Here is a 223,772-nt window from a genome sequence, read left to right on the forward strand (position 1 = left end):
GTCCAGGCCGCTGACCTTCACCTGTCCGGTCAGGGTGGTGCTTCCGCCCAGCGGCGAGGTGGCGGGCGCCGCGATCGTGACGCCGCTGGTGAGGTCGATCAGATCCCAGGTGCCGTACGTCGAGGAACCCCACTCGTTCTGGGCGTGGATCGAGAGCGAGATCGGCGTGCTCGGCCGGGCGAGCTGACCGTTCGGGACCGGGCTGGTCGTGGTCGGGAGCGGCGTGCACTCCGCGTCGTAGTGCTCCGGGTCGTCGAAGCGCGTCTCGACCCGGTAGGTGTAGTTCGCGGGCACGTCGAGCGGGTCGTTCGGCGTACCGTCGACGCTGGTGTCGCCCGGCAGGGACCACGCCAGGCGGTCGTACGACGGGAAGCTCAGCGCCGCCTGCTGAGGCGCGTAGACGTAGGCGTCGAAGTCGACCGATCGCGCCGTGACACCACCCGGGCCGCTGACGGTGACGTAGTGCTTGCCGTCGGCATTCGTCTGCGGGAAGCGGTCGACCGGCACCAGGACCTCGTCGGGCTGGGCCGCGGTCGTCGTGCCGATCGGGTTGTCGATCCAGGTCGCCAGGTCGACGGTGTTGGCGACCGGGGTGGATTCGGTCCAGGTGATCCGGACCTTGGTGTGGGTGGCGTCGGACCAGGCGATCTTCACGTCGCTGACCGGTGCCGCGGCGGAAGCTGTCGTGGGGAGCATCCAGGAGGCCGCGAGCAGGACGGCAGCGGTGGGGAGGGTTCTGTTCACCTCCTGCTCGATGCATCGGAGGCCGATGAAGTTGCGTCGGGTACCGTTCCGGACGTGACTGGTGTGCCGCCGCAACCGACGCTGACCGACGGGGACCTGACGCTGCGGCCGTGGCGCGAGGAGGACATCGACGTCGCGCACGGCCTGGCCGACGACCAGATGGTCCGCTGGTTCGACCTCGCCGGGACGCCGCCGCGGTCCGAGCTGGCCGACGCGGTCGAGGCGTCCCGCCGGGCGTACGCCGACGACCGGTCGGTGGTCAGCTTCGTGGTCGAGCTCGCGGGTGAGCGCGGCCCGGTCGGCACCGTCGAGGTCCGGCGGGTCTCGCCGGGGGTCGGCGCGGTCACCTGGACGACGTACAAGCCGTACCGCGGGCGGCAGGTCGCGCGCCGCGCGGTCCGGGTGCTGGTGGTCTACGCGTTCGGCGAGCTCGGGCTGGACCGGCTGCAGGTGCAGGTCGACCCGGAGAACCGGGCCGCGGCGCGGGTCGCGATCCGGTCCGGTTTCCGGCGCGAGGGGCTGCTGCGCGGCGGCGGCGTACTGCAGGGTGAGCGGCGGGACGTCGCCGTCTACGGGTTGCGTCGCGACGACCCGCGGGCGGACACGCTGTCGGGCTGGACCGCGCTGATGGACTCGGTGCTGCCGAAGAAGCGGGTCATCGCGCACGTCGTCGTCCGCGATCCGGCCGGGCGGGTGCTGCTGTGCAAGGTGAGCTACAAGAAGGACCTCGAGCTGCCCGGCGGCGTCGTCGAGCCCGACGAGGACCCGCTGACCGGCGCCCGGCGCGAGATGGAGGAGGAGCTCGGGACCGCGCTGCCGGTGCACGGGGTGCTCGCGATCGATTGGCTGCCGCGCTGGGAGGGCTGGGGTGACGCGATCGAGATCCTGTACGACGGCGGGGTGGTCGACGCTTCGCTGATCTCTTCACTGCAGCCTGACGGTTTCGAGATCCTCGGGCTGGACTGGTACGCCGCCGAGGAGCTGGCCGGGCTGGTGTCGCCGCTCAACGCGCGCCGGCTGCCGGTGCTGCTGGCGGAGCCGAACCGGCTGCACAACCTGCGCGACGGTACGGCGTACTGATCAACGCGCGGCTCACTTCACCATGCGCAGGCAGAGGGGGTAGCGGTAGTCACGCCCGTCCGAGGCGGCCATCGTGGCGCGGATGATCACGACCACGGCGGCGACGGCGCCGATCGCGACGATCGGCAGCACGATCAGGACGCCGAGCCCGAAGGTGATCAGGATCAGGATCCCGGCGACGACGCCGTAGATCAGCAGCGAGAGCTGGAAGTTCAGCGACTCGACCGCGTGCCGGCGGACCACTTCCGAGCGGTACCGGAAGATCAGCCAGATCACCAGCGGGCAGAGGAACCCCATCGCGAACCAGGCCGCGATGAACACCCCGACGTGGGCGAGCATGCTCCACGTCTTCTCCTCCGACGGCGACAGCGGCACGCCCTGCCCCTGCGAATAGCTCATACCCCAGTCAAGCACCGGGCGGTGTGCGCGGCAACGACAGTTCGGACTTCTTCCGCAGCAGGAAGCGTTGCTCGGCGCCGTTCGCGGTCAGGGCGATCGCCGCGTCGTACGCCGTGACCGCCTCGTCGCGGCACCCCAGGCGGGCCAGCACGTCCGCGCGGGTCGCGGGCAGGTACGCGTACGCCTTCAGCGCCGACTCCTTGCCCAGGGCATCCAACTCGCCGAGCACCTCGTCCAGGTCGGCGCCCGGGACCAGACTCTGCGCCGCGGCGCGGTTCAGCGCGACGATCGGCGACGGCCAGTCGACCAGCATCGCGTCGTACATCCGTACGACCTGCACCCAGTCGGTCCGCTCCCAGCTCGCCGCCGTCACGTGCAGCCCGGCAACCGCCGCCTGCAAGGCGAACCGGCCGGGTCGCGCGCGTTGTCTGAGCGCTTTGGTCGCGCGGCTGACACCCTCGGCCAGCATCTTGATGTCCCACCGCGAGCGGTCCTGGTCGGCGAGCAGGACCAGCTCGCCGTCCTCGCTCACCCGCGCGTCACCGCGCGCCTGGGTCATCAGCAGCAGCGCGAGCAGCGCCTCCGGCTCGGGCTCGTCCGGCATCAACCGCACCAGGAGCTGCGCCAGCTCGATCGCCCGGCCGGTCAGATCGGCGCGCGTGAGCTCCGGCCCGGCCGCGACGTGACCGGCGGTGTACACGAGCTGCACGACCGTCAGTACGACGTCCAGGCGGCTCGCGAGCTCGTCGTCGGCGGGGATGCGGTACGGAATGCCGGCGGCGGCGATCTTCTTCTTGGCGCGGGTGATGCGGGCGGCCGCCGTCGCCTCGCTGATCAGCAGGCCCGCGGCGACCTCTTTCGTCGTCAGTCCGCAGATCAGGCGCAGGGTCAGCGCGACCTGCGAGTCGCGGGCCAGCGCCGGGTGACAGCAGGTGAAGACCAGCCTGAGCGGGTCGGTCGGTTGTTCGCCGGGCTCCTCGATGAGCAGCGGGAGCTTGCGCCTGAGCGTCGTCTCGCGGCGCAGCTTGTCGAGCGCGAGGCGCTTGCTGACCGTGGTCAGCCAGCCCGCGGGGTTGTCGGGGATCTGGTCGGGCCAGGTCCTCAGCGCTCTGAGGAACGCTTCCTGGGCGCAGTCCTCGGCGAGATCGAGATCCCGGGTGACGCGCACGGTCGAGGCCAGCACGACCGACCAGCACTCCCGGTGCGCTGCCTCGACCCGCTCGGCGACCACCCGAGCACTTGCTCCCACCCGACCTCCCCGCGTACGTCGTACGGTCTGCTCCGGCTGGTGGGGTCTCCGGTGCGGAGACCCCACCCACCGAACTACGCCGGCGGCTCGGCGCCGTCCGAGGTGTCCATCACCGGGCGTACCTCGATGTTGCCCGACGGGACCAGCTTGGCCAGCGCGAGCGCCTGGTCCAGGTCCTTGGCGTCGACCAGGTAGAACCCGCCGAGCGCCTCCTTGGTCTCGATGAACGGCCCGTCGGTGACGAGCGGCTCCCCCTCCCCCTTCTTCACCGTGCTGGCCGTCGAGGACGGCAGCAGCGCGGCACCGCCGACGATCGACGCACCGGCCGCCTCGACCGCCGCGGCGAACTCGTTGTGCAGCTTCATCTGGCTCTGCCACTCCTCGGGCGTCACCTGGTCGTACCACTCCTCGGAGTCGAAGAGCATGAACATGTACTGCGCCATCACGGGCTCCCTCGTCTAGGGCTTCTGCTGACATCTTGCTGACGATCGCGCCGCGACGGAATCGACAAACCGACCCGGCAACTTTGCGTGTGGATCACGTGACCCGCCGTACTGCGCGGCCGCGCCGGTTGGCCTATTGTTGACGAGCTACTCAACAAGCCCCCAGGAGGTACCGCCCGTGGAGCACCTGGACGTCCTGATCGTCGGCGCCGGCCTGTCCGGCATCGGCGCGGCGTACCGCCTGCAGACCCAGAGCCCCGACCGCTCGTACGCCGTACTGGAGGCACGCGACGACCTCGGCGGCACCTGGGACCTGTTCCGCTACCCGGGGATCCGGTCGGACTCGGACATGTTCACGCTCGGCTTCCCGTTCCACCCCTGGACCGCGGCGAAGGCGATCGCGGACGGGCCGTCGATTCTGTCCTACCTGCACGAGACGGCGGCGGCGTACGGGATCACCGAGAAGATCCGCTTCGGGCGGCGGGTGGTGTCGGCGTCGTGGTCGAGCGACGAGGCGCGCTGGACGGTCGAGACGTCCGGCGAGTCGTACACGTGCAACTTCCTGTACGTGTGCAGCGGGTACTACGACTACGACCGCGGGTACGTCGTCGACTTCCCGGGCCTTTCGGATTTCGCGGGTCGCGTGGTGCATCCGCAGCACTGGCCGGACGATCTCGACTACACCGGCAAGCGCGTCGTCGTGATCGGCAGCGGCGCGACCGCGGTGACGCTGGTCCCCGCGATGGCCGGGCAGGCCGAGCACGTGACGATGCTGCAGCGGTCGCCGTCGTACATCGCCTCGCGGCCGGCCCATGACGCGGTGTCGGACCGGTTGCGCGCGCTGCTGCCGGAGCGGCTGGCGCATCGGGTGATCCGGGGGAAGAACGTCGCGTTCAGTTCTCTGGCGTACGGCGCGTTCCGGCGGTTTCCCGCGCAGGCGACGCGTTTCCTGAACCAGGCGGCCGCGCGGCAGCTGCCGGCCTCGATTCCTGCTGATCCGCATTTCGTGCCCCGGTACAAGCCGTGGGACCAGCGGCTGTGCCTCGTTCCGGACTCCGACCTGTTCCGCGCACTCCGCTCCGGTGGTGCCTCGATCGCGACGGACGCGATCGAGACATTCACTCCCGACGGCATCCGGCTCCGCTCGGGCGAGCACTTGGCGGCCGACGTCGTGGTCACCGCGACCGGCCTGCAAATGGTTGCCCTAGGCAAGATCGCGGTGACCGTCGACGGACGGCCGGTCTCCGTGGGCGAGACGTTCGTCTACCGCGGAATGATGCTCAGCGGCGTCCCGAACCTGGCCTGGTGCATCGGCTACACGAACAACTCGTGGACCCTGCGCTCGGACCTCACGTCGCAGTACGTGTGCCGGTTGCTCAACCACATGACCCGGACGGGGACGCGGATCTGCCGGCCGGAGATCCCGGCGGAGGAGCTCACCAAGCCGGCCCGTCCCGTCGTGGACCTCACCTCCGGTTACATCCGCCGGGCTGCCGATCTGTTGCCGCGCCAGGGCACCACTGGTCCGTGGCGCCTCCGGCAGAACTACCCGCGAGATTTGGTCTCCCTTCGCTTCGGCCGCCTGACCAACCCCGATCTGCACTTCACCTGACGCCGACGCCCCCGCGGCTTGGGCGACTCGCCTCGGGGCCTCAGCTCGGCGCCGGGCCGACGTACCGTGCGGCCGGCCGAATGACCTTCCCCTCTTCGGCCTGCTCCAGGATGTTCGCCGTCCACCCGATCACCCGGCTGGTCGCGAACGTCGGCGTGAACATCGACCGCGGCAACCCACACAACTCCATCACCACCCCCGCGTAGAACTCGACATTCGCGTACAGATTCCGCCCGGGCTTCAACTCGGCCAGTACCTCGACCACCGTCCGCTCGACGGTCACTGCGAAGTCGACCAGCTCCCCACCCATCCCCAGCGCGATCTCCCGCAGCATCAACGACCGCGGATCATCCGTCCTATACACCGCGTGCCCGAACCCCATGATCCGGTCCCCCTCGGCGACCCTCTCGCGAACCCACGCATCGGCCCGCTCCGGCGTCCCGATCTCGTCCAGGCTCGCGAGCGCCCGATCCGGCGCCCCAACGTGCAACGGCCCCGAGAACGCGCCCAGCGCCCCCGCGACCGCCGACACCACATCCGCCCCGGTCGACGCGATCACCCGCGCCGTGAACGTCGACGCGTTGAACCCGTGATCGACCGTCGCGATCAGATAGCTCTCGATCGCCGCCACCTGCTGCGCCGACGGCTCCTCCCCGGTCACCAGGTAGAGCCAGTTCGCCGCCGCCCCCAGATCGTCCCGCGGCTCCAGCGGCTCCTCCCCCTGCCGCAGCCGGTGCAGCGCCGCCAGAATTGTCGGCGTCACCGCGCAGACCAACATCGCGTCAGCCTTACGCCGTACCGGGTCGACATCCCACAACGCCGGCAGATCCCGGGCCGCCGCCAGCACCGACAAGGCAGTCCGCAGCCCAGCCAACGGCTTCTCGACAACCCCCGCCGCCGCGACCGCCGGCAAGATCCCCCGCACCTCATCCGGCAACACCCGCAGCGGCGCCACCTCAGCCACGAACCGAGCCCGCTCCTCCGCCGACGGCAACCGCCCCTCGAGCATCAAGAACCAGACGTCCTCCACTGTCTTCGTCCGCGCCAGCTCGACCGCGGAGTACTCCCGGTAGTGATAGAACCCCTCGTCCCCCCGAACATCCCCCAGCTCGGTCTCGGTCACCACAACGTTCCGCAGCCCCGGCGGCACCTCGAAGAGTTGATCCACATTGATAGACATAGATTCAAATTGATACTCCGATCCACTATTGTCAACGTTGATCAAGTCAACATGAGTCCCACCGGGAGCGCGCCGTGCCGGATCCGAGTGACGAGCATTACCTCACCACCGCCGAGGTCGCCGCCCGCCTGAAGGTGAAACCCGAGACCATCTACGCCTACGTCAGCCGAGGCCTCCTCACCAGCACCCGAGCCCGAGGCCGCCGCGGCAGCCTCTTCCTCGCCGCCGACGTAGCCCGCCTGGCCGACCGCACCGTCGACCACCCTGGCGCGATCGAACGCATCGAAACCCAGCTCACCTCGATCACCAACGACAACCTCCACTACCGCGGCCATCGCGTCCAAGACCTGGTCAAGACCCACACCGTCGAGTCAGTGGCAACCCTCCTGTGGACCGGCACCTCCCACCCGGACCGCTCCCCCACGCGCCCGGACCGCTCCCCAACCCGCCCGGGCCGCCCACCGTTTGCCCCGTCCCCGCCCTTCCCCACCCCACCCGACCAGGTCGCCCTGGCTCGGCAGGCCATCGCCGCCGCACCCCCGACCGCCCGCCTCACCGACAAACTCCGCATCGCAGTCGCCGTACTGGGCGCCGGCGACCCCCTTCGCTACGACCTCTCCCCCGAATCAGTCACCCGCACCGCCCGAAACCTCCTGGGCACCCTGACCTCCGCCCTCCCCGGCCCCGACCCCGAAGCCCCTCAAACCTTCGGTGCCCGCCTGGCCCCAAAGCTCGCTCAGACCGTCTCCCCACAACTGTCCGCGTCCCCCTCGCCGGCCCCAACCCCGCTCGCGGCAGCGCAGAGCCCAGCGGCATCACTCCCCGACCTGCTCGACGCCGCCGTCATCCTCCTCGCCGACCACGGCCTCGCCGTCTCCACCATCGCCGCCCGCGTCGCCGCCAGCAGCCGCGCCAACCTGTACGCCGTGATCTCCGCAGGCCTCGGCGCACTAGACGGCCACCTGCACGGCGCCGCCCCCACCCTCGCCTACGAGTTCCTCGCCCGAGCCTTGGACGACCCCACCAAGGCCCTCTCAGCCCAACTCCGCTCCGGCGACCCCACGCCAGGCTTCGGCCACAAGATCTACCAACAACGCGACCCCCGAGCCCAAGCCCTCCTCGAAATGCTCGGCGACCACCCCGTAGTCGACACCATCGAGCACCTAACAGCCCAAGTCCCCAGCTTCCCCAACTCCGACCTGGCCCTGGCCGCGATCCTCCACGCCCACTCCCTCCCCGCCGAGTCAGGCGAGGCCCTCTTCGCCATCGCCCGCATGATCGGCTGGACCGCCCACGCCCTGGAGGAGTACGCCGCCCCACCCCTCCGCTTCCGAGCCCTCGGCGTCTACACCGGCCCCGAAACCACCTAGAACGCACTAGGAGCCAGCGCCTTTGGTGCGGCGTGCTGCTCCCCCAACCTCCCGCTGCAGGTTGTGCTCGCGGCCGCGTACACGGTCATCGGTGAGCGGCGGGCCCGCTGGTTGTAGAGCCCGTCGCGGGGCCGGCCATCACCTGGTCAGCCAGTGCGGCAGGTGGGGTCGGGGGTCAGGACGCGACGGCGTTGCTCTCGGCGGAACCTCGTGGGTCACCGCGTCGGCGGCGTACCCGAGGTTGTCGTAGATGTGGGCGAGCGGACGACCGGATGGTCGCGCCGGATCCCGGTGGAGGGTGGGCTGGGGTGGGTCTGGTCGGGGTGGGCTGGGGTGGGTCCGGTGGGGGTGGGCTGGGGTGTGGGTGGGCTGGGGTGGCTCCGGTGGGGGTGGGCTGGGGTGGGTCTGGTGGAGTCGGCGGTTCGGTTGCGTGGAGGTGGGGCTCAGGTGCGGCGGTTGTGATGCCGGCCGCGGTTCCAGGTGAGCCATCGGTAGCGGCGTACCGGTCAGCCGGTGGGGCAGGTGGGGTCGGGGGTTCTAGTGCCGCTAGAGGTCGGGCTGAGGTGTTGCTGGGCACGGTGGCGGCCGAGGTTCCATTCGAGCCAGTCGTCCTTGGTGCGTTCGTAGCCGGAGAGGGCGCAGTGGGCTACTGGGGCGGGGAGGTTGGCGAGGACGGGTACGGCGTCGTCGGACAGGCTTTGGAGGTACCACCAGTCGACCTTGCCGGTGGTGGTGTAGCGGTCGACGTTGTGCTTGGCGATCCAGGCGTCGGGGTTGATTGCTGCTAGCAACAGCAGGGCGGTGGCGCCGCTGAGGATGGCGGCGCGGGGGAGCCAGCCGGTTTTCCGGACGACGCCGCTGATCATGACGCCGATGACGAGCAGGCCTAGCCAGCCCTCGAAGACGTCGACGAGGAGGCGGAGCTCGGTGAAGCCGTAGGCCTGCTGGTACACGTGCATGCGGTAGAGCGCCGAGGCGACGACCACGAGGGTGAGTGCGCAGAGCAGGCCGAGGGAGCCGCGCAGCCAGGCGACGTCGGCGGGCGTCGTACGGGGGGCTTTGCGGGCGGCGGCCCAGACGACCAGGAGGGTGAGGGCGGTGGCGACGGTCAGTTGCCCGAAGCCCTGGTGGACGTACTCGGCGTACGTGAGGCCGGTGATGCGTTCGAGGTAGTCGTGGCCGCCGAAGATGACGGTGGCCTGCGCGGCGAGGAAGACGAGGAAGACGCCGTCGACCAGCAGGACGGGGGCGAGCCACTCGTAGCGGCGGGCGACGGGGCGGGGGGTGCCGGCGTTGGCCTCTACGTTCGGGGGGTTGAGGCCCAGGTACGTCGCGGCGAGTACGACGCCGCCGACGGCGATCGTGATGAAGGCGCGGAGGACGAAGGTGTCGAACTCGAGATCGGGGACGAGCGCGCCGGCCCACTCGCCGAACACGGCGTCGGCGGAGGAGAAGAGCAGGCCGAAGACGAGTACGCCGAGGGCGGAGATCGCGATGGTGCGGACGAGCGCGGCGTTGGCGCGGACGCTGCCGACGGTCCGGGCGGAGCGGCCGAGCCATGGGAGGCCGCGGAGACCGGCGAGCGGCCAGGAGATGCCGGCGAGCACGAACGCGGGGACGCTGCGGCCGTTCACCAGCGCGGTCATGCAGAGGGCGCCGCCGGCGAGCAGGCAGAGGACGGTGATCCATTCGGCGTCGCGGATCACGACTGTTGCTGCCAGCAACAAGCAGAGGACGGCGCAGGTGAGGGTGAAGCGCGAGCGGCGGTTGACGCTGAAGGTGAGGATGACGGCGCCGGCGGCGAGGAGCACGAGGAAGGTGCCGAGGCCGAGGTCCCGGAAGGGGAGGATGATGCCCGCGAGTACGCCGACGCCGAGGCACCAGAGGAGGGCGGGGAGGCTGCCGGGGAGATTCTTGTCGGGCCAGAACTTGCCGAAGAGGAGATCCATGCCGGACTCCGGCGGGCGGGTGGGGGTGCGGGGTGCTGGGCGGGGGGCTGTGGCGACGGCCGAGGCGGGCGCGGACCCGGCAGGCGACGCGGGCGGGGCGGAGGAGCCGGGCGAGGTGGGCGATGCCGACGCGGTGGGTGCCATAGCTGCAGCAGGCGCGGGACGGGCGACCGGTGGTCCGGAAGGCGGAGCGGCGGGGCTGCTGGTCGGCGCGTTGGGCGCGTCGGCCGGCGGCGTACTGGGTTTGTCTGACGGCTTCTTCTTCGGGTCGGTCGGCATTGGGCGGGCCTGGGCCTTTCCTGCGGGTCTCGGGTTGGTGGGGAGGTCGGCGCGGACTCGGGCGCCGGGGTGGGTGGGGTCGGGGTCGACGAAGTGGATGGTGCCGCCGTGGAGGTCGGTGACCCAGCGGGCGATCGCCAGGCCGAGGCCGGTGCCGCCGCCGCCGTCGGTTTCGGCGAGGGTGCCGAAGCGTTCGAAGACGCGGTCGCGGTCGGCGGCGGGGATGCCGGGGCCGTCGTCGGCGACCTCCAGGCGCCAGGCCTCGTCACGACGCGCTCCGGCGGCACCGCCGGCCGGCAGTTGCTCGGCGGTGATGCGGACCTCGCCGCCTGCGGGGCTGTGGCGGGAGGCGTTGTCGAGGAGGTTGGCGATCAGCTGCTGGAGACGGGCGGGGTCGGCGGCGACGGTGAGGGTCGCGGGGGTCACTTGTACGGCGTACCGGACCTGGCGGCCGGTGACTCGTGCCTCGGCTACCGCTTTGTCGAGGAGGGTCTGGACGGAGATCTGGGTGGTGGTGAGGGGGGCTTTGCCGGCGTCGACGCGGGCGAGGTCGAGGAGGTCGGAGGCCAGGGCGGACAGGCGTTCGGCTTGGTCGAGGGCTGTGCGGAGGGCGACGGGGTCGGGCTCGGCTACGCCGTCGACGAGGTTCTCCAGTACGGCGCAGAGTGCGGCGAGCGGGGTGCGGAGTTCGTGGCTGACGTTGGCGACGAGCTCGCGGCGCTGGCGGTCGACGGCGGCCAGGTCCTCGGCCATGCGGTTGAAGGCGCGGCCCAGTTCGCCGACCTCGTCGCTGGAGGAGGCGGTGACGCGGGTCGAGTAGTCGCCGCGGGCCATGCTGCGGGCTGCGGCGGTCATCTCACGGAGGGGTGAGGTCATGCCGACGGCGAGGAGCTGGGTGACCGCGAGGGCGAGGGCGACGGTGACCGGGATGCTGAGCCAGACGGGGACGCTGCCGACGGCGCCTACCGCGGCCAGGACGGAGGCGAGGATGGTGCTGACGGCGACGAGCAGGCCGAGTTTGGTTTTGACGGAACGGATCTGGTCGAGGGGGGCGTTCCGCAAAGGAGTTTCAGAGTGTTCGGTGCGGCTCACGGCGTACCGCCTGGTTCGAGGGCGTAGCCCGTGCCGTGGACCGTCCGGATCTTCTCGGAGCCGATCTTGGATCTGAGGGCTTTGACGTGGCTGTCGACCGTACGGGTGCCGGAGGCGCCGGGCCAGCCCCAGACTTCGGCGTACAGGTTGTCTCGGGTGAGGACCGCGCCTGGGGTTCGCGCCAGGCAGATCAGCAGGTCGAACTCGGTCGGAGTCAGATGAACCTCGGAGTCGGCGACCCAGACGCGGCGGGCGGCGGCGTCGATGCGGAGGTCGCCCAGGTCGGGGGTGTCGTCGGGGCGGCTCGCCAGTTCGGCGGCGCGTTCGACGCGTCGAAGAAGCGCGGCGACCCGGGCGACCAGTTCGCGCATCCGGAACGGCTTGGTGAGGTAGTCGTCGGCGCCCACCCCGAGGCCGATCAGGATGTCGGCCTCGTCGTCGCGGGCGGTCAGCATCAGGACCGGGACCGGGCGCGCTGCCTGGATCCGGCGGCAGACCTCGTGGCCGTCGAACCCAGGCAGCATCACGTCCAGCACCACGAGATCGGGCCGCGTCGCGTCGTACTGCGTCACTGCACCTGGACCGTCCCAGGCCTGTACGACGTCGTACCCGGATCCCCGCAGCCGGTCAGCGACCGCCTGGTTGATGACCGGCTCGTCCTCGACGACGAGGATCCGGGAGCCCGCTGCGTTGACTGGCATGCTGCGAGCCTAGGATCCCGATCGGTCAGGAACCGGGGACGACTCGTGAAGGTTCTGTGCAGGTCCGGCGGATGGGTCAGCGGACGTGGAGGTGGAGCAGCTGCGCACCTCCTGCAGGCAGGTTGACCTGGAAGCCGGCGCCGCGGTTGGCGCCGAACTTCGCCGACACCGGGTGGAAGACGTCGACCCCGGTCACCTTCGCGGGGTTGAAGGTGAGCGTCGTCCGGGCGGCCGCCGAGTGGGAGCGGTTGGCGACCAGGAGCCAGCGGTCGGTCGCCGCGGCGTCGCGGGAGCGGAACGTACCGATCACCGCCGCCGAACCGGCGACCGCGGTGACGAGGTCCGTCGGGGTGAAGCCGACGGTTCCGTTGGGCAGCGGCGTCTCGTTGGCGTGGACGACGGACTCCGAGACGAGGGGCTTGAGCTCGCGCCCGACCGGGTGCAGCCACCCGTTGTTGATGTTCTTGGCGGCGGCGTAGCGCGGGGTGCGTTTGCCGTCGACGGTGATCAGAGCCGGGCCGAAGCCCTCGCCGCGGGCGGCTTCCGGCGTCCAGTAGGTGAAGTACTGGATGCCCTTCGCGCCGTACGCGAGGCTGATGTTGATCTGCCAGAGCAGCTCGGCGGCGGTGGGCTCGCGGTGGCCGTTGTAGGCGAGGGTCTGGATGAAGACCCAGGCCGGCACGTTGCCGCGCAGCGCCGCGTCGCGGACGATCGACCAGTTGTGGAAGTAGTTGCCGTCCTCGCGGCCGTCGGAGAGCAGCGGGTAGCGGTCGAAGCTGACCAGGGACGGCTTCACGACGTCGACGAAGGCGTTGTAGTACGCCGGGTCGTCGGACGGGAGCAGGTTCACGTACGGGAGGAGCTGCGGCGCGAGCTCGCGGGAGACGGCGAGCGCCTTGGCGAGGGTGGCGAACCAGCCGGCGCCGGGCTCGTCGTAGAAGTTGAAGCCGGCCAGCGAGGAGAACGGGCCGTAGGCGTCGCGGGCGCGGGTGTAGAACTCGCGGGCCTCGGCGGGGGTGATGCTGAGGAAGTCGGTGGGCTGGTCGGAGATCGAGAACCAGCGGGACATGTTGCGGATCTGGATGTCGTCGGAGATCAGCATCTGCAGGCCGGCGGTGCGGGCCAGGTCGAGCTGGTGCATGAAGATGTTGCCGTCGCCGGCGTAGTTGCCGGAGATGACGAAGTCGAACCCGGCGTCGGCGATCTCGGTGAAGCGCTTGGCGGTCGACTCGTAGGGGTGCGGGGGCCAGAAGAGGCCGATCGGGAAGTCGGGGCCGCCGGTCAGGGGGAGGTCGTCGGGGGAAGGGATCGGTACGTCGGCCTGGTTGCCTTGGGCAACTTGAGCGGTGGTACCGACTTGGGAGGTTCGAGGGGGTAGGCCTGTCGGCGAGGTGGAGTCGGCGGCAGGTGCGGCGAGGGCCGGACCGGCGGTGGCTGCCGTGGCGGCTGCGGCGCCGGCGCCGAGCAGGAGGGTGCGGCGGGTCGGGCCTAGCTTCTGGTGCGGGCTCTGCATGGTTCCTCCAGGGCGGTGGAGCAGTGGACAAAGGTCGTGGAGTTCAGCGGTGCGGGGTTCGGTGGTCGGCGACCGCCTCTGCGGTGCGGTCGAAGGCTTGGGTGGATTGCTGGTAGTCGCGCTGGGCGACCCCGACGTACAGCGCGTCGAGCACGATCATCTGCGCGTGCCGCCCCGCCATCCCGCCGGTCCGAAAGGTGATGTCGCGAGCAGCAGTCACCAGCACCAGATCGGCGGCGCGAGCGAGCGGCGACCGCGGGTAGTTGGTCACGGCAACAGTCGTCGCGCCGAGAGCACGGGCCCGGCGCAACGGCTCCAGGACCTCGTTCGTCTCCCCCGTGTGGGAGATGCCGAGAGCAACATCCCCCGCCCCGAGCAACGCCGCACTCGTCAGCGCAGTGTGCACGTCACTCCAACTGCTGGCAGCCAACCCGATCCGATGCAGCCGCAACCGCAGGTCCTCGGCAACAGTCGCGGACCCGCCGACGGCGTACAGATCGATCCGCCGAGCACCAGCGAGCGCCTCAACAGCCGACCCGAGCGCTGTGACGTCGAGCTGCGCGACAGTGTCCTCGAGCGCCTTCGTGTCGGCGCGCAGCAGCGTCCGCAGTACGGCGTCGAGCGAGTCGTCCGGACCAACTGACGTCCCGGTCCCCCGCTCCCAGCTCCGCCCGCTCTCGGCGGCGAGCGCCAGCCGCAGCTCGGCGTACCCGGGCAGCCCGAGCGCGAGGCAGAAGCGCGTCACGCTCGGCAGCGACGTGCCGCAGCGCGCCGCCAGCTCGCCGATCGTGGAGGAGGCGACCGCCGCCGGATCCCGCAGGACCTCCTCGGCGACCAACGTCTGCGCCGGCGACAACGACGGCAGCAACCCGTGGATCCGCGCCTCCAGAGACATGTGAATGATTCTCAGAAGCTCACACCGCAGCTGTCAATAGTTCACAGCATCAGACAAAAGAATGGGCGGCACCCCGAAAGGCGCCGCCCACCCCACCACATCAGAACAGCGCGGTCATCAGCTGCTTGCGCGCCCGAACCACCCGCTCGTCGTCCCCACCGACGACCTCGAACAGCTCCAGCAGATGCAGCCGCACCGTGTTCCGCTCGTCCCCGGCGGTCGACTGGATCGTCCGGATCAACCGCGCGAAGGCGTCCTCGACGTGCCCACCCATCAGGTCCACGTCGGCGACCAGCATCTGCGCCTCGATGTCGCCGGCGTTCTCCGCCGCCCGCGTCCGCACCTCAGCCGGTACGTCGCGCGTCCGCTTCACCAGCTGCACCCGAGCGAGCCCGGCCTTCGCCTCGGCGTCGGCCGGCGTCTCCTTCAACAGCGCCTCGTACGCCGCGATCGCGCCGTCGAGATCACCCGACGCGACCGCGTCCTCCGCAGCCTCGTACCGCGGATCAGCCTCCGGCTCCGGAGCCTCGGCAGCGGCCGGTCCAACCGGCTCGGCCCGACCCGTGATCCCGTTGGCCACCGCGACCGTGAACAACTGGTCGAGGTACTGCCGCGCCTCCGGCTCACCCAGCGCGCCCTGGAACAGCGGCACGACCTGCCCGCGCAGCACCGCGATCACCAGCGGGATGCTCTGGACGCCGACCGCCTGCGCGAGCTGCGGGTTCGCGTCGACGTCGACGCGGGCGAGCACGAACTTGCCGTCGTACTCGGTGGACAGCCGGGCCAGCACCGGGCTCAGCGCCACCGACGCCTCGGACCGCGGCGACCAGAACTCGACCACCACCGGGTGCTGCACGGACCGCTCGAGCACATCCGACTGGAAGGTCGGCTCGGACACGTTCAGCACGTACGGCCCGCTCACACCGCCGGGCCCACCAGGGCCTGGGCCGCCAGGGCCGGGTCCACCAGCACCGGGGCCGCCAGGTCCACCAGGTCCAGGGCCGCCGGGACGCGCAGGCTGCCGCAGGGCCGACAGGTCGATCGCTCCAGGTCGGGAGAAGTTCGGCTGGCTCACCGCTGCCCTCCGGTCGTTACGTCTCGGTTCATGGTCCTATCCTCCCCGACCGGTCCGGTCGATGGGGAGCGCGGGTCACCAGCAGCAGTCTGGCCAGCCCGCTCCGGGTCCCGGCGACGGCCAGCCGGGTGCCTGCGCGCAGGCTTCGTTCGAAGGTCGGCGACCAGTCCCACTCGGCGCCGTCGGCCCGGGCCAGCACCCGCAGCCCGCCGGGTTCGTCCAGCTCGCCGAGCCGCCGGCCGACCGCGACGGAGTCCGGTTCGACGGTCACCTCGGTCAGCAGCAGCACCCGGCGTCCGGCCGGGACGGTCGCCTGGCTGCGCCGGTTCGCGACCGCGGCGGCGATCGCGGGCGCGACCAGCATCGACACCGATCGGCTGTGCCCGAGCCCGAGCATCCGCTCGACCTTGTGCGCCAGGTCGTGGTCGAACATCCGCATCGTGATCCGGACGTCGTCGTTCAGGTCCCGGACCACCATCGCGGTCTCCAGGTTGGTGATGTCGCCGTCGGTCAGCGCCAGCACGGCCTGTGCCTGCGGCGCACCGGCGAGCCGCAGCGTCTCCTCCTGGCTGCTGTCGCCCATCACGACCGGGATCCGCAACCGATGAGCAGTCTGTACGCCGGGAGCCTCCTCGTCCTGCTCCACGCCGACCACCGCGACCCCACGCTCGCTCAGGATCTCCAGCACCCGCGCCCCGACCGTCCCGAGCCCGCACACGATCACGTGGTTGCGTGGCCGGCCGCGCACCCCGCCGATCACCCGCGACAGCCGCGCCCCGATCAGCGAGTCGACGATCACCGCGGTCAGCAGCGCGACCAGCACGATCCCCGTCAGCTGCACGACCACCGCCGCCACCTTCGCGTACGGCGGGGCGTCGGCGAACACGTCGTCCTCGATCCCGGCCGACGTCACCGCCCCCATCACCAGGTACAGCGCCCGCAGCCACTCCACACCCGTGATCCAGTGCGTCAGCGCCGTACCGATGACGACCAGCGAGGCCATCACGGCCGCGATCACCCGCACCCGCCGGTCGAGCACGTCCCGGGTCGCCATCACCCAGCCCGTACGCCGGACGTCGCGCTTGCGCCGCAGGTGCCGTACGCCGGTCCCGAGCACGATGTCCTCGGCCGGGTCGGAGCTGGACTGCGGCAGCAGGTCGGGCGTCGCCGACGAGGTCGTGTCGGCCAGCACGGTGACGTGCTCGCGGATCAGCTGGGCCGGCCCGGCCACCATCCGGCGGCCGCCGAGCTCCAGCCAGGTCAGCTCGTCGTCCTCCAGCGCGTCCGCGACGAACGCGGGCGCGGCCAGCGACGGACCGGAGATCACCACGCAGTCGCCGAGCAGCTGGTGCAGCTGGGCGCCGATCCGCGGGTTGACCATCTGGACGACGATCCGGAGGTTCTCGTCCATGTCGCGGGCGGTCAGCGCGGTGTGCACGTTGTGCACGTCGTCGGCGTCGAGCAGCACCAGCGCGCGGGCGGTGGACGGTTTGGTGCCGTCGGTGTCGATCCCGGCCCGCCGGAGCACGGACTCGCGGACCACCCGGACGCCCATCACCTGGGCGCCGAGCTCACCGATCCGCTCGATGTGCCGCGACGCCGGGTTGACGATCGCGGTGACCTGCTCGCCGGAGCTGACCAGCTCGGTGACGACGCGCAGCATCGTCCGGTCCGAGCCGCAGACCACCACACCGCGGCTGTCCGGGGCCGGGGTCTTGTCGTTCTGGGCCGAGGCCCGGCCCCGCCGCCGTCCGGTGGACGGCGGGACCTCCGTCGCGGTGGGTTGTCCGTTCCCTTCCTCAGAACCGGGCGGGCTCTCGGTACTCGCCCCACTCGTTCCGAAGAACGTCACAGATTTCCCCCATCGTGGCCTCCGCACGCGCCGCCTCCAGCATGGGTTCGATCAGACCGCCGGTCCCCCTGGCCGCCTCGACCAGCGCCGTTAGCGTACGACGCACGCGGTCCTCGTCGCGTTGCCCCTTGCGTGCCGCGAGCACCCGGCACTGCTCGATCTCGACCTCGTGGCTGACCCGGAGGATCTCCAGCTCGCCGGAGACGGTGTCGGTGAGCGTGTTCACACCGACGATCTTCTTCTCGCCCTTCTCCAGCTTCTGCTGGTACTCGAAGGCGGCGTCGGCGATCTCGGCCATGAACCAGCCCTCCTCGATGCCGTGCAGGATGCCCGCGGTCATCGAGCCGTCCGGGCTCATCTCCTTGATCCGGGCGAAGATCGCCTCGGCCTCGGCCTCGATCTGGTCGGTCAGCGCCTCGACGTACCAGGAACCACCGAGCGGGTCGGCGACGTTGGTGACGCCGATCTCCTCCATCAGCACCGACTGGGTGCGCAGCGCGATCTCGGCCGACTCCTCGGTCGGCAGCGCGAGCGTCTCGTCGAGCGCGTTGGTGTGCAGCGAGTTGGTGCCGCCGAGGATCGCGGCCAGGGCCTCGACCGCGGTCCGGACGACGTTCAGGTGCGGCTGCTGGGCGGTCAGCGAGACACCCGCGGTCTGGGTGTGGAACCGCAGCCACTGCGCCTTGTCGGTCTTCGCGCCGTACACGTCACGCAGCCAGCGGGCCCAGATCCGGCGGCCGGCCCGGAACTTCGCGATCTCCTCGAAGAAGTCCAGGTGGGAGTCGAAGAAGAAGGACAGGCCGGGCGCGAACACGTCGACGTCGAGCCCTCTTGAGAGCCCCAGTTCGACGTACCCGAAGCCGTCGGCCAGCGTGTACGCCAGCTCCTGCGCGGCCGTCGAACCGGCCTCGCGGATGTGGTACCCGGAGACGCTGAGCGGCTTGTACGCCGGGATGTTGGTCGCGCAGTACTCCATCAGGTCGCCGATCAGGCGCAGGTGCGGCTCCGGCGGGAACAGCCACTCCTTCTGGGCGATGTACTCCTTGAAGATGTCGGTCTGCAGCGTGCCGTTGAGCTTGGTGATGTCGGCGCCCTGCCGCTCGGCGGCGACCAGGTACATCACGAACGCCGGGACGGCCGGGCCGGAGATCGTCATCGAGGTGGTGACGTCCTGCAGCGGGATGTCCTTGAACAGCCGGTCCATGTCGGTCGCGGAGTCGATCGCGACGCCGCAGTGGCCGACCTCGCCGAGCGACTTCGGGTCGTCGGAGTCGCGGCCCATCAGCGTCGGCATGTCGAAGGCGACGCTCAGGCCACCACCGCCGCCGTTCAGGATCATCTTGTACCGGGCATTGGTGTCCTCGGCGTTGCCGAACCCGGCGAACTGCCGGATCGTCCAGGTCCGGCCGCGGTACCCGGTCGCGTAGAGGCCGCGGGTGAACGGGTACTCCCCCGGCCAGCCGATGCGTTCCATCCGCGGGTCGTCGTACCCCTCGGGCGGGCCGTAGACCGGCTCGACCTCGCTGCCGGACAGGGTGGTGAAGTCGGCCTCCCGGCGCCGCGAGGCGTCGTACCGTGCCTGCCACCGGCTCCGGCCGGCCCCGATCTGCTCAGCGTCCATGGACACCAAAATACTAGGACGTCCAACTAATTCCCAGCGCGGGGCGGTCTTCGGGTTTGTGTTCGATGCCTCAGAAGTCGCCGGCGTTGTGCCGCAGCGGCTCCAGCACCGACCAGAGCACCTTGAGCTGTTCGTCGGTCAGCCCGCGCAGCGCGAAGTCGGCCTTGACCAGGTCGTCGGTCGCCTTCTCGACCAGCTCCCGGCCCTCCGGAGTGATCTCGCAGAGCACCGCGCGGCCGTCGTCCGGGTGCGGCGTCCGCGTGACAAGGCCGGCCGCTTCCAGCCGCCGGACGATCGAGGTCACCGACGTCGGATGGACCTGCAGCCGCTCGCCCATCTTGCCCAGCGGCAGCGACCCGCGCCGCGAGAACGTGAGCAGCACCAGCGCCTCGAACCGGGCGAAGCTCAGGTTGTGCGCGCGCAGGATCTCGTCCAGCTCACCGATCACGATCTGCTGGGCCCGCATCAGCGAGGTCACCGCGCGCATCTGCTCGACCGCGCCCCAACGCCGTCCCCACTGTCGCGAAGCCTCGTCGATCGGGTCGAACGGCAACGGTTTCTTCCTCGCCATGCACGAAACACTAACCTTAGTGTGCTGGCCATGGACCGTGACTTCCCCGCGCTGGGCAGTGATTCGCCCGCGGAAGAGCTGATCGGCATTCGCTTCCGCTGGTACGCGCGGCAGGCGCAGCGGCACCGGCTCGGCTACATCTGGCTGGGCATCGTCCAGCTCGCCGCCGCGCTGCTGATCGCGGTGTCGGTCGCCTTCGATGCCCCGGTCTGGTTCGCGCCGGCGCTCGGTGGCGTGATCGCGCTGGCCGAGGGGGCGCGGACGTTGTTCGGGCTGCGCGACACCTACCCGACGTACCGGCGTACGGCGGAAGAACTGCGGAACGAGGCCTGGCTGTACGCCGGGCTCGCGGGCCGGTACGCCGGGGTCGAGGACCCGGCCCGGTTGCTGGCCGAGCGGGTCGTCGAGCTGAGCAACGCGGAGACCGCCGGCTGGGCCTCGGCCATGCGGGAGCGCAGCAGCTGAAACTGTCGGCGGGGCCTGCCATGATGCGCGCATGACGTTGTCGCCCGAACGTGCCACCTTCTACCTCGACTGCCTGCGCGCGGACGCCGCGCGGCTGGCCGAGGTCGCCCGCCTCGGCCTGGCCGCCGAGGTTCCGCCGTGCCCCGGCTGGACCGTCGACTCGGTCGTCCGGCACACCGCGCAGGTCTACCTGCACAAGGTCGAGATCCTGCGCCTCGGCAAGCGCCCCGAGCCCTGGCCGCCGAACCTGGACGACCGCGAGCCGTTCGCCTTGTACGACGAGGCTTTCGCGACGCTGCTGACCGCGCTGGACAAGGCCGGCACGTCGTCGGAGACCTGGACCTTCTCGCCGTGGGACTCGACGTCGGGGTTCTGGTACCGGCGGATGGCGCTGGAGACCGCCGTGCACCGGGTCGACGCCGAGCTGGCGCACGACGTGGCGACGCCGGTGGATCGCGAGCTGGCGCTGGACGGGATCGACGAGGTGCTGACGCTGATGCTCGGCGGGCCTTGGTGGGCCGAGGGCGACACCTCGTCGCCGGTCGACGCGACGGTGCGGGTGACTGCCGACGGGCATTCGTGGACGATCGCCCTGAACGCGACGAGCGCTGAGGTCACCCGGGACACGGACGCGGAGGTCGCGGCGGAGATCTACGGGGATCCGACGGCGGTGCTGCTCTGGCTGTGGGGGCGGGTCGAGACGTCCGCCGTACAGACTGTGGGTGACGACGAGGCCGTGAAGGCGTTCCGGTCCCGGGTGGCGGAGTGCACGACCTGAGGCCGTCCTGGCACGAACTCGCCGAGTATCCGGCGACTGACGGGGTTGACGCGGGCCGCGACAGTACGGTTTTGACCTGTCAGCGGGGGTTCGATTTCGTCAGATGAGGTCTCATGGTTGCTCGGCCGTTCCGGTTCGGTGTTTCGCTGCTCAACGTCGGGTCGCGGTCCGCGTGGCACTCGCGGGTCCGCGAGGCGGAGTCCCTCGGGTACGACGTGCTGCAGGTCCCCGACCACCTCGGGACGGCCGCGCCGTTCCCGTCGCTGGTGTCGGCGGCCGAGGTGTCGAACCTGCGCGTCGGCACCTACGTGCTGAACGGCGGGATCGCGAACCCGGCGTACCTGGCCCGGGACGTCGTCGACGTGCACCGGCTCACCAACGGCCGGCTCGAGCTGGGGCTCGGCACCGGGTACGTCGAAGCCGAGTTCGCGGCGTACGGCGTTCCGTTCGGGACCGGCGGTGAGCGGCTGCGCAAGCTCGAAGCGCTGCTCGCCGGGCTGCGCCCGCTGCTCGCGGCGGAGCCGGACCAGCCGGCCCCGCCGATCATGCTGTCCGGCGCCGGCGACAAGATGCTGAAGCTCGGCGGCCGCGAGGCCGACATCTTCAGCTTCTCGATCATGGCCGGGCTGACGCCCGGGATGGCGCCGGAGGAGGCGTTCGCCGAGCGGGTCGCCAAGCTCGGCGACGCCGCCGGTGACCGCGACGTTGAGCTCAACCTGTTCGTCGCCGCCGTCGGAGATGCGGTGGAGAAGGTCGACCTCAGCATCATTCGCAACGCCAGCGGACTCTCCGACGAGCAGCTCGTGCAGCTGCCCGGTGTTCTGGTCGGTGCCCCCGACGAGATCGCGGACCGTCTCCAGCGCTACCGCGAGCAGTGGAACGTGAACTACATCAGCGTGCTGGAGCCGCACATGGCGGCGTTCGCTGAGGTGATCAAGCACCTGCGGTGAAGGGCCGGGCGCTCCCGTCCGGTGGACGGTCGGCGCCCCGTCCTTCCGTACGGTGAGCCCATGGGCTTGCGGATCGGTGCACTGATCGTCGACTGCCGGGAGCCTGGCCGGGTCGCCAGGTTCTGGGCCGAGGCGCTCGGCTGGGTGATCAGCCACGCCGAGGATCCCGAGTGGGTCGTCGAGCCGGCCGAGGGCAGCCGCGAGGACTGCGTGGTCGCCGACCTGCTGTTCATCAAGTCGTCGTCGGCGAAAGTCGGCAAGAACCGGCTGCACCTCGACCTGCGCCCCGACGACCAGGCTGTCGAGATCGCTCGGCTGGAGGCGCTCGGCGCCACCCGGGTCGACGTCGGGCAGGGCGACCAGCCGTGGGTGGTGATGGCCGACCCGGAGGGCAACGAGTTCTGCGTGCAGGACGCGCACCCGCCGGCGGTGCGGGCCGAGTGGCTTCGGCGGTACGAGGCCTATCGGCCGCGCTGATCAGGTGTGCAGGGTGGGCTTGTAGATCAGCTCCTGGATGTTGCCGTCGAGGGTCCGGGACTCCAGGAGTTCCAGGTCGAGGTCGGGGGCGTCGGCGAAGACCGGTTCGGCGCCGGTCTGGCCGGTGATCACGGGGAAGATCGTGAGTTGGAGGCGGTCGACAAGACCGGCGGCCAGTAGCGAACGGTTGAGGGAGAGGCTGCCGTTCGAGCGCAGGGGGACATCGGACTCCTGCTTCAGGCGGGTGACGGTCTCGACGGCGTCGCCGGGGGCGAGGGTGGCGTTGGGCCAGCTGAGTGGGGCGTCGAGAGTCGTCGAGACGACTGTGGTGGGCAGGCTGAGCATGCGGGCGTTCACCGGGTCGAGGGCCGAGGCGTCGGAGCCGAGGATCTCCGACATCTGACGGTAGGTGGTCGCGCCGAGCACCAGCCGCTGCTGCTCGCCGTACAGCTGTAGGCGGCGGTCGAGGAACTCGGGGCCCTGCTTGCCCCAGTACCCGCCCCAGTCGCCGGGGGCGTCGTACGAAGCGAAGCCGTCGAGGGTGGCGAAGATGTCGAAGGTGTAGGTCGCGGTCATGGTGGGCTCCTCCGGTCGGTTACCTCTGCTACGAAGCAGGCTCCCCGGATCCGACACCTTCGAGGGTCGCGAGATCGCGCACGGCGTACCGGTGGTGCTCGGCCTCCTCCTTCAGCACGACCTTGAGGCACCGGCGTACGACGTACTCCTGGTCCGGGTACGGATCGGCGGGCTTGCGCGCGCAGACCCGGTCGAGCTCGGCCTCGGTCAGCCCGTCGATCACCCGCCGCACCGTCGCCATCCGCTCCCGCCGCGCCACCAGCACCTCGTCGAGCGTCGGCGTCGCGTCCAGCGTCAGCCCGAGCTTCGCCGACTCCGCCGCCGGCATCCCGCCGGCCGGGTACCCCAGCGGGTGGTACGGCGCGTCCTCCTCCAGCACCGCGTTCCCCACCCAGGCCCCGCTCGCGAACAGCAGGTGCCGGTGCGTCTCGACGAACGACCACTCGCCGCCCACCCGCTCCTGCAACGTTGCCTCCGGCAACCGCTTCGCCCTGGCCAGGGTCTCGGTCCACAGCTCCTCGACCTTCGCCCACGCCGCCTGGTACTCCGCCACGGTCGTCGCGTCCCGAGCCATCACCCGCTCCGGGTACACCCGGTCGAGCTCCCCCTGCACGTAGGCGGTCACGTCGACGTCGTTCACCACCACCCGCCCGAAGTCCCCACCGAGATAGACGTCGCTCCCGTAACAGTCGACGACCTTGAGCCCCGACACCTCACAGTCCCGGATCTCGAGCCCCCCGAGCTCGGACAGATGAATCCGCCCGCCCTTGAACTGGTCACTCTCCACAAACTCAGCCATGCAACGCAGTCTGCAGCACCGCACCGACAGTTTCTCGGCAAGCTGAGATACTCCGGGTCGGGGGTGACCGTGACAACGAACGTGGACTGGCCGGGCCGAGGACCGACCTGGCTGGGAGTGCCCGCGCTGGTGGTGGCGCTCGTCGGCGTACTGATGCTGGCCGACGTGTCGTACCGGCAGAACCTCGGCCACGAACTGCTCGACGGCGGCGGCGAGGCTGTCGCCTCGTCGGTGCAGGTGTTCTCGGGACGAGGCGGCCTAGGAGACGTGGAGGTCGCCTTCCGGACCGACGGCGGGCGGGAGGTGAAGGCGGTGCTGGCCGAGACCGGTACGGATGACGAGGGCATGCCGGAAGGCCTGCAAGCCCCGGCCCCCGGGACCCGGTACGCGCCGCCGTTGACGATCAACTACCGGCGGTCGGACCCGACGGTGGCCGTCGCTTCGGTCGACGCCCAGGAGTGGGTCGCCGACCGGCGTACGCCGGTGATCAGCAGGTGGATGATCGCCGGCGGACTCGCGGTGACCCTCGTCGCACTGGCAGGCCTGACCAGGGGCGCCCGCCGCCGGGGTGTGGCGTGGTGGCGGTGGTTCAGCCCCGCACCGGGCGACTAGGACGAGAGCAGTCCGAGCAGCCGCGCGGCTTGTGACTCGGCGGTGCCCGGCGGGTTGCGATCCGCTGACGGGCCGCCTGGCCGGATCAACGTCAGCCAGAACGCCGCCCACAACCGACGGGCGTCGAGCAGCCGCGCGGCGTCCACCGGATGCCGGGCGTCCACCGGATGCCGGGCGTCGACCGGCTGCCGTCCGTCTGTCGGCTGCCACGCGTCCGCCGGCTGCAGGGCCTCCGTCGGGTGCCGGGCCAGAAACCCCGCCCAGTCGGTTGCCCGCGACGCCAGGTGCTCGACGAGGTTCGCCAGTTCGACCGCCAGGTCGCTCCGCCCGGCGTCCTCGAAGTCGACGATCCGCACCCGCTTGCCGTCCCACAGGTAGTTCGCCAGATTCGGATCCCCGTGCCCGACCACCGGTACCTCCGGGTCGACCAGCGCCTCCACCGCCGGACCACCCAACCACGAGACAGCCGCAGCCTGAGCCTCACCAACCACCCCGACACCCACCCAGCCGCCGAGCTCCCGCCGTACTCGCTCGATCAAACCGCTGAGGTCGATCGCCTCCAGCCCCACCGCCGGAACCGCCCACAACTCCCCCAGCGCGACCCGAAGCCCCGCCATCTCCCTGGCGCTCAGACACCCACCCAGCGCCCGCCCCGGCACCCGGCTCATCACCACCGCCGGTCGCGCAGCATCGAACTCCAACGGCTCCGGCACCAGATCGACCGTCGCCGCCGACAACACCTTCAGCGCCGCCCACTCCCGCAGGTGCTCGCCCCGACGCCAGTCGACGTACGTCTTGGTCACGGTGCCGGGGCCGAGCGCGACCTGATGCGTGCTCGTCACTTGCGCCAGAAGAGGTGGTGCGTGATGCCGCTCGGGCTCGGGACGACGTCGCAGTGGAAGCGGTCGAGGAGCTCGTCGGGCGATTCCCACAGCCGTACGCCGGTGCCGAGCTCGACCGGCGCGACGGCGATGTGCAGCGTGTCGACGAGGTCCGCGGCGAGGAACTGGCGGATCGTGCTGACGCCGCCGCCGAGCCGGACGTCCTTGCCCTGCGCGGCTTCGCGCGCCTGCGCGAGCACCGTGGACGGTTCGCCGTCGACGAAGTGGAACGTGGTGTCGGACAGCGTGTACGACGGCCGCTCGTGGTGCGTCATCACGAACACCGGCGTCCGGAACGGCGGCTCGTCACCCCACCAGCCGAGCCACTCGTGGTCCTGCCACGGGCCGCGCTGCGGGCCGAACTTGTTGCGGCCCATGATCTCGGCGCCGATGTTGTGGGTGAAGTCGCGGGTCAGGTAGTCGTCGAGGCCGCGGCTGCCGCCGGGCTCGGTGCGGTTCGGCCAGCTCGCGGTCGCGCCGGCCCACGAGAACAGGCGCTCGGCGCCGGGCAGGCCGAACGGGAGCTCGAGCGACTGGTCGCCGCTCGGTCCCGCGGCGATGCCGTCGCGGGACACGTTGAAGTTCTGCACGCGCAGGAGCTGGGCCACTTGGTCCTCCGGAGATCGGGTGACTACGGAGGCTGGTCGGAGCGGACCGGGCGACTTTGACATCCGCGCGTACGGCGTACCGGCGTACTGGGGTCAGTCGTCGCGGTCCTGGTCGGACCAGTTCGCCTGCTCGCTGTTGAAGATCGACTTGGAGCTGCTGCCGGCCATCCGGGTGGACGACGAGGCGGCGGGCGCCTGACGCGGGACGGTCGTGGTGACCTCCTGCGCCGAGTCCATCCCGATCGGGCCGGTACCGTCGTCGTCGGAGTCGTCGTCGTCGGACTGGACGACGTCGACGCTGGCGGACGCCCGCAGGCCGGTGCGCTGGATGACGCGCTGGATCGTCAGGTCCCGGTCGTCGGGCCGGCTGACGAACCTGATCTCGCGGAAGCCCTGGTCCTGGGCCGCCGACTCGAAGACGAAGTGCCCGTAGCCGAGGAACCGGCCGACGAACGGTTTCTGCAGCGTGATATCGAGGATCCGCGCGATCGGGGTGGTCGCGACGGTCTGCGAGAACACGCCCCGGATCCGCATCACGCGCATGTTGGTGACCACGAACCGGTCCCGGTGCTCGGTGAGGAAACGCCAGAACGCGTGCAGCAGCAGGATCAGCACGATCGCCAGCAGCGCGATCGAGAAGTTGCCCGGGGTCTTCCAGAGCACCACGAGCAGCAGCACCGTCGCCAGTGCCACCTCGAGCATCGGCACCGCGAACACCACCCAGTGGTGCCGCACCTCGTCGATGACGACTTCGCCCTCGTCCGAGATGAGATGGCGCCGGACCTTCGGGTCGAAGATCCGGAACAGGCCTATTCCGGCCATCCACTCACTCCCCTGTCCACCCCGCTGTCGGCCACTCGGCCACGACCTTCACAGCCAAGTGTCCCGCACGAACGCTCGTGACGGGACACTTGACGCGACGATCAGTTGAACAGCGCGGACAGGAACGTGATCACGCTCCCGAACGCATCACCGACGGCCGAGAACGCACCTCCTACGGCGTCCGCAGCACCCTCTGGCTGGGTGAACAGGTAGAACGCCGCAAAGGCGATGACCAGCCAGATCAGCAGCTTCTTCGGCATGTCACCACTCCTCGTTCGCAACCAATTCGGTCGACTGTGTTTCTATCACGGATAGTCACCATCTGTCACTGACTGAACACAGCCCACAGCATCATGCTCACCAGCTACAAGCACCATTGTGTTACGGATCGGGGGGCATGGCAGCCACCGGCGCGCCGCCGTGAGACGCAGATCGCTCACGGCCCGCAACGCCGGGGTTACCTGCCCGTTTTCAGGTCGATCACACCCTATCCCGCCGAGGCTGTGACACAGAGTCATCAGATGTCGCAGCGGCGGGTTGGTGCGACGCCCACCACCCACCAACCCTCGCAGGCCATCGATGTGCCACCGGCCGCGAGCGTGCGGCCACCGCACACCGGCGAGTTGGTGGAAGGTGGACGTCGGGGGCGGACGTGCAGCACGCAGCAACCCCGGCGAACGCCGCCTTGCCGCGCCGGGCTAGGCGTGCCCAGGCGGAAGTCTGGCTGGTTGGTGCGTGGTGGACGTCCGCTGCCCGCTCAGGTCAGAGGGCCGAGATCAGTTCGTCCGCCGCTGAGTACGGGTCGGTGGCGCCGGTGGCGACCTTGGCCGCGAGGACGTCCAGGCGCGCGTCGCCGTGCAGGTGGGCGAACCGCGAGCGGAGGGCGGTCATCGCGATCGCCTCGATCTCGTCGCGGGCGCGGCCGCGGCGGCGGTCCTCCAGGACGCCGGAGGCGCGCATCCAGTCCAGGCGCTGCTCGATGGCGGCGACGACCTCGTCGACGCCCTCGTTGCGGCTGGCGACCGTCTTCAGGATCGGCGGGGTCCACGCGTCCTCGCCGCGTTCGGCCAGGGCGAGCATCGCGCGCAGGTCGCGGGTGACGTTCTGGACGCCGTCGCGGTCGGCCTTGTTCACCACGTAGATGTCGCCGACCTCGAGGATGCCGGCCTTGGCGGCCTGGATCCCGTCGCCCATCCCGGGCGCGAGCAGGATCAGCGTCGTGTCCGCCATCCCGGCGATCTCGACCTCGGACTGCCCGACGCCGACGGTCTCCACCAGTACGACGTCGAAGCCCGCCGCGTCGAGCACCCGCAGCGCCTGCGGCGTCGACCAGGCGAGCCCGCCGAGATGCCCGCGCGACGCCATCGAGCGGATGAACACCCCGGAGTCCGTCGCGTGGTCCTGCATCCGTACCCGGTCGCCGAGCAGCGCGCCGCCGGAGAACGGCGACGACGGATCCACAGCCAGTACGCCGACCCGCTTGCCGGTCGCCCGGTACGCCGAGACGAGCGCCGAGGTCGACGTCGACTTGCCGACGCCCGGCGACCCGGTGATCCCGACGATGTGCGCCTGCCCGGCGTGCGGCGCGAGCGCGGCCATCACCTCCCGCAGCAACGGCGACTCGTCCTCGACCAGCGAGATGAGCCGCGCGACCGCGCGGGACTCGCCGGCGCGAGCACGTTCGACCAGTTCGGCGACAGGCGGCGTACGTCGTGGCATCAGATCAGTATCGGCTGAGTCGGAGGGTTGACCGCGTTCGGTGCCCCCGGCGACGTGCGTGTCGCCGGGGTCCCAAGCGTCGTCGGCTTCACCGTACGGACGTCAGCTCCGCGTCGGGACGCTGACGATCAGCGCGTCGCCCTGGCCGCCGCCACCGCACAGCGCGGCAGCGCCCGTGCCGCCGCCGCGGCGCTGGAGCTCCAGCGCGAGATGGAGGACGAGGCGCGCGCCGGACATCCCGATCGGGTGCCCCAAGGCGATCGCGCCGCCGTTGACGTTGACCTTGTCGACGTCGACGTTCAGCTCGCGGGCGCTGGCGATGCCGACCGCGGCGAAGGCCTCGTTGATCTCGATCAGGTCGAGCGAAGCCGGGTCGATGCCCTGCTTCGAGCAGGCCTTGACGATCGCGTTGGCGGGCTGGCTCTGCAGGGTCGAGTCGGGGCCGGCCACCGAGCCGTGGGCGCCGATCTCGGCGATCCAGGTCAGGCCGAGCTCCTCGGCCTTGCGCTTGCTCATCACGACGACCGCGCAGCCGCCGTCGGAGATCTGCGAGGCCGAGCCCGCGGTGATCGTGCCTTCCTTGCCGAACGCCGGGCGCAGCCGGGACAGCGTCTCGACGGTGGTGTCGCCGCGGACGCCTTCGTCGGTGTCGACGACCAGCGGGTCGCCCTTGCGCTGCGGCACCTCGACCGGGACCACCTCGTCGGCGAAGACGCCGTTCTTCCAGCTCTCCTCGGCCAGCTGGTGCGACCGGGCGCTGAACTGGTCCTGCTCCTCGCGGGTCAGCTTCAGGCCCTCGGTGTTGCACTGCTCGGTCAGGGCACCCATCGTCTGGTCGGTGAACGCGTCCCAGAGGCCGTCGTAGGCCATCGAGTCGACCAGCGTCGTGTCGCCGTACTTGAAGCCCTCGCGGGACTTCGGCAGCAGGTGCGGCGCGTTCGTCATCGACTCCATGCCGCCCGCGACGACCACGTCGTACTCGCCGGCCCTGATCAGCTGCGCGGCGAGCGCGATCGCGTTCAGCCCGGACAGGCAGACCTTGTTGATGGTGATCGCCGGGACGTTCATCGGGATGCCGCCCTTGACCGCGGCCTGCCGGGCGGCGATCTGGCCGGCGCCGGCCTGCAGCACCTGGCCCATGATCACGTACTCGACCTGGTCGCCGGTGATCCCGGCCTTGTCGAGCGCACCCTTGATGGCGAACCCACCGAGGTCGGCTCCGGTGAAGCCCTTGAGGCCGCCCAGCAGCCGCCCGATCGGGGTCCTGGCTCCGGCGACGATGACGCTTGCGTTCTGCGCGCTGGTGGTGTCAGACATGATTGTCACGATACCTGCGGGGACACTGGTACGACGGTGTCGATCAGGTCACACGCCGCCGGTACTTGCCGCTCGCGGTGGCCGGCAGTTCGGCCGCGAATCGCACTGTTCGTGGGACTTTCGCGGTGGGCAGCCGGGCGCGGGTCCAGGCGATCAACTCCTCCGCGGTCAGCTCCGCGTTCCGTACGACGGTCGCTTCGAGGCGCGTCCCGTACTCCTCGTCCGGTACGCCGCCGACGCACACCTCGGCAACCGCCGGGTGGTCGAGCAGCACGTTCTCCACCTCGGCCGGGAAGACGTTCTCGCCGCCGGTCACCACCATGTCGTCGGCGCGGCCGTCGACGAAGAACCGCCCGCCCGCGTCGCGGTGCCCGAGGTCGCCGGAGTCGCTCATCCCCCCGAGCCGCCGGCGCCGCCCGCCGTCGCCGTACTGCTGGAACTCGAGCCGCCCGGCGACGCAGAGATGCCCGGTCTCGCCGTCCGGCACGCGGTTTCCCGCGTCGTCGAGGATCGCGACCCTCACTCCTGCGGCGGGCCGCCCGATCGTCCCCGGTGCTGTTCGAAGATCCGTGGGCGTTGCGATCGTCGACCAGCCCTCCTCGCTGGAGCCGTAGAGGTTGTGGACCACGTCGCCGTACGCCGTCCGCAGGCGCTCGGCGACGACGGGATGGAGCTGCCCCGCGCCGCTGATCAGCGCGGCTGGGCGGGCAGGCCTTTCGCTCCGTGCAATCCGGGCAAGCACCGGCGGTACGCCGACGAGCACGCACCCGGGATGGTCCTGGAGAAACCCGGCGACCGCGTCGGCGTCGACCTTGCGCCACAGCACCACCGGCACCCCGAACGCCAGCCCGAGCGCGAGAAACCCGAGCCCGAAGCCGTGGAAGAGCGGCACCGTGAGCACGACCGGCCCACGCACCGGCAGAACGCCGAGCAGCGTGGCGATCGGCAGACTCTGCGCGATTCGCACTCCCCCACGCTCGACCTCCTTCGGGACGCCGGTGCTGCCGGAGGTGAGCAGGATGATCTGTCCCCGCCGCCGAGTGCTTCGCGGGCCGGGTTCGTCGGGTTCAACCAGTGTCGTCGTCGGTTCATGCAGCACCACATCCGCGTTCCGCCGCAGCGCCGCGGCAACAGCCACGACGAAGCTCCTGTGATTCGGCTCCCGAACATGAACGCGCGCCCCGCGCACCTCGGCCTCGTCAACCAGGCGGTCGAGCTCGGCATACGTCAGCGAACCATCCTCGTCGACCAACGCGACCCCACCCGGATTCTTCAGCGCCGCCACCCTGACCAACGCACCCAGCGTCAGCCCCTGCACCCACAGCACCCGCAGGACCCGCGGCCTCCAGAACGGAACAGCCCGCAGCAGCCGCACCAACCCGATCAGCGTGACCATCGCAGCACCTGCGCCTGCACCGCCTCATAGGGGCCCTGGGCAACGGACGCCGCAAGCGCGACCGGCCGCACCCACCACGGCACCAGCAACCGCGGCCGGTGCACCAACGCCCTCCCGATCACCTCAGCAGCCGCCTCGACGGTCAACCCAGGCAGCCGAGCGTCGTACGTCGGCGCACTCATCTCCGTGTGCACCAACGGAAAGTGGATCGACGTCACCCGCACCCCGTCCCGCCGAACCTCCGGCGCGACACACCGCAACCACGTCTCGAACGCCGCCTTCGACGCGCTGTACCCCGCCCACTGCGCGACCGGCAGATCGACGTTCAGGCTGCTCACGTTGACGACATGCCCCGCCCCTCGAGCCCGCATCCCCGGCAACAACCCCGACAGCAGCCGCGCCGGCCCGAGGTAGTTCACCGAGTCCGTCCGCGTCACGTCGTGAAACCGCCCCTCGGTCGCCGCCAACGACCGCCGGATCGACTTCCCCGCGTTGCTGACCACGACATCCACCCGCCCGTGATCCGCCAGCACGTCCGCGACCAGCTGATCCACAGCCTCCGGATCCGCAAGATCCACGCCGTACGCCGTCGCCCGCCCACCGCTCGCGGTGATCCGATCCGCCAACCCCTGCAGGCGATCCAGCCGCCGCGCCGCGAGCAGGACGTGCGCCCCGGCGCCCGCCAGCAGTTCCGCCGTACCGGCGCCGATCCCCGACGACGCGCCGGTGACGAGCACGACCCGGTCGCCGACCGCGGCCTCGAGCCGGGCCGGTGCGACGCGCGACCAGGACGGGCCGAGCAGCAGCCGGTAGCCGGCGTGGATCACACCCATCATTCAGTGTCGCATCCGCCACCTTTTGTTGGCAGCGGGCCGATCCGCGGGCGATCGTGGTCGGATGGAGCCCTTGACCAAGACGCTGTTCGACGCGATCGACCACGTGGGGGTCGCGGTCGCCGACTTCGACGAGGCCGTCCGGTTCTACGCCGACACCTACGGGATGACGGTCGCGCACGAGGAGGTCAACGAGGAGCAGGGCGTCCGCGAGGCGATGCTCTCGGTCGGCGACTCGGGCTCGTCGATCCAGCTGCTCGCACCGCTGTCGGACAGCTCCCCGATCGCCAAGTTCCTGGACCGCAACGGCCCCGGCATCCAGCAGCTCGCCTACCGGGTCGGCAATCTCGACGAGGTCTCCGCGATCCTGCGTGAGCGCGGCGCCCAGCTCCTGTACGACGAGCCGCGCCGCGGCACGGCCGGTTCCCGGGTCAACTTCATCCACCCGAAGTCCGCCGGCGGCATCCTCGTCGAGCTGGTCGAGCCCGCGGCCGACGCCCACCACTGATCAACCTCGCTTTCACCGGGCTGATCGGCCTCCTTCAGGCGGGGCCGAGCTCGACCGCGGCCGCTTGGACAGTGGTGGGTGTCGGCCCCCTGTCACTCCACCACTCACTAACCCCGCGGATCCGCGCCGGCCTGAGCGTGAGCGGGCCGGCGACGCGACACTTACTGAGTGCTGCACGTCCGCCGACCTGAGTGCTGCACATCCGCTGACCCGACCGTTTCCGTCTGCTGACGCTGCGTGAAGTTCTGTTCAAGACGCGCGCCCGGCGGTCACAACCGGTGAGTACGGAGTTAGCCTGGTCAGGTGCTGATGGACAGCGCTCCGGATCGACGTCGCCCCGTCGCAGCGGGGTTCCGGCACGACGCCTTCGTCTACACCGATGAGGAAGACTTCGTCCGGCAGACCGCCGCGTACGTGCACGACGGCCTGAACGCCGGCGAGACCGTGGTCGCGGTGCTTCCCGAGGACCGCAACAGCCTGCTGCGCACAGCGCTCGACGACGTCGCCGACCAGGTGATCTGGCTCGACATGACCCAGGTCGGCCGCAACCCGGCCCGGATCATCCCGCTCTGGCGCCGCCTGCTCGACCAGGCCCCCGACATCCCGCTGCGCGGCCTCGGCGAACCGGCGTACCCGGGTCGCTCCGGCGCCGAGCTCGACGAGTCCGCCCTGCACGAGCACCTGCTCGGCGTCGCCTTCGCCGGGTACGCCGGCCGCTTCCAGCTCCGCTGCCCGTACGCCGCCGAGCTGGGCGTCGACCCGGCCGCGCTGCACGCGCCCCACCCGGAGCAAGGAGCCGACGCGCGGTTCCGACGCCCGCTGTCCGCCGTACCGGCCGGTGCGGAGCAGCAGAAGTTCGGCCTCAACGACCTGAGCGCCGTACGCCGTCGCCTGAACGCCGCAGCCGGGTCGCTCGGCCTCAGCGCCGACCGATTCGACGACCTCGAGCTGGCGCTGCACGAGATCTGCACCAACAGCGTCCGCTTCGGCGGCGGCCAGGGCACCCTGTCGTGGTGGACCGCCGACGACCAGCTGATCTGCGACGTCGCCGACGACGGCCGCATCGACAACCTGCTGATCGGCCGCGTGCTGCCGCCGGTCGACGGCCTCGGCGGCCGCGGCGTCTGGCTGGCCAACCAGCTCTGCGACCTGGTGCAGGTCCGGTCCGGCGCGGACGGCACGCAGGTCCGGCTGCACACCAGCGCCCGCTGACGCCGTACCGACGCGAAGCGCCGCTGACGTCGTACTGACATCGAAGGACAGCGCGGCGATAAGACCACTGCGGCCGGTGGACTGGAAAAGTGACGGTGGTCTCACCCGGCCCGAACTGTGTCACGCAGCACAGCCACCCGGGCATACTCGACGGTAAGTTCCGCTCACCCGACCGCCGCTCCAGGAGGTATGACGTGAAGCAGATCCTCGACGCGATCCTTGCCGGCGACAGCGCAGCCGTCGGCGGGCTGGACGTCCCGGACCACTACCGGGGCATCACCGTGCACGCCGACGAGGCCGGTCTGTTCGAGGGCCTGGAGACTCGCGAGAAGGATCCGCGGAAGAGTCTTCACCTGGACGACGTCCCGACGCCGGAGCTCGGCCCCGGGGAGGCGCTGGTCGCCGTGATGGCGAGCGCGATCAACTACAACACTGTCTGGACGTCGATCTTCGAGCCGGTCTCGACGTTCTCGTTCCTCAAGCGCTACGGCAAGCTGTCGCCGCTGACCGCCCGCCACGACCTCCCGTACCACGTCGTCGGCTCCGACCTGGCCGGCGTCGTCCTGCGCACCGGCCCCGGCGTCAACGCCTGGAAGCCCGGCGACGAGGTCGTCGCGCACTGCCTGTCGGTCGAGCTGGAGTCTCCCGACGGCCACAACGACACGATGCTCGACGACCAGCAGCGCATCTGGGGCTTCGAGACCAACTTCGGCGGGCTCGCCGAGCTGGCGCTGGTCAAGTCCAACCAGCTGATGCCGAAACCCTCGCATCTCACTTGGGAGGAGGCCGCTTCGCCCGGGCTGGTGAACAGTACGGCGTACCGGCAGCTCGTCTCCGCGAACGGCGCGAACATGAAGCAGGGCGACGTCGTCCTGGTCTGGGGTGCTTCGGGTGGGCTCGGTTCCTACGCGACGCAGTTCGCGCTGAACGGTGGGGCGATCCCCGTCTGCGTCGTCTCCTCCCCCGAGAAGGCCGAGATCTGCCGCGCGATGGGCGCCGAGCTGATCATCGACCGCAACGCCGAGGGCTACCGCTTCTGGTCCGACCCGACCACCCAGGACCCGAAGGAGTGGAAACGCTTCGGCGCCCGCATCCGCGAACTGACCGGCGGCGACGACCCCGACATCGTCTTCGAGCACCCCGGCCGCGAAACCTTCGGAGCCTCCACGTACGTCGCCCGCCGCGGCGGCACGATCGTCACCTGCGCGTCGACGTCCGGCTACATGCACGAGTACGACAACCGCTACCTGTGGATGAACCTGAAGCGGATCATCGGCTCCCACTTCGCCAACTACCGCGAGGCGTGGGAAGCCAACCGCCTGATCGCGAAGGGAATGGTGCACCCGACGCTGAGCCGGGTGTATCCGCTGGAGGAGACGGCGCAGGCGGCGTACGACGTGCACCGGAACCTGCACCAGGGGAAGGTGGGAGTGCTGACGCTGGCCCCGACCGAAGGCCTCGGCGTCCGCGACGAGGAGATGCGGGCGCGGCACCTGGAGGCGATCAACCGCTTCCGGGACAAGTAGGTCAGGTTCCGCGGACCGCGACGGTGGTGAGCTGACGCGGTCGGTCACCAGCCTGACGTGCCGCGGTGTGAACTCACCGAGCTGCCGCACGCCGGCGCCAAACCCCAGCCCGCCCCACCCACCGCCAACGCGTGGCCCCCTCACCACAGAGCGGCGCGTGGGCCGCGACAGGGAGCACACGAATCGGCCGTTCGGGCGACTGAACCGGCTCCCCTGTGCCAATCACCAACGGCCCCACCACCAACCCTCGCCAGCAGCCACGCCATCCCACCCGGCGCCAACACATCTCCCCCTGACCCAGAGGGGGCGGGTGGGCCGCGCCAGGCAGCACCCGGATCGGCCGTTCGGGCGACTACCAACCGGGTGAGGAGGCGCCAACCAACCGCCGCGGCCGGCAGACACGCGAGGAGCCGGCCCACCCACCCCGCCGACGCGCCAACCCCTCACCCAGAGGGGGCGGGTGGGCCAGACAAGGAGCCCCACCGATCGGCCGTAGGGCGAAACCGCCCGGTCCGGTCACCGTCGGAGTACGGCCGGTTAGGTGTGTGAGGCCGGTCTCTGACAGGCTTACGCTGGGGGTTTCATCCGCTCCGCCAGAAGGGACACTCAGGGATGGGCGACGAGTCGAGCCTGCCGTTCTTCGACCGTACGGCGACCGCGGCCGGGGGATTCCCCGTCGCGCGCCGTGGGTACGACAAACACGCGGTGGACGACTACGTCCGCGCGCTCGAGGCGCAGCTGGGCGAGGCGCGGAGCAAGGCCGAGGAGTTGCAGGCCGGGTCCGCGCCGTTGCAGAAGCAGCTGGACGAGGCGAAGCGGCAGCTGGAGGCGAGCGCGAACCCGTCGTACGCGGGGCTCGGTGACCGGGCCGCGCAGATCCTGCGGCTGGCCCAGGATCAGGCGTCGGAGGCGCTCGAGGAGGCCCGGCGCGAGGCCGAGGAGCTGCGCTCGACGGCGAACAAGGAGGCCCTGGCGTCCCGGGCGACCGGTGAGCGCGAGGCGCAGGACATCCGTACGGTCGCGCTGAACGAGGCCGACTCGATGCGCCGGACCGCCGAGGGTGATGCGGCGGAGATTCGCCGGACGGCGGAGACCGAGGGTGCCGAGGTGCTGGCGGCGGCGCGGCGGAAGGCCGAGCAGCTGCAGCTGACGGCGGAGTCGCAGTCGAGCACGTTGAAGAACGGTGCGCTGCACGAGGCGGAGAAGATCCGGACGGCGATCCAGCGCGAGTCGGCGGCGCTGCGGGCGCGGCTGGCCGACGAGCGGGAGCAGCAGGCGAAGGAGCTGGCGGACAAGCACCAGCAGATCGCGGCCGACACCGAGAACCTGACGACGCAGATGAAGGAGGCCGCGGAGGCTTCCGAGCGGCGGGTCGCGGAGGCGACCGAGCAGGCGCGGAAGATCCGGGCCGAGGCGGAGGAGTCGGCGGAGCGCACGCTGACCCGGGCGCGGCGCGAGGCGGAGCAGGTGCTGACGGCTGCGCGGACGCGCGCCGAGGCGGAGCTGGCGAGCGCGGCCGACGAGGCCGAGCGGTCGCGGACGATCGTGGCGCGCGAGACCGAGCGGCTGGCCAAGCGGCGGGACGGGATCCTGGCGCAGATCGCCGGGCTGAACGACATCGCCAGCAACATCGCCCGCCAGGCGGCGGAGCTGGACTCGGAGACGGCGGCGCCGTCGTACAACCCGTTCGCGGCGCCGGCGAGCGCACCGGGCGGTTCGTCGGCGAGCCCGTTCACGTACTCGCCGCCGGCGCCCTCGTTCGACGCGCCGAGCAGCGAGCCGAGCTCGTACGACGCGCCGCGCGCTGAGGCCAACTCGTACGACGCGCCGACCGCGAGCCCGTTCGCGAAGGAGTCCGAGGCGGACGACGCCCCGAGCACCACGTCGGCCCGGCCGTTCGCGACGGAGCCGGAGAAGTCGACCAGCTCGTACGACGCCCCCGCGAGCCCGTTCGCCAAGGACAGCGGCGCGGACGCCGCTTCCTCGGCGAGCCCGTTCGCGAAGGAGAACGACGCTCCGGCGAGCAGCGCGAGCACCAGCCCGTTCGCGAGCGACGACAGCGCTTCCGGCGCGAAGGCCTCGGCGAACCCGTTCGCCGACGACGCCAAGAACAACCCGTTCGCCGTCCCGGCGGGCGACGCGGCGTACCCGGTCGACTCGTCGTACACGGCTCCGGGTGACAACAACTACCCGGCGGACGCGAAGGACGAGGTGTTCACCGGCAGCAGCCCGTTCTCGGGGCCGGACGCGGGGACGGCGCGGGTGGACGAGACGCGGATCGACACCGGGCTGCGGGTCGACCCGGACGTGCTGGCCAAGGAGAAGGAGCTGGAGGAGCCGAAGGACTCGACGAAGATCGACGAGTTCCGGCTCGAGGACCTGGCCGCGGAGGAGACCCGGATCACCGGGGAGAGCCCGTTCGCGCCGAAGAACAGCAAGAACGACGCCGCCGACAAGGATGAGAAGTGACGCCAGCCGGCGACGACAACTCCACCGAAGACAGCAAGACCCCGGGCCGCCCGCAGTCGGGCGGCCCGGACCAGGAGGCACAGACCGCGGGGGCCACAGAGGTCCCCGCGGAGCCGCGCGCGCAAACCGCCGACCCCGAGACCGAGCAGGTCGCGGCGGTAGAAGCTGCTGCCGCGGAAGCCAAGGCCGCAGCAGCTGACGCCGAACGCTCCGCGCAGAAAGCCGACGTCTCAGCCGACGAAGCGGACGAATCCGCCGACGACGCCGAGGTCTCGGCCGACGCCGCCCGCGAGTCGGCGGCAGTCGCCCAGCGCTCAGCCGCCGAAGCAGACACCGACGACAACCTCGCCGGTCAGCTCCTGATGGACGAGCGCCACCCCGACGACGGCATGGGTCGCCCCGGTCCGCCGCTGCGTCGCTCCAACCCGTTCGTGTTCGGCTTCTTCGCCGCCCTCGGCGTACTGGTCGCGTGGGGGCTGTGGAACGCGCTCGGCCAGGCCAAGTCCGTCCTGATCCTGCTCGTCGTCTCGATGTTCATCGCGGTCGGCCTGAACCCGCTGGTCGAGTGGTTCATGCGCCGCGGACTGAAGCGCGGCCTGTCGGTCGGCGTCGTCTTCATCCTGATGATCCTCGCGGTGGCCGGCGTCGGGTTCGCGATCGTGCCGGTGGTCACCGACCAGATCAACGGGCTGATCAAGAACGCCCCCGAGTGGCTCGACCTGCTGACCAAGTCGAAGACGCTCAACGAGCTGAACGACCGCTACCAGTTCATCCAGAAGGCCCAGGACTACATCCAGGACCCGGCGCTCGCGCAGCGCGCGTTCGGCGGCATCCTCGGGGTCGGCAAGGTCGTCGCGAACGCCCTGTTCTCCGGCTTCACGATCCTGATCCTGACCCTGTACTTCCTCGCCTCGCTGCCGACGGTCAAGCGGGCGGCGTACAGCCTGGTCCCGGCGACCCGCCGCAAGCGGGTCTCGATCCTCGGCGACGAGGTCCTCGGCCGGGTCGGCGGCTACGTGAGCGGGCAGTTCCTGGTCGCGCTCTGCGCCGGGTTCTTCATGTTCGTGTTCCTGGAGATCGTCGGGCTCAACCAGTACGCCGTGGCGCTGGCGATCGTGGTGATGTTCACCGCGTTCATCCCGATGGTCGGTGGGCTGATCGGTGTCGTGCTGGTCGCGGCGATCGGCTTCACCGACGGGCTGTGGGTCGGCGTCGCCTGCCTGGCCTACGGGATCATCTACCAGCAGATCGAGAACTACGTCGTCGCGCCGCGGATCATGCGCCGCGCGGTCGACATCCCGGGTGCGGTGACGGTGATCGCGGCGCTGCTCGGCGGCGCGCTGCTCGGTGTGGTCGGGGCGCTGCTGGCGATCCCGACCGCGGCCGCGGTGCTGCTGATCATCCGCGAGGTCTGGGTCCGTAAGGCGGACGCGTCCTGAAGGTGCCCACGGCAACCGACCTGGCGGCGTACAGCCTGCCGCGGCAGCACCCGATGACGCGGTCCTGGGTCGCCGACGACGTCCGGCTCGGGCTGCTGGCCGAGCAGCACGAGCTGGACGTGACGCTGGCGAACGATCTGGAGATCGCTCGCCGGCGAGCGGAGGTCTACGCGCCGGGACAGCCGGCGGAGCTGCTGCTCAACCGGTGGACGCCGGTCGGCGACCTGCACGCGATGCTGAGCATGCGGTACGAGGGCGGCGACGCGGTGAAGCCGTTCGTGGACGCGACGCCGCTGACGCGGGCGGTGCGCGCGGCGGATCTGGTGCCACTGGCAACGGCCGCGCGGGCGGCGTACGGCGTGCTCGGGCCGAGATACCTCAGGCTGTGGAGCAGCGAGCCGCTGAACGCGTTCGAGGGCACGCACGTCGACCGTCGCTTCCTCGCCGCGCCGACCGAGTCCCTCCGCGGCCGCGAGATCCCGCCCGAGCTGAGCTTCGCGCCGGCGGCGAACCTCGACAACTACCCACGGGCTGTCGCTGCCTACGCCGCCATCGATGCGGCACATCCGGACCATCCCGACCAGGCGAAGATCGAGACCGCCGAGGACCTCGCCGAGTCCGTCGCGGCCGGCCTGCTGTACGACGTACTGGTCGACAACGAATGGGCCGGCTACGTCGGCGCGCACGTCAACGACGAGACCCTTGGCCTGCCCGCGTACGTCGTCCAGGAGTTCATCCTCGACCCGGCGTACCGCGGCCGCGGCTACGGCCGCTACCTCCCGGCCCTGCTCGCCGAGGCCCTGCCGGACGACCGCCCGATCCTGCTCGGCGTCATCCACGCGGACAACCGCTCGGCCTTGGAGGCCGCCAACGCCTCCGGGCGGATCGACGTCGGCGGCTGGTTCCAGGTCCCGCTCTAGGCGGACAGCTTGCTCACTTCAGGCCCGGACGGATCGAGCACAGCGCACGCCCGCGGATAGCCGGCCTGGCAGCCGCGCATCGTCATCAGCGCCGTGTAGTAGTCGATGTGCCGGAACCCGTCGGTCTCGCCGCGCGCGAACGCCTGGTGCCGGATCGCGCTCACCCAGCGGTAGAACGCGTCGTCGGGGATCGGCACGTACGCCGTCGGCGTGAAGTCGCGCAGGTCCTCGGCGTGCTCGGTGTGCAGCAACGTCCGTACGGCGTGCCGCGGCAGCTCGTGGTCCATCGGCAGGTCGGCCAGGTAGATCGCCCGTTCGGTGATCCGCGCGGTGTGCTCGTGGTCGCGCTGCGAACTGTGCCGCCAGTGCGTGATCACCGTGTCCGGCTGCTGGTCGCGGATGATGGTGGCCAGCTCCAGCGCGACGTCGTCGGTGTCGGGCAGGAAGCCCTCGCTGTAGCCGAGCACCATGAAGTCGGCGCCGATCGCGGTCGCGAACGCTTCGCCCTCGGCGACCTTCTGCCGCCGGTACTCCGCCGGCGACAACCGCGGGTGCCCGCGCTCCCCCGGCGTCAGCGCGACGATCGTCGCGTTGGCGCCCTCGAGCACGAGCTTGGCCAGCGTCGGCCCGGCCGACAGATCCATGTCCCCGATGTGGCCACCGACGGCCAGGACTGATCGGTTCACCGGCACCTCCCGCTCGCGTCTTGGGTAGAAAGTTACCTAGACCCTACGCGAGCGGTCAACGAGTCACGCCAGGAAGGGCGTCAGGACCGCGAGGAAGTCGTCGAGCCGCTCGGCGTGCACCCAGTGCCCGGCCTCCGCGACCACCTCGTACCGGACCTGCGGGAACAGCGCCTCGATCGCGGCCCGGTGGTCCTGCTGGACGTAGTCGGACTTGCCGCCGTAGATGAACAGCGTCGGACCGGCGTACGAGCCGGTGATGCCGTCGGGCCAGCCGGAGATCTCGGGCAGCGACGCCTCGATCACCTCGAGGTTGGGCCGCCAGCGGGCGCCGTCGTCGTCGAGGATCAGGTTCTGCAGCAGGAACGCGCGCGTCCCAGGCGTCGGTACGGCGGCCTGCAGCTGCGCGTCGACCTCGGCGCGGCGCTGGATGTTCGACAGGTCGGCGTTCCGCATCGCCTGCGAGTACTGCTCGAACTGCGGCGGGTACGAGACCGGCGCCGCGTCGACGACCACGAGCCGCTCGACCACCTCCGGGTGGGTGAGCGCGGTCAGCATCGCGGTCTTGCCGCCCATCGAGTGCCCGACCAGCGCCACCGGGCCGACGCCGAGCGCCTCGACCGTCTCGCGGACGTCCTCGGCCATCTCGGGGTAGCTCATCGTCGACAGGTGCTCGGAGTTGCCGTGGTTGCGCAGGTCGAGCGCGTAGACCCGGTGCGACTCCGCGAGCCGGCGGGCCGCGGTCATCCAGTTCCGGCCGGAGCCGAACAGGCCGTGCATCACCACGACCGGCGTACCACTCTCGCCGTACGACGTGACGGGAAGCTTCATGCGGAAGGCCTTTCTAGCGGCGGCGATTCGAGCGCGGCGGTTCTAGCGGCGACGTTGCCAGCAGGCGGTGTGCCAGTGGCGGCGCTCGTCGAGCGACTGGGCGCCGCCGATCGCCGCGAGCAGGCTCGGGTTCTCCGGCCAGACCACCACGTGCGGCGTGTTCGGCAGGATCGTCTGGTCGCACCCCGGACAGCGGTATGCCTTGGTCGACGCCGTACCGCTGACCCGGCGGACGATCCAGTCGCCGTCACCGCGACTCTGCCGCTCCTGGGTACCGCCGAGCAACGGCCGGTCGCTGACGGGCCGCGTGTGCTTGGAGGGCTTGCGCCGACGGGGTGACATGTCGCCCTGAAGCCTATCCGCCGCCGGGCAGCCCTCCACGCACGGCCCGACTCAGCGCCGCCGGGCCACGGCGTACGCCGCCGTGCCGATCAGTTCCATCGAGACCTGCAGCCGTTCCAGGCTGACGTTCTTCGCGATCGTGTCCTCCGGCGAGTGGTACGGCGGTTCGAGGAGCGCCGGTGACGACTCTCCGCGCCAGGAGAAGTTCGCCGCCGCGATCCCGACCTCCTGGAACGACTGGTGGTCCGACGCCCCACGCGTCACCGGCCCGACCAGCTGCGCGTCGTACCCGAGCCGCTGACCGGAGGCCCGTACGGCGTCGGTCGCCGCGTTCGCCAGCCCGTCGAACGACAGCAGCCAGTACACGATCGCCGGATCCCAGCTCGTCGCCACCATGTCGTTCTGGAACACCGCCCGGTACCGATCCCGCTGGTCCTGCGCGAGCTGCGCCACGTGGTAGCGCGACCCGATCAGCCCCTGCTCCTCCGACCCCCACAGTGCGAATCGCAGCGTCGCGTCGGTCGGTAGCTTCGCCAGCACCCGCGCCAGCTCGAGCGTGAGCACCGTCCCGGACCCGTCGTCGTTGGCGCCGGGCGCACCGATCACCGTGTCGTAGTGCCCGCACACCATCACGATCGGCGAGTTGCTCCCGCGCCCGCGCCGCTCACCGATCACGTTGTTCGACACGAGGCTGCGGTGGGCCGTCGTACCGATCGACAACGGCAGCGACGTCACCACCGCGAGCGCCTCCCGCAGCAACCGCTTCTGCACCTGCGCCACCCCGACCACCGGGATCGGCGCGTCCGTCAGCCCGCTCGGCTGGAACGCCGCAGCCCGCCGCGGAAACACCTGGTCCGCCGGCAGCAGGATGACCGCCACAGCACCCCGCGCCGCAGCCTCGGCAACGAACCCCGGTCGAGCAGCCGCCAGGTCATCAGCCAGTACGACGGCGCCCGCCACATCCGCCGGCCACACCGGCGCCGCAGCAGCACCGACGTCGCGCGCCACTCCCTGCACGGTCACGTTGAGCTTGCCGCCCGGTGCCGCGCCCGCCTGCCAGCACACGTCGTCCGGCAGCAGGTTGCGCGGGTCGCCGATCTGGGCGGTGAACTTGTCCGCCACCGGGAACGGCTCCAGCCGGGTCCGGTAGCCGAACCTGTCCAGCTGGCCGGCGATGTAGTCCGCGGCCCGCTTCTCGCTGACCGTGCCACCGATCCGCGGGCCGATCTGCTCCGACAGGACCTTCAGGTGCTGCAGCGCCCGCTCCGAGGAGAGGCCGTTGACGATCTGCCGGTCGTACCGGTCCAGCTGGGGCGGGCGGGCCGCACCGGGCCGCTGGTCGTCAGCGGCCCAGGCGGGAGTGGACAGCGCGGTCGTGCTCAGGGCAGAGGCGGCGGTCGCACCGGCGACGGCCCCGAGCAGGCCTCGACGACTCAGTTCGGTCATGCAGGTCTCCCTTGGGCGAAGGTCGGCCCCGAGACCAGGAACCTAACCGATTGCCGCGCCGGCCGCCGTACTTCCTGGAGAGTTGCTCACTTCTCGGCGGCGCGCAGCTCGCTGCCGACGTCGTGCATGTGCCCGAGGCCCATCCGGTACGACTCGATCAGCCCGGTGCTCAGGTACGGCATCCCGATCCGGGCGCAGTAGTCGCGCACGATGGGCTGCGCGAACCGCAGGTTGGCCCGCGGCATGCTCGGGAAGAGGTGGTGCTCGATCTGGTAGTTGAGGCCACCCATCATCCAGTCGGTGACCAGGCCGCCGTCGACGTTGCGCGAGGTCAGCACCTGCTTCTCCAGGTGACCCCAGTTGCTGTCGTCGTCAGGCATCTCCATGCCCTTGTGGTTCGGCGCGAACACACTGCCCAGATGCAGGCCGAACAGCGCGTGGTGCAGGGCGGCGAAGGCCAGCGCCTTGCCCGGCGACATCACCAGGAGCAGCGCGCTGAAGTAGAGCACGACGTGCGCGGCCATCAGGCCCAGCTCGACCCGCGCGTCGTGCCGCTGCCGGCGAGCGAGCAGGAACTTCAGGCTGGACACCTTCAGGTTCAGGCCCTCCAGCGTGAGCAGCGGGAAGAAGACCTTGGCCTGGTGCCGGGTGAGCCAGCCGTGCAGCCCCTTACGGCCTTCGGCCTGCTCCAGCGTCCAGACGAACACGCCCTCGCCGACGTCAGGGTCCTTGTCGGTGTGGTTCGGGTTGGCGTGGTGCCGGTTGTGCTTGTCGTTCCACCAGCCGTAGCTCATCCCGCAGACCAGGTTGCCGTGCAGCTGGCCGATCAGGTCGTGCAGCTTGCGGGAGCTGCCGATCTGCTGGTGCCCGGCGTCGTGCCCGATGAAGGCGGCCCGGGTGGTGAAGATCGCGAGCGGCACCGCCAGCAGCAGCTGCAGCCAGGAGTTGCCGAGCAGCAGCACCCCGATCCAGGTGGCGGCGATCAGCGCGACGTTCAGCCCGATCGAGATCGCGTACGACGCCGTACGGCGTTCCAGCAGGCCGGCCTCGCGGACCTGGCGCAGCAGCGGTGCGAAATCGCTGCCCCTCGACTGTCTGGGTGCGTCGGCCACTGCGAGCGGCTGTGCCATCGGGTTCCTCGTCTCATCAGGTGCGAATGCTTACCCGATCAACTCTGGTGCCGGCGGGCGCCCGGCACACGCGGGCTACCACCCGAGTGGACTGGGGGTTAACCCGCTGGTCAGGGTGGGTCTAGCACCACTGATCCGGACCCGGCGCTCGGTCATCATGGTGGGAGTACGGACCGGACCTTCACCGGCCGGCCACCTCACCACGGGAGACACGATGACGACCCTCCAGACCGCCGCCAAGGCGCCGCCGCTGCGGTTCCCGCGGCTCGCGCAGCCCTTCGTCGCGCTCGGGCTGGCGATCCTCGCCGAGATCGGGATCGCGTTCTTCGTGCTGAACGTGGTCTCGGTGCCGCTGATCGCGGTCTGGGTCGGCATCCCGATGCTGCTCGTCTTCGTGCCGTGCGTGCGCTGGTTCGCCAACTGCCACCGCACCATCATGGGCAGCTTCCTCGGCGTCGCGATCGAGCGCCCGTACCGCAAGCCGCCGATGCGCGGCATGCTGATGTGGCTGCGCACGACGCTGGCCGACCCGGCGACCTGGCGTGACATCGCGTGGCTGCTGGTGAACGCCGTGCTCGGGTTCACGCTGACGCTGCTGTCCGCCGTACTGTTCCTGGCTTCGGTGTTCTACCTGATCTACCCGTTCCTGGTCTGGGTGACGCCGGACGGCGTCTTCGACCGGCCGTTCGGCGGCTGGATGCAGCTCAACCCGGTGACCGCGTTCGTGATGGTGCCGCTCGGGCTGGTCGCGTTCCTGATCTGGTCGGCGTCGGGCGAACGGCTGCTGAAGGCGAACGCGTACCTGGCCAAGTCGCTGCTCGGCCCGACCGAGAGCGCTCAGCTGGCGATCCGGGTCCGCGAGCTGGCCGAGTCCCGCGCCGAGACCGTCGACACCCAGGCCGCGGAGCTGCGCCGGATCGAGCGGGACCTGCACGACGGGGCCCAGGCCCGGCTGGCCGCGCTGAGCATGAACCTCGGGATGGCCGAGGAGATGGTCGCCCGCGACCCCGAGCAGGCCGCGGCGCTGCTCACCGAGGCCCGCGAGTCGGCCAGTACGGCGCTGTCGGAGCTGCGCGACCTGGTCCGCGGCATCCACCCGCCGGTCCTCGCCGACCGGGGACTCGACGGCGCGGTCAAGGCGCTCGCGCTGACCTGCCCGTTCACGGTCGACGTGACGTACGACGTACCGGGTCGTCCGCCGGCCCCGGTGGAGTCCGCGGCGTACTTCGCGGTCGCCGAGGCACTGGCCAACGCAGTCAAGTACTCCGCCGCGACGAACGCCTGGGTGCAGATCAGCTTCGAGCAGGACAAGCTGCACATCCTGGTCGGTGACGACGGCGTCGGCGGGGCGGCCGTGACGCCGGGCGGTGGGCTGTACGGAATCCAGCGGCGACTGGCCGCCTTCGACGGTACGTTGACGGTGGTCAGCCCGACCGGCGGGCCGACCACCGTGATCATGGAGTTGCCTTGCGAGTCCTCATCGCTGAAGATCACGCCCTCCTCCGGGACGGCCTGATCCGGCTGCTGGAAGCCCACGACTTCACCGTCGTCGAAGCCGTCGACAACGGCCCCCGCCTGGTCCCGGCGCTCGTCGAGCACCGGCCGGACGTGGCCGTCGTCGACGTCCGGCTCCCACCCACCTTCACCGACGAGGGCCTCAAGGCCGCCATCGAGGCCCGCCAACAGGTCCCCGGCCTCCCCATCCTGGTCCTGTCCCAGTACGTCGAACAGCTCTACGCCCGCGAGCTCCTCACCGGAGGCGGCGGCGCCGTCGGCTACCTGCTCAAGGACCGCGTCTCCAACGTCGCCGAGTTCCTCGACTCCGTCCGCCGCGTCGCCGCCGGCGGCACCGCCATGGACCCCGACGTCATCGGCCAACTCCTCGCCCGCAGCACCCGCGACTCCCCCGTCGCCCGCCTCACCCCCCGCGAGTCCGAGGTCCTCGGCCTGATGGCCGAAGGCCGCAGCAACGCCGCCATCGCCGCCGCCCTCTTCGTCACCGAGAAGGCGGTCAGCAAGCACACCAACAACATCTTCGCCAAGCTCGACCTGCCCCCGTCCGAAGACGACAACCGCCGCGTGATGGCCGTCCTGACGTACTTGTCGTCGCGTTAGATTTTTCTTCCGCCGGCGATGTCGAGGACGTCGTACCGGCTTCGTCCCCTGGATGAGAGCACCGACCGGGTGCTGAGTGGATGGAGAGTGTGATGACCAGGTTCCTGCTGATCGTGGACTACAACGGTGGGGCGATCGAGACCCCGATGACCGAGTGGGCGCCGGAGGACGTGAAGGCGCACATGGACTACTACGAGAAGCTCAACGCGGAGCTGCGGGAGTCCGGGGAGCTGATCGGCGGCGAGGCTCTGACCGGGCCGGAGCTGGCGAAGTCGGTGACGTCGGACGGGGTGTCGGCGCCGGTGATCACCGACGGGCCGTTCCTGGAGTCGAAGGAGCTGCTGGCGGGCTTCCAGGTGATCGACGTGGAGTCCGAGGAGCGCGCGATCGAGATCGCCGCGCTGGTGTCGCAGGTGCCGGGGCCGGGTGGGGTGCCGACGCAGCAGCCGATCGGCGTACGGCGCGTGATGGAGGAAGCCGACTACCAGGAGCTCAACCCGCTGGGCTGAGCCTGGGGCTGTCGGCGGTGGTCCCCGGGGGTTACATTGCCCTCGGGGGAAGGGGGCGGTGATGCTCGGGTTCAAGGGTGTCGATCATGTGAGTTTCTCGGTGACTGATCTGGAGCGTAGTGAGCGGTTCTACGCCGAGGTCCTCGGGTTCATGCCGTTGCTCGACTTCGGGTACGCGCGGATGCTGGTGGATCGGGCGAGTGGGTTCATGTTGTCGGTGGTGCGGCATGACGCGGCGGGTGGTGGGCCGTTCAGTGAGCTCAGCACCGGGCTCGATCATCTCGGGTTCACCGCTGAGACCCGCGAGGAACTGGTCGAGTGGGAACGGCGCTTCGACGAGTACGGGGTGACGTACACGCCGATCCGCGACATGGAGTTCTCGCACCATCTGAACTTCCGCGACCCCGACGGGATCGCGCTGGAGTTCACTGCGCCGTACCCGATCCTCACCGCCTGGTTGCAGGAACTGCGCGAACGGGATGTCCCCCGCGAGGAGATCCAGTCCCGGGTCACGGAGTACTTGGCGTCGCTGCAGTCCTAGGCGGACTACGGCCGCCAGACAGCTCCTCGATCCGCGCACACTGGCGCGAGGCGACACAGCTGTTGATCCGGGCGATCTTGCTCGACCAGCGCACGCTGCACCGGGCTCTCCACGCTCGCGGCCCACCGTTGGCATCCACTGCGGACAGCGATCGGGGCAGCCGGTGACGCGCTCGTCCACAACCGCCTGATCGTCCGCGCTCGGAGCTTCTCGTCTGCTGAATCGAGAGCAGCGAGGACGACTACGCGGGCGCCGAGGCGTACTTCGCGGAGTCGCTCGCGAAGCCGGTCTGGGCGGGTGCGTCGCGCTGCTGGCCGTCGCGGTGCTGCTCCGGCGTCGGCTCAGCTGGTGTCGGCCTCAGCGGGCATTCGTGTTGCTGTCGCGTGCGGGTGGCGTAGCGGAGATCCACACGCTGATGCCGTTCCGTGGGCCGGTGGACCTGCTGGCCGCGCGGGTCACAGGCGGCCGGTGATTCGGCTGAGGAACTCCTGGGTGCGGGGTTCGCGGGGGCTGCCGAGGACTTGGGCGGGTGGGCCGGACTCCAGGAGGCGGCCCTGGTCGAGGAAGCAGATCTGGTCGGCGACCTGGCGGGCGAAGGTCATTTCGTGGGTGCAGATGAGCATGGTGATGCCGTCGGACTTGAGGTCCTTGAGGAGGTCGAGGACTTCGCCGACCAGCTCGGGGTCGAGGGCTGAGGTGACCTCGTCGAGGAGCATGAGCTTCGGGTTGTTGACCAGGGCGCGGGCGATGGCGGCTCGTTGTTGCTGGCCACCGGAGAGGTTGTCGGGGCGGGCGGTGGCTTTGTCGGCCAGGCCGACCCGGTCGAGGATCTGCAGGGCCTGAGTGCGGGCTTGGGTCTTGGGGACGCCATGGACTCGGATCGGGGCGAGGGTGACGTTGTCGAGGACCGACAGGTGCGGGAACAGGTTGTAGGACTGGAAGACGATGCCGATGCCGGCGCGGATGCGGTCGGCGTTGGCTCGGGGGTCGGTGATGTCCTCGCCGTCGAGCTCGATGACGCCGTCGTCGACGGTCTCCAGGAGGTTGACGCAGCGGAGCAGCGTGGACTTGCCGGAGCCGGAGGCGCCGATCAGGACCACGCACTGGCCGGCGCCGACGTCCAGGTCGAAGTCGTCGAGGACCACGTTCGCGCCGTACGTCTTGCGGACGCCGCGCAGCGACAGCAGGGTCATACCGGGCCTCCTCCCCCGCCGTACCAGCCTTGGCGGCGGGCGACCCAGTCGGTCAGGCGGGTCAGTGGGATCGTCAGCGCGACGAACAGGATGCCGGCGACGACGTACGGGGTGAAGTTGAAGTCCTCGGCGGTCTCCAGCTGGGCGGCGCGGATCGCGTCGATGACGCCGAGGACGGCGATCAGGCCGGAGTCCTTCTGCAGCGAGACGAAGTCGTTGAGCAGCGGCGGCAGGACACGGCGGACGGCCTGCGGGAGGACGACGAAGCGCAGCGTCTGCCGGTGCGACAGGCCGAGCGATCGCGCGGCGGCGCGCTGCGACGGGTGGATCGACTCGATGCCCGCGCGGAACACCTCCGCGACGTACGACGAGTAGGTGAGCACCAGCGCGGCGCCGCCCCAGATCACCGCCTCGTTCGGAAGCCCGCGGAGCTGCAGCGCGGGGACGCCGAAGCCGAGCAGGAAGATCACCAGCAGCAGCGGCAGCCCGCGGAAGATGTCCGTGTACGCCGCTGCGAACACGCGCAGCGGGAAGAAGATCGGGCCCCGCAACGTCCGCATGATCGCGAGCGTCAGGCCGAGCACGACGATCAGCACCGCACAGACCAGCATCACCCGGACGTTCAACCAGAGGCCCTGGGCAACGACCGGCAGCGCCTCCCAGCCACGCTCGACGTTGAAGAAGGTCTCCCGGACTCGTGGCCAGCCCGGTGTCGACCCGATCCCGACCACGAGCAGCGCGATCAGTACGACGGTGCTGATCGCCGCGATGATGCCCGACCGCACGGTCCGCCGCCGCCGGTACGCCAGCCGCTCCAACTGCAGCGCGGACGGCTGCCAGTCGCTCACCTCGAACCCTGATTGCTGATCGTCACGAGAGCTCCGGGGCGCCTTCCGCGGTCAGGTACTGCTGCTGGAGCTTGGCCAGGGTGCCGTCGGCCTTCAGGCTGTCGACGGCCTTGGAGACGCATGCGGTCAGCGCGGAGCCCTTTTCCAGGACGAAGCCGAACTGTTCGGCCTGGCCGCCGGCCGGGAGCTGGCCGACGATCTTGCCGTCGTCGAGCTGGGCCGCGGTCATGTAGAAGCCGGTCGGGAGGTCGACCACGATGCCGTCGATCTGCTTGTTCTTCAGGGCCTGCACGGCCAGGTCGTTCGTGTCGTAGACCGCCGGGGTCTGCTTCGGTTTGATGACGTCGCGCAGCGACGTGTAGCTGGTCGTGCCGACCTGGGCGCCGAGTTTGGCGTCGGCCAGCTCGGCCACCGACTTGGCGCCGGCGATCTTGCTGCCGGCGGTGGTGATCACGGTCTGCCGGACGTCGTAGTACCCCGAGGAGAAGTCGACGGCCTTGCGCCGGTCCTCCGAGATCGAGATCTGGTTCACGTCCAGGTCGAACTTCTTCGGCCCGGGCGCGAACGCGGCGTTGAACTGCACGGTCTGCCACTTCACCTCGGCCTCGGTGAACCCGAGACTCTTGGCGACCGCGTAGGTCACCGCTGACTCGTACCCCTTGCCGTTGGCCGGGTCGTCGTCGACGAACCAGGGCGCGTAGGCCGGCTTGTCGGTGCCGACGGTGAACGCACCCGCGGTCTTCAGCGCGAGCTTGTCCTTGCCGCAGGCATCGGCCCCGGTAGGGCTCGGCGCACCGGACGTCTCGTCCTCCGGCGCGCACGCGGACACTGCGACAACGACGAGGGTGGCCAGCACCGCCACGGCAGTCCGAAGATTCATGGCAGCAGACTAGAGCCCGGCACCGACGGTGGTCGCCCGATATCAGCCTTTTCACCCAAAGGAGCAGGCAGAATTCCGGTTGAGGGCCGGTGGAGTTCCTCCTCCGGTGCGGATTCTTCAGCTCTTGCGGTACGCCGTGGGGGTGACGCCGGTGTGGTGGCGGAAGCGGGTCGCGAAGTAGAGCGGGTTGGTGAAGCCGACCTCGGCGGCGACCGACTGCACTGTTCGCGTGGTCAGCTCGAGGAGGCGGCGGGCGGCCTCGATGCGGCGGCGTTCGACGAACTGCTGGGGCGTGACGGCGAGCTGGGCGCGGAAGAGGTGCGCGAAGCGGGACGGCGAGAGGTTCGCTGCGCGAGCCAGTCGGGGGACGCCGAGGTCGGCTTTCAGGTCGCGGTCGACCAGCTCGATCGCGCGGAGCAGGCGGTCGTCGATCGGGCTCGCCTTCGGGTTCTGGGTGTCGGCCCAGAGCAGCGCGGCTTCGAGGGCGTTGAGGGCGAGCAACTCGCCCTGGGTCAGGACGCTCGACTGATGCCGTACGGCGGCTGCGAGGTTGTCGGCGATCCGGGCTGACGCCTGCTCGCTCGGCTGGAGTTGAAGAATGCCGGGCGCGACCTCGGGCCAGTCGAGCAGCGGCAGCCAGTCGGGCTTGGGGTGGAAGTGCGCGTAGACGAAGTGCCAGTGCTGGAGGGTGGGCTCGACGCCGTAGTCGTGCAGGGTGCCGGGGCGGATCAGGGTGAGGGTGTCGGGGAGCGCTGCGACATCCGGGCGCATGGGATTCGCGCTGCCCGCGCGAACGCGCCCGTCGACGGCGACGGACGTCGCACCGGCGGACGCCGACTTCGTGCCGACTCGGCCGCGGCCGTTGAGGGTGTGGAAGAGCAGCCAGTCGGTGGTGCCGTTGCGCCGGTACGTCGCGTAGCCGGGGCCTTCGTCGAACTCCCCGGCCAGCAGGCGACGTACGGTCGGCGTGAACGAGTCGGCTCTAGCAGGATCTCGAAGGTTCACAGCCAGATACGTTATCCACTCCGGAGGCTGCCGCGCGCAGACTCGACGTATGACGAGCACAGCGTCCGAGACCGTGGCCGACGTCTACGCACGAGAAGGGGTGGTGCAGGTTCCCGGGCTGATCTCGCGGGCGGAAATCGAGCGGATCAGGCGGGTTTTCATGGATCAGGTCGCAGCGGACCACTCACTGGCGATCGACGACGGCGTACCGGCGGACGACCCGCTGGCGCGGTACCCGCGGTTCGTGCACCCGCACCGCCGGACCGATGTCGAAGCCGGCCGGATCTCGCTGGAGCTGATGCTGGACAGCCGGATCCTCGATGTGGTGACCGCGCTGATCGGGCCCGCGCTCGGCGCACAGTCGATGTTCTACTTCAAGCCGCCGGGCGCGCGCGGGCAGGCGCTGCACCAGGACAACACGTTCCTTCGCGCCGATCCGGAGACGTGCTTGGCGGCGTGGATCGCGGTCGACGACGTGGATGCGGAGAACGGCGGGCTGGCCGTCGTACCGGGGTCGCACCGGACCGAGCTGGTGTGTCCGGAGCCGGCGGATCTGACCGAGTCGTTCACGTCGGTCGAGGTACCGATCCCGGACGGGATGCGCAAGGTGCAGACGCGGATGGCGGCCGGGGACGTGCTGTTCTTCCACGGGAGCGTCGTGCACGGCTCGCGGCCGAACTCGAGCGCGGACCGGTTCCGGCGCTCGCTGATCTTCCACTACGTGCCGGAGGCAAGCACCGAGATCGCGGCGTTCTACGACCCGCTGGTCCGGCCGGACCGGCGGACGGTGTCGATCGCGGCGGCGATCGGCGGTGGACCTTGCGGGGACTACGCAGATGCCGAGCCGTGAGCCAATCGCGGGCGGGACGCGATGCCGCTGATGGTGGCGATCAGCCACAGTACGACGACAGCTGTCAGCAGTGAGCTGAGCGGACGAGTTGGGTTGAAGGCGGTGCCGTTCACGTGGGACTCGGCGGCGGCGCCTGCCAGGCATGCGGCCAGCGTCAGGCCGAGCAGGCCGGTCGAGAGGGCCAGCCAGCGGAGGTAGAGCTTGCCGATGTGGTGGGACCAGCCGGGGCCGGCGAAGCGGAGCTTGGCGGTCGGCGCGAACGGGTGGCGCCGGCCCCACTGGTCGTAAACGTGCTGCGGGACCAGCTCGGTGAGGCGCTCGACGGCGGTGATTCCCCGGCGCAGGGACTCCGCCGTCAGTGCGGCGTCGTCGTACGCGAGCAGGACGTCGCGATCGACGACCAGACCGATGGGACGGGCGTCCAGCAGGGTCTGCATGACTCGGGGCTGGAGCATGGCCATCAGGTACTGCGGGTGGTCGCCGATCACGTCGTACGCGCGGTTGAACTCGGCACTCTCCAGGGAGAGGTCGGAGCGGGTCAGGCCGCGGCCTGGGCGGACCTCCAGCGCGGGCAGCTCCTGCTGGAGTTGTCGGCCGACGAACACGGTCAGGCGCTGGCGGCGGCAGAGGAGGCCATGCCATTCGAGCCAACGCACCTCGAACGCGAGCGCGCTGCTGGTTCGTACGACGTTGCGGACGACCCAGGTGCGGCCGATCGGCAGCGGGAGCGGGGCTGCGGGGAGGCGGAGGTCGTTCGGGAGGTCGCGGTGGACCTGCCAGCCGTTGGCTTGGGCAACGATCGCGAGGTCGCGGGTGGTGGCGCGCGGCCAGGAGTAGGCGATCAAGAGGACGGCTGCGCCCAGCAGGAGAAGGAACGGGGTCAGGGCGATGACGGCGAAGGCGGCGCGGTCGCCGGCGTCGTACAGGCTCCAGATCATGCGGGCGACGCAGGCGATCACCGCGAGGGCGGCGATCCAGCGGGCGAGGCGGCTCGTGCGGGCGGAGATCATCGTCATGACGAAGGCCGCCGGGATGACGACGAGGATGATCATGACCATCGTCGAGGACCAGCCCGGCCAGTCGGCGCCGACGAGCCGCGGCATCAGGAGCAGGCCGAGGCCGGTGACGACCGGGAACAGGCGGAACGCGACGGCGTGCACGATCTCACTGGCCTCCTTGCGCAGGAAGTCGGCGCTGGGCGTCGGGGTGGTCACCTGCTGGAGTGTTGCACGCGGAGGGTCAGGGCTCGGTGGGTTTCAGTCCTTGCCGAAGAGTCGGATGACTTCGCTGATCCAGTGCTTCGGTGAGAAGGCCCAGGCGGCGGCTTCGGTTTCGTCGGCGTGGACGAGGAGGCGGTGCCAGGAGATCAGGCGGTGGACGACGTGCAGGGGTAGGGCTGTGTCCAGCTCGGTGCGGAGGTCTTCGAGGGGTGCCAGGTCGGTCCACTCGTGGAGGTAGGCGTCGGTGATCTCGGTGAGGCGGGGGTCGTTCTCCTGCCAGGTGTCGGGGTCGACGAGGGCGGAGTGGACGCAGGCGAGGGTGACGAAGGGGTGAGCCCAGAGAGAGTCGCCGAAGTCGAAGAAGCGGAAGGGGGCGGTGGGGCTCGCGGCGAAGACGTTGTGGGCGTGGAGATCGTTCTGGTCGATGGCGAGGGGGATCGCGCCGGAGAGTTTGGTGGCGTAGGTGGTGAGGTTGTCGGCTGCCCGGTGGAGGTGGGTGGATTGGGTGGGGGTGATGGCCAGGGGGTGGTTGGGGGCGAGGTTGGTGAACCAGTCGGCGATGGTGTGGACGATTGCGCCGAGGTTGGCAGGGGCGGCGTTGGTGAGGCCGCTGGCGAGGAGCGGGTGTTCGGCGGGGATGGTGTCGCGCTGGAGGGCGGCGTACTCGACGACCAGGCGGCGCCAGAGGGTGAGGGGATCGACGTGGCTGAGTTGCTCGTCGAGGGTCGCGCCCTGGTCGGCGGTGAGGAGCCAGCCGTGGGTGCGGTCGATGGCGAGGGGCGGGATGACGTGTTGGGGTAGCTCGCGGGCCATGGCGTCGACGAGGGCTGCTTCGAAGGACTGGCCGGGGTTGTTCTCCTTGAACCAGTAGAGGCCGTGGGTGGTGGGGTAGCACCAGACGGCGGCCCAGAAGCGGATCTTGTACGGGACGGGGTCGCCGGTGGGGGTGATGCCGGCTTCGGTGAGTTGGTCGCGCACCCAGGAGTCGGCCGCCGCGAACCAGTCGGTGCCAGTCCAGTGGCGGACCCAGTGGCCGGTGGCATCCTGGTGGAGGGAGCGGGGTTTGGGTGTGGGGCGACCTTCCATCTCTGGAGGTTAGGCCCGCGGTTGTCGTGGATGCATCTGCATTAGATGAGTCGTTGAGGGCGCTTTCAGTTGCTGTAGTCGCGGAAGCCTCGGCCGGTTTTGCGGCCCAGGTAGCCGGCGGTGACGAGGTGTTCGAGGAGCGGAGCGGGGGCGAAGCCGGGCTCTCGGAACTCCAGGTACAACGTCCGCTGGATGGCCAGGGAGACGTCGAGGCCGACCACGTCGAGGAGTTCGAAGGGGCCCATGGGGAGGCGGCAGCCGAGTTTCATGGCGGCGTCGATGTCGTCTACGCCTGCGTAGTGGGCCTCGAGCATGCGGACGGCGTCGTTGAGGTACGGGAAGAGGAGGGCGTTGACGATGAAGCCGGCGCGGTCGCCGCAGCGGACCGGGTGTTTGCCGGCGGCAACGGCTACGGCGGCGACGGTGTCGGCGACCTCGGGGGTGGTGCTGACGGTGCTGACCACCTCGACGAGCTTCATGACCGGCGCCGGGTTGAAGAAGTGCAGGCCGACGACGTCGGCCGGGCGCTTGGTGGCCATGGCGAGGTCGATGACCGGGAGGCTGGAGGTGGTGGTGGCGAGGATGGCGCCGGGCTTGCAGATCTCGTCGAAGGTTTCGAAGAGGGCCTGCTTGACCGAGAGCTCCTCGACGACGGCCTCGATCACCAGGTCGGCGGTGGACAGGTCGTCGAGCTTCGCGGTGCCGACGATGCGGGTCAGCGCGGCGTCGCGCTCCTCCGAGGACAGCTTGCCGCGCTGGACGCCCTTCTCCAGCGAGCGTTCCAGGCCGGCGCGGACCCGGTCGACCTTCTCGGTGCCGCGGGCGACGTACAGGACGTCGTACCCGGCCTTGGCGCAGACCTCGATGATGCCGACGGCCATCGTGCCGGAGCCGACCACGCCGATCTGCCGGATCGGGCGGACCGCGAGCTCGTCGCCGTTCACCCGGGGGGTCAGGTCGTCGTCGACGACGACCGGGGAGTCCGGCGCCTCGTAGGTGTAGAAGCCGCGGCCGGTCTTGCGGCCGAGCAGGCCCGCGGTGACCATCTGCTTGAGGATCGGGGCCGGCGCGTGCAGCCGGTTGCGACCCTGCTTGTACATCGTGTCGAGGATCTCGTACGCCGTGTCGAGACCGATCAGGTCGAGCAGCGCGAGCGGGCCCATCGGGTACCCGCAGCCGAGCCGCATCGCGGCGTCGACGTCCTCGCGGGTCGCGTAGCGCGACTCGACCATGGAGACGGCGTGGTTCAGGTAGCCGAACAGCAGCGCGTTGGCGATGAAGCCGGCCCGGTCCGCGGCGACGACCGGGACCTTGTCGAGCTTGCGGGCCAGCGCGAGCACGTCCTCGACCACGTCCGGCTCGGTGACGACGGTCTTGATCACCTCGACGAACTCCTGCACCGGGGCCGGGTTGAAGAAGTGCATGCCGACGACCCGGCGCGGACGCTCGGTGGCGACGGAGATCTCGGTGACCGACAGGGACGAGGTGTTGGTGGCGAGGATCGCATCCTCGCGGACCACCTTGTCCAGGGCGGAGAAGATCTCGCGCTTCAGCTCGAGCCGCTCGATCACCGCCTCGATCACCAGGTCGCAGTCGGCCAGCGCCTCCAGCTCGGTGGCGAACGTCACCCGGTCGAAGAGCGCCTGCTGGTCCTCGACCGACAGCTTGCCGCGCTTCACCGCGCGGTCGGTGGAGTGCTGGATGTGCCCGCGGCCGCGCTCGACCGCCTGCTCGTCCCGCTCCACGCCGACCACGGTCAGCCCGTGCCGGGCGAACACCTCCGCGATCCCGGCTCCCATCGTGCCGAGCCCGACCACACCGACTGTCTGCAGTTCACGCGCCATGGGCGCAGTGTGCCAGTCGGCCGGTGGTCTGCCCATGAGGTGAGTCACCTGCGAGTTCAACCTCACACCTCCTTTCCGGTGGTTGCCGGTGGATGTTCGTCGAAGGTCGGGGGCTCGGCGAGCCAGGTCTTCAGGAGTTGCTGAGGGCTCGGAGCGGACTGCAGCGCGGTGGCGATGGGCATCGGGTAGAGGTTCTCCTGGGTGAGGTCGGGCAGTGGGAGCCACACGGCGCGATAGGTGCCGGACTCCGTGGTCGGTAGTGAGGTGAACTCGGCGCCGGTGCCCTCGCCGAACGTGCCGCTCAACGTGGTGGCGAGGTAGTAGTGCTGGGTGGTGAGGCGGAAGTTCACGATGGCGGCCAGGCCGTGGACTTTGACGATCAGGCCCAACTCTTCGTGGGCCTCGCGGACCGCGGCCTCGGCCGAGGTCTCGCCCGGTTCGACGCCGCCACCGGGGAGCGTGTGGTAGCGGCGGCCCGCGCGCACACGTTCGATGGCGGCGACGCCGACTCCGGTGACGTCGTCGTCAGTGCTACCGCCGTCGGTGAGCAGGATGATGCCAGCCCGGATCACTCGGTGCTCCTGGAGGCGAGGACGTGGAACCACTGGCTGGAGCCGTGCTCGCCGTGGTTGAGGTGCTGGACCTGCCAGCCTGTTTCGGCCAGGAGGGCTCGGAGTGGGGCTTCCTGCCAAAGGGTGAACTGGCGCGGGAGGTCGAGGTAGCGGGTGGACCACTCGATGCCTTCGCCCTCGCGGGTGGTGAAGGCGAGCAGCGGGGCTGCTTCGGCGGACTTGGTGAGGACGTGAGCCAGTTGGTCGGGGGTGAAGTGGAGGAAGACGGCGTCGGCGAACACCAGGTCGTAGGGGCCGCCGTAGTCGTCGGTGAGGGCGTTGAGGTGGTCGGCTTTGAAGCCGTCGTTGCGCATCATCTCGACGAAGGCGAGCGTCGCGTCGGTACGGCGGACCTGGTGGCCCCGGCGTTCCAGCTCGGCGGCGTCGCGGCCGGTGCCGCTGCCCAGCTCCAGCAGGGTGCCGCCGGAGGGCAGGGCTTTGTCGACCAGGCTGATCAGGTCGTTGTTCGGTTCCTTCGGGATGCTGTTGCGGAAGGAGTCTGCGCGCTGCTCGTACGCGTCGATGGTGACTGCGTTGGCGGCTCGGAGCAGTCCGTCGGCGAGGACCGCTGTCCAGCCGTCGCCGGTGTGTTCGACGACTGCTGGTAGGCGGACGCCGAGGTCGGTGCCGAGCAGGACCACTGTTTCACCGCGATGAAGGTCAGAGATCTCCTGCAGCTGCCCGGCCGGGTCTGCAACGAGGGTGATGGGAAGGCCCAGCGCGGCCGCGAGCTCCTCAGGTGGTGGCGCGGCAGCATCGAGCGCAGCGGCGTACACCGCTGTCACACGCTCACCCGCGAAGGCCTCCGGCGGCGTCCCCGGCAGCGGCAGCAGGATTCGGGCGGGGCACATCAGGTTCATTCGGCATTCCCCCAGGAAGTGGTCGTACGTTCAGATTCGCACCCGGGCCCCGACACACACCAGGAACGCAACCGGCCCTTTTCCGGCACTCTTCCGGACTTTGCACTACGGTGTCTCCTCGTGCGCCTGGTGATTGCGAAGTGCTCCGTCGACTACTCCGGACGGCTGACCGCCCATCTCCCGATGGCTCCCCGGCTGCTGATGGTGAAGGCCGACGGCTCGGTGCTGATCCACGCCGACGGCGGGTCGTACAAGCCGCTGAACTGGATGTCTCCTCCGTGCAAGCTGACCGAGGAAGAGGGCGTCTGGAGCGTCACGAACAAGGCCGGCGAGGAGCTGCGGATCACCTTCGAGGAGGTGCTCAGCGACACGTCGTACGAGCTGGGGCTGGACCCGGGGCTGATCAAGGACGGCGTCGAGGCGCACCTGCAGGAGCTGCTGGCCGAGCACGTGACCACTTTCGGTGAGGGCTGGACGCTCGTCCGCCGGGAGTACCCGACCGCGATCGGGCCGGTCGACCTGCTCTGCCGCGACGCCGACGGCAAGCACGTCGCGGTCGAGATCAAGCGCCGCGGCGAGATCGACGGCGTCGAGCAGCTCACCCGGTACGTCGAGCTGCTGAACCGTGACCCCCTGCTGGCCCCCGTGCGTGGCGTCTTCGCCGCCCAGCTGATCAAGCCGCAGGCCCAGTTCCTGGCCACCGACCGCGGTCTGGACTGCGTCACGGTCGACTACGACGCCCTCCGCGGCATGGAATCTGACGTCCTCAGACTGTTCTAGCTCCGTCAGAAACTGAGAAAACAGCTGGATCTGCCCGATTTCGGGCAGATCCTTGGCATATCTGCGTCCAACCACCACAGTTGTCGGGTGATGAGTGAGGTGACGCAGCCCAGCGACGAGCTGGTCGACCAGGTCAGCCGGACCACCGGCCTGACCACCGAGGACGCCCGGCGGGTGGTCGCCGACGTGCTCGCGTACTTCACCGAGACCACCGAGGAGTACGTCCGGCGCCGGCACCGCGAGCTGCAGACCTACGGCGCGCGCAACGACGAGATCTTCGCCCGGCTCGGCGACGAGCTGCGGCACTGGCCGGTCCGCTCCCCCGAACTGTCTGCCCGGCAGCTACGACGGATCGTCTACGGCTGACCAACAGCGAAAGGAACCCCATCCCATGTGCGGAATCGTCGGGTACGTCGGCACCAAGCCGGCCGCGCCCATCCTGGTGGACGGCCTGGCAAGGCTGGAGTACCGCGGGTACGACTCGGCAGGTGTCGCAGTGGTCGGCTCCAGCGAGCTGAAGGTGCACAAGGACGCCGGCCGGGTCCGTGAGCTGGAGGCCTCGCTGCCGAAGCGCTTCGGCGGCAAGGTCGGCATCGGCCACACCCGCTGGGCCACCCACGGTGGCCCGAGCAAGGACAACGCGCACCCGCACGCCAGCACCAACGAGCGGATCGCGGTCGTGCACAACGGCATCTTCGACAACGCCGGCGTGCTGCGCGCCCAGCTCGAGGACGCCGGCGTCAAGCTGCGCTCCGACACCGACACCGAGGTGCTCGCGCACCTGATCGAGCAGGCCGACGGCGACACCCTCGAGGACAAGGTGCTGGCCGCGCTGCGCCGGATCGAGGGCACCTACGGCATCGCCGTGGTCGACCTGGACTTCCCCGACCGGATCGTGGTCGCCCGCAACGGCAGCCCGCTGATCCTCGGCGTCGGCGACGGCGAGATGCACGTCGCCTCGGACGCCGCCGCGCTGATCCGCTACACCCGCCAGGTCGTCTACCTGGACGACGGCGAGCTGGCCACCGTCCGCGCCGACGGCTACCGCACCTTCACCCAGGACTCGCGGACCACCACCAAGACCGAGAAGACCGTCGAGTGGGACGCCGAGGAGTTCGAGCGCGGCGCGCACGAGCACTTCATGGTCAAGGAGATCCACGAGCAGCCCGAGGCGGTGCAGCGGGTGATCCGCGGCCGGCTCGACGAGCGCTTCCACGCCGTCCACCTGGGCGGCCTGAACATGGACGCCCGGGAGGCCCGCGAGATCAAGCGGGTGAAGATCCTCGGCTGCGGTTCGGCGTACTACGCCGGTCAGCTGGGCGCGCAGTTCATCGAGGAGGTGGCCCGGATCCCCGCCGACGCCGAGCCGGCGTCGGAGTTCCGCTACCGCAACCCGGTGGTCGAGCGGGACACCCTGTACGTCGCGGTCAGCCAGTCCGGCGAGACGCTGGACACGCTGGTCGCCGTCCAGGAGCTGAAGCGCAAGGGCGGCCGGGTGATCGGCCTGGTCAACGCGGTCGGCTCCAGCATCGCCCGTGAGGTCGACGGCGGCGTCTACCTGCACGCCGGTCCGGAGGTGTCGGTCGCCTCGACCAAGGCGCTGACCAACATGGCGGTCGGGTTCGCGATGCTCGGCATCCACCTGGGCCGGATCCGCGACGTCTCCCCCGCCGACGGCCGCCGGCTGATCGACGGCCTGAAGAAGATCCCGGAGCAGATCCAGGCGATCGTCGACACCGAGCAGGAGCTGGCCGAGATCGCCGGGCGGCTGTCCCAGCACGAGAGCCTGTTCTTCGTCGGCCGCACCCGCGGCTACCCGGTCGCCCGCGAGGGCGCGCAGAAGCTCAAGGAGATCTCCTACCGGCACGCCGAGGCCTACCAGACCTCCGAGCTCAAGCACGGCCCGCTGGCGCTGATCTCGCCGGACGTGCCGACCGTTGCGATCGTCCCCGATGACGAGCTGCTGGACCGCAACATCGGTGCCCTGCACGAGATCTCGGCCCGCTCCGGCCCCCTGTACGTCGTGACGCACGACGGCGTCGCCGTACCGGACGGTGCGGCCGCGGTGATCCGGGTGCCGAAGAACGAGCCGGAGCTGGACCCGATCCTGCTCACGATCCCGCTGCAGCTGCTGGCCTACCACGCGTCGGTCGCGCTCGGCCACGACGTCGACAAGCCGCGCAACCTGGCCAAGTCGGTAACTGTCGAGTAGTCGCCAGGTGACGGGCGGCTCCCCGCGGGCCGCCCGTCACCTCGCCCCGGTAGCCTCCTGACCATGAAGATCGCCGTCGCAGGCCTGGGGTACGTCGGACTCTCGAACGCCGCCGTCCTGGCGCAGCACAACGAGGTCGTCGCCGTCGACATCGCCCAGGAGCGTGTCGACCTGGTGAACAACCAGGAGAGTCCGTTCGTCGACGAGGACCTGTCGAAGTTCCTGGCCACCGCCCCGCTGAACCTGCGGGCGACCACCGCGGCCGACGAGGCCTACGCCGCCGCCGACTACGTCGTGGTGGCCACGCCGACCGACTACGACCCGACCACGCTCACCTTCGACACCGCGTCGGTGGAGTCGGTGATCCGCAAGGTCGTCGAGGTCTCGCCGACCGCCGTACCGGTGATCAAGTCGACCGTCCCGGTCGGGTTCAGCGAGCGGATGTCGGCCGAGTACGGGCGCCAGGTGGTGTTCTCGCCGGAGTTCCTCCGCGAGGGCCACGCGCTGCACGACAACCTGCACCCGGCCCGGATCATCGTCGGCGACGACACCCCGGCGGCCCGCCGCTTCGCCGACCTGCTGCTGGCCGGCTCGGCCCAGCCGGACACGCCTGTGCTGGCGATCCGCTCGACCGAGGCCGAGGCGGTCAAGCTCTTCTCGAACACCTACCTGGCGATGCGGGTCGCGTACTTCAACGAGCTGGACACCTTCGCGGCTCAGCACGACCTGAGCACCCGGGCGATCATCGACGGCGTCAGCCTGGAGCCCCGGATCGGTGCCGGCTACAACAACCCGTCGTTCGGCTACGGCGGCTACTGCCTGCCCAAGGACACCCGGCAGATGCTGGCCAGCTACGACAACATCCCGCAGCGGCTGATGAAGGCCATCGTCGAGTCGAACGCGACCCGCAAGGACTTCGTCGCCGACCAGATCCTGGCCGGCAAGCCGGAGCGGATCGGCATCTACCGCCTGGTGATGAAGGAGGGCTCGGACAACTTCCGGTCCTCGAGCATCCTCGGCATCGTCAGCCGCCTGCAGCGCGCCGGGGCCGAGATCGTGGTCCACGAGCCGGCGCTGGAGGCCGACAGCTTCGAGGGCCTGCCGGTGGTCAACGACCTCGCGGAGTTCAAGGACTCCGTCGACGTGATCGTGGCCAACCGGCTGACCGGTGAGCTGGCCGACGTGCAGGACAAGGTCTACACCCGTGACGTCTTCCACATGGACGAGTAGCAGCCACCCTCCCGGAAGGACTTTCATGCGCTGGCAGGCTCCACTCGCGGCGACCGTCACGGTCGCCGCTCTGACCGCCTCCCTCACCACCGTCGTCCCCGCCGTCGCGACCGGCTCCCCCGGTCACAGCGCCTCGTGCTCGCGTGACGCCCGCTTCCTCAGCTTCACCGACAGCCTCGACAAGACCACGTACGCCGGCCAGAAGGTCTCCGGCCTGTCCGCGCTCAACGTGACCCGCCCGGGCCACGCGGTGGCGCTCGTAGACAACGTGCAGACCTCCCCCGCCCGCGTGTTCGACCTGCGGATCAGCAGCAAGCCCACGGCCTCGGTCGACGGGATGACCATCCTGCGCAGGCCGGACGGTACGCCGTACACGGGTGCCGACTTCGACGGCGAGGGTCTCGTCGTCGAGCGCGGCGCGCGGACCATCCTGGCGACCTCGGAGCGCGAGCCGAGCATCCGCCGCTTCCGCCTGTCCGACGGCAAGCAGATCGGCGAGCTGCCGGTGCCGTCGCGCTTCCAGGTCGCGCCGGCCGGTCAGGCGACGGGCAACGCGACCTTCGAGTCGCTCGCGGTCAGCCCTGACGGCCTCAGCCTGTACGCCGGGATGGAGGGCCCGCTCTCCCCCGACGGCACCGACGCCGAGGAGCGCGGCCGCAACCGCATCATCCGGTACGCCGGCCTGCCCGGCCACGCCTACAAGCCGGTCGCCCAGCTCGCCTACAAGACCGACCCGGGCCTGAGCCTGGTCGAGCTGGCCGTCGTCGGCCGCAACCAGCTGGTCTCGATGGAGCGCACGTTCGTCCCGGACGTCGGCAACACCATCCGGGTCTTCTCGGTCTCCACCAAGCACGCCCCGGACGTCACCAAGCGCGAGTCGATCGCAGACCTCCCGGCTCGCGACTACGTCCAGAAGAAGCTCCTGTTCGACCTGGTCGACTGCCCGCCGTCCGGTGCCGTCGCCAAGCAGCCCCAGCCGAACCCGCTGCTCGACAACGTCGAGGCGCTGGCGCTGGGCGGCTACCTGCCCGGCGGCCGTCGCCAGCTGTACCTGCTGTCCGACGACAACGACGGTCCGACTCAGATCACCCGCCTCTACTCGCTGGCGGTAGACCTGCACTGAGCGCCACCACAGTCCCCGCTGTGACTAGCGGGGACTGTGGTGCACAGGTGACAATCTGTGGATGCGCGTGATCGTGGTGGGTGCCGGCGTGATCGGGCTGACCTCTGCCGTCCGGCTGGCTGAGGCCGGGTACGACGTCGGGGTGTTCGCGCGGGACCTCCCGCTCGAGACGACCAGCTCGGTCGCAGCCGCGATCTGGTACCCGTTCCTGTCCGCTCCGGCCGACCGGGTCGCCGGTTGGGCCCGTACGACGTACGCCGAACTGGTGGAGCTGGCCCGCGACGAGTCGTCGGTGCAACTGCGGCGCGGCCGCGAGTACCTGACCCAGTCGACGCCGCTCCCCGCCTGGGCCGACGTGCTGAGCGACTTCGAGCGCGTCGGAGCGCCGCCGCAAGGGTTCAAGGACGGCTGGGCGTTCACCACTCCCGTGGTCGAGATGCCGCTCTACCTGCAGTACCTGGTCAAGCGGCTGGAGGCAGCGGGCGGTTCGCTGACTCGCTCGGCGCTCTCAGCCCTGCCGAACACCGCTGACGTCGTCGTGAACTGTGCCGGGCTCGGCGCTCGCCTGACGGCCGGCGACCCGACGGTGACGCCGGTCCGCGGCCAGGTGCTGACCGTCGAGCAGTTCGGGCTCACCGACTGGCTGCTGGCCGACCAGAGCCCGACCGACCTCACGTACGTCGTACCACGGTCCAAGGACGTCGTCATCGGCGGCACCAGCCAGCCCGACAGCTGGGACCTCGCTGTCCGGCCCGACACCGCCCAGGCGATCCTCGACCGCGCGGCCGTGCACATCCCGCAGCTCAAGCAGGCCAGGATCCTCAAGCACCGGGTAGGGCTGAGGCCCGCGAGGCCTGCGGTCCGCTGTGAGAGCGTTCGCGTCGGCGACCAGACGGTCGTGCACTGCTACGGCCACGGCGGTTCCGGCGTCACCCTGTCGTGGGGCTGCGCTGACGAGGTCCTGGCGCTAGTCAAGAACGCCTAGCACCTGGCAGAGCAGGTCCAGCGCTCCGGAGTACGAGTGGTCCGGCGGCGTGCCGTAGCCAACGACCATCGCCTGCCGGGTCGACTCACCGGAGAAGTGGTAGTTGTTCAGGTCCGCCACGGCCAGCCCCTGCCGAGCTGCCCGCTGGACCATGTCCTGCGCATCCCCCGGTACGTCGAGCAGGACGTGCAGCCCGGCTGAGATCCCAGCCACCCGTACGCCGGGCGCCCGGACGCCCAGCAGCTCGACCAGGCGGTCGCGGCGACGGCGGTAGTGCAGGCGGGAGCGTCGGACGTGCCGGTCGTAGTGGCCCGAGTCGATGTACTCGGCGAGCGTCAGCTGGTCGAGCGTGGCGGTTTGCAGGTCCGCGGTGCGCTTGGCTGCGAGCAGCGGTTCCATCAGGTGCTGCGGCACGACCATCCAGGCCAGGCGGAGCCCAGGTGCGAGGCTCTTGCTCGCCGTACCGGTGTAGACGACGCGCTCCGGGTCGAGTGTCTGCAGCGCGCCGACCGTCTGCCGGTCGTAGCGGAACTCGCCGTCGTAGTCGTCCTCGATCAGCACGGCACCTGTGTCGCGAGCCCACTCCAACGCTGCTGTACGCCGCTCGGCCACCATCGGTACGCCGGTCGGCATCTGGTGGGCCGGTGTGAGCAGCACGGCCTGACCGGCCAGCCGATCAGGCTGTACGCCGTACTCGTCGACCGGGACCGGCGCGACCTTCAGGCCACGCGTCCTGATCACGTCCCAGTGCAGGTCGTAGCCGAACTCCTCCACGCCGACCGTGGTGGCGCCCTGGTTGCGCAGGGCCTCGCTGAGCAGGTTGAGCGCCTGGACGTAGCCGGAGCAGATCAGGATGCGCTCTGGGTCGGCGTGGACTCCTCGGGCTCGGGCCAGGTAGTCGGCGAGCATGCGGCGCAGCTCCGGGCGGCCGCGCGGGTCGCCGTACCCGAAGGCGTCGTTGGGGGCGGCCGACAGCGCCTTGCGGGCGGCGGCGAGCCACTCGCTCCGGGGGAAGGTGGCGACGTCCGGCGAACCCGGTCGCAGGTCGTAGCGGAAGCGGCGAGCCGCAGGGCGCTCAGCCGGCGCCGGTGGCGGAGTCAGGCCGGGGCGGCCGGCCACTACCGTGCCGGAGCCCTGGCGGGCGGTCAGCCAGCCCTCGGCGACCAGCTGCCCGTATGCGTCGGCGACAGTGTTGCGGGCGATGCCCAGGTCCTTGGCGAGCGTCCGCGACGACGGGAGCCGGGTCCCGGGGACCAGTCGGCCGCTACGGATCGAGCTGTGCAGCGCGGTGACCAGGTCGGCCCGGCCACGGCTGCCGGTCAGGTCCAGGTGCAGATCCGCCCCTGCCTCAGAGGCTCCCGCCTCGGACGCTCCGCGCTCGGACACTCCGCGCTCGGACGCTCCGTGGTCGGACGAAATGGCCCTCAGATCCGTCATGGAAATGGACCATACCCCTGGGCCGGTCCCTGACTACGTTGGTCGTATGAGTACACCGACGAAACGCCGCGTCAAGCTCCCGGCCCTGGCCCCCGAGTTCTACCAGGCGCTGCTCGCGCTGGACGAGCAGTCCGCGATCGGCATCGACCCGCTGCTGGCCCACCTGGTCCGGATCCGGGCCTCGCAACTGAACGGCTGCGCGTACTGCCTCGACATGCACACCCTGGACGCCCGCCACGAGGGCGAGACCGAGCAGCGGCTGCACCTGGTCGCCGCCTGGCGCGAGGCGGGCAAGTTCTTCACCCCGCGCGAGCAGGCCGCGCTGGCGCTGACCGAGGCGATCACGCTGATCAGCGTCGACCACGTGCCCGACGACGTGTACGCGCTGGCCGCCGAGCAGTACGACGACAAGGAGCTGGCCCAGCTGATCAGCCTGATCATCATGATCAACGCCTGGAACCGGGTCGGCGTCACCTGTCGTCTGGAGCCCGGCCACTACTCCCCGAGCTGACCAGTGGCGAGCCACGCGGAGAGCCTGCGAGCGCTGCACCACGGGGACGTCCCGCTGCTGCTGCCGAACGCCTGGGACCCAGTCAGCGCCCGAATCGTCGCCGAGGCCGGGTACCCGGCGGTGGCGACCAGCAGCGGCGCGGCCGCCCGGGTGATCGGGTACGACGACGGCGAGCTGACGCCTCCGGCGCAGATGTTCGCGGTGGTCGCGCGGATGGTGCGGGCGGTCGACGTACCGGTCACTGCGGACATGGAGGCCGGGTACGGGCTCAGCCCACGGGAGTTCGCCGAGCGGTTGCTGGAGACCGGAGCGGCCGGCTGCAACCTCGAGGACTCGACCGCTGCCGGGCTGACCGAGCCGGAGCGGCACGCGGACTACCTGGCCGGCGTACGGGAGGTTGCTGGGGCTGACCTGGTCGTCAACGCCCGGATCGACTCGTTCCTGCACGGTGGGACGGTCGCTGAGGCGATCACTCGTGGCCGGGCGTACCGGAGGGCGGGTGCGGACTGCGTGTACCCGATCTTCGCGCCGGTGGAGACGATCCCGGAGCTGAAGCAGGTCATCGGTGGGCCGCTGAACGCGCACGCGGCCCCGAACGGGCCGACGGCCGCCGAGCTGATCGCGGCCGGCGCGACTCGGATCTCGTACGGGACCAGCCTGCACGCGTACCTGATGGACAGCTTCCGGAAGCTGCTGCCCGAGCTCAGCTGAGCAGCCGCAGGGCCTCCTTGCGGCAGGCTGCCCAGGCGTCGTGCTTCGGGTCGATCAGCTCGAAGTGCCCGACGCCGGGCAGCTCGGTCAGCGTCACCTCTCCACCGGCGCGATTGGCTGCGGTCAGGTAGCGCTGGCTCTGGTCGAGCGGCACCTGGCCGTCGCGGGTGCCGTGGACCAGCGCCACTGGCACCCTCAACGGCACCTGCTCGTACGGCGAACAGCTGGTGTAGCGCTTCATGTCCTGCGTCGGTGTGGCGCCCATGAGCTGGGCTACCGCGTCGCCGCCGATCTGTGCGTCGTAGGCGTTCACCAGGTCGAGTACGCCGGCCTGGGAGACCGCGCCCTTCAGCACAACCCGCCCAGTACGGCCAGCGGCCCACACCGCGAGGTGTCCCCCAGCGGAGTGGCCGACGGCGACCACCTGATCAGCTGCGATCCGCGGCTGGTCGGCCAGTGCGTCGATGGCTGCTGCCACGTCGTCGAAGGTGGCGGGCCAGCCACCGCCGTTGCCGACGCGGCGGTACTCGATCGCGTAGCCCGCTACGCCGTGCTGAATGAGGTCCTCGGCGAGCGGGGTGGCGAGGTCCTTGCCGTAGCCGCTCATCCAGAAACCGCCGTGGATCACCACTACCGCTGGGACCTTGCCCTCGCCGGGCGGGAGGAAGAGGTCAGCGACCTGGGACTCGTCACTGCCGTACCGGATCTGTTGAGTGCCACTAGGTGTACTCGAAGCACAGGCAGTGAGAGTGGTGACGGCTGCCGCCAGCAGCAGGCGTCGTCTGGTGATCATGTCGAGGGGTTCGTCCCCAGCGAGCCGCCGGATAGGCGAAGCGCGTAGACCAGCGCCCAGTCCTGGTCGTTCGCCAGCGGGTCAGCAACATGCGCGGACAGGTTGTTGACCGCGCTCGGATACACGAACGCACAGGTGGCCGTGCCGTCCTGGTGGAAGTTGACCAGGTTCGCCCGGAGGATCGCCTCACCCGCTGCGCGCAGTTCGTCGGTCGGCCAGGTCAGGTAGACCGCAGCGCTCAGCACGGACCAGTAGTGCGGGAAGACGTCTCCCCACAGCCGGAGCAGGCCGAACCAGTAGCCGTCCCAGTGCCGGATCGGGACGTGCCGCAGCCGTACGTCGGGCTGGTCGGCGGCGAACGCCGTCAGCCAGGGCAGGCGCTGCGTCAGCTCCTCCAGCGGCACCATGCCTTCCTGGTACGCCGCCAGCAGCAGCTCCAGGAGCGGCGCGACCATCGACTGCTCGTAGTTGACCTCGTGCGGTGGCAGGTCGTCGCCGTACTCGATGAAGGCGGCCGCGTGCCGGGACAGGTGGCCCAGCATGCGAGCGGCTGTCTCGGCGTCGGAAGCCTGAGCGAGCGAACGCAGCAGCGGGCCGAGGTCGAAGGCGAGGAAGTGGTCACCGCCCAGCGCGTAGTACCGGTCCAGCACCCGCACTGCTCCGGCGACATCGCCCTGGCCGAGCAGGAAGCGGGCGAACCACGGGAAGTTGTAGAGCCGCGTCGGGCTCTCGTGCAGGCTGTCGTCGGCGACCGTGCCGTCCGCCGCGATCAGGTGCTCCATGACGAACTGCTGGTAGCCCGCCAGCGCCTCGTCGAGCTCGGCACGAGAACCCCAGCCGAGGTCGCGCGCCTCCTGCAGGAGCAGCGCGGTACCGATGCGCTCCCGCGCGTCCGACCAGTCGCGCCAGCCGCCGGAGAGGATGCGGAGACCCGTGCGAGCGTCGTACGGGACGAAGGAGAAGCGGCGGCTGTCGGTCAGCTCGGACGGGCGCTGGTGGTCGAGCACGAAGCGGATCCGGCGCTCGACGATCTCGCGCAGCGGGTCGTGGAAGAGCAGGCCGACGCGGGAGCGGACCTTGCCGTCGGTCACCTCGACGTAGCGAACGCCCGGCTCCTCCCCGACGACAGCAGCAGGCCCGGAAACACCAGGAGCGAGCGAGAGCGGCAGCGACGAGCCGACCAGACCAGCCAGCTCAGCAGCCGACACCAGCGGCTGCCAGCTCGCCCGGAAGTCAGCCAGCGAGTCGAACCACTCCAGCTGCCAGGTCCACCGGTACGACTCCCCCTGCGCCAGCACCACACCCTCCTGGCCGCCGAACGCTTCAGGCGATCGCGCATGGTCCGTGACGTGCAGGTACAGGTGCCCGCGGCTGTTGCTGCTGGTGACGCTGTCGCGGGACTCGACCGAGTACGCCCAGAGCTCGCCCTCGATCAGCCGCAGCCCCAGGCCGGGCCCGCTGCCGTCCATCGGCTGCGCCCAGACCCAGGAGTCCGCGCCGCCGGTCCAGACGTGGGCGTGGACCGCGCCGCGCAGGCTCTCGCGGCTGGAGCTGTAGAGATCGCGCCACGGCGTACTGACCGCCAGCGAGCCGACCTCAAGAGCAGACGCCGAGGTGTTGCGCAGCTCGTACGTCTCCGTCCACCGCTCCCCGAACCGCCGGCCCACCCGCAGCTCCAGCGGCCCGAGGCTGTACAGCAGGTCGATCCCGCTGGACCGCCAGCGGGTCATCACCGGCGCGTCGAACCGGTAGCTCCCACAAGACGCGATCACGAACCCCTTGCCCCAGTGGTGCGCCGGATCGTGCCACGCACCGTCCGGCAGCAGCATCGACCGCCCCGGACGATCCACGGCCGAAACCGAACCGTCGTCCCCCACCTCGACCTGCCCGGCCCCCAGCGCAAAAGTTTCCGGCATTTTCCCAACCTATCGATGTCGAGAGCCGCCGCCGAGCTTCGTCCCCTGGTTGTCAGCCCCACCAACCACGAAGGACACCGAGATGAACCAGCAAGAGATCGCCGAGATCCTGGCCAAGCCCTACGCCCAGCAGCTGCTGTTCGCCCCGCAGCCGGCCCGAATGTCGTACGTCGCCGTGAACGGTGAACCGCGGGTGATCCCGATCGGCTTCCACTTCGACGGCGCCCAGCTGCAGATCTTCACCGTCCCGAAGGCCGCCAAGCTGAAGGCGCTGCGCAAGAACCCGCACGTCGCGCTCACCCTCGACACCGCGGGCTTCCCGCCGAAGGTGCTGCTGATCCGCGGCACCACCGAGCAGAGGCTCGAGCCCGGCGTCCCCGAGGAGTACATCCTGTCCGGCAAGAAGGTGATGACCGACGAGCAGCACGTCGGCTGGACCGCCGGCGTGAAGGACCTCTACGACGAGATGGTCCGGATCACCGTCACCCCGACCTGGGTGAAGCTGATCGACTTCGAGACCACGCTGCCCAAGGACGTCCAGGACCTGATCGACGCCAAGGCCCAACAGGCTCAGTGACCGTGCGCCCGCCGGATCACGTCGACGACGTCCGACATCATCCCGGTCAGGTCGTAGTCCTTCGGGGTGTAGACCGCGGCGACGCCTGCTGACTTCAGTGCGCGGGCGTCGCCGTCGGGGACGATGCCTCCGACCACGACCGGTACGTCGGACAGCCCGGCCTCCCGCAGCCCCTCGACGACCTGCGGGACGAGCTCCATGTGGGAGCCGGACAGGATCGACAGGCCGACGCAGTGCACGTCCTCGGCGACCGCGGCGGCGACGATCTGCTCGGGGGTCAGCCGGATGCCCTGGTAGATCACCTCGAAGCCGACGTCACGAGCCCGTACGGCGACCTGCTCGGCGCCGTTCGAGTGCCCGTCGAGACCGGGCTTGCCGACCAGGAAGCGCAGCCGGCCGCCCAGCTCGGAGGCGGTCGTGGAGACCTTCGTCCGGACGGCGGCGATCTCGGCGCCCGCGCCGGAGACCCCGACCGACCCCGAGACCCCGGTCGGCGCGCGGTACTCGCCGAACATCTCCCGCAGCACGCCGGCCCACTCGCCCGTCGTCACCCCGGCGCGCACGCAGCTCAGCGTCGCGGGCATCAGGTTGTCGGTGCCCTTGGCCGCCTCGCGCAAGGAAGCGAGCGCAGCCTCAACAGCCTCAGAACTACGCGCAGCCCGCCACTGCTCGAGCGACTTCAGCGCGGCCGCCTCAGCGCCCGGGTCAGCGGTCTGAATCGCCGTGTCCAGGTCGGCGGTCAGCGGCGACGGCTCGGTGTTCTCGAACTTGTTCACCCCGACGACCACGTGCTCGCCGGACTCGATCCGCTGCCGGCGCTCGGCGTGCGACGCGACCAGCGCCTGCTTCAGGTACCCGGTCTCGACCGCGGCGACAGCACCACCCATCGCCTGCACCCGGTCGATCTCCTCGCGCGCACCGGCGACCAGCTCGGCGACCTTCGCCTCGATCACGTGCGAGCCGTCGAAGATGTCCTCGTACTCCAGCAGGTCCGACTCGTACGCGAGCACCTGCTGCATCCGCAGCGACCACTGCTGGTCCCACGGCCGCGGCAGGCCGAGCGCCTCGTTCCAGGCCGGCAGCTGGACCGCGCGGGCGCGCGCGTTCTTGGACAGCGTCACGCCGAGCATTTCCAGCACGATCCGCTGCACGTTGTTCTCCGGCTGCGCCTCGGTCAGGCCGAGCGAGTTCACCTGTACGCCGTACCGCAGGCGGCGCGCCTTGGCCTCGGTCACGCCGTACCGGTCGAGGCAGATCTCGTCCCAGAGCTGCACGAAGGCCCGCATCTTGCAGGTCTCCTCGATGAACCGGACGCCGGCGTTGACGAAGAACGAGATCCGCTGCACCACGTCGCCGAACCGCTCCGCCGGCACCTGGCCGCCGTCGCGGACCCGGTCGAGCACGGCGATCGCCGTCGAGAGCGCGAAGGCCAGCTCCTGCACCGGCGTCGCGCCGGCCTCCTGGAGGTGGTAGCTGCAGATGTTGATCGGGTTCCACTGCGGGACGTTGGTGACCGTGTAGGCGATCAGGTCGGTGGTCAGCCGCAGCGACGCGTCCGGCGGGAAAGCGTACGTCCCGCGGGACAGGTACTCCTTGACGATGTCGTTCTGCGTCGTCCCGGTCAGCTCGTCCGGCGTCGCGCCCTGCTCCTGCGCCGCGACCTGGTAGAGCGCGAGCAGCCACATCGCGGTCGCGTTGATCGTCATCGAGGTGTTCATCTGCGCGAGCGGGATCTGGTCGAACAGCGCCCGTACGTCGCCCAGGTGCGCGACCGGGACCCCGACCTTCCCGACCTCGCCCCTGGCCAGCACGTGGTCCGGGTCGTAGCCGGTCTGCGTGGGCAGGTCGAAGGCGACCGACAGCCCGGTCTGGCCCTTGGCCAGGTTGCGCCGGAACAGCGCGTTGGACTCGGCCGCCGACGAGTGGCCGGCGTACGTACGCATCACCCAGGGACGGTCCTTCGCGGTCATGTACCCGAGAGTAGGACTGTGTGCCCTTGTGAGTCCGCAGCTCGTGACGGGTGTCACCAGCGGCTTAGATCACAGCCACCGAGCTCTGGGCAGGGGTCCGTGACGCGGGGAAGACTTGGGGTTCGCGCGCCTAGGCGGAGATCGGCAGCGGGGTCCTCTCGACCGCCAGGATCCGGTGCAGCCGGGTGACCGCGAGGATCCGGACCACCGAGGGGACCGGGTGCCGCAGGACCAGCCGGCGCCCGAGCAGCTGGGTCCGGCGGTGGGTCGCGACGAGCAGGCCCAGACCGGTGGCGTCGAGCGCGTCGACCGCCTCCAGGTCGACCACCACGTCGCCGGCGGTGCGGTCTATCAGGTCGTTCAGCCGCTGGCGGGCGTCGCCCACCGAGCGGACGTCCAGCAGTCCGGCCAGCCGGACCACGTTGTCGTTGACGGAACCTGCGATTGGGGTCGGTTCAACCATGTCCGTGCCCTCCGCTCTTCCGGCAGCCCCCGAGTTGGCCGCACTGCAGCGTGTGTTGGTAAAGACTCCCCGGGGACCCGGGAGGTTGCCAAGACCTCGGAACCTTTCAATTCCGTGCCGGATGTGGTGGGAGACAATGGGGTGTGTTCGCCGACCGGTACTTCCTGTTCCCCGTGGTCGCCATCGCTCTGACCGGTGGCGTGGTGCTGCTGTGCCGCTGGGCGTTCTCCAAGGCCAAGGGCGGGTCACTCGTACGGCGTACCGACTACTCCCCGGCGGAGAAGGACAAGTTCGGGCTGCTGGTCGACGTCCGGACCACGACGTCGTACAACGAGGCCCGGGTCGCGGTGTCGAAGCTGAAGGATCTCGGGATCAAGGCGACCGCCGCCCGGACCAGCGACGGCTGGTCGGTCTACGTCTGGCCGAAGGACGAGGCCGCGGCCCGGGGCTTCCTCGACGCCTCCTGAGCCCGGATTTCCCCGCCGTGTCCACCGGCGGGCCCCCTCGCGCGTCAACGTCGCGGCAACGTGTCGGGGGTACGAGAAGGGTTCTGGGGACATCGGACAAGAACAGGGTGAGCCGAACGGCAGCGCCGCTGCCACGGGCCCCGAGCCGGGGTCTGCCCAGGCCGGTCGAGTGAGGAGCTCGATGACCCCCGACCTCGCGCTGGCGACCGTCGCGTTGCCAGGCCGTCCGGCTGCCGTCCGGGCTCAGGTCGTGCCCGACGAGGACGCCCGGCTGCTGGAGTCGACCGTGCGCAGTCCTGACCGGTTCACGCTGATCTTCGACAAGTACTTCCCCCAGGTGCACGCGTACGTCGCCCGCCGGCTCGGGCCGGACCTGGCCGACGACCTGTCCTCGGAGACCTTCCTGATCGCGTTCCGGCAGCGGGAGCGGTTCGACAGCCGCAGCGGCGTGGTCCGCGCCTGGCTGTACGGGATCGCCACCAACCTGATCCGCCGGCACCGGCGCGACGAGGTCCGGGCCTGGCGGGCGACCGCCAAGCTGCCGCTGCCCCTGCCGTCCGGCGGGCACGAGGAGCGGGTCGCAGCACAGGTCACCGCCGAGAGCGCGGGGCGCCAGCTGGCCGCCGCGCTGGTCAAGGTGTCCAGCAAGGACCGCGAGGTCCTGATGCTGGTCGCGCTGGGCGGGCTGAGCTACGACGAGGTCGCCGAGGCGCTGGGGATCGCGTACGGCACGGTCTGCTCACGCCTGTCGCGCGCCAGACGCGTCGTACGGGAGCATCTGGGCAACACCGACCCGACCAGCCTGGAGGAGGACTGAGATGGACGACCTCGACAAGATCCGCTCGGCCTTCCCCGAGCCGCCCGGCCCGACGCCGGAGGCCACTGCGAAGGCCCGGCGCGAGCTGGAGGCGCTGGTCAGAGCAGAGGCGACTCCGCCGAGCAGAGCCAACCGCTGGTACGCCGCGGCGCGCTCTGGGCGCGTCGGCATCGCGCTGACCGCCACAGCAGCCACGGTGGCGCTGGCAGCGCTGGCGACGCCCGTGCTGCTCTCCCCCGGCAACGGCTCCGGCTCGGACGCAGCACCAGCGCCCGGTACGACGTCCGCACCGCAGCTGCGCAGCGCTGCCAGTCAGGTGCTGCTGGACCTGGCGGTCAAGCAGGAGCAGAACGAGAAGGTCTCGGGCAAGTACTTCCGGGTCCGGAGCCTGCAGTTGCGCGGCACGACCACGGTCGGCAGGCCGTCGTACCAGCTGGAGCGGCGCAGCATCACCGAGAGCTGGATGCCGATGAAGCAGGGCGTCGAGTCCTGGTTCGGCTGGGTCGACCTGGGCGCGCGGCCGGCCACCCCGGCCGACACGGCCCGCTGGAAGGCGCAGGGCTCGCCGACGTCGTGGCAGCTGTCGTACGAGGTGGACCCGGTGACGATGGCGCCGAGTGAGCCGGTGGTCAACAAGATGACCTTCGACCAGGTGCCGCCCGGGTACTACCTGAGCGGCATCAAGCCGGTCACGGCGCAGCAGATCCAGGCGCTGCCGACCGACCCGAAGGAGCTGCGCAAGGTGCTGGCCTCCGGTGCGGAGCCGGAGGCGACACAGGCCGAGATCGACTACACCGTCTTCAACGCGGCCGGGCGGCTGCTGTTCGAGATGCCGTCGCCGCCGAAGCTGCGTGGCGCCGCCCTGCGGGTGCTGTCGATGCTGCCTGGCGCGGAGCTGGAGCAGGGCGTCAAGGACCCGATCGGCCGCACCGGCACGGCGTTCAGCTACGACTGGAGCCAGCTGGGCGGCAAGCCCGGCGCCCGGCCGACCACCCTGTACGGCGGCAGCGCCCGGTACGTCGTCGACACCACCACCGGTCGCCTGCTGAGCTCCGAGTCGACCGGGCCGAAGACCGGCGCCAGCGTCGTCCTCGAGTCCGGCTGGACCGACGAGCGGCCCACTCCGCCGAGCAAGGCCATCCGCTAGCTCCCTCCACCCTCCCCAGTCACCAGCTCCGGACCCCGTGCCGGAGCTGGGTCTCACCCTGCCCAGAAACGCCCATCTGAGAGGTGACCCTTGTCCCGATTCCACCCCCGGCTGCTCGCCCCGGCCGTCGCCGTCGCCCTGGTCGCCGGTACCGCCTGGGCCGTCCCAGCAGCCGGTGACCAGCCAGCTCCCAGCGCACAGCCGGCCACCGCACGGTCGGCCAGCCTGCAGCCGGTCACCGTCACCCTCGTCACCGGCGACCGCGTCACCACCCGCAAGACCCAGGACGGGACCGTCGGCGTCGAGGTCCACCCCGGCCCGGGCCGCGAAGGCGTCCTCTTCCACAAGCTCACCCTCGGCAAGCAGCAGAGCGTGGTCCCGGTCGACGCCGTCCCGCTGATCGCCGCCGGTATCGTCGACCCGCGCCTCTTCGACGTCGCCCTCCTCGCCGACCTCGGCCTCGACGACGCCTCCAGCCCCACGCTCCCACTGATGATCCGGTACGCCGGACAACCGCGCGCCGTCCGCCAGTCCCTCCCGGCCGGGACCACCGTCGACCAGGAGCTCCCGATCGTCGACGCCGTCGCCGTCCGCCAGGAGCGCACACGAGCGACCGACCTCTGGCGCAGCTGGACGAGCACCGCGCAGGCGAAGCGCCGTACCGCCCTCTCCCCTACGGTCAAGAAGGTCTGGCTCGACGGCGGGATCAAGCCGAACCTCGACCGCAGCGTCGCCCAGATCGGCGCGCCGACGCTGTGGCGGCACGGCATCACCGGCAAGGGCGTCAAGGTCGCCGTCCTGGACACCGGGTACGACGCCACGCATCCCGACCTGAAGGACCGGGTCGTTGCCACCGACAACTTCACCACCGACACCGGCGTCGTCGACCGGATCGGGCACGGCACCCACGTCGCCTCGACCGTGGCCGGCACCGGCGCGGCTTCGGGCGGCAAGTACCGCGGCGTCGCGCCGGACGCGGACCTGATGATCGGCAAGATCTGCGGCTCCCGCAACTGCGAGGACTCCGACATCATGGAGGGCATGCAGTGGGCCGCGACCCACGGCGCCCGGGTGGTCAACCTGAGCGTCGGCGGTGGCCCGACCGACGGTACCGACCTGGTCGCCCAGGCGGTGAACGAGCTGACCGCGAGCACCGGCACGCTCTTCGTCGCCTCGGCGGGCAACTTCGGCGCCGACGGCACGGTCGGCAGCCCGGCGGCCGCGGACTCCGCGCTGGCCGTTGCCTCGGTCACCAAGTCCGACACGCTCAGCGTCTTCTCCAGCCGCGGCCCGCGGCTCGGCGACCTCGCGGTCAAGCCCGACATCGCGGCCCCCGGCGACCGAATCGTCGCAGCCCGCGCGGCCAACACGCCGCTGGAGTCGTTCGCCGTCAACGCGTCGTACGCCGAACTCTCGGGGACGTCGATGGCCGCGCCGCACGTCACCGGCGCCGCCGCGCTGCTCGCGCAGCTGCACCCGGACTGGAAGGCCCCCGAGCTGAAGTCCGCGCTGATGAACTCGGCGCTCGATCTCAAGGGTCTCGGCGTCTTCGCGCAGGGCGCCGGCCGGGTCGACCTCGACCGCGCCCTGACGCAGACCGTCATCGCCAGCCCGAGCAGCCTGAACTTCGGGCTCCAGACCGCTCCCCACACCGATGACAAGCCGGTCACCCGCCAGGTCACCTACCGCAACGACAGCAGCAAGCCGGTCACGCTCTCGCTGCACCTGCAGGCCTCGACCCGCGTCTTCCGCCTCGCCAAGTCGCTGGTCAAGGTTCCCGCGCACGGCACCGCGACGGTCGACGTCACGGCGAACACCGCCACCAACGTCCCCGACGGCCCGTACGGCGGCTGGCTGATTGCCCGCGGCAACGGCATGGAGATCCGCAGCACCATCGGCGTCGGCAAGCAGGTCCCGAGCTTCACCCAGGAGCTGAAGATGCTCGACCGCGACGGCAAGCCCGCGGTCAACGACGACCAGCACGTCTCCGGCGCGTACGTCGTCGACGTCGACCGCAAGGTCGCCTACCTGGCGAACCCCGGCGACAAGCTCCAGCTCCCGCGCGGCCGCTACCTCGTCGACGCGTTCACCACCGTCTTCAACGCCAACGGCCTCGGCTTCCGCGACGCGACGTACTTCGGTGAGCCCGACCTGGTCGTCGACAGGCCCGGCACGATCACGCTCGACGGCCGCAAGGCCCGCAAGATCGCGCTGAAGTCGCCGGTCACCGGCGCGCACCCGGCCGCCGGCGGCGTCGGGTTCGTCCGGCCGCTCGGCGACGAGACCTACGTCGGCGGGGTCGGCGTCGCGACGTCGTTCGAGCCGGACTTCTTCCCGAACCTGTACGTCGTACCGAACGTCACCGGGTCGAGGAAGACGTTCACCGGGTTCGCGCACCTGGCCTGGGCCGGGATGCCGGACGGCCAGAGCCCGGACCGGGACTTCTTCCTGGACAGCCCGTACGTCTACCACGACGTGACGACCTGGCCCGGCCGCTTCCCGGCGAACCCGTCGCTGGTCACCGACCGGCGCGACTACGCACACCTCGACGCGTCGTACGCGAGCGCGGACGCGGGTGTGAAGGCCAACAACTACAGCTACCCGACGCTGCCGGCGCCGGAGCCGAGCGGGCGCTGGACGCCGCTGTTCGTGTTCACCCCGGCGGTCGTGATGAACCTGCCGTTCCGGCGCGACGAGTACTACTCGGCCAAGGGCGTCGCCTGGGCGTTCGAGAACGAGCTGTACCGGCGGCTGCCCGACGACGGCGTCGAGTACACCGCGCTGGTCGACTCCCAGCACGTCGTCTACCCGGCCGGGCGGACCACGAAGGTGAACTGGCAGCGCGGTGTCTTCGGCCCGAGCCTCACCGACGCGCGCGGTGGTCTGCCGGGACGGGACAAGCAGCCGTGGACGTTCCGCGACGGCGACAGCCTGAACGTGGTGGCGCTGATGCACAGCTCCGGCGCGGGCACGTTCGGGGACGCGCTGACCGACTCCGAGCGGACGACGGTGACGCGGAACGGCGTCGAGATCGGGGCATCGGACGCGTTCAAGCAGCAGACGTTCGCGCTGCCCGCGGAGCCGGCGACGTACGTGCTGAAGAAGGAGGTCACTCGGGGGTCCGACGAGCGCTTCAAGCTGTCGACGCGGAGCGAGGTGGCGTGGACGTTCCGGTCGGCGCGGACGCCGGACGGGGTGGCGTCGGCGCTGCCGCTGATGACAGTCCGGTGGTCGCCGGTGCTCGACGAGCGGAACGCAGCGCCGGGTGGGCGGTTCGAGGTGCCGCTGACGGTCGAGCACCAGTACGGCGGTCCGCGGCGGCCGGTGGTTTCGGTTGCTGTTCAGGCGTCGTACGACGACGGCCGGTCGTGGGTGAACGCTGCCGTGCGGCGGACGGCGAGGGGCTGGACGGCGTCGCTGACGCAACCGAGCAGCGGCTTCGTCAGCCTGCGCACCGTCGCGATCGATGCCGCAGGCAACAAGGTGGACCAGCGCGTGACCAGGGCGTACGCGCTGCGCTGACCGGCTCCCGGCGGTCTCGGGCTGAGGGGCCTCGGACCGCCGGGCGCGCGGAATCGGGAGGCGAAACCGGTGCGGGTTCGGGAGAATGCGGTGCATGCTCCTGGTTCCGGCGGACCCGCTGAATCCGCGCCGCGACGATCCCCACTTCGCCGCGCAGGCCCACGCTGCGCGCGAGCTGGGGATCGTTGTCGTGCGGGTCGACCACGACGCGCTCGTCCGCGGCGAGGCGGAGCTTCGGGTGCCGGCGGCCGAGGACGCGGTGTACCGCGGGTGGATGCTCTCCTCCGCGCAGTACGAGTCGTTCGAAGCTGGTCTGGCCGAGTGTGGTGTCCAGCTGCGGACCTCCGCCGACGAGTACCGGACGGCGCACGAGCTGCCCGGCTGGTACGAAGGTCTCCGCACCGTCACCCCCGAATCCGTCTGGACCACGGGCGGCGATCTCACCGAGCTGCTGAAGGCGACCCGCGCGCTCGGCGGCGGCGCGGGCGTGCTGCGCGACTACGTGAAGTCGATGAAGCACTACTGGACCGAGGCCTGCTTCCTCCCCGACCTCACCGACGAGGCCGCGGTCGAGCGGATCGGCGCGCGGTTCCTGGAGCTGCGCGACGACGCCTTCACCGGCGGGTTCGTCGTACGGCGGTACGAGGAGTTCAGCGGCGCCGAGGCGCGGACCTGGTGGGTCGGCGGGCGCTGCGTCCTGACGACGCCGCACCCGGACACGCCTGACGAGCTGCCGACGGGTCTCGACCTGATCGAGGTCGAGCCGCTGGTCGCCGAGCTGGCGCTGCCGTTCGTCACCGTCGACCTCGTACGCCGGGCCGACGGCGCCTGGCGGGTGGTCGAGCTGGGCGACGGGCAGGTCAGCGACTGGCCGGCGGGACGCGATCCCGCCGACCTCATCACTGCCTTGTTCTAGCGCCGCCGCGCCTTGACGACGATCAAGCGGGACTCCTCCGCGAGTCGCTCGTCGTGCCAACCACCCCGCAGCTCGATCCCCTCGAACCCGCTCGCCGCCAGGTCGGCGACCAGCTCGGCGGCGGTGCGGAAGTACAGCACGGTGGTGAAGACCTTCTCGCGGCCGTCCTCGAACACGTTGTACGCGTCGAAGGTCACCCGGCCGTGCTCGACCGAGGTGACCTGCATCCACTCGCGGAGCAGGCCGAACGGGGTCTCGTGCTCGGTCGCCTCGGTGGTCCAGTGCTCCCAGGCCCGGCGGGCGGGGTTACGGGTCTCGAAGCTGATCACGCCGCCCGGGCGCAGCGTGGCGGCCAGGTGGGTCAGCGTGGCCCGGAGGTCCTCGACGTGCATGATCGCGTTGCCGCTGCTGATCACGAGGTCCGCGCTGCCGTCGCCGGGCAGCGCGGCGGCGTCGCCGTCGATCCAGATCACGGAGTCGGCGCCGGGCTGCCGGCGGGCGTAGCCGAGCATCGTCGGGCTCGGGTCGACGCCGATGACCGTGCGCCCAGGACCAGCCAGCGCCCGCGTCAGCAACCCGGTGCCACAGCCCAGGTCGACGATCGTCAGACCGCGGGCCCGGCCCGCGACCGCATCCCCCTGATCGGCGGTCGTCTCCGCCTCGATCCGGTCCGCCAGCGCTCGGTAGTACGCATGATCGTCACCAGCAGCGTTGTCCTCGTCGTACAGCTCGACCAGCTGCTCGTCGCCGTGCGGGTCCTCGGGCATGCGTAGCACCGTAGGCACGCAGGGTGCCACCCGCAACGGCTTTTCACGCCGTACGGGACAATGGTCGGTGATGACGCTGACCGAGAAGCTGCCGGACTCCACCGAACCCGACGCCCTGTACGACGCCTTCGCCACCTGGGTGGGCACGCAGGGCATCTCGCTGTACCCGGCGCAGGAGGAGGCGCTGATCGAGGTGATGACCGGGTCGAACGTGATCCTGTCCACCCCGACCGGTTCCGGGAAGAGCCTGGTCGCCACCGGCTCGCACTTCGCGGCCCTGGCCAACGGCAAGCGCACCTTCTACACCGCGCCGATCAAGGCGCTGGTCTCGGAGAAGTTCTTCGCGCTCTGCGACATCTTCGGCGCCGACAAGGTCGGCATGCTGACCGGTGACGCCTCGGTGAACGCCGGCGCACCGATCATCTGCTGCACCGCCGAGGTGCTGGCCAACGTCGCGCTGCGCGAGGGCGCGGCCGCCGACGTCGGCCAGGTGGTGATGGACGAGTTCCACTTCTACTCCGAGCCCGACCGCGGCTGGGCCTGGCAGGTGCCGCTGCTCGAGCTGCCGAACGCGCAGTTCATCCTGATGTCGGCGACGCTCGGCGACGTCGAACGCTTCAAGCTCGACCTGAACCGGCGGACGGGCCGTCCGACCGCGATCGTGTCGTCGGCCGAGCGCCCGGTCCCGCTGGTCTACAAGTACGTCACCACGCCGCTGCACGAGACGCTCCAGGAGCTGCTCGTCACCAACCAGTCGCCGGTGTACGTCGTCCACTTCACCCAGGCCTCGGCGCTGGAGCGCGCGCAGGCGCTGACCAGCATCAACGTCTGCACCAAGGAGGAGAAGGACAAGATCAAGGAGCTGATCGGGCACTTCCGGTTCAGCTCCGGGTTCGGGCGGACGCTGCAGCGGCTGGTCATGCACGGCATCGGCGTGCACCACGCGGGCATGCTGCCGAAGTACCGGCGGCTGGTCGAGCAGCTGGCGCAGGCCGGGCTGCTGAAGGTGATCTGCGGGACCGACACCCTCGGCGTCGGGATCAACGTGCCGATCCGGACCGTCGTACTGACTGCCCTGAGCAAGTACGACGGCCGCCGGCAGCGCATCCTCAAGGCCCGCGAGTTCCACCAGATCGCCGGCCGCGCGGGCCGGGCCGGGTACGACACGTCGGGCACGGTCGTCGTCGAGGCGCCCGACCACGTGATCGAGAACGTCCGGGCGATGTCCAAGGCCGGTGACGACCCGAAGAAGCAGCGCCGGGTGCAGAAGAAGAAGCCGCCGGAGGGGTTCGTCACCTGGGGCGAGGACACCTTCGACCGGCTGGTCGCGGCCGAGCCCGAGCCGCTGCAGTCGCGGATGCGGGTCAGCCACGCGATGCTGCTGAACGTGATCGCCCGCGACGGCGACGCGTTCGCCAGCATGCGGCACCTGCTCCAGGACAACCACGAGGACGCCAGGGCGCAGGTCCGGCTGATCCGGCGCGCGATCCAGATCTACCGCACGCTGCTCACCGCCGGCGTCGTCGAGCGGCTGGACGCGCCCGACGAGTTCGGCCGGTCGCTGCGGCTGACCGTCGACCTGCAGAAGGACTTCTCGCTGAACCAGCCGCTGTCCACGTTCGCGCTGGCGGCGCTCGACCTGCTCGACCCCTCGGATCCTTTGTACGCACTCGATGTGGTGTCCGTGGTCGAGGCGACGCTGGAGGATCCGCGCGCCGTACTGATGGCGCAGCTGCACCACGCCAAGGGCGAGGCCGTCCAGTCGATGAAGGCCGACGGCATCGAGTACGAGGAGCGGATGGAGCTGCTCGACGAGATCAGCTGGCCGAAACCGCTCGAGGAGTTGCTGCAGGCAACCTTGGAGATCTACCGGCAGACGCACCCGTGGATCGCCGAGGCCGGGCTCTCGCCGAAGTCCGTCGTCCGGGACATGTTCGAGCGCGCGATGACCTTCGGCGAGTTCGTCCAGTTCTACGGGCTGGCCCGCTCCGAGGGCATCATGCTGCGCTACCTCAGCGACGCGTACAAGGCGCTGCGGCAGACCGTCCCGCCGGACAAGGTGAACGACGACCTGACCGACCTGATCGAGTGGCTCGGCGAGGTCGTCCGGCAGACCGACTCCAGCCTGCTCGACGAGTGGGAGGAGCTGACCAACCCGACCGCCGAGGAGGTCGCCGTCGTCCCGGTGCTCGCCGGGCCACGCCGGATCACCTTGAACACCAGGGCGTTCCGGGTGCTCGTGCGGAACGCCCTGTTCCGCCGGGTCGAGCTCGTCGCGCTGCACCGGTGGGCCGAGCTGGGCCAGCTCGACAACGAGTCAGGCTGGGACGCGGGGCGCTGGGCCGAGGCCGGTACGGCGTACTACGCCGAGCACTCCTCGCTCGGGACCGGTCCGGCCGCGCGCGGCCCGGCGCTGTTCATGGTCGAGGAGCACCCGGGGTACTGGGAGGTCCAGCAGATCATCGACGACCCCGAGGGCAACCACGACTGGCGCATCACCGCGACGGTCGACCTCGGCGCCTCGGACGAGGCCGGCGAGCTGGTGCTGGAGATGGTGTCGTTCAAGCCCCTGTAGAGCTTTGGGCAGGCCAGGCGACGTCGACCTCGGTCTCGGCTTCGTAGTCGACGCCGTCGACGTCGAAGCCGTACAGCCGGCGGACCTCGGCGAAGAACCAGGCTGCGTCGGCGACCGTCGCGATGTTGTCCTGGGTGACGGCGTTCCACTGGTCCTTCACCGCGTCCTGCACGGCGGGATCGAGCTCCCAGCGGTCGAGCCGTAGCCGGCCGTCCTCGTCCAGATCGGGCGTGGTCTCGCCGGTCAGCTGGTCCCAGAGGGCGATCGACTGCTGGATCGGGGTCTGCATCTTCGCGCCGAGCACCTTGTGCAGCAGGCTCACGTACAGGCCGATGCCGGGGATCGCGGAGCTGGCCTGGGTGACGGCGGCGCCGTTCACCGAGGTGAGCGCTTTGACACCGTCGCGCGTCGAGAGCTCCTTGGCGGTCTGCTCCAGGTGCGCCTTCGCCGCGCCGATCGAGCCCTGCCGGTAGATCGGGCCGGTCAGCTCGCTGCCGATGTAGGTCAGCGCGACCGTGGTGAACCCGTCGTTCAGCAGGTTCCGCTCGGCCAGGGCGTCGACCCACCGGGTCCAGTCCTCGCCGCCCATCACCTGGACGGTCTCGGCGATCTCCTCGTCGGTCGCCACGTCGAGGCTCGCCTCGGTGAGCACCGGGTCGGTGCCCTCGAAGGCGATGCTCTTGGTCGTGTACGGCGTACCGATCGTCTTCAGCGCCGACTGGTACGTCGTACCGGTGCGCGGGTCGACCCGGCGCGGGGCCGCGACGCTGTAGATCAGGTAGTCGACCGGGCCGAACTCCTTGGCGACCAGGTCGAGCACGTCGTCCTTGGTGGTGTCCGCGAAGGCGTCGGCGTTCACGAAGTGGAAGCGGCGGCCGGCGCTCTCGGCGTACCGGGCGGTGGCGGCGGTCCGGTACCAGCCGGCGGTCGCCGTACGGCGTCCCGGCTCCTTCTCGAAGCTGACGCCGACGCCGTCGATCCCGTACCTGGCCAGGCCCGCGATGGTCGCGGCGAGTCCGTAGCCGGAGCTGGAGCCGATCACGAGTGCGACGGGCTTGCGGTCCGGCGTACGGGCGTCGACCTGGCTGATCAGGTCCTCGACCACCCGCTCGCACCCGGCAGGGTGCGAGTCGAGGAACAGGAACCCACGGCCGACAGGCTTCACCACGCGCTCAGTCATGCGGACGACCCTAACTGACCTTGCAGTTAGTTCCAGTACAGCTCTGCGTCGTCGGGCTCCACCGTGACGTCGGCACCCAGCCTGCGCAGGTTCCCCGCGAAGTCCGTGTAGCCGCGGTGCACGTGGTGCGCCGCCGAGACGAGCGTCTCGCCCTCGGCCGCCAGGCCCGCGATCACCAGGGCCGCGCCGGCGCGGATGTCGCTCGCGACCACCGGAGCTCCCGACAGCCGCGGGACGCCGCGGATGACCGCGTGGTGCCCGTCGGTCTGCACCTGCGCGCCGAGCCGGGTCAGCTCCTGCGCGAACGTGAACCGGCCCTCGAACAGGTTCTCGGTCACCATCGCCGCGCCGACACTCACCGCGTTCATCGCGATGCAGAACGCCTGCAGATCGGTCGGGAACCCGGGGTAGGGCAGCGTGACGACGTCGACCGACTTCGGCCGGTCGTTCATCCGCACCCGGAACCCCTGCTCCAGCACCGAGATCTCCGCACCCGCCTTGTGCAGCTTGTCCAGCGGCAGCTCGAGGTGCTCGGCGTGCCCGTTCGTGATCGTCACGTCACCCTTGGTGATGGCAGCCGCGAACGCCCAGCTCCCGGTGACGATCCGGTCCGGTACGACGACGTGGTCGACCGGCTGCAGCAGCCCGTCCACCCCGGTCACCTCGATCCGCGGCGACCCGGCGCCCTCGATCTGGGCGCCCATCTGGACCAGCATCTCGGCGATATCCTGGATCTCCGGCTCGCGGGCCGCGTTCTCGATCACCGTCGTGCCCTTGGCCAGCACGGCGGCCATCATGATCGTCTCGGTCGCGCCGACGCTCGGGAAGTCCAGCCACACCTCGGCGCCGGACAGCCCCTGCGGCGCCTCGGCGATCACGAACCCGTGCTCGATGTGCACCTTCGCGCCCATCGACTCCAGCCCCGCGACGTGCATGTTCAGCCCGCGCGAGCCGATGTTGTCGCCACCGGGCAGCGCCACCTCGGCCCGCCCGCAGCGGCCGAGCAGCGGCCCGAGCACCGAGATCGAGGCGCGCAGCTTGCGGACCAGCTCGTAGTCGCACTGGTGGCCGATCTCGCCCGGGACCGCGATCGTCGCCGTACCGGCGTCGCCGTCGACCTTCACCGAGCAGCCCAGCGTGTCCAGCAGCTGGGCCATGAAGGTGACGTCGAGGATGCCCGGCACCTGCCGCAGCGTCGTCGTCCCCTCGGCCAGCAACGCCGCCGCCATCAACTTCAGCACGCTGTTCTTCGCGCCCTGCACCTCGACGGAGCCGTCGAGCCTTGCCTCACCAGAGATCCTGAACCGTTCCACCCGCCGACAATAGGCCATGACCCCCTGTTCTGCGCAGTCGCGAGCAGGCGCGCGGCGGAGTGCCTCGCGGTGCTGGGGCCGAGGTTGCGATGCGAAGCATCGTGGCCTTGGCCCCAGTGCCGCGAGGTGCCCGCCGCGGGTCGCGCAGCACGCGCAGAACAGGGGGTCATGGCCTGTAGCGCCCTGCGGTTTCGGGCTTGCGTAGAGTGCCGTGACATGGCTGTGAACTTGACGCGGATCTACACCAGGACCGGGGACGCCGGCGAGACCCGCCTGGGCGACATGAGCACGACGACCAAGACCGACCCGCGGCTGGCGGCGTACGGCGAGGTGGACGAGGCGAACTCGACGATCGGCGTCGCGATCGCCGCCGGCCACCTGAACTCGGCGATCGTCGTGCTGCTGACCAGGATCCAGAACGACCTCTTCGACGTCGGCGCCGACCTGTGCAACCCGATCCAGCCCGACCCCCAGTACCCGCCCCTGCGGATCACCCAGGACTACATCGACCGCCTCGAAGCCTGGTGCGACGACTACAACAGCCGCCTCACCAAGCTGCGCTCGTTCATCCTCCCCGGCGGCACTCCGGGTGCGGCTTATCTGAACGTCGCCCGCACCGTGGTCCGCCGAGCCGAACGCGCCGGCTGGCTCGCCGTCGAGGCCCACGGCCCGTCGGTCAACCTCCTGGCCATCACTTACCTCAACCGCCTCTCGGACCTGCTGTTCATCCTGGGCCGGGTCGCCAACCTCTCCAGCGGCGGGGATGTCCTGTGGGTCCCCGGCGGCGACCGCGAAAAGCAGTAGCCACCGAAGCCCGGCCGCCCCCGACGGCCGGGCTACGAGTGGTCGGTGTAGGTCCAGGTCACAACCCCCGCCCCGAGCCGCGCCAACCGCGCCACGAGCTCCGGCGTCAACGTCATCCCGTCCTGACCACGCTTCGGCGACCACCCGATCACCACATCCACCTCCCGCCCCTCGGGCAACCCACCGAGCTGCTCTCCGCGCTCAGCGAGCAAGACCTCCAACCCGTCCAGATGCTCGTTGAGCGGCCGCTCCTGTCCCACCGGCACGTCGTACACCCACACGCCGGGATCCCGAGGCGACCGCTCCACTTCCAGCCCCACCTGGCGGGAGATTTCCTCCGCGGTGAGCCCGGGCACTCTCACGCGCACAGCAACAGTCGCCCACGCGTCGGCGTCGCTCGTCACAGCTCCCCCGGGAGGTCGGCGTACGGGTCTTCGATGGTTGGGTACGCCGGGGACAGGAACGGGTCCTCGCGGATGCTCAGTTTGCCGCGGGCCAGGACCGTCACTCGGAAGGCGTTGTGGCCGGGGTGCTCGGTGGTTTCGTCGTCGCGCTCGTAGATCAGCCCGTACGACGCCGGCAGCAGCCGGATGACCTCGGCGAGGAGGTCGTCGATCAGTTCGGTTTCGTGGGCTCGGCGGCGGTTCGCGTGGCAGGTGAGGGTCAGGGTGAACGTGCCGTTGAGGATTCGGACGTCGGCGGCGAGCGTGGGGTCGGTCCAGGCGGCGACGCGCTCCGCAATCGCGGTGGCCTTGGCATACTGACCGCCGCTGTCGCCGTCGTACACGTTCTCGTGCAGGCGGATCCACAGGTTGACCTCGTACATGCTGCTCAGTCTTCAGGACTCCTGAGCAGGTGGCGATTGGGTTTGGGCGCGGTACTCCGTGGGCGTGAGACCCACCAAAGTCCGGAAGCGGCGGGCGAAGTACGTCGGGTCGGGCCAGCCGACGGCGGCGCCGACTCGGGAGGTGGGGAGGGTGGAGTCGGTGAGGAGGAGGGCTGCTTGTTCGGCCCTGAGACGAGCCAGGTGGGCCAGGGGGCTGAGGCCGGTGTGGTGTTTGAAGAGGCGGCTCAGGTAGGCGGGGTTGAGGTTGGTGAGGTGGGCGAGTGAGTCGAGGGTCCACGGGTGGGCGAGGGCTGACTCGAAGTGGGTGATGGTGGTGGTGACTGCGGGGTGGATGGGCGGGGTCACGGGGTGGGTGGGGCGGCCGTCGGCGAGGGTCGCCAGGACAACCGTGAGGCGGGCGAGGGTGAGGGCCGGGGTGGTGGGGGTGGCCAGGTGGGTGATCAGTGCGATGGCGTCGTCGGCCGCGGTCGGAGTGACCTGGAGGGTGGCTGTGCCGTGGTGGGCGGTGGTGGGCCAGAGGAGGTCTCGGAAGGCCGGGAGTTGTTGCAGGGCGTTCAGTTCGGTGCGGAGGGAGCGGGTGGAGACGCAGCAGTTGGCGACGGTGAGGTTGTCGCAGGCTGTGAACGCGTGCCAGGCGCCTGGTCTGAGGATGAGGACCTGGCCGTGCTGTACGGCGTACGAGCCGCTGCTGGTCTGGTGACGGCCGGCTCCGGGGCCGATGACGGCGAGCTCGAGGAAGTCGTGGGCGTGCGGGTCGACGCCGGTGGTGAGGTGGTGGACGCTGCCCCAGACCGGGCCGCCCTGGAACAGGGTCGCCTCGTGCAGGGTTTCGGGCATGTCAGGATCGTACGATGGTAGGCGCGGACTGTCCTGGCCCTGAAGCGCAGGAAAAGCGACTGTTGAGCTATGACAGACCTAGTTGCGGAGTACCGGAAGAACGGATTTGTCCGAGTGCCGGGAGTGCTCACGGCGGAGGAGGTCGAGCGTTATCGCACCCGGGCGGCGAGCTATTTGGAGGCGCATCGGGCCGACCGGCTGCAGCGGGATGCGATCTTCAGTCAGCTGGTGAACGTGTGGCAGCACGACGACGTACTGCGGGAGCTGACCCTGCATCCCAAAATCGCGAGTACGGCGGAGCAGCTCGCCGGCTTCCCGCTCAGGATCTGGCACGACCAGATGCTCGTGAAGGAGCCGAACAGCAACGCCGCCACCCATTTCCACCAGGACCGCCCGTACTGGCCGCACGCCAACGACCGGCTCCCGCTCTCAGCCTGGATCGCACTCGTCGACGTACCGCCGGAGCGCGGCTGCATGACGTTCCTCCCCGGCACCCAGACCGTCACCGATCTGGAGCCGCAGGACCTGAGCGACGAGGAGGACCTGTTCACCCGCGCACCCGAGCTGCGCTACGCGCCACGCGTGACGATCCCGCTCAAGGCCGGCGACTGCACTTTCCACAGCGGCTACACCGGGCACATGGCGTTGCCCAACACCACCGACCAGGCACGCTTCGCCCACGTCAACATCTACATGGACGCCGAGACCGTCTACACCGGCGCCCCACACCCGGTGACCGATCCGTTGAAGCTCACCAAGGGCGACCAGCTGAACGGCGACGAGTTCCCCAGTCCAGCTAGGTGAGATGCCAGCTCAGCGGCATCGTGAGCGCGCCGCTCGGCGGGAGACCGAGCGCGGTGTAGACCGACGATGCCAGGCCGTCCAGCGTCAGCGGCTGGGCGGTGACCGCAAGGTCCTCGGTCGACGTCGGTGGACGCAGGCGGTCGAGGAAGGAGCGGCTCGGCGCGGTCACGACGGCGATCTCGTCGCGGTCGAGGCCGGCCCGCGAGCAGGCCAGCTCGAGGGCGTGCTCGAAGCCGCCGAGCTCGTCGACGAGACCGCGCTCGTGCGCGTCGGCACCGGTCCAGACACGGCCGCGGGCCAGGGCTTCCAGGGCGTCGACGGCCAGGCCCCGGTCGTCGGCAGCCTTCGCGACGAAGTCGGCGTAGATGCGATCGAGCGTTTCCTCCAGCCGCTCCCACTGGGCCGGCGAGAACTCCTCCTGGGCGGAGTACATCCGCGCGTTCTCGCCCTCCGACACCGCCTGCTGGGTGATGCCGATCCGGCCGAGCGCGTCCCGTACGACGCCCTTGCCGGACAGTACGCCGATCGAGCCGGTGATGGTGCCGGGCTGCGCGACGATCACGTCGGCAGGCATCGCGACGAAGTACCCACCGGACGCCGCGACGCTGCTCATCGACGCGATCACCGGCTTGCCGGTCGACCGCAGCCGCAGGACCTCGTGCCGGATCGCGTCCGAGGCGACGTACGAGCCGCCCGGGCTGTCGATGCGCAGTACGACGGCCTTCACCTTCTCGTCGGCGGCGACAGCACGCAGCGCGGCCGTGATCGTGTCCGAGCCGGTCCGCGGACCGCCGAGCGGGCCGCCACCGGAGTTGCGGCCGACGGTGATACCGCCGCTGACGCGGATCACCGCGACGGCGGGCTTCGGCGGCCACGGGAGCTGGTCGAGGACGTCGTGCACGGTCCGCGGCGGGCGCCGGTGGTACCGCTCGACGAGCAGCGCGGTGGTCTCCCCCAGGCGCTTCTCCAGCTCGTCGTACACGTCGGACCGGTAGCCGAGGCGATCCACCAGCCCCGCCGTACGCCCGGCCTCAGCGCCCAGCGGTGCCTGATCGACAAGCTCCCGCACCTGAGCGACCGTCAGCGACCGCCCCTCGGCGATCCCCGCGACGATCTGCTCGTACGCCGACTCCGCCAGCCGCGACGCCATCTCCTTCGCCGGCCCGGTCATCTCCTTCTCGGTGAAGGTGTCGACCGCCGTCTTGTACTCGCGGCGTTTGCCGAACTGCGGGATCACGCCCGCCTTGTCCAGCGCACCCCGCACGAACGTCGCCTGCACCGAGACCCCGGTGATCCCGAGCTCCCCCGACGGCTGCACCCACACCTCGTCGAACGCCGTCGCCAGGTAGTACGGCACCGTCCCGCCGCCGACCTCACCGAACGACTCGGTCCACGCGATCGCCCGCTTCCCCGACGCCCGGAACCCGGCGACGGCAGCCCGCAGATCCTGCACCTGAGCAAGCGACAGCGCCGGTCCACCCACGTGCGCGACGAGCCCGACCACCTGCTCGTCAGTCGCCGCCTTCCGCAACCCGGCGACCACCTCCCGCACCGTCGGCAGATGCCGAGCCCTGAACGCCGCCAACGGCGAAGCAGGCGGCGTCTCCACCACACCCCGACTCAGATCCAGCTCCAGCAAGATGCCCGTCATACCCCGACCCTAGACGGCCGGGACAAGGCTCAGCAGCAACAGCTAGTGGTACGTCTGGCTGCTCGGTGGGGCCGATTCCATCCAGGCGAGTACGCCGGTGAGGGCTTCCTCGGTCATCGCGAAGTGGACGGTGCGGTCGCGGAGCTCGGCGTCGACGATCACGTGGCCGGCGTACGTGACGAGGGGCTCGTTGCCGACCGGGCGGCGGGTGGTCACGCCCTGGAGCTGGCGGCGGTTCACGACGAGCTTGGGCCACCAGGCGAGGCTGAAGACCCGGAACCACTGGAGGTCGTCGCCGACGTAGCGGGCCAGGCCGAGGGCCCAGCCGCGGCCGTGGTCCTTCTCAGCGAGCTGGAGGCTGCAGTCGAACGTGCCGCCGTCCCTGGACAACCAGCGACGACGGCACGCGAAAGCGACTACCAGCAGTACGGCAGCGAGAAAACAGACCCCGACCACATCGAGGACTGTCCTCATATGCCAACCTCATTCCTACTGCCAACTGTATGTATTCAATTATTACAGGGTGGGTCAGGAGACCTTCTCGGCGGCCCGCACTCTGGCCTCCGCGAGCCGGACCTGCTCCTGCTCGTCCTCGCTGTCGGTCCCCGCGGCCTGCGCCTGCTCGAGGGCCCGCTTGGCCTCCTCGAGGTCGATGTCGTGCCCCATCTCGGCGTTCTCGGCCAGGATCGAGACCCGGTCGTTCGCCACCGAGATGAACCCGTCCGGTGCGGCGGCGACGAAGTACTCGTCGTCGAGGGTCCGCACCTGGACCGTACCGCCCTGCAGCAGTCCGAGCAGCGGCGCGTGGCCCGGGAGGATGCCGACGTCGCCGTCGGTGGTGCGGGCGATGACGATCTTCGCCTGCCCCTCCCAGACCACCCGCTCGGCCGCGACCAGCGCGACCTCGAGGTGCTTGCCGGTGTCCTCGGCCATCAGACGGTCAGAGCTCCTTCTGGAGCTCGGCCCAACGCCGCTCGACGTCGTCCAGCGACCCGGTGTTGAAGAAGGCCTGCTCGGCGATGTGGTCGGTCTCGCCCTCGGTGATCTTCTTGAACGACTCGATGGTGTCCTTCAACGGCACCGTCGAACCCGGGGTGTTGGTGAACTTCTCGGCCATGTACGTGTTCTGCGAGAGGAACTGCTCGATCCGGCGCGCGCGGGCGACGGTGATCTTGTCCTCCTCGGAGAGCTCGTCGACACCGAGGATCGCGATGATGTCCTGCAGCTCCTTGTTCTTCTGCAGGATCTGCTTCACCCGGACGGCCACGTCGTAGTGCTCCTGGCCGATGTACTGCGGGTCGAGGATCCGCGACGTCGAGGTCAGCGGGTCGACGGCCGGGTACAGACCACGCGACGCGATGTCACGCGACAGCTCGGTGGTCGCGTCCAGGTGCGCGAACGTGGTGGCCGGCGCCGGGTCGGTGTAGTCGTCGGCGGGCACGTAGATCGCCTGCATCGAGGTGATCGAGTGACCACGCGTCGAGGTGATCCGCTCCTGCAGCACGCCCATCTCGTCGGCCAGGTTCGGCTGGTAACCCACCGCGGACGGCATCCGGCCGAGCAGCGTGGAGACCTCGGAACCGGCCTGGGTGAACCGGAAGATGTTGTCGATGAAGAGCAGCACGTCCTGCTCCTTCACGTCGCGGAAGTACTCCGCCATCGTGAGGGCCGACAGCGCGACGCGAAGGCGCGTGCCCGGCGGCTCGTCCATCTGACCGAAGACCAGCGCGGTGTCCTTGAAGACGCCGGCCTCCTCCATCTCACCGATCAGGTCGTTGCCCTCACGGGTGCGCTCACCGACACCGGCGAACACCGAGGTGCCACCGAAGTTGTGCGCGATCCGGTAGATCATCTCCTGGATCATGACGGTCTTGCCGACGCCCGCACCGCCGAACAGGCCGATCTTGCCGCCCTGCACGTACGGCGTCAGCAGGTCCAGCACCTTGATGCCGGTCTCCAGCATCTCGGTCTTGGACTCGAGCTGGTCGAACGCCGGGGCCTTGCGGTGGATCGGCCAGCGCTCGGCGATCTCGAACTCGGACTCGTCCTGGTTCAGGCACTTGCCGGTCACGGACCACACCCGGCCCTTGGTGACGTCGCCGACCGGGACGGAGATCGCCGCACCGGTGTCGCGCACCTCGGCACCGCGGACCAGGCCGTCGGTGGGCTTCATCGAGATCGCCCGGACGATGTTGTCGCCGACGTGCAGCGCCACCTCGAGGGTGATCGTCGTGGTCTCGCCACCCAGGGTGATGTCCACCTCGAGCGCGTTGTACATGTCCGGCATCGTGTCCGCAGCGAACTCGACGTCGACGACCGGGCCGATCACCCGGGCGACGCGACCGACGCCGCGGGCGCCCGCCTCGTTGTTGTTCTCGGTAACCGTGGCAGTCATCTCTCTCACTCGCTCCCGGCGTTGGCATCGGCGAGCGCACCGGCGCCACCGACGATCTCGCTGATTTCTTGGGTAATTTGGGCCTGGCGCGCCTGGTTGGCCTCACGCGTCAGGCGCTCGATCAGGTCCTGCGCGTTGTCGGTCGCGGACTTCATCGCCCGCTGCCGGTTGGCCAGCTCGGAAGCGGCCGCCTGCAGCATGCAGTAGTGGATCCGGCTGGCGACGTACTTGGGCAGCAGTCCGTCCAGCACGTCCTCGGCGGACGGCTCGAACTCGTACAGCGGCAGTACGTCGTCCTCGGCCGGAGCCTCCTCGCCCTCGACGACCTCCAGCGGCAGCAGCCGGATCACTTCCGGCCGCTGGGTGAGCATCGACACGAACCGGGTGAAGACGATGTGGATCTCGTCCACGCCGCCCTCCTCGGTCGGGGTCAGGAAGGCCTCGATCAGGGCGTCGGCGACCTCCCGAGCCCGGGCGAACGACGGCGAGTCGGACTCGCCGCTCCACGACTGCGCGACCTCACGCTGCCGGAAGGTGTAGTAGGCGATCCCCTTGCGCCCGGTCAGGTACGGCACGATCTCCTTGCCGTCCTCGCGCAGCAGCTGGTGCAGCCGCTCCCCCTCACGGATCACCGAGGACGAGTAGGCACCGGCCTGACCGCGGTCGGAGGTGATCAGGAGAACCGCTGCCCGCTTGGGGTTCGGCTTCTCGGTGGTCAGCGGGTGGTCGACGTTGGAGAACGTCGCCACCGCCGACACGGCACGGGTGAGCTCACGCGCGTACGGACCGGCCGCCTGGGCGCGTTGCTGCGCCTTGACGATCCGGGACGCCGCGATGAGCTCCATCGCGCGGGTGAGCTTCTTGATCGTCGAGACCGAGGCCCGGCGCTCGCGAAGCTCCCGCAGACTGGCTGGCATGGGTTGATCAGCCCCGCTTCTGCCGGACGATCTGCTCCTGCTCGACGTCCTCTTCGTCCATCGCCTTCGTCTCCTCGCGACCGACGAGCAGCTCGCCGCCGGAGGTCTGGAAGGTCGGCTTGAAGGCGTCCAGCGCGGCAGTGACGGCCTCGGCCGAGTCGTCCTCGAACTTGCCGCTCTCGCGGACGGCGTCGAGCACCTTGGAGTCGCGGCGCAGGTAGTCGAGGAACTCACGCTCGAAACGCAGCACGTCCTCGACCGGGACGTCGTCGAACTTGCCCGTCGTACCGGCCCAGATGGAGACCGTCTGCTCCTCGACCGGGTACGGCGAGTACTGCGGCTGACGGAGCAGCTCGACCAGTCGCTGACCGCGGTCCAGCTGGCGGCGCGAGGTGGCGTCGAGGTCGGAGGCGAACATCGCGAAGGCCTCCATCGCGCGGAACTGCGCGAGGTCCAGCTTCAGCGAGCCGGAGACCTTCTTCATGCCCTTGACCTGCGCGGCGCCACCGACCCGGGACACCGAGATACCGACGTCGATGGCGGGGCGGATGTTGGCGTTGAACAGGTCCGACTGCAGGAAGATCTGGCCGTCGGTGATCGAGATGACGTTGGTCGGGATGAACGCCGAGACGTCGTTGGCCTTGGTCTCGATGATCGGCAGACCGGTCATCGAGCCGGCGCCGAGCTTGTCGCTCAGCTTCGCGCAACGCTCGAGCAGCCGGCTGTGCAGGTAGAAGACGTCACCCGGGTACGCCTCACGGCCCGGCGGGCGACGCAGCAGCAGCGACATCGAGCGGTAGGCCTCGGCCTGCTTGCTCAGGTCGTCGAACACGATCAGGACGTGCTTGCCCTGGTACATCCAGTGCTGGCCGATGGCCGAGCCGGTGTACGGCGCGACGTACTTGAAGCCGGCCGGGTCGGACGCCGGGGAGGCCACGATGGTGGTGTACTCCATCGCGCCGGCCTCTTCGAGCGCGCCGCGCACCGAGGCGATCGTCGAGCCCTTCTGGCCGATCGCGACGTAGATGCAGCGGACCTGCTTCTTCGGGTCGCCGGACTCCCAGTTGGCCTTCTGGTTGATGATCGTGTCGACCGCGATCGCGGTCTTGCCGGTCTTGCGGTCACCGATGATCAGCTGCCGCTGGCCACGGCCGACCGGGATCATCCCGTCGATCGCCTTGATACCGGTCTGCAGCGGCTCGCGGACCTCCTGGCGGTCCATCACGCCGGCCGCCTGGAGCTCGAGCGGGCGGGTGCCCTCGAGGTCCTTGATCTCGCCGAGGCCGTCGATCGGACGGCCCATCGGGTCGACGACGCGGCCGAGGTAGCCCTCACCGACGGCGACCGACAGGACCTGGCCGGTCCGGCGGACCTGCTGGCCCTCCTCGATACCGTCGAACTCGCCGAGTACGGCGACACCGATGTCGCGGACGTCCAGGTTCAGGGCGATGCCCCGGGTGCCGTCCTCGAATTCCAGCAGCTCGTTGGTCATCGCCGAGGGCAGGCCCTCGACGTGCGCGATGCCGTCACCGGCGTCGACAACGGTGCCGACCTCTTCACGGGTCGCCGTCTCCGGCTCGTAGCTGGAGACGAAGCGATCCAGGGCGTCCCGGATCTCCTCCGGCCTGATCGTGAGCTCCGCCATTGTGCTTCCCTGCTTCCTTGACCTTGCTGGCCTGTTGTGGCTCTAAAGGCTTTGCCGACCCTTAGCGCCTGCTATGTCGTTAGGGGTCAGCCCGCGATGCGCCGTTGCGCCTCGTCGAGCCGGGCCGCGATCGTTCCGTCGATCACTTCGTCACCGATGTCCACCCGGACGCCGCCGACGACGCTCGGGTCGACGATGACGTTCAGCTGGATCTGGCGTCCGTACTGCCGGCCGAGCAGCTCGGCCAGCCGGTCCCGCTCGGCCGCCGTCAGGTCGGTGGCGACGCGCACGGTCGCGATGCTGGCGCTGCGCCGGGCCGCCGCGGCGACCTGGTACGCGCGCAGCGAGGCCGCGAAGCTGCGGCCCCGGCCGTCCACCGCACGCTCGGCCAGCCGCACGGTGACGGCATCGGCCTTGCCCTGCAGCAGACCGCGGAGCAGCTCCTGCCGCGGTGCCAGCGGGATGTTGCGGTCACTCAGCTTGTCGGCCAGCGCGCGCTCGGCCACGACCACGCGGTCGAGCCGGAACAGCTGGTCCTCGAGCTCGTCCAGCTTGCGCTCGCCGTCGGCGTACGCGACCTCGGCCTGCACGCTCAGCTCGTCGAGCGCGTTGCCCAGGTCACGGTTGCTGACCCAGCGACCGGCCACCGCGGCGGTCAGGACCTCCAGCGCCTGGTCGGAGATCTTGCCGCCGAACAGCTGCCGGACCAGGCCGGTCCGGCTCTCGGCGCCGCGCGCCGGGTCGGTCAGCGCACGGCGCAGCGACCCGTTGGTGTCGAGCACCTTGGCGACCGAGAACAGCTCGCCGCCGAGGCCTTCGGAGACGGTGACACCCGCCAGGGCCTGCTCGGCCCGGGCGAGTGACTCCTTCGACGCGCCGCGCATCAGCCGTCCGTTCCGACAGCCTGACGGGCGGACTCGCTCGACTCCAGCTCCTCCAGGAAGCGCTCGACCGTACGGCGCTGACGCGCCTCGTCCTCGAGCGACTCCCCGACGATCCGGCCGGCCAGCGAGGTAGCCATGGTGCCGACCTCGCTGCGCAGCGAGGCGACCGCCTGGGTGCGCTCGGCGTCGATCTGGGTCCGGGCGTGGGTCACGATCCGCTCGGCCTCGACGTTCGCCTGCTCACGCATCTCCGCGATGATCTGCGCACCCTGCTCACGCGCGTCCTCGCGAATCTTCGCAGCCTCCTGGCGAGCCTCGGCCAGCTGCGCGTTGTACTTGTCGAGCGCCGCCTTCGCTTCGGCCTGGGCCTGCTTGGCCTCGTTCATCCCGCCTTCGATCGCCGCGGTCCGATCGGCGTACGCCTTCTCGAACTTGGGGACGACCACCTTGGCGAAGGCGATGGCCAGCAGGACCAGGAAGACGAAGCCGAAGATGATCTCGGCGGTGTGCGGCATCAGCGGGCTCGGCGCTTCGCCGGCCTCGCTGAGCGGGAGCACTAACGTCATCATGTCTGAATCCTGTCAGTCGATGGAAAGGGTGATCACTGACGGAAGACGAAGGCGAGCGCGATACCGATGATCGCCAGAACCTCGGTCACACCGAAGCCGATCCACGCGATCGACTGCAGCTTGCTCTGGGCCTCCGGCTGACGGGCCGTGCCGTTGATGACAGCGGCGAAGATCAGGCCGACGCCGACGCCCGGGCCGATCGCGGCGAGGCCGTAACCCAGGACGGCGATGTTGCCGGAAAGGGCGAGAGCGAGTTGGCTCATTTGAGGTGCTTCCTTTCGGTACGGATAGCGGGTCTATCCGGGTTTTCCGTTGCTACGGGATCTGGGGGGTGCCGATCAGTGCTCGTCGGCGATCGCGCTGCCGATGTACTGCGCGGTCAGCACGACGAAGATGTAGGCCTGGATGCACTGGACGAACAGCTCGAGTCCGGCGATCGCGAGGCCCATCAGGAAGGTCAGGATGCCGACACCGCCGAGGGCGATGTTGCCGGTCTCGAAGACCATGTACTCGCCGCCGAGGACGAACACCAGCAGCAGGATGTGCCCGGCGAACATGTTCGCGAACAGCCGCAGGCTGAGCGAGACCGGCCGGACCAGGATGTTGGAGATGAACTCGATCGGGATCATCAGCGGCATCAGCCAGGCCGGCACACCGGCCGGCATCGTCTGGTGCTTGAAGTAGCCCCACAGGCCCTTCTTCTTGATGCCCACCGCGTTGTAGATGACCCAGCTCATGACCGCGGCCACGTAGGCCCAGCCGATGTGGCTGAAGGTCGGGAACTGGATCAGCGGGATCGAGGCCGCGACGTTGTTCAGCAGGATGAAGAAGAACAGGCCGCACAGGTACGGCACGTACTTCATGTGGTCCTGGCTGCCGATCGCGTCGCGGGCGATCGAGTTCCGGACGAAGTTGTAGCCCAGCTCGCCGGCGAACTGCAGCTTGCTCGGCACGATCGCGGCCTTGCGGGAGGCACCCCAGAAGAACCAGACGATCACGATCACCGACAGGGCGGCCACCAGGACGGGCTTGGTGAACCACTCCACGCCGTCGATGATGGGCGGCAGGTCGAAACTCTCAGGACCGGGCGGGGTGAACTCGGTCGAAACGCCGGCAATCACCGGGTCTCCTCTCGCGTCGTGCTCAAGTCGTTCGCCATCGGGCTTGGGGCAGGGCGGCTCAGGGCAAGGCGGTCAACAACGTCAGACCCGGCAGAGCTCAGGAGCGCCCGTACCGGAAGTGCAACATCAGAATCGTGAGTCCGGCTCCGAGGACGATGCCCACCGGCAGCAGGAACTGGGTGCCCAGCCAGCGGTCCAACCCGAAGCCGATGCCCCCGTACACCAGGACACCGCCGATCAGGTAGGACAGGACCCGCCAGCCGTCGCCCGAGGTGTCGGGTGTCGGCTTCGGATCGCTTTGCTGGCTCATCGGCACCCGAAAGGTACCAGTCGGCGACACGCCGGGTCACATCGGCACCAGTGCGGTGCGCCACACCCGTTGTCACGATCGGGAAACGGCTTACCCGGGCACTACCACCGGTACTCACGCGGTCACCTCGTGGTCGAGGTCGTAGATCGGGATCCGCAGCCGCGACCAGGCCCAGATCTCGCCGGCCATCCAGCCCATCACGACCACCATCGCGCTGATCCCCAGCGCGGTCAGGTTGACGTTCGCGGCCAGACTCTCGGAGTTCAGGGCGATCGCGAGCAGACCGCCGAAGATCGCGATCCGGCCGGTGTAGCTGGCCATCGCGACGCCGAGCTGCGCGGTCGGGCTGGCCCGGCGCGACAGGTGCAAGGCGAACAGGCCGAGGCCGGAGAAGACCATCACCATCAGCAGGCCGAGCAGAGCGCCCCACAGGCCCGCGATCCCGGCGGCGACCGTCGCGATCGCGGCCGCGTTCACCCCGACGACGACGGCGGCGACGACCGCGCCGCGCAGCATCGCCAGCGCCGGGTGCCGAGTGGCCTGGCCGGCGGGTTCGTCGGTGCTTCGATGGGGAGCCATCTGGTGGTTCCGTCCTGCTGGCGACCGGGATTCTTGCCCTCGGTCGTCGGGTGGGCGGGGTCAGGGGTCACGCTGCTGTTCGGTGGTGCTTGTGAAAACTAGCACAAAGTCTGCACCGTCAGCAAAACGAGTCCACTGCCGCTGTACGCACACACCCTATCGGTAGGCCACGCGAGCGACTGGTCTGGTCCCCGGTTGGGGTGCTCAGACCTTCGCGAGCTTGCGGGTCGAGCGCCGCGGCAGGCCCGTCGTGAGCACGATCGCGGTGACCGTCGCGGCCAGCACGATGAGCACCGTCCACCAGTCCAGCAGCAGGCCCAGGACGACCACGCCGAAGGCGATCAGGGCCGTCCACAGGTACATCAGCAGGACCGCGCGGCGGTGGCTGTGACCGCGTTGCATGAGCCGGTGGTGGAGGTGCAGCTTGTCGGCGGCGAAGGGCGAGCGGCCGGCCTTCGTACGGCGTACGTATGCCATCGTGAGGTCGAGCGCGGGGATCGCCAGGACCGCGATCGGCAGGACCAGCGGGAGCAGCGCGGGGAGCAGGCTCGAGCCGCCGACCTCGTACGGGACGGCGTTCGGGTCCATCTGGCCGGTCAGGCTGATCGTCGACGCGGCGAGCATCAGGCCGATCAGCAGCGAGCCCGAGTCGCCCATGAAAACCCTTGCGGGGAAGAAGTTGTGCGGCAGGAAGCCCAGACAGGCACCGGCCAGCGCGACCGTGATCAGCGTCGAGGTGGTGGCGCGGTCGAGGTTCTGCTCGACGTTCAGCAGGTACGAGTAGGTGAAGAACGCGATCGCGCCGATCGTCGTGACCCCGGCGGCCAGGCCGTCCAGACCGTCGACGAAGTTCACCGCGTTGCAGGAGACCAGCAGGATGCCGGCGGTGACGACCGCGAGCTGGGCCGGCGGCGGCGACAAGATGCCACCGGGCAGCGGCAGCCAGTACAGCTGAATGCCCTGGACGATCATCACGCCGACCGCGAGCACCATCCCGGCCAGCTTGGTGATCGGGTCCAGCTCGTACAGGTCGTCGATCACGCCGACCGCGCAGATCACGATGCCGCCGATCAGGATCGCGCGCGCGTCGTGCGCGACCTGCAGGCTGTCGCCGAGGAACGGCATGCTGGAGGCGACCAGGTACCCGGCGATCAGGCCGCCGAGGATCGAGACACCACCGAAGTACGGGATCGGCACCTTGTGCACGTCACGCGCCCGGACCTTCGCGACCGCGCCGTAGCGCAGCGCGATCTTGCGGGCCAGCCCGGTCAGCAGAAAGGTCGTGGCCATCGCCACGAAGAAGACGAGCAGGTACGCGCGCACTAGTCCGCAGGCCTCACATCAGGTGCCTTCGAGTCGGCCGGCTTGCCCGGCTCGTCGTTGGACGCCGACGCGGGCCGATCGGTTGGCTTGTCGTCGACCGGCGCGGTTTCGGCGGCCTCGTCCTGGACGTCGGCCGGCTTGGGCTCCAGATCCGTGGTCGCCTCCGGGACGACCTTGCGGATGTCCACCATCGACAGCGCACCGATCCGTACGACGTGCGGCACGTCCCCGGTCAGGTCGACGATCGTCGACGGCTGCCCGCCGGTCACCTCGCCGCCGTCCAGGTAGACCGCGACCGACTCCCCCAGCTGCGCCTCGGCGTCGTACACGTCGAGGGCGGCCGGCTGGCCGCTCAGGTTGGCGGAGCTGACCGCGAGCGGCCCGGTCCGGGACAGCAGCTCACGCGTGTTCTCGTGGTCGGGCACCCGCAGCGCGACCGTGCCCTGGGTGTCGCCGAGGTCCCACATCAGCGAGCCCTGCGCGTGGCAGATCACGGTCAGCGGCCCGGGCCAGAACTCCTCGCACAGCTTCCGGCCGTCGTCCGGTACGTCGGTCGCGAGCGCGTCCAGCGACTCGACCACCGAGATCAGTACCGGCGGCGGCATGTCCCGGCCGCGGCCCTTGGCGTCCAGCAGCCGCTGCACGGCGTCGGCCTTGAAGGCGTCGGCGGCCAGGCCGTACACGGTGTCGGTCGGCAGCACGACCAGGTCACCGGCCTCGATCGCGTCCACGGCGGCGCGGTAGGCCGGCGCCAGTTCGTCTCCGGTGAAGTCAAAGCGCTCGCTCACGCAGTGAATCGTGCCACTGTCCCGGTGAAACCCCGTCATCGGGTCAACGCTGACAGCCCGCTGTCAGGAACTCGGCCCGGCTTCAGCGTGGAGCTGACAATCGGCTGTCAGGAATGCAGCCGGTCCGCCTGCTTTCCTGCGAAGATCCCGGCCATGACTGTGTCCCGCGACTTCCTCACCGGCCTGCCGAAGGCCGAGCTGCACGTCCACCACGTCGGGTCCGCGTCGCCGCGGATCGTCGCCGAGCTGGCCGCCCGGCACCCCGGGTCGCCGGTGCCGGCCGACCCGGCCGCGCTGGCCGAGTACTTCACCTTCACCGACTTCGCGAAGTTCATCGAGGTCTACCTGACCGTCGTGGACCTGATCACCACCCCGGACGACGTCCGGCTGCTCACCTACGAGATCGCCCGCGAGATGGCGGCGCAGAACATCCGCTACTCCGAGCTGACCGTCACGCCGTACACGTCGGTGATCCGCGGCATCGCCGCCGAGGCGTTCTGCGAGGCGATCGAGGACGCCCGGACGGCGGCCGAGAAGGAGCTCGGCGTGACGCTGCGCTGGATCTTCGACATCCCCGGCGAGGCGGGCCTGCCGGCCGCCGAGGAGACGCTGCGGATCGCCACCAAGATCCATCCCGACGGTCTGGTCGCGTTCGGCCTGGGCGGCCCGGAGATCGGCGTGCCGCGGCCGCAGTTCGCGCCGTACTTCGAGCAGGCCCGCGCGGCCGGGCTGCACAGCGTCCCGCACGCCGGTGAGACCACCGGCCCGCAGACCATCTGGGACGCGATCCGCGACCTGAAGGCCGAGCGGATCGGTCACGGCACCTCGGCGATGCAGGACCCGGAGCTGGTCGCGTACCTGGCCGAGCACCGGATCCCGCTCGAGGTCAGCCCGACCTCGAACCTGGCCACCCAGGCGGTCCGGACGCTGGCCGAGCACCCGCTCCCGGCGATGGTCGAGGCCGGTCTGGTGGTCACCATCAACTCCGACGACCCGCCGATGTTCGGCACCGACCTGGTCACCGAGTACGGCGTCGCCACCGAGCTGCTCGGGCTCGACGAGGCCGGTGCGGCCGACCTGGCCCGGACCGCCGTGGAGGTCTCGTTCGCCGAGCAGCCGGTCAAGGACGCCCTGCTGGCCGAGATCGACGGGTACGCCGTACGGCAGCAGTGAGCCGTGGCGCTGCCGTTCGACGGCGGTGAGTACGACCGCCTGAACGTCACCCCGGACCGGACCGGGCTCGCCGACGGCGAACCGCTGGTCCGGGTCAGGCTGCCGCACGGACCCGACGGCTGGCTGGCGCGCCGGTACGCCGACGTACGGGCGGTGCTGTCGGACCCGCGGTTCAGCCGGACCCGGCAGCTGAGCACCCCGAACGTTCCCCGGCTGCGAGCCCGAGGGCGAGCTCGCGGCCGTCACCAACCTGTGCGACTACCTCGGCGGTCTGGCCGTGCAGCGGCGCGGGAGGCCGGGTGACGACTTCCTGTCGGTGCTCGTGCAGGCCGAGCAGGAGGGGCTGCTATCCGACCAGGAGGTGATCGGGTACGGCGTGGCGCTGCTGGTCGCAGGCTACGAGACCACCGCCAGCCAGTTCGCGAACTTCTTCTACCTGATGATCACCAACCCCGAGCAGCAGGCGGTTCGGGCACGGGATGCACCACTGCATCGGCGCCCAGCTGGGCCGGCTCGAGCTGCGCATCAGGCTCGCGACCGTACTTCGGCGCTTTCCCGACCTGGCGCTCGCCGTACCGGAGCCGGAGCTGCACTGGAAGCGGGGCTCGATCATGCACGCGCCGGAGCACCTGCCGGTCACCTGGACGACGGTCAGTCGCTGACCTTGCGGAGCTGCCAGCGCTGGTCGGCAGCTCCGGTGAACGGCTGCTGGGTGACGCGTTGGTTGCCTCCGGCATCAGTTATGGCCAGGCCGGTCAGGGTGTTGAGTACGCCGTACAGGTCGTCGCCCAGCGGGTGCAGCGTCCAGCGCATGCCGTCCTGACCCTTGCAGGGGTACTGCAGGACCTGGGTGCCCGGTGTGGTGCCGCTGAAGGCACTGTCGGCGCACTTGCCGCTGCTGACGTTCTGCAGCTGCCAGCCGGTCGCGTACTGGAAGCGCCACTGCTGGCTGGTCGCTCCGGTCGCCGGCTGGCTCGTGACGTAGGCCAGGTCGTCAGCGGAGGCGACGCCGAGCGCACCAGCTTCGTTGACGAACTCGTAGACCTGGCCGTGGCGTGGACCCGGCCGGGCGTCCGGTACGGCGCTCTTGATCAACCAGTCGCTGTTGGCGACGTTCCAGTGGGTCGCCAGGTAGCTGCCGGGAGCTGGGGCGGTGTTGAAGTAGTCGTCCTTGTTGCAGTCCAGCAGGCGGTCGCTGTCCTTCTCGGGGCAGACGACCGTCGTACCGGAGCCGTAGCACATCAGGTCCCACTCGTCGCTGCAGTGCCCGTTGTAGTGCGGTGCCGAGCTCTGGACCGCGCCGAAGGTGTGGCCGAGCTCGTGGGCGGCGGCGTTGAAGCCCCAGCAGTTCGCTGAGGCGTCGACGCGGGCGTAGCCGGTGTTGCGGTTGTTGGCGTTGTCCGGGCCGGGCCGGTCGTCGCCGTACAGGGTGCCGACGCCGCAGATCTTCTTGGCGTCGGCGAAGACCAGGTACTTGCGGTTGGGATCCTTGTGGCCGGCGCCTTGCAGCGCGGTGACCATCGAGTCCCAGCTGTCCAGGCCACCGGTCGGCAGGACCACCTCCTGTACGGCGATCCTGCAGGCGCTGCCGGCTGTCTCCGTGACGAAGCGGATGTGCCGGCTGGCTCCGGTCTGCGCGGCGCTGTCGTTGTACGACGCGTCGATCTCGTGCGACCAGGCCCGGAACGACGGCAGGAACAGCGCGAGCCGCGACGCCTGCTGCTTCTCCCGCGCATACAGGACCTGCACCCGCTTGCCCGCCTTACCGTCGCCCTCGCAGACGATCGGGTTAGCCGCGACGGTCGCCGCGGCGACCGCTGCCTTCAGCGGGGTCGCCTCGCCCTGGGGAGCCCGGCCCGGGAACTGCTCGTCGGGCGCGACCGGGCTGCCGACGGTGAGCGCGGCGGCCAGCACCAGCTCGATCAGGACGGGCATCGCGTGCTCCTCGAAGGCGGCGAAGGTCACAGAAAGTGAAGCCATGATGACACTTCGGCGCCGCGGACACGCCGGGCCCTTGTCCTGTCGGTCTCGCGTGGTTCCCTTGACCGGTGCGCAAGCTACCCGTCCTCAGCGCGACGGCGATCCTGCTCGGCCTCCTCACCGGCTGCAGCGACGATCCCGCCGACGCCGGCCCGACGCCGAGCAAGCCGCCGGCGACCACTCCGAGTACCGCTCCGACCAGCGAGCCACCCGCTCCCCCGGTGGAGGGCGACCTGCCGCGCGGCGGCCGGACGATCTTCCCGAAGCACCAGCTCGTCGGGTACGTCGGCCTGCCCGGCTCCCCCGCGCTCGGCCCGCTCGACAAGAACATCGACGCCAAGGCCGCCCAGCTGGAGAAGCTCGCGACGGCGTACGCCGGAGGGCGCACGCCGCTGCCCGTCATGGAACTGATCGTGGTGATCGCGAACGGGCACGCCGGACCCGACAACAAGTACCGCAGCCGGCTGAGCGACGCGAAGATCCAGCCGTACCTGGACACCGCGCGCAAGCACAAGATGCTGCTGCTGCTCGACGTGCAGCCCGGGCGCGCGGACTCGCTGACCGAGATCAAGCGGCTGGAGAAATGGCTGAAGGAGCCTGACGTCGGGCTGTCGTTCGACCCGGAGTGGGCGGTCGGCCCCGGGCAGGTGCCGGGGCGCGTCTTCGGCCGGACGACGGGCGCCGAACTGACCTCGATCGCGACGTACTTGTCGGGGCTGGTGAAGGCTAACGACCTGCCGGAGAAGGTATTCGTGTTCCACCAGCTTTCGTCGCGGATCCTGAGCAACGAGAAAGCGTTCAAGCAGCAGCCGGGGGTGGTCACGATCAAGTCCGTCGACGGCATCGGCCACCGCAAGGACAAGGAATCCACCTGGCGCAAGCTCACGCCGACGATGGCGCCGGGGGTGCACGCGGGCTTCAAGCTGTTCTACGAGGAGGACACCCGGCACGGACCGCTGATGACCCCCGCGCAGGTGATGGCCCTGAAGCCTCGGCCGGAGTTCGTGGTCTACGAGTAGCGAGCCGTCGGCAGGCCCCGGCCCCCACCACGCAGCCGACCTCCGCCCCACCGTCAGCCACCACCACCCTGATCCCCACCTACATTCCGCCTCCGCTCGCCTCCGCCCCGTCCCGCCTCCGCCACGCAGCCGACCTCGCCCACCGTCGGCCAGCACCACTCCGGTCCCCCACCCACACTCCGCCCCCGCGCCGCCCCGCCTCCGCCCCGCCCGGCCTCTCCCCCGCCGCGCCGCCCGGAGCCCACTTTGGGCACCGCTCAGCCACAATTCGCGGCCTGCGGTGACTGGGCCGTGCACAAGGAGCGGTTTTGCTGGGCGGGGTGAGTACCTAGCGACAGGAGGTGTGCGGCGGAGGCGACGGGTGCGCGGGGGTGCAGGCGGGGTGCGCAGGCGCCGGAGCGTCTGGAGGCCATGACCTCCTGTCGGTCAGTACCTCTCGCCGCGACCGGCGTGGCGGTCCGGTGCGGAGGCGGCTAGACCCGGCGGCCGGTGGCGAAGCGGTGGCGGCCGGCCAGGTCGAGCTGGTCGCGGACCTCGGTGAACTGGCCGGTCGCGGCGAAGACCGCCGGGGCCGACTCGCCCTGGACGTCGGCGTGCTCGCAGCCGAACCAGCCGCCCGGCTTGAGCAGCCGGGCCGCGGTCGCGGCGACCACCTTGATCTCGTCCAGACCGTCGTCGCCCGACCACAGCGCCAGCGCCGGGTCGTGGTCGCGGACCTCGGCCGTGACCGACTCCCACGCGGTCAGCGGGATGTACGGCGGGTTGGCGATCACCGCGTCGACCAGCCCGTCCAGCTCGGGCAGGCAGCCGTCGATGTCGCCCTCGTGCAGCGTGGCGCCGGTCCCGGCGAGGTTGCGGCGAGCCCAGACGACCGCGTCCGCCGACAGCTCGACGGCGTGGACGGTGCTGTCCGGACGCTCGGTCGCGACCGCTCCGGCGATCGCACCCGAGCCGCTGCACAGGTCGACGACCAGCGGCGCCTCGACGTCCTTCAGCCGGTCCAGCATCCAGCCGACCAGCACCTCCGTCTCCGGCCGCGGCACGAAGACCCCTGGGCCGACGGCGAGCTCCCGGTAGCGGAAGGCCGCCGTACCGGTCAGGTGCTGTAGCGGCTCGCGCTGGGCGCGGCGATCGACCAGTACGTCGTACTGCTTGAGCTGGTCGTCGCTGAGGTCAGCCAGGCCCAGCTGGAGCCGCGAGACGCCGGCGACGAAGGCGAGCAGCTCGGCAGCGTCGTACTCGGGTGAAGCGACCCCTGCCTCAGCAAGCCGCTCGGTGGCAGCAGCGATCAGCTGGCGAGTGTTCACTGGTGGGTCTCGACGGCGTCCAGCCGGGCGGCCATGTCGGCGTCGGTCAGCGCCTGGATCACCGGCGCCAGCTCGCCGCCGAGGACCTGGTCGAGGTTGTGCGCCTTGTAGCCGACGCGGTGGTCGGAAAAGCGGTTCTCCGGGAAGTTGTAGGTGCGGACCCGCTCCGAGCGGTCGACCGTCCGGATCTGCGAACGGCGCGCGTCCGAGGCCTCCTGGTCGGCGGCCTCCTGCGCGGCAGCGAGCAGCCGGGAGCGCAGTACACGCATCGCCTGCTCGCGGTTCTGCAGCTGCGACTTCTCGTTCTGCATCGAGACCACGATGCCGGTCGGCAGGTGCGTGATCCGGACCGCAGAGTCGGTCGTGTTCACGCTCTGACCGCCCGGACCGGACGACCGGAACACGTCGATCCGCAGGTCGTTCTGGTCGATCTCGACGTCGACGTCCTCGGCCTCCGGCAGCACCAGGACACCGGCCGCGCTGGTGTGGATCCGGCCCTGCGACTCGGTCACCGGCACCCGCTGGACCCGGTGCACACCGCCCTCGAACTTCAGCTTCGCGTACGGCGCCTCGCCCGGCTCGGGCGTGCCCTTGGCCTTCACCGCGACCGTGATCGACTTGTACCCGCCGAGGTCGGACTCGGCCGAGTCGAGCACCTCGGTCTTCCAGTTCTGCTGCTCGGCGTACTTGAGGTACATCTTCAGCAGGTCGCCGGCGAACAGCGCCGACTCGTCGCCGCCCTCACCGGCCTTGATCTCGAGGATCGCGTCCTTGTCGTCGCTCGGGTCCCGCGGGACGAGCAGCATCCGCAGCTTCTCGGTCAGCTCCTCGCGGCGGGCCTCCAGCTTGGTCGCCTCGTCGGCGAACGCCGGGTCCTCGCTCGCCAGCTCCTTCGCCGCCTCGATGTCGTCGGCGGTCTGCAGCCACTCGTCGTACGCCCGCACGACCGGCGCCAGCGCCGCGTACCGCTTGCCGACCCGCCGGGCGTTGGCCTGGTCGGAGTGCAGCTCGGGGTCCGACATCTGCCGCTCCAGCTCGGCGTACTCCGCCTTGAGCGTCTGCACCGCTTCGAACATCGGTCACTCCTTCCAGATCGTGGGCACAACACAAACCGCGCGCCGGTCCGCGGACCCCTCGATCGGGGATCTGCAGACCGGCGCGCGGTGGAAAAGCTACTTCTTGGCGTACCGCTTCTCGAAGCGGGCGACCCGGCCGCCGGTGTCGAGGATCTTCTGCTTGCCGGTGTAGAACGGGTGGCACTGCGAGCACACGTCGGCGTGGATCGAACCCGACTCGGCCGTCGACCGCGTCTGGAAGGTCGCGCCACAGGTGCAGGTCACCGTGGTGTCGACGTAGGTCGGGTGGATGTCGCTCTTCATGGATCTCCTAGGTTTCAGGTGCCCCGGGTCGCCAGCGGCGCTGACGTGAACCGGAACCAACAGGCAAGTTTGCCATGTGGGGGTTCGGGGCGGCAAACCGGGGGTTTGGTACGCCGGGCGGTGGGGGCTGGGGTTGCTTTTCGGCTGACCGGTGGGGGCTGGGGTTGTCTGCCGGCTGACCGGCTGGGGCTGGCGCACGTAGGGCGGGTGCGGGTGGTTCCAGCCTCGCGGCGCCGGCCGCGGGCCGGCGGTCGGGTGCGGGTAGGTGCCACCTGTGTACTTCTCGCCTACCTCCGCCGACTACCAAGTACAGGCACGCTGTTGGGCGAGAAGTCAGCAGGCGTCACCTTGGGGTGGGCCATTGCCCTGCTCACCTTTGGCTTCGGTGGTTGCCGGTTGTGGCTGGGGTTGTTTTGACGGCACTCGGCCCGGGTCGCGCTGGTGCGCTTCCCGGGCCGTCGTGTTGTTTTTGCTAGTTGCCGTCGTCCGTGGTGCGGCCGTTGCCGGTGCTCGGAGTGGTCTTGTTGACCTGGAGGAGGAACTCGATGTTCGACTTGCTCTCCTTGAGCTTGCCGATCAGGAGTTCCAGGGCGGCCTGGCCGTCCAGGGCCGAGAGGACCCGGCGGAGTTTCCAGACGACCTGGGTCTCGTCCTTGCTCATCAGCAGCTCCTCGCGGCGGGTGCCGGAGGCGACGACGTCGATGGCGGGGAAGATCCGGCGGTCGGCGAACTCGCGGCGCAGCCGGAGCTCCATGTTGCCGGTGCCCTTGAACTCCTCGAAGATGACCTCGTCCATCTTGGAGCCGGTCTCGATCAGGGCCGTGGCCAGGATCGTCAGCGAGCCGCCGTCCTCGATGTTGCGGGCCGCGCCGAAGAACCGCTTCGGCGGGTAGAGCGCCGAGGAGTCGACACCACCGGACAGGATCCGGCCGCTGGCCGGGGCCGCGATGTTGTACGCGCGGCCGAGGCGGGTGATCGAGTCGAGCAGGACGACCACGTCGTGGCCGAGCTCGACCAGGCGCTTGGCGCGCTCGATCGCCAGCTCCGCGACCGTGGTGTGGTCGTCGGCCGGGCGGTCGAAGGTGGAGGCGATGACCTCACCCTTGACCGTGCGCTGCATGTCGGTGACCTCTTCGGGGCGCTCGTCGACGAGAACCACCATCAGGTGCACTTCGGGGTTGTTCGTGGTGATCGCGTTCGCCAGCGCCTGCAGGACCATCGTCTTGCCGGCCTTCGGCGGCGACACGATCAGACCGCGCTGGCCCTTGCCGATCGGGCTGACGATGTCGACGATCCGGGTGGTCAGGATGCCCGGTTCGGTCTCCAGCCGGAGCCGCTCGGTCGCGTACAGCGGGGTCAGCTTGTTGAAGTCCTGGCGCTGCTTGGCGATCTCCGGGTCCGACCCGTTCACGGTGTCGATCCGGACCAGCGGGTTGAACTTCTCCTTGCGCTCGCCGTCCGACGGCTGCTTCACCGCACCGGTGATCGCGTCACCCTTGCGCAGGCCGTAGCGCTTCACCATCGACAGCGCGACGTACACGTCGTTCGGACCGGGCAGGTAGCCGCTGGTCCGGACGAACGCGTAGTTGTCGAGGACGTCGAGGATGCCGGCGGCCGGCACCAGGACGTCGTCCTCGCTGATCGTCGGCTCGGCGTCGAACCGCTCGCCGCGACCGCGGTTGCGGGTGTTGTCGCGACCGCCGGTGCTCTGGCGGTCGTCGCGGTTGCGGTCCCGGTCGCGACCGCGGCGACGCCGGCGGCGGCCGTCGCCGTCCTGGTCGTCGGCCGCGCGGTTGTCGTTGCGGCTGTCGGTCCGGCCGTCGTTGCGGCTGTCCCGGTTGTCGCGGTTGTCGTTGCGCCCGTCGGTCCGGGTGTCGCCCCGGCCGTCGGTGCGGTTGCGCTGGTCGCGCCCGCCGTCGCGGTTCTGCTGACCGTCACGGCCACCGTCCCGCTGGCCCTCACGAGCCTGGCCGTCACGAGCACCCTCGCGGGCCTGCTGGCCCTCGCGGTTCTGCTGGTTGTCGCGGCTGCGCCCGCGCTCCCGGCCACCCTCGCGGTTGCGGTCCTCGGACCGGCCCTCGCGCTCGTCGCCACCGGTCTGCGCGGTCCCGTTCTGCGCGGCGGCGCGGTCGGCGGCCGGCGCGCTCTCGACGGCCACGACCGGTACGGCGGCGGTCTGCGTCGCGGCAGCACGATCAGCGGCCCGGCCGGCGCGGTCAGCGCGGTCGGCGCCGTTCTTCGCGTCGGCGCTCTTCGCCTCGGCGGTCACACTCGGAGCGGTCGCTCCGTTCTGCTCGGCGGCCGTCTCGGCCGCGGCGGCGCGGGCCCGGCGACTGCCGCCCTCGCGCACCGGAGCCTCGGCCGGCGCGCTCTTGCGCGCCGCCGCCGGCCCCGAAACAACATCAGAGGCCGCCTCGTCCAGGGTCGGCTGCGTCGACCGGGCGCGGCTGGCGCCACCGGTCGAGCTACCGCCCTGAGCGGCCTTGATCGCCTCGATCAGCTGGCCCTTGCGCAGCGCGCCGGTGCCCTTGATGCCGAGCGTCCCGGCGAGCTGCTTGAGCTCGGGGAGCAGCATGCCTTCGAGGCCGCCTCCGGTCTTGCGGCGCCGCGTGCTCGCGCTCGCTTCGGGCGCCGCGGCGCCGTTGGAGGCTTCAACAGTTTCTGTCACGTGAGGTCCTTCCCACACGGATGAACGATGTCCTGACCGGCTCATCGCCCGGAATCAGCTCCCACGGCCGGCGGACGGCATCGTGGGTACAAGAGGTTCTCGCTGGATCCGGTCCCCCGAAATTCTCCGGCGCAGGCGGCGCAGGTCATTCACTGGGAGATCGCCACGGACACCTGGGTGCCGGGAACACAGCCCGGAAGCGGCGAGAGTCACCGATCACCTGGAGGGGATCGGGTGAGTCGAGACTAGCACCACACAGGGTCCTTCTGCTGCCTCGTGGGGTACAACGCGTGTCCGGTCCTGATCATTCCGCCCACGGCGAACTCTCGCCGTCGGCGACCCCGGACCAGACCTGTACGCCGGCTGGATCGATCGCGAGGTCGTGCCGCGTCCAGCCGTCCGGCGCAACCGGAAGTGCCGCGATCTCCTTGCCCGAAAGGGCATCCAGCACCAGAACGGTAGGACCGGCTCCGCTCACGACGGCGGCCAGACCGCTCCCCCGCAGCTTGTGCACGAGCGCCAGCGTCTCGGGCATCACCGGCTCGCGGTACTCCTGGTGGAGGCGATCTTCGGTCGCCGTCATCAGCAAACCGGGCTGCGACGTGATCGCCGTCACCAGCAGCGCGGCCCGTCCGGCGTTCGCCGCGGCGTCCGCGTGCGGTACGACGTCCGGCAGCAGCCCGCGCGCCTGCTTGGTGAGCACCTTGACCTCGGGCACGTAGACGGTCGCCCGCAGCTCGGCGACCGGATCCGTCCGCACGGCCTTCCCGACGCCGCCGTCGACCCAGGCCGTCGTGAACCCGCCCAACGCGGCCGCCGCCACGTTGTCCGGATGCCCTTCGAGCTCGTTGGCCAGCGCGACGACGTGTTCCCGATCGAGCTCGGCACCAGCCAGTCCGTACGCCGCCGCGATCCCGCCGACGATCGCCGCCGAGGAGGATCCGAGCCCGCGTCCGTGCGGCACCCGGTTCGTGCACCGCAGTACGAAACCGGGCACGTCGACACCGAGCGCCGACAGCCCGGCGCGCACAGCGCGCACCACTAGATGCGACTCGTCGAGAGCAACCTCCCCAGCCCCAGCTCCGGTCACCTCAACAGAAACCCCAGAACCACCGGGGATCACCGTCAGCTCGTCATACAAACCCAGCGCCAGCCCGAAGGCATCAAACCCCGGCCCCAAGTTGGCGCTGGTAGCCGGCACTCGAACCCGCACCTCCCCCGGCCCTGCGGGCCGAGGATCGGTGGGGAGAGCGAGGTTGGTCGGCAGAGCCCCCAACTCAGGCCAGCCCTGCTACGCGGGCGACGGCGTCGGTGTCGGCCGGGGTGACTACTGCTTCCGCGGGCGGCGCGGACGACAGCGCGGTGTCGATGTCCTTCAACCCGTGGCCGGTGACCGTGATGACGACCGTCTGGCCGCCGTCGACGCGACCGGCCGCCTTCAACTTCAGCAGCCCGGCGACACCAGCCGCCGAGGCCGGCTCGACGAAGACACCTTCGCGCGCGGCCAGCTCCCGCTGCGCGGCGAGGATCTGGTCGTCGGTGACCGCCTCGATCAGGCCGCCCGACTCGTCGCGCGCGTTCTCGGCCAGGGTCCACGACGCCGGGTTGCCGACGCGGATCGCGGTCGCCAGTGTGTCCGGCTGCTCGACGATCGCGCCACGCACGATCGGCGCCGCGCCCTCGGCCTGGAAACCCCACATCCGCGGCCGCCGCGACGACACCTTGTCCTTGGCGTACTCGCCGTACCCCTTCCAGTACGCCGCGATGTTGCCCGCGTTCCCGACCGGGAGCACGTGCAGGTCCGGCGCGTCACCCAACGCGTCGACGACCTCGAACGCCGCGGTCTTCTGGCCCTCCAGGCGCACCGGGTTCACCGAGTTCACCAGCGCGACCGGGTAGTGCTTGCCGAGCTCGCGCACGATCCGCAGGCAGTCGTCGAAGCCGCCGTCGACCTGCACCAGCTGCGCGCCGTGCACGATCGCCTGCGCCAGCTTGCCCTGCGCGATCCGCCCGGCCGGGATCAGCACCAGCGGGATCAGCCCGGCCCGGCCGGCGTACGCCGCGGCGGACGCCGAGGTGTTGCCCGTCGAGGCGCAGACGACCGCCTTGTCACCGGCCTGCGCGGCCAGCGAGATCGCGACCGTCATGCCGCGGTCCTTGAACGAGCCGGTCGGGTTGTTGCCCTCGACCTTGAGCCAGACCTCGCAACCGGTCTGCTCGGACAGCCACTGCGCGGCCACCAGCGGCGTACCGCCCTCGCCGAGCGTGACCACCGGAGTGTCCGTCGAGACCGGCAACCGGTCGCGGTATTCCTCGATCACGCCTCGCCACTGGTGCGCCATCCGAATCAGTCCCCTTCGACCCGCATCACACTGCTGACTTCACGAACGATGTCCATGTCGCGCAGGGTCTCCACGGTGGCCGAGAGCGCGGCGTCGGTGGCGGTGTGGGTGACCACGACGAGCTGCGCGTCACCGCCCCGGCCCTCCTGGCGGACGGTCTGGATCGACACACCGTGCTCGGAGAACGCGTGGGCCACCGCCGCCAGCACACCGGCCTTGTCGGCCACGTCCAGCGACACGTGGTAGCGGGTCATCGCGTCGCCCATCGGCCGCACGGCTCGCTGGGTGTACGACGACTCGCCGACCCCCGGCACTCCCTTGAGCCGGTTGCGCGCGGCGGACACCAGATCCCCGAGGACAGCACTGGCCGTCGGGGCGCCGCCGGCACCACGACCATAGAACATCAGCTGGCCGGCCGCTTTGGATTCCACGAAAACGGCGTTGTACGCGTCCCGGACCGAGGCCAGCGGGTGGTTCTGCGGGATCATCGCCGGGTAGACCCGGGCGCTGACCGAGTCGGTCACCTCGTCGAGCTCGCAGATCGCCAGCGACTTCACCACGCAGCCCATCTCGCGGGCCGAGGCGATGTCGGTCGCGGAGACGTCGGTGATGCCCTCGCGGTGCACGTCGGCGATCGAGACCCGGGTGTGGAACGCGAGGCTGGCCAGCAGCGCCGCCTTCGCGGCGGCGTCGAAACCCTCGATGTCGGCGGTCGGGTCGGCCTCGGCGTACCCGAGCTCCTGGGCCTCGGCCAGCGCCTCGTCGAACCCGGCGCCGGTGGAGTCCATCTTGTCGAGGATGTAGTTCGTGGTGCCGTTGACGATGCCCATCACCCGGGTCACGTCGTCACCGGCCAGCGACTCGCGCAGCGGCCGCAGGATCGGGATCGCGCCGGCCACAGCGGCCTCGAAGTACAGGTCGCGTTCGTACTTCTCGGCGGCGGCGAACAGCGTCGGCCCGTCCTCGGCCAGCAGCGCCTTGTTCGCGGTGACGACCGAGGCGCCGTGCTCGATCGCGGTCAGGATCAGCCCGCGAGCCGGCTCCAGCCCCCCGATCACCTCGATCACGAGGTCGAGGTCGCCGCGGCTGACCAGCGCCTGCGCGTCGGTCGTGATCAGCGACGGGTCGACCGCGATGTCGCGCTCGCGGCCACCCCGCCGTACGGCGATGCCCGCGATCTCCAGCGGCGCACCGACCCGGGCGGCCAGGTCGTCGGCGCGCGTGGTCAGGATCCGGACCACCTCGGTGCCGACCACGCCGCAGCCCAGCAGCGCGACCTTCAGGGGCTTCTTGTCCAGGCTCATTCGGCGGCTCCCATGTCCAGCAGCAGCAGGTCGTCCTCGGTCTCCCGCCGGACGACGACGCGGGTCTGACCGTCCTTGACCGCGATCACCGGTGGCCGCGGAACGTGGTTGTAGTTGCTCGCCATCGAGCGGCAGTACGCGCCGGTGCCCGGTACGGCGACGAGGTCGCCGGGGCCGACGTCGGAGGGCAGGAACTCGTCCTTGACGACGATGTCACCGGACTCGCAGTGCTTGCCGACCACGCGCGCGAGCGTCGGGGCGGCGTCGGAGTACCGGTTGACGAGCGTGCAGGAATAGTCGGCGTCGTACAGCGCGGTGCGGATGTTGTCGCTCATCCCGCCGTCGACCGAGACGTAGGTGCGGGAGGCGCCCGCGTCGAGCGTGACCTCCTTGACCGTGCCGACCGAGTACACCGTGCAGACGGCGGGGCCGACGATCGCGCGGCCCGGCTCGATCGAGATCCGCGGCGCCTCGACCTGGTAGGCCCGGCACTCGTGCTCGACGATCTTGGTCATCTCGGTGGCCAGCTGCGCCGGGTCGGCCGGGTCGTCCTGGGTGGTGTAGGCGATCCCGAAACCGCCGCCCAGGTCGAGCTCGGGCATGTCCACGCCGAGCTCGTCGGATACCCTTGCGTGCAAGGCGATCAGCCGCTTGGCGGCCAGCTCGAAACCGGCCGTGTCGAAGATCTGCGAGCCGATGTGCGAGTGCAGCCCGAGCAGCTGCAGCTCGGCCGCTTCGTTGACCTTGGCAACGGCTTCGAAGGCCGCGCCGGAGGTGATCGAGAAGCCGAACTTCTGGTCCTCGTGCGCGGTCGCGATGTACTCGTGGGTGTGCGCCTCGACGCCCGCGGTGACCCGGACCATCACCGGCGCGACCACGCCGCGCTCCGCGGCCAGCTCGATCAGCCGGTCGATCTCGAACAGCGAGTCGACGATGATCCGGCCGACCCCGGCCTCCAGCGCGCGGGTCAGCTCCGGCACCGACTTGTTGTTGCCGTGGAACCCCAGCCGCTTCGGGTCCGCGCCGGCGCGCAGCACGACCGCGAGCTCGCCGCCGCTGCAGATGTCGAGGTTGAGCCCCTCCTCCATCACCCAGCGCACGACCGTCGTGCAGAGGAAGGCCTTGCCGGCGTAGTACACGTCCATGTCCTTGAACGCGGTCCTGAACGCGCGCGCCCGGCTCCGGAAGTCGTCCTCGTCCAGCACGTACGCCGGGCTGCCGTGCTCGGCGACCAGGTCACGCAGGTCGACGCCACCGACGACCAGGGAGCCTTCGGCCGACTTCTTCGCCGTACCGGACCAGAGCGCCGGGACCAGGTCGTTGACGTCGCGGGGCGCCCGCAGCCACGGCGGCGCCTTGTGCCCGATGTCGGCGTGCAGCGTGCCCGCCTCGTGCGCCCTCACATCCGCTCCGGAGCGCTGACGCCGAGCAGGTCCAGCCCGTTGGCCAGGACGGTCCTGGTCGCCGAGACCAGGGTCAGGCGAGCCTTGTGCACCGGCTCCACCTCCTCGTCACCGCGCGGGAGCACCCGGCAGCTGTCGTAGAACTTGTGGAAGGCGGACGCGGTGTCCTCCAGGTAGCGGGCGATCCGGTGCGGCTCGCGCAGCTCGGCCGCCGTCGCGACGATCCGCGGGAACTCGGCCAGCGCGCGGAGCAGGTCGCCCTCGCGCTCGTGGCTGAGCAGACCCGGGTCGAACTCGTCCAGCTTGACGCCCAGATCGTCGGCGTTGCGCAGGATCGAGGCCAGCCGGGCGTGCGCGTACTGCACGTAGTACACCGGGTTCTCGCTGACCTGACGGGTCATCTCCTCGATGTCCAGCGTCAACGGGGAGTCGACCGGGTAGCGGCAGAGCGTGTAGCGGAGCGGGTCGACGCCGCCCTCCTCGACCAGCTCGGCGAGCGTGACGATCGTGCCGGCCCGCTTCGACAGCTTCATCTCCTCACCGTTCTTGAGGATCTTCACCAGCTGGCCGATCAGGATCTCGATGTTGTGCTCCGGGTCGTCACCGGCGCAGGCCGCGATCGCCTTCAGGCGGTTCACGTACCCGTGGTGGTCGGCGCCGAGCAGGTAGATCGCGACCTCGAACCCGCGCTCGCGCTTGTTCACGTAGTACGCCGCGTCCGAGGCGAAGTACGTCGGCTCGCCGTTGGACCGGATCAGCACCCGGTCCTTGTCGTCGGTGAAGTCGGTCGTGCGCATCCAGAGCGCGCCGTCCTCGTCGTACAGGTGGCCCTGGGCGCGGAGCTTCTCGATCGCGTGCCCGACACCGTCCTGCTCGTGCAGGCTGCGCTCGGAGTACCAGACGTCGAACTTGGTGCGGAAGTGCTCCAGCTGGTCCTGCTGCTCCTTGAGCTGCCGCTCGTACCCGGCCTCGCGGAAGGCGACGACCGGGTCGGTGGCCTCGAGGATGCCGGGGACCTCGGCGACGATCCGCTGCGCCAGCTCGCCGATGTACTCGCCGTGGTAACCGTCCTCGGGGATCGGCTGACCGGTCGCGGCCGCGAGCAGCGAGGCGCCGAACTTGTCCATCTGGGCGCCGCGGTCGTTCACGTAGAACTCGCGGGTGACCACCGCACCGGCCTTGGTCAGCACCCGGGCCAGCGCGTCACCGACGGCGGCCCAGCGGGTGTGCCCGAGGTGCAGCGGGCCGGTCGGGTTCGCCGAGATGAACTCGAGGTTGATCGCCTGACCCTTCAGGCTGTCACTGCTCCCGTACGCCGGGCCGGCGTCCAGGATCGACTGCGCGATCTTGCCCTGGGCATCGGCCGCGACCCGGATGTTGATGAAACCCGGGCCGGCGATCTCGACCGCGGTGATCGCGTCGTCACCGCCCAGCTTGGCCGCCAGCAGCTCGGCGAAGGCGCGCGGGTTCATCCCCGAACGTTTGCCCAGCTGCATCGCGACGTTCGTGGCGTAGTCCCCGTGCTCGGGGTTCTTGGGCCGCTCGACCTTCAGCTCGCCCGGCAACCCGCCGTCGACAGTGATGGTGCCGTCGTCGACGAGCGCGGTCAGGGCCTGCAGGATCTTCTCAGCGAGCTGTTCCGGAGTCACCCGCTCAGCCTAATGGCCCACGTCTCTGCCTCCACCTCCGCCATCCACAGGCCGGAACCCCGCGCGACCCGAGGCGTGTCTCGGTGGTCGGGTTCAGGGGGAAGGAGCTGCCGCATCCAGCCGTGCGGCAGACGCCGCGCTTGCCCGTTCCATCCGGCGGCGGGGGTGGGTGGGACTCGGCGGCGCGGTCAGACACGGAGCTGCCGCATCCAGGCGCGCAACGCCTACGCCACTCCCGCGCCGATCCAGACGCCTCCGACGGCGACGGCAGCCGCGCCTCCCCGTTCCATCCGACGGCGGTGCTGTGCAGGCCGCGGGCCTGCCTGACCAAGTCGCAGGGCCTACACCACACCTCCTCACCACCCTGCATGGTGATCGGCATCGTCGAGTGGGTGGATGCGACGCCCACCACTGTCCAAGGGGGGCGACACGCCGTGTGCAGCGGGGTTCGGTGCGGCGTGTCGTGGGGTTGGTCAGTGGTGGGTGTCGTCGGCCGGTGGTCGAGTGGGCCGGCGCCGTCCGGGCCCGGCTCGACGAGGAGTGGCCGGTCGGACCTGCGCCGTGGCCGGACGCCCACCACCCAGTAACCTCCGCGAACCGGCCCTTCGGACGGCGTGTCGCGGCGTGTCGCGCCTGATTTCGCCGCTTAGTGGGTGATGCACGTCCGCATGTCCAGCTGAGTCGAACCATGCTCGCCGGACGACCACATGCGGCCCGGCAGCCCGCGCGATGGCAGCAGGTACCAACTGCCTTCAGGGTTGCGCCCACCTCGACCGCCGGATGGAACGCGGAGGCGCGGTGGCTGCTGCGCGGCTGGACCCGTCGCTCAGGCTGGGCTGAGGCGCATGATCGCGAGGGTTTCTACGCCGTTGCCGGCGGGGTGGCGCTGGTTGACGGTGACCGTGACCACGTCGAGCTTGCCGATGCGGGCCCGGTAGCCGGGCTGCTGGCCGACGCTGCCGGCTGTGTCGGGGCCGGTGCCGGCGAAGTCGACGCCGCTGGCGGTGGCTTTGCTGACGACCAAGGTGGCGAAGCCGGCGACGCTTTGTTTCATCGGGACTCTGGTGCCGGTGCGGACGTAGATCTCGCAGGTGCCGTCTTTGCAGGTGTCGTAGTCGAAGCCGTTCTTGGCGTACGGGCCGGTGGGCTTCGGTGGGGACGTGGGGGTGGGCGACGTGCTGGACTCGTCGACGGGCGGCGCCGAGCTCGGCGTACCGGACGGGGCCGCGCCGGAGTCGGCGCCGCAGGAGGTCAGGCAGACGGTGAGAGCGGCGGCGGCCAGTGCGGTGACAGCGAGGGGCGTACTGGTTCGCATGAGGTCAGCCAAGCGTAGTGGACGGGTCACTGGCGGCAGTCTGCCACTTTCCTGCCAGGCAGCGTTCCACCTGATGGACTCACCGTGTCGCGGTGACCTGGATCCTGCTCTGCCGGACCAGTTTGGTGTCCCACGCGACGGGCTCGCCGTTGAGCTCGACCTTGACGCTGCCGCAGACGTCGCCGACGCACTTGCCGTCGTACCGGACGCCCCAGAGCTCGAAGAACTGCTTCAGCGTCGGGCGCTCGGCCGTGGTCTTGGCCTCGACGTAGACCAGGCCGTCGTCGGTGTGGGTGTGGATCGCGGCCTGCTCCGCGCGGACCCGGTCGACGCCGATCCCGGCCGGGATCTTCACCGCGCTGCCGGCGACGGTCAGCGAGACGTTCACCGTGTACGGCGTCGGGCCGCTGAAGTCGAGCGGCAGGCGTTCCATCCCGGCCTGGTCGATGTACGACACCGCGTCCCGCGGGGCGTCCCACGGCGGCGGCCCGTCCCGGGTCTCGGCCGGGCCGGGCGGGGCCGGGCCGACCTGGCAACCCGTCACCAGCACCGGCAGCGCCGCCAGTACGACGGCAGCGATCACCCGGCGGCCTGCTCTCATGGGCAGCAGGGTGTCACGGGCGTCCGGCGTACCGGACAGGTGGTCAGTCCTCGGCGGGCATCAGGACCCAGAGCACGAGGTAGATCAGGAACTGCGGGCCGGGCAGGATGCAGCTGATCACGAAGATCAGGCGCATCGTGTTCGGCGTGGTGCCGAACCGGCGGGCGAGCCCGGCGCAGACGCCGGCGATCCAGCGACCGCGGGACGGACGGACCAGAGTGGTGGAAGCCATGAGGTCGGATTTCCTTTCCGGGGTTGGCGATACGACCACTATGACGTCCGGGTCCGCCCGGTTGATCCCGCCGCGCGGAGGAGCCAGGGACCGTTCAGGGTCATCCCGGTGACGCGCACAGGGGTGCCCGATTCGGGATCTGAGCGGATCTCCTGCTACTGTTCTGCTCGTTCCTGAGCCCCCGTAGCTCAGGGGATAGAGCACCGCCCTCCGGAGGCGGGTGCGCAGGTTCGAATCCTGCCGGGGGCGCAGAAGGTACCACCGAAGGCCTGGGTCTACACCCGGGCCTTTCGTGTTTTCAGGATCTCCGCGTAGTGGTCGAGGATCACGTCTCCAGCCGCCTGCGAGAGCGGCGGTATTAGGTAGCCCGTGCGGTTACGCGATCCACCCGTCGTCGACCACGATCAGCGTCAGCCCCGAGACCCACACGTTGCCCTCAGCAACTGCACGACGTCCGCGTCGGCCAGAACAGATTGTAGTACCGCATGTCCGGAACGTGACCCCCTGATGACCGCAGCCTGTCGCTGGTTGGATGGGGCCATGACACTGCTGCACTACACGGCCTTCAGCACCGACCCGGCCGGAGGGAACCCGGCTGGGGTCGTGCTCGACGCGGCGGGGATGAGTGATGCGGAGATGCTTGCCGTCGCCGCGGAGGTCGGGTACTCGGAGACGGCCTTCCTCATGAGCGGCGCGGCCGACGGCGCGATCCCGATCAGGTACTTCTCGCCGCAAGCCGAAGTGCCGTTCTGCGGGCACGCGACGGTGGCCACTGCTGTCGCCCTGGCCGAGCGGGTGGGTCCTGGTGAGCTGACGTTCGCCACACCAGCCGGAGTGGTGCCTGTGGTGGTTGAGCAGGGTCCGGACGGGCTGCGGGCGACACTGACGAGCGTGGAGCCGTACGTCGAGGCAGCGGGCGACGTCAGCGAGGCACTGGCGTTGCTGGGCTGGCAGAGCGACCAGCTGGACGCTGCGCTGCCGCCGCGGGTTGCCTACGCGGGTGCGCGGCACCTGGTGCTCGCGGCGGCGACCCGGGAGCGGCTGGCTGCGCTGGAGTACGACTTCGACGGGCTGCGCGCGTACATGCTCGAGCACGACCTGACGACGCTGCAGCTGGTCTGGCGGGAGTCGCCGACCGTGTTCCACGTGCGCGACCCGTTCCCGGTGGGTGGCGTCGTCGAGGACCCCGCGACCGGCGCTGCTGCCGCCGCGTTCGGGGCCTACCTGCGCGAGCTCGGACTCGCCCACCCACCCGCCACCATCCAGCTCCGTCAGGGCGACGATCTCGGGCGGCCGAGCCGAATCACTGTCGAGCTACGCGACGACGACAACCGGGTGCGGGTCAGCGGGTACGCCGTACCTATGGAACCTGCCTGAGCCATTCCTCGGTGCCGAACTTCGTCACGACGCGCTCCTCGGCCTCGGCGACCGTCTCCGCGGAGATCTCGCCGGGCGCGAGGCCGTAGCGACCGCGGAAGGACGCGACCATCCGGTCGATCACGTCGGCGCGGTCCAGGCCGGTCTGGCTGCGCAGCGGGTCGACGCGTTTGGCGGCGCTCTTGGTGCCCTTGTCGGAGAGCTTCTCGCGGCCGATCCGCAGCACCTGGACCATCTTCGCGGCGTCCATGTCGTACGCCATCGTGACGTGGTGCAGCACCGCGCCACCGGCGAACCGCTTCTGCGCGGCGCCGGCGATCTTGCCGGCCGGCGAGGTGATGTCGTTGATCGGCTGGTACGTCGCTGCGATGCCGAGGTCGTTCAGCGCGCCGAGCACCCAGTCGTCGAGGAACGCGTACGACTCGACGTACGACAGGCCGGAGACCAGCGACTCGGGGACGTAGAGCGAGTAGGTGATCGTGTTGCCCGGCTCGACGAACATCGCGCCGCCGCCGCTGATCCGGCGTACGACGGTGACGTCGTGCTCGGCCGCGCCGTCGAGGTCGACCTCGTTGCGCAGCGACTGGAAACTGCCGATGATCACCGCGTTCGAGGCCCACTCCCAGACCCGCAGCGTCGGCGGCCGCTCCCCCGACCCGACCTGCTCGGTGAGCACCTCGTCGAGCGCCATCTGCAGCGCGGGCTCGCGCGGTACGTCGTGCACGAACTCCCAGGCGTGGTCGTGCCAGCCGGTCGCCCCGGTCAGCGCACGCCGGACGGCGACCGCGACCGCCTCCGGCGAGAACCCGAGCATCTCGACGCCGTCCCCGAGCACCGCGCGCACCCGCGCCGCGACCTGCGCGGCCGGCGCGTCGACCGGCGTACCGGCCAGGGCGTCGTTGATCCGCTGCAGCGCGTCGTCGGGTTCGAGAAAGAAGTCGCCGCTGATCTGCGCCTTCAGAACCGTGTCGTCCAGGACCTCGAGATCGGCCACCACGAGCTTCCCGCCCGGGACCTTGTACTCACCATGCACATCTGGACCAACCCGCGGCGTTGCCAGCATGTTCCCAGCTTCCGTTCACCTCCGGGGAAGGTTGCGGTAGCAAACCTTTTCCGTTAGTTGCCTGCTGGCAGACAAGTAACGGGCGAAGACTCCGAGGCGGTAACCGCCTACCCCCCGAGAGGTTCGCCCGACATGACCGACTTCACCCGCCGCAGGTTCCTCGGCGGCGCCGCCGGGATCGGCGCCGCCGCCGCGCTGATGCCCGCCAGCGTCCAGAAGGCCCTGGCCAGCCCGCCCCCGCGGCCGGCCAAGCTGCGCGACATCGAGCACGTCGTGATGCTGATGCAGGAGAACCGCAGTTTCGACCACTACTTCGGCACGCTGTCCGGCGTGGCCGGTTTCGACGACCCGCAGGCGATCCGGCTCTCCACCGGCCGCAACGTCTTCCACCAGCCCGACCCGGAGAACCCAGACGGCTACCTGCTGCCCTTCCACCTCGACACCCACGCCACCAACTCGCAGGCCATCCCGTCCACCAGCCACGCCTACTCGGTCCAGCACGCGGCCTGGAACGGCGGCAAGATGGACAACTGGCTGCCCGCGCACCGGGCCGCCGACAAGGCCAACGGCCCGTACGTGATGGGCTACTACACCCGCGACGACATCCCGTTCCAGTACGCACTCGCCGACGCGTTCACGATCTGCGACCAGTACTTCTGCTCGGTCCAGGGCCCGACCTGGCCGAATCGGCTGTACTGGCAGACCGGCACGGTCGACCCGGCCGGCACGCACGGCGGCCCGATCACGTCCAACTCGCTGCCGAACGGCGCGTACCGCTGGACGACGTACGCCGAACGCCTGGAGGCCGCCGGTGTGAGCTGGAAGGTCTACCAGGACTCGGTCGGGCTGAACAGCTACAACATGCTGCCGCACTTCCAGCAGTTCCAGGACGCGGCGCCGGGCTCTCCGCTGTACGAGAAGGGCATGAAGACGTCCCCGCTCGGCCAGTTCGAGTACGACGCCCTGCACGACAAGCTGCCGGCGGTGTCCTGGCTGATGACCGCCGGTGGGGTCTCGGAGCACCCGAAGGAGATGCCGGCCGCCGGCGCCGACTTCGTCGCCGCGAAGATCGCGGCGATCGCGGCCAACCCGGACGTGTGGAAGAAGACCGTCTTCATCCTCAACTACGACGAGAACGACGGCCTGTTCGACCACGTCGTCCCGCCGACCGCCCCGGCCGGTACGCCGGACGAGTACGCCCTCGACCTGCCGATCGGCGGCGGCTTCCGGGTGCCGTGCATCGTCGTGTCGCCGTGGACGGCCGGTGGCTGGGTGACCAGCCAGAAGTTCGACCACACCTCGGTGCTGCAGTTCCTGGAGAAGCTCACCGGCGTCCGCGAGCCGAACATCTCCGCATGGCGGCGCCGGACCTTCGGCGACCTGACGTCGGTCTTCCGCCAGAACCACGCCGCGAAGCCGCCGGCGCTCCCCGAGACCGGCGCCGCTCTCAACCTCGCCACCTACGAGGCCGCCCAGCTCCCCGCTCCGACCTTCCCGGGCGCCGCCCAGGTGGTCCCCCACCAGGAGCGCGGCGGCCGCCACCGCCTCTGATCAACCGGGGAGGCGCCGCCCGCTGATCCTCAGCAACAGGTTCTCGGCGGTGTCCTCCTCCACTTCCCCGGTGCCCAGGCTCCAGTCGAGATCGGTCGCCTGGAGTCTGGTGCCGGTGAGGTCGACGCCGGAGTACTTCAGCTGTTTCTCGCCGGCGCCGGCGAGGACGACGGCCAGGCGGTCGAGGGGGACGTGGCGATCGATGCCGAGGGCAACGGTGAGGTCGAGGCCGTGGATGACGTCGTGGGAGAGGGCCCCTTCGTAGCCGCCGCCCGGAGGTTTCCACTGGTGGTGGATATTGTCCTCGAGGGTCTTGGTCAGCTCGTCGGCGGCGAGCGCGGCCGCGTCGGCGGCGGCCTGGCGGTTGGCCAGGCGGTTGAAGTTGCGGCGGCTCTTGAGCATCCCGAGCAGGAAGCGCGGAGTGCTGTAGCGGTACGGCATGACGATGTGGGCCACCAGCTCGCGGACCCGCCAGCCCTCGCACAGGGTCGGGCGGTCCCAGTCCGCGGCGGAGAGGTTGCGGAGTACGGCGACCAGGTCGGTGCGCTCGGCGGCGATGGTGCTCTGGATGTCGGTCATGCCCTACCGACGAACAGGGGCGCGGCTAGACGGACACCTGGTCGAGCCGACGCTGCAGGTAGGCCTGCTCGGCCTCTGACTTGGTCAGCGCGAGCGCAGCTCGGTAGGCCTCGGCTGCCTCGGTGAAGCGGCCCAGCCGGCGCAGGAAGTCGGCTCTGGTCGCTGCCAGCAGGTAGTACCCGTCCAGCTCGTCCAGCAGCCGCAGACCGATCGCGGGACCGTCCGCCATCCCGATGGCCACAACCCGGTTGAGTGCCACGACAGGTGTCTGCTGCAGCTGCCCGTAGAGCGCAGCGATCTGCGGCCAGTCGGTGTCAGCAGCGGTCGGCGCAGTCGCATGACAGGCGGCGATCGCTGCCTGGATCTGGTACGGCCCAGGACGCCTGCGACGCAGTACGGCGTCCAGCAGCTCGGTGCCCTCGGTGATCTCGTCCAGGTGCCAGCGGCTGCGGTCCTGTTCCTCCAGCGTCACCAGTACGCCGCCGGCCGAGCGCGTGTCCCGCCGTGCGTTGTGCAGCAGCATCAGGGCGAGCAGCCCGCCCGCCTCCGGCTCGTCGGGCATCAGCCGGACCAGCAGACGCGCCAGCCGGATCGCCTCGGTCGCCAGCTCACGGCGTACGAGCTCAGCGCCCGCGGTAGCGCTGTACCCCTCGTTGAAGAGCAGGTACAGCACAGCCAGTACGGCGGGTGTCCGCTCCGGCAGCAGGTGGTCCGGCGGCACCCGGTACGGGATGCCCGCGTGCTTGATCTTCTGCTTCGCCCGAGTGAGCCGCTCGGACATCGCCTCCTCCCCCACCAGGAAGGCCCGGGCAATCTCCGCCGTCGAGAGCCCGGCCAGCGTGCGCAGTGTCAGCGCGACTCGCGTCTCCATCGCCAGCGCAGGGTGGCAGCAGGTGAACATCAGCCGCAACAGGTCGTGCTCGGGCTCTTCGGGCCAGTCCATCGTCACCGCCACCTCCCGCAGCTTCGCAGCCCCGACCGCCTCGCGCCGCATCCAGTCGATCGCCCGGCGCCTGGCCGTGGTCGTCAGCCACGCCCCCGGCTTGTCCGGTACGCCGTCCTCCGGCCAGGTCCGCAGCGCCGCCGCGAACGCCTCCTGCACGCACTCCTCGGCCACCTCCCAGTCGCCGGTGACCCGGATCAGCGTCGCCAGCACCTGGCTCCACTCCTCCCGGAACACCCGGTCCAGCTGGTCGGCGACACTCACCCGAACGGCCCCTCCAGCACCGGGCGGATCTCGATCGTCCCGTACGCCGCCGCCGGGTGCTTGCCGGCGATCTCGATCGCCTCGTCCAGGTCCGCGCACTCGATCAGCACGAACCCACCGATCTGCTCCTTGGTCTCCGCGAACGGCCCGTCGGTCAGCAGCAGCTCGTCGTCCCGGACCCGGACCGTCGTCGCCTCCTGCGGCGGCCGCAACCCGGCGCCCCCGCGGACCACGCCGCGCTCCTCCATCTCCTCCGACCAGCCTCCGCACCCGTCCTGCGCGTGCTCCTCGGCCGTCTCGTCGCCACAGATCATCAGCAAGTACTTCATCCGGACTCCTCTCCACCCCACCGACGAACGGGGAAAGTCGTTCCGGACACACGGTACGCAAACGGCCTGCTGAACATCGGCTGAACTGCGAGGCCGGGAGGGTCCGCGTGCCTACACTGAATCCGTTTGTGGTGTGCCATCCGTAGGAGGACCGATGCCCGACTCCCGTACCCAGACGATCGCCTACCCCGCGCCCGGTGCGCGACCGTCGCGACGGGACCTGGAGCCGCTCGCGCCGCACGTGATCGTGCTGTTCGGGGCCACCGGCGACCTGGCCAAGCGCAAGCTGCTGCCGGGCCTGGCCTACCTGCAGCAGAACCGGTTCGCGCCCGACGTCCGGATCATCGGGACGGCGACCGAGGAGCTGACCACCGACGAGTTCCGGGCCCGCGCGCGGCTGGCCATCGACACCTTCGGGACGCACAAGATCACCGAGGAGGAGTGGGAGCAGTTCTCCACCCGCCTCAGCTACGTGCCGACCACGGCCGGGCCGGCGGCGCTGGCCGCCGCGGTGAAGGAGGCCGAGACGCTGCTCGGCCCGGACACCTGCCGCCTGCACTACCTGTCGGTGCCGCCGAAGGCCGCGCACTCGGTGATCGAGATGCTGCGCGACGCCGACCTGGTCGACCGGGCCCGGGTGGTGATGGAGAAGCCGTTCGGTGACGACCTGGCCAGCGCGATCGAGCTGAACGACTTCGTGCACGAGACCTTCGACGAGTCGCAGATCTTCCGGATCGACCACTTCCTCGGCAAGGAGGCGGCGCAGAACATCCTGGCCTTCCGGTTCGCCAACGGGCTGTTCGAGCCGATCTGGAACCGCAACTTCATCGACCACATCCAGATCGACATCCCCGAGGAGCTCGGGCTCGACCAGCGCGCGACGTTCTACGAGCCGACCGGCGCGTTCAAGGACATGGTCGTCACGCATGTGCTGCAGGTGCTCGCGTTCGTCGCGATGGAGCCGCCGACGGCGCTGGAGCCGCGGGCCATCTCGGAGGAGAAGAACAAGGTCTTCCGGTCGATGCTGCCGATCCAGCCGGCCGACGTCGTCCGGGGTCAGTACGGCGGCTACCGCGCCGAGGCCGGGGTGGCGCCGGACTCCGACACCGAGACGTTCATCGCGATGAAGGTCGGGATCGACAACTGGCGCTGGGCCGGCGTGCCGTTCTACCTGCGGACCGGCAAGAAGATGGCCGAGGGGATGCGGATCATCTCGATCGCCTTCAAGGAGGCGCCGAAGACGATGTTCCCGGCCGGCTCCGGCGTCGGGGCGCAGGGCCCGGACCACCTGACCTTCGACCTGGCCGACTCGTCGCGGGTGTCGCTGTCGTTCTACGGCAAGCGGCCCGGGCCGGGGATGCGGCTGGAGAAGCTGTCGATGCAGTTCTCGACCCAGGAGACCGAGTCGGCGGCCGACGTACTGGAGGCGTACGAGCGGCTGATCCTGGACGCGATGCGCGGCGACCACACGCTGTTCACGACCGCCGAGGGCATCGAGTCGCTGTGGGAGAACTCGACGCTCCTGCTCGAGGACCCGCCGCCGGTGAAGCCGTACGCGCCGGGCACCTGGGGGCCGAACGCGATCCACCAGCTGATCGCTCCGCGGGCCTGGCGGCTGCCGTTCGAGCGGGAGTGGCGCGAGCAGAAGAGCTAGACGGGCCGGCGCAGGTCGTCGATCGCCGCCGTCAGCGCGGTCTCCAGGTAGTTCATCCGGTCGGTCGCGACCAGCATCGTGGCGCCGCCGTTGATCGCGGTGAGGATCGCGGTGGCGCTGCGGACCGGATCCACCGCTTCGCTGATCTCGCCGGAAGCGCGCAGTGCTTCGACGCCGTCGACCAGGTACTGCAGCCAGCGGTCGAGCATGTCGCCGACGATCTGCCGGGTCGTCGTGTCCCCCAACCCGAGCTGACCGACCAGCGCCGACAGCGCGCAGCCTTCGCGCTGCTCGTCGTACATCTTGAGAACGCGGCGTCGCCAGGCCTGCCACTTGCGCCAGGTGGTCAGCTCGCCGAGCTGCGGCATCTGCTCGGCGATCACCTGCTCGGCCTCGTGGCGCGCGACCGCCAGCATCAGGTCGGACTTGCCGTCGGGGAAGTAGTGGAACAGCTGGCTCTTGCTGGTCGACGTCGCGGCCCGGATGTCGTCCAGCCCGACGTTCACCACGCCCTGCTCGCGGATCAGCTGCGCGGCCCCGTCGACGATCCGCTGCCGGGTCGCAGCGCCCTTCGCGGTCAGCACTCGCTCCTCCATGCCTCGAGTGTACTGGACCGCCCAGTTCAGACGTCTGGACCGACGGGTCCAATCGGCGTGCTACTTTGGACCCATCAGTCCAATCACTAGCGAAGGAGCAGCTGCCATGCGTCTGGCAGACAAGACCGCCCTGGTCACCGGGGCCACCAGCAACATCGGCCGCGCGATCGCGGTCGCGTACGGCGCGGAGGGCGCGCACGTGGTCGTCACCGGCCGCAACGCCGAGCGCGGTGAGGCGGTCGTCGCCGAGATCCGCGCCGCCGGCGGCAAGGCGGACTTCGTCGCCGCCGACCTCGACGGCTCGCCCGCCGCGGCCCAGCAGCTGGCGGAGCAGGCGACCGCCGTACTGGGCGGCCGGATCGACATCCTGGTCAACAACGCCGGCGCGCTCGACGGCACCGGCACGACCAGCATCGACGAGGCCGCGTTCGACACCGTCTACGCGGTGAACGTGAAGGCGCCGTTCTTCCTGACCGCCGCGATCGCTCCCGCGATGGCCGCCGCGGGCGGCGGCACGATCGTCAACCTGGGCTCGTGGGTGGCCCGGCTCGGCGTCAGCGGCGGTACGGCGTACGCGGCCTCGAAGGGGGCGCTGGAGACGCTCACCCGCGCCTGGTCGGCGGAGTTCGGGCCGTCCGGCGTACGGGTGAACGCGATCTCGCCCGGCGTCGTGCACACGATGACCGACCACCCGGCGGCCGGAATGATGACCGGTACGCCGGGTGGTGACATCGGCCGTCCCACCGACATCGCGCAGGCCGCCGTGTTCCTGGCCAGCGACGATGCCCGGTTCATCCACGCGACCACGCTGGACGTGGACGGCGGACGGATGGGAGTGGCGGTGATCGCCGGCTAGAAGGCCGCGGCCACTGGGATCACGTCGGCGCCGATGCGCTCCAAGCCGTCGAGCTTCTGCACCTCCGGGACGAACCCGAGGGCGGCGTCGACGCCCAGGCCGTGCAACCTGCCGAGCTCGTCGATCAGCTGCTGCGTCTTCTCGCCCTTCTCGCCGGTGTCCAGCGGCTGGTACACGGTCTTGGTGATCTCGTCGTAGTCGCGGCCGACCGTCTCGCAGTGCTTCCGCAGTACGTCGAGCTTGTGCTCCAGCTCCGGGGTGTTGAACAGGTTGCAGGCGTCGGCGTACTGCGCGACGAGCCGGAGCGTCTTCTTCTCACCGCCCCCGCCGATCATCAGCGGCGGATGCGGCTTGCTGAGCGCCTGCGGCGAGTTCAGCAGCCGGGTGGCCTGGTAGTGCTTGCCCTCGAACCCGCCCTCGTCGTCCGACCACATCTGGAGCACGATCTTGACCGTCTCCTCCAGCCGCTCGAACCGCTCGGCCAGCGGGGGGAAGGGGAAGCCGAGCCCGCGGGACTCCTCCTCGTTCCAGCCCGCGCCGAGGCCGAGGATCGCGCGGCCGCCGGACAGGACGTCCAGCGTGGTCACCGCCTTCGCGAGCAACCCCGGCTGGCGGTAGTGCACGCCGGTGATGACCGTCAGCAGCTTGGCGCGCTCGGTGTGCGCGGCCAGGAACCCGAGCGCGGTGTACGCCTCGAGCATGTCGTTCTCGGCGGGACCGACGCCGCCGATCTGGAAGAAGTGGTCCATCAACGCGAGGTACCGGAAGCCGGCCTGGTCCGCGGTCCGGGCGACCGCCGCGAGCTCCGGGCCGAGTGCGCTGGGCCCGTTGGGCCAGGTGAAGTCGGGAATCTGCAGACCGATGTCCATCGAAGCTCTCCTCTTTGTTGCCGTCTGCCAGACAGTCAACAGCCGTCGCACCGGTCTGCTTCCCGTTTCGGGAGAACTACTGTGCGTCACCGAGAGGGGGGCTTGGACTCGGGTGGGTGGTGGCTGATGTGATCGGGGCATGACGACTCAGCGGATCGCGCTCATTCCCGGGGACGGTATCGGCCGGGAGGTGGTGCCGGCGGCGGTTGCGGTGCTGGAGGCGGTGGGGCGGCGGCACGGGGTGGGGTTCTCGTACGACGAGTTCGACTGGTCGTGCGAGCGGTACCTGAGCGAGGGTGCGATGATGCCGGCGGACGGGCTGGACCTGGTCCGGGGGCACGACGCGATCTTTCTCGGGGCGGTGGGGGCGCCCGGCGTACCGGATCATGTGTCGCTGTGGGGGTTGCTGATCCCGATCCGGCGATCGTTTCAGCAGTACGTGAATCTGCGGCCGATCCGGGTGTTCGAGGGGTTGGACAGTCCGGTGCGGGCGGCTGCCGCGGGGGCGGTGGATCTGGTCGTCGTGCGGGAGAACGTGGAGGGTGAGTACAGCGAGATCGGTGGGCGGATGGGGCGGGGGTTCGCGGACGAGCTGGCGGTGCAGCAGGCGGTGTTCACGCGGGCGGGGGTGACGCGGTTGGTGGACTACGGGTTGTCGCTGGCCGAGGGGCGGCGTTCGTTCGGGTCGGTGTCGCCTCCTGCTCGGACCGGTCGTTTGACCTCGGCAACCAAGTCGAACGGGATCGTGCACACGATGCCGTTCTGGGACGAGATCGTTGCCGAGCGCACCGCGCTGCACCCGGCGGTGCGCTGGGACCAGGAGCACATCGATGCCCTCAGCGCCAAGCTCGTCCTCGACCCGGCGCGGTTCGACGTGATCGTTGCCTCGAACCTGTTCGGCGACATCCTCAGCGACCTCGCCGCAGCCGTTGCCGGCGGCATCGGCATCGCCCCGGCCGCGAACCTGAACCCGCCCCGGGAGTTCCCGTCGATGTTCGAGCCCGTGCACGGCTCGGCGCCGGACATCGCCGGGCGCGGGATCGCGAACCCGATCGGCGCGATCTGGACGGCGGCGATGATGCTCGACCATCTCGGGCACGTCGAGGCGGCGGCGGAGGTGGAGAGCGCGATCGCCGGCGTACTGGCTGCTCGGGAGGTCCGAACGCCTGACCTCGGCGGCACGGCGACGACGACTACGTTCACCCAGGCCGTGCTCGACCAGCTGGGGACGCGGTGAAGCTCGACGGGTTCTCGTACCGGCAAATCGATGCCGAGGGCATCGAGATCAACTGCGCGGTCGGCGGCAGCGGGCCACCGGTGCTGCTGCTCCACGGGTATCCACAGACGCACCTGATCTGGCACCGGGTCGCGCCGGTGCTCGCTCGTTCGCACACCGTTGTCGCGACCGACCTGCGCGGGTACGGCGACAGCGCGAAGCCTGTCAGCGCTCCCGACCACGCGCCGTACAGCAAGCGGGCGATGGCTCGCGACCAGCTGCTCGTGATGCGATCGCTCGGCTTCGAGCGCTTCGCGGTGGTCGGTCACGACCGCGGTGGTCGCGTCGGGCATCGGCTCGCGCTGGACCATCCTGGCGAGGTCGATCGGCTCGCCGTGCTCGACATCGTGCCGACCCGTCACACCTTCGAGCACGCCGACGCGGCGTTCGCCCAGGGCTACTACCACTGGTTCTTCCTGACCGCCGGGAACGGGATTCCGGAACGGTTGATCGGCGGCGACCCGGAGTTCTGGATCCGGGCCCGGATGGAGGCGCGGCACCACGGCGGGACCGCGTTCGATCCGGCGGCGATGCGGGAGTACGTGCGGTGCTTCTCGTCTCCTGACGCGATCCACGCGAGCTGCGAGGACTACCGCGCCGCGGCAACGATCGACCTGGTGCACGACGACACGTCGTACGGGACGCCGGTCGGGTGCCCGGTGCTGGCGCTGTGGGGCAGCAACAGCTTCGTCGGGCGCACGTACGACGTACTGGATGCTTGGGGCAACTACGCGACCGATGTCAGAGGCAACGGGCTGCCGTCCGACCACTACCTGCCCGAGGAGGCCCCGGCGGAGACCGCCGAGGCTCTGCTCGCGTTCCTCAGGGAGCGATCTCCAGCGACGTGATGACGTCGCCTTCGAGGGTGAAGCGGTAGATCAGGTCGACCTCGCCGCCGGGGAAGTTGCCCTCCAGGTGGTGGGTGAGGACCCAGTGCTTGTCGTCGAGCTGCTCGGCGTGGGTGAGCTCCTGGGTGTAGGTGAACTCGCTCGCCGCGGTCTCGCGCCAGTGCCGGATCTCGTCGTGGCCGGTGTAGGTGTTGCCGTCGTCGAGCACGGTCGCGTCCTCGGCGAACGCGGGCAGCAGGTCGTGGAAGTTCGCCTTGCGCCCCGGCTGCGACTCGCGCAGGTACGCCGTGATCGCGGGCGGCAGGTGCTTGGCCGTCTCGGCGACGGTCGGGTCGGGCGGGGTGGGGATGGTCATCAGGCCTCCGTGCTCAGGGTGAAGGTGGCGCGGCCGAACGACCGGCCGTTGATCTGGAGCTCCAGCGCGTGCTCGCCGGCGTAGTACCGGCGGGTGGAGATCGGCTTGAACGAGTGCCGCTTGGCGAGCGTGACGGACTCGCCGGGCGCGAGGGTGCGGGTGGTCAGCTTGAACACCTTCGGGGCGAGCGTGCCGTTCGCCTTCACGTGGTGCACGACGTAGTCGATCGCGAGCCGGACGTCGTCGGGCCCGTCGTTGCGCGCGTCGAAGCTGAACCCGAGGGTGTCGCCGACGGCGACGCCGTCGACGGAGAGCACCGGGCCTTCGACGCTCAACGCATGGGGCGGTTCGTACCCGAGCAACACGAGTGCCGCGGGGTCACCGGCCTTGATGAGCGTGCGCAGCGCGTGCCGGACGAGCTGGGGTGTCGTCTCCGTGGGCTTCGCGAGCCAGCCGGTGGCGATCTCGACCGCCAGGGCTGGATCCACCCGACTGACATCGTTCAGGTGATTGGCGACCGATCGGCGGACGTACTGCGACTCATCGGTGCGCAGCGCGTCGAGGATGCCGCGAGTGACCGCGGGGTCGGCGAGGATCGCCCGAACCTGCTTGGCCCACGGCAACCGAGGGCGGGTGCCTTCGCTGGCCAGGCGGCGTACGTGCTCGTCGGGGTGAGTCGTCCAGGTGCTGACGACCGCCAGAGTGCGCTGCAGGTCAGCCGCCAGAAACGTGCGGAGCGCGAACTCACCGGTCAAGCGAGACGTGAGCAGCGCGAGCAGCTCGAGCCCGCGCTCAAAGTCACCATCTGTAGCCCGCACAGCAACTGCTTCTGTCACTGGCCAGATCATCCAGCCGGTGAAGTCCGGACGGGCGAGCGCTGCTCGAAACAGGTCGTCGACAGGAGTGAAACCTGCCGGTAGATCCGTCAGTAAAGCGTCTCTGACCAGGCGGCCTCGGTCACTGAAGGCCAGGTCCTCGAGCTGACCCGGCGCTGCCTTGAGGGCGGTGAACGTCAGCTCGGGAGCCAGCTCGGACAGGATCCGGCCCAGTGTGACAACCGACTGTGTACTCAGCATTTCCTCGGCCGTTGGCACTGGCCTCCCCCTCGCGTCGCAGACTTACTTCTAATTTAGCAGTCACGCATCGGTGCTGTGCGCCAGGGTCTTGCCCGGCTCCAACTCGTCGAGCCGCTGGCGCAGCGTCGTGATGACCTGAGCGTAGGAATCGCTCCCCAGCAGCAACCGCTTCACCACCGTCTCCGCGTCCGCGGCATCGATGATCGCCCGCGCCACCTTCGCCGGATCCCCCACCGGCAGCTCCCCCGCGCCGGCCCGCCCGCGGATGTACCCGACCACCGTCTCCTCGTACGCCGGCAGCGCGCTCGCGAACGCCATGCTGCGGCCGGTGAACTCCGTCCGCGACCCACCCGGCTCGACCAGCGTGACCCCGATCCCGAACGGCGCGATCTCCGGGATCACGGACTCGTAGAACCCCTCGATCGCCCACTTCGTCGCGTGGTAGACGCTCAGCGCCGGCACCGACACGTGCGCTCCCATGCTCGACAGCTGCATGATCCGCCCGCCGCCCTGCGCCCGCAGGTGCGGGATGACCGCCCGCGCGAGCTGGATCGAGGCGAGCAGATTGGTGTCGAGCTGCCGCTCGACCTCGGCGTCGGAGTACTCCTCGGCCGCTCCGAGCAGCGCGTAGCCGGCGTTCGAGACGACGACGTCGATCCGCCCGAGCTCGGCGAACGCGGCGTCGACTGTCGCCCGGAGCGCAACGGTGTCGGTCACGTCCAACGTCGCCGTCCACGACTGCTCGCCGTACTGCTCCTGCAGCCCAGCAATCGCCTCGGGCCGCCGAACCGTGACGGCCACCCGATCGTCCCGCGCCAGCAACTGCTCAGCCAACTGCCGCCCGAACCCGGACGACGCACCCGTGATGAACCAGGTCTTGGTCACGTCAACCTCCTACTGAGTGTCTAAAGTGGGACTCAGTACCAGAATGTACACTAGGGCGCATGACAGGACTTCGGGATCGCGCCCGGCGGGCAGTCCGCGCAGAGGTCGCCGGCGTCGGCTTCACCCTCTTCGCCGAACACGGCTTCGACCAGGTGACCGCCGACCAGATCGCCGCCGCCGCAGGCATGTCGCGGACGAGCTTCTTCCGCTACTTCCCGACCAAGGAGGACGTCGTCCTGGGTCACCTGGAGGAGATGGGCGAGCAGTTGACGGCCGCCCTGGCAGCCCGGCCGGCCGACGAGGGCGCTTGGGTGGCGCTGGAGCAGGCGTTCTTCGACCAGTTCGGCGAGACCCTGGAAGACCCGGACCGAGCCCTTCGGCTGGCGAGGATGATGCAGGACACGCCGTCACTGCGGGCGCGGCACCTGGAGAAGCAACAGAACTGGCAGGACCTTCTGACTCCTGAGGTCGCGCGCCGGCTTCGCATCACCGATACGCCTACCGATCCCCGCCCGCGAGCAGTAGCCGGCGCCGCGCTGGCGTGCTTGGACGCCGCCAACCAGGCATGGACGAACTCCAACGGCACAAAGGACATGCGAGAACTGATCACCCAGGCGATGTCAGTGCTCTGAGCGCCCGAGGATAGGGGCGGCGCAGCGGGTGGGATTGACGGGCGGACAGTGGGGCCGTCCGGCTGGGCGGCAGCGGGCGGGAACTAGGCTGCTCGGTCATGGAGATCTTGGTGATCGGGATCGGGGCCGGGGATCCGGAGTACCTGACTGTGCAGGGGGTTCGGGCGATTGAGCGGGCCGATGTGTTCTTCGTGCTCGACAAGGGGGAAGTGAAGCAGGAGCTTGTCGAGCTGCGGACCGAGATCCTCGAGCGGTACGCGCCGGGGGCGAAGGTTGTGGTGGGGCGGGATCCGGAGCGGGATCGGGGTAGTTCGGCGTACGTGGAGTCGGTGGACGACTGGCGGCGTCGGCGGGGGGATGTTTGTGCGGGGATGATCGCTCGGGAGCTCGAACCCGATCAGGTGGGGGCGTTCCTGGTGTGGGGCGATCCCTCGCTCTACGACAGCACGTTGGCGATTCTCGACGACTTGCTGGAGCGAGGGGAGCTGGAGTTCGGGATCGAGGTGATTCCTGGGATCAGCAGCGTTTCGGCGCTCGCCGCGAAGCATCGGGTGGGGCTCAACCAGGTCGGGAAGCCGATTCAGGTGACGACCGGGCGGCGGTTGGAGGAGAACTGGCCCGACGGGGTGGACGACGTCGTGGTGATGCTGGATGCACGGACGGCATTCACGGCGCACACGGATCAGGACGCGGACATCTACTGGGGTGCCTACCTGGGGACGCCGGACGAGTTGCTGGTGGCCGGGAAGTTGTCCGAGGTGGCCGGGGAGATCGAGCAGGTGCGGGCCGAGGCGCGGGAGCGGAAGGGCTGGATCATGGACACCTACCTACTCCGCCGCAACCACCGATAGATACAGAGAGTTACCTACCGATCACCCATAGATATGGAGAGAGATTTCATATAGCTTCGGTCCTGTCCCACCGCCCCCAACGGGCCGTGCCCCGCCCCTACCCGGCACGGTCGAGGACAGGAGTACCACCATGAAAACTCCACGATTCGTGCGCGCGCTGCCGGTCCTGGTAGCGCTCGGAGCGGCGATCTCGATGGTGCTGACGGCACCCGCCGACGCGCGAGAACAGGCGCCGGACGGCGTCCAGGCCTTCCCGGTCAGCGAGTCGCAGTTCAACCAGATGTTCCCGAGCCGGAACCCCTTCTACACCTACTCCGGGCTGGTCGCCGCGCTCGGCGCCTACCCGGGGTTCGCCAACACCGGCGACGACACCACCAAGAAACGTGAGGCGGCCGCCTTCCTGGCCAACGTCAACCACGAGACCGGTGGACTGGTCTACATCAAGGAGATCAACGAGGCGAACTACCCGCACTACTGCGACTGGGGTCAGCCGTACGGCTGCCCGGCCGGGCAGGCGGCGTACTACGGGCGTGGCCCGATCCAACTGAGCTGGAACTTCAACTACAAGGCGGCCGGCGATGCCCTCGGCATCGACCTGCTCGGGAACCCCTGGCAGGTCGAGCAGAACTCGGCGATCGCCTGGAAGACCGGACTCTGGTACTGGAACACCCAGACCGGTCCGGGCACGATGACGCCGCACAACGCGATGGTGAACGGCGCCGGCTTCGGCGAGACGATCCGGAGCATCAACGGGTCGATCGAGTGCAACGGCGGCAACCCGGGTCAGGTGCAGAGCCGGGTCGACGCGTACCAGCGGTTCACGGCGATGCTCGGCACGTCGCCCGGCGGGAACCTGTACTGCTAGTTCGACCAAAGGTGTAGTGCGCCTGGCCGTCCGGCCGAAGCGGGAACCATCCGCGAACGCCGAGGCTGCTGGGTATGAGCAGACGATTCAGCAAGAGCAAGGGAGTGCGGCTGGCGCTGGCCCTGGTGCTGGTGCCGGCCGCACTCGCGACCGGTACGGCGAACGCCGGTACGGCGAGCACCGGTACGGCGCGGCCGGCCGCCACCGACACCGGCGCCCCCGCCGACCCCGTCGTACGCACCGACGCCGGCCTACTGCGCGGCACTGTCTCCGGCGACACCCGCGTCTTCAACGGCGTCCCGTACGCCGCCCCGCCGGTCAAATCCCTCCGCTGGAAGGCGCCGCAGCCCGCCAAGCCCTGGCAAGGCATCCGCGACGCCAAGCAGCTCTCCAGCGCCTGCCCCCAGCAGGACAACCCCGAGGCCCCCGGCGGCTCCACCAACGAGGACTGCCTCTACCTGAACGTCACCACCCCGGCCAAGCAGTCCAGCAAGCCGCGCGCAGTAGTGGTGTGGATTCCCGGCGGCGGCTTCTTCTCCGGCGCCGGCAACAGCTACGGCGCAAGCAAGCTGGCCGCCCGTGGCGACGTCGTGGTGGTCACCGTCAACTACCGGCTGGGCATCTTCGGTTTCTTCGGCTACCCGGGCCTCAGCGGCTCCGGCACGTACGGCATCCAGGACCAGCAGGCGGCACTCCGCTGGGTGCAGCGGAACGCCCGCAGCTTCGGTGGCGACCCCAGAAACGTCACGGTGGCAGGCGAATCCGCAGGAGGCATGAGCGTCTGCGCCCAGCTCACCTCACCGACTTCGACCGGCCTGTTCGCCAAGGCGGTCATGCAGAGCGGCTCCTGCGCGTTCAACTGGCCCGACAACGGCCAGTACCCCGGCCAGGCTGCGGACTCCCCGTGGGTACCGGAGAGCCGAGTGCGGCAGACAGGTGTCGAGTGGGCCGCGGACACCAAGGACAAGCTGCAGTGCAAGCCCGGCCAGGCGATGCTGGCCTGTCTGCGAGCAGCTGACCCCGCCGTACTCACTGAGGGCACGCTGCAGTTCACCCAGCCGGCGTACGGCGGTACGGCGGTGCTGCCGTTCAGTCCGGCGAAGGCGATGAAGGCCGGGCTGTTCCACCGGGTGCCGGTGCTGTCCGGCAACAACCACGACGAGGCGACGGCCTGGCTGGCGGCGTTCGGCGACCTGACGGACGCGGACTACCCGCGGCTGGTGACGGACATGGTCGGCGCGAAGCAGGCGCCCGCCGTACTGCGTGAGTACCCGTTGAAGAACTACGCGTCGGCAGCAGAGGCGTGGGCGACGGTGACGACGGACCGGATCTGGTCCTGCACCCAGGTAGCCACCGACCAGCAAGCGGCGCGCAGGGTGCCGGTGTACGCGTACGAGTTCGCCGACAAGCACTCGCCGATCTCGCAGCCCGGCCAGGGTGCAGCACACGCGGTGGAGCTCCCCTACCTGTTCAGCCTCGGTGGCTGGGACGCACCGCTCACCCCGACCCAGCAGCGGCTGTCGGAGCAGATGATCGACTACTGGACAGCCTTCGCCCGCACCGGCAACCCCAACGGCCCGGACCGCCCGCACTGGGCTCCGGTCAACGAGAGCAACGTCAAGGGCCTCTCACTGGCCCCCACCGACCAGGGCGGCATCCAGCGCGTCAGCCTGACCGACGAGCACCACTGCGACTTCTGGAACTAGTCAGATCGGTCAGCCGGGAGCCCGCGCATCAGGGCTTCCGGTTGATCAGCGGGCGGCTGATCGCCGGGGTGAGGAAGAGCAGGAAGAGCGCCCAGAAGTTGACGCCGGGGACGAGCGCGGCCAGGACGAAGGCGGTCGCGAACAGGCCGGCGGTGACGAGCGAGTTGATCACCTCGCCGCGCGTGACGGGGTTGTCGGGGTTCTCGATCTCGGGATGCCGGCGGATCAGCAGGACCAGGACGGTCTGGCAGAGGCTGAGGACCAGGATGGTGCCGATGTAGAAGCCGGCCGTGAACCGGTCGGCCGGGTAGGTGCCGATGATCTCGGTCGGGAACGGCAGCAGGACGATCACCAGCAGCCAGATCAGGTTCACCTGGATCAGGCGCGTCGTGTACTGCCGGACGTGCTCGAAGACCCGGTGGTGGACCAGCCAGAACCTGGCGATCACCACGAAGCTCAGCAGGAACGTCCAGAACTGGGCGCGGTGCTCGGTGAACACCTCGGTGGCCGACAGCCCCTCGGTCTTGGACTCGGCCACCACGTCGACCAGCGGCAGGACGAGCAGGGTGACGGCGATCGCGACGACGGCGTCGGTGAAGAGCACCAGCCGGTCGGGGTTTCTGGACATGCTCACGAGCGACCACGGTAGTGGACCGAGGGTCGGTACGCCGGACGGCACCAGCACGGCGGGAAACCGCCAGCGTTGCCGCCGGCAACCGGGTGGACTGGGTGCCATGTCGCCTCAGGTGCTCGTCCGTACGCCGGTGGTCCGGTGGCTCGGGGTCGTCGCGGTGACGCTCGGGATCTTCTCGATCGTCACCGCGGAGATCCTCCCGATCGGGTTGCTGACCCCGATCGGCGCGGATTTCGGGCTCTCCCCCGGGCGCACCGGGTGGCTGATGACGGCGCCTGGACTCGTCGCGGCCGTGGCCGCGCCGCTGGTGACCGTGACGACCAGCCGGGTGGACCGCCGGGTGATGCTCGGCGTGCTGATGGTGGTGCTCGCCGGGGCTGACCTGCTGGCGGCAGCAGCGACGGCGTACTGGCTGGAGCTTGTGGCGCGGGTGCTGGTCGGGCTGGTGATCGGTGGGTTCTGGTCGATCGGTGCGGGGCTGGCGCAGCGGCTGGTGCCTGAGCAGCAGGTCGGGCGGGCGACAGCGGTGATCTTCTCGGCGGTGCCGCTCGGGTCGGTGCTCGGTGTGCCAGTGGGGACGTTCCTCGGCGAGTACGGCGGGTGGCGGTTGCCGTTCGTGCTCCTGGCAGGGCTGAGCCTGCTGGTGCTGGTGGCGCTCATCCTGTTTGTACCGCCGCTGCCGGCGGAAGAGGTGACGCGTCCGGCGGTGCTGCTGGAGGTACTGCGGCTGCGGCAGACACAGGTGGGGTTGCTGGCGACCTGTCTGATCGTGGTGGCTCACTTCGGCACCTACACGTACGTGACGCCGTTCCTGCGCGAGGTGACCGGCGTACGACCGGAGCTGATCAGCACGCTGCTGCTGGTGTACGGCGCGGCCGGGCTGGTGGGGAACGGCATCGCTGGGCTCACCGCACAGCGCTGGTTGCGGCAGTCCTTCATGAGCGCGGCCGGGCTCGTAGCGCTCGCCACGCTCCTGCTGCCGCTCGTTGGCCGTACGACGCTGGGCGCAGCGGCGCTGCTGGTCATCTGGGGTGTCGGGTACGGCGCAGTGCCGGTCTGCTCGATGAGCTGGTTCGCGGCGGCGGCTCCACGGGCTCGGGAGGCGGCGACGGTGGTGTTCACGTCGTCATTCCAGGCGACGCTGTCGGCGGGGGCGCTGCTCGGTGGGGTGCTGGTCGACCGGACCTCGGTGGCGGCGGTGATGGTGTGCGGCGGGCTGACCGCTCTGGGCATGGTCGGGGTGCTGCTGAGGCGGTGACGCAGAACACAGCGGTACGGCGGGACGTAGCATCACCGCGTGGCCAGTGGTGGGAGGAGTCAGCCGGACCGGTGTCCTGGTGTGCTGTCGGTGCATCAGGCTGCTGACGGTGGGCTGGCTCGGGTGCGGCTGCCCGGTGGGGTGCTGACGCCGCCGCAGCTGCGGGTCCTCGCTGAGGCGTCGCGGGACCTGGGTGACGGGAATCTGGAGCTCACCTCGCGCGGGAACGTGCAGATCCGGGCGCTGCGGGCGCCGGAGGAGCTGTCCGATCGGCTGTACGACGCTGGGCTGCTCCCGTCGATCAGCCACGAGCGGGTGCGGAACATCCTCGCGTCGCCGCTGAGCGGGCTCGACGGGTCGTACGACGTACAGCCGCTGGTGGCGGAGCTGGATCGTGCGCTGTGTGCGTCGCCGCGGTTGGCTGGACTGCCGGGACGGTTCCTGTTCGCGCTGGACGACGGGCGCGGGGATCTGGCAGCGATCGAGGCTGATGCCGGGGTGCGGGTGGTTGGGGAGCAGTTGGCGTTGCTGCTGGCTGGGGCGGACACCGGTGTGCGGCTGGCGCCGCCGGAGGCTCCGGAGGCGCTGCTGCGGGTTGCTGAGGCGTTCCTGGAGGAGCGGGACGGCGAGTGGCGGTTGAGCGAGCTGGCGGACGGTGTGGAGAAGGTGCTGAGCCGACTGGGCTACAGCAGGTCTTCACAGCAGTTGGTGTCAGGACGTGAGCCTGTGCCGGCTGGGCTCTACGGGCCCGACCTGCTGGTGGCAACCGTCCCACTGGGGGTTCTGAAACAGGAGCAGGCTGCCGTGCTCGCTGAGGCGGACCAGCTGCGGGTCACACCGTGGCGGTCTGTTGTAGTGCTGAGTGGAGACGCCGAGAAGCTGCAGGAGCACGGACTGGTGATCGACGGCGACTCCCCCTGGAACAGAGTGACCGCCTGTGCCGGCAAGCCGGGCTGCGCGAAGGCGCTGGCCGACGTACGAGCTGACGCCCGGCGGATCACCCCGCTGATGCGAAAAGGCAGGCGCCAGGTGCACTGGTCCGGTTGTGAGCGGCGGTGTGGGCAGCCCGCGGGAGAGTTCGTGGACGTGCTCGCGGTGGCCGACGGGTACTCGGTGGACGGTTCACAGGCCGTCAGCGCCGAGCAGAGTGTGATGAGGATGCGGTGAGCCAGTACGAGTACGAGACCGACGGCGCCGAGATCTACCGGCGGTCGTTCGCGACGATCCGGAGCGAGGCCGCGCTCGGCGCCCTGCCGCCGGACGTCGCGCAGGTCGCGGTCCGGATGATCCACGCCTGCGGGATGACCGATCTCGTCCAGGACATCGGCTGGTCGACCGGCGTGGTCAAGGCCGCCAGAGAAGCACTCCGGCAAGGCGCGCCGATCTTCTGCGACGCGGCGATGGTCGCAGCAGGTGTGACGCGGCGCCGGCTGCCGAAGGACAACGAGGTGGTCTGCACGCTGAGCGACCCGTCGGTGGTGGAGCTGGCGAAGAGTCTAGGGACTACGCGGAGTGCGGCTGCGCTGGACCTTTGGGTTGACCGACTCGAAGGAGCTGTTGTTGCCGTGGGCAACGCTCCGACGGCGCTCTTCCGGCTGCTCGAGCTGATCCGCGACGGCGCCCCCAAGCCGGCCGCCGTCCTCGGCATCCCCGTCGGCTTCATCGGCGCGGCCGAGTCCAAGGACGCCCTCGCGGCCAACGACCTGGGGCTGGAGTACCTGGTCGTCCACGGGCGCCGGGGCGGCAGTGCGATCACCGCCGCCGCCATCAACGCGATCGCGAGCGAGGAAGAGTGACCGGACGGCTGTGGGGTGTCGGGCTCGGCCCGGGCGACCCCGAACTGGTGACGGTGAAGGCGGCGCGGCTGATCGGCGCGGCCGACGTGATCGCGTTCCACAGCGCGCGGCACGGGCGGAGCATCGCCCGCTCGGTCGCGGCGCCGTACCTGCGCGACGGGCAGGTCGAGGAGCACCTCGTCTACCCGTTGACCACGGAGACGACCGATCACCCGGGCGGCTACCAGGGCGCGATGGACGACTTCTACGCCGAGTGCGCCGCGCGGCTGGCCGCGCACCTGGACGCCGGGCGCGACGTCGTCGTACTGGCCGAGGGTGACCCGCTGTTCTACGGGTCGTACATGCACATGCACAAGCGGCTCGCGGACCGCTACGACTGCGAGGTCGTGCCGGGAGTGACGTCGGTGAGCGGGGCGGCCGCCGTACTGGGCCGGCCGTTGTGCGAGCGGGACGAGATCCTGACCGTGCTGCCGGGGACGCTGCCGCCGGACGTGCTCGCGGAGAAGCTGCGGGAGACCGACGCGGCGGCGGTGATGAAGCTCGGGCGGACGTTCGGCAACGTGCGGGAGGCGTTCGAGCTGGCCGGGCGCGCGGACGAGGCCTGGTACGTCGAGCGCGCGACGACAGATCAGCAGCGGACGGCCAAGCTGGCGGACGTGGATCCGAGTGAGGTGCCGTACTTCTCGCTCGCGTTGCTGCCGAGCCCGATCAACAACACCTTCACCGAGCCGGCAGAACGCAAGCAGGTGGAAGGTTCCGTGACGGTGGTCGGGCTCGGGCCAGCGGGGCCCGAGTGGATGACTCCCGAGGTCCGCGCCGCGCTGGCGAACGCCGACGACGTGATCGGCTACGGCCCGTACGTCGACCGCCTGCCCGACCGCGCGCGGCAGCGCAAGCACGGCTCCGACAACAAGGTCGAGTCCGAGCGCGCGGCCTTCGCCCTCGATCTGGCCCGCAAGGGCTCCCGGGTCGTGGTCGTGTCCTCCGGTGACCCGGGGGTGTTCGCGATGGCCAGCGCGGTCACCGAGGTCGCCGCCGAACCCGAGTACGCCGACCTCGCCGTCCACATCCTGCCCGGCATGACCGCCGCCCAGGCCGTCGCGAGCCGCGCGGGCGCGCCGCTCGGCCACGACTACTGCGTGCTGTCGCTGTCGGACCGCCTCAAGCCGTGGGACGTGATCGCGGCCCGCCTGACCGCCGCCGCGGCCGCGGACCTGGCGATCGCGATCTACAACCCGGCGTCCAAGTCGCGCACCTGGCAGGTCGCCGCGACCCGCGAGCTGCTGCTGGAGCACCGCGACCCCGGTACGCCGGTCGTCGTCGGCCGCGACGTCGGTGGCGCGCAGGAGTCCGTCACGATCACCACGCTCGGTGAGCTCGACCCGGCGACCGTCGACATGCGCTGCCTGCTGCTGATCGGTTCGTCGCAGACGCGATCCGTGGACCGTCCGGGTGGACCACTTGTGTTCACTCCGCGGCGCTACCCGACCGGCCCGAAAGCCCCCGTTAATTCTCCAGAACCGGGGGAATGAGGGTGACCACTCCGGGGTAGGCCCCTCTCACGAGGCGCCCCCTGGAGGAGATTGTCGTGGTTCAGCCGTACGAAGATCCCGGTCCGTTGAGCGACACCAGCACGCAGCGCTACGAGGAGGCGCGGGCGGCGGCGCACCGGGCGATGACGAGCGTCCGGCTGGTCCCCGACCAGCCGGAGACCGAGCGGCCGGCGTACCGGGGGTTCAAGGCGGGCGCGGCGTTCTTCGGCTGGCTGATCGCGTTGGCGATGACGGTCTTCCTGAGCCTGGTCGTCGCCGGGCTCGGCGGTCTGGCCGGCTACTTCCTCGACTACACCCTGACCGACGCGCGCGAGCACCCCACCGAGGTCGGGCTGGTCGGCGCGGTCGGGGTGCTCGTCGTGCTGACCCTCGCGTACTTCACCGGCGGGTACGTCGCCGGCCGGCTCGCGCGCTTCGACGGGAAGCGGCAGGGCTTCGGGGTCTGGCTGATCACCGTGCTCGTCGTCGTGCTGATCGCCGGGATCGGCGCCGCGCTGAACGTCTGGTACGACGCGGTCGACCGCCTCGACCGATCCGACCTGCCGCTGCGGATCGGGACGCTCGACTCCGATGTGCTCCTGTACGGCGCACTGGCGACCGCGGGTGCGGTGCTGCTCTGCACGCTGATCTTCGCGATCCTCGGCGGCCGCGCCGGGCGGCGGTTCCACGACAAGATCGACCGCGAACTGGTCTAGCCGCGACCGGCCGGGGCGTCGGGGCGCCCGGGAATCGGACGCAGCGCATGCACCGGCGTACGGAGGGTACGGGAGGTGCGAGACGGGGCCGTCCTTGTGAGGAGAACTGCCATGGTCCAGCACTACCGTGACGACACCGACAGCCGCGTCGGTCCGCCCGAGCAGCGGTTCACGCCCGACCGGACCGCGACCCAGCCGGTGGTCGAGGAAGGACCGGTCGACGAGCGCAAGCCGCTGCACCGGTCGAACATCAAGACGTCCAGCGCCGCCGAGGTCGACCCGGCGTACCGGGGGTTCAAGGGTGGCTCGGCGTTCTTCGGCTGGCTGATCGCGGTCGGCCTGATCGTGCTGCTGACCGGCATCGTCAGCGCGGTCGCGGCGGCGGTCGACTACGCGGTCACCATCGACCGCTCGATGCTCGACGAGCAGGCCGGCACGATCGGGATCGTGTCCGGGGCGCTGCTGGTCGTCGTGCTCGCGGTCGCCTACTACAACGGCGGGTACGTCGCCGGCCGGCTGGCCCGCTTCGACGGCGCCCGGCAGGGCTTCGGCGTCTGGGGCATCGGCGTGATCGTGACGCTGATCGTCGCCGGGATCGGCGCGCTGGCCGGTTCGCAGTACGACATGCTCGGGCGGGTCGACCTGCCGTCGGTCCCGATCGCCGAGGCGGATCTGACCACCGGCGGGATGATCCTCGGCGCGGCCGTGCTGGTCGTGACGCTGCTGGCCGCGGTGATCGGCGGCAAGGCCGGTCAGCGCTACCACCACCGGATCGACCACAGCTTCGACTGAGCTTCCCCCGAAATCTGATCTCCCCCTCCCCCCCGAAGCGGGGAAGCCGGACCCTCCCCCGGCTTCCCCGCTTCGCCTTTGTGCCGAACAAGCCGGATCACCCCGATCCGCTCTGCGGGATTCCATGGCCCACCTGTCTGCGAGCGCCCAGGATCGGTCCCATGTCAGTGCGACGAGCGGTGGTGATCGGCGGGACCAGCGGCATCGGTGCCGCCGCCGCTCTGCGGCTGGCCCGTGATGGGGCGGAAGTGGTCGCGGCCGGCCTCAATCCGGAAGCGGCTCCGGCGGAGCTTCGTCAGGTGGCGGAGCTCCGCGCGCTCGACCTGCGTTCGCCCACCGACCTCGAGGACCTGATCAAGCCGTACGACGAGCTGGACGTGCTGGTCAACGCCGCCGGGATCATCCGCCGCGGCGAGGAGCACCGGCCGGATGTCTTCGCCGAGGTGCTTGCGATCAACCTCACCGGCGCGATGCGCGCCGCCGAGGCCGCGCACGACGCGCTGGCGAGTACGAAGGGCTGTGTCGTCAACGTCGCCTCGATGCTCAGCTACTTCGGCGGGCCGCTCGTCCCGGCGTACAGCGCGAGCAAGGGCGGGATCGTGCAGCTCACTCGCTCGCTCGCGGTCGCCTGGGCGGCCGAAGGCATTCGCGTGAACGCCGTCGCGCCCGGGTGGATCGCCACCGATCTGACCGCCGCGCTGCAGGCGGACCCCGAAGCCTCCGGCCGCATCCTCGGCCGGACGCCGATGGCGCGTTGGGGTACGCCGGAGGAGGTGGCCGGCGTGATCGCGTTCCTCACCGGGCCGGACGCGGGGTTCGTCACCGGTGCCGTTCTGCCCGTCGACGGCGGCTACCTGAGCGCCTGAAGGAGACCAGATGAGCCAGATCCCGATCTCGTCCAGCGTCCCGCTGGAGATCGCCGTCCAGGCGGTGCCCGACGACGACCGCCTCTGGGTGCCGCAGGCGCCGGACGTCTGGTTCCGCCCGCTGATGCTGAACACGGTCACCGGCCAGTGGTGCAACCTGCTCAAGGTCACCCGGGCCGGCATCGTCTCCCGGCACCGGCACCCGAGCGCGGTGTTCGGCTACGTGATCAAGGGCAAGTGGCAGTACGACGAGCACGAGTGGGTGGCCGAGACCGGCTCGTTCGTCTACGAGCCGCCGGGCGAGATCCACACCCTGCGCGTCCCCGAGGACACCGGCGAGATGATCACCTTCTTCAACATCTCCGGCGCGATGATCTACGTCGACGACGACGGCCACCAGACCGGCTACGAGGACACCTTCACCAAGATCCAGCTCTGCCGCGACCACTACGCCGCGAACGGCCTCGGCGCCGACTACGTCGACCAGTTCATCCGCTAGGCGGACTCACGCACCACGAGCTCGGTCGGGAGGATGCGGGTTTCGCCTGCTTCGCCGCGGATCTGGCGGAGCAGGACGTCGACCAGGTCGTGCGCGACCAGCTCGAGCGGCTGGCGGATCGTAGTCAGCGGCGGGTCCGACTCGCGCGCGATCCGCGAGTCGTCGAACCCACCGACCGCCACATCCTCCGGGACACGCTTCCCCGCACGCCGCAGCTCGACCAGCGCCCCCGACGCGAGCAGGTCCGACGCGGCGAACACGGCGTCCACGTCAGGGCTCTTGGCCAGCAGCTCATGCATGGCCCGTACGCCGGCCTCGTGGCTGTAGTCCTCCACCGACACCACCAGCCGCTTCAGCGCCTTCCGCCCGAGCACGTCCTGGTAGCCCTGCAGCCGCTCCTGCCCACCGGCGATCTGCGGTGCGCTGATCATGCCGATCCGCTGGTGCCCCTGCTCCACCAGGTACCGCGTCATCTGCCGGGCGCCCTCGCGGTCGTCAGCAGCGACGTACGGCAGCACGTCCCCGCTGACCAGCGGCCGGCCACACACCACAGCCGGTACGCCGGCCCGGGCCAGCTCGGTGAGCAGCGGGTCGCCGGAGTGCGTGGAGATCAGCAGCACGCCGTCGACGTGCTCGCCGCGGACGTAGCGCAGGATGCGGTTGCGCTCGGCGTCGCTGGTCTCCAGCATCAGCACCAGGTTCATGTCCTGCTCGGCCAGCGCCTGCGTGCAGGAGCGCAGCAGCACGCTGAAGTTGGGGTCCTCGAACAGGCGCTCCTGCGGCTCCGACAGCACGAAGCCGATCGCGTTGGACCGCTTGGTGACCAGGCTGCGCGCGCTCTGGTTCACCGTGTAGCCGGTCTGCTCCATCGCCTGCTCGACAGCCGCCAGCGACGCGGCGCTGACGTAGTGCCCGCCGTTCAGCACCCGGGAGACGGTACCCCGGGAGACACCGGCCAGCTCGGCGACGTCGTCGATCGTCGGCCCGCGCCGCATCGCCCGCCGGGCCGCGCCCCGGGACTTGGGATGGACCTTGGGCGACTCCGCCTTGGTCCTGGATGACGTCACGTGTCCCACTCCTCGTTGTGCCCTGGCGCGGCCCCATCATCTCAGGCGGGCTGCCCGTTGCGAGTCACCGCCGGGGTACGGCGTCACGGTTCTGGCCGAGGCTCGAGGACGGTGGTTCGATCGCGGTGACCGTATCGATCACCGCGGTGAGCGCGGGAGTCCTCGGGCGGTCGCGGTGCAGGAAGAGGGCGACCTGGCGCTCGACGCCCGCGTCGTGGATCGGCACCAGGCGGACGCCGTCCAGGTTCGCGGTGGTCACCGCGAGCGCGTTGGTGACGCCGGTCCCGAGGCCGTGCCGGACCAGGGAGAGCAGTGTCTGGGGCTGGTTCGTGCGGTAGACGCTCGCGGGGCTGAGACCGGCCGACGCGAAGGCGAGGTGCGACTCGAACTGGCGCCCGCCCGAGGCTTCGCCGATCGAGATGAGCGGGAGCGCAGCCAGGTCGGCGAGGCCGACCGACGGCTGGGCGGCCAGCGGGTGGTTCGCGGCGAACACGGCGACCAGCGGCTCCCGCCAGAGCACCCGGTGCTCCAGCGACTCCGACGCGACCAGCGGGTGCACCGGACGGATCGCGAGGTCGATCTCGCCTTGGACGAGCGCGCGCTCCAGCTCGATGCTCGGTCCCTCGACCAGCAGCAGCCGAACATCCCGGATTCGTACGGCGACCTGCGGGAACAGCCACGCGGCCGCGCTCGGGTACGTCCCGAAGCGGACCTGGCCCTGCACGGTCGCCAGCTCACCCAGCCGGTGCAGGATCTCCTCGGCCGCGGGCAGCAGCGCGCGGCCCTCGGGCGTCAGCGCGACCGGGTGCGCGGACCGGTCGAACAGCTGCACGCCGAGCGCCTTCTCCAGCTCGGCGACGTGCTCGCTGATCCGCGACTGGCCGCGGAACACCGCCTTCGCGGCCGCCGAGAACCCACCGTTCCGGGCGACCGCGACGAAGCTGACCACCCAGTCCAGCCGGTAGCCGTACGCGGTTGTGAGATCCATGCAGTGAGGTTATCCGGGAAGACTCGCCCCGGACCGGGCGTTGCAGAGACTGTGGATACCCAAGTCGTGGTGATCGGGGCCGGCCAGGCCGGGCTGTCGGCGGCGTACCACCTGGTCCGGCTGGGCTTCACGCCGTACGACGAGGTGCTGGTGCTTGACCGCAACGACGCCCCCGGCGGCGCCTGGCAGCACCGCTGGGACTCGCTGACCATGGACGACGTGCACGGCATCGCGAACCTGCCCGGCGCCGACGTCCCGCCGGCGATCGGCGCCGAGCGCGCGAACGTGTTCGTACCGCGGTACTACGCCGACTACGAGCGGCGCTTCGCGCTGCCGGTCGTCCGGCCCGTCGCAGTCGCGAGCGTTCGGACGCAGGACGGCCGCTTCGAGCTCAGCACCGACGGCGACACCTACACGGCCGACGCGATCGTGAACGCGACCGGGACGTGGAACCGGCCGTTCGTCCCTTGGTACCCCGGCATCGAGACGTTCCGGGGCCGGCAGCTGCACACGGCGGACTACAGCGGCGCCGAGGAGTTCGCCGGGAAGCACGTGCTGGTGGTCGGCGGCGGCGCTTCGGCCGTTCAGCTGCTCGCGGAGATCTCCGAGGTCGCGACGACGACCTGGGTGACGCGGCGCGAGCCGGTCTGGCGCACCGACGAGGAGTTCGGTCCGGAGCTGGGCCGCAAGATCATCGCGAAGGTCGAGGAACGCGTCCGCGCCGGGCTGCCGCCGAAGAGCGTGGTCAGCGTGACCGGCCTGCAGCTGCGGCGGCAGGAGCAGGCGGCCGCCGACCGTGGCGTCTACACGCGGCTGCCGATGTTCTCGCGGGTGACGCCTGACGGCGTCGTGTGGGCGGACGGCCGCGAGGAGAAGGTCGACGCGATCCTGTGGGCGACCGGCTTCCGCGCCGACCTGGCGCACCTGGCGCCGCTGCACCTGCGCGAACCGTCCGGCGGGATCCGGATGGACGGCACGCACACGGTGCTCGACCCGCGCGTGCACCTGGTCGGCTACGGCCCGTCCGCGAGCACGATCGGCGGCAACCGCGCGGGCTTCGCCGCCGCTCGCGAGCTGCGAGATCTGCTGCACCCTAAGCAGGAACAGGTACTTGGGATTGCCACTGCTGGTGCCGCCGGACCGCCACGGGAATGAAACTGCCCGCAACCAAGAAAATAGTCGCTGTCAGCAACCACCCTGGCCAGCCCCAGCTCACCGCCACCACCGTGAGCACAGCCGGCGCGATCAGGTCCCCGAGCTGTGTCCCCATCGAGTAGGCCCCCTGGTACTGCCCCTGCCCACCAGGCGGCGCCAGCTCGAAGCTGATCCCCCAGCCACCGGCGGACTGCAGCATCTCCCCCAGTACGTGCACCAGCGCGGCCGCGACCAGTAGCGCGATCGTCACCGCACCAGAGGTGACGTCAGTGACAGCCAGCACCACACAAGCCAGCGCCAGCAGCAGCCCTGCCCGTCGACCGGCCCGCGCCGCACCGGCCAGGTGCTCGGTCCCCCGCGCGACCCGGAGCTGCAGCAGGATCACCGACGCCGCGTTGACCACCAGCAGCACCGAGATCAACCAGGCCGGCGCATCCGTTGCCGTCGCCACCCAGAGCGGGATGGCCACCTGCGCCATCGCGTTGTGCATGCTCAACAGCCCGTCGAGCGCCACGAACGCCAGGAACGGCCGGTCCTTCAGCGCCGTCATCCCCGACGGCCCGGCAGCCGACGGGACCGGAGCGACCCGCGCCATCCCCCACTGCACGAGCCCGGCCGTCACCAGGTACGTCGCAGCGTTGGCGAGCAGCGCGATCACGTACACCTCGCGCTGGTCCACCGCCAGCACGATCCCGGCCAGCGCCATCCCCACGCCCATGCCGATGTTGGTGGTGACCCGCAGCAGCGCCCGCGTCCGGACCCGCTGGTCGGACGGCACCAGCCCGGCGATCAGCGCGCCCTTCGCGCCGCGCTGCCCGGAGTCGGCGATCGCGGTCACGCCGACCACCGCGACGAAGAGCGCGAACGACCGGACCTGGGTGAGCGCGGTCATCGTGACGGCCTGCAGCAGCAGGAAGCCGACGTACGCGCGGTTCGGCCCGAGGCGGTCGGCGACGACGCCCAGCGGCGTACTGGCGATCAGGCCGACCAGTCCGGCGACGGTCAGGCCGAGGCCGACCTCGTGGACGGACAGACCGGCGGCGCGGGTCAGGTAGAGCGCGCCGACGGCGGCGTACACGCCGTTACCGAAGGTGTTGACCAGTGTGGCGACCACCAGCCGGCGGACCTCAGGCGGAAGGGAAGCAGTCATAGCAGCCAGCCAACAGCTCCAGCGGCCGGGCAGCTGGTGGATTGACGGGATCCGTCAACGCATGACGAGGTCCAGCAGATCTGTGCCGAGGGCACGCATCACCTGGTCGTCCAGCCGGTACGCGACGAACCTGCCCTGCCGCTCGGCCGTCACCACGCCTGCACGGGTCAGCACGCGCAGATGCCGAGTGACCTGGGTTGAGTTGAGTCCCCAGAGCGCTGCGATCTCTCCAGCCGTCCTGGGCTCGCTGGCGACTGCACGGCAGATCTGCAGCCTGTCGGGCGCTGCCAGCGCTTCCAGCCGAGCCCTGACCACCTGCGCCGCCGGTACGCCGGTCCGCTTGGCCCCCGCCGGGTAGATGACGGTCAGCGGCTCCCCTGGCACCTCACCGAGGAAGACGTGCGGCGCGATGTAGTTGCTCGGTACGAGCAGTAGCGACCGCGTGGCCAGGTCGATGCGCTTGTTCTGCACCTTCTGGACCACCACGCTGTCCGCGTCCCGCGGATGCACCGAACCGTCCAGCGACCGCAGCATCGTCTCCACACCGTCCCGGGCGGCCAGGTCCCGGTCCTGCCTGCCACGGGCCGCCAGCTGGTCGCGGGACTCGCTCCAGAGCTCGCCGAACCACTCGTGCCAGCAGGAATCGAGCAGAGCCAGGAACCGCTGCACCGGCTCGGCAGGAGCCGTCAGCAACGACTCCACCAGCGCCTCGACCTCCCGGCCACGGCTGCGCGCCCAGCGGCGTACGGCTTCGGTGTCTGTGGTGCGGGAGCTGAGCGGGCGGCCTCGGAGCGGGCGGACCAGCTCAGCGGCGAGGTCCTCCGGCGTACGGGCTCGTAGTGCGTCCAGCTCGTCCTGCCAGGTCGGCACACCGGTCGCTGAACTGGTGGCGAAGAAGCGGGCACGGACAGCACGGACCGTCCAGCTCCAGGCCGCCAGCTCCTTACGCAGCGGCTTGCTGAGCTCGATGCCCGCAGCCCACTCGGTCTTGTCGTGGTGGCGCGGCTCGGCCAGCACATGCAGCGCGCAGCCCAGCTCGATCAGTGGTGAGGCGACATGCCGGATCCGCTCCGGGTCCAGCTTGGTAAGGCCGGCGAGAACCGTCGGCACTTAACCCCGCAGCCGGAACAGCAGCTCGGTCTCCCACTGGTCCATGTCCGGCACCTCGACCGGGTCCGACTTGTAGACCTCGAGCCGAGCACCCCAGTGGTCGCCGTCGGCGTCCCACTCGAGCCCCTCCTTCTCCGCCCAGGCCAACAGGTCACCGGTCGCCTGGTACAGCCCGTCCGGGTGCCCGTGATGGGTGTGACTGACGTACCGGCCGCCCGGCAGCACGCCGGTGACGATCTCCCCTTCGCCGGTGTGCCGCTCCTCGACCGGGATGCCGATCTCCATCACCAGCCCGTTCTCCATGTCGACCACGTCGTACTTGAAGAACAGCGCGTCCACCGGCGTGATCCCCCGCGCAGCCAGCCACCCGAACACCTCCCCGCCGCGGCGCGCGAAGGTCCCGATCTCGTTCATCTGCACCTTCGCCCTGATGGCGACGTACGGCTGCTCGTCCCGCTCCACGATCTCCGGCATGCCCAACATCCTGCCTCACCGAGGGCATTGCCGTCGCGGGTTTGCAGGCGTGTACTGCTGGTGGGAGGGGATGACAGTGTGGCGGCTCAAGGTGTTGGTGGTGGCTGGGGCGCTGGTGGTGGGGACGGCCGGTACGGCGGGAGCTGAGCCGGCGACCGGGGTGGCTTATCCGGCGGGGGCGACGGCGACGCGGGTGAACGGGTGGGCGTTCGACACCTGTACGGCGCCGACCGTTGCGCAGATGGCGGCGTGGAGGGCCTCCTCGCCGTACCAGGCGGTGGGGATCTACATCGGCGGCGGCAACCGGAGCTGTGCGCAGCCGCAGCTGACCGCCAGCTGGGTGAGCACGGTGACCAGGCAGGGCTGGCGGCTCATCCCGATCTACCTGGGGTGGCAGGCGACCTGCACGCACCGGACCAACGCGTTGAAGATGTCGTCGTCGACAGCAACGGCTGCCACGCAGGCGAGAGGCTCGGCGGCGGACGCGGTGACGAGGGCGCGAGCGCTCGGGCTGATCGGCGGCAGTGCGATCTACGGCGACATGGAGCACTACGACCTGGGCAACGCGACCTGCCGGGCCGCCGTACTGAGCTACCTGTCGGCGTGGACGAAGGAGCTGCACCGGCACGGGTACCTGTCGGCGGTGTACGCGCACCAGGACAGTGGGGCTCGGCACTTGGCAGAGGTGTACAACAGCAGCGCTTATGCGAGACCGGATGCGTTGTGGATCGCCCGGTGGGACATGAAGACGGCACTCACAGGCTGGCCTTTGATCGATAACAGCTACTGGGCGACAGGCCAGCGCGCCAAGCAGTACTGGGGCGACCACAACGAAACCTGGGGCGGCGTCACCCTCAACATCGACGCCGACCGCTTCGACGCCCCCGTCGCCTCCGTCGGTTTCAACTACACGACCAGCACCACGCTGAGCGCCCGCAGCGGCCCGACCACCAGTCACCCGGTCGTCGCCACGTACGCCGCCGGCGCGACAGTGCGGGTCGCCTGCCAGACCTACGGCACCAAGGTCGGCACCACGACCGTCTGGAACAAGCTGACCTCGGGCGCCTACGTCACCGACTACTACGTCAGCACCCCGTCCAACACGACGTACTCGCCACCGGTCCCCGGCTGCAGCCTGCCGTACCAGACCACCACGTCCCTCAGCCGCCGCAGCGGCCCCGGTACGTCGTACGGCGTCGTCGGCACGCTCCCCAGCGGCTCGCTGGCCTGGGTGACCTGCCAACGCCCGGGCAGCACCGTCGGTACGACGAACCTCTGGAACCGCCTCACCGATGGCAGCTACGTCACCAACTACTACGTAGCCACCGCCGGCAGCGCAGCCATCAGGCGCTGTTAGGGCTCGTCGACCACCGACGCGTAGGAGATGACACCGCGGCGGATCTGGTCCGTCACCGCGCGCGCCGTCGCGCGCAGCGGCGTCGGGCCGGCCGCGTCGGCGACCTGCTCGGTCAGGTCGATCAGCTGCTTCACCCAGCGCACGAAGTCACCCGCCGCCAGGTCCGACTCGTACAGCACCTCGGCCAGCGACGCTCCCGAGGCCCACCGGTACGCCGCCCAGCAGAACCCGAGATCCATCGAGCGCAGGAAGTCGACCTTCATGTCCCGCTCCAGCGCGGACAGGTCGCGCCAGATCGCACCCATCTTCTCCAGCGCTTCCCGCACCTCACCACGCGGCAGCCGCGGCGACGTCGGCTCGTCCTTCGAGCGCGACTCGTAGACCAGCGCGGCCAGCGCCGACGCCAGCTGCGGCACATCCAGGTCGTCGAACACCCCCTGGCGCAGGCACTCGGCCGCGACCAGGTCGAGCTCGGCGTAGATCCGCGACAGCCGGTCGCCGGCCTCGGTGGTCTTGTCGCCGTCCAGGTAGTGCAGCGCGTCGAGCACCTGGCAGACCCGGTCGAACTGGCGGGCGATGGTGTTCGTCCGCTGCTCGATCTTGCGCTGCACCTCGCGGTTCTCCCGGTCGAGCCGGTAGTAGCGCTCGGCCCAGCGGGCGTGGTCCTCGCGGTCGGAGCAACCGTGGCAGGGGTGCGCGCGCAGCTGCGCCCGCATCTCCTGCAGCACCGGGTCGTCGGCGTGCGTGATCACGTCGCCGGCCCGGCTCCGGTACGACGGCGGGCCCTCGTCGCCGTGCATGTCGGTCCGGTTCCGCAGCACCTGGGCCAGCTCGCGGCGCTGCTGCGGGTTGCGTGCGTTGAACTTCTTCGGGATCCGGAGCACGCCGATCGACTCCACCGGCGTCGGGAAGTCGACCATCGACAGCTTGCGGACCTGCCGGTCCAGCGTCAGCACGGTCGGCCGCGGCCCTTCCCGCTCCGAGCGCATCCCCGGGTCGATCACCAGCGCCCAGCCCGCGCTGCGGCCGGCCGGGATCCGGATGATGTCGCCCATCCGGAGCTTCTCGATCGACTCCTGGGCCTCGACCCGGCGGTCCAGCTTGCGCCGCTTCGAGCCCGACGACTCGCGCTCGCCGATCCGGCGGCGCAGGTCGGCGTACTCGAGGAAGTCGCCGAGGTGGCAGTCGATCGACTCCTTGTAGCCCTCCAGGGCCTCGGTGTTGCGCTGCACCTGCCGGGCCAGTCCGACCACGGCCTGGTCGGACTGGAACTGCGCGAACGACAGCTCCAGCATGTCCCGGGCGCGCGACCGCCCGACCTGACGGACCAGGTTCACCGCCATGTTGTACGACGGGGAGAACGACGAGCGCAGCGGGTAAGTACGCGTCGACGCCAGACCGGCCACCTCGCGCGGGTCGAACCCGGGCTGCCAGAGCACCACCGCGTGCCCCTCGACGTCGATCCCGCGCCGCCCGGCCCGGCCGGTCAGCTGGGTGTACTCGCCCGGGGTGATGTCGACGTGCGCCTCGCCGTTCCACTTGCTGAGCTTCTCCAGCACCACCGTGCGGGCCGGCATGTTGATGCCCAGGGCAAGCGTCTCGGTGGCGAAGACCACCTTGATCAGGCCGCGCGCGAACAGCTCCTCGACGACCTCCTTGAACGCCGCCAGCATGCCCGCGTGGTGCGCCGCGATCCCGCGGCTGAGCGCCTCGGCGAAGTCGTGGTAGCCGAGCACACCGAGGTCCTCGTCGGGCAGGTCGACGGTCCGCTCGGCCAGCACCCGCTTGATCTCGTCGCGCTCGCTCGGCTTGGTCAGCCGCAGCCCGGACCGCAGGCACTGCAGCATCGCGTCCTCGCAGCCCTTGCGGGAGAAGATGAAGTAGATCGCCGGCAGCAGCGCGCCCGCGTCCAGCTCCTCGACCACGTCGGACCGGAACGGCGTGAAGTGCGATCGGGCCGGCCGGTTCTTCGGCAGGTCCCGGCGGCGCCGCGGCTTGCGCGAGTCGTCGCGGAAGATCCGGTTGTCGTCACGGGCGATCCGGACCAGCTGCGGGTTGACCAGGTCGCGCAGGTCGGGCGCGCCCGGCTTCGCCGCCTTGGCCGGGTTCCCCGAGCGGCTCGCGCGACCGGCCGACGGGCCGAACTGCGCCTGCGCCGCACCGGCGGTCGGCGTCTCGCCGGCGAACAGGTCGTGCAGCCGCTTGCCGACCATCACGTGCTGGAACAGCGGCACCGGCCGCTTCTCCTCCAGCACGACGACGGTGTTGCCGCGGACGGTCTCCAGCCAGTCGCCGAACTCCTCGGCGTTGCTGACCGTCGCCGACAGCGAGACCACCGCGACCGAGTCCGGCAGGTGGATGATCACTTCCTCCCAGACCGCGCCGCGGGACCGGTCGGCCAGGTAGTGCACCTCGTCCATCACGACGTACGACAGGCCGAGCAGGGTCTGCGACCCGGCGTACAGCATGTTGCGCAGCACCTCGGTCGTCATCACGACGATCGGGGCCTCGGAGTTGATCGAGTTGTCCCCGGTCAGCAGGCCGACGTTGTCGGCGCCGTAGCGGTGCACGAGGTCGGAGTACTTCTGGTTGGACAGCGCCTTGATCGGAGTCGTGTAGAAGCACTTCTGGCCGCGCTGCAGCGCCAGGTGCACCGCGAACTCGCCGACCAGCGTCTTGCCGGACCCGGTCGGCGCCGCGACCAGCACCTGGTGGCCGTCCTCGAGCGCGGCACAGGCCCGGAGCTGGAACTCGTCCAGCTGGAAGTCGTAGAGCGACCGGAACTCCTTCACGGCCGGGTGCTCCTGGTCCGAGCGGAAAAGGGCGTACTTCTCGGACGGAGTGCTCATGGGTCCCAATCTATGCGACGCCACCCCCAGAACCACGCCGGACCGCACGGGCGGCGCCTCCGCGCCCCCGGGACAGGGTGGGGCGCGGAGGCACGGTGACTAGCTGATGTGGAAGCTGTCGCCGTACACCTTCCAGTCCAGCGGGGTGTTCAGGTTGAGGTTGCCGTTGCGCAGGAAGACCCGCTGGGCAGTGTCGACCCGGCTGGTGTCGCTGTGCGCCTCCTCCTGCTTCATCGCCCAGACCCGGGCGTCCAGGAAGGCGTTCAGCCAGGTGGTCTCGTTGCCACCCTGGGCCGGCGGCTTGGCCTTGGTCAGGGCGCGCTTGCGGATGTTGCGGAAGCTGGTCGAGTCGCCGCCGTCGCCGTGCATCACGATGGCGTCGTAGTACATGAACTGACCCAGTACGCCGACGCCGTCGGACTTGCCCTGGCTGACCGACGGGTTGAAGTAGACCCGGTCCCGCTCGTCGTTCTGGGCGGTCTTGAAGGCGCTGTCGTTGGCCGCGGTCTTCCAGTCCCGGGTGTAGTTCGGGTCGAGCCCGGCGTGCGAGTCGGAGCCGTCGACGTTCCGCAGCGCGGGCAGGTACTTGGCCAGCACGTTGCCGGGCTTGCGCTGGGTGTACAGCTCGACCAGGTCGAGCATGTCGCCGGTGCCGGAGCAGAAGCCGATGATGCCGGCCGTGTAGCCGCGGCCGTCGTCGATGTCCTCGATGTACTTGTACTGCGCCTTCCAGTCCAGCGAGGAGTTCTCCGCGCTGGACACGATCTGCATCGCGATCTCCTTCTTCGCCGGGTCGTCGAGCCCGACGGCGGCCGGAGCCTGCACCTGGTCCTGGTACTGCGTACCGGCCTGGTGCTGCAGGGGCTGGAACGGCGAGGCGAAGGCTGTCGCCGGGGCGGCTGCGACGGCGAGGCCGAGCAGGACGGCAGCGAACCGGCGAGTGGTGCTGGGGCGGTTGAGCACGATCTCTCCTCTGAGGGGCGTCGAGAGGTATCTGTTAGGAAGCTTTCCTATCAGATCTGGATCGTGACGAACAGAGATCGAGCGAATTCTTTTCGTGACCGATGGATTCAGGCGTAGACGGTGAGCGCGCCCGGGGCGATCGTGATGTCCAGCGGCAGCGGGCCGAGCAGCTCGCCGTCGCCGTACGCCGTGACCGTCGGCGACTCCAGCCGGACCTCGCGGCCGCGCAGCGCGTGCACCGCCGGATGCCCGACGTGGGTGCCCTTGGACAGCTTCGGGAACAGCTGCAGCAAGGTCAGCCGGGAGACCGGCTTGATGATCGTGACGTCCAGCAGCCCGTCGTCGATCTCCGCCCCGGCGCAGATCTGCAGCCCACCGCCGTACGTCGGACCGGTGCCGACCGCGACCAGCATCGCGTCGGTCTCGATCCGCTCGCCATCCACGGTGACAACGTAGGAGAGCGGGGTGAAGGTGCGCAGTTCGGCCAGCGTCGCTACGGTGTAGCGGGCGTTGCCCTTCGGCCACGTCATCGCGTTGGCGCGCTTGTTCACGAGCGAGTCGAAGCCGCCGGCCACGACCGTGGTGATGAACTCCCCCGCCGCGACCCCGAGGTCGACCGTCCGGGTCTGGCCCGCGACGATCAGGTCAGCGGCCGCCGCAGGATCCTTCAGCGGTACGCCGAGCCCGCGGGCGAAGTCGTTGCCGGTCCCCGCCGGGATGACACCGAACGGCATCCCCGACTTGGCCAGCACCTGCGCGCCGAGGTGCAGGGTGCCGTCGCCGCCGACGAGCGCGACGCCGTCCGCACCGGAGGCGATCACCTCGGCCGAGATCCGGCCGACGTCCTCCGCGCAGGTGGTCTCGTACAGGTCGACGCTCAGCCCACCCTGCTCGAGCCGCTGCCGGACCACCGGCGCGACCCGGGCACCCAGGCCGCGACCGCTGGTGGGGTTGACCACCAGCGCGATCTTGCGGCCCATCAGTCGGCCAGCAGCGCTTCGGCCTTGCGGGCCTTCCGCTTGTCGAGGACCCGGGCGATGATCTCGGCCCCGAAGAACAGCGCGCACATCGGCACCGCCAGAAACATCAGCGAGAACGGGTCACCCGACGGCGTCGCGACCGCACCGAAGATGAAGATCGCCAGGATGATGTACGGCCGGAACTTGGCCAGCGCCTTGGCCGGCACCACGCCGACGATGTTCAGCAGCACGACGACCAGCGGCAGCAGGAACGCGATGCCGAAGACCAGCATCGTGCGCAGGACGAAGTCCAGGTACTCCGGCAGCGTGATCAGGTTCTGCGCGAAGTCCGGCGTGAAGCCGATCAGGATCTCGATGCCCTTCGGCAGCGTCCAGTACGCCACCGCGAGGCCGGCCACGAACAGCGGCGTCGCGATCCCGGCGAACAGGAACGCCCAGCGCCGCTCGGAGCGGTGCAGACCGGGGGCGATGAACGCCCACAGCTCGTACAGCCAGATCGGCGCGGCCAGGATCAGGCCGAAGACCAGCGAGATCTTGATCTGGAAGGTGAACGGCGAGGTCACGTTGTTGAACGTGAGCTCGGGCACCTTGCCGCCGTTGCTGTCCGCCAGCAGCTGGCGGACTCCAGTGTTGAACGGCTTGACCAGGAAATCCAGCGCCTGGTCGTAGAAGACGTACCCGACGACCGTCAGCACCACGATCGCGAGCACCGAGATGAGCAGGCGGTTGCGCAGCTCGGCGATGTGCTCGCGCAGGGTCATCCGACCCTCTTCGTCCTTCGGACGTTCTTCCTTCCGCCGTCCGAACCTCACCATCGTCACAGGTGGTGCGCGGGAATCAGTTGGCGGTGTGCGTCGGCGGCATGCCGTCGCCCGGGGCCTGACCGTTCGCCTGGTTCTGCTGCGGGGCCGGCTGGGCCTGCGGCGCCGGCGGCTGGACCTGCTGCTGGGCGGACGGCTGGGTGGTGCCTTCGGTCAGCTCGCCGTCCTTCTTGCGACCCGGACCGACCTCTTCTTCCCAGATCTTCTTCGACTTGCCGAGCTGCTTCACCAGGGCCGGCAGCTTGGCCGACCCGAACAGCAGCACGACGATCGCGAGAATGACGAGCCACTCTGCGCCCTGGGGCATACCGAGAAGCGGGGGCATGAGGATCTCCCTTTCACGACTGACTGATGGCTCAACGGTGAGACGTCGCCGATACTACGCCCGCGACCGCACAGACCCGCCGGTCCGGTCCGGACCTGGCCGCTGGGCAGCTTCGAGCTTCGACTGGGCGGCGCCCAACTCACGCGTCAGCGCCTTGGTCTGGCCCCACAGCTTCTTCGCGAGCAGGGCGAGGACCAGAAGCCACACCGCCACGACCGCGAGAAAGAGCAGGAACCAGTACATGTTCCGACCTTATCCGGTTCGGGGCCGCTGCCCACGCGGATGGGTGTTCGTCACGGGCAACGGTGTCGGAACGTGATGGTAAGAATTGGTGTCCGGCGAGGGATCGAGGGGGCAGCGTGCTGCGGATCGGGATCGAGGAGCGGCGAACCAGGCTGGGCCGCCGGCACCGGCTGGCGACTTCCAGCCAGGCGACGGACCCCGTTCAGGCGGCGACCTCGGTGGTCGTTCTGCACGCGACCGACCCGGCGACCGTCCACCTCTCGGTCGCCGCGCGGATGCCGGACGGTGACGTCGTCCTCACCGAGCGTGCCCTGTACGACGACCGCACGCTGATCCGGATGCTCGGGATGCGGCGCACGGTGTTCGTCGTACCGACGGCGTTCGCGGCCGTCGTACAGGCTGCTGCGAGCGACGAGATCGCGGTGAAGCAGCGCCGGTTGCTGGTCAAGCACTTGGTCGAGGCAGGCATCGCGGGTGAAGCCGAGGCGGCCGGGCAGTGGCTGCAGGCCGTGGAGGAGTCGACGGCGACCGCGCTGAGCCTGCGCGGCTCGGCGACCGCGCAGGAGCTCGCCCAGGACGAGCCCAGGCTGCGCAGTCGGCTGGCGATGGCGCCTGGCAAGTCGTACGCGGCCCAGCCGTACGTGACCAGCCGTGTGCTGTTCCAGCTCGCAGCGGAAGGCCGCATCGTCCGCGGCCGCCCGCTGGGCACCTGGTTGAGCAGCCAGCACCAGTGGTCGCCGGTAGAGGCCTGGCTCCCCGGTGGTCTGGCCAGCGACCTGTCGGCCGACGAAGCCCGTACGACGCTCGCCCGCGCGTACCTGCACTCCTTCGGCCCAGCCACCCTCGCCGACCTCCAGTGGTGGACCGGCTGGACACTCGGCCAGTCCCGCAAGGCACTGGTCGCCGTAGAAGCAGTAGAGGTCGACCTGGACGGCGCCGTCGGCTACGTCCTCCCCGGCGACGAGTCTCCCGAGATCCCCGTCGAGCCCTGGGTCGCCTTCCTCCCCGCCCTCGACCCAACCCCCATGGGCTGGAAAGACCGCCACTGGTACCTCGGCGACCACAAAACCCGCCTCTTCGACACCACCGGCAACATCGGCCCAACCATCTGGTCCAACGGCCGCATCGTCGGCGCCTGGGGGCAGCCGGAATCCGGCGAGGTCCGCTACCAACTCCTCGAAGACGTCGGCCAGGAAACCGAGTCGCTGATCGAATCCCAAGCCGCCGCCTGGACGAGCTGGCTCGCGGGCGTCCGCCTCACGCCCCGCTTCCGCACTCCCCTGGAAAGAATCCTCAGCCAGGGCTGAGCGCCGGGGCACCCTGCACACCACCGCACCAGCCACCCACCCCCGAGCCAACGCCCAGCCCACCGCTCACGCTCCACCGCTCGGTGCTCCACCACTCGCCCTCCACCACTCCGCCTTCCCTCCGGCCGCCGCGACCTCAGCCCAAGCCGACCTCACCGGCCGCATCCCCATGACCTGAGCCACAACCATCAACAAACAGAGTTGTGGTGACCGAGGCGCGGATGCGGCCGACACAGTTGCTTTCGGCTGAGGCCGCACCGGCCGGAACAGAGCGAGGTGTGTCCCAGCGGCATGAAGCGATGGCTGGCGTCCGACCCCCGGTGGTACTTTCCAGCCATGTCAGACCAGATGTCTGTCGAGGCGGCCCTGCGCGAAGCCATCACCCGCCGCGCCGAAGCACTCCGCACCCGCGACATCGCCACGCTCACCGAACTCTTCGCCGACGACTTCACGTACGTGAACTCCCAAGGCGCCCTGCTCACCAAGCAGGCTTACCTGGACTTCATCGAGCACGGCCCACTCCGCTTCGACCAACAAACAACCGACGAGCTAGCAATCCGCGTCCACGGCAACACAGCGGTTGTCACCTGCCTGGTCCACGACACCGGCACCTGGCAGGGCGAGCCTTTCGACGCTGTCTTCCGCTCAACCCAGACCTACGTGCTCCGAGAAGACGCATGGCTGTACGTAGCAGGCCAGACAACCGCGCTGGAGTAGGTCAGAGCAGATCGTCGTACGCCGACAGCGCCTCTCGGGCGGTGTTCGCGATCTGCGCGCCCAGGTCGGCGGGCTCCAGGACCGTCGCTGAGCCGCCGAGGCGGAGGACCAAACGCTGGAGCCAGGAGGTGTCGGCGACTCGGAGCTGGATGATCAGCGAGCCTTGAGGGCCCTCCTTGACCGACTCCGTGGGGTAGTACTCGGCGACCCAGCGCGCAGGCGGCGCGAGTGAGACTGTCGCGAGCAAGTCGCACTCCGACGGCTGGAACATGCCGTTGGAGAGGTCGCGTGGGGTCGCCTCCGGTGGGGGCTCGCTGGGGAGGTCGAGGAGCTTGACGCCGGCGATGCGGTCGAGGCGGAAGAGGCGGACGTCCTCGGCGAGGCGGCACCAGGCTTCCAGGTACGTGCGGCCTTCGGAGACGACCAGGCGCATCGGGTCGACGTCGCGTTCGGTGGTCTCGTCGCGGGACGGTACGTCGTACGTGAGGTGCAGGCGGCGCTTGCCGGCCAGGCCGCGGTTGACGGTCTCGGCGATCTCGGGCGCGGCGGGCTCGACGTGGACGTGCGCGGCGGCGCCCTCGACGGCGGCGGCGCCTGCGCCGGCGGCTGTTTCCAGCTTGGCGATCGCGCGGTCGACGGCGTCGCGGTCGGCGCCGGCGGTCACCTCGCGCAGCGTGCGCAGCGCGGTCAGCAGGGCGAGCGCCTCGTCCGCGGCGAGGCGCAGCGGGCGGGCCAGGTAGTCGGCGTTGTTCAGGTGGATGACGCCTTCGCCCTCGGCGGCGTCGATGTCGATCTCGATCAGGTCGCCCATCTGCGCGCCGGGCAGGCCGCAGAACCAGAGCACCTTCAGGTCCGCGATGATCTGCTTCGGCCGTACGCCGAAGTCGGCCGCGACGTCGTCCACCCGCGCGCCGTCGTGCTCGCGCAGGTACGGCACGAGCGCCAGCAGCCGCTGCACCTGGTCACGTGCGTTGCTCATGAAGCCCCCGCCACCGTCCGCAGACGACGCAGTACGCCGTCCAGCACATCCCCCGGACCCTCGACCACCGCATCCGGCCCGTACGACGCGATCTCCTCGGCCAGCACCCCGGAGTCGGCGTACGGGACGTGCAGCAGGTCCCAGCCCTCCTCGTACGGCTCGATCGCGTTCGCGCGGCGGCGCAGGCTGACGCAGGAGCCGGTCCGCGCCCGGACCTTCGCCTCGGACGTCGGCCGCGGCGGCGCCAGCTCGGCGACGAGCGAGCGCAGGTCGGTCCCCTCCGGCACGGTGAACGCGCCGGCCGGCCCGACGGTCTTCACGTTGCCGCCGATCCGCGACATCCGGAACATCCGGGTCGCCTGGCGGTCCCGGTCGCGGCCGACGACGTACCAGCGGCCGTGCCACGACACGATCCCCCACGGCTCCAGCGTCCGCAGGGTCGCCTCGGCGGCGCCGGAGCGCCGGTGCTCGAAGCGGACCGCCGTCCGGCTGACGACCGCGGACCACAGCGGGTCGAAGGCCGGCTCGGACGCGCCGACGTGCGGCTCGATCGCGCTCAGCGCCGACTGGTCGGTCTGGATCCCCGCGGCCTTCAGCTTCAGCACCGCCGACGTGGTCGCCTCGGCCAGGCTGGCGTGCTGCCAGACCCGCGCCGCGACGCCGAGCACGGCGGCTTCGTCGGGCTCGAGGTGCACCTCGGGAAGCTCGAAGACATCCCGGCGGATCCGGTAGCCGACGTCGTCGGAGAAGAACTTGTCGATGGTGCCCATCTCGATCGGGATGCCGAGGTCGCGCAGCTCGTCCTTGTCGCGCTCGAACATCTTCTCGAAGGCGTCGTCGGTCTGCCCGGCGTAGCCCTCAACCACCTCGCGGATCCGCTCCTTGGTCACGTACGTGCGCGCGACCAGCAGGCAGATCACCAGGTTGAGCAGCCGCTCACTCTTCCGCGCCGACACCCGACCACCTTACGGGGTCGCAGGTCCGAATCACGTACTGCGCGCCGAACAGACGTTCGATGTCCTAGGGTCTGCGGTGTGATGCGTTGGCGTGAAGGTGTGGTGGCCGAGCTCGGCAAAGCTTGGACGGGTGCGCAGGAGCTTCGAGTAGTCATCGGCGAGCAGAACGTGAAGGCCCTCGCCTACCCCGACTTGGTCGGTCAGCCGGAGCCAGGCGACCGTGTGCTGCTCAACGTCGGCGCGCTCGACCGCGGCCTCGGCACCGGTGGCTACGCCCTCGTCGTCGCCATCCCCGACCGCCTCCCCGCCGATCCGCCCGAGAACGGCCACCTGGTCAAGGCCCGCTACACCCCGCTCCAGGCGATGGTGCTCGGCGCGGACGAGCAGGACTCCCCCGACCACGCCGTACTGCGTGACGCCGACGACCTGTTCGGTACGCCGGTCGTCGTCGCCGACCTGCACTCCGCGCTGCCCGCCGTCCTGGCCGGGGTGTACGAGATGCGCCCGACCACCCGCGTCGTCTACGTGATGACCGACGGCGGCGCGCTCCCGCTCGCGTTCTCCCGCACGGTCGCGTCGCTGCGCGACAGCGGCTGGCTCGCCGGGACGGTCACCGTCGGCCAGGCGTACGGCGGCGACCGCGAGGCCGTCACCGTGCACACCGGCCTGCTCACCGCCGCCCACGTCCTCGCGGCCGAGCTGATCGTCATCACCCAGGGCCCGGGCAACCTCGGCACCGGCACCCGCTGGGGCTTCTCGGGCGTCCAGTCCGGCGAGGCGGTCAACGCGGTCGGCACGCTCGGTGGCCGCGCGGTCGCGTCGCTGCGGATCTCCGAGGCCGACCCTCGGCCGCGCCACCGCGGCATCTCCCACCACAGCCTCACGGCGTACGGGCGGGTGGCGCTGCAGCCGGCCGACGTGGTCGTACCGGATCTCGACGGCGACTTCGGCGACGCCGTGCGCGACGCCGCCGAGCCGCTGAAGGCGCGGCACCGCGTCGTACGGGTCGGTGTCGAGGGCCTGTACGACGCCCTGCAGGCGGCGCCGGTCAAGCTGTCGACGATGGGCCGCGACCTGGACGGCGACCGCGCGTACTTCGAGGCGGCGGCCGCGTCCGGGCGGCACGCGGCGCGGCTGGTGGATGTACCACCACTGGCGCCGGGGTCCCAGTACTCCTGATCTTCGCCGCGGCCGGGCGCAGGCTCGGAGTATGGAAACCACACGCCTCCCTGTCCCGCCGCTGACCGCCCGCGCGGCCACCGGCGCGTGGCTGCTCGCCGTCGGCGCGGGCATCGCCGAGTCCGTCGTCGGCCTGGCCGGCGCCGTCCACGACGGCGCCCCCGCGCTGGCGCTGATCGCCCAGGTCGCCTTGCGCACAATTCTGTACGGCGGCCTGTTCCTCGTGATCGACCGCTACTTCCGCCACGGCGTCCGCTGGTCGCGGCTGCTGCTGACCGGTCTGCTCGGCACGGCCGGGATGGCCAGTCTGCTGATCGGCCCGATCAGTTGGCTCGCCAACCACCACCTGACCGACCTCTCCTTCACCGCGAGCTTCGTCACCGACGCCGCCCTCAGGACCGTTCACCTGGTCGCCCTGATCACCGCGCTGGCGCTCAGCTGGCAGCCGGAGACCAACCGCTGGTTCCGCCGGGCATGACGAAGGGCCGGCCCCCGTCTCGGAGCCGGCCCTTCGGAGAAGTACCTACTGCTGCTGCTTGCCCGCCGGGAAGTTGTTCAGCAGGTCGATCACCGCGAACGCGTTCACGGTCTTGCCCTTGTCGTCCTTCGACGGCGGCAGCTCGACCAGCACGCGGCTGCCGACCGGGATGCCGGCCAGACCGTCGAGCGCGCCCGCCTGGCCCGTCGGGCCGGGGCCGACCTGCAGCTCGGCCGGCGCACCGGCCTGGCCCTGCTGGCCGTCCCAGGTGCTGGCCTGCTTCTTGCCGGTGTAGTCGAAGATCACGTACCGCGAGACGACCGTGCTCGACTTGTCGACCGGCTTGCCCTTGCCGGTGGCGATCACGACCGGCTTGCCGGGCTTGGCCGGCGGCTTCGAACCGGCCGGGACGGTCACCTTCGGCTCGGCGTTCAGCTCACCGGTGACCTTGAACTTGGTGGCCGGGGCGGCGACCGGGTCGGCCTCGAGCTTGGTGTCGTTGGCGGCCGCGGCGACCAGGTCGACGACGAAGATCAGGGTGTCGTCGCCCTTGATGCCGGCCTGCTCGTTGCCCTGCTCCTTGTAGCCCTTGTCGGACGGGATCGACAGCATCACGCGGCTGCCGAGCTTCTTGCCGACCAGACCCTCGTCCCAGCCGGCGATGACGCCGCCGACGCCGATCGGGAACGACGACGGCGCGCCGCGGTCGTAGGAGTTGTCGAAGACCTTGCCGTCGCGCCAGATCTGGCCGAGGTAGTTCGCGGTGAGCAGCTCACCCTTCTTGACCTCGGGGCCGTCGCCCTCCTTGAGGACCTCGGTGACCAGGGTCTTGTCCGGCTCGCCCTCGCGGTGCGTGACGGTCGGCTTCTTCCCGAACTCCGACTCGACCTTGACCCCGCCGGCCCCGAAGTCCTTGCTCCCGCCGGACTCCGAGCCGCAGGCGGCCAGGGACGACCCCAGCGCGATCACCGCGACGACACTCAACAGCTTGCGCACGAACGAAGCACCTCGAAAAATCCCGGCGCGGACCCCGCGCCTGCTGGACGGCCATGAACGCGCCCACCCTAGCGGGCACGCCCAAGCCGCGGATCAGCCGCCTGCGTCACCGTTCGGTCACGTCACGCAGCGTCGACCGCCCCGGCCCGGAGGTCGCGATCCGCGATCGGGATGGCCGTCGCGCGAACGAATGTGGCCGTTTCGCAAACAAGTTACTTTCCCCATCCTCTTTACTAATTCGCTTTACCTAGACAAGATCAGGACCCACGTCCGCCCCGGTCGAGAGGATCGACGATGAAGTTGTCGCGAGTGATCAGCCGCGCCAGAAGGCGCCTGCTAGCCCTGGTCTCGGCCTGCGTGGTGGTCGCGCTGGTGGCGGCCTGTACCGCGGGTACGGCGGGTGGAGGCCCGGCCGGGAACTCCGGTGGGGACTCCGGCGGCACGGGGACCGCCGCCGGCGACTCCAGCAAGTTCCTCACGTTCTTCCCCTGCTGCAGCTGGGGCACGACGTGGTCCTACAACCCGTACAACGTGAACCAGCTCGGCATCCAGAACGACTTCATCTCGATGCGGCTGGCCCTGGTGAAGTCGCCGAGCCTGACCGAGTTCGTCCCGCAGCTGGCCGACAAGTGGACGGTCGAGGGCGGCAAGCTCAACGTCCACCTGCGCGACGACGCGAAGTGGCAGGACGGCACACCGCTGACCAGCAAGGACCTGCACGACACCGCGATCCTGAACGGCCTGCGCGGCGACGGGTTCTGGAACGACATCACCGACGTGGCGATCGTCGACGAGAAGACGGTCGCCTTCACCCTCAAGCAGGGCCAGCCGGAGTCGCTGGCGAAGCTGGACATCCTGAACTCGATCCGCCCGTACCCGTCCAGCGTGTACGGCAAGCTCGTCACCGACGCGCTGAAGCAGGACGTGCTCACCTACTTCCGCACGTTGCAGAAGAGCCCGGAGCAGGCCGCGAAGCTGCCCGAGTCCAAGCGGATGGGTGACGCGTTCAAGGACCTGGCCGCGATGAAGGTCGACAAGCTGATCGGCAACGGCCCGTTCCAGCTGGAGAACATCACCACCAAGGAAGCCAAGCTGGTCAAGTGGAAGGACTTCTGGGACTCGAGCAAGATCAAGTTCGCCGGCATCCGGTACCTGAACGGCTCCACCCAGACCGTCTACCCGCAGCTGTTCAGCGGCAACGTGCACCTGTCCAACGTGTACATGCCGCCGCCGATCCTGAACCGCTGGAAGACGACCCCCGAGTCCAACACCGCACTTCCGCTCGGGTTCGGGTTCGCGATCATCTTCAACAGCAACCAGAAGCCGCTCGACTCCAAGGCGGTCCGCCAGGCGCTGGCCTACGTGATCCCGCGGCAGCAGATCAGCGAGGCGGCGTACGGCACCGACGACGCGGCCGGCGGTACCTGGAAGGAAGTCAACACCGGTATCTCACCGACGCTCGAGGAGCTCTACCTCAAGCCCGACCAGCTCGCGAAGCTGAACAAGTACCCGGTGGACCTGGCCAAGGCGACCGCGCTGCTGCAGGGCGAGGGCTTCACCAAGAAGGGCGACCAGTGGATCAAGCCGGACGGCAAGCCGTTCACGATGAGGTTCACCGTCAACGCCGAGACCACCGACATCGTCACGTCGTTCAACTCCGCGGCCAAGGCGCTGACCGCGTTCGGGATCAAGTCCGACGTGAACGCGACCTCGGGCGCGCAGCAGGACGCCGACCAGCACAACGGTGACTTCCAGGCCGGGATGGCGTTCGTCGGTGGCAGCAACCCGATCGCGATGTACAACTTCCTGCTCGGCCCGGGCTACAACTTCACCCGCCAGGGCAACTACGCCGGCAAGCGCGGGATCGGGTTCGGCCCGAAGAAGAACGTTCCCGGTCTCGGCGAGGTCGACGTGGTCAGCACCATCGACCAGCAGGTCCGCAGCGTCGAGCCGGGCGAGGAGATGAACAAGCAGGTCTGGAACTGGGCGCAGCTGATCAACGACGAGGTGCCCTACATCTGGTACGCGACCAAGGTCTACCAGTTCCCGTTCTCCACCAAGGAGTTCACGTACTGGCCGCCCCTGGGCGACAACAAGTCCAGTGAGCTCTGGGACATCATCAGCGCCGACATGAACGGCGGCCTCTCGCTGGCGATGCAGCAGGGCTTCATCACGCCCAAGTAAGTCCTGCACCTCCCGGACGGCACCCGCACCCGGGTGCCGTCCGGTCCCGGCCCGACCCCGGAAGGCGCTGATGGTTTCCTACGTCCTGAAACGACTGGCGATGTCGTTGCTGATCATCTACATCGTCATCTCGCTGTCGTTCTTCATGGTCCGGCTGATGCCCGGCAACCCGATGGCCGCGCTGGAGGCGCAGCTCCGGATGCAGGGCGGCCTGAGCGAGGTCGAGATCCAGCAACGGATCAGCGCCGTCTACAGCGTGACCCCGGACGCTCCGGTCTGGGAGCAGTACCTGCGGTACGTCTGGGGCGCGGTCCGCGGCGATCTCGGCCGCCCGATCACCAACCCGGGCACCACCGTGGTCGCGGTGATCGCCGAGGCGCTGCCCTGGACGATCATGGTGGTGGCGGTCTCGCTGATCATCAGCTTCCTGATCGGCATCGCGGTCGGGGCGGTGATGGCCGCCTTCCAGAACAGCCGGTTCTCCCAGGCGATGACCTTCGTCGTCTCCTTCCTGAGCGCCGTACCGAGCTACCTGGTAGCGATCGCCCTGCTGTACGTCCTGACCAGCGTCTACCAGGTGTTCCCATCCGGTGGCGCCTACGGAGTCGACGTCACGCCAGGGTTCAACGGCCCGTACATCGGCAGCGTGCTCTACCACGCGGTCCTGCCGATCGCGGCGTCGGTGATCACGTCGTTCGGCGGTTGGGCGCTCGGTATGAAGGGCAGCGCGGTGTCGGTGCTCGGTGCCGAGTACGTCCGGGCGGCGGAGTCCCGCGGACTCAGCGACCGCCGGATCACCCAGTCCTACGTCGGGCGGAACTCGATGCTGCCGATGGTGACGCAGCTGGCCCTGTCCGTCGGCTTCATGTTCGGCGGCTCGGTGTTCATCGAGACCTACTTCCAGTACCCCGGGATCGGGTTCTACATGATCCAGTCGGTCGGCCAGCGCGACTACTCGCTGATGATGGGCTGCTTCGTGCTCATCACCGTCTCGGTGATCATCACCAACCTGCTGGTCGACCTGCTCTACCCACTGGTCGATCCCCGGATCGCCAACCCGGCCGCGCGGGCCCGGGCCACCGACCAGCCCGCCGACCCCGACCAGGAAGTGCTGCCGGCAGGAGGTTCGATGGCATGAGGTTCCTCAGCGACCTGTGGCGGATCCTGCGCCACGACAAGGGTGCCCTGATCGGTGGGGCGATCGTCCTGATCTACTGCCTGGCGGCGATCTTCGGCCCGATCTTCGTCCAGGTGGGCAACGAGCAGGACGCGAACCAGGCCTACCTGGCGCCGTCGTGGCAGCACCCGCTCGGCACCGACTCCCTCGGCCAGGGCGTGCTGTCCCAGATCATCGTGGGCACCCGGCCGATCATGATCGTCGGCGTCCTGTCCGCGGTGGTCACGGTCTTCGTCGGTGTGGCGATCGGCCTGCTGACCGGGTACGTCGGCGGCGTGGCCGACACGGTCATCATGCGGATCACCGACATCTTCCTCACCATCCCCGGCCTGCCGCTGATCATCGTCCTGGCCAGCGTCATCAACACCACCAACCCCGTCGTACTGGCCCTGATCCTGTCGATCACCGCGTGGGCAGGACTCGCCCGGGCGATCCGGTCCCAAGCGATGAGTCTGCGCAGCCGGGAGTTCGTCGAGGCCGCCAAGCTCCAGGGCGTCTCGCTGACCAACATGGTCGGACGGCAGCTGCTGCCGAACGTCGGCCCGTACGTCGCGATCCACTTCCTGCTGGCGATCACCGGCGCGATCTACGCGTCGGTGGGCCTGTTCCTGCTCGGCATCGCTCCGATCAGCGGCAACAACTGGGGGATCATGATCAACCTGGCGATGGCCCAGGGAGCCTTGTACACCACCGACAGCGCGTTCTACCTGTTCTCCCCGATGGCCGCGATCGTCATCCTGCAGGTCGCGTTCGTGTTCTTCTCCCGCGCGCTCGACAGCGTGTTCAACCCGAGGCTGCGTGTCCAGTGAACAGCGTGAACGGGAACCCCGACGACCGGACCCTGCTCGAGATCGACGACCTGACGGTCGCCTTCGGCGACGGCGCCGGTTCGGTCCGGGCCGTCGAGAACGTCACCCTCTCGGTCGCCCCCGGCGAGATCTACGCCCTGGTCGGCGAGTCGGGCTGCGGCAAGTCCACCCTGGCGTACTCGATGCTGCAGATCGTGCCGCAGCCCGGCCGGGTCACCGGCGGTGACGTCCGGTTCCGGGGCCGGGGCATGGTGGCGATGTCGAAGCGCGAGCTCAACGCCCTGCGCGGAGCCGAGCTGGCGATGGTCTTCCAGGGCGCGATGAACGCGTTCAACCCGGTCATCACCATCGGCGCCCAGGTGGACCACATCCTGCAGGCGCATCCCGAGGTATTCCCCGACCAGAAGGCGGGCCGCAAGCACTTCGAGCACCTGCTCGAGCTCGTCCAGCTGCCGCCGCAACGGATCTGGAAGGCGTACGAGAGCCAGCTGTCCGGCGGCATGAAGCAGCGCGTGGCGATCGCCGTCGCCCTGCTGCTGAAGCCGTCGCTGGTGGTCCTCGACGAGCCGACCACGGCGCTCGACGTGCTCAACCAGCGCCTGGTGATCGACATCCTCAAGGACCTGCACCGCGACCTCGGGGTGACGATCGTGTTCGTCACCCACGACCTCGCGGTCGTCGCCGAGGTGGCCACCCGGGTCGCGGTGATGTACGCCGGGCGCCTGGTCGAGACCGGGACGGTCGAGGAGATCTTCAAGGCCGAACGCCGGCATCCGTACGTCGAGGCGCTGATCAACGCGATCCCGAGCGTGCTGGACGCCGGCCTCACGGTCAAGCCGATCGGCGGCGCCGTACCGAACCTCGCCGAGCTGCCGCCCGGCTGCCGGTTCGCTCCGCGGTGCCGGTCGGCCGAGGACATCTGCCTGCACACCGAGCCCGCACTGCTCGGCGACGGTGGTGGCCACCTGGTGGCCTGCCACGTCGCGAATCGCGACGTCGTACCGATGGAGGTGTCGAAGGCATGAGCCTGCTCGACGTGCGGAACGTGACGCACACCTACGACACCGGCACCGGCCGGCCGGTCCTGCACAACGTCGACCTGTCCACCAGCGAGGGCGAGATCGTGGCCCTGGTCGGCGAGTCCGGCTGCGGCAAGACCACGCTGGGCCGGCTGATCGCCGGGCTGCACGAGCCCAGCAGCGGCAGCATCGCCTTCGAGGGCAGCGACATCGCGAGCCTGAAGGGCAAGCAGCGCCAGGACTGGCGGCGCCAGGTCCAGATGGTGCACCAGGACCCGTACGGATCGCTGAACCCGGGACTGACCATCGGCAGCACTCTGGCGCCGGGCATCCTGCGGCACAAGCTGGCGAACCGGCGTACGGTCCAGGCCGAGATGATCAAGCTGCTGCAGCAGGTCGGGCTGGACGCGACGCCGGCGTTCCTGCAGCGGTACCCGCACCAGTTGTCCGGCGGTCAGCGGCAGCGGGTGTCGATCGCCCGGGCGATCAGCCTGCAGCCGAAGCTGATCGTCGCCGACGAGGTGACCAGCATGCTGGACGTGTCGATGCGGGTCGCGATCCTCGACCTGCTGCTCTCGTTCCAGCGCGACCGTGGCATCGGGTTCGTGTTCATCAGCCACGACTTCGGCGTGGTCCGGTACTTCGCGCAGGGCGGGCGGATCGCGGTGATGTTCTACGGGCACATCGTCGAGGAAGGCCCGGTCGAGGACCTGATCAAGACGCCCAGCCACCCGTACACGCACATGCTGCTGCAGGCGATCCCCGTCCCGGACCCGGTGCTGGTGCGCAAGCGCGACGCGGAGGGCGGCGGCTCCGAACGACTGGCCGGCGAGCCCGCGACGAAGGGGTGCGTCTTCTCCAACCGCTGCCCGCTGGTCCAGGACGTCTGCCGCAAGGAGGCCCCGCCGCTCGTCGACATCGGCGCGGGCCACCGGACCGCCTGCTTCTTCTCCGACGAGATCCCACCGCTGCAGCACCTCGCCGCCGACGAGCCGAGCCCGCGGCCGGCGCGATCGCAGGTCGGGTCATGACCAGGACGGCGGCCAGGGTGCTGCTGCGGATCGGCATCGGCCTGCTGATCATGTCCCTGCTGATCCGGCCGGCGATCAAGACCCCGCACGGGATGATGGGCGACAACTTCGCCATCATCGCCTGCCTGGCCCTGATCGCCACCGCCGCGCTCGGGATCAGGTTCGCCCCGGACGACGGGGCCGGCCCGAAGCGCGGCCGCGAGTAGCCTCAGGCCCCGGACGGCGCCCGGCTCAGATCGACCACGCAGAACAGGTTCCCGTCGGGGTCGGCCAGGACGACGAAGTCCGGCGCCGGCGGGTAGCTGTCCCAGTCGACGCGCTGCGCGCCGAGCCCGACCAGCCGCTCGACCTCGCGCGCCTGCTCGGCCGTCGAGTCCACGAGCAGGTCGAGATGGATCCGTGGATGCGGTTCGGGCGGCGACTCGCTCCGCATCAGCCCGAGCACACGTTCGCCGTCAGTAGGCCGTACGAGCGTCCGCCAGGTGTCACGGGACCACTCGGGGCTCTCCAGCAGATCCAGCGCCTCGGTCCAGAACGCAGCAGCAACCGTCACGTCGGCCACACCGACCACGGGATATCCGAGCCTGATCACCGCGCCAACCTACCCCGGCGCGGCAGGCGCCCGGACGGCTGTTCGCCGGACCGGGTGCGCTCGCCTCACATGCTCGCGATCAGCTTCTCGACGCGCTCGTCGTGGGACTTGAACGGGTCCTTGCACAGCACCGTGCGCTGGGCCTGGTCGTTCAGCTTCAGGTGCACCCAGTCGACGGTGAAGTCGCGGCGGCGCTCCTGCGCCCGCTTGATGAACTCGCCGCGCAGCCGCGCGCGGGTGGTCTGCGGCGGGACCGACTTGGCCTCGAAGACCCGGAGGTCGTCGACGACGCGGGTGACGGCGCCCTTGCGCTCGAGCAGGTAGTACAGGCCGCGCGGGCGGTGGATGTCGTGGTAGGCCAGGTCGAGCTGGGCGACCCGCGGGCTGGCCAGGCCGAGGTTGTTCTGGGCGCGGTAGCGCTCGATCAGCCGGTACTTGATCACCCAGTCGATCTCGCGCTCGATGCCGGACAGGTCGCCGGACTCGATCGCCTTCAGCGTCCGCTCCCACAGCGACAGCGCCCGCTCGACCGCCGGCGTACCGAGCTCCCGGCGGTCGACGAAGTCGCGCGCCTTCGACAGGTACTCGCCCTGGATGTCCAGCGCGCTGGCCTCGCGGCCGTTGGCCAGCCGGACCTCGCGGCGGCCGGTCATGTCGTGGCTGATCTCGCGGATCGCACGGATCGGGTTGTCCAGCGTGAGGTCGCGCATCACGATGCCGGCCTCGATCATCCGCAGCACCAGGTCGGTGCTGGCCACCTTGAGCAGCATCGTGGTCTCGGACATGTTCGAGTCGCCGACGATCACGTGCAGCCGGCGGAACCGCTCGGCGTCCGCGTGCGGCTCGTCGCGGGTGTTGATGATCGGGCGGGACCGGGTGGTCGCGGACGACACCCCTTCCCAGATGTGCTCCGCGCGCTGGCTGACGCTGTAGACCGCGCCGCGCGGCGTCTGCAGCACCTTGCCCGCGCCGCAGATCAGCTGCCGCGTCACCAGGAACGGGATCAGTACGTCGGCGAGCTTCGCGAAGTCGCCGTGCCGGCTGACCAGGTAGTTCTCGTGGCAGCCGTAGCTGTTGCCGGCCGAGTCGGTGTTGTTCTTGAACAGGTAGACGTCCCCGAAGATGCCTTCGTCGTGCAGCCGCTTCTGGGCGTCGACCAGCAGGCCCTCCAGGATCCGCTCACCGGCCTTGTCGTGCGCGATCAGGTCGGTGACCGAGTCGCACTCGCCGGTGGCGTACTCCGGGTGGGAGCCCACGTCGAGGTAGAGGCGTGCCCCGTTGCGGAGGAAGACGTTGCTGCTCCGCCCCCAGGACACGACGCGCCGAAACAAGTACCGCGCCACCTCATCGGGGGTCAGTCGGCGCTGACCGCGAAAAGTGCAGGTGACTCCGTACTCGTTCTCCAGGCCGAAGATTCGCCGGTTCACATCACCCACACTACGGCGCCCCTCCGACATCCGTGCCCTGTCCCAGGCGCGGCGTTTCGGGGCGTTACCCCTTTGATGTCAACCGCCCCTGGTTCGAGGAGGCTTTCCGGCGGGCGGTGGATCTTCGGTGGAGGTCCGTTCGACAGCAGTGACGGCGATGGTTGCAACTGCCACCGTCGGGGCCATGAGACGCCGAACCTTCCTCGCCGCCGCCGCATCGACCGCCTGCGCAGCAGGTCTTCCGGCCACGCCCGCATCCGCCCTCGCTTCCCCCCGTACCGGCCTGGTCCTCAACCTCCCACGACCGACCGGCCGATACCCCGTCGGCACCACGATGCTCCACCTCACCGACAGCTCCCGCCCCGATCCGTGGAACGCGGCAACAACTCGCGAGCTGATGACAACGATCTACTACCCGGCCCTGCACACCCACGGCCACGCCCGGGTCCCCCACCTCACCCCCACCGCCGCCGCGATCTTCACCGGCCTCGACGCCGGCCTCCTCCACCCCGAGCTGCCCTCCAGCGGGGTCGACTGGGCCGCCACCCGCACCCACGCGTACGCCGACGCCCCCGCACTCCCCGTACGCCGTCCCGTCCTCCTCTACAGCCCCGGTGGCGCCGATCCCCGCACCATCGGCACGTCCCTGGCCGAAGACCTGGCCAGCCACGGCTACGTCGTCGTCACCATCGACCACCCCGGCGAGACCAGCGAGGTCGACTTCCCCGGCCGCCCACCGCGCGTCATCGAGATCACCCCCGACGTCCAGACCGATCCCGTCCTCAACCGGACGATGATGACGACCCGCTTCGCCGACATCCACTTCGTCCTCGACGAGCTGCACCGCCTGCCAGGACACCCGCTCCACCGCACCCTCGACCTCCGCCGCGTCGGCACCTACGGCCACTCCGCCGGCGGCGCCACCGCCGCCCAGTCCATGCACGCCGACCCCCGCATCCGTGCCGCCGCCAACCTCGAGGGCTACCTCGACCTCGCCGACGGCGAGCTCTACCCCATCGCCCAGCAAGGCACCCGCCGCCCGCTCCTCCTGGCCGGCACCGACGGCTACACCAACCCGCGCTTCGACCGCACCTGGTCAGCCGTCCAGTCCCACGGCGGCCCAGTACGCCGTACGCAGCTCAGCAACGCCAACCACTGGGCCTTCACCGATTACGCAGCCTTCGCCCCGCAACTGGTCGCCGCCGGCCTGATGACCCCGGCCGAGCGCACCCAACTGGTCGGCGACAACCCCCACACGCTGACCGCCGTCCGCACCCTGCTCCGCAGGTTCTTCGCCCACGCCCTGGCGCCTTGACCGAACCGAGCGACAGGAGGTATCCACCCGCCAACGCCCAAGCCGAGCCACCGCCCGTCTGCAGCCGACCGGCGAAGCCGGATACCTCCTGTCGCTCGGTACGCCTGCTACGGCAGCACCCCCGGCGGATGATGACGCCCCGACCGATCCGTCCACCCCTTCGCGTCGGACTCGGCGCCCACCTCGGCGACGTCCCAGACCAGATTGCGTACGCCGGGCCGGTCGACCACGTGCTGGTCGAGCATGTCCTGGTGGTAGCGCCGCGCGCACAGCTCGTCGTTGTACACCTGGACCATGTGCCCGTCGCGGGTCCACGTGCCGTGCACGAAGCCCGGCATCGGGATCTTGCTCGCGGCCATCAGCGTCAGCTGCTCACGCAGCCCGTCGATCTGGTCCGCGTCGATGTCCCAGACTCCGATCACTGCCCACATAGCGCCCTCCCTGGCGCCAGTATGGGATCAGAGGTCGACCAGGTCGAGGAGCTGGCCGAGCTCCTTCGGGTCGAGCTCGCGGAGCTCGCCCGTGTGCAGGTTGCCGCGGCGTACCGGTCCGATCGCCGTCCGGGTCAGCCGCTTCACCGGGTGCCCGACCGCGTCGAACATCCGCCGGACGATCCGGTTCCGGCCCTCGTGCAGCGTGATCTGGATCAGCGTGCGGCCCTTGATCTCCGCGGTGACCTTGACCGTGTCGGCCCGCGCCGGCCCGTCCTCGAGGTCGACACCGTCGAGCAGCCGGCGCAGCACGACCGGCTTCACGTTGCCGTCGACCTCGGCGACGTACGTCTTGCTCACCTCGTACGACGGGTGCGCGAGCCGGTGCGCGAACTCACCGTGGTTGGTGAGCAGCAGCAGTCCCTCGGTGTCGGTGTCGAGCCGCCCGATGTGGAACAGCCGCTCCTCGCGGTCCTGCACGTAGTCGGCGATGCACGGCCGGCCCTGCGGGTCGGACATCGTGGTGACGACGCCGCGCGGCTTGTTCAGCACCAGGTACGCGTGCGCGCTCGTCGGCGGGATCCGCTCGCCGTCGACGCGGATCACCGACACGGCCGGGTCGACCCGCGTCCCGAACTCGGTGACCACCGAGCCGTCCACCTCGACGCGCCCCTGCTCGATCAGCAGCTCAGCACTCCGCCGGCTCGCGACCCCCGCCTGCGCCAGCGCCTTCTGCAACCGGATCCCGGTGTCTTCAGTCATCACTACCGCTACGGTACTGCGCTGCCCCCGGGGCGCTGTCGCCGCCTGCCTCACGGGGGCCGTCCGCCGGTACGCCGTCTGCGGCGCGTACGCCGCCGGCGAGGTCGTCCTCGTCGTCGAGCCGGACGTCCCCGGTCTCGCCGGTCAGCTCCTCGGCGGGCTCGAGCAGGTCGTCGTCCTCGTCGTCGAGGTCGTCCTCGTCGAGGTCGTCCTCGTCGTCGTCATCGCTGTCGTCGCTGTCGTCACCGGAGCCGTCGTCATCGTCGTCGTCCGAGTCCGCGTCATCGTCCGAGTCGTCGTCGTCCGAGTCCGTGTCGTCCTCGGCTCCACCGATCTCCGGGATCTCGGCCGGGTCAGCCTCTTCCTGATCCAGCTCGGTCTCCCCACCGGCCTCCAGCTCCTCGGCCGGCTCCAGCTCCTGCTCGCCGTGCTCCAGATCCAGCTGTGGCGCAGCCTCGGTGCTCAGATCACCGTCGATCCCCGCCGCACCCACGTCCGAGGTCACCGCCTCGTCCGGCTCCGGAGTGGCGACGCCGTCCGGCGTACCAGGAACGTCTTCGATGGTGGTGTTCTGGGCGGCGAGCTCTTCTTCCACGTCGTCCATCTCCGGGAGGTAGGGAGCGAGTTCCGGCAGGTCGTCCAGACTCTGCATACCCATCCGCTCCAGAAAGTAAGAGCTGGTCCGGTAGAGCGTCGCCTGCGACTCGGTGTCCGCACCGGCGTCCTCGACGAGCCCGCGGCTGATCAGCGTCCGCATCACACCGTCGACGTTCACCCCACGGATCGCGGAAACCCGCGCCCGGCTGACCGGCTGCTTGTAGGCGACCACCGCGAGAGTCTCCAGCGCCGCCTGGGTCAGCCGCGCCTGCTGCCCGTCGAGCACGAACTTCTCGACGTACTGCGCCTGCGCGGGCCGCGTGTAGTACCGCCAGCCGCCGCCGACCTCCCGCAGGTCGAACCCGCGGCCTTGCTCGGTGTACTCGCCGGCCAGCTCCTTCAGGGCCGCGGTGACGTCCGGGAGCGCCCGACCGACAGCGCGGGCGAGCACGAGCGCGGGAAGCGGCTCGTCGGTCACCATGAGGATGGCTTCCAGCGCCTGCCGCATGGCGACGTCGTCGATCACCTCTTCGCCGGCAGCCGGCTCCTCCTCCAGCTGCAGCAAGAGCTCCTCAGCGCCACCCGACTCCTCGTCGGCGGCCGGTACTTGAGAGGCGTCCGCAGGAGGCACATCCTCGCCCGGGGCGTCGTCGGCGAGGGCGTCATCGGCGGGGCCGCTCGGGCCGTCGTCCGCCGGCGCGTCCTCGGCCGGCGTGTCCTCCGCCCGCACGTCGTCGATCACCACCTCCCCAGCACCCGGCTCCTCCTCCGGCTGCAGCAAGAGCTCCTCAGCACCATCCGACTCCTCGTCGGCGGCCGGTACTTGAGCGGCGTCCGCAGGAGGCGCATCCTCGCCGTTGGCGTCCTCCGCCTGTACGTCATCCATCGGCTCGTCGTGCTGTTCGACCGGCTGCTCCGTGCTGGTGACCGAGTCCAGGGCGTCGGCGGTGGCCGGGTCAGGCTGGGGGTGGGAATCGGTCACTGGTCTGCCGTCTCGGTCGGGGCTTGGAGGGAGGGGGCGGGGGCCGCGTCGGCGGTCGGCTCAGCAGGCGAGTCGGCGGTCGACTCGGCGGCCGGCTCAGGCTCGGGTTCGTCCTCGGTGAGGGACTCGCCCTCGGCGAGGAACGCGGTGATGTGGTCGTCGGTGACCTCGGGGGCTTCCCCCTCGGCCGAGTCCGGCGGCGTGACCTCGTCGAACTCGTCGCCCACCGCGATGTCGCCCTCGTCGGTCCCGGTCCAGCGAATGGTCAGCTCACCCAGCGGCGTCACCTGCTCGAAAGCGACAGCGGCCTCACGGAACAGCTCCAGCAGCGCCAAAAAGCGGCAAACAGTGGTGACCGTGTCAGGCGAGTCCGACACCAGCGTCCGGAACGTCGTCGTGCGCTGCCGCCGCAGCCGGTCCACGATGACCGCGGCCTGCTCCCGCACCGTCACAGCCGGCGCATGCAGATGCTCCAGCGACACCCCCTCGGGGATGATCGTCCGCGGCGCCATCGCAGCGGCAGCGAGCGCCGCGAACTCGTCCGGCGAGACGCCGAGCAGCACCTCCGGCAGCAGCTCGGCGTACCGAGGCTCCATCCCCACCGCGCGCGGGAACCGCAACCCCTCCTCGGCGACCCGCTGCTGGATCAACGCCGCGATCTGCTTGAACGCCCGGTACTGCAGCAGTCGCGCGAACAGCAGATCCCGCGCCTCCAGCAGCGCCAGGTCCTCCGCGTCCTCGACATCGCCCTGCGGAAGCAGCCGCGCCGCCTTCAGATCCAGCAGCGTCGACGCGATCAGCAGGAACTCCGACGTCTGATCGAGATCCCACTCCGAGCCCAGCGCCTTGATGTGGGCGATGAACTCGTCGGTGATCTTCGACAGCGAGACCTCGGTGATGTCGAGCTTGTGCTTGCTGATCAGCTGCAGCAGCAGGTCGAACGGCCCCTCGAAGTTGACCAGGTGGACGCTGAAGCCCTTGCCCGACGAGGACGGTTCACCCTCGGCGAGGTCGAGCGGTACGTCGGTCGAGGTGTCGGCCATGACGAACTACTCCGCGGCAGCCCGGAGCCGCTGCACCAGCACCGAGTCCGGGCCGTGGTCGACGAAGTCGGCCAGCAGCACGTCGATCGCCTCGCGGACGATCCGGCCGCGGTCGGCGGTCAGGCCGTGCTCGGCGCGCAGCGCGAGTCTGGTCTGTTCGAGTCCGAGCAGCTCTTCCTCCGTCACGTACACGGTGATCTTCGTGTCGTGCCGGATCCGGCCACTGGACTTGCGGTCCTCGACGACCGCGGTCCGGGCCCGGCCGGCCGGAGCCGGTCGGTCGGACAGCGCGGGGCCGTCGGTGGCGGTGCGCTTCTCGGGTCGGGTCTGTTTCGGTGCCGCACCCCCGAACAGCTCGCTGGCACCTGGCAGGCTCACCCGGCGGGACAACGCGCCAGCACCTCCTTGGCAAGGTCGCGGTACTGGGTAGCCGCTTGGGACGAGGGGGCGTAGGTCGTGATCGGTTCGCCGACGACCGTGGTCTCGGGGAACTTCACGGTACGCCGGATGACGGTGTGGAAGACGCGCTCGTCGAAGGCCTGGACGACCCGGTCGAGCACTTCCCGGGCGTGCGTGGTCCGCCCGTCGAACATGGTGCCGAGGATGCCGACGATCTCCAGCTTGGGGTTGAGCCGGTCCTGGACCTTACCGATCGTGTCGGTCAGCATCGCCAGGCCGCGGAGCGCGAAGAACTCGCACTCCAGCGGTACGACGATGCCGTGCGACGCGGTCAGCGCGTTCACGGTGAGCAGGCCGAGCGACGGCGCGCAGTCGATCAGGATCACGTCGTAGTGCGGGATGATCGGCTCGAGGACGCGCTGCAGCGTGTACTCGCGGGCGACCTCCTGGACCAGCTGGACCTCGGCCGCGGACAGGTCGATGTTGGCCGGCAGCAGGTCGAGGTTCTCGACCTTGGTGGCCTGGATGACCTCGTCGGGCCGGATGTCGCGCTGCATCAGCAGGTTGTAGACCGACAGCTCGAGGTCGTGCGGCTGCACGCCGAGCCCGATCGAGGCCGAGCCCTGCGGGTCGAAGTCGATCAGCAGCACCTTGCGCCCGGTCTCGGCGATCGCGGCGCCCAGGTTGATGGTGGTCGTGGTCTTGCCGACGCCACCCTTCTGGTTGCACATGGCGATCACCTGGGCCGGCCCGCGACGGGTCGGCGGCAGCACCTCCGGCAGATCGGGAAGCGGCCGTCCGGTCGGCCCGATCTTGTGCCTCGGGCCGTGCGGGTCATTCACAGGTGCCATGTCCTCCGCGGTGAGCTTGGCCGTCGGCCGGGGCATCTCCGCATAGTTGTTCGGGATGATCGGGCGCTGCTGGCCCGCGTCGGCAGCGGCCGGCGGGTCCTGCGGCGCCGTACCCGGGTCCGTGCTCGGCTCCGGGCCGGGTTGCGTCGTGCTCGGTTCGGGGGCCGGCGACATCGGTTCCGTCGTCGGCTGGAGGTGCAGGTTCTGCAGGTGCTGGGTGCCCGGGAATGTCGACTCGTTCATGACTCGTCAAACCTTTCAACCGATGCGGGCGATCCCAGCGACTGTAAGCGTGCATTCAAGCACTCTCAAGCGGCCACTCCGCAGCCGGGTCGGGCTGTTTCCGGTCGGCATTCCACAGCAGGCCGATCACCCAGGAAAGGTGACCGACCGTGCACAGATGATCGCACACCGTCGAATTCCCCAGCTCACCGGGGTCCCTCCGGAGCGTGAACGCCCCGGTTCAGAGCGCTCGCGGGTGCGACGTCGCGTACACCTCACGCAGCTTGTCGACGGTCACCAGCGTGTACACCTGCGTCGTCGTCACCGACGCGTGCCCGAGCAGCTCCTGCACCACCCGTACGTCGGCCCCGCCGTCGAGCAGGTGCGTGGCGAACGAGTGGCGCAGCGTGTGCGGCGAGATCTCCTTGCTGATCCCGGCCCGCTGGGTCGCCCGGCGCAGCACCGTCCACGCGCTCTGCCGCGACAGCCGCCCGCCGCGCGCGTTCAGGAACAGCGCATGCGACCCGCGCCCCCGCCCGACCAGCTCCGGCCGTCCACGCACCTGGTACGCCGCCAGCGCGTCGCGCGCGTACGACCCGACCGGGACGACGCGCTCCTTGCTGCCCTTGCCGCGCAGCAGCACCTGCCCGGCGTCGAGGTCGATCTCGTCGACGTCCAGCCCGACCGCCTCGGAGATCCGCGCACCGGTCCCGTACAGGAACTCCAGGAGCGCCGCGTCGCGCGTCTCCAGCACGCCGGACTCGCCCTCGACGCCGGCGGCCGCGGTCAGGATCCGCGTCACCTCGTCGACCGACAGCGCCTTCGGCAACCGCTGCGGCGGGACCGGCGGTTTCACCGCGGCCGCCGGGTCGGTCGCGGTCAGTCCTTCGCGCAGGCAGAACTTGTGGAACCCGCGGACCGCGACCACGGTCCGTCCCGCGCTGGACGCGGTCAGCGGCGGGTGGTCGGCGTCGCCCTCCCGCAACCGCATCAGGAAGTCGCCGACCACCGCCTCGCTGACCCGGCCGAGCGCCGTGATCCCGGAGCCGGCCAGGTACTCGTCGTACCGGCGCAGGTCCCGCCGGTACGACGCCAGCGTGTTGGCGGCCAGTCCCCGCTCGACCGTCAGGTGGTCGAGGTAGGCGCTGACCGCCCTGCCGATGTCACTCACGCCGAGCAGTCTGACGGATGCCTCAGACAAGGACCTCGTCGAGCTTCAGCTGGTCGAGGCCGTGCGCCTCGGCGACCGGGCCGTAGGTGACGTGGCCGTCGAAGGTGTTCAGGCCGAGCGCGAGGCTGTGGTCGTTCTTCAGCGCCTCCCGCCAGCCCAGGTTGGCCAGCTCCACGGCGTACGGGAGCGTCACGTTGGTGAGCGCGTACGTCGAGGTGTTCGGCACCGCGCCCGGCATGTTCGCGACGCAGTAGAACAGCGAGTTGTGCACCTTGTAGACCGGGTCGGCGTGCGTGGTCGGGTGCGAGTCCTCGAAGCAGCCGCCCTGGTCGATCGCGATGTCGACGAGCACGCTGCCCGGCTTCATCCGCGAGACCAGCTCGTTGCTGACCAGCTTCGGCGCCTTCGCGCCGGTGACCAGCACCGCACCGATCACCAGGTCGGCCTCGAGCACCGCGCGCTCGATCTCGTACGCGTTCGACGCGACCGTACGCAGGTGGCCCTGGTAGGTCCGGTCGGCGTCGCGCAGCCGGGCGATGTTGCGGTCGAACAGCTGCACCTCGGCCTGCATGCCGAGCGCGATCGCGGCCGCGTTCATCCCGGCCACACCGGCGCCGATCACGACCACCCGCGCGGAGTGCACGCCGGAGACGCCGCCCATCAGGACGCCGCGGCCGCCGCCGTTGGCCATCAGGTGGTACGAGCCGGCCTGCGGCGCGAGCCGGCCCGCGACCTCGCTCATCGGGGCCAGCAGCGGCAGCGAGCCGTCGGGGAGCTGGACGGTCTCGTACGCGATCCCGGTGATCCCGGAGTCGGTGAGCGCCTTGGTGGTCTCGGGGCTGGCGGCCAGGTGCAGGTAGGTGAACAGCACCTGGTCGCGGCGCATCCGGTGGTACTCCTCGGCCACCGGCTCCTTGACCTTGAGCACCAGCTCGGCCTCGCCCCACACGTCGTCGGCGGTCGGCACGATCCGCGCCCCGGCCGCGACGAACTCCTCGTCCGGCAGCAGCGACCCGGTACCGGCGCCCTGCTCGATCAGGACCTCGTGCCCGCTGCGCACGAACTCGTGCACGCCGGCCGGGGTGATCGCCACCCGGTACTCGTGGTTCTTGACTTCCTTCGGAACTCCGACCTTCACTGCTCGCCCTTCTTCCGTGTCCAGGGAATGCGGCCCACAACGTTGTGTCCGCGGCCCGGCGGTCGAGGGGTCGTCCGTGCCGAGTCGCTGCGAGTGTAAGCCCGCGGGGTCAATACCACTTCAGCCGATGGTCTTGTCCGGTGACGACGCGCTGACGGGGAGTTCTGCGGGTTGGTTACACTCCTGCCCTAGACGTCACAGTGCCTCGCGAAGTTGTCTCGCGACAGACCGGTTCCGGTCGTTCGGCCCCATTCTTGACGCAATCTTTTCGCTCCCGTTTCCCTTGTGTGACAGTCGTTTCCGGCACCGTCCGGTCACCTGCGGTGAAAGGTTCTGGCATGCAAGAAATCACCCTGCCCGGTACGGCGTACGGCGAGCACGTGCCGGACGACGTCCTCGCCGCGGCGAGCCTGTGAACGGCTGCTGGCCCGGCTGTCCGTCAACCTGGAGACATGTTCGACGGATACTCTGACGAGACTGCTGCCCTGGCCGGGACGACCGTGCGGTACCGGGTGGGCGGCGACGGGCCGCCGGTGCTGCTGCTGCACGGGTTTCCACAGACCGGGGCCTGCTGGCACCTGGTCGCTCCCGTGCTGGCGCGGACGCGGACGGTGGTCGTGCCCGATCTGCGGGGGTACGGCGGGTCGTCGCCGGCGTACGACGACAGCGTCGCGGCGTACTCGAAGCGTGCGCTGGCCGGTGACCAGGTCGAGCTGATGGAACGGCTCGGGTACGCGCGGTTCGCGGTGGTCGGGCACGACCGCGGCGGCCGCGTCGGCTACCGGCTGGCGCTCGATCATCCGGAGCGGGTGGAGAAGCTGGTGACGCTCGACATCGTGCCGACGGCCGACATGTGGGCGGCCGCCACCAAGGTGCCCGAGGAGAAGCTGCAAGCGTGGCACTGGAACCTGCTGGCCCGCCCCGAGCCCGAGCCGGAGGAGCTGATCTCCGGCGACTACCTGTACCCCGGCGGCAGCCCGTCGCTCTCGTCGCACCCGATCGCGCTGGCTCCCGAGGCGCTCGCCGAGTACCTGGCCGCGCTCGAGAACCCGACGGTCCGCCACGCGATGAGCCAGGACTACCGCGCCGGCGCGACCATCGACCGCGCGCTGGACGAGCAGGACCTGGCCTCCGGCCGCACGATCGCATGCCCGCTGCTGGCGCTGTGGGGCAGCTCGGGCGGCCTGCCCGAGTGGTTCGATCCGCTGGAGATCTGGCGGCGCTGGTCGCCGACCGTCCAGGGCGGGGCGCTCGACTGCGGGCACTTCGTCCCCGAGGAGGCCCCGGAGGCGCTGCTCGAGCGGCTCGACAAGTTCCTCTGACCGCGGATCTGGTTGCTTGGGCAACCATCGTTGAGTGACTTCGGAGTAACAGGTTGACTTGACGGTGTCGCCGGAATGGTCGCTCTCCGCTCGGAGCTGCCCCAAGGGAAGCGTTGACGGAAGGAGCACGACGTGGCGGTCGATCTGGGACGGTTCGGGGTCTGGCACCAAGCCGAGAAATGGGGCCCGGAGCTGGCCGCCGGTCTGGAGCAGCTCGGGTACGGCGCGCTCTGGCTCGGCGCCTCGCCGGACGCGGACCTGCGCGACGCCGAGGTGCTGCTGGCCTCGACCGACACGGTGAAGGTCGGCACCAGCATCGTGAACATGTGGAAGGACGACGCCGCCGCGGTCGCCGCGTCGTACCACCGGCTCGAGGAGGACCACCCGGGCCGGTTCGTGCTCGGCGTCGGGATCGGTCACCCGGAGCGCACCGGCGAGTACAAGACGCCGTACGAGACCATCGTCGACTACCTGGACGCCCTCGACGACGCGAAGGTCCCGGTCGACCGGCGGGCGCTGGCCGCGCTCGGGCCGCGGGTGCTGAAGCTGTCCGCGGCTCGTACGGCGGGCGCCCTGCCGTACCTGACGACGCCCGAGCACACCCGGCAGGCCCGCGCGACGCTCGGGCCGCGTGCGCTGCTCGCGCCGGAGCAGAAGGTGGTGCTGGAGATCGACGCGGACATCGCCCGCTCGATCGCCCGCGACTACCTGGCCAGCTACCTGCAGCTCAGCAACTACACGAGCAACCTGGAGCGCCTCGGGTACCACGACCACGACTTCGAGGACGGCGGCAGCGACCACCTGGTCGACGCGCTCGTCCTGCACGGGACGGCGGTGGAGATCGCCGACGGGCTCAAGGCGCACCTCGACGCGGGGGCCGACCAGGTCGTCATCCAGCAGCTCGGCAAGGAAGGCCCGGATTTGCTGCCGGGTTACGAGGCGCTCGCCACGGTCCTCATCTGACGCCCTAGCGAAGCGTGCTGTGCTTGTTGTTCAGCGGAGCGTGAAGTCGGCGAAGTCGAACCCCGGCGACACGACGCACGACACCAGCACCGCTTCGTCACCGGCCGGGCGCGCGCTCTGCCACGCCCCGGCCGGTACGACGAACTGCGGGTGCTGACCCGCGCGCACGTCCGGCCCGAGTGTGATCGACTCCGCCGCCCCGGGGTCGTCGCCGGTGCCGCCGAGGTCGAGGGTCAGCGGTCCGCCGGAGTGCCACAGCCAGATCTCGGCCGAGCGGACCCGGTGCCAGCGCGACTCCTCACCCGGCGCGAGCAGGAAGTAGATCGCGGTCGCGCTCGCGCGCTTGCCGTCGTACCCGGCCGGCTCGAACATGACGTCGGAGCGCCAGGTCTCGCGGTACCAACCGCCCTCGGGGTGCTGGGACAGGTCCAACGCCTCGGCCAGCTCGGGCCGCTCCTGGGTCGCCATGCCGGAAACGGTAATACCCGTGACGGCCACGCCCCGCGGCAGGCAGAGTTCGGTCATGAACTCGCCACAGCGCCCGACCGCCTACCACCAGCGTCTCCCGTACGGCGAACGCGTGTCGCCCGCACCGCTGCTCGGCAGCCCGTTCTTCGCCTTCGACGGCGACGTGCAGGTCGTCGTACTGGACGAGCCGGTGCTGCCCGAGCCGCCTCGCGCGGGCGAGGAGGGCGGCGCGCCCTGCCCGACCTGCAGCGACCCGGACGGGCTGGCGATCTGGGCGGACGAGCGGTGGGTGGTCAAGGCCGGGTTCGAGCCGACCGGGCTGCAGATGGTCGCGTTGCTCCTGCCGCGCGAGCACTACCGGCTGGACAACCTGACGCCTGAGCTGGTCGCGGATCTCGGCTCGATGATCCAGCGGGTCGCGGGCGCGGTGGGGCGGATCGAGGGCGTCGGGCGAACGCACTTCAGTCGCTTCGGGGACGGAAGCGAACACTTCCACGTGTGGTTCTTCGCCCGGCCGGTGGGGATGCAGCAGCTGCGCGGGCCGCTGCTGTCGGTGTGGGGCGACATCCTGCCGCCGGTCCCGGAGGAGGAGTTCCGGGCGAACACGCGGACGGTCGCGGCGGCGCTCACCGAAGTGTCCGGTGCGCCGATGGGGTTGGGCGTACCGAACGACAGGACGTAGTCGGCTTCCAACCCGTCACGGCGGTCACCGCCAGCGGGGAGCGGGCGGTGATGCCGGCCTACTTCCTGTCGTCCGGTACGGACTTCCGCGGCGCCGAGTGGGCGTCCACGGAGTACGCGTGCCGCTCCCCCAGCAACCGTCGCGCCATCGCGAAGTCCGGCGTGTCCTCCTCGGTCCGCAGATGGAACGGCGGCGGGAAGTAGCAGTCCCCGAGCAGCATCACGTCCGACTCGGGGTCGACGGCAACGATCGAGTCCGGCGCGTGCTTGCCCCCGACGTGCCGCAACTGCACCCCGGTCGGCAACAGCAGCGTCTCCTCGAAGGTCGTGTCCGGCGCGACGATCCGCAGCTCGGAGAAGTCCGGTACGGCGAGCGCCCGCGCCCGGAAGCTCGGCCCGAGCTTCGGGTTCTGCCGCACCTGGTCGTGCAGGTACTGATGGCTCCACGGCCGCTCGGCCTCCGCTTTCAGGATCGCCGTCGCCGACGCGTGCGCCACGATCTCCACGTCCTCCCACGCCGCGGCGCCCCAGGTGTGGTCCCAGTGGTGATGCGTGAACACCAGCCACCGCGGCGCCGGCAGCCCAGCGGCCTCGACAGCACGCCGTACGACGCGACCGTGCGCCGGACTGTTGCCCGCGTCGATCAGCACCGACCCGCGCTCGTCCGCGATCACGCCGACCGCGGCGCCGATCGCCTCGGGATCGGGGTCGTGCGGGTAGATCCAGACCCTCCCGGCGACATGTTCCAGCTCCATCTGGACGACGATAGTGCGCATGCAGACGAGAGCGCGCGACCTGGGTGTGGCGATCGGGACCCTGCCGACCGGGGCACTGAACGCGATCACCGACGTCCCCGGGGTGCTGGTCGGGCAGACGACGCTCGCGGACGGCGACCTGCAGACGGGGGTGACCGCGATCGTCCCCGCCGGGGTGACCGGCGGTCTCCCGGCAGCTGTTGCTGTGGGCAACGGCTACGGGAAGCTGGTGGGGTCCACGCAGCTGGAGGAGCTCGGGCTGCTGGAGACGCCGATCGTGCTCACCGGCACGCTCTCGGTCTTCCGCGCCGCGGACGCGCTGGTGACCTACTTGCTGGAGCGCGACCCGCAGGCGATCAGCCTCAACCCTGTCGTCGGCGAGACCAACGACGGCTACCTGTCGGACATCCGCCGCCGCCCGATCACCGAGCTGCACGTGCTCGACGCGCTCACCTCAGCCTCGGCCGACCTCCCCGAAGAAGGTTGCGTAGGAGCCGGCACCGGAACGTGTGCGCTGGGCTTCAAGGCCGGGATCGGCACGGCATCGCGCCGGATCGGGGCGGCGGATCGTCCGCCCCACGGCACTGTCGGCGTGCTCGTCCAGTCCAACTTCTCCGGCACCCTCCAGGTCCTCGGCACCAAGATCCCCGCACCCCCGCGCGAACCCGACGGCAACTCCTGCCTGATCGTCGTCGCCACCGACCTCCCCCTCGACGCCCGCCAACTCGGCCGCGTCGCTCGCCGCGCGATCTTCGCGCTCGGCCTGATCGGCTCCGACTACGCCCCCGGCAGCGGTGACTACGCGATCGCCTTCGCGACGAAGCACCAGCAACCGATGCCCGACCGCGACCTCCGCCCGGTCTTCCAGGCCACCCTCGAAGCCGTCGAGGAGGCTCTCCTCAACTCCCTAGTCGCCGCCCGCACGACGACTGGCTACAAGGGCCGCACCCAGTACGCCGTACCGCACGAACTGATCACCGCGGCGCGGGATAGAGCGCAGCCACCGTCGTCGCCAACCGCCTGATCTCGGCCCGCACCTCCTCCGGCGCGAGCACCTCCAGCTCGTCGCCGTACCGGATGAACTGCGACGCCGCGTTGCCGACCGACTCGATCGGCACCTCCACCGTCACGGTCCCGTCGACCTCGGGCTCGACGCCCTCGATCGCCTTCACCAGCAGGGGAAACGACACGTCCTTCAACCGCCGCACCAGCCCCGCCGACGCCCTGACCGTGGCGGTCCCGGTGAACCGCCGCTGGTCGAACTCCTCCAGGTGCTCCCGCCAAACCGTCGCCAGGTCGAACCCGCGCGGCCGGCTGAACTCCTCCTCGGTGATCGTCAGCTCGAGGATGTTCGACACCCGGTACGTGCGCACCGCGGCACCCGCGGCCGCGACGACGTACCAGCTCCCGTTCTTGAGCACGAGCCCGTACGGGTCGAGCACCCGCTCGACCTCGCGCGGCGCTTCCCAGCGCCGGTAGAGCACCCTGACGCGCCGGTCGTGCAGCACGGCCTCGGCGACCGGCGCGAGATGCGGCGAGTCCTCGGCGTCGGAGTACCAGGCGGGCATGTCCAGGTAGAACCGGTTCTTCAGCCGCCCGGCGCGGTCGCGCTGATCCGGAGCCAAAGCCGCGAGCAGCTTCAGCTCCGCCGCCGACGTCTCCGCCGTCAGCCCGAGCGCAGCCGCCGGCCCCGGCATCCCCACGAGGAACAGCGCCGCCGCCTCCTGCTCGGTCAGCCCGGTGAGCCGAGTCCGGTACCCGTCGACCAGCCGATACCCACCGGCCCGCCCCTGATCGGCATACACCGGCACGCCGGCCGCCGCGAGCGCCTCGACGTCCCGATAGATCGTCCGCAACGACACCTCGAGCTCATCGGCCAGCTCCCGCGCCGTCAGCTGCCGCCGCGTCTGCAGCAGCAGGAGAATCGACAACAACCGACTGGAACGCACGCCTCAGACCCTACGCCCGAACACTGCCACGACCTGTCAGGTTTGGGTCGGGATGCGACCCCGCGTGCACTGTGCGAACCTGTGTCGATGCGCACCTTCCTGACCGCGCCGCCCTGGGCACTCGCCCTGCTCACGGGCGGTCCGGTCGGTGCGGCGACCGCCTTGCTGATCGTCCTGACCGGCGACAGCCGAGCGTCCGCAGTACGGCGGTCGCGCTGATCGACGCCCGTCTCCGCGACCTGCGCCGCGCCGGCTGCGGCGCCGGGAGCTTCTGGTCGCCGGATAAACACTGCCACGACCTGTCAGGTTTCGCTGTCAGGGTCTGTCCATGAGCAAACTGACCAGTGATTTCGACTTCCTGAACGGGCACTTCGACGTGGCGCACCGGCAGCTGCGCAAGCCGTTGAGCGGGAGCGACGAGTGGGACGAGTACGCCGGGACGTGCAGCGCCCGGACGCACTTCGACGGGGCGATCAGCCTGGACGAGATGCAGTTCCCGACCAAGGGCTCGTACGGGCTGTCGCTGCGGCTGTTCGACCCGCAGACCGAGGAATGGTCGATCTACTGGGTGAACAGCACGTCGTACGAGGTGTTCCCGCCGGTCCGCGGCAAGTGGGCCGACGGGTCGTGCTGGCTGGTCGGCGAGGACACGTACGACGGCCGCCCGATCCTCGCCAGCTACAGCTGGTCCGACATCACCGCGACGAGCGCGCACTGGGAGCAGTCGTTCTCCGAGGACGGCGGCGAGACCTGGGAGGTGAACTGGACGATGGACTTCACCCGCCGCGAGACCGCGCCGCCCGCGCCCGGCGCCGCCAAGGTGACCGGCGACTTCGACTTCCTGGTCGGCAGCTGGGACATGCACAACCGCCGCCGCCGGCCCGCGCTCGGCGACCCGGCCGAGTGGTACGAGCTGGAGTCGAAGATGCAGGTCTGGTCGTACTTCGACGGCGCGATCAGCTTCGACGAGGGGTGGTTCCCGTCGCTGAACTTCCAGGGGGCGACGTTCCGCGTCTTCAACCCGGCGACCGGTCAGTGGTCGATCCACTGGGTGAACAGCCAGCGCGGGCAGCTGGAGACGCCGGTGGTCGGCTCGTTCACCGACGGCATCGGGATCTTCGAGGGCCCAGACGTGTGGGAGGGACAGGAGATCGACGTGCGCTTCCGGTGGACGCCGGGCGACCAGCAGGCGAGCTGGCAGCAGTCGTTCTCGACCGACGGCGGGGAGACGTGGGTGCCGAACTGGGAGATGACGCACACCCGTACTAGCTAGCGGCTGCGGCGGGAGCGCCGCGCCCCGCGGCGACGGCTAGCTGAGGTGCGACTCCGCGTACGCGACCGCGTCGGCGTTGCCGAAGAAGCCGGGGAGGCCGCCGGTGTGCACGAACACCGGCCGGTCCCCCGGCCGCAGCGTGCCGTCCTCGACCGCGGCGATCAGCCCGGCCATCGCGCGGCCGGTGTAGATCGGGTCGAGCACGACACCTTCGGTGCGTGCGGCAACGGTCAGCGCCGCAGCGGACTCCTTGGTGAAGTGCGGGTAACCGGCGCCGACCTGCTCCCGGCGTACGCGCAACTCCTCAGGGGCGATCGTCCGGCCGGAGACCTCGCTCGCCAGCTCCGCGACCACCGCGACCGGATCGGCGAGCGCGCCGGTGTCGACGCCGAGCACGCGCTCCGGTCCGAGCTCGGCGACCAGCCCGGCCATCGTGCCGCCGGACCCGAGCGCGACGACCGCGGTCGTGAACTCCGGCAGCTGCTGCTTCAGCTCCTGCCCGCACTCGACGTACCCCTGCGCCCCCAGCGCATTCGATCCGCCGAACGGGATCAGCGCGGTCGTCGCCGACTCGGCGACGAGCTCCGCCGCGACCTCCGCGCGGTCGCGCTCCCCCGCCCACACGACCCGCGCCCCGAACAACCCGTCCAGCGCGAGATTCCCCGACCGCGACTGGCCGGCCTCACCAGGAAACACCAGTACGGCGCGCAGCCCGAGCCGCGCCGCCGCCGCGGCAGTCAGCCGGGCATGGTTGCTCTGCGGCGCTCCCGTCGTGACCACCGTCTCGGCCCCTTCGGCGAGCGCCGCACCGAGCGTCCACTCCAGCTTGCGGGTTTTGTTGCCCCCAGCACCCAATCCGCCGAGGTCGTCACGCTTCAGCCACAGATCGGTCAGCCCGATCGCCGCCGCCAGCCGCGGCGCGTGCTCGAGCGGCGTCGGCCAGGTCCCGAGTGACACCTTCATGCGTTCTCCTCAGCAAGCGCGGTGATCACATCAGCAGCCGGTCCCGTGCGGGCGTCGGCATACCCGGTCCCCGCCCACAGATGAACCTGATCCGGCTCCCCAGCGGCCGCCGCCGCAGCCCGCAACGGCCTGGTCAGATGATGAATCTCCGGATACCCCAGCGGCGCCCCCGCCTCGTGCCGCTCGATGAACCCGTTCCGGATCCCCCGCGCCGGCCGCCCGGTGAACGCCCGGGTGATGACCGTCTGATCAGCCCCGGCCGCCGCGAGCGCGTTCTTGTGGACGGCGCTCGCGCCGCTCTCGTCGGTCCGCAGCAGAACCGTGCCGACGGCAACGGCTGCGGCTCCGAGGTTCAACACGTCACGCACCTGCGCGGACTTGGAGATTCCGCCTGCCGCGATGACCGGCAGTGTGGTTTCCGCAACTACTTGCTCGACCAGCGCACGCAGCGAGACGACAGCCGGCTTCTCCGGGGTGTGGGTTCCGCTGTGGCCGCCGGCTTCTGTGCCCTGGGCAATCAATCCGTGCACCCCCAGCTCCACCGCCGCCCGGGCCTCGTCAACAGACGTGACTGTCGCCAGCACCTGCGTCCCAACCCCGGCCAGCGCCGCAACCACCTCAGCCCCCGGCAACCCGAACGTGAAACTCACGTACTCCACCGGCCGCTCCACCAGCAACGCGATCTTCGCCGCCCAGTGATCGTCGTCGTCCGCCACCATCGGCTCCGCCGCCAGATCCAGCCCGTACGCCGCCCCCTCCGGCGCCAGCTCCTCCGCGTACCGCCGGAACTCCGCCTCGGTCAGCCCCGACCTCCCCGGCACGAACAGGTTCACCCCGAACGGCACCTCAACGGAGGCCATCTCAGCACCCAGTGCCTCAGGCGTCTTGTAACCCCCGGCGAGAAACCCGAACCCACCCGCAGCCGAGACCGCCGAGACCAGCGCAGGCGTCGTAGCCCCGCCGGCCATCGGTGCCCCGATCACCGGCAGCGCCGACGCCGTCCAGGACGCAGCCATCGAGACCTCAGAGACCCTTGATCGCGGCCAGCGTCACGAGCGCCGCCTGCGTCGACTCGTACCCCTTGTCCTCGCGCGAGTCCGGCAGCCCGGCCCGGTCGAGCGCCTGCGGGTCGTTGTCGCAGGTCAGCAGCCCGAACCCGACCGGTACGCCGGTGCTCAGCCCGACCTCCATCAGCCCGTTCGTCGCGGCCTGGCAGACGTACTCGAAGTGCGGCGTGTCGCCACGGATCACGACGCCGAGCGCGACCACCGCGTCGTACCCGGCCTTCGCCGCGTGCAGCGCCGTCACCGGCAGCTCGAACGACCCCGGCACCCGGATCACCGTGTAGTCGGTGACGCCGGACTCGTCCAGCGCACGCTCGGCGCCGGCCACCAGCGCGTCGGTCACCTTCGGGTGCCACTGCGCGGCGACGACCGCGACCCGGGCGCCCTCCACCCGCGGCGTCTCGATCGTGGGTGCTCCACTGCCCGACATCTACAGTCCCTTCTCGTCGGTGCCGGTGGGCAGGTAGTGGCCCATCCGGTCGCGCTTGGTGCGCAGGTAGCGCAGGTTGTGCTCGGTCGGGTCGATCTCGATCGAGCGCCGCTCGACGACGTCGATCCCGTAGCCCTGGACGCCGGTCAGCTTGTCCGGGTTGTTAGTGATCAGCTTCACCGAGGTGATGCCGAGGTCGGCCAGGATCTGCGCGCCGGTGCCGTAGTCGCGGGCGTCGGCCGGCAGCCCGAGGTCGAGGTTGGCGTCGACGGTGTCGCGGCCGGCGTCCTGCAGCTCGTACGCCTGGAGCTTGTGCAGCAGCCCGATCCCGCGACCCTCGTGACCGCGCAGGTAGACCACCACACCACCCTCGGCGGCGACCTGCCGCATCGCCTCGTCCAGCTGCGGACCGCAGTCGCAACGCAGCGAGCCGAAGACGTCCCCGGTCAGGCATTCCGAGTGCAGCCGGACCAGCGTCGGCCCGTCGCCGATCTCGCCGCGGACCAGCGCCAGCTGCTCGGAACCGTCGACGGTGTTCTTGTAGCCGTGGGCAACGAAGTCGCCGTACCGGGTCGGCAGCGTCGTGGTCGCGACGCGCTCGATCTGACGCTCCGTCCGCCGCCGGTACGCGATCAGGTCGGCGATCGAGACCAGCACCAGGCCGTGCTCGTCGGCGAACGCGCGCAGCTCCGCGCCGCGCTTCATCGAGCCGTCGTCGTTCACCAGCTCGGAGATCACCGCGGACGGCCGCAGCCCGGCCAGCCGGGCCAGGTCGATCGACGCCTCGGTGTGCCCCGGGCGGACCAGGACCCCACCGTCACGCGCCCGCAGCGGGAACACGTGCCCGGGCTGGACCAGGTCGAACGGTTCCGACGCCGAGTCGGCCAGCACCCGGATCGTCTTGGCCCGGTCGGCCGCGGAGATCCCGGTGGCGATGTTGTCCCGGGCATCGACCGAGATCGTGTACGCCGTGCGCAGCTTCTCGCGGTTGTGCGGGGTCATCAGCGGGATGCCGAGCCGGTCCAGCTCGGCGCCCTCCATCGGGACGCAGACCACGCCCGAGCTGTGCCGGATCAGGAACGCGAGCAGCTCCGGCGTCGCCTTGGAGGCGGCGAAGATCAGGTCGCCCTCGTTCTCGCGGTCCTCGTCGTCGACCACGATCACCGCGCGCCCGGCCCGGATCTCGTCGATCGCGTGCTCGATCGTGTCGAGCTTCAGCACCTCGCCCATCGTCTAACCCACCACCACTGGTTCGGGGGCGGCCGGGACGGCCTCCCGCTTGTCGATCCGCCACCAGGCCACGAAGCCGAGCACGCAGAACAGTCCGTACACCACGTACATCGCCGCCGACGGGTAGAACTTCGCCTGCACCAGCAGCGGCACCCCGACCACGTCGACCGCGATCCAGACCAGCCAGAACTCGACGAACCCGCGAGCCATCCCGTACGTCGCCAGGATCGACCCGGTCAGGATCCAGGCGTCCCACTGCGGACCCCAGGAGCCGAGCTCCTTCAGCACGAAGTACGAGATCGCGTAGAGCACGACGGCCGCGCCGAGCATCTCCAGCCGCTCCCGGGCCGAGGCCCAGCGCGGCTGGACACCGGTCTTGGCGCCGCCGTGCCGGGTCTGGTACCAGCGGTACCAGCCGTACAGGCTGACGAGCGCGAAGAAGACCTGGCGGCCGGCCTGGCCCCAGAGGTCCTTGTCCTGCGGGGTGTCGAACAGCCCGCCCACGAAGACCGTGAACAGCAGCACGTTGCCGACGACGCCGACCGGCCACGCCGACACCAGCCGGCGCATCCCGAACAGCGCGCTGGCCAGGCCGAACACGTTCCCGACGATCTCACGCACGAGTACCGGCGAACCGGCGATGGTGACCTGCTCGTGCAGCAGCCAGTCGATCATTCGTCGCCTCCGGCAACACTCTTCGGAGCGGTCAGCAACCGCTCCACGTACTTCGCGATCACGTCGACCTCGAGGTTGACGGTGTCGCCGATCTTGTTCCGCCCGAGCACGGTCAGCTCCAGCGTGGTCGGGATCAGGCTGATCCCGAACGTCCCGGTCGCGTCGTCGACGTCGGTGACGGTCAGCGAGACGCCGTCGACCGCGATCGAGCCCTTCTCCGCGACGTACCGGAGCAGCTCGGGACCGGCCGCCACCCGGACGACCTCCCAGTGCTCGGCGGGCTCGCGGCTCGCGATCGTGCCGACGCCGTCGACGTGGCCCTGGACGATGTGCCCGCCGAGCCGCTCGTGCGCCGTGACGGCCCGCTCCAGGTTGACCGTCGAGCCCTTCTCGACACCGCCCAGGCTGGTCCGGCGCAGCGTCTCGCGCATCACGTCGGCGGTGAAGGTGCCGTCACCGGTCTCGACGACGGTCAGGCAGCAGCCGTTGACCGCGATCGAGTCGCCGTGACCGGCGTCCTCGGTGACCTTGGGGCCGCGGATGGTGAGCCGGGCCGCGTCGCCGTCCAGCAGGTCGAGCGACTCGACGGTCCCGAGCTCTTCGACGATTCCGGTGAACATCTACTTCCCTCCCAGGGGAGTCAGGGTGAGCCGGACGTCGTCGCCGAGGCGAGTGACGTCCGCAAGGGTGAAGCGCCGCAGGTGGTCGATAGATTCCGTGCCGAGGTCGCCGACGGCGGAGAAGCCCGAGCCGAGCAGCGCCGGGGCGACGTACGCGACGATCTGGTCGACCAGCCCGGCGCGCAGGAAGGCGGCGGCCAGCGTCGGCCCGCCCTCGAGCCACAGGTGGCGGATCTGGCGGTCGTCGAGCTGCCTCAGCACCTCGGCGGGGTCGTGGGTCGGGAGCAGCAGCGTCGGCGCCCGGTCGTTGCGGACCCGCGCCGTCGTCGGGATCTCGCGGTCGCCGACGACGACGCGCAGCGGCTGCCGGGGCAGCGGCTGGTCGTGCTCGTCGCGGACTGTCAGCTCGGGGTCGTCGACCAGCACGGTCTGGGTGCCGACCGCGATCGCGTCGCACTCGGCGCGCTTGCGGTGCACGTCGGCGCGGGCGGCGGCGCCGGTGATCCACTTGCTCGACCGGTCCTTGGCGGCGCTGCGGCCGTCCAGGGTGGTGGCGAACTTCCAGGTCACGAACGGGCGGCCGGTGCGGACGCTGTGCAGCCAGACGTGGTTCACGTCCTCGGCCTCGGTCTGGAGCACGCCCTGCTCGACCCGGATGTTCTTGCCGCGCAGCTTGGCGGCGCCGCCGGCGGCCTGCGCGTTCGGGTCCGGTACGGCGTACACGACGCGGGCGATCCCGGCCTCGATCAGCGCGTCCGCGCACGGGCCGGTCCGGCCGGTGTGGTTGCAGGGCTCCAGCGTCACGTACGCCGTCCCGCCGCGGGCGCGCTCACCGGCCATCCGGAGCGCGTTCACCTCGGCGTGCGGCCCGCCGGCCTGCTGGTGGTACCCCTCGCCGACCGGGAGGCCGTCGCGGCCGGTGATCACGCAGCCGACCACGGGGTTGGGGTGCGTACTGCCGATCCCGCGCGCGGCGAGCTCGATCGCGCGCCGCATCCAGGCGACGTCGACCGGCCCGAAACCAGTCACGGCGTTGTTCACAGACGGTCCCTCGTTGTCACGGACGCACTTCCGGGGTCTGTGACAACCGGCACGCTCCGCCACTGCCGCGCAGGCAGGACAGCGCACACCGATCGCGTGCGCCTCCCATCCGGACTTTCACCGTCGGTCCTGGAATTCCACCAGGTCAACCGGCCGACGAACTGCATCGACCGGGTCGCGGACTGTCACCGCCGGCTCGGAATTACACCGACCCCGGAGCACGCGAGTGGGTTCACTCGTCCTTGAAGTGTACGCCGTCGGCCAACGCCCGAGTTGTTGCCTCCATCACCTGGACGCGGACCCGCCGCCGGGGGGTGAACAGACGTATACCAAACGCCTATCCGGCCCGGACAGACTCAGCACTGCTACTACCCCGACCAGGTCCGGAGGCCCCACCGTGTCCGTCGAATCCCGCGCCGACCGCACCACCCAGCGGCTGGCCGACCTGCTGGCCAACGACCCGCAGTTCGCCGCCGCCTTCCCCGACGCGGCCGTCGAGGAGGCGCTACTGCGACCGGACCTCGGGGTGCGGGAGCTGCTCGACGTCGTACTGACCGCGTACGCCGACCGGCCCGCGTTCGCCGAGCGCGCCGTCCAGCTGTCGACCGATCCGGCCACGGGGCGGAATCGGGCCGACAAGCTGGCGGCGTACAGCACCTCCGCGACGTACGGCGAGCTCGCGGAGCGCCTGCGGGCGGTCGCCGCCGCGCTGGGCACGGGCGGTGCGCTGGGCGCGGGTGACCGGATCAGCTTCCTCGGTTTCACCGGCGTCGACTACACGGTCGTCGAGCTGGCGGCGACCGCCCTCGGCGCGGTCACCGCCTCGCTGCCGCTCGGCGTACCGGTGGACCGGCTGCTCCCGATCGTCGCCGAGACCGAGTCGACGGTTCTCGCCGCCGGCCTCGACCTGCTCGACACAGCCGTCGAGCTGGCCAGCCAGGACCCGACCGTCCGGCTGCTGGTCGTCCTCGATCACCGGCCCGAGATCCACGACGACGTCGATGCCCTGGCCGCCGCCCGGTTCGCCCTGGCCGGAACGCAGGTCGCCGTACAGACCGTGGCCGAACTGATCGCGGCCGGCGCCGACCACCCGATGCCGCCCGCGCCCGACGTCCGCGGCGAAGACCCGGCGCTGATCCTCTACACCTCCGGCAGCACCGGCACCCCCAAGGGCGTCGTGTTCACCCAGAATCAGATCGTCCAGATCTGGCGAACCGCTCCCCTGCTGAGCCGGCCGGTGCCGGGCCGGATGCCGTGGATCACCCTCAACAACCTGCCGATGGGTCACCTGATGGCCCGGCAGGTCCTGCACGGCACGCTCGCGGTCGGCGGTACGGCGTACTTCCCGGCCAACAACGACATGTCCAGCTTCCTGGAGGAGCTGGCACTGGTGCGTCCGACCGCGATCGCGCTGGTGCCCCGGGCCTGGGACGTGCTGTACCAGGAGTTCCAGGACGAGACCGTACGCCGCCGGGCCGCCGGTGCCGACGACGCCGGGCTGGAAGCGCAGGTGACCGCCGAGCTGGTCCAGCGGCTGTTCGGCGGCCGGCAACTGCTGGCCGTCACCGCCGCGGCCGCGATCTCCACCGAGCTGGCGACCTGGCTGGACTCGCTGCTCGACCTGGACCTGCTGGACGTCTACGGGATGACCGAGATCGGTCTGATCACCTTCAACGGGCGCGTCAGCCGGCCGTGGACGGTCGACTACCGGCTGATCGACGTACCGGAGCTCGGGTACTTCGGGTCCGACCAGCCGCACCCGCGCGGCGAGCTGCTGGTGAAGGTCCGGCTGCCGTTCTCCGGCTACTACCGGCACCCCGAGAGCACCGCGGAGGTCGCCGACGAGGACGGCTGGTTCCGCACCGGCGACATCTTCGCCGAGCCCGCACCGGACCAGTTGGTGTACGTCGACCGGCGTAACGCCGTGCTCAAGCTCTCGCAGGGTGAGTTCGTCGCGGTCTCGAAGCTGGAGGCGATCTTCGGCAACCACCCGCTGATCCACCAGATCTACCTGTACGGCAACAGCACCCGCGCGTACCTGCTCGCGGTCGTCGTCCCCAGCGAGCGCGCGGACGCCGATGACAAGAACGCGATCGCGGAAGCGTTCCAGGAGATGGCGAGGACGGCCGGGCTGCAGTCGTACGAGCTGCCGCGGGACTTCCTGATCGAGACCACGCCGTTCAGCCGGCACAACGGGCTGCTCACCGGCGTCGGCAAGCTCGCCCGGCGGAACCTGGCCGAGTTCTACCGTTCGCGGCTCGAGGAGCTGTACGCGACGCTGTCGAGCGGTCAGGCCGAGAGCATCCAGCAGCTGCGCGAGCACGGCGCCGAGCTCCCGACCGTCGAGACCGTCACGCGGGCCGCGAGCGCGCTGCTCGGTACGACGGGTGACGCGCTGCAGCCCAGCGCCCGGTTCTCCGACCAGGGCGGCGACTCGCTGTCGGCGCTGACCTTCGTCGAGCTGCTGAACGACATCTACGCCGTCGATCTGCCGGTCGGCGTGGTGGTCAGTCCGGTGATGGACCTGCAGGGTCTGGCCGACTACATCGACGCCGAGCGCGGTCCCAGCACGCGGCGGCCGTCGTTCGCCTCGGTGCACGGCGCGGGGTCGCAGGAGGTCTCGGCGCATGAGCTGACGCTGGACAAGTTCCTCGGGCCTGAGCTGCTGAGCTCGGGGCCGACGGCCGAGCCGGCGAGCGCCGTACGGACTGTGTTGCTGACGGGCGCGACCGGATACCTCGGGCGGTTCCTGGTGCTCGAGTGGTTGCAGCGGCTGGCGGGCAGCGGCGGGAAGCTGATCTGCCTGGTGCGCGGGAAGGACGACGCGGATGCTCGGGCGCGGCTCGAGAGCGTCTTCACCGGCGGCGATCCGGCGTTCGCCGCTCGCTTCGCCGAGCTGTCCGGGCATCTCGAAGTCGTTGCCGGTGACAAGAGTGACCCCTGGCTGGGGCTGACCGGCGACCGCTGGCAGCAGCTCGCCGCCGAGGTCGACCTGATCGTCGACTCGGCCGCGCTGGTCAACCACGTGCTTCCGTACCAGCAGCTGTTCGGCCCGAACGTGCTCGGCACCGCCGAGCTGATCCGGATCGCGCTGACCGGCCGGCTCACGCCGTACGTGTTCGTCTCGACCGTTGCCGTCGGCCAGCAGATCGCGCCCGGAGACTTCACCGAGGACGCGGACATCCGGGCGATCAGCCCGAGCCGCAAGCTTCTCGACGAGTACGCCGGCGGCTACGGCACCAGCAAGTGGGCCGCCGAGGTCCTGCTCCGCGAGGCCAACGAACGCTTCGGCCTCCCGGTCTCGGTCTTCCGCAGCGACCTGATCCTGGCCGAGCACCGCTACCAGGGCCAGGTCAACGCCCCCGACCTGTTCGCCCGCCTGCTCCTCAGCCTGGTCGCCACCGGCGTCGCACCGATGTCCTTCTACCAGCTGGACGCTGAGGGCCACCGGCAACGATCACACTACGACGGCCTCCCGGTCGACTTCGTCGCCCAGGCCGTCAGCACCCTCGGCGCCCGCGACCCCGGCGGCTTCACCACCTTCCACGTCGTCAACCCCCACGACGACGGCCGCGGCCTCGACGAGTACGTCGACTGGCTGACCGAGGCCGGCCACCGGATCACCCGCGTCCCGGCGTACGACGAATGGCTCGACCACTTCGAGACCGCCCTGCAGGCTCTCCCCGACCGCGAACGCCACGCGTCGGTCCTCCCCCTCCTCCACGCCTACCGCCACCCCTGGCCGGCCCAGCGCGGCGCCCTGGTCCCGAGCAACCGCTTCGAAACCGCCGTCCGAGCAGCCCACCTCGGTGACGACAGGGAGATCCCACCGGTGACCCCGGAACTGATCCGCAAGTACATCACCGACCTGCGGTACCTGGGCTTACTCGATTAGCGCGCCACCCTGGGCCAGGTAGGCGAACGTCGCCAGCCAGTGGTCGTGGTTGAAGTCGCCGCTGGTGACGCTGGGGAGGGCGGCGTCGAGGTGGGCGGTGACTTGGCGGTCGTCGTCGGTGAGGGCGGCGAGCTGCCAGGCCCGGGTGAGGTTGAGGCCTTGCAGGTGGCCCTGGCGGCCGTCGATCGGGTAGCGGACCTGGACGGGCTTCAGGACGGACAGGTCCGGGAGGAACGCGGGCAGCCAGGCGGCGAACTCGTGCTCGGTGAGGACCCGGCGCATCAGGTCGGCCTCGCACAGCGCGGGCGAGACGAAGTCCTCGCCGCTGGGCTCCCAGGCGATCGGGTAGTCGGTGTCGGCCTCGAACCAGGCGCGGGCCTTGTCACGGACGGCCTGCGCCAGCCTGTCCTGGCCGAGGGACTCGGCGGCCTCCAGCAGCAGGGCGAGTGCGAACGCCGAGTTCGAGTGGACGCCTGAGCGCACCGGCCGCGCGGCGCCTTCCAGCCACTCGACGCTGAGGCCGACGATCGTGTCGACCAGCGGCGTCATCGCGGCCGACCACTTCGGCGCCGCTTCATCGGGGCTCTTCGCAACGGCCGCGGCCAGCACCAGCGCCCACGCCCACCCGTACGGGCGCTCGAACGACGGCGAGCTGCGCAGGTACGCCGCCTCCGCCGCCAGCGCCTCCGCGGTCAGGTTCCGGTCCAGCGCCGCCCGGACCGCCGCCGGATCAGTGGCCTCCGGCAACAACCTGACCAGCAGCCAGTGCATGTGCACGCAACTGTGCCAGTCGTACGACGTGTGGAACGCCGGGTGCAGCTCCTTGACCGTGTAGCCGCGGGTGTCCTGGGCGACGTGGTCGAGCTGGTGCGGCGCCTCGGTGCGCAGGTTCTGCAGCGCGATCTCGACGTACCGCTGGCTCATCACAGGACTCCGAAGGCGAGGAAGTACATCAGGAAGATGTTGCAGACCAGCAGCGGGATCGCGGTCGGCAGCTGGGCCTTGATCGGTCCGTACCGGCTCTTCATGTCGAGCAGCGCGGCCGGGACCAGGTTGAAGTTCGCGGCCATCGGCGTGGTCAGCGTGCCGCAGAAGCCGGCCAGCATGCCGATCGCGAAGACCGTCGCCGGGTTGCCGTCGAAGGTCTGGACCAGCACCGGGTAGCCGATCGCGGCGGTCATGATCGGGAACGCGGCGAACGCGTTGCCCATGATGACCGTGAACAGCGCCATCCCCACGCAGTACACGACGACCGAGCCGAACAGCGACCCCTCCGGCAGCACGTGCGTGGTGACCTTGCCGACCGCCGTTCCGACGCCGGCGTCGGTGAACAGCCGGCCGAGCGTGGCCAGCATCTGCGGCAGCACGGCCGCCCAGCCGATCACCTCGAGCAGCCGGTGGCCTTCCTTGAGCGGGGTCAGGACCGACGGCGGACGCAGCATGATCACGCCGACGATCGCCGCCGCGACCGCCGACACGCCGAGCCCGATCAGCGTCTCCGAGCCCTTCTCCAGCAGCGGCTGGTCGCCGGCCTTGATCTTGGCCAGCCCGACCGCGAAGATCAGCGCCCCGAGCGGGATCACCAGCGGCGGCACGAACAGCTTGTTGCCGAACCTGGTCGCCGCGGCGACCTTCTCGCTGAGGCTCGTCGACACCTCGGTACCGCGGCCGAGCTGGCCGGTGCCGACCAGGACCGTCATCGCGATCACGACCAGCCCGAGCACCCAGGCCGGAGCGGTCTTGTTCACCACGAACGTGCTGTAGCCGAACGACGCGCCGAGCAGACCCCAGAACGCCGCGCTGCCGTACCGCTTGCTGTTGCTGGCGTCGCGCAGCGTCACGACCGCGCCGAAGAGGAAGATCAGCCCGCAAAGCCAGTAGAACCACTCGACCTTGATCACCGGTCGGCCTCCTTCTTCTTCATGGCCGGCGGCGCGCCCTCGACCGCCATCAGGCGGTCGAGCTGGCGGTCGAAGTAGAGCATTCGGGCGCCGTGGATGAGCAGCGCGCAGACCGCGGTCGGGATCGCCCAGAGCGCGACGTGCAGCGCGTCCAGCTTCAGCCCGTACGTCGAGTCGACGAACCCGGTGATCAGCAGGATCGACCCGACCGCGATGAAGACGTCCTCGCCGAAGAACACGCCGACGTTGTCGACCCCGGCCGAGTGGCCCTTGATCCGCTCCTGGACCGCCTCGGGCAGCTTGCGCCCGTACCGGCGCTCGGCGGCGCCCTCGGCCATCGGGTAGATCAGCGGCCGCACGGTCTGCGCGTGCCCGCCGATCGACATCAGCCCGACCGCGGCGGTCACCTGCCGGATCACCTGGTACGCCGCCAGCAGGCGCCCGGTGGTGAGGAAGGTGAGCTTGCCGATCAGCCGCCGCGACTGCTCCTGCAGCCCGAACCGCTCGACCAGCCCGATCACCGGCAGCACCACGATGAACAGCGTCACCGAACGGCTCCCGGCGAAGCCGTTGCCGAACTCGTTGAGGATCTTTCCGGGACTCAGACCGCCGAGCAGCCCGGTGGCGATTCCCGCCACCGTGACCACGACCAGGGGATTCAGGCGCAGGGCGAACCCCACCACCACCAGCAGGACTCCGATCAGGACCAGCACCGCACTGCCTCCGCTTCTGCTGAGTGGTTCGGGCGGTGCGATCGTATGCATTGTTGAACAAACCCACAATCACTTGATCGCATTCGTTGCCAAACTTTTTGCCTCGCCCTGCTCACGGGCGGCTGGTACGGTGGCTGTGAGTCACCGGATTTCTGGAGGAGACAGCGACCGTGGCAGGAGTCGACGACGACATCTCGGGGTGAGTCCCGAGGTGACAGGCCATCGAGCCGGCGTTCCGTACGCCGTTGCCGTGGCCTGATCGGCGTTTCCTGACCACTTCCCGCTCGCCCTGCGTGGCGGCGTACTCACTGTTTCGCGAGGTCTCCCGCATGTCCGACACATCCATCGTCTGCTCGTCGCTGTCGTTCGCCTGGCCCGACGACACCCCGGTCTTCGCCGACCTGTCCTTCGCGGTCGGCCCCGGCCGGACCGGTCTGGTCGCGCCGAACGGCGCCGGCAAGTCGACCCTGCTCAAGCTGATCGCCGGGGAGCTGACGCCGACCGGCGGCAGCATCTCCGTCGACGGCGTCCTCGGGTACCTGCCGCAGTCGCTGCCGCTGGGCGGCGACCTGACCGTCGCCGAGGTGCTCGGGGTGGCGCCGGTCGTCGCCGCGCTGAACGCGATCGAGTCCGGTGACGTCGACCCGAAGCATTTCGATGCCGTCGGCAACGACTGGGACATCGAGGAGCGCACCCGCGCGCAGCTCGAACGGCTCGGTCTGGACGCCGATCTCGACCGGCGGCTGAGCACGTTCTCCGGCGGGCAGGTGATCTCGCTGGGGCTCGCGGCGCAGCTGCTGAAGCAGCCTGACGTGCTGCTGCTCGACGAGCCGACCAACAACCTGGATCTCGATGCCCGGCGCAAGCTGTACGGCGTACTGGAGAACTGGAACGGCTGCCTTCTGCTGGTCAGCCACGATCGCGCGCTGCTCGACCGGATGGATCGGATCGCCGCGCTGGAAGGCGGTGAGCTGCGCTCGTACGGCGGGAACTTCACGGCGTACGAGGAGGCGATCGCGGCCGAGCAGGAGGTCGCCGAGAAGAACATCCGGTCGGCGGAGCAGGACCTGAAGCGCGAGAAACGCGAGATGCAGCAGGCGCGGGAACGGGCGCAGCGGCGGGCAAGCAACGCGCAGAAGGGGTTGAAGGACGCCGGGCTGGCCCGGATCTTCGCCGGGAACATGAAGCGGTCGGCGGAGGTCTCCGCGGCGAAGGCGAATGCGACGCATGCGAACCGGCTGAGCGACGCGAAGGCGAAGCTCGACGAGGCCGGGCGGGCGCGCCGGGACGAGCCGAGGCTCGCGCTGGAGCTGCCGGGGACTGCGGTGCCTGCTGGGCGGACCGTTTTCGAGGGGTCTGGTCTGCTCGTTCGCGATCTGTTCTCTGGTGACGGGGTTTCGCTGAACATCCGTGGGCCGGAGCGGATCGCGCTGTCGGCGCCGAACGGGACCGGGAAGTCGACGCTGCTGCGGTGGATCGAGGGCTCGCTGGCCGGCGGTTCGGTCAAGCGTGCTGACGGGCGGATCGCTTACCTGTCGCAGCGTCTGGATCTGCTCGATCTCGACCGGACGGTCGCGGAGAACCTGGCCCACTTCGCGCCGACGATGCCGGAGGCGCAGCGGATGAATCTGCTGGCGCGCTTCTTGTTCCGCGGGCAGCGGATCCATTTGCCGGCGGGTGTGCTGTCCGGGGGCGAGCGCCTCCGCGCGACGCTCGCGTGCGTCCTGTACGCCGAACCGGCGCCGCAGCTGCTGCTGCTGGACGAGCCGACGAACAACCTCGACCTGGTCAGCGTGGAGCAGCTGGAGTCGGCGCTGAACGCCTATGAAGGCGCCTTCGTGGTCGTCAGCCACGACGAGCGCTTCCTGTCGGAGCTGGGGATCACGCGGCACCTGACGTTGACCGGCGGCCAGCTGCTGGAGTCAGCGCCGCCGGTGTCGGCCTGACCTCTCGCCCCTCCCTTCCCTCCCGCGCGCGGCGCGGGAGGAGAGCTCTTCGGATGGTTGCCCTATGCCCTTTTCTGCACTTGTTGCCGAAGACATCGTTCGGGTGCTCGGTTCGCGCCGGGTGCTCGACGGCGTCTCCCTCACCGCCTCCCCCGGCCAGCGGATCGGGCTCATCGGCGAGAACGGCGCCGGCAAGTCCACCCTGCTGCGCATCCTCGCCGGCGCCGACGACCCCGACCGCGGGCACGTCACGCGTCCGCCTGATCTCGGTTACCTCCCCCAGGAGCTGCCGTTCGAGCCGGCCGCCACGCTCACCGACGTACTCGACGAAGCGCTGGCCGACGCGCACGCGACCCTCGCCGAGCTCGACCGGCTGGCCGAGGCGCTGCCTGATTCGCCTGAGCTGCTGGCGGCGTACGGCGAGCAGCTGGCGTACGCCGAGGCCCACGACGCCTGGGACGCCGACCGCCGCGCCGACCTCGTCGTCGCTGGTCTCGGCCTCGGCGACGTCGCGCGCACGCGGCAACTCCACTCGCTCTCCGGCGGCCAACGCGCCCGGCTCGCGCTCGCCGCACTCCTCATCCGCCGCCCGAGCGCTTTGCTGCTGGACGAACCGACCAACCACCTCGACGACTCGGCGATCGCCTTCCTGGAAGCGCAACTCCGCGCGCTCCCCGGTGTCGTCCTGGTCGCCACGCACGACCGCGCGCTTCTCGATGCCGTCTGCACCGATCTGCTCGACCTCGACCCCGCGCTCGACGGCCCGACCCGGTTCGGCGGCAACTACACGGCGTACCAGTCGGCCCGTCGGGCGGCGCTCGCCCGCTGGCGGCATCAGTACGTGGAGGAGCAGGCCGAGCTGGCGGCTCTGCGTGAGGCGGCCTCGGTCACCGCCCACCAGATCGCTCCCGGCCGGCTCTCGCGCGACAACGAGAAGATGGGCCAGGGCCACACGACCGGCCGGGTCCAGAACCAGATCGCCCGGCGGACCCGCGCCGCGGGTCGCCGACTCGGCATCCTCACCCGCGAGCAGATCCCGCCGCCACCCGAGCCTCTGCACTTCCGCCCAACCGAACCAGAATCCCCGACGTCTTCCGAAGACCCTCTGTTCTCCCTCCGCAACCTCCACATCCCCGGCCGCCTCCGCCTCGACCATCTCGACCTCCTCCCCGGCGACCACCTCCTGATCACCGGCCCCAACGGCGCCGGCAAGTCCACCCTGCTCGCCGCCCTCGCCGGTCATCCCCCGGGTGCCGTCCCCAGCGACCCCGAGCTCACCATCGCCCTCCTCACGCAGGACACCACCTTCCCCGACGCCACCCCCGACCACCTCTACACCCTTGCCCTAGGCAACGACCGGGCGGAGCAGATCCCGCTCAGCTCCCTGGGCCTCCTCACGCCGTACCAGCGCAGCCAACCCGCCCACACTCTCTCCGTAGGCCAGCGCCGCCGCCTGGCCCTCGCGCTCGTCATCGCCGACCCGCCCGACCTGCTCCTCCTCGACGAGCCCACCAACCACCTCTCCCCGACCCTCGCCGACGAGCTCGAGCAGGCGCTCACCACCACCCTCCGTACCGTCGTCGTCGCCACCCACGACCGGCACCTCCGCAGCCACTGGCCGTCCCGCACCCTCCACCTGGACGCCTAGCCAGGTAGTTTCTCCCCGGTGGACCCGGTAGCAGGGCGGTACCAGCTGATCGACCTGATCGGCACCGGTGGCATGGGCTCGGTCTGGCGCGCCTGGGACCTCCGCAAACACACGTACGTCGCCGCGAAGGTCCTCGGCCAGCACGACGCCGGCATGCTGCTGCGCTTCGTCCGCGAACAGTCCCTCCGCATCCAGCACCCCCACGTGGTCGCCCCGCACGGCTGGGCCGCCGAAGACGACAAAGTCGTCTTCGCGATGGACCTGGTCGCCGGTGGCTCCCTCGCAACCCTCCTCGGCGACCACGGCCCGCTCCCGACCCCGTACGTCGCCGTCCTGCTCGACCAGCTCCTGCACGGCCTCTCCGCGATCCACGCCGCCGGCGTCGTCCACCGCGACCTCAAACCCGCCAACCTCCTGCTGGAAGCGACCGGCACCGGCCTCCCCCACCTCCGCATCTCCGACTTCGGCATCGCCGGCCTCGTCGACGAACCCCGGATGACCCGCCACAGCACCATCCTCGGCACCCCCGGCTACCTCCCACCCGAACAACTCCAAGGCGCCGACCCCGACCCCCGCCAGGACCTCTACACCGTCGGCGCCGTAGCCACCGAACTCCTCACCGGCCTCCGCCCACCCATCCCCACCCCACCCGGCCCCCTAGCCGAACTCATCACCCACCTCACCGCCGAGTCCCCGGCCGCCCGCCCCACCACCGCCACCGAAGCCGCGCGCCTACTAGCCGCCTCAGGCGCCCTCCCCCCACCAGGCGCCACCCCCTGGACCACCACCCCCGACCCACCCGAGGTCTTCAACCAGCTCCCCCCACTCCCCCACCCGTGGACCCCCACCGGCCCCGTAGCGGGCCAGGTTGCCACCTCAGCCCCGCAGGCGCTGCGCCCGCTCACCGGCGTCGCCGCCCCCGGCACCACACCCACGGCGCCACCAGCCGGAGCCAACCCCACACCCGCCGCCCACCCGACAGACCCGTCGCCGCCGGCCTCACACCCGTCGCGCACCGCGCACGTGTCGCACCCAGACCCATCCCTCACGGCGTCGAGCGCCGACCAGTCGGCCGAGGCCCGCCCGCCGGCCGGACGCGCGGCGGAGACTGCAGCCCCGCCTGCCCAGCCCCAGCCTCCGGCCGCCCCCTCGGCGCAGCACCGTCCTGCGGTACAGGCGTCGGGCTCGGCGTACAGCGCGGCGCGCTCATCTGCCGCCCGGGGCCCAGGGGCGCCGCAGGCGTGGGAGGCGACCCCGCAGCAGGCGGCTCCCGGCGTACGGGCTGGCTCTCGGCGCGCCCTCGTGTGGGTCGCCGTCGGGAGTTTTGTCGGCGCACTCGGGCTGCTCGCGGCTGCTGTTTGGGTGCTGCTGCAGTGAAGCTGTGGCATCGTGTCGGATCGGAGTGGAGCTGTTCGTTGTACTGGTGAGTGGCGCCGAGAGACGGCGCCTGGAGGAGGGAACACCGTGCAGTACTTGGTCTCCGTGATTCATGACAAGGCGAACGACGGCACCGACGACGAAATGGCTGCCATCACCGCGTTCAACAAACGCGTTCAACAAGACGGGAACTGGGTGTTCGCCGGCGGTCTCGCGGCACCCGAGGCGGCGACGGTGATCGACAACCGGGACGGCGCGAGCTTGTTCACCGATGGGCCGTTCATCGAGTCGAAGGAGTTTCTCGCGGGGTTCTGGGTGTTCGAGGCGCCCGACCTGGACGCGGCGCTGAAGCTGGCGGCTGAGGGGTCGCTGGCCTGCAACCGGCGGGTGGAGGTTCGGCCGTTCCTGTGACCGACGCAGCTCAGGCGATCACCGACGCGCACCGGGAGGAGTGGGCCCGGGTTGTCGCCGCGCTGACTCGGCGGTTCGGGGATCTCGACGTCGCCGAGGAGGCGACGGCGGAGGCTTTCGCGACGGCCGTCGAGAAGTGGCCCGCGGACGGCGTACCGCCGAACCCGGGCGCCTGGCTCACCACGACCGCGAACCGGCGGGCGATCGATCGCCTCCGCCGGGAGAACAAGCGCGCCGACAAGCAGAAGGAGGCTCAGATGTCGTACGACGTACCGCCCGAGCCTCTCGGCGCGATCGACGACCCGCGGCTGCGGCTGATCTTCACCTGCTGTCATCCGGCGCTCGCGATGGAGGCGCGGGTCGCGCTGACGCTGCGGATGGTCGGCGGGCTCACGGTCCCGGAGATCGCCCGCGCGTTCCTGGCGCAGGAGTCGGCGGTCGGGCAGCGGATCACCCGCGCGAAGAGCAAGATCAAGGCGGCCCGCATCCCGTATCGCGTCCCGGCCGCGGAGGATCTGCCCGGGCGCGTTTCGGGTGTTCTCGCCGTGCTGTTCCTGGTCTTCAACGAGGGCTACCTCGCAACCGCCGCGGACTCCGACCCCGTCCGCCAGGATCTGACCGCCGAGGCGATCCGCCTCACCCGGCTGATCCGGGCCCTGATGCCCGACGACGGCGAGGTCGCCGGCCTGCTCGCGCTGATGCTGCTGACCGAGGCCCGCCGGACCGCTCGTGTCTCCGGCTCCGGCGAGCTGGTCACCCTCGTCGAGCAGGACCGCGGCTCCTGGAACACCGACCTGATTGCCGAAGGCCACCAGCTGGTCCGCGAGCGGCTGGCCACCGGCCTACCGCCGGGCCGGTACCAGATCCTTGCCGCGATCAACGCCGTCCACACGTCGGCCCCGGACGTGCGGGACACCGACTGGTCCCAGATCGTTGCCCTGTACAACCAGCTGGTGCGGATCGACCCGACCCCGATCGTTGCCCTCAACCGCGCGATCGCGGTCGGCGAGCTGGACGGCCCGGACGTGGCGCTGGCGATCATCGACGGCCTCGGCGACAAGCTCGGCCGCTACCACGCCTTCCACGCCGCGCGGGCGGACCTGCTCCGCCGGCTGGGTCGCAGCGGCGAGGCCCGCGAGGCCTACACCGAGGCCATCGACCTCGCGGGCAACACCGCCGAGACCGCCTACCTCACCCGCCGCCGCGACCAACTCGGCTAGCGCCCGTACGGCGGGTACTGCGGCGGCCCAGCCGGCTTGCGCAGCCGAACGATCGCCCAAATCCCGACCGCCACCAGCACCAGCGCCCCACCGCCGAGCCCACCGATCAACCCGTACGGCGTACCGTCGTCATCCGGCGAGGAAGGCGACGAAGGCGGCACCGGCCCACCCGCCTCGGTCTTCTCACCGGTCGAAGGAGTCGGCGAAGGCGTCACCGAGTCCCCCGCAACGGGCGTCGCCCCGTCCGTGTACTCAGGCTTCCCCGTCCCCGCCGTCCCCACGAGCCCGACCGTGAGCGTCATCGGAATCGCGAACGCCTGGTCCTTCGCCTTGCGCGTCAGCGACACCGCCAGGTAGTACTCCCCCGGCGTTGACGTCCCCGTGTCCTGGTTGTTCGCGCCGTCCCGGTTCAGGTACCGGATCTCCTTGGTGGTGATCGCCTGAATCACCCCTCGCTTCGTCAGCACACCACGCTTTCCGGACCCACCCGGCATGTTCTTCGCGAACACCGCGTACACGTCCTCACCGGTCGGCGAGATCAGCGCCGTGTCGAGGTACCGGATCCCGTTCACCGCCTCACCGGTCGCCCCGGCAAGCTGCGGCACCGTCACCTGCGCCTGGATCCGCTGGCCCCAGTCCGCCTTGATCTTGTAGATCTGCAGCTCGCCCGGCATCACCGTCGTCTTGTAACTCCCGGCGTCGAGCAGCGGCGCGTCCGGAAAGCTGGACCCCGGCACGACGTCGCGCGGCGCACTGCCCGGCATCGAGGCCCAGGTCGGGTCGTCGGCCTCGGCCGGCAGCGCGGTCGTCTCGGCGACCGGCGGCTCCTCGTCGACGCGCAGCTCGTACGGAACGCCCTTCAGCTCCCGGAAGTCCTTGCCGGGGTCAACGGTCAGGACGAGCTGCTCGGCGCTGGCACACGGCTTCTGATGGGCGTACTTCGGCCAGCTGGACGCCGTCCCGGTCGCCAGCCCCTGGTCGCCCTCGAAGGCGCGCGGGTAGCTCCAGCCGCAGTCGTCGCCCTCGATCGTGCGGAGCTTGGTCGCGGCCTGGATCACCAGGCTGCCGCCGGTCGGGCGCCGGAAGCTGACCCCGGCGCGCAGCGTCGACCCGGTCATCGTCCGCTTGATCAGGTAGTGCTTCGCGGTCTGGTCGGTGCCGAAGGTGTCGGAGTACAGGCCGGGGGTGAGCACCGGCGCGCCCTCCTGCTGCGGCGCGCCCTGCACCGGCGTACCGGAGATGCGGAACGGGCGGAACGCCCTCGTCGAGAGCCGGTCCAGCCCGGCCTCGAGGTCGGTCGTCGAGTCGGCGTCGTAGTAGTCGCCGCGGCCCTCGCGGGCGACGCACTGCAGGTCGCTGCGGGCCTTCCCGGTGACCCGGAACCCGACCACGTCGATCTTCAGGTCGATGCCCTGCTTGGCGATCGCGCGGGCGACCGCGCACGGTTCCGGCGCGCAGGTCGCCTCGCCGTCGGAGACCAGCACGATGGTTCGCTTGCCCTCGGCCCCGAGATCCTTGGCCGCCTCCTGGAGCGCGTAGCCGATCGGCGTCTCGCCGTACGGCGTGTACTTCGCGATCGCGGTCCGCAGGGCAGGCCGGTTGCCGGTCCCGATCGGGACGGTCAGCTGGGTGTCGGTGCAGGCGCCGGGCTGGCTGCGCTTGAACACCGTCGCGCCGTACACGCGCAGGCCGACCGCGGCCTCCTCGGGCAGCTTGCCGACCACGCGGGTCAGCGCCGTCCGGGCAGCGGTGATCTTGGTCTGGCCGTCGCCGGCCGGCTCCTTCATCGATCCGGACGAGTCGAGCACCAGGACGAGCTTGCCGTCGCCGGGCTCCGGGTCGGCGAGCGCGGGCAGCGTCGTCCAGCTGCTCAGCAGCACGGCGCCGAGCAGCGCCAGCGCCGCGGGGCGGCGGAGTCGGGTGGTCATCGGGTTGCCTCCAGGGTGGTGTTGCTGCAGCCGGAGTCAGCTTTGCAGTTTGCTATCGCGAATGTCAATCCCGCCTGCGACTTGGCAATCCGGTTCGCTACTGCGAAGATGATTCACAGACGCAACCACGAGAAGGGGTCACAGATGGACCAGACGGCCGAGAACCGGCAGCTCCAGACCGAGCTGTACGGCGAGCCGCTCGGAGACCTGATCCGCCGGATCGGCAGCACCCTACGGCTGACCCAGGCCAAGGTCGCCGAGGTGATCGGGCTGTCCGCGCCGATGCTGTCGCAGCTGATGAGCGCCCAGCGGGTGAAGATCGGCAACCCGGCGGTCGTCGCGCGGTTGCAGACCCTGGAGGAGTTCGCCTCCCGGCCCGGCGTCGAGCAGCTCACCCACAGCCAGATCGAGACCGCGCTCGACACCGTCCGCGACACCACCGGCGCGTTCACCGGTTCGTCGCCGAGGGCAACGGTCTCGCGCGTGGTCAGCACCGCGCCGGCGGTGCCGATGTCGACCCGCGCCGTGGTCCGCCAGGTCCAGGACCTGTTCCGCGAGGTGGCCTCGGCCGACGAGATCCAGCGCGCCGCCGAGGTGATCCGCGTCGCATCGCCGGGGCTCGCCGAGCTGCTGACGGTCTACGGTACGGGGCGGACCGATGACGCTGTGGCACACTTCGAGCGTCACTCGGGCTGATATACCACGGCTGGAGTGGACATTCCGGACCCGTCTCATCCGGTGTGCACGACGGAATGCCGCCCGTCCGGGCGGCGTTAGCGTCGGTGCGTGGGCCATCCCCACCGTTCCAGCTCACTCGTTCCCAAGGAGACACCCGTGCGCGCCATCAGCGCCTTCCGCAAGTTCGCCGCCCTCGGTACCGCCGTCACCCTGGCGGTCGCGCTCGCGGCCTGCGGCAGCGACGCCGAATCCGATGCCTCCGGCCCCGACCTGGGCCTGCTCCAGCAGGGCACGTTGCGAATCGGCACGCTCACCGACGCGCCGCCGAACGTCTACGTCAAGGACGGCAAGTTCACCGGGTTCGACAACGACCTGATCACCGCGGTCGCGGCCAAGCTGAACCTCAAGCCCGAGTTCGTCGGGACCGACTTCTCGGCGCTGCTGTCCCAGGTCAACGGCGGCCAGTACGACCTCGGCAGCTCGTCGATCACGGTCACCGAGGCCCGCAAGAAGACCGTTGCGTTCAGCAACGGCTACGACTTCGGCTACCTCGGCCTGAACACCACCAAGAGCTCCGGCATCACCAGCTTCGACCAGCTGGCCGGCAAGCGCGTGGTCGTCGTCCAGGGCACCGTCCAGGACGACTACGCGACCGGCAAGAACCTCGACCCGGTCCGCGTCCCGAACTACAACGCCGCGCTCGGCCAGCTCAAGGCCGGCACGGCGGACGCCTGGGTCTCGCCCGCCGAGATCGGCGAGAAGATGGCCAACGAGCAGGGCGGCGGCACGGTGATCCTGGCCGCCAAGGAGCTCAGCGACGCGCCGATGGCCTTCGCCGTGGCCAAGAGCAACGACAAGCTGCGCGCGGCGGTCGACAAGGCGCTCGACGAGGTGATTGCCGACGGCACCTGGACCAAGCTGGTCGAGCAGTACTACCCGGGCCGCGCCGTACCGGCGAACTTCAAGCCCGGTAGCGGCACGGTGAAGTTCACCGCTCCGAAGGCCGCCGCCGGCTGATGGACGTCTGGTCCACCCTGGGCGACACCTTCCTCGACTGGGAGTCGATGAAGGCCGTCCTGCCCGAGATGCTGAAGGTCGGGCTGGTCAACACGCTGATCCTCGCCGCCGCCTCGGTCGTGCTGGGCACCCTGCTCGGCATGGTCGTGGCGGTGATGGGGTTGTCCCGGCACTTCTGGCTGCGCTGGCCGGCCAAGATCTACACCGACATCTTCCGCGGCCTGCCGGCCATCCTGACCATCCTGCTGATCGGGCAGGGCCTGTCGCCGATCACCCGGCACTGGTGGGGGCCGAACCCGTACCCGCTCGGCATCCTCGCGCTGTCGCTGATCGCGGCGGCGTACATCGGTGAGATCTTCCGCTCCGGCATCCAGAGCGTCGAGAAGGGCCAGCTCGAAGCGGCCCGGGCGCTCGGCTTCGGCTACAGCACCGGGATGCGGCTGGTCGTCATCCCGCAGGGCGTCCGCCGGGTGCTGCCGGCGCTGGTGAACCAGTTCATCGCGCTGATCAAGGAGTCCAGCCTGGTCTACTTCCTCGGGCTGCTGGCCAGTCAGCGCGAGCTGTTCCGGATCGGGCAGGACGCCGCGGCGACCAACGGGAACCTGTCGCCGCTGCTGCTGGCCGGGATCTTCTACCTGGTGATCACGGTCCCGCTGACGCACCTGGTGAACTGGTTCGACAAGCGGCTGCGCGAAGGCCGCCCCGCCGATCTCGAGGTCGAGGAGCTCGTCCATGCCGACCATCGCTGAGTCCGCGGCCAGCCTGGAGCTGACCGGGATCGAGCTTGCCTTTGGCAACAACAAGGTGCTGCGCGGCGTCGACCTCGCCGTACCGGCCGGGTCGACGGCGTGCGTGATCGGGCCGTCCGGGTCCGGCAAGTCCACGTTGCTGCGGGCCACCAACCGGCTGCTGGAGCCGGCCGCGGGTGACATCAAGCTCGGCGGGGAGTCGGTACTGCAGAGCAACCCGGACGAGCTGCGGCGGCGGATCGGGATGGTGTTCCAGCACTTCAACCTGTTCCCGCACAAGACCGTGCTGGAGAACATCACGCTGCCGCTGCGCAAGCTCAAGAAGCTCACCAAGGAGGGCGCGGCCGAGGCGGCGCTGGTCCAGCTGGAGCTGGTCGGACTGAAGGAGAAAGCGTCAGCGCGGCCCGGCAACCTCTCGGGTGGTCAGCAGCAACGGGTGGCGATCGCGCGGGCGCTGGCGATGAAGCCCGAGGTGATGCTGTTCGACGAGGCGACCTCGGCGCTCGACCCGGAGCTGGTCAAGGGCGTGCTCGGACTGATGGCCGACCTCGCCGGCGCCGGGATGACGATGGTGGTCGTCACGCACGAGATGGGGTTCGCGCGACAGGTCGCCGACCAGGTCGCGTTCATGGACCAGGGCGTCGTGGTCGAGTCCGGCGCGCCGGAGAAGCTGTTCGGCGCGGCCGAGTCGCCGCGGCTGCGGCAGTTCCTCTCGCAGGTTCTTTAGGCCATCGCGGTGATCAGCGGGACGACGTCCGCGATCGACTCGACGATCCGGGTCGGGCGGTAGGGGAAGCGGTCGACCTCGTGCTCGCCGGTGGAGCCGGTGAGCACGAGGATGCTGCGCAGCCCGGCCTCGAGGCCGCTGATGATGTCGGTGTCCATCCGGTCGCCGATCATCACCGAGGTCTCGGAATGCGCCTCGATCCGGTTCAGCGCCGAGCGCATCATCAGCGGGTTCGGCTTGCCGACGAAGTACGGCGCGACCCCGGTCGCCCGCGTGATCAGCGCTGCCACCGACCCGGTCGCCGGCAGCGGCCCTTCCTTGGACGGCCCGGTCGGGTCCGGGTTGGTGGCCAGGAAGCGCGCGCCGTCGGCGATCAGCCGGATCGCCCGGGTGATCGCCTCGAACGAGTACGTCCGGGTCTCCCCCAGCACCACATAGTCCGGGTCGCGATCGGTCAGCACGTACCCGACCTCGTGCAGCGCCGTGGTCAGCCCCGCCTCCCCGATCACGTACGCCGTACCGCCGGCCCGCTGGTCGTCGAGAAACTGCGCCGTCGCCAGCGCACTAGTCCAGATCGCCTGCTCCGGCACGTCGATCCCACCCGCGAGCAACCGCGCCCGCAGGTCCCGCGGCGTGTAGATCGAGTTGTTGGTCAGCACCAGAAACTTCCGCCCCGACGACTGCAACGTCGCGATGAACTCCGAAGCCCCCGGAATCGCCCGCTCCTCGTGCACCAGCACGCCGTCCATGTCGGTCAGCCAACTCTCCACCGGCTTGTGCTCGCTCACGCCCATCTCCTCGCCGTCGACTCGCATCCGATCTTCGCAGACCCGTCTCGGTCCACCCGGCAACCACCCGGTGAGCCCGAACACCCACCACTCACCAACCCGCGCCACGACCTGTCCCCCACGCTCAGGCCACACCTGAACTCCCCACTTACTGAGTGCTGCAGATCCGCTCTCCGCACCGCTCACCACCGCCCGTCCCGATCTCGGACCGACACCCACCACTGACCAACCTCCCGAAGCGTCACCCCCTCACGCTCAGCACCCCCGCGCGGACGCCTCAACACCCGGGTTGATCAGTGCTGCATGTCGACGACCAAGCTGTACTCAGCGGCGGTCCGCCGCACCGGACGCCCGGTAGTCCCCACCTGCCCAGCGGCCGAGAAGGCAGTCCGGGCTGACCGCCGCGGCGGCCGAGAGAAAGCGGAAGTATCGGGCGGCAGGCGCCTACAGCGGGGCACTCCGGCGGGCGCCTGCCTGCCGAGGCCCTCGGCAGCCGCAGGCGGCGGGGCACTCGCAGCGGCGAGTGCCTACCGGCCCAGGTGCTCGGCAGCCGCGGACGGCGGACTACTCGCACCGGCGAGCGCCTACCCCGCCCAGGTGCTCGGCAGCCACGACAGCGGGCCACTCGCACCGGCGAACACCTACCCCGCCCAGATGCTCGGCCGCCACGGACAGCGGGCCACTCGCATCGGCGGGCGCCTATCCGCCCAAGACCTCGGCGGCTGCGGGCCGCGGAGCCCGAACGCCCACCACTCACCAACCACCCCAACCAGCCGTCCCCCACGCTCAGGCCACCCCAGCCGACGCCGGCACTACCCAGTTACTGAGTGCTGCAGGTCCGCTCCCACAGCCCACCACCGGGCACCGGCTCGACGTCCGACCGACACCCACCACCGTCCAACCTCCCGCTGGCTCGTCCAGCCACGCTCAGCAGGCCCGCCCGGAGGCGTCACGCGGCGGGTTGGGTCGGTGCTGCACGTCGACCCCGCGGGCGCACCGGCCGACGGCGGCCAGTTGCTCGCGGCTTCTGCCGCAGGCGCTTGGCTGTGGCGAGGTCAGCCGGCGTTTTCGGCCAAGCCGCGGAGTTTCTCGACCATCGCGTTCGGGTCGTCGGCCGCGTAGACGGCGGAGCCGGCTACGAAGACGTCGGCGCCGGCTTCGGCGCAGCGTTCGATGGTGTCGGCGGAGACGCCGCCGTCGATCTGGATCCACAGGTCGAGGCCGTGCTTGTCGAGCAGGGCTCGGGTGCGGCGGATCTTCGGGACGCAGACGTCGAGGAACTTCTGGCCGCCGAAGCCGGGTTCGACGGTCATGATCAGGATCATGTCGAGCTCGGACAGCAGGTCCTCGTAGGGCTCGATCGGGGTGGCGGGCTTGAGGGCCATCGAGGCGCGGGCGCCTTTGGCGCGGATCTCGCGGGCGGTGCGGATCGGGGCCCGGCAGGCTTCGGCGTGGAAGGTGACGCTGCTGGCGCCGGCCTCGACGTAGCCGGGGGCCCAGCGGTCGGGGTCCTCGATCATCAGGTGGCAGTCGAGCGGCTGGGCGGCGGCCTTGGCCAGGGACTCGACGACCGGGAGGCCGAGGGTGAGGTTGGGGACGAAGTGGTTGTCCATCACGTCGACGTGCAGCCAGTCGGCGTTCGAGACCGCGCGGGCCTCGTCGGCCAGCTTGGAGAAGTCCGCGGACAGGATGCTCGGTGCGATCTGGATACCCATAAGGCTTCGGAGTCTACCGACGGGCCGTCAGCCAGCCGACGACCTGGTCCAGCGACTCCACCGCGTCCACTCCGGGCGGCAGCGGCGGGCGGCGGATCACGATCACCGGTACGCCGAGCCGCTCGGCGGCGGTGAGTTTGGCGGCGGTCATGTCGCCGCCGCTGTCCTTGGTGACGAGGACGTCGATCCGGTGCTCGCGGAGGAGTTCCAACTCGTCATCCACCGCGAACGGGCCGCGGGCCAGCAGAAGCGTGCACCAGGAGGGGGCGGGATCGGGTGCGTCGACGCACCGGGCGAGTGTCCAGAGGCCGGTCCGGGCGAAGGCGTCGAGGCCCTGGCGGCCGATGGTCAGGAAGACCCGCGAGCCGAGCTGTGGGACGAGCTCGGCAGCAGCCGCAGCTGAGTCGACCGAGTACCACTTGTTGGAGGAGTCACCAGATGGAGATTCCCAGCCGGGCCGACGCAGGACCAGGAGCGGAACGCCGGTGCGAGCAGCAGCTTCAGCGGCATGCGAAGTCATCGTCGCCGCGAACGGGTGCGTCGCATCAACCACCGCATCCACCCGCTCATCCTCGAGCCAGCGCACCAGCCCCTCGACCCCGCCGAACCCGCCCTGCCGCACAGCACCAACGGGCAGCCGCGCGTTCGCCGTACGCCCGGCCAGCGACGACACCACCTCGATGTCCTGGGCGACCAGGAGATCAGCGAGCCGGCGGGCTTCGCCGGTACCACCGAGCAGCAGGACCTTCACGGGTCCAACTATCTCGCGGCGACCCGCTTCCGCACGATCAGCCCGGTGATCACCAGCACGAGCAGCACCACGATCAGCACCACCGGCAGCACCCGGGCATGCGCCCCGGCGTCCACCGCGGCGAGCTCCGAGGTCGATCCCGCGGCATCGGTGAGCAGCGGTACGACGGTGACGTCCGCGCTCAGCGGTACGACGGCTGCGACCCCCTTGACCGCAACAGTCGCGTTCCACTTGTCCCCCGGCAGCAGCGCCGGCGAGTCGGCGACATCGGCCGACGTGACCTTCAGCTGCCCGAACGGCCCGGCCAGCGAGGCCGTCTGCCGCGCCGACACCGTCGCGTTTCCCGTGTTGTGCACGGTGTAGCTGACGGTCGCGTCCCCACCGACCAGCGAAGGCTTCACCCGTACGTCGCTGACGCTCAGCTGCGGCTTCAGCTCCCCGCCGACCCGCACCTGGATCCGCACCCCCATCCGCTGGTCCCCAGCGCTGGCCAGCGAGGTGACGATCCCGCCGATGTGATCCCCCGGCGCCGCATCCGCCGGAACCGTCATCGTGAACGGCACCGACGCCGACTTCCCGGCCGCGATCGACAGGTGCCCGACCCCGGCCCGCACCCACGCGCCGACGCTCGTCGCCTTCTCCCCCTTGGCCCGCAGGTCGAGCTGACCCGAGTCAGCGGTGAACCCGTCGGCGGCGTACACGTCGAGCTCGAGCGGATCCTTGCCCCGGTTGACGACCAGCAGCCCGTCGTCGACCTTGTCGCCCGGCTGGACGGTGTAGCTGTAGTTCAGCCGGTCGGGGCCGAAGGCGTTGTCGGCCGGCTGCACGCTCCAGGGCGCGTCGGCGGCGTACGCGGGGACGACGGACAGGCCGGCCAGAGCGATCACGGCGGCGGCCAGGAAACGGATCGAGCGCATCGGTGCAGTCCTCGGAATCGTGAACAGAAGGACAGAAGGGTGGAGCGAGCCCCCGCTCGCCCCACCCCCGGATCAGTTGCTCAGCGCAACCAGTTGGTGTCGGCGGCAAGCTTGTTGTTGCCCTTGCCACCCTTGTAGGTGGTGACGGCAACCTTGTCGACGACCGAGCCGACCGGCTGGGCCGGCGAGGCGCCGCTGTTCGGGCCGCACCAGTCGACGTTGCCGCGCTCGACGGCAGCGTTCGGGGCGGCGCAGGTGCCGCTGCGCAGGTTCTCGACGACCAGCTTGTCGTCGGTGACCTGCACCCGGACGTAGGTCCGGACGTGCTCCTGGTTCTCGACCGAGTTCGCCCAGTGGCTGTTCGGGTTCAGCGGGTCCGGACCGTAGTTCGGGTCCTTGGTGACGTCGGGCTTGGTCAGGTCGTAGTACTTCGAACCCGACGCCGAGTTGGCCGTCACGTAGAGCACGCCGCCCGGGCCCTGGGTGACCTTGGTCTGGCCCGGCAGCTCCTTCTTGTCGGCCTTCTTGCCGTTCTTGATCTGGTAGCTGCGCGAGTAGCTGTGGTCGTGACCGGACAGCACCAGGTCGACGCCCAGGTTGGAGAACGCGGTCGGGAAGTCCTGACGACGCACCTGGTTGTCACCGTCGTTGGCGTGCGAGGCCGGCGAGTAGATCGCGTGGTGGTAGACCAGCACGGTGTACTTGGCCTTGGCGCCGTACTTGTTGATCACCTGGGTCACGTAGCCGATGTGCGCGGCGTCCGAGGCGTTGGCGATCGCGTTGCTGTTCAGGTCGATGAACAGCACGCCCTTGTACATGTACCAGTAGTCACCGCCGGAGCGGGTCGCGGCGTCGCCGTTGTAGTACGGCGTCGAGCGGTCGGTGTTCGGCGTCCAGAAGTGCTGCTCGTAGGCCTTGCCGCCGACGTCGTGGTTGCCGATGGTCGCGGCCCACGGGTACTTGCGCAGTACGTCGGAACCGAGGAAGGCGTCCCACTGCGACTCGACGTTGGCGGACTCGACCTGGTCGCCGCCGGAGACCAGCAGCTCGGTCTTCGGGTTGGCAGCGGTGGCCACCTTGAGGGTGTCGGCCCAGCCGGCACCGTCCAGGGCGGTGTCACCGGACGACCCGATCTGCGGGTCGCCGAAGAACAGGAAGCTGAAGTCGCCCTTGAAGTCCTGCGTCTGGAAGGTGTACGTCGGCGACCAGTGGCCGGCGTTGCCGATCCGGTACGCGTACTTCTCCCGCTGCTTCAGTCCGTCGATCGTGGCGTGCGCGTTGTAGCCGCCGTTGACGGTGTTCGGCGCCACGGTCGCCGGGAAGGAGATCGGGTTCTTCGGGAACTCGCCCTTCTTCAGCTGGTTGGCCGGGACGACCTGCACGAGCGTGCCCGCGTTGGTCGTCGCGTACCAGCTCAGCACCCGCTGGTTCTCCTTGGCTCCGACGCCGAGCACGACGCGGGAGACGACGACGGGCTCGCCGTCGACCGGCTTCTTGGCCGCCGTCGCGGTCGCGAGACCGCCGGCGAAGACCGTGGAAACCCCCACCATCGCCACCGCGGCCAGGGCCAGACGGCGGCCAGCAGCTCCGCGGGGGCGGACCTGCTTCCACTGGTTGAACTTCATCGATGTTCCGTCCGTTTCAGGTACGAGAAGTAGTTGCAACGACAACTTCCTCGCGGTGGGTGGACCGGCGGTGAACAGCCGTTTCCTTCACATCAAAATATTTCCGTTCAATCAAGCGGTGATCCGCTGGACGAACCAGAACAGCCCGGTCACGGCGACTCCGCCGGAGATCACCCCGGTCACCCACAGCGCGGTGATCGGCGTCTTGCGCCGCAGCAGCGCGAGCACCGGGAAGACCAGCGCGATGATCGTCAGCTGCACGGTCTCCAGGCCGACGTTGAAGACCAGCAGCGACCACAGCAGCTGCCACGACCACGCGGCGTCGATGCCGAGCGCGCTGGCGAAGCCCAGGCCGTGCACGAGGCCGAAGCAGAACACCACCCCGAGCCGGGTCCAGCCCGCGCGGTCGAGGCTGAAGTGACGGTGGCGGATCGACTCCAGCTCACCGGCGTGCAGACCGCGTTGCCTCAGGCGCCAAAGATGCCAGCCGGCGACGACGGCGATCGAGAGTGCGATCACCGGTTCCACGAACGACGCCGACACCTTGACCAGCCCGAGCGCGGCCAGCACGAAGGTAACCGAGTGCGCCACGGTGAACGACGTCGCGGCCAGCACGACCTCGCGCAGCCGGCGCGACCCGGCGATCAGCGCGAGCAGGAACAGGATGTGGTCGATCCCGGTCAGCAGGTGCTCGGCACCGAGCCGGAAGAACTCCCAGAACCGCTCGGCCGTCGACTGGTGGGTCGAGAACGACCGGTGCTCCTTGTCCAGCGCCGCGCTGCCCGACTTCAGGTCGAGGTCGTAGGTCAGGATCGTCTTGGTGTCCTTGACGTACGTCTCGCTGTCCGGGAACAGCTCGCTGCGGATCTCGTGCTCGTCGGCCGGCTCCGGGCACGCGTAGTCGAGCACCAGCACCGTGTACGGCGCTCCGTCGCGCTCGGTCATCGTGTAGTCGCCGTCCTGCGTCGGCGTACAGGCCTGGCCGTCCGCGGCGACGGTGAACCGCTTGCCGACGTAGGCGTTCACCGACTGGGTGTGCGCGGTCAGCGCGGCCGCCATCGCGTCGGGGTCCTGGGCGTCGAACGCGGCGGTGCCGGCGCGGAACAGCGCGTCGTCCTGCTCGGCGTCGGCGTCGGCGGCCGAGACGACCAGCAGGTCGTACTCGAGTCCGAGCTCGGCGCGCACGTGACCACGCTCGGGTGCGGTGACGTCGACGTACACGACGGAGCTGAAGCCGTGCGCCGCGGCGATCGGGGCGGCGACGGTCAGGCCGACGACCGCCAGCAGGAGCGCGCCGAACGCGGCACGCACAGGGGTACGGAGGAACATGATGCCTTCTCTCTGGTCGTTCGCACCGTGCACTTGAAAAATGAACTAATAGCGAACACCTCACGACCGAGGCCCGATCGGGCTGGGTCGTGAGGTAGAAAGTCCTCGATGTGCTGTCTGTTCGGGGAGGATCATTGCGTTCGCGACTGGCCGCGGCGATCGTGCTGGCGGTGGTTCTGACCGCCTGCGGGACCAACGACGACTGGGCGGCGCCACGGGTGGCGCCTGGACCGGTCGGTGCCCTGGGCAACGGGTTCGTCGATCCGCGGGCGACGCCGACGCCGGAGGCGACGATCTCGCCGCGGCCCGGGTCGTGGGACGGCGTGCATCCCTCGGAGGGCTACCGCGTGGTCCTGCTGACCGCCGGCGACGACCCGCAGACGAAGGTCCTGACCGACGCGGTGACCTCCTGGGCCGCGGCCGAGAAGGTCAGCCTGAAGACGATCCAGGACCACGACCCGGCCAAGCACGTCGACGCGATGGACCGGGCGCTGGCCCTGAAGGCCGACCTGATCGTTGTCGCAGGCAACAGCCTGATCGACCCGCTGGCGCTGTTCACCGCGAACCATCTCGACCAGCAGTTCCTGGTGCTCGGCGCCGAGGTGGCCGAGCCGACGCACAACGTGACCGCGGCCGACTGGACCGGCGCCGCGTTCCGCGGCGAGGGGCTCGGGATGTCGTCGACGTACGACGCGGCGACGTTCACCCCCGAGCGGGCCGGTCGGGCGCTCCGCGCCGGGGTGGCCAGCGTGTTGCACGGGCTGACCGGCATCGTGGTCTGGATCGATTAGCTAGCGGTCACGTGTCGTCGAGTACAGGTGGCTGTCGCGGAAGTTGCTGGCGGCAAGGGTTTCGCCGACGATGACGACGGCGGTACGGCGTACGCCGGCCTCGTTGACCTTCGCCGCGATGTCCGCGAGGGTGCCGCGCAGGATCAGCTCGTCGGGCCGGCTCGCGCGGGCGACGACCGCGACCGGGCAGTCGGCGCCGTAGTTCGGGGTCAGCTCCTCGACCAGTCGCTCGATCTGCTGCACGGCCAGGTGCAGCACCATCGTCGCGCGGCTCGCGCCGAGCGTCGCCAGGTCTTCGCCGGCGGGCATCGCCGACGCCCGCCCACCGACGCGGGTCAGGATCACCGTCTGGCCGACCTCGGGAACGGTCAACTCGCGGCCGAGCGTCGCGGCCGCCGCCGCGTACGCCGGGACGCCGGGCGTCACGTCGTACGGGATGTCGAGCGCGTCGAGCCGGCGCATCTGCTCGGCCATCGCGGAGAACACCGACGGGTCGCCGGAGTGCAGGCGCGCGACATCCAGGCCCTGCTCGTGCGCGGCGGCCAGCTCGGCGAGGATCTGGTCGAGGTCGAGGTTGGCCGTGTCGACCTTGCGGGCACCGGGCGGGCAGTGGTCGAGCAGCTCGACGGGGACCAGCGCACCGGCGTACAGGCAGACCGGGGAGCCGGCGATCAGGTCGCGGCCGCGGACGGTGATCAGGTCGGCCGCGCCCGGGCCGGCGCCGATGAAGTGCACGGTCACTTGGTCACGCTCCAGATCGTCACGGGCATCGCCGGGCGCCAGCCGGTCATCCCGCCGACCGGCGAGGCGCGCTGGACCGATAGGCGGACCAGGTCGCCGCCGAGCTCGGCGTACCAGCGGGCGATCAGGGACTCGGTCTCCAGGGTGACGCCGTTCATCACCAGGCGGCCGCCCGGGCGCAGGGCTTCCCAGCAGGTCTCGACGACGCCGGGCTTGGTGCCGCCACCGCCGACGAAGATCGCGTCGGGGCTCTCCAGGTCCTGCAGCGCTTGGGGAGCCGCGCCGACTGTGGTCCGGACGACGACGCCGAGGCTGGCCGCGTTGCGGTCGAGGCGCTTGGCGCGATCGGGGTCGCGCTCGATCGCGACCGCGCGG

The 223,772-nt window shown here is 70.2% G+C and carries 220 protein-coding genes, 1 tRNA gene, 1 pseudogene and 1 riboswitch (2 of these 223 only partly in view); of the genes and pseudogenes, 90 read left to right on the forward strand and 132 right to left on the reverse strand.

Annotation, left to right across the window (positions count from 1 at the left end):
- A protein-coding gene (locus AB0M01_RS00255) for a hypothetical protein (RefSeq protein ID WP_363664580.1) crosses the window boundary here: on the reverse strand, positions 1-744 show its 5' portion. Its footprint begins 540 nt before the window's first position; the window shows 744 of its 1,284 coding nt (coding positions 1-744); its start codon is at positions 742-744; the stop codon falls past the left edge of the window.
- 54 nt (positions 745-798) lie between these two features.
- On the opposite strand from AB0M01_RS00255, the gene AB0M01_RS00260 reads away from it, so the two are divergent.
- The gene (locus AB0M01_RS00260) at positions 799-1,824 is read left to right on the forward strand and encodes a GNAT family N-acetyltransferase (protein ID WP_363664582.1); all 1,026 of its coding nucleotides are present in this window, start codon (positions 799-801) and stop codon (positions 1,822-1,824) included.
- Positions 1,825-1,836: 12 nt separating this feature from the next.
- Here AB0M01_RS00260 and AB0M01_RS00265 read toward each other — a convergent pair whose 3' ends face one another.
- The 3 genes from AB0M01_RS00265 to AB0M01_RS00275 all read right to left on the reverse strand — a co-directional run bounded on the left by AB0M01_RS00265 (position 1,837) and on the right by AB0M01_RS00275 (position 3,915).
- On the reverse strand, positions 1,837-2,223 hold the full coding sequence (locus tag AB0M01_RS00265) for a DUF4870 domain-containing protein (RefSeq protein ID WP_363664583.1): 387 nt from the start codon (positions 2,221-2,223) through the stop codon (positions 1,837-1,839).
- A 7-nt stretch (positions 2,224-2,230) separates the two neighbouring features.
- The gene (locus AB0M01_RS00270; protein WP_363664585.1) at positions 2,231-3,472 is read right to left on the reverse strand and encodes a DUF6596 domain-containing protein; all 1,242 of its coding nucleotides are present in this window, start codon (positions 3,470-3,472) and stop codon (positions 2,231-2,233) included.
- A gap of 74 nt (positions 3,473-3,546) precedes the next feature.
- On the reverse strand, positions 3,547-3,915 hold the full coding sequence (locus AB0M01_RS00275) for a YciI family protein (RefSeq protein WP_363664587.1): 369 nt from the start codon (positions 3,913-3,915) through the stop codon (positions 3,547-3,549).
- 178 nt (positions 3,916-4,093) lie between these two features.
- On the opposite strand from AB0M01_RS00275, the gene AB0M01_RS00280 reads away from it, so the two are divergent.
- A complete protein-coding gene (locus tag AB0M01_RS00280) occupies positions 4,094-5,527 on the forward strand; it encodes an NAD(P)/FAD-dependent oxidoreductase (RefSeq protein WP_363664589.1) in 1,434 nt (477 codons plus the stop codon).
- A gap of 40 nt (positions 5,528-5,567) precedes the next feature.
- On the opposite strand, the gene AB0M01_RS00285 is transcribed toward AB0M01_RS00280, so the two are convergent.
- Positions 5,568-6,707 carry a citrate/2-methylcitrate synthase gene (locus tag AB0M01_RS00285; RefSeq protein ID WP_363664591.1) on the reverse strand — a complete coding sequence of 380 codons (1,140 nt, stop codon included), beginning with the start codon at positions 6,705-6,707 and terminating at the stop codon, positions 5,568-5,570.
- Between the two features lie 74 nt (positions 6,708-6,781).
- On the opposite strand from AB0M01_RS00285, the gene AB0M01_RS00290 reads away from it, so the two are divergent.
- Complete coding sequence (locus AB0M01_RS00290; RefSeq protein WP_363664592.1) at positions 6,782-8,077, forward strand: citrate/2-methylcitrate synthase; 1,296 nt, start codon at positions 6,782-6,784, stop codon at positions 8,075-8,077.
- 506 nt (positions 8,078-8,583) lie between these two features.
- Here the strand turns inward: AB0M01_RS00290 and AB0M01_RS00295 are convergent.
- The 8 genes from AB0M01_RS00295 to AB0M01_RS00330 form a co-directional block, all read right to left on the reverse strand.
- Entirely contained in the window at positions 8,584-11,367 is a 2,784-nt protein-coding gene (locus AB0M01_RS00295; protein WP_363664594.1) for a DUF4153 domain-containing protein, read from the reverse strand.
- 26 nt (positions 11,368-11,393) lie between these two features.
- Positions 11,394-12,098: a response regulator transcription factor gene (locus AB0M01_RS00300; RefSeq protein WP_363664595.1), complete on the reverse strand. Its 705-nt coding sequence runs from the start codon at positions 12,096-12,098 to the stop codon at positions 11,394-11,396.
- Between the two features lie 76 nt (positions 12,099-12,174).
- Positions 12,175-13,611, reverse strand: a complete 1,437-nt coding sequence (locus AB0M01_RS00305; protein WP_363664597.1) for a hypothetical protein — start codon at positions 13,609-13,611, stop codon at positions 12,175-12,177.
- A gap of 43 nt (positions 13,612-13,654) precedes the next feature.
- Positions 13,655-14,506 (reverse strand): MurR/RpiR family transcriptional regulator, encoded by an 852-nt coding sequence (locus AB0M01_RS00310; RefSeq protein WP_363664599.1) that lies wholly within the window; start codon positions 14,504-14,506, stop codon positions 13,655-13,657.
- A 100-nt stretch (positions 14,507-14,606) separates the two neighbouring features.
- Positions 14,607-15,428 (reverse strand): tetratricopeptide repeat protein, encoded by an 822-nt coding sequence (locus tag AB0M01_RS00315; RefSeq protein ID WP_363664601.1) that lies wholly within the window; start codon positions 15,426-15,428, stop codon positions 14,607-14,609.
- Positions 15,429-15,609: 181 nt separating this feature from the next.
- On the reverse strand, positions 15,610-17,433 hold the full coding sequence (locus tag AB0M01_RS00320) for an NAD-binding protein (RefSeq protein WP_363664603.1): 1,824 nt from the start codon (positions 17,431-17,433) through the stop codon (positions 15,610-15,612).
- Positions 17,381-19,054 carry a methylmalonyl-CoA mutase family protein gene (locus tag AB0M01_RS00325; RefSeq protein WP_363664605.1) on the reverse strand — a complete coding sequence of 558 codons (1,674 nt, stop codon included), beginning with the start codon at positions 19,052-19,054 and terminating at the stop codon, positions 17,381-17,383. Before AB0M01_RS00325 ends, AB0M01_RS00320 begins: the two co-directional genes overlap by 53 nt.
- Positions 19,055-19,124: 70 nt before the next feature.
- A complete protein-coding gene (locus AB0M01_RS00330) occupies positions 19,125-19,625 on the reverse strand; it encodes a MarR family transcriptional regulator (RefSeq protein ID WP_363664606.1) in 501 nt (166 codons plus the stop codon).
- A gap of 30 nt (positions 19,626-19,655) precedes the next feature.
- Between AB0M01_RS00330 and AB0M01_RS00335 the strand changes: the two genes are divergently transcribed.
- The 4 genes from AB0M01_RS00335 (at position 19,656) to AB0M01_RS00350 (ending at position 22,295) form a co-directional block, all read left to right on the forward strand.
- Positions 19,656-20,090, forward strand: coding sequence for a DUF4231 domain-containing protein (locus AB0M01_RS00335; RefSeq protein ID WP_363664608.1), 435 nt, complete (start codon positions 19,656-19,658; stop codon positions 20,088-20,090).
- 31 nt (positions 20,091-20,121) lie between these two features.
- The gene (locus AB0M01_RS00340) at positions 20,122-20,868 is read left to right on the forward strand and encodes a maleylpyruvate isomerase family mycothiol-dependent enzyme (RefSeq protein WP_363664610.1); all 747 of its coding nucleotides are present in this window, start codon (positions 20,122-20,124) and stop codon (positions 20,866-20,868) included.
- 113 nt (positions 20,869-20,981) lie between these two features.
- Positions 20,982-21,818 (forward strand): TIGR03621 family F420-dependent LLM class oxidoreductase, encoded by an 837-nt coding sequence (locus AB0M01_RS00345; RefSeq protein WP_363664611.1) that lies wholly within the window; start codon positions 20,982-20,984, stop codon positions 21,816-21,818.
- 60 nt (positions 21,819-21,878) lie between these two features.
- Entirely contained in the window at positions 21,879-22,295 is a 417-nt protein-coding gene (locus AB0M01_RS00350; RefSeq protein WP_363664612.1) for a VOC family protein, read from the forward strand.
- Here the strand turns inward: AB0M01_RS00350 and AB0M01_RS00355 are convergent, their stop codons facing one another.
- The gene (locus AB0M01_RS00355) at positions 22,296-22,871 is read right to left on the reverse strand and encodes a dihydrofolate reductase family protein (RefSeq protein WP_363664614.1); all 576 of its coding nucleotides are present in this window, start codon (positions 22,869-22,871) and stop codon (positions 22,296-22,298) included.
- Positions 22,872-22,899: 28 nt separating this feature from the next.
- Positions 22,900-23,670, reverse strand: coding sequence for a DinB family protein (locus tag AB0M01_RS00360; RefSeq protein WP_363664616.1), 771 nt, complete (start codon positions 23,668-23,670; stop codon positions 22,900-22,902).
- 69 nt (positions 23,671-23,739) lie between these two features.
- Between AB0M01_RS00360 and AB0M01_RS00365 the strand changes: the two genes are divergently transcribed.
- Positions 23,740-24,282, forward strand: coding sequence for a hypothetical protein (locus AB0M01_RS00365; RefSeq protein ID WP_363664618.1), 543 nt, complete (start codon positions 23,740-23,742; stop codon positions 24,280-24,282).
- Here AB0M01_RS00365 and AB0M01_RS00370 read toward each other — a convergent pair.
- The 8 genes from AB0M01_RS00370 to AB0M01_RS00405 form a co-directional block, all read right to left on the reverse strand.
- Positions 24,279-25,124, reverse strand: a complete 846-nt coding sequence (locus tag AB0M01_RS00370) for a phosphotransferase (RefSeq protein WP_363664620.1) — start codon at positions 25,122-25,124, stop codon at positions 24,279-24,281. The two genes, AB0M01_RS00365 and AB0M01_RS00370, sit on opposite strands and share 4 nt — an antisense overlap.
- On the reverse strand, positions 25,121-25,771 hold the full coding sequence (locus AB0M01_RS00375) for a dihydrofolate reductase family protein (RefSeq protein ID WP_363664621.1): 651 nt from the start codon (positions 25,769-25,771) through the stop codon (positions 25,121-25,123). Before AB0M01_RS00375 ends, AB0M01_RS00370 begins: the two co-directional genes overlap by 4 nt.
- 93 nt (positions 25,772-25,864) lie before the next feature.
- The gene (locus AB0M01_RS00380) at positions 25,865-26,593 is read right to left on the reverse strand and encodes a PH domain-containing protein (protein ID WP_363664622.1); all 729 of its coding nucleotides are present in this window, start codon (positions 26,591-26,593) and stop codon (positions 25,865-25,867) included.
- A 101-nt stretch (positions 26,594-26,694) separates the two neighbouring features.
- Complete coding sequence (locus tag AB0M01_RS00385; protein WP_184796222.1) at positions 26,695-26,853, reverse strand: hypothetical protein; 159 nt, start codon at positions 26,851-26,853, stop codon at positions 26,695-26,697.
- 502 nt (positions 26,854-27,355) lie between these two features.
- Positions 27,356-28,312, reverse strand: a complete 957-nt coding sequence (meaB, locus tag AB0M01_RS00390) for a methylmalonyl Co-A mutase-associated GTPase MeaB (protein WP_363664624.1) — start codon at positions 28,310-28,312, stop codon at positions 27,356-27,358.
- A 102-nt stretch (positions 28,313-28,414) separates the two neighbouring features.
- Positions 28,415-29,629: an acetyl-CoA C-acetyltransferase gene (locus tag AB0M01_RS00395; protein ID WP_363664626.1), complete on the reverse strand. Its 1,215-nt coding sequence runs from the start codon at positions 29,627-29,629 to the stop codon at positions 28,415-28,417.
- A gap of 43 nt (positions 29,630-29,672) precedes the next feature.
- Entirely contained in the window at positions 29,673-31,025 is a 1,353-nt protein-coding gene (locus AB0M01_RS00400; RefSeq protein ID WP_363664628.1) for an AMP-binding protein, read from the reverse strand.
- Complete coding sequence (locus AB0M01_RS00405; RefSeq protein ID WP_363664630.1) at positions 31,013-31,861, reverse strand: SDR family NAD(P)-dependent oxidoreductase; 849 nt, start codon at positions 31,859-31,861, stop codon at positions 31,013-31,015. The genes AB0M01_RS00400 and AB0M01_RS00405 overlap by 13 nt, the downstream gene beginning before the upstream one ends.
- Before the next feature lie 61 nt (positions 31,862-31,922).
- Here AB0M01_RS00405 and mce point away from each other — a divergent pair, with 61 nt between their 5' ends.
- From mce to AB0M01_RS00435, 6 genes are all read left to right on the forward strand, one after another.
- Positions 31,923-32,366, forward strand: a complete 444-nt coding sequence (gene mce / locus AB0M01_RS00410) for a methylmalonyl-CoA epimerase (RefSeq protein WP_363664633.1) — start codon at positions 31,923-31,925, stop codon at positions 32,364-32,366.
- Between the two features lie 309 nt (positions 32,367-32,675).
- Positions 32,676-33,578, forward strand: coding sequence for a sensor histidine kinase (locus AB0M01_RS00415; protein ID WP_363666174.1), 903 nt, complete (start codon positions 32,676-32,678; stop codon positions 33,576-33,578).
- Between the two features lie 194 nt (positions 33,579-33,772).
- Positions 33,773-35,104, forward strand: a complete 1,332-nt coding sequence (gene ccrA, locus AB0M01_RS00420; protein WP_363664636.1) for a crotonyl-CoA carboxylase/reductase — start codon at positions 33,773-33,775, stop codon at positions 35,102-35,104.
- Positions 35,105-35,716: 612 nt separating this feature from the next.
- Positions 35,717-37,573: a transposase gene (locus tag AB0M01_RS00425; RefSeq protein ID WP_363664638.1), complete on the forward strand. Its 1,857-nt coding sequence runs from the start codon at positions 35,717-35,719 to the stop codon at positions 37,571-37,573.
- Positions 37,570-39,012: an AI-2E family transporter gene (locus AB0M01_RS00430; protein ID WP_363664640.1), complete on the forward strand. Its 1,443-nt coding sequence runs from the start codon at positions 37,570-37,572 to the stop codon at positions 39,010-39,012. The genes AB0M01_RS00425 and AB0M01_RS00430 overlap by 4 nt, the downstream gene beginning before the upstream one ends.
- 2 nt (positions 39,013-39,014) lie before the next feature.
- Positions 39,015-39,932 (forward strand): GNAT family N-acetyltransferase, encoded by a 918-nt coding sequence (locus AB0M01_RS00435; RefSeq protein ID WP_363664642.1) that lies wholly within the window; start codon positions 39,015-39,017, stop codon positions 39,930-39,932.
- Here AB0M01_RS00435 and AB0M01_RS00440 read toward each other — a convergent pair.
- The 5 genes from AB0M01_RS00440 to AB0M01_RS00460 all read right to left on the reverse strand — a co-directional run bounded on the left by AB0M01_RS00440 (position 39,929) and on the right by AB0M01_RS00460 (position 44,364).
- A complete protein-coding gene (locus AB0M01_RS00440) occupies positions 39,929-40,618 on the reverse strand; it encodes a PIG-L family deacetylase (RefSeq protein ID WP_363664644.1) in 690 nt (229 codons plus the stop codon). The two genes, AB0M01_RS00435 and AB0M01_RS00440, sit on opposite strands and share 4 nt — an antisense overlap.
- Positions 40,619-40,681: 63 nt before the next feature.
- Positions 40,682-41,446: an alpha/beta fold hydrolase gene (locus AB0M01_RS00445; protein WP_363664646.1), complete on the reverse strand. Its 765-nt coding sequence runs from the start codon at positions 41,444-41,446 to the stop codon at positions 40,682-40,684.
- Positions 41,447-41,488: 42 nt separating this feature from the next.
- On the reverse strand, positions 41,489-41,788 hold the full coding sequence (locus tag AB0M01_RS00450) for a hypothetical protein (RefSeq protein ID WP_363664648.1): 300 nt from the start codon (positions 41,786-41,788) through the stop codon (positions 41,489-41,491).
- A 51-nt stretch (positions 41,789-41,839) separates the two neighbouring features.
- On the reverse strand, positions 41,840-43,234 hold the full coding sequence (locus AB0M01_RS00455) for a M28 family peptidase (protein ID WP_363664650.1): 1,395 nt from the start codon (positions 43,232-43,234) through the stop codon (positions 41,840-41,842).
- Between the two features lie 86 nt (positions 43,235-43,320).
- A complete protein-coding gene (locus AB0M01_RS00460; RefSeq protein ID WP_363664652.1) occupies positions 43,321-44,364 on the reverse strand; it encodes an acyl-CoA desaturase in 1,044 nt (347 codons plus the stop codon).
- 214 nt (positions 44,365-44,578) lie between these two features.
- Here AB0M01_RS00460 and AB0M01_RS00465 point away from each other — a divergent pair, with 214 nt between their 5' ends.
- The 4 genes from AB0M01_RS00465 (at position 44,579) to AB0M01_RS00480 (ending at position 47,529) form a co-directional block, all read left to right on the forward strand.
- A complete protein-coding gene (locus tag AB0M01_RS00465) occupies positions 44,579-45,880 on the forward strand; it encodes a sensor histidine kinase (protein ID WP_363664654.1) in 1,302 nt (433 codons plus the stop codon).
- The gene (locus tag AB0M01_RS00470; RefSeq protein ID WP_363664655.1) at positions 45,832-46,479 is read left to right on the forward strand and encodes a response regulator transcription factor; all 648 of its coding nucleotides are present in this window, start codon (positions 45,832-45,834) and stop codon (positions 46,477-46,479) included. Before AB0M01_RS00465 ends, AB0M01_RS00470 begins: the two co-directional genes overlap by 49 nt.
- A 92-nt stretch (positions 46,480-46,571) precedes the next feature.
- Positions 46,572-46,988 carry a YciI family protein gene (locus AB0M01_RS00475; protein ID WP_363664657.1) on the forward strand — a complete coding sequence of 139 codons (417 nt, stop codon included), beginning with the start codon at positions 46,572-46,574 and terminating at the stop codon, positions 46,986-46,988.
- Positions 46,989-47,049: 61 nt separating this feature from the next.
- Entirely contained in the window at positions 47,050-47,529 is a 480-nt protein-coding gene (locus AB0M01_RS00480; protein WP_363664659.1) for a VOC family protein, read from the forward strand.
- Between the two features lie 241 nt (positions 47,530-47,770).
- Here the strand turns inward: AB0M01_RS00480 and AB0M01_RS00485 are convergent, their stop codons facing one another.
- The 5 genes from AB0M01_RS00485 to AB0M01_RS00505 all read right to left on the reverse strand — a co-directional run bounded on the left by AB0M01_RS00485 (position 47,771) and on the right by AB0M01_RS00505 (position 51,455).
- Positions 47,771-47,938, reverse strand: coding sequence for a hypothetical protein (locus AB0M01_RS00485; protein ID WP_363664661.1), 168 nt, complete (start codon positions 47,936-47,938; stop codon positions 47,771-47,773).
- Between the two features lie 46 nt (positions 47,939-47,984).
- A complete protein-coding gene (locus tag AB0M01_RS00490; RefSeq protein ID WP_363664663.1) occupies positions 47,985-48,722 on the reverse strand; it encodes an amino acid ABC transporter ATP-binding protein in 738 nt (245 codons plus the stop codon).
- Positions 48,719-49,570 (reverse strand): amino acid ABC transporter permease, encoded by an 852-nt coding sequence (locus tag AB0M01_RS00495; protein ID WP_363664665.1) that lies wholly within the window; start codon positions 49,568-49,570, stop codon positions 48,719-48,721. Before AB0M01_RS00495 ends, AB0M01_RS00490 begins: the two co-directional genes overlap by 4 nt.
- Positions 49,571-49,592: 22 nt before the next feature.
- Positions 49,593-50,450, reverse strand: a complete 858-nt coding sequence (locus AB0M01_RS00500; protein WP_363664667.1) for an ABC transporter substrate-binding protein — start codon at positions 50,448-50,450, stop codon at positions 49,593-49,595.
- A gap of 117 nt (positions 50,451-50,567) precedes the next feature.
- Positions 50,568-51,455 (reverse strand): helix-turn-helix domain-containing protein, encoded by an 888-nt coding sequence (locus AB0M01_RS00505; protein WP_363664669.1) that lies wholly within the window; start codon positions 51,453-51,455, stop codon positions 50,568-50,570.
- A 49-nt stretch (positions 51,456-51,504) separates the two neighbouring features.
- Here AB0M01_RS00505 and AB0M01_RS00510 point away from each other — a divergent pair, with 49 nt between their 5' ends.
- Positions 51,505-52,305, forward strand: coding sequence for a phytanoyl-CoA dioxygenase family protein (locus AB0M01_RS00510; RefSeq protein WP_363664671.1), 801 nt, complete (start codon positions 51,505-51,507; stop codon positions 52,303-52,305).
- On the opposite strand, the gene AB0M01_RS00515 is transcribed toward AB0M01_RS00510, so the two are convergent.
- From AB0M01_RS00515 to AB0M01_RS00535, 5 genes are all read right to left on the reverse strand, one after another.
- Positions 52,284-53,519 carry a hypothetical protein gene (locus tag AB0M01_RS00515; RefSeq protein WP_363664672.1) on the reverse strand — a complete coding sequence of 412 codons (1,236 nt, stop codon included), beginning with the start codon at positions 53,517-53,519 and terminating at the stop codon, positions 52,284-52,286. The two genes, AB0M01_RS00510 and AB0M01_RS00515, sit on opposite strands and share 22 nt — an antisense overlap.
- A gap of 42 nt (positions 53,520-53,561) precedes the next feature.
- A complete protein-coding gene (locus AB0M01_RS00520; protein WP_363664674.1) occupies positions 53,562-54,611 on the reverse strand; it encodes a hypothetical protein in 1,050 nt (349 codons plus the stop codon).
- A gap of 65 nt (positions 54,612-54,676) precedes the next feature.
- The gene (locus AB0M01_RS00525) at positions 54,677-56,455 is read right to left on the reverse strand and encodes a 3-hydroxybutyryl-CoA dehydrogenase (RefSeq protein ID WP_363664676.1); all 1,779 of its coding nucleotides are present in this window, start codon (positions 56,453-56,455) and stop codon (positions 54,677-54,679) included.
- 62 nt (positions 56,456-56,517) lie between these two features.
- Complete coding sequence (locus tag AB0M01_RS00530) at positions 56,518-57,027, reverse strand: NUDIX domain-containing protein (protein ID WP_363664678.1); 510 nt, start codon at positions 57,025-57,027, stop codon at positions 56,518-56,520.
- A complete protein-coding gene (locus AB0M01_RS00535) occupies positions 57,024-57,926 on the reverse strand; it encodes a class I SAM-dependent methyltransferase (protein WP_363664680.1) in 903 nt (300 codons plus the stop codon). The genes AB0M01_RS00530 and AB0M01_RS00535 overlap by 4 nt, the downstream gene beginning before the upstream one ends.
- Before the next feature lie 120 nt (positions 57,927-58,046).
- Here AB0M01_RS00535 and nucS point away from each other — a divergent pair, with 120 nt between their 5' ends.
- The 6 genes from nucS to AB0M01_RS00565 all read left to right on the forward strand — a co-directional run bounded on the left by nucS (position 58,047) and on the right by AB0M01_RS00565 (position 64,256).
- On the forward strand, positions 58,047-58,706 hold the full coding sequence (gene nucS / locus AB0M01_RS00540) for an endonuclease NucS (protein WP_363664682.1): 660 nt from the start codon (positions 58,047-58,049) through the stop codon (positions 58,704-58,706).
- A 90-nt stretch (positions 58,707-58,796) separates the two neighbouring features.
- Positions 58,797-59,072, forward strand: a complete 276-nt coding sequence (locus AB0M01_RS00545) for a hypothetical protein (RefSeq protein ID WP_184796256.1) — start codon at positions 58,797-58,799, stop codon at positions 59,070-59,072.
- 25 nt (positions 59,073-59,097) lie between these two features.
- Positions 59,098-60,918, forward strand: a complete 1,821-nt coding sequence (gene glmS, locus AB0M01_RS00550) for a glutamine--fructose-6-phosphate transaminase (isomerizing) (RefSeq protein WP_363664684.1) — start codon at positions 59,098-59,100, stop codon at positions 60,916-60,918.
- Between the two features lie 63 nt (positions 60,919-60,981).
- The gene (locus tag AB0M01_RS00555) at positions 60,982-62,148 is read left to right on the forward strand and encodes a nucleotide sugar dehydrogenase (RefSeq protein WP_363664686.1); all 1,167 of its coding nucleotides are present in this window, start codon (positions 60,982-60,984) and stop codon (positions 62,146-62,148) included.
- Positions 62,149-62,173: 25 nt separating this feature from the next.
- Positions 62,174-63,271 carry an esterase-like activity of phytase family protein gene (locus tag AB0M01_RS00560; RefSeq protein WP_363664688.1) on the forward strand — a complete coding sequence of 366 codons (1,098 nt, stop codon included), beginning with the start codon at positions 62,174-62,176 and terminating at the stop codon, positions 63,269-63,271.
- Between the two features lie 61 nt (positions 63,272-63,332).
- Positions 63,333-64,256 carry an FAD-dependent oxidoreductase gene (locus AB0M01_RS00565; RefSeq protein ID WP_363664690.1) on the forward strand — a complete coding sequence of 308 codons (924 nt, stop codon included), beginning with the start codon at positions 63,333-63,335 and terminating at the stop codon, positions 64,254-64,256.
- Here AB0M01_RS00565 and AB0M01_RS00570 read toward each other — a convergent pair.
- A complete protein-coding gene (locus AB0M01_RS00570; protein WP_363664692.1) occupies positions 64,239-65,693 on the reverse strand; it encodes a PLP-dependent aminotransferase family protein in 1,455 nt (484 codons plus the stop codon). The genes AB0M01_RS00565 and AB0M01_RS00570 overlap by 18 nt on opposite strands.
- 46 nt (positions 65,694-65,739) lie before the next feature.
- On the opposite strand from AB0M01_RS00570, the gene AB0M01_RS00575 reads away from it, so the two are divergent.
- Positions 65,740-66,204, forward strand: coding sequence for a carboxymuconolactone decarboxylase family protein (locus AB0M01_RS00575; RefSeq protein WP_363664694.1), 465 nt, complete (start codon positions 65,740-65,742; stop codon positions 66,202-66,204).
- Between the two features lie 3 nt (positions 66,205-66,207).
- Positions 66,208-66,915, forward strand: coding sequence for an isocitrate lyase/phosphoenolpyruvate mutase family protein (locus AB0M01_RS00580; protein ID WP_363664696.1), 708 nt, complete (start codon positions 66,208-66,210; stop codon positions 66,913-66,915).
- Here the strand turns inward: AB0M01_RS00580 and AB0M01_RS00585 are convergent.
- Positions 66,908-67,708 (reverse strand): alpha/beta fold hydrolase, encoded by an 801-nt coding sequence (locus AB0M01_RS00585; protein WP_363664698.1) that lies wholly within the window; start codon positions 67,706-67,708, stop codon positions 66,908-66,910. The two genes, AB0M01_RS00580 and AB0M01_RS00585, sit on opposite strands and share 8 nt — an antisense overlap.
- A complete protein-coding gene (locus AB0M01_RS00590) occupies positions 67,705-69,624 on the reverse strand; it encodes a hypothetical protein (protein ID WP_363664700.1) in 1,920 nt (639 codons plus the stop codon). The genes AB0M01_RS00585 and AB0M01_RS00590 overlap by 4 nt, the downstream gene beginning before the upstream one ends.
- Before the next feature lie 82 nt (positions 69,625-69,706).
- On the opposite strand from AB0M01_RS00590, the gene AB0M01_RS00595 reads away from it, so the two are divergent.
- The gene (locus tag AB0M01_RS00595) at positions 69,707-70,201 is read left to right on the forward strand and encodes a pyridoxamine 5'-phosphate oxidase family protein (protein WP_363664702.1); all 495 of its coding nucleotides are present in this window, start codon (positions 69,707-69,709) and stop codon (positions 70,199-70,201) included.
- On the opposite strand, the gene AB0M01_RS00600 is transcribed toward AB0M01_RS00595, so the two are convergent.
- Positions 70,195-72,171, reverse strand: coding sequence for a protein meaA (locus AB0M01_RS00600; protein ID WP_363664704.1), 1,977 nt, complete (start codon positions 72,169-72,171; stop codon positions 70,195-70,197). The genes AB0M01_RS00595 and AB0M01_RS00600 overlap by 7 nt on opposite strands.
- 130 nt (positions 72,172-72,301) lie before the next feature.
- Entirely contained in the window at positions 72,302-72,634 is a 333-nt protein-coding gene (locus AB0M01_RS00605; RefSeq protein ID WP_363664706.1) for an STAS domain-containing protein, read from the reverse strand.
- 143 nt (positions 72,635-72,777) lie between these two features.
- Between AB0M01_RS00605 and AB0M01_RS00610 the strand changes: the two genes are divergently transcribed.
- The 5 genes from AB0M01_RS00610 to AB0M01_RS00630 all read left to right on the forward strand — a co-directional run bounded on the left by AB0M01_RS00610 (position 72,778) and on the right by AB0M01_RS00630 (position 79,503).
- Positions 72,778-73,101 (forward strand): hypothetical protein, encoded by a 324-nt coding sequence (locus AB0M01_RS00610; protein ID WP_363664708.1) that lies wholly within the window; start codon positions 72,778-72,780, stop codon positions 73,099-73,101.
- 181 nt (positions 73,102-73,282) lie between these two features.
- Positions 73,283-73,918: an RNA polymerase sigma factor gene (locus AB0M01_RS00615; RefSeq protein WP_363664710.1), complete on the forward strand. Its 636-nt coding sequence runs from the start codon at positions 73,283-73,285 to the stop codon at positions 73,916-73,918.
- A 1-nt stretch (position 73,919) separates the two neighbouring features.
- Positions 73,920-75,065 carry a CU044_5270 family protein gene (locus AB0M01_RS00620; protein WP_363664712.1) on the forward strand — a complete coding sequence of 382 codons (1,146 nt, stop codon included), beginning with the start codon at positions 73,920-73,922 and terminating at the stop codon, positions 75,063-75,065.
- A 90-nt stretch (positions 75,066-75,155) separates the two neighbouring features.
- Complete coding sequence (locus tag AB0M01_RS00625; protein WP_363664714.1) at positions 75,156-78,587, forward strand: S8 family serine peptidase; 3,432 nt, start codon at positions 75,156-75,158, stop codon at positions 78,585-78,587.
- A gap of 94 nt (positions 78,588-78,681) precedes the next feature.
- Positions 78,682-79,503 carry an ATP-grasp domain-containing protein gene (locus AB0M01_RS00630; protein WP_363664716.1) on the forward strand — a complete coding sequence of 274 codons (822 nt, stop codon included), beginning with the start codon at positions 78,682-78,684 and terminating at the stop codon, positions 79,501-79,503.
- On the opposite strand, the gene AB0M01_RS00635 is transcribed toward AB0M01_RS00630, so the two are convergent.
- Complete coding sequence (locus AB0M01_RS00635; RefSeq protein ID WP_363664718.1) at positions 79,500-80,270, reverse strand: class I SAM-dependent methyltransferase; 771 nt, start codon at positions 80,268-80,270, stop codon at positions 79,500-79,502. The two genes, AB0M01_RS00630 and AB0M01_RS00635, sit on opposite strands and share 4 nt — an antisense overlap.
- Before the next feature lie 70 nt (positions 80,271-80,340).
- On the opposite strand from AB0M01_RS00635, the gene AB0M01_RS00640 reads away from it, so the two are divergent.
- Positions 80,341-82,845 (forward strand): DUF3516 domain-containing protein, encoded by a 2,505-nt coding sequence (locus AB0M01_RS00640; protein WP_363664721.1) that lies wholly within the window; start codon positions 80,341-80,343, stop codon positions 82,843-82,845.
- On the opposite strand, the gene AB0M01_RS00645 is transcribed toward AB0M01_RS00640, so the two are convergent.
- Both AB0M01_RS00645 and murA read right to left on the reverse strand, forming a co-directional pair.
- Positions 82,832-84,025, reverse strand: a complete 1,194-nt coding sequence (locus AB0M01_RS00645) for a trans-2-enoyl-CoA reductase family protein (RefSeq protein ID WP_363664723.1) — start codon at positions 84,023-84,025, stop codon at positions 82,832-82,834. The two genes, AB0M01_RS00640 and AB0M01_RS00645, sit on opposite strands and share 14 nt — an antisense overlap.
- A gap of 26 nt (positions 84,026-84,051) precedes the next feature.
- Positions 84,052-85,338 (reverse strand): UDP-N-acetylglucosamine 1-carboxyvinyltransferase, encoded by a 1,287-nt coding sequence (murA, locus tag AB0M01_RS00650; protein ID WP_363664725.1) that lies wholly within the window; start codon positions 85,336-85,338, stop codon positions 84,052-84,054.
- Positions 85,339-85,554: 216 nt separating this feature from the next.
- On the opposite strand from murA, the gene AB0M01_RS00655 reads away from it, so the two are divergent.
- Complete coding sequence (locus AB0M01_RS00655) at positions 85,555-86,142, forward strand: cob(I)yrinic acid a,c-diamide adenosyltransferase (RefSeq protein WP_363664727.1); 588 nt, start codon at positions 85,555-85,557, stop codon at positions 86,140-86,142.
- Positions 86,143-86,174: 32 nt separating this feature from the next.
- Here the strand turns inward: AB0M01_RS00655 and AB0M01_RS00660 are convergent, their stop codons facing one another.
- From AB0M01_RS00660 to AB0M01_RS00670, 3 genes are read right to left on the reverse strand one after another with little or no spacing between them, the layout of a single operon-like run.
- Complete coding sequence (locus AB0M01_RS00660) at positions 86,175-86,546, reverse strand: hypothetical protein (RefSeq protein WP_363664728.1); 372 nt, start codon at positions 86,544-86,546, stop codon at positions 86,175-86,177.
- Positions 86,543-86,968: an Imm7 family immunity protein gene (locus AB0M01_RS00665; RefSeq protein ID WP_363664729.1), complete on the reverse strand. Its 426-nt coding sequence runs from the start codon at positions 86,966-86,968 to the stop codon at positions 86,543-86,545. Before AB0M01_RS00665 ends, AB0M01_RS00660 begins: the two co-directional genes overlap by 4 nt.
- Before the next feature lie 12 nt (positions 86,969-86,980).
- The gene (locus tag AB0M01_RS00670) at positions 86,981-87,826 is read right to left on the reverse strand and encodes an AraC family transcriptional regulator (protein WP_363664730.1); all 846 of its coding nucleotides are present in this window, start codon (positions 87,824-87,826) and stop codon (positions 86,981-86,983) included.
- A gap of 69 nt (positions 87,827-87,895) precedes the next feature.
- On the opposite strand from AB0M01_RS00670, the gene AB0M01_RS00675 reads away from it, so the two are divergent.
- The gene (locus tag AB0M01_RS00675; protein WP_363664731.1) at positions 87,896-88,630 is read left to right on the forward strand and encodes a phytanoyl-CoA dioxygenase family protein; all 735 of its coding nucleotides are present in this window, start codon (positions 87,896-87,898) and stop codon (positions 88,628-88,630) included.
- On the opposite strand, the gene sppA is transcribed toward AB0M01_RS00675, so the two are convergent.
- The 14 genes from sppA to AB0M01_RS00745 all read right to left on the reverse strand — a co-directional run bounded on the left by sppA (position 88,623) and on the right by AB0M01_RS00745 (position 100,812).
- The gene (gene sppA / locus AB0M01_RS00680; RefSeq protein WP_363664732.1) at positions 88,623-90,281 is read right to left on the reverse strand and encodes a signal peptide peptidase SppA; all 1,659 of its coding nucleotides are present in this window, start codon (positions 90,279-90,281) and stop codon (positions 88,623-88,625) included. The genes AB0M01_RS00675 and sppA overlap by 8 nt on opposite strands.
- A 42-nt stretch (positions 90,282-90,323) precedes the next feature.
- Entirely contained in the window at positions 90,324-90,755 is a 432-nt protein-coding gene (locus AB0M01_RS00685) for a DUF2550 domain-containing protein (RefSeq protein WP_344179057.1), read from the reverse strand.
- A 54-nt stretch (positions 90,756-90,809) separates the two neighbouring features.
- Complete coding sequence (locus tag AB0M01_RS00690) at positions 90,810-91,214, reverse strand: F0F1 ATP synthase subunit epsilon (protein WP_363664733.1); 405 nt, start codon at positions 91,212-91,214, stop codon at positions 90,810-90,812.
- A 7-nt stretch (positions 91,215-91,221) separates the two neighbouring features.
- Positions 91,222-92,676, reverse strand: coding sequence for a F0F1 ATP synthase subunit beta (gene atpD / locus AB0M01_RS00695; RefSeq protein WP_363664734.1), 1,455 nt, complete (start codon positions 92,674-92,676; stop codon positions 91,222-91,224).
- Positions 92,677-92,681: 5 nt separating this feature from the next.
- Positions 92,682-93,593: a F0F1 ATP synthase subunit gamma gene (locus AB0M01_RS00700; protein WP_363664735.1), complete on the reverse strand. Its 912-nt coding sequence runs from the start codon at positions 93,591-93,593 to the stop codon at positions 92,682-92,684.
- A 7-nt stretch (positions 93,594-93,600) separates the two neighbouring features.
- Positions 93,601-95,238, reverse strand: coding sequence for a F0F1 ATP synthase subunit alpha (atpA, locus tag AB0M01_RS00705; protein WP_363664736.1), 1,638 nt, complete (start codon positions 95,236-95,238; stop codon positions 93,601-93,603).
- Between the two features lie 86 nt (positions 95,239-95,324).
- Entirely contained in the window at positions 95,325-96,122 is a 798-nt protein-coding gene (locus AB0M01_RS00710; protein ID WP_363664737.1) for a F0F1 ATP synthase subunit delta, read from the reverse strand.
- Entirely contained in the window at positions 96,122-96,691 is a 570-nt protein-coding gene (locus AB0M01_RS00715; protein WP_363664738.1) for a F0F1 ATP synthase subunit B, read from the reverse strand. The genes AB0M01_RS00710 and AB0M01_RS00715 overlap by 1 nt, the downstream gene beginning before the upstream one ends.
- Before the next feature lie 32 nt (positions 96,692-96,723).
- A complete protein-coding gene (gene atpE / locus AB0M01_RS00720) occupies positions 96,724-96,954 on the reverse strand; it encodes an ATP synthase F0 subunit C (protein ID WP_363664739.1) in 231 nt (76 codons plus the stop codon).
- 75 nt (positions 96,955-97,029) lie between these two features.
- On the reverse strand, positions 97,030-97,812 hold the full coding sequence (gene atpB / locus AB0M01_RS00725; protein ID WP_363664740.1) for a F0F1 ATP synthase subunit A: 783 nt from the start codon (positions 97,810-97,812) through the stop codon (positions 97,030-97,032).
- Between the two features lie 97 nt (positions 97,813-97,909).
- Positions 97,910-98,122 (reverse strand): hypothetical protein, encoded by a 213-nt coding sequence (locus tag AB0M01_RS00730; RefSeq protein WP_077016113.1) that lies wholly within the window; start codon positions 98,120-98,122, stop codon positions 97,910-97,912.
- Positions 98,123-98,236: 114 nt separating this feature from the next.
- Entirely contained in the window at positions 98,237-98,701 is a 465-nt protein-coding gene (locus AB0M01_RS00735; RefSeq protein ID WP_363664741.1) for a hypothetical protein, read from the reverse strand.
- 204 nt (positions 98,702-98,905) lie between these two features.
- The gene (locus tag AB0M01_RS00740; RefSeq protein WP_363664742.1) at positions 98,906-99,991 is read right to left on the reverse strand and encodes an MraY family glycosyltransferase; all 1,086 of its coding nucleotides are present in this window, start codon (positions 99,989-99,991) and stop codon (positions 98,906-98,908) included.
- A 32-nt stretch (positions 99,992-100,023) separates the two neighbouring features.
- The gene (locus AB0M01_RS00745) at positions 100,024-100,812 is read right to left on the reverse strand and encodes an L-threonylcarbamoyladenylate synthase (protein WP_363664743.1); all 789 of its coding nucleotides are present in this window, start codon (positions 100,810-100,812) and stop codon (positions 100,024-100,026) included.
- A 153-nt stretch (positions 100,813-100,965) separates the two neighbouring features.
- On the opposite strand from AB0M01_RS00745, the gene AB0M01_RS00750 reads away from it, so the two are divergent.
- The 4 genes and pseudogenes from AB0M01_RS00750 (at position 100,966) to AB0M01_RS00765 (ending at position 102,647) form a co-directional block, all read left to right on the forward strand.
- On the forward strand, positions 100,966-101,985 hold the full coding sequence (locus tag AB0M01_RS00750) for an adenosine deaminase (protein WP_363664744.1): 1,020 nt from the start codon (positions 100,966-100,968) through the stop codon (positions 101,983-101,985).
- 3 nt (positions 101,986-101,988) lie between these two features.
- Positions 101,989-102,288, forward strand: coding sequence for a hypothetical protein (locus AB0M01_RS00755; RefSeq protein ID WP_363664745.1), 300 nt, complete (start codon positions 101,989-101,991; stop codon positions 102,286-102,288).
- Positions 102,263-102,439, forward strand: a pseudogene (locus AB0M01_RS00760) (cytochrome P450); the annotation flags it as partial. The gene AB0M01_RS00755 and the pseudogene AB0M01_RS00760, both read left to right, overlap by 26 nt.
- A 25-nt stretch (positions 102,440-102,464) precedes the next feature.
- Positions 102,465-102,647: a hypothetical protein gene (locus AB0M01_RS00765; protein WP_363664746.1), complete on the forward strand. Its 183-nt coding sequence runs from the start codon at positions 102,465-102,467 to the stop codon at positions 102,645-102,647.
- Here AB0M01_RS00765 and AB0M01_RS00770 read toward each other — a convergent pair.
- Positions 102,637-103,965 (reverse strand): RICIN domain-containing protein, encoded by a 1,329-nt coding sequence (locus AB0M01_RS00770; protein WP_363664747.1) that lies wholly within the window; start codon positions 103,963-103,965, stop codon positions 102,637-102,639. The genes AB0M01_RS00765 and AB0M01_RS00770 overlap by 11 nt on opposite strands.
- Positions 103,966-104,033: 68 nt before the next feature.
- On the opposite strand from AB0M01_RS00770, the gene AB0M01_RS00775 reads away from it, so the two are divergent.
- On the forward strand, positions 104,034-104,984 hold the full coding sequence (locus AB0M01_RS00775) for a hypothetical protein (protein ID WP_363664748.1): 951 nt from the start codon (positions 104,034-104,036) through the stop codon (positions 104,982-104,984).
- Between the two features lie 473 nt (positions 104,985-105,457).
- Here AB0M01_RS00775 and prmC read toward each other — a convergent pair whose 3' ends face one another.
- The 12 genes from prmC to AB0M01_RS00835 all read right to left on the reverse strand — a co-directional run bounded on the left by prmC (position 105,458) and on the right by AB0M01_RS00835 (position 119,184).
- Positions 105,458-106,291 (reverse strand): peptide chain release factor N(5)-glutamine methyltransferase, encoded by an 834-nt coding sequence (prmC, locus tag AB0M01_RS00780; protein ID WP_363664749.1) that lies wholly within the window; start codon positions 106,289-106,291, stop codon positions 105,458-105,460.
- The gene (prfA, locus tag AB0M01_RS00785) at positions 106,288-107,367 is read right to left on the reverse strand and encodes a peptide chain release factor 1 (protein WP_363664750.1); all 1,080 of its coding nucleotides are present in this window, start codon (positions 107,365-107,367) and stop codon (positions 106,288-106,290) included. The genes prmC and prfA overlap by 4 nt, the downstream gene beginning before the upstream one ends.
- A 96-nt stretch (positions 107,368-107,463) precedes the next feature.
- A complete protein-coding gene (gene rpmE / locus AB0M01_RS00790; RefSeq protein ID WP_012922632.1) occupies positions 107,464-107,670 on the reverse strand; it encodes a 50S ribosomal protein L31 in 207 nt (68 codons plus the stop codon).
- Between the two features lie 472 nt (positions 107,671-108,142).
- Positions 108,143-110,338, reverse strand: a complete 2,196-nt coding sequence (rho, locus tag AB0M01_RS00795) for a transcription termination factor Rho (RefSeq protein WP_363664751.1) — start codon at positions 110,336-110,338, stop codon at positions 108,143-108,145.
- A gap of 304 nt (positions 110,339-110,642) precedes the next feature.
- Entirely contained in the window at positions 110,643-111,539 is an 897-nt protein-coding gene (gene thrB, locus AB0M01_RS00800) for a homoserine kinase (RefSeq protein ID WP_363664752.1), read from the reverse strand.
- Positions 111,540-111,615: 76 nt separating this feature from the next.
- Entirely contained in the window at positions 111,616-112,680 is a 1,065-nt protein-coding gene (thrC, locus tag AB0M01_RS00805; RefSeq protein ID WP_363664753.1) for a threonine synthase, read from the reverse strand.
- 5 nt (positions 112,681-112,685) lie between these two features.
- Positions 112,686-113,984: a homoserine dehydrogenase gene (locus AB0M01_RS00810; RefSeq protein WP_363664754.1), complete on the reverse strand. Its 1,299-nt coding sequence runs from the start codon at positions 113,982-113,984 to the stop codon at positions 112,686-112,688.
- Positions 113,981-115,387, reverse strand: a complete 1,407-nt coding sequence (lysA, locus tag AB0M01_RS00815) for a diaminopimelate decarboxylase (protein WP_363664755.1) — start codon at positions 115,385-115,387, stop codon at positions 113,981-113,983. Before lysA ends, AB0M01_RS00810 begins: the two co-directional genes overlap by 4 nt.
- Complete coding sequence (gene argS, locus AB0M01_RS00820; RefSeq protein WP_363664756.1) at positions 115,384-117,036, reverse strand: arginine--tRNA ligase; 1,653 nt, start codon at positions 117,034-117,036, stop codon at positions 115,384-115,386. The genes lysA and argS overlap by 4 nt, the downstream gene beginning before the upstream one ends.
- Positions 117,037-117,862: 826 nt before the next feature.
- Positions 117,863-118,351 carry a hypothetical protein gene (locus tag AB0M01_RS00825; RefSeq protein WP_363664757.1) on the reverse strand — a complete coding sequence of 163 codons (489 nt, stop codon included), beginning with the start codon at positions 118,349-118,351 and terminating at the stop codon, positions 117,863-117,865.
- Between the two features lie 79 nt (positions 118,352-118,430).
- Entirely contained in the window at positions 118,431-118,952 is a 522-nt protein-coding gene (locus AB0M01_RS00830) for a hypothetical protein (RefSeq protein WP_363664758.1), read from the reverse strand.
- Positions 118,953-118,995: 43 nt separating this feature from the next.
- Positions 118,996-119,184 carry a PspC domain-containing protein gene (locus tag AB0M01_RS00835; RefSeq protein WP_363664759.1) on the reverse strand — a complete coding sequence of 63 codons (189 nt, stop codon included), beginning with the start codon at positions 119,182-119,184 and terminating at the stop codon, positions 118,996-118,998.
- Positions 119,185-119,361: 177 nt separating this feature from the next.
- On the opposite strand from AB0M01_RS00835, the gene AB0M01_RS00840 reads away from it, so the two are divergent.
- Both AB0M01_RS00840 and AB0M01_RS00845 read left to right on the forward strand, forming a co-directional pair.
- Positions 119,362-119,433 (forward strand) — tRNA-Arg (locus AB0M01_RS00840).
- Positions 119,434-119,724: 291 nt separating this feature from the next.
- On the forward strand, positions 119,725-120,561 hold the full coding sequence (locus AB0M01_RS00845; RefSeq protein WP_363664760.1) for a PhzF family phenazine biosynthesis isomerase: 837 nt from the start codon (positions 119,725-119,727) through the stop codon (positions 120,559-120,561).
- Here AB0M01_RS00845 and AB0M01_RS00850 read toward each other — a convergent pair.
- Positions 120,545-121,624, reverse strand: a complete 1,080-nt coding sequence (locus AB0M01_RS00850) for a biotin/lipoate A/B protein ligase family protein (protein ID WP_363664761.1) — start codon at positions 121,622-121,624, stop codon at positions 120,545-120,547. The genes AB0M01_RS00845 and AB0M01_RS00850 overlap by 17 nt on opposite strands.
- A 132-nt stretch (positions 121,625-121,756) precedes the next feature.
- On the opposite strand from AB0M01_RS00850, the gene AB0M01_RS00855 reads away from it, so the two are divergent.
- A complete protein-coding gene (locus AB0M01_RS00855) occupies positions 121,757-123,175 on the forward strand; it encodes an alkaline phosphatase family protein (RefSeq protein WP_363664762.1) in 1,419 nt (472 codons plus the stop codon).
- Here AB0M01_RS00855 and AB0M01_RS00860 read toward each other — a convergent pair whose 3' ends face one another.
- The 3 genes from AB0M01_RS00860 to AB0M01_RS00870 are packed head-to-tail and all read right to left on the reverse strand — an operon-like array spanning position 123,176 to position 125,290.
- Positions 123,176-123,754, reverse strand: a complete 579-nt coding sequence (locus AB0M01_RS00860) for a maleylpyruvate isomerase family mycothiol-dependent enzyme (RefSeq protein WP_363664763.1) — start codon at positions 123,752-123,754, stop codon at positions 123,176-123,178.
- Positions 123,755-123,779: 25 nt separating this feature from the next.
- A complete protein-coding gene (locus tag AB0M01_RS00865; RefSeq protein ID WP_363664764.1) occupies positions 123,780-124,961 on the reverse strand; it encodes a sigma-70 family RNA polymerase sigma factor in 1,182 nt (393 codons plus the stop codon).
- The gene (locus AB0M01_RS00870) at positions 124,958-125,290 is read right to left on the reverse strand and encodes a YciI family protein (protein ID WP_363664765.1); all 333 of its coding nucleotides are present in this window, start codon (positions 125,288-125,290) and stop codon (positions 124,958-124,960) included. Before AB0M01_RS00870 ends, AB0M01_RS00865 begins: the two co-directional genes overlap by 4 nt.
- Before the next feature lie 154 nt (positions 125,291-125,444).
- On the opposite strand from AB0M01_RS00870, the gene zwf reads away from it, so the two are divergent.
- Entirely contained in the window at positions 125,445-126,944 is a 1,500-nt protein-coding gene (zwf, locus tag AB0M01_RS00875; protein WP_363664766.1) for a glucose-6-phosphate dehydrogenase, read from the forward strand.
- On the opposite strand, the gene AB0M01_RS00880 is transcribed toward zwf, so the two are convergent.
- A complete protein-coding gene (locus AB0M01_RS00880; protein WP_363664767.1) occupies positions 126,941-127,540 on the reverse strand; it encodes a TetR/AcrR family transcriptional regulator in 600 nt (199 codons plus the stop codon). The two genes, zwf and AB0M01_RS00880, sit on opposite strands and share 4 nt — an antisense overlap.
- A 106-nt stretch (positions 127,541-127,646) precedes the next feature.
- Between AB0M01_RS00880 and AB0M01_RS00885 the strand changes: the two genes are divergently transcribed.
- Positions 127,647-128,396: an SDR family NAD(P)-dependent oxidoreductase gene (locus AB0M01_RS00885; RefSeq protein WP_363664768.1), complete on the forward strand. Its 750-nt coding sequence runs from the start codon at positions 127,647-127,649 to the stop codon at positions 128,394-128,396.
- Here the strand turns inward: AB0M01_RS00885 and AB0M01_RS00890 are convergent.
- The gene (locus AB0M01_RS00890) at positions 128,393-129,265 is read right to left on the reverse strand and encodes an LLM class F420-dependent oxidoreductase (RefSeq protein ID WP_363664769.1); all 873 of its coding nucleotides are present in this window, start codon (positions 129,263-129,265) and stop codon (positions 128,393-128,395) included. The two genes, AB0M01_RS00885 and AB0M01_RS00890, sit on opposite strands and share 4 nt — an antisense overlap.
- Before the next feature lie 139 nt (positions 129,266-129,404).
- On the opposite strand from AB0M01_RS00890, the gene AB0M01_RS00895 reads away from it, so the two are divergent.
- Positions 129,405-130,502 carry a tartrate dehydrogenase gene (locus tag AB0M01_RS00895; RefSeq protein WP_363664770.1) on the forward strand — a complete coding sequence of 366 codons (1,098 nt, stop codon included), beginning with the start codon at positions 129,405-129,407 and terminating at the stop codon, positions 130,500-130,502.
- A complete protein-coding gene (locus AB0M01_RS00900) occupies positions 130,499-131,389 on the forward strand; it encodes an alpha/beta hydrolase (protein WP_363664771.1) in 891 nt (296 codons plus the stop codon). Before AB0M01_RS00895 ends, AB0M01_RS00900 begins: the two co-directional genes overlap by 4 nt.
- On the opposite strand, the gene AB0M01_RS00905 is transcribed toward AB0M01_RS00900, so the two are convergent.
- The 3 genes from AB0M01_RS00905 to AB0M01_RS00915 are packed head-to-tail and all read right to left on the reverse strand — an operon-like array spanning position 131,364 to position 133,705.
- Positions 131,364-131,744: a nuclear transport factor 2 family protein gene (locus AB0M01_RS00905; RefSeq protein WP_363664772.1), complete on the reverse strand. Its 381-nt coding sequence runs from the start codon at positions 131,742-131,744 to the stop codon at positions 131,364-131,366. The two genes, AB0M01_RS00900 and AB0M01_RS00905, sit on opposite strands and share 26 nt — an antisense overlap.
- Entirely contained in the window at positions 131,744-132,820 is a 1,077-nt protein-coding gene (locus tag AB0M01_RS00910; protein WP_363664773.1) for a DNA alkylation repair protein, read from the reverse strand. The genes AB0M01_RS00905 and AB0M01_RS00910 overlap by 1 nt, the downstream gene beginning before the upstream one ends.
- A 60-nt stretch (positions 132,821-132,880) precedes the next feature.
- Positions 132,881-133,705, reverse strand: a complete 825-nt coding sequence (locus AB0M01_RS00915) for an SDR family oxidoreductase (RefSeq protein ID WP_363664774.1) — start codon at positions 133,703-133,705, stop codon at positions 132,881-132,883.
- Positions 133,706-133,764: 59 nt separating this feature from the next.
- Here AB0M01_RS00915 and AB0M01_RS00920 point away from each other — a divergent pair, with 59 nt between their 5' ends.
- The 4 genes from AB0M01_RS00920 (at position 133,765) to AB0M01_RS00935 (ending at position 137,759) form a co-directional block, all read left to right on the forward strand.
- Positions 133,765-134,337, forward strand: a complete 573-nt coding sequence (locus AB0M01_RS00920) for a TetR family transcriptional regulator (RefSeq protein ID WP_363664775.1) — start codon at positions 133,765-133,767, stop codon at positions 134,335-134,337.
- Between the two features lie 98 nt (positions 134,338-134,435).
- Complete coding sequence (gene cobF / locus AB0M01_RS00925; RefSeq protein WP_363664776.1) at positions 134,436-135,188, forward strand: precorrin-6A synthase (deacetylating); 753 nt, start codon at positions 134,436-134,438, stop codon at positions 135,186-135,188.
- 130 nt (positions 135,189-135,318) lie between these two features.
- Positions 135,319-136,053: a chitinase gene (locus AB0M01_RS00930; RefSeq protein WP_363664777.1), complete on the forward strand. Its 735-nt coding sequence runs from the start codon at positions 135,319-135,321 to the stop codon at positions 136,051-136,053.
- A 74-nt stretch (positions 136,054-136,127) separates the two neighbouring features.
- A complete protein-coding gene (locus AB0M01_RS00935) occupies positions 136,128-137,759 on the forward strand; it encodes a carboxylesterase family protein (protein ID WP_363664778.1) in 1,632 nt (543 codons plus the stop codon).
- A gap of 28 nt (positions 137,760-137,787) precedes the next feature.
- Here AB0M01_RS00935 and AB0M01_RS00940 read toward each other — a convergent pair whose 3' ends face one another.
- Positions 137,788-138,387 carry a TMEM175 family protein gene (locus AB0M01_RS00940; protein ID WP_363666176.1) on the reverse strand — a complete coding sequence of 200 codons (600 nt, stop codon included), beginning with the start codon at positions 138,385-138,387 and terminating at the stop codon, positions 137,788-137,790.
- A gap of 106 nt (positions 138,388-138,493) precedes the next feature.
- Between AB0M01_RS00940 and AB0M01_RS00945 the strand changes: the two genes are divergently transcribed.
- From AB0M01_RS00945 to AB0M01_RS00980, 8 genes are all read left to right on the forward strand, one after another.
- Positions 138,494-139,651: an MFS transporter gene (locus tag AB0M01_RS00945; RefSeq protein ID WP_363664779.1), complete on the forward strand. Its 1,158-nt coding sequence runs from the start codon at positions 138,494-138,496 to the stop codon at positions 139,649-139,651.
- Between the two features lie 39 nt (positions 139,652-139,690).
- On the forward strand, positions 139,691-140,818 hold the full coding sequence (gene cobG / locus AB0M01_RS00950) for a precorrin-3B synthase (RefSeq protein ID WP_363664780.1): 1,128 nt from the start codon (positions 139,691-139,693) through the stop codon (positions 140,816-140,818).
- Entirely contained in the window at positions 140,815-141,447 is a 633-nt protein-coding gene (locus tag AB0M01_RS00955) for a precorrin-8X methylmutase (RefSeq protein WP_363664781.1), read from the forward strand. Before cobG ends, AB0M01_RS00955 begins: the two co-directional genes overlap by 4 nt.
- The gene (locus AB0M01_RS00960) at positions 141,444-142,979 is read left to right on the forward strand and encodes a precorrin-2 C(20)-methyltransferase (RefSeq protein ID WP_363664782.1); all 1,536 of its coding nucleotides are present in this window, start codon (positions 141,444-141,446) and stop codon (positions 142,977-142,979) included. The genes AB0M01_RS00955 and AB0M01_RS00960 overlap by 4 nt, the downstream gene beginning before the upstream one ends.
- A gap of 56 nt (positions 142,980-143,035) precedes the next feature.
- Entirely contained in the window at positions 143,036-143,695 is a 660-nt protein-coding gene (locus AB0M01_RS00965; RefSeq protein ID WP_363664783.1) for a hypothetical protein, read from the forward strand.
- Between the two features lie 111 nt (positions 143,696-143,806).
- Positions 143,807-144,487 carry a hypothetical protein gene (locus tag AB0M01_RS00970; protein ID WP_363664784.1) on the forward strand — a complete coding sequence of 227 codons (681 nt, stop codon included), beginning with the start codon at positions 143,807-143,809 and terminating at the stop codon, positions 144,485-144,487.
- Between the two features lie 161 nt (positions 144,488-144,648).
- The gene (locus tag AB0M01_RS00975; RefSeq protein ID WP_363664785.1) at positions 144,649-145,353 is read left to right on the forward strand and encodes an SDR family oxidoreductase; all 705 of its coding nucleotides are present in this window, start codon (positions 144,649-144,651) and stop codon (positions 145,351-145,353) included.
- A 10-nt stretch (positions 145,354-145,363) separates the two neighbouring features.
- Entirely contained in the window at positions 145,364-145,852 is a 489-nt protein-coding gene (locus tag AB0M01_RS00980) for a 2,4'-dihydroxyacetophenone dioxygenase family protein (protein ID WP_363664786.1), read from the forward strand.
- Here the strand turns inward: AB0M01_RS00980 and AB0M01_RS00985 are convergent.
- Both AB0M01_RS00985 and AB0M01_RS00990 read right to left on the reverse strand, forming a co-directional pair.
- Positions 145,849-146,919 (reverse strand): LacI family DNA-binding transcriptional regulator, encoded by a 1,071-nt coding sequence (locus AB0M01_RS00985; protein WP_363664787.1) that lies wholly within the window; start codon positions 146,917-146,919, stop codon positions 145,849-145,851. The genes AB0M01_RS00980 and AB0M01_RS00985 overlap by 4 nt on opposite strands.
- A gap of 64 nt (positions 146,920-146,983) precedes the next feature.
- The gene (locus AB0M01_RS00990; RefSeq protein WP_363664788.1) at positions 146,984-147,907 is read right to left on the reverse strand and encodes a LysR family transcriptional regulator; all 924 of its coding nucleotides are present in this window, start codon (positions 147,905-147,907) and stop codon (positions 146,984-146,986) included.
- A gap of 51 nt (positions 147,908-147,958) precedes the next feature.
- Here AB0M01_RS00990 and AB0M01_RS00995 point away from each other — a divergent pair, with 51 nt between their 5' ends.
- Positions 147,959-149,062, forward strand: a complete 1,104-nt coding sequence (locus tag AB0M01_RS00995) for an FAD-dependent oxidoreductase (protein ID WP_363664789.1) — start codon at positions 147,959-147,961, stop codon at positions 149,060-149,062.
- On the opposite strand, the gene AB0M01_RS01000 is transcribed toward AB0M01_RS00995, so the two are convergent.
- The 3 genes from AB0M01_RS01000 to AB0M01_RS01010 are packed head-to-tail and all read right to left on the reverse strand — an operon-like array spanning position 149,001 to position 151,796.
- Positions 149,001-150,212, reverse strand: a complete 1,212-nt coding sequence (locus AB0M01_RS01000) for an MFS transporter (RefSeq protein WP_363664790.1) — start codon at positions 150,210-150,212, stop codon at positions 149,001-149,003. The two genes, AB0M01_RS00995 and AB0M01_RS01000, sit on opposite strands and share 62 nt — an antisense overlap.
- A 54-nt stretch (positions 150,213-150,266) precedes the next feature.
- Positions 150,267-151,322, reverse strand: coding sequence for a DUF5937 family protein (locus tag AB0M01_RS01005; protein WP_363664791.1), 1,056 nt, complete (start codon positions 151,320-151,322; stop codon positions 150,267-150,269).
- Positions 151,323-151,796: a GyrI-like domain-containing protein gene (locus AB0M01_RS01010; protein WP_363664792.1), complete on the reverse strand. Its 474-nt coding sequence runs from the start codon at positions 151,794-151,796 to the stop codon at positions 151,323-151,325. It lies immediately after the preceding gene.
- 70 nt (positions 151,797-151,866) lie between these two features.
- On the opposite strand from AB0M01_RS01010, the gene AB0M01_RS01015 reads away from it, so the two are divergent.
- Positions 151,867-153,153, forward strand: a complete 1,287-nt coding sequence (locus AB0M01_RS01015; protein WP_363664793.1) for a glycoside hydrolase domain-containing protein — start codon at positions 151,867-151,869, stop codon at positions 153,151-153,153.
- On the opposite strand, the gene AB0M01_RS01020 is transcribed toward AB0M01_RS01015, so the two are convergent.
- From AB0M01_RS01020 to AB0M01_RS01045, 6 genes are all read right to left on the reverse strand, one after another.
- Positions 153,150-156,002: a DEAD/DEAH box helicase gene (locus AB0M01_RS01020; RefSeq protein WP_363664794.1), complete on the reverse strand. Its 2,853-nt coding sequence runs from the start codon at positions 156,000-156,002 to the stop codon at positions 153,150-153,152. The two genes, AB0M01_RS01015 and AB0M01_RS01020, sit on opposite strands and share 4 nt — an antisense overlap.
- Positions 156,003-156,101: 99 nt before the next feature.
- Positions 156,102-156,965: a chitosanase gene (locus AB0M01_RS01025; RefSeq protein WP_363664795.1), complete on the reverse strand. Its 864-nt coding sequence runs from the start codon at positions 156,963-156,965 to the stop codon at positions 156,102-156,104.
- Positions 156,966-157,072: 107 nt separating this feature from the next.
- Positions 157,073-157,945: a YegS/Rv2252/BmrU family lipid kinase gene (locus AB0M01_RS01030; protein ID WP_363664796.1), complete on the reverse strand. Its 873-nt coding sequence runs from the start codon at positions 157,943-157,945 to the stop codon at positions 157,073-157,075.
- On the reverse strand, positions 157,945-158,706 hold the full coding sequence (gene tatC, locus AB0M01_RS01035; protein ID WP_363664797.1) for a twin-arginine translocase subunit TatC: 762 nt from the start codon (positions 158,704-158,706) through the stop codon (positions 157,945-157,947). The genes AB0M01_RS01030 and tatC overlap by 1 nt, the downstream gene beginning before the upstream one ends.
- 76 nt (positions 158,707-158,782) lie before the next feature.
- Complete coding sequence (locus AB0M01_RS01040) at positions 158,783-159,073, reverse strand: twin-arginine translocase TatA/TatE family subunit (protein ID WP_363664798.1); 291 nt, start codon at positions 159,071-159,073, stop codon at positions 158,783-158,785.
- A 72-nt stretch (positions 159,074-159,145) separates the two neighbouring features.
- Positions 159,146-159,334, reverse strand: coding sequence for a hypothetical protein (locus AB0M01_RS01045; protein ID WP_363664799.1), 189 nt, complete (start codon positions 159,332-159,334; stop codon positions 159,146-159,148).
- 116 nt (positions 159,335-159,450) lie between these two features.
- Between AB0M01_RS01045 and AB0M01_RS01050 the strand changes: the two genes are divergently transcribed.
- Complete coding sequence (locus AB0M01_RS01050; RefSeq protein ID WP_363664800.1) at positions 159,451-160,641, forward strand: winged helix DNA-binding domain-containing protein; 1,191 nt, start codon at positions 159,451-159,453, stop codon at positions 160,639-160,641.
- 336 nt (positions 160,642-160,977) lie between these two features.
- Positions 160,978-161,358, forward strand: a complete 381-nt coding sequence (locus AB0M01_RS01055; protein WP_363664801.1) for a nuclear transport factor 2 family protein — start codon at positions 160,978-160,980, stop codon at positions 161,356-161,358.
- Position 161,359: 1 nt separating this feature from the next.
- Here AB0M01_RS01055 and AB0M01_RS01060 read toward each other — a convergent pair whose 3' ends face one another.
- Both AB0M01_RS01060 and AB0M01_RS01065 read right to left on the reverse strand, forming a co-directional pair.
- Positions 161,360-162,337: a WYL domain-containing protein gene (locus AB0M01_RS01060; RefSeq protein ID WP_363664802.1), complete on the reverse strand. Its 978-nt coding sequence runs from the start codon at positions 162,335-162,337 to the stop codon at positions 161,360-161,362.
- Positions 162,334-163,293 carry a WYL domain-containing protein gene (locus AB0M01_RS01065; RefSeq protein WP_363664803.1) on the reverse strand — a complete coding sequence of 320 codons (960 nt, stop codon included), beginning with the start codon at positions 163,291-163,293 and terminating at the stop codon, positions 162,334-162,336. Before AB0M01_RS01065 ends, AB0M01_RS01060 begins: the two co-directional genes overlap by 4 nt.
- Before the next feature lie 81 nt (positions 163,294-163,374).
- Between AB0M01_RS01065 and AB0M01_RS01070 the strand changes: the two genes are divergently transcribed.
- Both AB0M01_RS01070 and AB0M01_RS01075 read left to right on the forward strand, forming a co-directional pair.
- Positions 163,375-164,472: a DUF3866 family protein gene (locus AB0M01_RS01070; RefSeq protein WP_363666178.1), complete on the forward strand. Its 1,098-nt coding sequence runs from the start codon at positions 163,375-163,377 to the stop codon at positions 164,470-164,472.
- A gap of 31 nt (positions 164,473-164,503) precedes the next feature.
- Entirely contained in the window at positions 164,504-164,950 is a 447-nt protein-coding gene (locus AB0M01_RS01075) for a hypothetical protein (RefSeq protein ID WP_363664804.1), read from the forward strand.
- 45 nt (positions 164,951-164,995) lie between these two features.
- On the opposite strand, the gene AB0M01_RS01080 is transcribed toward AB0M01_RS01075, so the two are convergent.
- Positions 164,996-165,946 carry an FKBP-type peptidyl-prolyl cis-trans isomerase gene (locus AB0M01_RS01080; RefSeq protein WP_363664805.1) on the reverse strand — a complete coding sequence of 317 codons (951 nt, stop codon included), beginning with the start codon at positions 165,944-165,946 and terminating at the stop codon, positions 164,996-164,998.
- 294 nt (positions 165,947-166,240) lie between these two features.
- Between AB0M01_RS01080 and AB0M01_RS01085 the strand changes: the two genes are divergently transcribed.
- From AB0M01_RS01085 to AB0M01_RS01110, 6 genes are all read left to right on the forward strand, one after another.
- Positions 166,241-168,130 (forward strand): ABC transporter substrate-binding protein, encoded by a 1,890-nt coding sequence (locus tag AB0M01_RS01085; RefSeq protein WP_363664806.1) that lies wholly within the window; start codon positions 166,241-166,243, stop codon positions 168,128-168,130.
- A 70-nt stretch (positions 168,131-168,200) separates the two neighbouring features.
- Entirely contained in the window at positions 168,201-169,268 is a 1,068-nt protein-coding gene (locus AB0M01_RS01090) for an ABC transporter permease (RefSeq protein WP_363664807.1), read from the forward strand.
- Positions 169,265-170,116, forward strand: a complete 852-nt coding sequence (locus tag AB0M01_RS01095; protein ID WP_363664808.1) for an ABC transporter permease — start codon at positions 169,265-169,267, stop codon at positions 170,114-170,116. Before AB0M01_RS01090 ends, AB0M01_RS01095 begins: the two co-directional genes overlap by 4 nt.
- A 5-nt stretch (positions 170,117-170,121) precedes the next feature.
- Positions 170,122-171,141, forward strand: coding sequence for an ABC transporter ATP-binding protein (locus AB0M01_RS01100; RefSeq protein WP_363664809.1), 1,020 nt, complete (start codon positions 170,122-170,124; stop codon positions 171,139-171,141).
- Entirely contained in the window at positions 171,138-172,166 is a 1,029-nt protein-coding gene (locus AB0M01_RS01105) for an ABC transporter ATP-binding protein (protein WP_363664810.1), read from the forward strand. Before AB0M01_RS01100 ends, AB0M01_RS01105 begins: the two co-directional genes overlap by 4 nt.
- Positions 172,163-172,372 carry a hypothetical protein gene (locus tag AB0M01_RS01110; RefSeq protein WP_363664811.1) on the forward strand — a complete coding sequence of 70 codons (210 nt, stop codon included), beginning with the start codon at positions 172,163-172,165 and terminating at the stop codon, positions 172,370-172,372. Before AB0M01_RS01105 ends, AB0M01_RS01110 begins: the two co-directional genes overlap by 4 nt.
- A gap of 2 nt (positions 172,373-172,374) precedes the next feature.
- Here the strand turns inward: AB0M01_RS01110 and AB0M01_RS01115 are convergent, their stop codons facing one another.
- On the reverse strand, positions 172,375-172,758 hold the full coding sequence (locus tag AB0M01_RS01115) for a VOC family protein (RefSeq protein ID WP_363664812.1): 384 nt from the start codon (positions 172,756-172,758) through the stop codon (positions 172,375-172,377).
- 65 nt (positions 172,759-172,823) lie between these two features.
- Positions 172,824-174,185: a Pup--protein ligase gene (gene pafA / locus AB0M01_RS01120; RefSeq protein WP_012922680.1), complete on the reverse strand. Its 1,362-nt coding sequence runs from the start codon at positions 174,183-174,185 to the stop codon at positions 172,824-172,826.
- 184 nt (positions 174,186-174,369) lie between these two features.
- Here pafA and AB0M01_RS01125 point away from each other — a divergent pair, with 184 nt between their 5' ends.
- Complete coding sequence (locus AB0M01_RS01125) at positions 174,370-175,500, forward strand: alpha/beta hydrolase (protein WP_363664813.1); 1,131 nt, start codon at positions 174,370-174,372, stop codon at positions 175,498-175,500.
- A gap of 107 nt (positions 175,501-175,607) precedes the next feature.
- Here AB0M01_RS01125 and AB0M01_RS01130 read toward each other — a convergent pair whose 3' ends face one another.
- From AB0M01_RS01130 to ald, 8 genes are all read right to left on the reverse strand, one after another.
- Complete coding sequence (locus AB0M01_RS01130) at positions 175,608-175,931, reverse strand: hypothetical protein (RefSeq protein ID WP_363664814.1); 324 nt, start codon at positions 175,929-175,931, stop codon at positions 175,608-175,610.
- 27 nt (positions 175,932-175,958) lie between these two features.
- Positions 175,959-176,693: a pseudouridine synthase gene (locus AB0M01_RS01135; protein WP_363664815.1), complete on the reverse strand. Its 735-nt coding sequence runs from the start codon at positions 176,691-176,693 to the stop codon at positions 175,959-175,961.
- Positions 176,686-178,272, reverse strand: a complete 1,587-nt coding sequence (gene scpB, locus AB0M01_RS01140) for an SMC-Scp complex subunit ScpB (protein WP_363664816.1) — start codon at positions 178,270-178,272, stop codon at positions 176,686-176,688. The genes AB0M01_RS01135 and scpB overlap by 8 nt, the downstream gene beginning before the upstream one ends.
- Complete coding sequence (locus AB0M01_RS01145) at positions 178,269-179,315, reverse strand: segregation/condensation protein A (RefSeq protein ID WP_363664817.1); 1,047 nt, start codon at positions 179,313-179,315, stop codon at positions 178,269-178,271. Before AB0M01_RS01145 ends, scpB begins: the two co-directional genes overlap by 4 nt.
- A 6-nt stretch (positions 179,316-179,321) precedes the next feature.
- Positions 179,322-179,705 carry a hypothetical protein gene (locus AB0M01_RS01150; protein ID WP_363664818.1) on the reverse strand — a complete coding sequence of 128 codons (384 nt, stop codon included), beginning with the start codon at positions 179,703-179,705 and terminating at the stop codon, positions 179,322-179,324.
- On the reverse strand, positions 179,690-180,565 hold the full coding sequence (locus tag AB0M01_RS01155; protein ID WP_363666180.1) for a ParA family protein: 876 nt from the start codon (positions 180,563-180,565) through the stop codon (positions 179,690-179,692). The genes AB0M01_RS01150 and AB0M01_RS01155 overlap by 16 nt, the downstream gene beginning before the upstream one ends.
- Before the next feature lie 463 nt (positions 180,566-181,028).
- Entirely contained in the window at positions 181,029-181,958 is a 930-nt protein-coding gene (gene xerD / locus AB0M01_RS01160; protein WP_363664819.1) for a site-specific tyrosine recombinase XerD, read from the reverse strand.
- A 22-nt stretch (positions 181,959-181,980) separates the two neighbouring features.
- Positions 181,981-183,096: an alanine dehydrogenase gene (gene ald / locus AB0M01_RS01165; protein ID WP_363664820.1), complete on the reverse strand. Its 1,116-nt coding sequence runs from the start codon at positions 183,094-183,096 to the stop codon at positions 181,981-181,983.
- A 452-nt stretch (positions 183,097-183,548) separates the two neighbouring features.
- On the opposite strand from ald, the gene AB0M01_RS01170 reads away from it, so the two are divergent.
- Both AB0M01_RS01170 and AB0M01_RS01175 read left to right on the forward strand, forming a co-directional pair.
- The gene (locus AB0M01_RS01170) at positions 183,549-184,418 is read left to right on the forward strand and encodes an alpha/beta hydrolase (RefSeq protein ID WP_363664821.1); all 870 of its coding nucleotides are present in this window, start codon (positions 183,549-183,551) and stop codon (positions 184,416-184,418) included.
- A 132-nt stretch (positions 184,419-184,550) separates the two neighbouring features.
- The gene (locus AB0M01_RS01175) at positions 184,551-185,381 is read left to right on the forward strand and encodes an LLM class F420-dependent oxidoreductase (RefSeq protein WP_363664822.1); all 831 of its coding nucleotides are present in this window, start codon (positions 184,551-184,553) and stop codon (positions 185,379-185,381) included.
- A gap of 30 nt (positions 185,382-185,411) precedes the next feature.
- Here the strand turns inward: AB0M01_RS01175 and AB0M01_RS01180 are convergent, their stop codons facing one another.
- A complete protein-coding gene (locus AB0M01_RS01180; protein WP_363664823.1) occupies positions 185,412-185,849 on the reverse strand; it encodes a cupin domain-containing protein in 438 nt (145 codons plus the stop codon).
- A 55-nt stretch (positions 185,850-185,904) separates the two neighbouring features.
- Between AB0M01_RS01180 and AB0M01_RS01185 the strand changes: the two genes are divergently transcribed.
- On the forward strand, positions 185,905-186,531 hold the full coding sequence (locus AB0M01_RS01185; protein ID WP_363664824.1) for a hypothetical protein: 627 nt from the start codon (positions 185,905-185,907) through the stop codon (positions 186,529-186,531).
- A 58-nt stretch (positions 186,532-186,589) separates the two neighbouring features.
- Here AB0M01_RS01185 and AB0M01_RS01190 read toward each other — a convergent pair whose 3' ends face one another.
- Complete coding sequence (locus AB0M01_RS01190; protein WP_363664825.1) at positions 186,590-187,285, reverse strand: MBL fold metallo-hydrolase; 696 nt, start codon at positions 187,283-187,285, stop codon at positions 186,590-186,592.
- A 19-nt stretch (positions 187,286-187,304) separates the two neighbouring features.
- Here AB0M01_RS01190 and AB0M01_RS01195 point away from each other — a divergent pair, with 19 nt between their 5' ends.
- Positions 187,305-188,309 (forward strand): P1 family peptidase, encoded by a 1,005-nt coding sequence (locus AB0M01_RS01195; protein WP_363664826.1) that lies wholly within the window; start codon positions 187,305-187,307, stop codon positions 188,307-188,309.
- Here AB0M01_RS01195 and AB0M01_RS01200 read toward each other — a convergent pair.
- Entirely contained in the window at positions 188,260-189,234 is a 975-nt protein-coding gene (locus AB0M01_RS01200; protein ID WP_363664827.1) for a transcriptional regulator, read from the reverse strand. The two genes, AB0M01_RS01195 and AB0M01_RS01200, sit on opposite strands and share 50 nt — an antisense overlap.
- An 87-nt stretch (positions 189,235-189,321) precedes the next feature.
- Between AB0M01_RS01200 and AB0M01_RS01205 the strand changes: the two genes are divergently transcribed.
- Together AB0M01_RS01205 and AB0M01_RS01210 are read left to right on the forward strand one after the other, a co-directional pair.
- A complete protein-coding gene (locus AB0M01_RS01205; RefSeq protein ID WP_363664828.1) occupies positions 189,322-189,453 on the forward strand; it encodes a hypothetical protein in 132 nt (43 codons plus the stop codon).
- 109 nt (positions 189,454-189,562) lie between these two features.
- Positions 189,563-190,507 carry a hypothetical protein gene (locus tag AB0M01_RS01210; protein ID WP_363664829.1) on the forward strand — a complete coding sequence of 315 codons (945 nt, stop codon included), beginning with the start codon at positions 189,563-189,565 and terminating at the stop codon, positions 190,505-190,507.
- A gap of 36 nt (positions 190,508-190,543) precedes the next feature.
- Here AB0M01_RS01210 and AB0M01_RS01215 read toward each other — a convergent pair whose 3' ends face one another.
- From AB0M01_RS01215 to ribD, 7 genes are read right to left on the reverse strand one after another with little or no spacing between them, the layout of a single operon-like run.
- The gene (locus AB0M01_RS01215) at positions 190,544-191,470 is read right to left on the reverse strand and encodes a pyridoxal-phosphate dependent enzyme (RefSeq protein WP_363664830.1); all 927 of its coding nucleotides are present in this window, start codon (positions 191,468-191,470) and stop codon (positions 190,544-190,546) included.
- On the reverse strand, positions 191,467-192,486 hold the full coding sequence (locus AB0M01_RS01220; protein WP_363664831.1) for a nitronate monooxygenase: 1,020 nt from the start codon (positions 192,484-192,486) through the stop codon (positions 191,467-191,469). Before AB0M01_RS01220 ends, AB0M01_RS01215 begins: the two co-directional genes overlap by 4 nt.
- 7 nt (positions 192,487-192,493) lie before the next feature.
- On the reverse strand, positions 192,494-192,964 hold the full coding sequence (gene ribH, locus AB0M01_RS01225) for a 6,7-dimethyl-8-ribityllumazine synthase (RefSeq protein ID WP_363664832.1): 471 nt from the start codon (positions 192,962-192,964) through the stop codon (positions 192,494-192,496).
- On the reverse strand, positions 192,965-194,194 hold the full coding sequence (locus tag AB0M01_RS01230; RefSeq protein ID WP_363664833.1) for a bifunctional 3,4-dihydroxy-2-butanone-4-phosphate synthase/GTP cyclohydrolase II: 1,230 nt from the start codon (positions 194,192-194,194) through the stop codon (positions 192,965-192,967).
- A gap of 3 nt (positions 194,195-194,197) precedes the next feature.
- Positions 194,198-194,869 (reverse strand): nicotinamide riboside transporter PnuC, encoded by a 672-nt coding sequence (pnuC, locus tag AB0M01_RS01235; RefSeq protein WP_363664834.1) that lies wholly within the window; start codon positions 194,867-194,869, stop codon positions 194,198-194,200.
- Positions 194,866-195,489, reverse strand: a complete 624-nt coding sequence (locus AB0M01_RS01240; protein WP_363664835.1) for a riboflavin synthase — start codon at positions 195,487-195,489, stop codon at positions 194,866-194,868. Before AB0M01_RS01240 ends, pnuC begins: the two co-directional genes overlap by 4 nt.
- Positions 195,490-196,485, reverse strand: coding sequence for a bifunctional diaminohydroxyphosphoribosylaminopyrimidine deaminase/5-amino-6-(5-phosphoribosylamino)uracil reductase RibD (ribD, locus tag AB0M01_RS01245; protein WP_363666182.1), 996 nt, complete (start codon positions 196,483-196,485; stop codon positions 195,490-195,492).
- A 137-nt stretch (positions 196,486-196,622) separates the two neighbouring features.
- Positions 196,623-196,756: riboswitch (FMN riboswitch) on the reverse strand.
- Between the two features lie 171 nt (positions 196,757-196,927).
- Between ribD and car the strand changes: the two genes are divergently transcribed.
- Positions 196,928-200,425: a carboxylic acid reductase gene (car, locus tag AB0M01_RS01250; protein WP_363664836.1), complete on the forward strand. Its 3,498-nt coding sequence runs from the start codon at positions 196,928-196,930 to the stop codon at positions 200,423-200,425.
- Here the strand turns inward: car and AB0M01_RS01255 are convergent.
- The 3 genes from AB0M01_RS01255 to AB0M01_RS01265 are packed head-to-tail and all read right to left on the reverse strand — an operon-like array spanning position 200,414 to position 203,039.
- Entirely contained in the window at positions 200,414-201,349 is a 936-nt protein-coding gene (locus tag AB0M01_RS01255; protein WP_363664837.1) for a DUF2891 family protein, read from the reverse strand. The two genes, car and AB0M01_RS01255, sit on opposite strands and share 12 nt — an antisense overlap.
- Positions 201,349-202,326, reverse strand: a complete 978-nt coding sequence (locus tag AB0M01_RS01260) for a DUF979 domain-containing protein (RefSeq protein WP_363664838.1) — start codon at positions 202,324-202,326, stop codon at positions 201,349-201,351. The genes AB0M01_RS01255 and AB0M01_RS01260 overlap by 1 nt, the downstream gene beginning before the upstream one ends.
- Entirely contained in the window at positions 202,323-203,039 is a 717-nt protein-coding gene (locus tag AB0M01_RS01265) for a DUF969 domain-containing protein (protein WP_363664839.1), read from the reverse strand. Before AB0M01_RS01265 ends, AB0M01_RS01260 begins: the two co-directional genes overlap by 4 nt.
- Before the next feature lie 329 nt (positions 203,040-203,368).
- Here AB0M01_RS01265 and AB0M01_RS01270 point away from each other — a divergent pair, with 329 nt between their 5' ends.
- The 5 genes from AB0M01_RS01270 (at position 203,369) to AB0M01_RS01290 (ending at position 209,641) form a co-directional block, all read left to right on the forward strand.
- Positions 203,369-204,985 carry an ABC-F family ATP-binding cassette domain-containing protein gene (locus AB0M01_RS01270; RefSeq protein WP_363664840.1) on the forward strand — a complete coding sequence of 539 codons (1,617 nt, stop codon included), beginning with the start codon at positions 203,369-203,371 and terminating at the stop codon, positions 204,983-204,985.
- A 64-nt stretch (positions 204,986-205,049) separates the two neighbouring features.
- The gene (locus tag AB0M01_RS01275) at positions 205,050-206,633 is read left to right on the forward strand and encodes an ATP-binding cassette domain-containing protein (RefSeq protein WP_363664841.1); all 1,584 of its coding nucleotides are present in this window, start codon (positions 205,050-205,052) and stop codon (positions 206,631-206,633) included.
- Positions 206,634-206,651: 18 nt separating this feature from the next.
- A complete protein-coding gene (locus AB0M01_RS01280) occupies positions 206,652-208,010 on the forward strand; it encodes a protein kinase (protein ID WP_363664842.1) in 1,359 nt (452 codons plus the stop codon).
- 87 nt (positions 208,011-208,097) lie between these two features.
- Complete coding sequence (locus AB0M01_RS01285; protein WP_363664843.1) at positions 208,098-208,421, forward strand: YciI family protein; 324 nt, start codon at positions 208,098-208,100, stop codon at positions 208,419-208,421.
- The gene (locus AB0M01_RS01290; RefSeq protein ID WP_363664844.1) at positions 208,418-209,641 is read left to right on the forward strand and encodes a DUF6596 domain-containing protein; all 1,224 of its coding nucleotides are present in this window, start codon (positions 208,418-208,420) and stop codon (positions 209,639-209,641) included. Before AB0M01_RS01285 ends, AB0M01_RS01290 begins: the two co-directional genes overlap by 4 nt.
- Here AB0M01_RS01290 and AB0M01_RS01295 read toward each other — a convergent pair.
- Positions 209,638-211,569: a VWA domain-containing protein gene (locus tag AB0M01_RS01295; RefSeq protein ID WP_363664845.1), complete on the reverse strand. Its 1,932-nt coding sequence runs from the start codon at positions 211,567-211,569 to the stop codon at positions 209,638-209,640. The two genes, AB0M01_RS01290 and AB0M01_RS01295, sit on opposite strands and share 4 nt — an antisense overlap.
- Before the next feature lie 144 nt (positions 211,570-211,713).
- Between AB0M01_RS01295 and AB0M01_RS01300 the strand changes: the two genes are divergently transcribed.
- The 4 genes from AB0M01_RS01300 (at position 211,714) to AB0M01_RS01315 (ending at position 214,740) form a co-directional block, all read left to right on the forward strand.
- Entirely contained in the window at positions 211,714-212,265 is a 552-nt protein-coding gene (locus AB0M01_RS01300) for a DNA-binding protein (RefSeq protein WP_363664846.1), read from the forward strand.
- A 138-nt stretch (positions 212,266-212,403) separates the two neighbouring features.
- A complete protein-coding gene (locus AB0M01_RS01305) occupies positions 212,404-213,264 on the forward strand; it encodes an ABC transporter substrate-binding protein (protein ID WP_363664847.1) in 861 nt (286 codons plus the stop codon).
- The gene (locus tag AB0M01_RS01310; RefSeq protein ID WP_363664848.1) at positions 213,264-214,013 is read left to right on the forward strand and encodes an amino acid ABC transporter permease; all 750 of its coding nucleotides are present in this window, start codon (positions 213,264-213,266) and stop codon (positions 214,011-214,013) included. The genes AB0M01_RS01305 and AB0M01_RS01310 overlap by 1 nt, the downstream gene beginning before the upstream one ends.
- Positions 213,997-214,740, forward strand: a complete 744-nt coding sequence (locus tag AB0M01_RS01315; protein WP_363664849.1) for an amino acid ABC transporter ATP-binding protein — start codon at positions 213,997-213,999, stop codon at positions 214,738-214,740. Before AB0M01_RS01310 ends, AB0M01_RS01315 begins: the two co-directional genes overlap by 17 nt.
- Here the strand turns inward: AB0M01_RS01315 and AB0M01_RS01320 are convergent.
- The 6 genes from AB0M01_RS01320 to AB0M01_RS01345 form a co-directional block, all read right to left on the reverse strand.
- Positions 214,737-215,534, reverse strand: a complete 798-nt coding sequence (locus AB0M01_RS01320; RefSeq protein WP_363666184.1) for an HAD-IIA family hydrolase — start codon at positions 215,532-215,534, stop codon at positions 214,737-214,739. The two genes, AB0M01_RS01315 and AB0M01_RS01320, sit on opposite strands and share 4 nt — an antisense overlap.
- Before the next feature lie 1,049 nt (positions 215,535-216,583).
- Positions 216,584-217,243: a ribulose-phosphate 3-epimerase gene (gene rpe / locus AB0M01_RS01325; protein WP_363664850.1), complete on the reverse strand. Its 660-nt coding sequence runs from the start codon at positions 217,241-217,243 to the stop codon at positions 216,584-216,586.
- 13 nt (positions 217,244-217,256) lie between these two features.
- Complete coding sequence (locus tag AB0M01_RS01330) at positions 217,257-217,994, reverse strand: cobalt-precorrin-6A reductase (RefSeq protein WP_363664851.1); 738 nt, start codon at positions 217,992-217,994, stop codon at positions 217,257-217,259.
- Positions 217,995-218,002: 8 nt separating this feature from the next.
- On the reverse strand, positions 218,003-218,911 hold the full coding sequence (locus tag AB0M01_RS01335; protein ID WP_363664852.1) for a DUF916 domain-containing protein: 909 nt from the start codon (positions 218,909-218,911) through the stop codon (positions 218,003-218,005).
- A gap of 80 nt (positions 218,912-218,991) precedes the next feature.
- Entirely contained in the window at positions 218,992-220,536 is a 1,545-nt protein-coding gene (locus AB0M01_RS01340) for a metallophosphoesterase family protein (RefSeq protein ID WP_363664853.1), read from the reverse strand.
- A gap of 111 nt (positions 220,537-220,647) precedes the next feature.
- The gene (locus AB0M01_RS01345; RefSeq protein ID WP_363664854.1) at positions 220,648-221,865 is read right to left on the reverse strand and encodes a HupE/UreJ family protein; all 1,218 of its coding nucleotides are present in this window, start codon (positions 221,863-221,865) and stop codon (positions 220,648-220,650) included.
- Positions 221,866-221,999: 134 nt separating this feature from the next.
- Here AB0M01_RS01345 and AB0M01_RS01350 point away from each other — a divergent pair, with 134 nt between their 5' ends.
- Positions 222,000-222,656 (forward strand): hypothetical protein, encoded by a 657-nt coding sequence (locus AB0M01_RS01350; protein ID WP_363664855.1) that lies wholly within the window; start codon positions 222,000-222,002, stop codon positions 222,654-222,656.
- Here AB0M01_RS01350 and cobM read toward each other — a convergent pair whose 3' ends face one another.
- Both cobM and cbiE read right to left on the reverse strand, forming a co-directional pair.
- Entirely contained in the window at positions 222,657-223,397 is a 741-nt protein-coding gene (gene cobM / locus AB0M01_RS01355) for a precorrin-4 C(11)-methyltransferase (protein WP_363664856.1), read from the reverse strand.
- Positions 223,394-223,772: the end of a precorrin-6y C5,15-methyltransferase (decarboxylating) subunit CbiE gene (gene cbiE / locus AB0M01_RS01360; protein WP_363664857.1), read on the reverse strand. It continues 809 nt past the right edge of the window; only the last 379 of its 1,188 coding nucleotides appear in the window; its start codon lies off the right edge, out of view — the gene reads right to left on this strand; it ends in the stop codon at positions 223,394-223,396. The genes cobM and cbiE overlap by 4 nt, the downstream gene beginning before the upstream one ends.

The sequence above is a fragment of the Kribbella sp. NPDC051770 genome (assembly GCF_040681455.1).
Taxonomy (GTDB): domain Bacteria; phylum Actinomycetota; class Actinomycetes; order Propionibacteriales; family Kribbellaceae; genus Kribbella.

What these genes read in the sequence shown, in the direction of transcription:
- AB0M01_RS01180 (WP_363664823.1), bottom strand. Translation starts at nt 185,849, where the DNA reads ATGGCGACCCAGGAGCGGCCCGAGCTGGCCGAGGCGTTGGACCTGTCC.
- AB0M01_RS00910 (WP_363664773.1), bottom strand. Translation starts at nt 132,820, where the DNA reads ATGCTGAGTACACAGTCGGTTGTCACACTGGGCCGGATCCTGTCCGAG.
- AB0M01_RS00885 (WP_363664768.1), top strand. Translation starts at nt 127,647, where the DNA reads ATGCGTCTGGCAGACAAGACCGCCCTGGTCACCGGGGCCACCAGCAAC.
- AB0M01_RS01095 (WP_363664808.1), top strand. Translation starts at nt 169,265, where the DNA reads ATGAGGTTCCTCAGCGACCTGTGGCGGATCCTGCGCCACGACAAGGGT.
- meaB (WP_363664624.1), bottom strand. Translation starts at nt 28,312, where the DNA reads ATGCCACGACGTACGCCGCCTGTCGCCGAACTGGTCGAACGTGCTCGC.
- AB0M01_RS00445 (WP_363664646.1), bottom strand. Translation starts at nt 41,446, where the DNA reads ATGAAGCTTCCCGTCACGTCGTACGGCGAGAGTGGTACGCCGGTCGTG.
- rpmE (WP_012922632.1), bottom strand. Translation starts at nt 107,670, where the DNA reads ATGAAGAGCGACATCCACCCGACCTACGTCGACACCACGGTGACCTGC.
- cobF (WP_363664776.1), top strand. Translation starts at nt 134,436, where the DNA reads ATGGAGATCTTGGTGATCGGGATCGGGGCCGGGGATCCGGAGTACCTG.
- AB0M01_RS00310 (WP_363664599.1), bottom strand. Translation starts at nt 14,506, where the DNA reads ATGTCTCTGGAGGCGCGGATCCACGGGTTGCTGCCGTCGTTGTCGCCG.
- AB0M01_RS01300 (WP_363664846.1), top strand. Translation starts at nt 211,714, where the DNA reads ATGGACCAGACGGCCGAGAACCGGCAGCTCCAGACCGAGCTGTACGGC.
- AB0M01_RS00305 (WP_363664597.1), bottom strand. Translation starts at nt 13,611, where the DNA reads ATGCAGAGCCCGCACCAGAAGCTAGGCCCGACCCGCCGCACCCTCCTG.
- AB0M01_RS00710 (WP_363664737.1), bottom strand. Translation starts at nt 96,122, where the DNA reads ATGCGCGGCGCGTCGAAGGAGTCACTCGCCCGGGCCGAGCAGGCCCTG.
- AB0M01_RS01070 (WP_363666178.1), top strand. Translation starts at nt 163,375, where the DNA reads ATGCGTTGGCGTGAAGGTGTGGTGGCCGAGCTCGGCAAAGCTTGGACG.
- AB0M01_RS00585 (WP_363664698.1), bottom strand. Translation starts at nt 67,708, where the DNA reads ATGATCACCAGACGACGCCTGCTGCTGGCGGCAGCCGTCACCACTCTC.
- thrC (WP_363664753.1), bottom strand. Translation starts at nt 112,680, where the DNA reads ATGGCGCACCAGTGGCGAGGCGTGATCGAGGAATACCGCGACCGGTTG.
- AB0M01_RS01045 (WP_363664799.1), bottom strand. Translation starts at nt 159,334, where the DNA reads ATGTACTGGTTCCTGCTCTTTCTCGCGGTCGTGGCGGTGTGGCTTCTG.
- AB0M01_RS00575 (WP_363664694.1), top strand. Translation starts at nt 65,740, where the DNA reads ATGAGTACACCGACGAAACGCCGCGTCAAGCTCCCGGCCCTGGCCCCC.
- AB0M01_RS00265 (WP_363664583.1), bottom strand. Translation starts at nt 2,223, where the DNA reads ATGAGCTATTCGCAGGGGCAGGGCGTGCCGCTGTCGCCGTCGGAGGAG.
- AB0M01_RS00810 (WP_363664754.1), bottom strand. Translation starts at nt 113,984, where the DNA reads ATGAGCCTGGACAAGAAGCCCCTGAAGGTCGCGCTGCTGGGCTGCGGC.
- AB0M01_RS00335 (WP_363664608.1), top strand. Translation starts at nt 19,656, where the DNA reads ATGGACCGTGACTTCCCCGCGCTGGGCAGTGATTCGCCCGCGGAAGAG.
- AB0M01_RS01315 (WP_363664849.1), top strand. Translation starts at nt 213,997, where the DNA reads ATGCCGACCATCGCTGAGTCCGCGGCCAGCCTGGAGCTGACCGGGATC.
- ribH (WP_363664832.1), bottom strand. Translation starts at nt 192,964, where the DNA reads ATGTCGGGCAGTGGAGCACCCACGATCGAGACGCCGCGGGTGGAGGGC.
- AB0M01_RS00500 (WP_363664667.1), bottom strand. Translation starts at nt 50,450, where the DNA reads ATGAATCTTCGGACTGCCGTGGCGGTGCTGGCCACCCTCGTCGTTGTC.
- AB0M01_RS01030 (WP_363664796.1), bottom strand. Translation starts at nt 157,945, where the DNA reads ATGGGCCGCAAGATCGCGCTGGTGGTCAACCCCACCAGCGGTCGCGGC.
- AB0M01_RS01090 (WP_363664807.1), top strand. Translation starts at nt 168,201, where the DNA reads ATGGTTTCCTACGTCCTGAAACGACTGGCGATGTCGTTGCTGATCATC.
- AB0M01_RS00425 (WP_363664638.1), top strand. Translation starts at nt 35,717, where the DNA reads ATGGGCGACGAGTCGAGCCTGCCGTTCTTCGACCGTACGGCGACCGCG.
- AB0M01_RS00565 (WP_363664690.1), top strand. Translation starts at nt 63,333, where the DNA reads ATGCGCGTGATCGTGGTGGGTGCCGGCGTGATCGGGCTGACCTCTGCC.
- AB0M01_RS00595 (WP_363664702.1), top strand. Translation starts at nt 69,707, where the DNA reads ATGAACCAGCAAGAGATCGCCGAGATCCTGGCCAAGCCCTACGCCCAG.
- AB0M01_RS00765 (WP_363664746.1), top strand. Translation starts at nt 102,465, where the DNA reads ATGCACCACTGCATCGGCGCCCAGCTGGGCCGGCTCGAGCTGCGCATC.
- AB0M01_RS01155 (WP_363666180.1), bottom strand. Translation starts at nt 180,565, where the DNA reads ATGGCACCTGTGAATGACCCGCACGGCCCGAGGCACAAGATCGGGCCG.
- AB0M01_RS00685 (WP_344179057.1), bottom strand. Translation starts at nt 90,755, where the DNA reads ATGAGGACAGTCCTCGATGTGGTCGGGGTCTGTTTTCTCGCTGCCGTA.
- AB0M01_RS00645 (WP_363664723.1), bottom strand. Translation starts at nt 84,025, where the DNA reads ATGACTGAGCGCGTGGTGAAGCCTGTCGGCCGTGGGTTCCTGTTCCTC.
- AB0M01_RS00890 (WP_363664769.1), bottom strand. Translation starts at nt 129,265, where the DNA reads ATGGACATCGGTCTGCAGATTCCCGACTTCACCTGGCCCAACGGGCCC.
- AB0M01_RS00655 (WP_363664727.1), top strand. Translation starts at nt 85,555, where the DNA reads ATGGCTGTGAACTTGACGCGGATCTACACCAGGACCGGGGACGCCGGC.
- AB0M01_RS01220 (WP_363664831.1), bottom strand. Translation starts at nt 192,486, where the DNA reads ATGGCTGCGTCCTGGACGGCGTCGGCGCTGCCGGTGATCGGGGCACCG.
- AB0M01_RS01240 (WP_363664835.1), bottom strand. Translation starts at nt 195,489, where the DNA reads ATGTTCACCGGAATCGTCGAAGAGCTCGGGACCGTCGAGTCGCTCGAC.
- AB0M01_RS00350 (WP_363664612.1), top strand. Translation starts at nt 21,879, where the DNA reads ATGGGCTTGCGGATCGGTGCACTGATCGTCGACTGCCGGGAGCCTGGC.
- AB0M01_RS00380 (WP_363664622.1), bottom strand. Translation starts at nt 26,593, where the DNA reads ATGGCCGGAATAGGCCTGTTCCGGATCTTCGACCCGAAGGTCCGGCGC.
- AB0M01_RS00635 (WP_363664718.1), bottom strand. Translation starts at nt 80,270, where the DNA reads ATGCCCGAGGACCCGCACGGCGACGAGCAGCTGGTCGAGCTGTACGAC.
- AB0M01_RS01185 (WP_363664824.1), top strand. Translation starts at nt 185,905, where the DNA reads ATGAACTCGCCACAGCGCCCGACCGCCTACCACCAGCGTCTCCCGTAC.
- AB0M01_RS00325 (WP_363664605.1), bottom strand. Translation starts at nt 19,054, where the DNA reads ATGGACGCTGAGCAGATCGGGGCCGGCCGGAGCCGGTGGCAGGCACGG.
- AB0M01_RS01215 (WP_363664830.1), bottom strand. Translation starts at nt 191,470, where the DNA reads ATGAAGGTGTCACTCGGGACCTGGCCGACGCCGCTCGAGCACGCGCCG.
- prfA (WP_363664750.1), bottom strand. Translation starts at nt 107,367, where the DNA reads ATGTTCGAAGCGGTGCAGACGCTCAAGGCGGAGTACGCCGAGCTGGAG.
- atpE (WP_363664739.1), bottom strand. Translation starts at nt 96,954, where the DNA reads ATGAGCCAACTCGCTCTCGCCCTTTCCGGCAACATCGCCGTCCTGGGT.
- AB0M01_RS01340 (WP_363664853.1), bottom strand. Translation starts at nt 220,536, where the DNA reads ATGAAGTTCAACCAGTGGAAGCAGGTCCGCCCCCGCGGAGCTGCTGGC.
- AB0M01_RS00395 (WP_363664626.1), bottom strand. Translation starts at nt 29,629, where the DNA reads ATGTCTGACACCACCAGCGCGCAGAACGCAAGCGTCATCGTCGCCGGA.
- AB0M01_RS01335 (WP_363664852.1), bottom strand. Translation starts at nt 218,911, where the DNA reads ATGCGCTCGATCCGTTTCCTGGCCGCCGCCGTGATCGCTCTGGCCGGC.
- AB0M01_RS00855 (WP_363664762.1), top strand. Translation starts at nt 121,757, where the DNA reads ATGACCGACTTCACCCGCCGCAGGTTCCTCGGCGGCGCCGCCGGGATC.
- glmS (WP_363664684.1), top strand. Translation starts at nt 59,098, where the DNA reads ATGTGCGGAATCGTCGGGTACGTCGGCACCAAGCCGGCCGCGCCCATC.
- ribD (WP_363666182.1), bottom strand. Translation starts at nt 196,485, where the DNA reads ATGCGGCGCGCGATCGAGCTCGCCGCGCGCGGGATCGGCAGTACGCAC.
- AB0M01_RS01295 (WP_363664845.1), bottom strand. Translation starts at nt 211,569, where the DNA reads ATGACCACCCGACTCCGCCGCCCCGCGGCGCTGGCGCTGCTCGGCGCC.
- AB0M01_RS01320 (WP_363666184.1), bottom strand. Translation starts at nt 215,534, where the DNA reads ATGGGCGTGAGCGAGCACAAGCCGGTGGAGAGTTGGCTGACCGACATG.
- AB0M01_RS00750 (WP_363664744.1), top strand. Translation starts at nt 100,966, where the DNA reads ATGACTGTGTCCCGCGACTTCCTCACCGGCCTGCCGAAGGCCGAGCTG.
- AB0M01_RS00860 (WP_363664763.1), bottom strand. Translation starts at nt 123,754, where the DNA reads ATGACCGACATCCAGAGCACCATCGCCGCCGAGCGCACCGACCTGGTC.
- AB0M01_RS00970 (WP_363664784.1), top strand. Translation starts at nt 143,807, where the DNA reads ATGGTCCAGCACTACCGTGACGACACCGACAGCCGCGTCGGTCCGCCC.
- atpD (WP_363664734.1), bottom strand. Translation starts at nt 92,676, where the DNA reads ATGACTGCCACGGTTACCGAGAACAACAACGAGGCGGGCGCCCGCGGC.
- AB0M01_RS00990 (WP_363664788.1), bottom strand. Translation starts at nt 147,907, where the DNA reads ATGGATCTCACAACCGCGTACGGCTACCGGCTGGACTGGGTGGTCAGC.
- AB0M01_RS00700 (WP_363664735.1), bottom strand. Translation starts at nt 93,593, where the DNA reads ATGCCAGCCAGTCTGCGGGAGCTTCGCGAGCGCCGGGCCTCGGTCTCG.
- AB0M01_RS01275 (WP_363664841.1), top strand. Translation starts at nt 205,050, where the DNA reads ATGCCCTTTTCTGCACTTGTTGCCGAAGACATCGTTCGGGTGCTCGGT.
- AB0M01_RS00940 (WP_363666176.1), bottom strand. Translation starts at nt 138,387, where the DNA reads ATGTCCAGAAACCCCGACCGGCTGGTGCTCTTCACCGACGCCGTCGTC.
- AB0M01_RS00930 (WP_363664777.1), top strand. Translation starts at nt 135,319, where the DNA reads ATGAAAACTCCACGATTCGTGCGCGCGCTGCCGGTCCTGGTAGCGCTC.
- AB0M01_RS00545 (WP_184796256.1), top strand. Translation starts at nt 58,797, where the DNA reads ATGAGTGAGGTGACGCAGCCCAGCGACGAGCTGGTCGACCAGGTCAGC.
- AB0M01_RS01010 (WP_363664792.1), bottom strand. Translation starts at nt 151,796, where the DNA reads ATGCCGGAGATCGTGGAGCGGGACGAGCAGCCGTACGTCGCCATCAGG.
- AB0M01_RS01020 (WP_363664794.1), bottom strand. Translation starts at nt 156,002, where the DNA reads ATGAGCACTCCGTCCGAGAAGTACGCCCTTTTCCGCTCGGACCAGGAG.
- AB0M01_RS01125 (WP_363664813.1), top strand. Translation starts at nt 174,370, where the DNA reads ATGAGACGCCGAACCTTCCTCGCCGCCGCCGCATCGACCGCCTGCGCA.
- AB0M01_RS00340 (WP_363664610.1), top strand. Translation starts at nt 20,122, where the DNA reads ATGACGTTGTCGCCCGAACGTGCCACCTTCTACCTCGACTGCCTGCGC.
- AB0M01_RS00845 (WP_363664760.1), top strand. Translation starts at nt 119,725, where the DNA reads ATGACACTGCTGCACTACACGGCCTTCAGCACCGACCCGGCCGGAGGG.
- AB0M01_RS01040 (WP_363664798.1), bottom strand. Translation starts at nt 159,073, where the DNA reads ATGCCCCAGGGCGCAGAGTGGCTCGTCATTCTCGCGATCGTCGTGCTG.
- AB0M01_RS00460 (WP_363664652.1), bottom strand. Translation starts at nt 44,364, where the DNA reads ATGGCACAGCCGCTCGCAGTGGCCGACGCACCCAGACAGTCGAGGGGC.
- AB0M01_RS00670 (WP_363664730.1), bottom strand. Translation starts at nt 87,826, where the DNA reads ATGCCCGAAACCCTGCACGAGGCGACCCTGTTCCAGGGCGGCCCGGTC.
- AB0M01_RS00825 (WP_363664757.1), bottom strand. Translation starts at nt 118,351, where the DNA reads ATGCGAACCAGTACGCCCCTCGCTGTCACCGCACTGGCCGCCGCCGCT.
- AB0M01_RS01230 (WP_363664833.1), bottom strand. Translation starts at nt 194,194, where the DNA reads ATGGGCGAGGTGCTGAAGCTCGACACGATCGAGCACGCGATCGACGAG.
- AB0M01_RS00675 (WP_363664731.1), top strand. Translation starts at nt 87,896, where the DNA reads ATGACAGACCTAGTTGCGGAGTACCGGAAGAACGGATTTGTCCGAGTG.
- AB0M01_RS00665 (WP_363664729.1), bottom strand. Translation starts at nt 86,968, where the DNA reads ATGTACGAGGTCAACCTGTGGATCCGCCTGCACGAGAACGTGTACGAC.
- zwf (WP_363664766.1), top strand. Translation starts at nt 125,445, where the DNA reads ATGCCCGACTCCCGTACCCAGACGATCGCCTACCCCGCGCCCGGTGCG.
- AB0M01_RS00895 (WP_363664770.1), top strand. Translation starts at nt 129,405, where the DNA reads ATGACGACTCAGCGGATCGCGCTCATTCCCGGGGACGGTATCGGCCGG.
- AB0M01_RS00570 (WP_363664692.1), bottom strand. Translation starts at nt 65,693, where the DNA reads ATGACGGATCTGAGGGCCATTTCGTCCGACCACGGAGCGTCCGAGCGC.
- AB0M01_RS00590 (WP_363664700.1), bottom strand. Translation starts at nt 69,624, where the DNA reads ATGCCGGAAACTTTTGCGCTGGGGGCCGGGCAGGTCGAGGTGGGGGAC.
- AB0M01_RS01060 (WP_363664802.1), bottom strand. Translation starts at nt 162,337, where the DNA reads ATGAGCAACGCACGTGACCAGGTGCAGCGGCTGCTGGCGCTCGTGCCG.
- AB0M01_RS00740 (WP_363664742.1), bottom strand. Translation starts at nt 99,991, where the DNA reads ATGGCCACGACCTTTCTGCTGACCGGGCTGGCCCGCAAGATCGCGCTG.
- AB0M01_RS00510 (WP_363664671.1), top strand. Translation starts at nt 51,505, where the DNA reads ATGACGAGCACAGCGTCCGAGACCGTGGCCGACGTCTACGCACGAGAA.
- AB0M01_RS00275 (WP_363664587.1), bottom strand. Translation starts at nt 3,915, where the DNA reads ATGGCGCAGTACATGTTCATGCTCTTCGACTCCGAGGAGTGGTACGAC.
- AB0M01_RS01270 (WP_363664840.1), top strand. Translation starts at nt 203,369, where the DNA reads ATGTCCGACACATCCATCGTCTGCTCGTCGCTGTCGTTCGCCTGGCCC.
- AB0M01_RS01015 (WP_363664793.1), top strand. Translation starts at nt 151,867, where the DNA reads ATGACAGTGTGGCGGCTCAAGGTGTTGGTGGTGGCTGGGGCGCTGGTG.
- AB0M01_RS00300 (WP_363664595.1), bottom strand. Translation starts at nt 12,098, where the DNA reads ATGCCAGTCAACGCAGCGGGCTCCCGGATCCTCGTCGTCGAGGACGAG.
- AB0M01_RS01195 (WP_363664826.1), top strand. Translation starts at nt 187,305, where the DNA reads ATGCAGACGAGAGCGCGCGACCTGGGTGTGGCGATCGGGACCCTGCCG.
- AB0M01_RS00830 (WP_363664758.1), bottom strand. Translation starts at nt 118,952, where the DNA reads ATGAGAGCAGGCCGCCGGGTGATCGCTGCCGTCGTACTGGCGGCGCTG.
- AB0M01_RS00385 (WP_184796222.1), bottom strand. Translation starts at nt 26,853, where the DNA reads ATGCCGAAGAAGCTGCTGATCTGGCTGGTCATCGCCTTTGCGGCGTTC.
- AB0M01_RS00330 (WP_363664606.1), bottom strand. Translation starts at nt 19,625, where the DNA reads ATGGCGAGGAAGAAACCGTTGCCGTTCGACCCGATCGACGAGGCTTCG.
- AB0M01_RS01130 (WP_363664814.1), bottom strand. Translation starts at nt 175,931, where the DNA reads ATGTGGGCAGTGATCGGAGTCTGGGACATCGACGCGGACCAGATCGAC.
- AB0M01_RS00620 (WP_363664712.1), top strand. Translation starts at nt 73,920, where the DNA reads ATGGACGACCTCGACAAGATCCGCTCGGCCTTCCCCGAGCCGCCCGGC.
- AB0M01_RS00600 (WP_363664704.1), bottom strand. Translation starts at nt 72,171, where the DNA reads ATGACCGCGAAGGACCGTCCCTGGGTGATGCGTACGTACGCCGGCCAC.
- AB0M01_RS01055 (WP_363664801.1), top strand. Translation starts at nt 160,978, where the DNA reads ATGTCAGACCAGATGTCTGTCGAGGCGGCCCTGCGCGAAGCCATCACC.
- AB0M01_RS01135 (WP_363664815.1), bottom strand. Translation starts at nt 176,693, where the DNA reads ATGACTGAAGACACCGGGATCCGGTTGCAGAAGGCGCTGGCGCAGGCG.
- AB0M01_RS00615 (WP_363664710.1), top strand. Translation starts at nt 73,283, where the DNA reads ATGACCCCCGACCTCGCGCTGGCGACCGTCGCGTTGCCAGGCCGTCCG.
- rpe (WP_363664850.1), bottom strand. Translation starts at nt 217,243, where the DNA reads ATGGGTATCCAGATCGCACCGAGCATCCTGTCCGCGGACTTCTCCAAG.
- AB0M01_RS00920 (WP_363664775.1), top strand. Translation starts at nt 133,765, where the DNA reads ATGACAGGACTTCGGGATCGCGCCCGGCGGGCAGTCCGCGCAGAGGTC.
- AB0M01_RS01345 (WP_363664854.1), bottom strand. Translation starts at nt 221,865, where the DNA reads ATGTTCCTCCGTACCCCTGTGCGTGCCGCGTTCGGCGCGCTCCTGCTG.
- AB0M01_RS00555 (WP_363664686.1), top strand. Translation starts at nt 60,982, where the DNA reads ATGAAGATCGCCGTCGCAGGCCTGGGGTACGTCGGACTCTCGAACGCC.
- AB0M01_RS00980 (WP_363664786.1), top strand. Translation starts at nt 145,364, where the DNA reads ATGAGCCAGATCCCGATCTCGTCCAGCGTCCCGCTGGAGATCGCCGTC.
- AB0M01_RS00455 (WP_363664650.1), bottom strand. Translation starts at nt 43,234, where the DNA reads ATGACCGAACTGAGTCGTCGAGGCCTGCTCGGGGCCGTCGCCGGTGCG.
- AB0M01_RS01210 (WP_363664829.1), top strand. Translation starts at nt 189,563, where the DNA reads ATGAGCAAACTGACCAGTGATTTCGACTTCCTGAACGGGCACTTCGAC.
- AB0M01_RS01110 (WP_363664811.1), top strand. Translation starts at nt 172,163, where the DNA reads ATGACCAGGACGGCGGCCAGGGTGCTGCTGCGGATCGGCATCGGCCTG.
- AB0M01_RS00405 (WP_363664630.1), bottom strand. Translation starts at nt 31,861, where the DNA reads ATGATGGGTGTGATCCACGCCGGCTACCGGCTGCTGCTCGGCCCGTCC.
- AB0M01_RS00905 (WP_363664772.1), bottom strand. Translation starts at nt 131,744, where the DNA reads ATGACCATCCCCACCCCGCCCGACCCGACCGTCGCCGAGACGGCCAAG.
- AB0M01_RS00945 (WP_363664779.1), top strand. Translation starts at nt 138,494, where the DNA reads ATGTCGCCTCAGGTGCTCGTCCGTACGCCGGTGGTCCGGTGGCTCGGG.
- sppA (WP_363664732.1), bottom strand. Translation starts at nt 90,281, where the DNA reads ATGACGGGCATCTTGCTGGAGCTGGATCTGAGTCGGGGTGTGGTGGAG.
- AB0M01_RS01145 (WP_363664817.1), bottom strand. Translation starts at nt 179,315, where the DNA reads ATGGCCGACACCTCGACCGACGTACCGCTCGACCTCGCCGAGGGTGAA.
- AB0M01_RS00450 (WP_363664648.1), bottom strand. Translation starts at nt 41,788, where the DNA reads ATGTCACCCCGTCGGCGCAAGCCCTCCAAGCACACGCGGCCCGTCAGC.
- AB0M01_RS00730 (WP_077016113.1), bottom strand. Translation starts at nt 98,122, where the DNA reads ATGAGCCAGCAAAGCGATCCGAAGCCGACACCCGACACCTCGGGCGAC.
- AB0M01_RS00535 (WP_363664680.1), bottom strand. Translation starts at nt 57,926, where the DNA reads ATGAACCTGATGTGCCCCGCCCGAATCCTGCTGCCGCTGCCGGGGACG.
- AB0M01_RS00525 (WP_363664676.1), bottom strand. Translation starts at nt 56,455, where the DNA reads ATGGCGCGTGAACTGCAGACAGTCGGTGTGGTCGGGCTCGGCACGATG.
- AB0M01_RS00735 (WP_363664741.1), bottom strand. Translation starts at nt 98,701, where the DNA reads ATGGCTCCCCATCGAAGCACCGACGAACCCGCCGGCCAGGCCACTCGG.
- AB0M01_RS01075 (WP_363664804.1), top strand. Translation starts at nt 164,504, where the DNA reads ATGGAAACCACACGCCTCCCTGTCCCGCCGCTGACCGCCCGCGCGGCC.
- AB0M01_RS00415 (WP_363666174.1), top strand. Translation starts at nt 32,676, where the DNA reads ATGGACAGCGCTCCGGATCGACGTCGCCCCGTCGCAGCGGGGTTCCGG.
- atpA (WP_363664736.1), bottom strand. Translation starts at nt 95,238, where the DNA reads ATGGCGGAGCTCACGATCAGGCCGGAGGAGATCCGGGACGCCCTGGAT.
- AB0M01_RS00560 (WP_363664688.1), top strand. Translation starts at nt 62,174, where the DNA reads ATGCGCTGGCAGGCTCCACTCGCGGCGACCGTCACGGTCGCCGCTCTG.
- AB0M01_RS00690 (WP_363664733.1), bottom strand. Translation starts at nt 91,214, where the DNA reads ATGGCCGAGGACACCGGCAAGCACCTCGAGGTCGCGCTGGTCGCGGCC.
- AB0M01_RS00520 (WP_363664674.1), bottom strand. Translation starts at nt 54,611, where the DNA reads ATGGAAGGTCGCCCCACACCCAAACCCCGCTCCCTCCACCAGGATGCC.
- AB0M01_RS00975 (WP_363664785.1), top strand. Translation starts at nt 144,649, where the DNA reads ATGTCAGTGCGACGAGCGGTGGTGATCGGCGGGACCAGCGGCATCGGT.
- AB0M01_RS00400 (WP_363664628.1), bottom strand. Translation starts at nt 31,025, where the DNA reads ATGGTCACGCTGATCGGGTTGGTGCGGCTGCTGCGGGCTGTTCCGTTC.
- tatC (WP_363664797.1), bottom strand. Translation starts at nt 158,706, where the DNA reads ATGACCCTGCGCGAGCACATCGCCGAGCTGCGCAACCGCCTGCTCATC.
- AB0M01_RS00715 (WP_363664738.1), bottom strand. Translation starts at nt 96,691, where the DNA reads ATGATGACGTTAGTGCTCCCGCTCAGCGAGGCCGGCGAAGCGCCGAGC.
- AB0M01_RS00870 (WP_363664765.1), bottom strand. Translation starts at nt 125,290, where the DNA reads ATGAAGTACTTGCTGATGATCTGTGGCGACGAGACGGCCGAGGAGCAC.
- AB0M01_RS01205 (WP_363664828.1), top strand. Translation starts at nt 189,322, where the DNA reads ATGCGCACCTTCCTGACCGCGCCGCCCTGGGCACTCGCCCTGCTCACG.
- AB0M01_RS00480 (WP_363664659.1), top strand. Translation starts at nt 47,050, where the DNA reads ATGCTCGGGTTCAAGGGTGTCGATCATGTGAGTTTCTCGGTGACTGAT.
- AB0M01_RS00465 (WP_363664654.1), top strand. Translation starts at nt 44,579, where the DNA reads ATGACGACCCTCCAGACCGCCGCCAAGGCGCCGCCGCTGCGGTTCCCG.
- pnuC (WP_363664834.1), bottom strand. Translation starts at nt 194,869, where the DNA reads ATGATCGACTGGCTGCTGCACGAGCAGGTCACCATCGCCGGTTCGCCG.
- AB0M01_RS00640 (WP_363664721.1), top strand. Translation starts at nt 80,341, where the DNA reads ATGACGCTGACCGAGAAGCTGCCGGACTCCACCGAACCCGACGCCCTG.
- AB0M01_RS00770 (WP_363664747.1), bottom strand. Translation starts at nt 103,965, where the DNA reads ATGGCTTCACTTTCTGTGACCTTCGCCGCCTTCGAGGAGCACGCGATG.
- AB0M01_RS00880 (WP_363664767.1), bottom strand. Translation starts at nt 127,540, where the DNA reads ATGGAGGAGCGAGTGCTGACCGCGAAGGGCGCTGCGACCCGGCAGCGG.
- AB0M01_RS00345 (WP_363664611.1), top strand. Translation starts at nt 20,982, where the DNA reads ATGGTTGCTCGGCCGTTCCGGTTCGGTGTTTCGCTGCTCAACGTCGGG.
- AB0M01_RS00630 (WP_363664716.1), top strand. Translation starts at nt 78,682, where the DNA reads ATGCTCCTGGTTCCGGCGGACCCGCTGAATCCGCGCCGCGACGATCCC.
- AB0M01_RS01085 (WP_363664806.1), top strand. Translation starts at nt 166,241, where the DNA reads ATGAAGTTGTCGCGAGTGATCAGCCGCGCCAGAAGGCGCCTGCTAGCC.
- AB0M01_RS01105 (WP_363664810.1), top strand. Translation starts at nt 171,138, where the DNA reads ATGAGCCTGCTCGACGTGCGGAACGTGACGCACACCTACGACACCGGC.
- AB0M01_RS01310 (WP_363664848.1), top strand. Translation starts at nt 213,264, where the DNA reads ATGGACGTCTGGTCCACCCTGGGCGACACCTTCCTCGACTGGGAGTCG.
- AB0M01_RS01255 (WP_363664837.1), bottom strand. Translation starts at nt 201,349, where the DNA reads ATGAGCCAGCGGTACGTCGAGATCGCGCTGCAGAACCTGCGCACCGAG.
- AB0M01_RS00475 (WP_363664657.1), top strand. Translation starts at nt 46,572, where the DNA reads ATGACCAGGTTCCTGCTGATCGTGGACTACAACGGTGGGGCGATCGAG.
- mce (WP_363664633.1), top strand. Translation starts at nt 31,923, where the DNA reads ATGGAGCCCTTGACCAAGACGCTGTTCGACGCGATCGACCACGTGGGG.
- AB0M01_RS01170 (WP_363664821.1), top strand. Translation starts at nt 183,549, where the DNA reads ATGTTCGACGGATACTCTGACGAGACTGCTGCCCTGGCCGGGACGACC.
- AB0M01_RS00360 (WP_363664616.1), bottom strand. Translation starts at nt 23,670, where the DNA reads ATGGCTGAGTTTGTGGAGAGTGACCAGTTCAAGGGCGGGCGGATTCAT.
- AB0M01_RS00285 (WP_363664591.1), bottom strand. Translation starts at nt 6,707, where the DNA reads ATGTCTATCAATGTGGATCAACTCTTCGAGGTGCCGCCGGGGCTGCGG.
- AB0M01_RS01000 (WP_363664790.1), bottom strand. Translation starts at nt 150,212, where the DNA reads ATGACTGCTTCCCTTCCGCCTGAGGTCCGCCGGCTGGTGGTCGCCACA.
- AB0M01_RS00355 (WP_363664614.1), bottom strand. Translation starts at nt 22,871, where the DNA reads ATGACCGCGACCTACACCTTCGACATCTTCGCCACCCTCGACGGCTTC.
- AB0M01_RS00835 (WP_363664759.1), bottom strand. Translation starts at nt 119,184, where the DNA reads ATGGCTTCCACCACTCTGGTCCGTCCGTCCCGCGGTCGCTGGATCGCC.
- AB0M01_RS00935 (WP_363664778.1), top strand. Translation starts at nt 136,128, where the DNA reads ATGAGCAGACGATTCAGCAAGAGCAAGGGAGTGCGGCTGGCGCTGGCC.
- AB0M01_RS00490 (WP_363664663.1), bottom strand. Translation starts at nt 48,722, where the DNA reads ATGACCCTGCTGTCGCTGCGCGGCGTCCGCAAGACGTACGGCGCGAAC.
- AB0M01_RS01190 (WP_363664825.1), bottom strand. Translation starts at nt 187,285, where the DNA reads ATGGAGCTGGAACATGTCGCCGGGAGGGTCTGGATCTACCCGCACGAC.
- AB0M01_RS00850 (WP_363664761.1), bottom strand. Translation starts at nt 121,624, where the DNA reads ATGCTGGCAACGCCGCGGGTTGGTCCAGATGTGCATGGTGAGTACAAG.
- AB0M01_RS00605 (WP_363664706.1), bottom strand. Translation starts at nt 72,634, where the DNA reads ATGGTTGAACCGACCCCAATCGCAGGTTCCGTCAACGACAACGTGGTC.